The organism is Streptomyces sp. NPDC014764 (assembly GCF_043082785.1).
Taxonomy (GTDB): Bacteria; Actinomycetota; Actinomycetes; order Streptomycetales; family Streptomycetaceae; genus Streptomyces; species Streptomyces althioticus.
Window position 1 is genome coordinate 171,923 of the sequence record NZ_JBIBXY010000001.1, and the last position, 223,183, is coordinate 395,105.

202 protein-coding genes, 1 tRNA gene, 1 other RNA gene, 5 pseudogenes and 2 riboswitches (2 of these 211 cut by a window edge) are annotated in these 223,183 nt (G+C 72.8%); of the genes and pseudogenes, 98 read left to right on the forward strand and 111 right to left on the reverse strand.

Features of this window, described 5'->3' with window-relative positions:
- The 3 genes in view from ACF1AG_RS00770 to ACF1AG_RS00780 are tightly spaced (each overlapping or abutting the next) and all read left to right on the forward strand, a layout consistent with a single transcriptional unit that may run on beyond the window.
- Positions 1-742, forward strand: the 3' portion of a protein-coding gene (locus ACF1AG_RS00770; protein WP_359601652.1) for a MoxR family ATPase. The gene continues 326 nt to the left of window position 1, outside the view; only the last 742 of its 1,068 coding nucleotides appear in the window; the start codon falls outside the window, past its left edge; its stop codon occupies positions 740-742.
- The gene (locus tag ACF1AG_RS00775; RefSeq protein ID WP_391809154.1) at positions 742-2,106 is read left to right on the forward strand and encodes a DUF58 domain-containing protein; all 1,365 of its coding nucleotides are present in this window, start codon (positions 742-744) and stop codon (positions 2,104-2,106) included. Before ACF1AG_RS00770 ends, ACF1AG_RS00775 begins: the two co-directional genes overlap by 1 nt.
- Complete coding sequence (locus ACF1AG_RS00780; protein WP_391809155.1) at positions 2,103-4,490, forward strand: DUF3488 and DUF4129 domain-containing transglutaminase family protein; 2,388 nt, start codon at positions 2,103-2,105, stop codon at positions 4,488-4,490. Before ACF1AG_RS00775 ends, ACF1AG_RS00780 begins: the two co-directional genes overlap by 4 nt.
- 175 nt (positions 4,491-4,665) lie before the next feature.
- Here ACF1AG_RS00780 and ACF1AG_RS00785 read toward each other — a convergent pair whose 3' ends face one another.
- From ACF1AG_RS00785 to ACF1AG_RS00795, 3 genes are all read right to left on the reverse strand, one after another.
- Complete coding sequence (locus tag ACF1AG_RS00785) at positions 4,666-5,070, reverse strand: DUF3040 domain-containing protein (RefSeq protein ID WP_359607771.1); 405 nt, start codon at positions 5,068-5,070, stop codon at positions 4,666-4,668.
- A gap of 286 nt (positions 5,071-5,356) precedes the next feature.
- Positions 5,357-6,127, reverse strand: a complete 771-nt coding sequence (locus ACF1AG_RS00790) for a methyltransferase (RefSeq protein WP_359607773.1) — start codon at positions 6,125-6,127, stop codon at positions 5,357-5,359.
- Between the two features lie 113 nt (positions 6,128-6,240).
- The gene (locus tag ACF1AG_RS00795; protein WP_359607775.1) at positions 6,241-6,807 is read right to left on the reverse strand and encodes an SAV_6107 family HEPN domain-containing protein; all 567 of its coding nucleotides are present in this window, start codon (positions 6,805-6,807) and stop codon (positions 6,241-6,243) included.
- Between the two features lie 190 nt (positions 6,808-6,997).
- On the opposite strand from ACF1AG_RS00795, the gene ACF1AG_RS00800 reads away from it, so the two are divergent.
- The 4 genes from ACF1AG_RS00800 (at position 6,998) to ACF1AG_RS00815 (ending at position 12,600) form a co-directional block, all read left to right on the forward strand.
- Complete coding sequence (locus ACF1AG_RS00800) at positions 6,998-7,891, forward strand: ATP-binding cassette domain-containing protein (RefSeq protein ID WP_359607777.1); 894 nt, start codon at positions 6,998-7,000, stop codon at positions 7,889-7,891.
- Positions 7,863-9,947 carry a YhgE/Pip family protein gene (locus tag ACF1AG_RS00805; RefSeq protein WP_391809156.1) on the forward strand — a complete coding sequence of 695 codons (2,085 nt, stop codon included), beginning with the start codon at positions 7,863-7,865 and terminating at the stop codon, positions 9,945-9,947. The genes ACF1AG_RS00800 and ACF1AG_RS00805 overlap by 29 nt, the downstream gene beginning before the upstream one ends.
- Before the next feature lie 35 nt (positions 9,948-9,982).
- Positions 9,983-10,612 (forward strand): TetR/AcrR family transcriptional regulator, encoded by a 630-nt coding sequence (locus ACF1AG_RS00810; RefSeq protein WP_359747541.1) that lies wholly within the window; start codon positions 9,983-9,985, stop codon positions 10,610-10,612.
- Positions 10,613-11,115: 503 nt separating this feature from the next.
- Positions 11,116-12,600: a phytoene desaturase family protein gene (locus ACF1AG_RS00815; protein ID WP_391809157.1), complete on the forward strand. Its 1,485-nt coding sequence runs from the start codon at positions 11,116-11,118 to the stop codon at positions 12,598-12,600.
- Between the two features lie 60 nt (positions 12,601-12,660).
- Here the strand turns inward: ACF1AG_RS00815 and ACF1AG_RS00820 are convergent, their stop codons facing one another.
- The 5 genes from ACF1AG_RS00820 to ACF1AG_RS00840 all read right to left on the reverse strand — a co-directional run bounded on the left by ACF1AG_RS00820 (position 12,661) and on the right by ACF1AG_RS00840 (position 17,361).
- The gene (locus ACF1AG_RS00820) at positions 12,661-13,629 is read right to left on the reverse strand and encodes a hypothetical protein (RefSeq protein WP_359607869.1); all 969 of its coding nucleotides are present in this window, start codon (positions 13,627-13,629) and stop codon (positions 12,661-12,663) included.
- A gap of 56 nt (positions 13,630-13,685) precedes the next feature.
- The gene (gene metF / locus ACF1AG_RS00825; protein WP_359607871.1) at positions 13,686-14,609 is read right to left on the reverse strand and encodes a methylenetetrahydrofolate reductase [NAD(P)H]; all 924 of its coding nucleotides are present in this window, start codon (positions 14,607-14,609) and stop codon (positions 13,686-13,688) included.
- A 121-nt stretch (positions 14,610-14,730) separates the two neighbouring features.
- On the reverse strand, positions 14,731-15,399 hold the full coding sequence (gene thiE / locus ACF1AG_RS00830; RefSeq protein WP_391809158.1) for a thiamine phosphate synthase: 669 nt from the start codon (positions 15,397-15,399) through the stop codon (positions 14,731-14,733).
- 292 nt (positions 15,400-15,691) lie between these two features.
- Positions 15,692-16,057 (reverse strand): Rv2175c family DNA-binding protein, encoded by a 366-nt coding sequence (locus tag ACF1AG_RS00835; protein WP_033272981.1) that lies wholly within the window; start codon positions 16,055-16,057, stop codon positions 15,692-15,694.
- A gap of 68 nt (positions 16,058-16,125) precedes the next feature.
- Positions 16,126-17,361, reverse strand: a complete 1,236-nt coding sequence (locus ACF1AG_RS00840) for an NAD(P)/FAD-dependent oxidoreductase (RefSeq protein WP_391809159.1) — start codon at positions 17,359-17,361, stop codon at positions 16,126-16,128.
- 95 nt (positions 17,362-17,456) lie between these two features.
- Positions 17,457-17,568: riboswitch (TPP riboswitch) on the forward strand.
- Here ACF1AG_RS00840 and thiO point away from each other — a divergent pair.
- From thiO to ACF1AG_RS00865, 5 genes are all read left to right on the forward strand, one after another.
- Entirely contained in the window at positions 17,566-18,732 is a 1,167-nt protein-coding gene (gene thiO, locus ACF1AG_RS00845; protein WP_359747551.1) for a glycine oxidase ThiO, read from the forward strand. Its footprint overlaps the riboswitch before it by 3 nt.
- Complete coding sequence (gene thiS, locus ACF1AG_RS00850) at positions 18,729-18,950, forward strand: sulfur carrier protein ThiS (RefSeq protein ID WP_359603983.1); 222 nt, start codon at positions 18,729-18,731, stop codon at positions 18,948-18,950. The genes thiO and thiS overlap by 4 nt, the downstream gene beginning before the upstream one ends.
- Before the next feature lie 2 nt (positions 18,951-18,952).
- On the forward strand, positions 18,953-19,747 hold the full coding sequence (locus ACF1AG_RS00855) for a thiazole synthase (RefSeq protein WP_359603981.1): 795 nt from the start codon (positions 18,953-18,955) through the stop codon (positions 19,745-19,747).
- Positions 19,748-19,903: 156 nt separating this feature from the next.
- Positions 19,904-21,826, forward strand: a complete 1,923-nt coding sequence (gene pknB, locus ACF1AG_RS00860) for a Stk1 family PASTA domain-containing Ser/Thr kinase (protein ID WP_391809160.1) — start codon at positions 19,904-19,906, stop codon at positions 21,824-21,826.
- A 48-nt stretch (positions 21,827-21,874) separates the two neighbouring features.
- Positions 21,875-22,753 carry a deoxyribonuclease IV gene (locus ACF1AG_RS00865; RefSeq protein WP_387794702.1) on the forward strand — a complete coding sequence of 293 codons (879 nt, stop codon included), beginning with the start codon at positions 21,875-21,877 and terminating at the stop codon, positions 22,751-22,753.
- Positions 22,754-22,768: 15 nt separating this feature from the next.
- Here ACF1AG_RS00865 and ACF1AG_RS00870 read toward each other — a convergent pair whose 3' ends face one another.
- Entirely contained in the window at positions 22,769-23,416 is a 648-nt protein-coding gene (locus ACF1AG_RS00870; RefSeq protein ID WP_359603975.1) for a sulfite oxidase-like oxidoreductase, read from the reverse strand.
- A 185-nt stretch (positions 23,417-23,601) separates the two neighbouring features.
- Between ACF1AG_RS00870 and bfr the strand changes: the two genes are divergently transcribed.
- Positions 23,602-24,120, forward strand: coding sequence for a bacterioferritin (gene bfr / locus ACF1AG_RS00875; RefSeq protein WP_254588072.1), 519 nt, complete (start codon positions 23,602-23,604; stop codon positions 24,118-24,120).
- Between the two features lie 17 nt (positions 24,121-24,137).
- Here the strand turns inward: bfr and ACF1AG_RS00880 are convergent, their stop codons facing one another.
- Entirely contained in the window at positions 24,138-24,377 is a 240-nt protein-coding gene (locus ACF1AG_RS00880) for a (2Fe-2S)-binding protein (protein ID WP_359603973.1), read from the reverse strand.
- Positions 24,378-24,540: 163 nt separating this feature from the next.
- Complete coding sequence (locus ACF1AG_RS00885) at positions 24,541-25,893, reverse strand: class II 3-deoxy-7-phosphoheptulonate synthase (protein WP_391809161.1); 1,353 nt, start codon at positions 25,891-25,893, stop codon at positions 24,541-24,543.
- A 96-nt stretch (positions 25,894-25,989) separates the two neighbouring features.
- Here ACF1AG_RS00885 and ACF1AG_RS00890 point away from each other — a divergent pair, with 96 nt between their 5' ends.
- Both ACF1AG_RS00890 and ACF1AG_RS00895 read left to right on the forward strand, forming a co-directional pair.
- Entirely contained in the window at positions 25,990-26,046 is a 57-nt protein-coding gene (locus ACF1AG_RS00890; protein WP_078493144.1) for a trp operon leader peptide, read from the forward strand.
- Between the two features lie 106 nt (positions 26,047-26,152).
- Positions 26,153-28,033: an anthranilate synthase family protein gene (locus ACF1AG_RS00895; RefSeq protein WP_391809162.1), complete on the forward strand. Its 1,881-nt coding sequence runs from the start codon at positions 26,153-26,155 to the stop codon at positions 28,031-28,033.
- Here the strand turns inward: ACF1AG_RS00895 and ACF1AG_RS00900 are convergent.
- The 5 genes from ACF1AG_RS00900 to ACF1AG_RS00920 all read right to left on the reverse strand — a co-directional run bounded on the left by ACF1AG_RS00900 (position 27,985) and on the right by ACF1AG_RS00920 (position 33,173).
- The gene (locus ACF1AG_RS00900; RefSeq protein WP_387794700.1) at positions 27,985-28,980 is read right to left on the reverse strand and encodes a 2-hydroxyacid dehydrogenase; all 996 of its coding nucleotides are present in this window, start codon (positions 28,978-28,980) and stop codon (positions 27,985-27,987) included. The two genes, ACF1AG_RS00895 and ACF1AG_RS00900, sit on opposite strands and share 49 nt — an antisense overlap.
- A 252-nt stretch (positions 28,981-29,232) precedes the next feature.
- Entirely contained in the window at positions 29,233-30,261 is a 1,029-nt protein-coding gene (locus tag ACF1AG_RS00905) for a 6-phosphofructokinase (protein WP_359603966.1), read from the reverse strand.
- Positions 30,262-30,400: 139 nt separating this feature from the next.
- A complete protein-coding gene (locus tag ACF1AG_RS00910) occupies positions 30,401-31,078 on the reverse strand; it encodes a response regulator transcription factor (RefSeq protein WP_359603964.1) in 678 nt (225 codons plus the stop codon).
- Positions 31,075-32,313 (reverse strand): MacS family sensor histidine kinase, encoded by a 1,239-nt coding sequence (gene macS / locus ACF1AG_RS00915; RefSeq protein WP_359603963.1) that lies wholly within the window; start codon positions 32,311-32,313, stop codon positions 31,075-31,077. Before macS ends, ACF1AG_RS00910 begins: the two co-directional genes overlap by 4 nt.
- 35 nt (positions 32,314-32,348) lie before the next feature.
- On the reverse strand, positions 32,349-33,173 hold the full coding sequence (locus tag ACF1AG_RS00920; RefSeq protein WP_359603988.1) for a lysophospholipid acyltransferase family protein: 825 nt from the start codon (positions 33,171-33,173) through the stop codon (positions 32,349-32,351).
- A 208-nt stretch (positions 33,174-33,381) separates the two neighbouring features.
- Between ACF1AG_RS00920 and ACF1AG_RS00925 the strand changes: the two genes are divergently transcribed.
- Positions 33,382-34,179 (forward strand): alpha/beta fold hydrolase, encoded by a 798-nt coding sequence (locus ACF1AG_RS00925; RefSeq protein WP_359603961.1) that lies wholly within the window; start codon positions 33,382-33,384, stop codon positions 34,177-34,179.
- Positions 34,172-34,765, forward strand: coding sequence for a hypothetical protein (locus tag ACF1AG_RS00930; RefSeq protein ID WP_359603959.1), 594 nt, complete (start codon positions 34,172-34,174; stop codon positions 34,763-34,765). Before ACF1AG_RS00925 ends, ACF1AG_RS00930 begins: the two co-directional genes overlap by 8 nt.
- 6 nt (positions 34,766-34,771) lie before the next feature.
- Here the strand turns inward: ACF1AG_RS00930 and ACF1AG_RS00935 are convergent, their stop codons facing one another.
- The 6 genes from ACF1AG_RS00935 to ACF1AG_RS00960 all read right to left on the reverse strand — a co-directional run bounded on the left by ACF1AG_RS00935 (position 34,772) and on the right by ACF1AG_RS00960 (position 39,920).
- The gene (locus ACF1AG_RS00935; RefSeq protein ID WP_359603957.1) at positions 34,772-35,530 is read right to left on the reverse strand and encodes an endonuclease/exonuclease/phosphatase family protein; all 759 of its coding nucleotides are present in this window, start codon (positions 35,528-35,530) and stop codon (positions 34,772-34,774) included.
- 97 nt (positions 35,531-35,627) lie between these two features.
- Complete coding sequence (locus ACF1AG_RS00940; protein WP_359603956.1) at positions 35,628-36,581, reverse strand: ROK family glucokinase; 954 nt, start codon at positions 36,579-36,581, stop codon at positions 35,628-35,630.
- Between the two features lie 116 nt (positions 36,582-36,697).
- Positions 36,698-37,258, reverse strand: a complete 561-nt coding sequence (locus ACF1AG_RS00945) for a DUF5304 domain-containing protein (protein WP_359603954.1) — start codon at positions 37,256-37,258, stop codon at positions 36,698-36,700.
- Positions 37,259-37,316: 58 nt separating this feature from the next.
- Positions 37,317-38,468: an ArsA-related P-loop ATPase gene (locus tag ACF1AG_RS00950; RefSeq protein ID WP_359603952.1), complete on the reverse strand. Its 1,152-nt coding sequence runs from the start codon at positions 38,466-38,468 to the stop codon at positions 37,317-37,319.
- Between the two features lie 56 nt (positions 38,469-38,524).
- Positions 38,525-38,980, reverse strand: coding sequence for an SRPBCC family protein (locus ACF1AG_RS00955; RefSeq protein WP_359603950.1), 456 nt, complete (start codon positions 38,978-38,980; stop codon positions 38,525-38,527).
- 142 nt (positions 38,981-39,122) lie between these two features.
- Positions 39,123-39,920 (reverse strand): metallophosphoesterase, encoded by a 798-nt coding sequence (locus ACF1AG_RS00960; RefSeq protein ID WP_359603948.1) that lies wholly within the window; start codon positions 39,918-39,920, stop codon positions 39,123-39,125.
- A gap of 295 nt (positions 39,921-40,215) precedes the next feature.
- On the opposite strand from ACF1AG_RS00960, the gene ACF1AG_RS00965 reads away from it, so the two are divergent.
- Complete coding sequence (locus ACF1AG_RS00965; protein WP_359603946.1) at positions 40,216-42,012, forward strand: AMP-dependent synthetase/ligase; 1,797 nt, start codon at positions 40,216-40,218, stop codon at positions 42,010-42,012.
- A gap of 276 nt (positions 42,013-42,288) precedes the next feature.
- Here ACF1AG_RS00965 and ACF1AG_RS00970 read toward each other — a convergent pair whose 3' ends face one another.
- Positions 42,289-43,431, reverse strand: a complete 1,143-nt coding sequence (locus tag ACF1AG_RS00970) for a glycosyltransferase family 4 protein (protein ID WP_359603260.1) — start codon at positions 43,429-43,431, stop codon at positions 42,289-42,291.
- Between the two features lie 122 nt (positions 43,432-43,553).
- Between ACF1AG_RS00970 and ACF1AG_RS00975 the strand changes: the two genes are divergently transcribed.
- Complete coding sequence (locus tag ACF1AG_RS00975; protein ID WP_387794692.1) at positions 43,554-44,789, forward strand: glycosyltransferase 87 family protein; 1,236 nt, start codon at positions 43,554-43,556, stop codon at positions 44,787-44,789.
- A 48-nt stretch (positions 44,790-44,837) separates the two neighbouring features.
- Here ACF1AG_RS00975 and ACF1AG_RS00980 read toward each other — a convergent pair whose 3' ends face one another.
- The 5 genes from ACF1AG_RS00980 to ACF1AG_RS01000 form a co-directional block, all read right to left on the reverse strand.
- A complete protein-coding gene (locus ACF1AG_RS00980; RefSeq protein ID WP_359603256.1) occupies positions 44,838-46,034 on the reverse strand; it encodes a hypothetical protein in 1,197 nt (398 codons plus the stop codon).
- Between the two features lie 33 nt (positions 46,035-46,067).
- A complete protein-coding gene (locus ACF1AG_RS00985) occupies positions 46,068-47,081 on the reverse strand; it encodes an NlpC/P60 family protein (protein ID WP_359603254.1) in 1,014 nt (337 codons plus the stop codon).
- Positions 47,082-47,272: 191 nt separating this feature from the next.
- Complete coding sequence (locus ACF1AG_RS00990; protein ID WP_359603252.1) at positions 47,273-48,313, reverse strand: NlpC/P60 family protein; 1,041 nt, start codon at positions 48,311-48,313, stop codon at positions 47,273-47,275.
- 231 nt (positions 48,314-48,544) lie between these two features.
- Complete coding sequence (locus ACF1AG_RS00995; protein ID WP_359603251.1) at positions 48,545-49,888, reverse strand: NYN domain-containing protein; 1,344 nt, start codon at positions 49,886-49,888, stop codon at positions 48,545-48,547.
- Positions 49,889-49,955: 67 nt separating this feature from the next.
- Positions 49,956-50,195: a hypothetical protein gene (locus tag ACF1AG_RS01000; protein ID WP_033272952.1), complete on the reverse strand. Its 240-nt coding sequence runs from the start codon at positions 50,193-50,195 to the stop codon at positions 49,956-49,958.
- Positions 50,196-50,350: 155 nt separating this feature from the next.
- Here ACF1AG_RS01000 and ACF1AG_RS01005 point away from each other — a divergent pair, with 155 nt between their 5' ends.
- The 7 genes from ACF1AG_RS01005 to ACF1AG_RS01035 all read left to right on the forward strand — a co-directional run bounded on the left by ACF1AG_RS01005 (position 50,351) and on the right by ACF1AG_RS01035 (position 56,533).
- Positions 50,351-51,088 carry a rhomboid family intramembrane serine protease gene (locus tag ACF1AG_RS01005; RefSeq protein ID WP_359603249.1) on the forward strand — a complete coding sequence of 246 codons (738 nt, stop codon included), beginning with the start codon at positions 50,351-50,353 and terminating at the stop codon, positions 51,086-51,088.
- Entirely contained in the window at positions 51,085-51,366 is a 282-nt protein-coding gene (locus ACF1AG_RS01010; RefSeq protein WP_033272950.1) for an Lrp/AsnC family transcriptional regulator, read from the forward strand. The genes ACF1AG_RS01005 and ACF1AG_RS01010 overlap by 4 nt, the downstream gene beginning before the upstream one ends.
- A gap of 121 nt (positions 51,367-51,487) precedes the next feature.
- Positions 51,488-51,781 (forward strand): small secreted hydrophilic protein, encoded by a 294-nt coding sequence (locus ACF1AG_RS01015; protein WP_359603247.1) that lies wholly within the window; start codon positions 51,488-51,490, stop codon positions 51,779-51,781.
- Complete coding sequence (locus tag ACF1AG_RS01020) at positions 51,723-53,204, forward strand: ATP-binding protein (protein WP_359603245.1); 1,482 nt, start codon at positions 51,723-51,725, stop codon at positions 53,202-53,204. Before ACF1AG_RS01015 ends, ACF1AG_RS01020 begins: the two co-directional genes overlap by 59 nt.
- The gene (locus tag ACF1AG_RS01025) at positions 53,201-53,863 is read left to right on the forward strand and encodes a response regulator transcription factor (protein WP_189896740.1); all 663 of its coding nucleotides are present in this window, start codon (positions 53,201-53,203) and stop codon (positions 53,861-53,863) included. Before ACF1AG_RS01020 ends, ACF1AG_RS01025 begins: the two co-directional genes overlap by 4 nt.
- A 76-nt stretch (positions 53,864-53,939) precedes the next feature.
- Complete coding sequence (locus ACF1AG_RS01030; protein ID WP_359603243.1) at positions 53,940-55,355, forward strand: SLC13 family permease; 1,416 nt, start codon at positions 53,940-53,942, stop codon at positions 55,353-55,355.
- 14 nt (positions 55,356-55,369) lie between these two features.
- Positions 55,370-56,533: a glycerate kinase gene (locus ACF1AG_RS01035; RefSeq protein ID WP_359603241.1), complete on the forward strand. Its 1,164-nt coding sequence runs from the start codon at positions 55,370-55,372 to the stop codon at positions 56,531-56,533.
- A gap of 154 nt (positions 56,534-56,687) precedes the next feature.
- Here the strand turns inward: ACF1AG_RS01035 and ACF1AG_RS01040 are convergent, their stop codons facing one another.
- The 6 genes from ACF1AG_RS01040 to ACF1AG_RS01065 all read right to left on the reverse strand — a co-directional run bounded on the left by ACF1AG_RS01040 (position 56,688) and on the right by ACF1AG_RS01065 (position 64,025).
- The gene (locus ACF1AG_RS01040; RefSeq protein WP_391809163.1) at positions 56,688-58,067 is read right to left on the reverse strand and encodes an aminotransferase class V-fold PLP-dependent enzyme; all 1,380 of its coding nucleotides are present in this window, start codon (positions 58,065-58,067) and stop codon (positions 56,688-56,690) included.
- Between the two features lie 359 nt (positions 58,068-58,426).
- Positions 58,427-58,543, reverse strand: a riboswitch (SAM riboswitch).
- Positions 58,544-58,615: 72 nt separating this feature from the next.
- Positions 58,616-59,680: an anthranilate phosphoribosyltransferase gene (gene trpD / locus ACF1AG_RS01045; RefSeq protein WP_359603237.1), complete on the reverse strand. Its 1,065-nt coding sequence runs from the start codon at positions 59,678-59,680 to the stop codon at positions 58,616-58,618.
- Positions 59,681-59,831: 151 nt separating this feature from the next.
- The gene (locus tag ACF1AG_RS01050) at positions 59,832-61,469 is read right to left on the reverse strand and encodes a cytochrome bc complex cytochrome b subunit (protein WP_359603235.1); all 1,638 of its coding nucleotides are present in this window, start codon (positions 61,467-61,469) and stop codon (positions 59,832-59,834) included.
- Complete coding sequence (locus ACF1AG_RS01055) at positions 61,466-62,524, reverse strand: Rieske 2Fe-2S domain-containing protein (RefSeq protein WP_359603234.1); 1,059 nt, start codon at positions 62,522-62,524, stop codon at positions 61,466-61,468. Before ACF1AG_RS01055 ends, ACF1AG_RS01050 begins: the two co-directional genes overlap by 4 nt.
- Positions 62,521-63,333, reverse strand: a complete 813-nt coding sequence (locus ACF1AG_RS01060; protein ID WP_359603232.1) for a c-type cytochrome — start codon at positions 63,331-63,333, stop codon at positions 62,521-62,523. Before ACF1AG_RS01060 ends, ACF1AG_RS01055 begins: the two co-directional genes overlap by 4 nt.
- Positions 63,334-63,413: 80 nt before the next feature.
- Positions 63,414-64,025, reverse strand: a complete 612-nt coding sequence (locus ACF1AG_RS01065; protein WP_024882619.1) for a heme-copper oxidase subunit III — start codon at positions 64,023-64,025, stop codon at positions 63,414-63,416.
- Positions 64,026-64,239: 214 nt separating this feature from the next.
- Here ACF1AG_RS01065 and ACF1AG_RS01070 point away from each other — a divergent pair, with 214 nt between their 5' ends.
- Positions 64,240-64,641 (forward strand): hypothetical protein, encoded by a 402-nt coding sequence (locus tag ACF1AG_RS01070; RefSeq protein ID WP_359603231.1) that lies wholly within the window; start codon positions 64,240-64,242, stop codon positions 64,639-64,641.
- Between the two features lie 74 nt (positions 64,642-64,715).
- On the opposite strand, the gene ACF1AG_RS01075 is transcribed toward ACF1AG_RS01070, so the two are convergent.
- The 4 genes from ACF1AG_RS01075 to coxB form a co-directional block, all read right to left on the reverse strand.
- Complete coding sequence (locus ACF1AG_RS01075; protein ID WP_359603229.1) at positions 64,716-66,002, reverse strand: Ig-like domain-containing protein; 1,287 nt, start codon at positions 66,000-66,002, stop codon at positions 64,716-64,718.
- Positions 66,003-66,132: 130 nt separating this feature from the next.
- Entirely contained in the window at positions 66,133-66,531 is a 399-nt protein-coding gene (locus ACF1AG_RS01080) for a cytochrome c oxidase subunit 4 (RefSeq protein WP_163085277.1), read from the reverse strand.
- Entirely contained in the window at positions 66,528-68,264 is a 1,737-nt protein-coding gene (gene ctaD / locus ACF1AG_RS01085) for a cytochrome c oxidase subunit I (protein ID WP_359603227.1), read from the reverse strand. Before ctaD ends, ACF1AG_RS01080 begins: the two co-directional genes overlap by 4 nt.
- Positions 68,261-69,253 (reverse strand): cytochrome c oxidase subunit II, encoded by a 993-nt coding sequence (coxB, locus tag ACF1AG_RS01090; protein WP_387794690.1) that lies wholly within the window; start codon positions 69,251-69,253, stop codon positions 68,261-68,263. Before coxB ends, ctaD begins: the two co-directional genes overlap by 4 nt.
- Before the next feature lie 273 nt (positions 69,254-69,526).
- On the opposite strand from coxB, the gene ACF1AG_RS01095 reads away from it, so the two are divergent.
- A complete protein-coding gene (locus tag ACF1AG_RS01095) occupies positions 69,527-70,915 on the forward strand; it encodes an aminotransferase class V-fold PLP-dependent enzyme (protein ID WP_359603225.1) in 1,389 nt (462 codons plus the stop codon).
- A 17-nt stretch (positions 70,916-70,932) separates the two neighbouring features.
- Here the strand turns inward: ACF1AG_RS01095 and ACF1AG_RS01100 are convergent, their stop codons facing one another.
- Positions 70,933-71,907, reverse strand: a complete 975-nt coding sequence (locus tag ACF1AG_RS01100) for a carbohydrate kinase family protein (protein WP_359603223.1) — start codon at positions 71,905-71,907, stop codon at positions 70,933-70,935.
- A 129-nt stretch (positions 71,908-72,036) separates the two neighbouring features.
- On the opposite strand from ACF1AG_RS01100, the gene ACF1AG_RS01105 reads away from it, so the two are divergent.
- Positions 72,037-72,246 carry a hypothetical protein gene (locus ACF1AG_RS01105; RefSeq protein WP_359603221.1) on the forward strand — a complete coding sequence of 70 codons (210 nt, stop codon included), beginning with the start codon at positions 72,037-72,039 and terminating at the stop codon, positions 72,244-72,246.
- Positions 72,247-72,389: 143 nt separating this feature from the next.
- Positions 72,390-74,507, forward strand: a complete 2,118-nt coding sequence (locus ACF1AG_RS01110; protein WP_391809164.1) for a hypothetical protein — start codon at positions 72,390-72,392, stop codon at positions 74,505-74,507.
- Between the two features lie 90 nt (positions 74,508-74,597).
- On the opposite strand, the gene erpA is transcribed toward ACF1AG_RS01110, so the two are convergent.
- On the reverse strand, positions 74,598-74,954 hold the full coding sequence (erpA, locus tag ACF1AG_RS01115; protein WP_019522019.1) for an iron-sulfur cluster insertion protein ErpA: 357 nt from the start codon (positions 74,952-74,954) through the stop codon (positions 74,598-74,600).
- A gap of 285 nt (positions 74,955-75,239) precedes the next feature.
- Here erpA and nadA point away from each other — a divergent pair, with 285 nt between their 5' ends.
- Complete coding sequence (nadA, locus tag ACF1AG_RS01120; protein WP_359607922.1) at positions 75,240-76,424, forward strand: quinolinate synthase NadA; 1,185 nt, start codon at positions 75,240-75,242, stop codon at positions 76,422-76,424.
- Between the two features lie 18 nt (positions 76,425-76,442).
- Here nadA and ACF1AG_RS01125 read toward each other — a convergent pair whose 3' ends face one another.
- The 6 genes from ACF1AG_RS01125 to ACF1AG_RS01150 all read right to left on the reverse strand — a co-directional run bounded on the left by ACF1AG_RS01125 (position 76,443) and on the right by ACF1AG_RS01150 (position 85,239).
- A complete protein-coding gene (locus ACF1AG_RS01125; protein ID WP_359607920.1) occupies positions 76,443-78,680 on the reverse strand; it encodes a serine/threonine-protein kinase in 2,238 nt (745 codons plus the stop codon).
- Positions 78,681-78,797: 117 nt separating this feature from the next.
- Positions 78,798-81,941, reverse strand: a complete 3,144-nt coding sequence (locus ACF1AG_RS01130; protein WP_391809165.1) for an efflux RND transporter permease subunit — start codon at positions 81,939-81,941, stop codon at positions 78,798-78,800.
- 159 nt (positions 81,942-82,100) lie between these two features.
- Complete coding sequence (locus tag ACF1AG_RS01135; protein ID WP_359605292.1) at positions 82,101-82,790, reverse strand: response regulator transcription factor; 690 nt, start codon at positions 82,788-82,790, stop codon at positions 82,101-82,103.
- 22 nt (positions 82,791-82,812) lie between these two features.
- Positions 82,813-84,036, reverse strand: coding sequence for a histidine kinase (locus ACF1AG_RS01140; RefSeq protein WP_359605294.1), 1,224 nt, complete (start codon positions 84,034-84,036; stop codon positions 82,813-82,815).
- Positions 84,037-84,145: 109 nt separating this feature from the next.
- Positions 84,146-84,427: a hypothetical protein gene (locus tag ACF1AG_RS01145; protein ID WP_359605296.1), complete on the reverse strand. Its 282-nt coding sequence runs from the start codon at positions 84,425-84,427 to the stop codon at positions 84,146-84,148.
- Between the two features lie 20 nt (positions 84,428-84,447).
- A complete protein-coding gene (locus tag ACF1AG_RS01150) occupies positions 84,448-85,239 on the reverse strand; it encodes a PspA/IM30 family protein (RefSeq protein WP_359605298.1) in 792 nt (263 codons plus the stop codon).
- A 308-nt stretch (positions 85,240-85,547) separates the two neighbouring features.
- Here ACF1AG_RS01150 and ACF1AG_RS01155 point away from each other — a divergent pair, with 308 nt between their 5' ends.
- On the forward strand, positions 85,548-86,147 hold the full coding sequence (locus tag ACF1AG_RS01155; protein WP_359605300.1) for a DUF3043 domain-containing protein: 600 nt from the start codon (positions 85,548-85,550) through the stop codon (positions 86,145-86,147).
- 86 nt (positions 86,148-86,233) lie between these two features.
- The gene (locus tag ACF1AG_RS01160) at positions 86,234-86,911 is read left to right on the forward strand and encodes a methyltransferase domain-containing protein (RefSeq protein WP_359605302.1); all 678 of its coding nucleotides are present in this window, start codon (positions 86,234-86,236) and stop codon (positions 86,909-86,911) included.
- A gap of 70 nt (positions 86,912-86,981) precedes the next feature.
- Here the strand turns inward: ACF1AG_RS01160 and ACF1AG_RS01165 are convergent, their stop codons facing one another.
- Complete coding sequence (locus ACF1AG_RS01165; RefSeq protein ID WP_359605303.1) at positions 86,982-87,230, reverse strand: hypothetical protein; 249 nt, start codon at positions 87,228-87,230, stop codon at positions 86,982-86,984.
- Between the two features lie 116 nt (positions 87,231-87,346).
- On the opposite strand from ACF1AG_RS01165, the gene ACF1AG_RS01170 reads away from it, so the two are divergent.
- Entirely contained in the window at positions 87,347-88,546 is a 1,200-nt protein-coding gene (locus ACF1AG_RS01170; RefSeq protein ID WP_359605305.1) for a bifunctional adenosylcobinamide kinase/adenosylcobinamide-phosphate guanylyltransferase, read from the forward strand.
- A gap of 432 nt (positions 88,547-88,978) precedes the next feature.
- Here the strand turns inward: ACF1AG_RS01170 and ACF1AG_RS01175 are convergent, their stop codons facing one another.
- The gene (locus ACF1AG_RS01175; RefSeq protein WP_359605307.1) at positions 88,979-90,028 is read right to left on the reverse strand and encodes a class I SAM-dependent methyltransferase; all 1,050 of its coding nucleotides are present in this window, start codon (positions 90,026-90,028) and stop codon (positions 88,979-88,981) included.
- Positions 90,029-90,250: 222 nt separating this feature from the next.
- Here ACF1AG_RS01175 and cobT point away from each other — a divergent pair, with 222 nt between their 5' ends.
- Positions 90,251-91,315 carry a nicotinate-nucleotide--dimethylbenzimidazole phosphoribosyltransferase gene (cobT, locus tag ACF1AG_RS01180; RefSeq protein WP_359605309.1) on the forward strand — a complete coding sequence of 355 codons (1,065 nt, stop codon included), beginning with the start codon at positions 90,251-90,253 and terminating at the stop codon, positions 91,313-91,315.
- Positions 91,316-91,525: 210 nt separating this feature from the next.
- Here cobT and ACF1AG_RS01185 read toward each other — a convergent pair whose 3' ends face one another.
- Positions 91,526-92,266, reverse strand: a complete 741-nt coding sequence (locus ACF1AG_RS01185; protein WP_359605311.1) for a hypothetical protein — start codon at positions 92,264-92,266, stop codon at positions 91,526-91,528.
- Between the two features lie 60 nt (positions 92,267-92,326).
- Between ACF1AG_RS01185 and ACF1AG_RS01190 the strand changes: the two genes are divergently transcribed.
- Together ACF1AG_RS01190 and ACF1AG_RS01195 are read left to right on the forward strand one after the other, a co-directional pair.
- Entirely contained in the window at positions 92,327-93,136 is an 810-nt protein-coding gene (locus ACF1AG_RS01190; protein ID WP_359605313.1) for an adenosylcobinamide-GDP ribazoletransferase, read from the forward strand.
- A gap of 83 nt (positions 93,137-93,219) precedes the next feature.
- Entirely contained in the window at positions 93,220-93,825 is a 606-nt protein-coding gene (locus ACF1AG_RS01195) for an RDD family protein (protein WP_359605314.1), read from the forward strand.
- Here ACF1AG_RS01195 and ACF1AG_RS01200 read toward each other — a convergent pair.
- Positions 93,785-94,588 (reverse strand): endo alpha-1,4 polygalactosaminidase, encoded by an 804-nt coding sequence (locus tag ACF1AG_RS01200; RefSeq protein WP_359605316.1) that lies wholly within the window; start codon positions 94,586-94,588, stop codon positions 93,785-93,787. The two genes, ACF1AG_RS01195 and ACF1AG_RS01200, sit on opposite strands and share 41 nt — an antisense overlap.
- A 290-nt stretch (positions 94,589-94,878) precedes the next feature.
- Between ACF1AG_RS01200 and ACF1AG_RS01205 the strand changes: the two genes are divergently transcribed.
- The 7 genes from ACF1AG_RS01205 (at position 94,879) to ACF1AG_RS01235 (ending at position 105,543) form a co-directional block, all read left to right on the forward strand.
- Positions 94,879-96,417, forward strand: a complete 1,539-nt coding sequence (locus ACF1AG_RS01205; protein WP_359605318.1) for a leucyl aminopeptidase — start codon at positions 94,879-94,881, stop codon at positions 96,415-96,417.
- A gap of 227 nt (positions 96,418-96,644) precedes the next feature.
- Positions 96,645-98,033 (forward strand): dihydrolipoyl dehydrogenase, encoded by a 1,389-nt coding sequence (gene lpdA, locus ACF1AG_RS01210; protein WP_019522037.1) that lies wholly within the window; start codon positions 96,645-96,647, stop codon positions 98,031-98,033.
- A 60-nt stretch (positions 98,034-98,093) separates the two neighbouring features.
- Positions 98,094-99,878, forward strand: a complete 1,785-nt coding sequence (gene sucB / locus ACF1AG_RS01215) for a 2-oxoglutarate dehydrogenase, E2 component, dihydrolipoamide succinyltransferase (RefSeq protein ID WP_359747624.1) — start codon at positions 98,094-98,096, stop codon at positions 99,876-99,878.
- A gap of 217 nt (positions 99,879-100,095) precedes the next feature.
- Positions 100,096-100,719 (forward strand): GntR family transcriptional regulator, encoded by a 624-nt coding sequence (locus ACF1AG_RS01220; protein WP_048456744.1) that lies wholly within the window; start codon positions 100,096-100,098, stop codon positions 100,717-100,719.
- Positions 100,720-101,121: 402 nt separating this feature from the next.
- Positions 101,122-103,824, forward strand: coding sequence for a pyruvate dehydrogenase (acetyl-transferring), homodimeric type (aceE, locus tag ACF1AG_RS01225; protein ID WP_359607095.1), 2,703 nt, complete (start codon positions 101,122-101,124; stop codon positions 103,822-103,824).
- Positions 103,825-103,897: 73 nt separating this feature from the next.
- On the forward strand, positions 103,898-104,884 hold the full coding sequence (locus ACF1AG_RS01230) for a YafY family protein (RefSeq protein ID WP_359607094.1): 987 nt from the start codon (positions 103,898-103,900) through the stop codon (positions 104,882-104,884).
- Positions 104,885-105,021: 137 nt separating this feature from the next.
- Positions 105,022-105,543, forward strand: coding sequence for a DUF4240 domain-containing protein (locus tag ACF1AG_RS01235; protein WP_359607099.1), 522 nt, complete (start codon positions 105,022-105,024; stop codon positions 105,541-105,543).
- Positions 105,544-105,571: 28 nt separating this feature from the next.
- Here the strand turns inward: ACF1AG_RS01235 and ACF1AG_RS01240 are convergent, their stop codons facing one another.
- Both ACF1AG_RS01240 and ACF1AG_RS01245 read right to left on the reverse strand, forming a co-directional pair.
- Positions 105,572-105,748, reverse strand: coding sequence for a hypothetical protein (locus ACF1AG_RS01240; RefSeq protein WP_167338179.1), 177 nt, complete (start codon positions 105,746-105,748; stop codon positions 105,572-105,574).
- A complete protein-coding gene (locus ACF1AG_RS01245) occupies positions 105,745-106,566 on the reverse strand; it encodes a peptidoglycan recognition protein (RefSeq protein ID WP_359607097.1) in 822 nt (273 codons plus the stop codon). Before ACF1AG_RS01245 ends, ACF1AG_RS01240 begins: the two co-directional genes overlap by 4 nt.
- 310 nt (positions 106,567-106,876) lie before the next feature.
- Here ACF1AG_RS01245 and ACF1AG_RS01250 point away from each other — a divergent pair, with 310 nt between their 5' ends.
- Positions 106,877-108,061 (forward strand): MarP family serine protease, encoded by a 1,185-nt coding sequence (locus ACF1AG_RS01250; RefSeq protein ID WP_359607092.1) that lies wholly within the window; start codon positions 106,877-106,879, stop codon positions 108,059-108,061.
- Positions 108,062-108,074: 13 nt separating this feature from the next.
- On the opposite strand, the gene ACF1AG_RS01255 is transcribed toward ACF1AG_RS01250, so the two are convergent.
- Positions 108,075-108,566 (reverse strand): GNAT family N-acetyltransferase, encoded by a 492-nt coding sequence (locus ACF1AG_RS01255; RefSeq protein WP_359607090.1) that lies wholly within the window; start codon positions 108,564-108,566, stop codon positions 108,075-108,077.
- Positions 108,567-108,674: 108 nt separating this feature from the next.
- On the opposite strand from ACF1AG_RS01255, the gene ACF1AG_RS01260 reads away from it, so the two are divergent.
- Both ACF1AG_RS01260 and ACF1AG_RS01265 read left to right on the forward strand, forming a co-directional pair.
- Positions 108,675-109,613 (forward strand): TIGR01777 family oxidoreductase, encoded by a 939-nt coding sequence (locus ACF1AG_RS01260; RefSeq protein WP_359607088.1) that lies wholly within the window; start codon positions 108,675-108,677, stop codon positions 109,611-109,613.
- A 184-nt stretch (positions 109,614-109,797) separates the two neighbouring features.
- Positions 109,798-111,204: an NAD(P)/FAD-dependent oxidoreductase gene (locus ACF1AG_RS01265; protein ID WP_359607086.1), complete on the forward strand. Its 1,407-nt coding sequence runs from the start codon at positions 109,798-109,800 to the stop codon at positions 111,202-111,204.
- A gap of 312 nt (positions 111,205-111,516) precedes the next feature.
- Here the strand turns inward: ACF1AG_RS01265 and ACF1AG_RS01270 are convergent, their stop codons facing one another.
- Positions 111,517-112,980, reverse strand: coding sequence for a regulator (locus tag ACF1AG_RS01270; protein WP_359607117.1), 1,464 nt, complete (start codon positions 112,978-112,980; stop codon positions 111,517-111,519).
- 272 nt (positions 112,981-113,252) lie between these two features.
- Here ACF1AG_RS01270 and lipB point away from each other — a divergent pair, with 272 nt between their 5' ends.
- From lipB to ACF1AG_RS01290, 4 genes are all read left to right on the forward strand, one after another.
- The gene (gene lipB / locus ACF1AG_RS01275) at positions 113,253-114,071 is read left to right on the forward strand and encodes a lipoyl(octanoyl) transferase LipB (RefSeq protein ID WP_359607118.1); all 819 of its coding nucleotides are present in this window, start codon (positions 113,253-113,255) and stop codon (positions 114,069-114,071) included.
- A 71-nt stretch (positions 114,072-114,142) separates the two neighbouring features.
- Positions 114,143-115,132 carry a lipoyl synthase gene (lipA, locus tag ACF1AG_RS01280; protein ID WP_359607120.1) on the forward strand — a complete coding sequence of 330 codons (990 nt, stop codon included), beginning with the start codon at positions 114,143-114,145 and terminating at the stop codon, positions 115,130-115,132.
- Between the two features lie 299 nt (positions 115,133-115,431).
- Positions 115,432-115,632 carry a hypothetical protein gene (locus tag ACF1AG_RS01285; protein WP_190000288.1) on the forward strand — a complete coding sequence of 67 codons (201 nt, stop codon included), beginning with the start codon at positions 115,432-115,434 and terminating at the stop codon, positions 115,630-115,632.
- Positions 115,633-115,702: 70 nt separating this feature from the next.
- Positions 115,703-116,407, forward strand: a complete 705-nt coding sequence (locus ACF1AG_RS01290) for a DUF4191 domain-containing protein (protein WP_359607122.1) — start codon at positions 115,703-115,705, stop codon at positions 116,405-116,407.
- 115 nt (positions 116,408-116,522) lie between these two features.
- Here the strand turns inward: ACF1AG_RS01290 and ACF1AG_RS01295 are convergent, their stop codons facing one another.
- Positions 116,523-116,990, reverse strand: coding sequence for an RDD family protein (locus ACF1AG_RS01295; protein ID WP_359607124.1), 468 nt, complete (start codon positions 116,988-116,990; stop codon positions 116,523-116,525).
- A 210-nt stretch (positions 116,991-117,200) separates the two neighbouring features.
- Between ACF1AG_RS01295 and glnA (ACF1AG_RS01300) the strand changes: the two genes are divergently transcribed.
- Together glnA (ACF1AG_RS01300) and ACF1AG_RS01305 are read left to right on the forward strand one after the other, a co-directional pair.
- Positions 117,201-118,610, forward strand: a complete 1,410-nt coding sequence (gene glnA / locus ACF1AG_RS01300; RefSeq protein ID WP_093767914.1) for a type I glutamate--ammonia ligase — start codon at positions 117,201-117,203, stop codon at positions 118,608-118,610.
- Between the two features lie 493 nt (positions 118,611-119,103).
- The gene (locus tag ACF1AG_RS01305) at positions 119,104-119,364 is read left to right on the forward strand and encodes a hypothetical protein (RefSeq protein ID WP_359607126.1); all 261 of its coding nucleotides are present in this window, start codon (positions 119,104-119,106) and stop codon (positions 119,362-119,364) included.
- Between the two features lie 6 nt (positions 119,365-119,370).
- Here the strand turns inward: ACF1AG_RS01305 and ACF1AG_RS01310 are convergent, their stop codons facing one another.
- The 6 genes from ACF1AG_RS01310 to ACF1AG_RS01335 all read right to left on the reverse strand — a co-directional run bounded on the left by ACF1AG_RS01310 (position 119,371) and on the right by ACF1AG_RS01335 (position 125,766).
- The gene (locus tag ACF1AG_RS01310; RefSeq protein WP_391809166.1) at positions 119,371-121,923 is read right to left on the reverse strand and encodes an FtsX-like permease family protein; all 2,553 of its coding nucleotides are present in this window, start codon (positions 121,921-121,923) and stop codon (positions 119,371-119,373) included.
- Positions 121,920-122,663 (reverse strand): ABC transporter ATP-binding protein, encoded by a 744-nt coding sequence (locus tag ACF1AG_RS01315; protein WP_359602378.1) that lies wholly within the window; start codon positions 122,661-122,663, stop codon positions 121,920-121,922. The genes ACF1AG_RS01310 and ACF1AG_RS01315 overlap by 4 nt, the downstream gene beginning before the upstream one ends.
- Positions 122,664-122,685: 22 nt before the next feature.
- Entirely contained in the window at positions 122,686-123,129 is a 444-nt protein-coding gene (locus tag ACF1AG_RS01320; RefSeq protein ID WP_359602380.1) for a hypothetical protein, read from the reverse strand.
- A 186-nt stretch (positions 123,130-123,315) separates the two neighbouring features.
- The gene (locus ACF1AG_RS01325; RefSeq protein WP_359602382.1) at positions 123,316-123,990 is read right to left on the reverse strand and encodes a response regulator transcription factor; all 675 of its coding nucleotides are present in this window, start codon (positions 123,988-123,990) and stop codon (positions 123,316-123,318) included.
- On the reverse strand, positions 123,987-125,255 hold the full coding sequence (locus ACF1AG_RS01330; protein ID WP_359602384.1) for a sensor histidine kinase: 1,269 nt from the start codon (positions 125,253-125,255) through the stop codon (positions 123,987-123,989). Before ACF1AG_RS01330 ends, ACF1AG_RS01325 begins: the two co-directional genes overlap by 4 nt.
- A 196-nt stretch (positions 125,256-125,451) precedes the next feature.
- On the reverse strand, positions 125,452-125,766 hold the full coding sequence (locus ACF1AG_RS01335) for a hypothetical protein (RefSeq protein ID WP_359602386.1): 315 nt from the start codon (positions 125,764-125,766) through the stop codon (positions 125,452-125,454).
- Positions 125,767-125,999: 233 nt separating this feature from the next.
- Here ACF1AG_RS01335 and ACF1AG_RS01340 point away from each other — a divergent pair, with 233 nt between their 5' ends.
- The 6 genes from ACF1AG_RS01340 to ACF1AG_RS01365 all read left to right on the forward strand — a co-directional run bounded on the left by ACF1AG_RS01340 (position 126,000) and on the right by ACF1AG_RS01365 (position 132,073).
- Positions 126,000-126,359, forward strand: coding sequence for an ArsC/Spx/MgsR family protein (locus ACF1AG_RS01340; protein ID WP_359602388.1), 360 nt, complete (start codon positions 126,000-126,002; stop codon positions 126,357-126,359).
- A gap of 124 nt (positions 126,360-126,483) precedes the next feature.
- Positions 126,484-127,161 (forward strand): hypothetical protein, encoded by a 678-nt coding sequence (locus tag ACF1AG_RS01345; protein WP_359602389.1) that lies wholly within the window; start codon positions 126,484-126,486, stop codon positions 127,159-127,161.
- A 289-nt stretch (positions 127,162-127,450) separates the two neighbouring features.
- The gene (glnII, locus tag ACF1AG_RS01350) at positions 127,451-128,479 is read left to right on the forward strand and encodes a glutamine synthetase (protein WP_359602390.1); all 1,029 of its coding nucleotides are present in this window, start codon (positions 127,451-127,453) and stop codon (positions 128,477-128,479) included.
- Between the two features lie 281 nt (positions 128,480-128,760).
- Positions 128,761-129,312 carry a winged helix-turn-helix domain-containing protein gene (locus tag ACF1AG_RS01355; protein WP_359602392.1) on the forward strand — a complete coding sequence of 184 codons (552 nt, stop codon included), beginning with the start codon at positions 128,761-128,763 and terminating at the stop codon, positions 129,310-129,312.
- 70 nt (positions 129,313-129,382) lie between these two features.
- A complete protein-coding gene (locus tag ACF1AG_RS01360) occupies positions 129,383-130,393 on the forward strand; it encodes an SDR family oxidoreductase (RefSeq protein ID WP_359602394.1) in 1,011 nt (336 codons plus the stop codon).
- Positions 130,394-130,570: 177 nt separating this feature from the next.
- On the forward strand, positions 130,571-132,073 hold the full coding sequence (locus ACF1AG_RS01365) for a DUF1996 domain-containing protein (protein ID WP_359602396.1): 1,503 nt from the start codon (positions 130,571-130,573) through the stop codon (positions 132,071-132,073).
- A 124-nt stretch (positions 132,074-132,197) separates the two neighbouring features.
- Here ACF1AG_RS01365 and ACF1AG_RS01370 read toward each other — a convergent pair whose 3' ends face one another.
- The gene (locus ACF1AG_RS01370; RefSeq protein WP_359602398.1) at positions 132,198-132,629 is read right to left on the reverse strand and encodes a hypothetical protein; all 432 of its coding nucleotides are present in this window, start codon (positions 132,627-132,629) and stop codon (positions 132,198-132,200) included.
- A 191-nt stretch (positions 132,630-132,820) separates the two neighbouring features.
- Here ACF1AG_RS01370 and ACF1AG_RS01375 point away from each other — a divergent pair, with 191 nt between their 5' ends.
- The 3 genes from ACF1AG_RS01375 to ACF1AG_RS01385 all read left to right on the forward strand — a co-directional run bounded on the left by ACF1AG_RS01375 (position 132,821) and on the right by ACF1AG_RS01385 (position 135,947).
- On the forward strand, positions 132,821-134,743 hold the full coding sequence (locus ACF1AG_RS01375; RefSeq protein ID WP_359602400.1) for a hypothetical protein: 1,923 nt from the start codon (positions 132,821-132,823) through the stop codon (positions 134,741-134,743).
- Positions 134,744-134,808: 65 nt separating this feature from the next.
- The gene (locus tag ACF1AG_RS01380) at positions 134,809-135,504 is read left to right on the forward strand and encodes a TetR/AcrR family transcriptional regulator (protein WP_359602402.1); all 696 of its coding nucleotides are present in this window, start codon (positions 134,809-134,811) and stop codon (positions 135,502-135,504) included.
- Positions 135,501-135,947 (forward strand): hypothetical protein, encoded by a 447-nt coding sequence (locus ACF1AG_RS01385; RefSeq protein ID WP_359602404.1) that lies wholly within the window; start codon positions 135,501-135,503, stop codon positions 135,945-135,947. Before ACF1AG_RS01380 ends, ACF1AG_RS01385 begins: the two co-directional genes overlap by 4 nt.
- 4 nt (positions 135,948-135,951) lie before the next feature.
- Here the strand turns inward: ACF1AG_RS01385 and ACF1AG_RS01390 are convergent, their stop codons facing one another.
- From ACF1AG_RS01390 to ACF1AG_RS01420, 7 genes are all read right to left on the reverse strand, one after another.
- The gene (locus tag ACF1AG_RS01390) at positions 135,952-136,311 is read right to left on the reverse strand and encodes a 5-carboxymethyl-2-hydroxymuconate Delta-isomerase (RefSeq protein ID WP_359602406.1); all 360 of its coding nucleotides are present in this window, start codon (positions 136,309-136,311) and stop codon (positions 135,952-135,954) included.
- Between the two features lie 63 nt (positions 136,312-136,374).
- Complete coding sequence (pulA, locus tag ACF1AG_RS01395) at positions 136,375-141,783, reverse strand: pullulanase-type alpha-1,6-glucosidase (protein WP_359602408.1); 5,409 nt, start codon at positions 141,781-141,783, stop codon at positions 136,375-136,377.
- A 251-nt stretch (positions 141,784-142,034) separates the two neighbouring features.
- Positions 142,035-143,408, reverse strand: a complete 1,374-nt coding sequence (locus ACF1AG_RS01400; RefSeq protein ID WP_391809167.1) for an alpha-amylase family protein — start codon at positions 143,406-143,408, stop codon at positions 142,035-142,037.
- Between the two features lie 171 nt (positions 143,409-143,579).
- Positions 143,580-145,271, reverse strand: a complete 1,692-nt coding sequence (locus ACF1AG_RS01405; protein WP_359602411.1) for a glycoside hydrolase family 13 protein — start codon at positions 145,269-145,271, stop codon at positions 143,580-143,582.
- 199 nt (positions 145,272-145,470) lie between these two features.
- Positions 145,471-146,385, reverse strand: a complete 915-nt coding sequence (locus tag ACF1AG_RS01410) for a sugar ABC transporter permease (protein ID WP_359602413.1) — start codon at positions 146,383-146,385, stop codon at positions 145,471-145,473.
- 13 nt (positions 146,386-146,398) lie between these two features.
- Positions 146,399-147,403: a sugar ABC transporter permease gene (locus ACF1AG_RS01415; RefSeq protein WP_359602414.1), complete on the reverse strand. Its 1,005-nt coding sequence runs from the start codon at positions 147,401-147,403 to the stop codon at positions 146,399-146,401.
- Between the two features lie 96 nt (positions 147,404-147,499).
- Positions 147,500-148,771 (reverse strand): extracellular solute-binding protein, encoded by a 1,272-nt coding sequence (locus tag ACF1AG_RS01420; RefSeq protein ID WP_359602416.1) that lies wholly within the window; start codon positions 148,769-148,771, stop codon positions 147,500-147,502.
- A 419-nt stretch (positions 148,772-149,190) separates the two neighbouring features.
- On the opposite strand from ACF1AG_RS01420, the gene ACF1AG_RS01425 reads away from it, so the two are divergent.
- Both ACF1AG_RS01425 and ACF1AG_RS01430 read left to right on the forward strand, forming a co-directional pair.
- Positions 149,191-150,225, forward strand: coding sequence for a LacI family DNA-binding transcriptional regulator (locus ACF1AG_RS01425; RefSeq protein WP_359602418.1), 1,035 nt, complete (start codon positions 149,191-149,193; stop codon positions 150,223-150,225).
- 132 nt (positions 150,226-150,357) lie between these two features.
- Complete coding sequence (locus tag ACF1AG_RS01430) at positions 150,358-151,245, forward strand: phosphatase PAP2 family protein (RefSeq protein WP_359602420.1); 888 nt, start codon at positions 150,358-150,360, stop codon at positions 151,243-151,245.
- A 262-nt stretch (positions 151,246-151,507) separates the two neighbouring features.
- Here the strand turns inward: ACF1AG_RS01430 and ACF1AG_RS01435 are convergent, their stop codons facing one another.
- Positions 151,508-154,510 (reverse strand): bifunctional [glutamine synthetase] adenylyltransferase/[glutamine synthetase]-adenylyl-L-tyrosine phosphorylase, encoded by a 3,003-nt coding sequence (locus ACF1AG_RS01435; protein WP_391809168.1) that lies wholly within the window; start codon positions 154,508-154,510, stop codon positions 151,508-151,510.
- Between the two features lie 169 nt (positions 154,511-154,679).
- Here ACF1AG_RS01435 and ACF1AG_RS01440 point away from each other — a divergent pair, with 169 nt between their 5' ends.
- Positions 154,680-155,207, forward strand: a complete 528-nt coding sequence (locus tag ACF1AG_RS01440; protein ID WP_359602424.1) for a pyridoxamine 5'-phosphate oxidase family protein — start codon at positions 154,680-154,682, stop codon at positions 155,205-155,207.
- Positions 155,208-155,239: 32 nt separating this feature from the next.
- Positions 155,240-155,680, forward strand: a complete 441-nt coding sequence (locus ACF1AG_RS01445; RefSeq protein ID WP_359602425.1) for a VOC family protein — start codon at positions 155,240-155,242, stop codon at positions 155,678-155,680.
- Between the two features lie 15 nt (positions 155,681-155,695).
- Here ACF1AG_RS01445 and ACF1AG_RS01450 read toward each other — a convergent pair whose 3' ends face one another.
- From ACF1AG_RS01450 to ACF1AG_RS01460, 3 genes and pseudogenes are all read right to left on the reverse strand, one after another.
- Positions 155,696-156,133, reverse strand: coding sequence for a PIN domain-containing protein (locus ACF1AG_RS01450; protein ID WP_359602427.1), 438 nt, complete (start codon positions 156,131-156,133; stop codon positions 155,696-155,698).
- Positions 156,130-156,399: a CopG family transcriptional regulator gene (locus ACF1AG_RS01455; RefSeq protein ID WP_359602428.1), complete on the reverse strand. Its 270-nt coding sequence runs from the start codon at positions 156,397-156,399 to the stop codon at positions 156,130-156,132. The genes ACF1AG_RS01450 and ACF1AG_RS01455 overlap by 4 nt, the downstream gene beginning before the upstream one ends.
- A gap of 73 nt (positions 156,400-156,472) precedes the next feature.
- Positions 156,473-156,595: pseudogene (locus ACF1AG_RS01460) on the reverse strand (transcriptional regulator); the annotation flags it as partial.
- Between the two features lie 4 nt (positions 156,596-156,599).
- Here ACF1AG_RS01460 and ACF1AG_RS01465 point away from each other — a divergent pair.
- Both ACF1AG_RS01465 and ACF1AG_RS01470 read left to right on the forward strand, forming a co-directional pair.
- Positions 156,600-156,785, forward strand: a pseudogene (locus tag ACF1AG_RS01465) (transcriptional regulator); the annotation flags it as partial.
- A pseudogene (locus ACF1AG_RS01470) lies at positions 156,782-156,982 on the forward strand (DUF397 domain-containing protein); the annotation flags it as partial. The pseudogenes ACF1AG_RS01465 and ACF1AG_RS01470, both read left to right, overlap by 4 nt.
- A 59-nt stretch (positions 156,983-157,041) precedes the next feature.
- Here ACF1AG_RS01470 and ACF1AG_RS01475 read toward each other — a convergent pair.
- On the reverse strand, positions 157,042-158,589 hold the full coding sequence (locus ACF1AG_RS01475) for a pectate lyase (RefSeq protein ID WP_359602430.1): 1,548 nt from the start codon (positions 158,587-158,589) through the stop codon (positions 157,042-157,044).
- Positions 158,590-158,923: 334 nt separating this feature from the next.
- On the opposite strand from ACF1AG_RS01475, the gene ACF1AG_RS01480 reads away from it, so the two are divergent.
- A complete protein-coding gene (locus tag ACF1AG_RS01480; RefSeq protein WP_359602432.1) occupies positions 158,924-159,481 on the forward strand; it encodes a DinB family protein in 558 nt (185 codons plus the stop codon).
- Between the two features lie 207 nt (positions 159,482-159,688).
- Here the strand turns inward: ACF1AG_RS01480 and glnA (ACF1AG_RS01485) are convergent, their stop codons facing one another.
- Positions 159,689-161,050 (reverse strand): type I glutamate--ammonia ligase, encoded by a 1,362-nt coding sequence (gene glnA / locus ACF1AG_RS01485; protein ID WP_163086998.1) that lies wholly within the window; start codon positions 161,048-161,050, stop codon positions 159,689-159,691.
- Positions 161,051-161,396: 346 nt separating this feature from the next.
- Here glnA (ACF1AG_RS01485) and ACF1AG_RS01490 point away from each other — a divergent pair, with 346 nt between their 5' ends.
- Positions 161,397-162,578, forward strand: a complete 1,182-nt coding sequence (locus tag ACF1AG_RS01490) for a globin domain-containing protein (RefSeq protein WP_387794665.1) — start codon at positions 161,397-161,399, stop codon at positions 162,576-162,578.
- A gap of 12 nt (positions 162,579-162,590) precedes the next feature.
- Here ACF1AG_RS01490 and ACF1AG_RS01495 read toward each other — a convergent pair whose 3' ends face one another.
- Positions 162,591-163,034, reverse strand: coding sequence for an Rrf2 family transcriptional regulator (locus ACF1AG_RS01495; protein WP_033272872.1), 444 nt, complete (start codon positions 163,032-163,034; stop codon positions 162,591-162,593).
- A gap of 176 nt (positions 163,035-163,210) precedes the next feature.
- Here ACF1AG_RS01495 and ACF1AG_RS01500 point away from each other — a divergent pair, with 176 nt between their 5' ends.
- The 3 genes from ACF1AG_RS01500 (at position 163,211) to ACF1AG_RS01510 (ending at position 166,356) form a co-directional block, all read left to right on the forward strand.
- Positions 163,211-163,876, forward strand: coding sequence for a DUF3105 domain-containing protein (locus tag ACF1AG_RS01500; RefSeq protein WP_359604278.1), 666 nt, complete (start codon positions 163,211-163,213; stop codon positions 163,874-163,876).
- The gene (locus ACF1AG_RS01505; RefSeq protein WP_359604280.1) at positions 163,873-164,505 is read left to right on the forward strand and encodes a DUF305 domain-containing protein; all 633 of its coding nucleotides are present in this window, start codon (positions 163,873-163,875) and stop codon (positions 164,503-164,505) included. Before ACF1AG_RS01500 ends, ACF1AG_RS01505 begins: the two co-directional genes overlap by 4 nt.
- An 84-nt stretch (positions 164,506-164,589) precedes the next feature.
- Positions 164,590-166,356: an NAD+ synthase gene (locus tag ACF1AG_RS01510; protein ID WP_359604281.1), complete on the forward strand. Its 1,767-nt coding sequence runs from the start codon at positions 164,590-164,592 to the stop codon at positions 166,354-166,356.
- A gap of 79 nt (positions 166,357-166,435) precedes the next feature.
- Here the strand turns inward: ACF1AG_RS01510 and ACF1AG_RS01515 are convergent, their stop codons facing one another.
- The 3 genes from ACF1AG_RS01515 to ACF1AG_RS01525 all read right to left on the reverse strand — a co-directional run bounded on the left by ACF1AG_RS01515 (position 166,436) and on the right by ACF1AG_RS01525 (position 169,962).
- Positions 166,436-167,485 (reverse strand): endonuclease/exonuclease/phosphatase family protein, encoded by a 1,050-nt coding sequence (locus tag ACF1AG_RS01515; protein ID WP_359604283.1) that lies wholly within the window; start codon positions 167,483-167,485, stop codon positions 166,436-166,438.
- A gap of 190 nt (positions 167,486-167,675) precedes the next feature.
- Positions 167,676-168,290 (reverse strand): TetR/AcrR family transcriptional regulator, encoded by a 615-nt coding sequence (locus tag ACF1AG_RS01520; protein ID WP_359604285.1) that lies wholly within the window; start codon positions 168,288-168,290, stop codon positions 167,676-167,678.
- Between the two features lie 67 nt (positions 168,291-168,357).
- Positions 168,358-169,962: an MFS transporter gene (locus ACF1AG_RS01525; RefSeq protein ID WP_359604287.1), complete on the reverse strand. Its 1,605-nt coding sequence runs from the start codon at positions 169,960-169,962 to the stop codon at positions 168,358-168,360.
- 226 nt (positions 169,963-170,188) lie between these two features.
- On the opposite strand from ACF1AG_RS01525, the gene panB reads away from it, so the two are divergent.
- From panB to ACF1AG_RS01540, 3 genes are all read left to right on the forward strand, one after another.
- Positions 170,189-171,064, forward strand: a complete 876-nt coding sequence (panB, locus tag ACF1AG_RS01530; RefSeq protein WP_359604289.1) for a 3-methyl-2-oxobutanoate hydroxymethyltransferase — start codon at positions 170,189-170,191, stop codon at positions 171,062-171,064.
- A gap of 210 nt (positions 171,065-171,274) precedes the next feature.
- Positions 171,275-172,303 carry an ATP-binding cassette domain-containing protein gene (locus tag ACF1AG_RS01535; protein ID WP_359604291.1) on the forward strand — a complete coding sequence of 343 codons (1,029 nt, stop codon included), beginning with the start codon at positions 171,275-171,277 and terminating at the stop codon, positions 172,301-172,303.
- Positions 172,300-173,124: an ABC transporter permease gene (locus tag ACF1AG_RS01540; RefSeq protein WP_359604293.1), complete on the forward strand. Its 825-nt coding sequence runs from the start codon at positions 172,300-172,302 to the stop codon at positions 173,122-173,124. Before ACF1AG_RS01535 ends, ACF1AG_RS01540 begins: the two co-directional genes overlap by 4 nt.
- On the opposite strand, the gene ACF1AG_RS01545 is transcribed toward ACF1AG_RS01540, so the two are convergent.
- A complete protein-coding gene (locus ACF1AG_RS01545; RefSeq protein ID WP_359604294.1) occupies positions 173,125-176,394 on the reverse strand; it encodes a BTAD domain-containing putative transcriptional regulator in 3,270 nt (1,089 codons plus the stop codon). It lies immediately after the preceding gene.
- Positions 176,395-176,554: 160 nt separating this feature from the next.
- On the opposite strand from ACF1AG_RS01545, the gene ACF1AG_RS01550 reads away from it, so the two are divergent.
- Positions 176,555-177,349: a site-2 protease family protein gene (locus tag ACF1AG_RS01550; RefSeq protein WP_359604296.1), complete on the forward strand. Its 795-nt coding sequence runs from the start codon at positions 176,555-176,557 to the stop codon at positions 177,347-177,349.
- 195 nt (positions 177,350-177,544) lie between these two features.
- On the opposite strand, the gene ACF1AG_RS01555 is transcribed toward ACF1AG_RS01550, so the two are convergent.
- Positions 177,545-177,736: a hypothetical protein gene (locus ACF1AG_RS01555; RefSeq protein ID WP_359604298.1), complete on the reverse strand. Its 192-nt coding sequence runs from the start codon at positions 177,734-177,736 to the stop codon at positions 177,545-177,547.
- A 54-nt stretch (positions 177,737-177,790) separates the two neighbouring features.
- Complete coding sequence (npdG, locus tag ACF1AG_RS01560; protein WP_359604300.1) at positions 177,791-178,507, reverse strand: NADPH-dependent F420 reductase; 717 nt, start codon at positions 178,505-178,507, stop codon at positions 177,791-177,793.
- A 153-nt stretch (positions 178,508-178,660) separates the two neighbouring features.
- On the opposite strand from npdG, the gene ACF1AG_RS01565 reads away from it, so the two are divergent.
- Complete coding sequence (locus tag ACF1AG_RS01565) at positions 178,661-179,263, forward strand: hypothetical protein (protein WP_359604302.1); 603 nt, start codon at positions 178,661-178,663, stop codon at positions 179,261-179,263.
- A 9-nt stretch (positions 179,264-179,272) separates the two neighbouring features.
- Here the strand turns inward: ACF1AG_RS01565 and ACF1AG_RS01570 are convergent, their stop codons facing one another.
- Entirely contained in the window at positions 179,273-179,500 is a 228-nt protein-coding gene (locus tag ACF1AG_RS01570) for a hypothetical protein (protein WP_359604304.1), read from the reverse strand.
- A gap of 58 nt (positions 179,501-179,558) precedes the next feature.
- On the opposite strand from ACF1AG_RS01570, the gene map reads away from it, so the two are divergent.
- Together map and ACF1AG_RS01580 are read left to right on the forward strand one after the other, a co-directional pair.
- Positions 179,559-180,416 carry a type I methionyl aminopeptidase gene (gene map, locus ACF1AG_RS01575; protein ID WP_359604306.1) on the forward strand — a complete coding sequence of 286 codons (858 nt, stop codon included), beginning with the start codon at positions 179,559-179,561 and terminating at the stop codon, positions 180,414-180,416.
- 171 nt (positions 180,417-180,587) lie between these two features.
- Positions 180,588-181,235 (forward strand): biliverdin-producing heme oxygenase, encoded by a 648-nt coding sequence (locus ACF1AG_RS01580; protein ID WP_359604308.1) that lies wholly within the window; start codon positions 180,588-180,590, stop codon positions 181,233-181,235.
- Positions 181,236-181,293: 58 nt separating this feature from the next.
- Here the strand turns inward: ACF1AG_RS01580 and ACF1AG_RS01585 are convergent, their stop codons facing one another.
- The gene (locus ACF1AG_RS01585; RefSeq protein ID WP_391809169.1) at positions 181,294-181,938 is read right to left on the reverse strand and encodes a PhzF family phenazine biosynthesis protein; all 645 of its coding nucleotides are present in this window, start codon (positions 181,936-181,938) and stop codon (positions 181,294-181,296) included.
- 330 nt (positions 181,939-182,268) lie between these two features.
- Between ACF1AG_RS01585 and ACF1AG_RS01590 the strand changes: the two genes are divergently transcribed.
- The 3 genes from ACF1AG_RS01590 to ACF1AG_RS01600 all read left to right on the forward strand — a co-directional run bounded on the left by ACF1AG_RS01590 (position 182,269) and on the right by ACF1AG_RS01600 (position 185,513).
- Positions 182,269-183,984 (forward strand): sodium:solute symporter family protein, encoded by a 1,716-nt coding sequence (locus ACF1AG_RS01590; protein ID WP_359604312.1) that lies wholly within the window; start codon positions 182,269-182,271, stop codon positions 183,982-183,984.
- A 16-nt stretch (positions 183,985-184,000) separates the two neighbouring features.
- Positions 184,001-184,234 carry a putative transporter small subunit gene (locus ACF1AG_RS01595; RefSeq protein WP_391809170.1) on the forward strand — a complete coding sequence of 78 codons (234 nt, stop codon included), beginning with the start codon at positions 184,001-184,003 and terminating at the stop codon, positions 184,232-184,234.
- 118 nt (positions 184,235-184,352) lie between these two features.
- Positions 184,353-185,513 carry a serine hydrolase domain-containing protein gene (locus tag ACF1AG_RS01600; protein WP_391809171.1) on the forward strand — a complete coding sequence of 387 codons (1,161 nt, stop codon included), beginning with the start codon at positions 184,353-184,355 and terminating at the stop codon, positions 185,511-185,513.
- Positions 185,514-185,647: 134 nt separating this feature from the next.
- Here ACF1AG_RS01600 and ACF1AG_RS01605 read toward each other — a convergent pair whose 3' ends face one another.
- Positions 185,648-187,153 (reverse strand): HtaA domain-containing protein, encoded by a 1,506-nt coding sequence (locus tag ACF1AG_RS01605; RefSeq protein WP_391809172.1) that lies wholly within the window; start codon positions 187,151-187,153, stop codon positions 185,648-185,650.
- 31 nt (positions 187,154-187,184) lie between these two features.
- Positions 187,185-188,603 carry an HtaA domain-containing protein gene (locus ACF1AG_RS01610; protein ID WP_391809173.1) on the reverse strand — a complete coding sequence of 473 codons (1,419 nt, stop codon included), beginning with the start codon at positions 188,601-188,603 and terminating at the stop codon, positions 187,185-187,187.
- Between the two features lie 104 nt (positions 188,604-188,707).
- Between ACF1AG_RS01610 and ACF1AG_RS01615 the strand changes: the two genes are divergently transcribed.
- The 5 genes and pseudogenes from ACF1AG_RS01615 (at position 188,708) to ACF1AG_RS01635 (ending at position 192,880) form a co-directional block, all read left to right on the forward strand.
- On the forward strand, positions 188,708-189,724 hold the full coding sequence (locus tag ACF1AG_RS01615; RefSeq protein ID WP_391809174.1) for a hemin ABC transporter substrate-binding protein: 1,017 nt from the start codon (positions 188,708-188,710) through the stop codon (positions 189,722-189,724).
- 5 nt (positions 189,725-189,729) lie between these two features.
- A complete protein-coding gene (locus ACF1AG_RS01620; RefSeq protein ID WP_391809326.1) occupies positions 189,730-190,812 on the forward strand; it encodes a FecCD family ABC transporter permease in 1,083 nt (360 codons plus the stop codon).
- Between the two features lie 117 nt (positions 190,813-190,929).
- Complete coding sequence (locus ACF1AG_RS01625) at positions 190,930-191,751, forward strand: heme ABC transporter ATP-binding protein (RefSeq protein ID WP_391809175.1); 822 nt, start codon at positions 190,930-190,932, stop codon at positions 191,749-191,751.
- A gap of 21 nt (positions 191,752-191,772) precedes the next feature.
- Positions 191,773-191,898 (forward strand): annotated as a pseudogene (locus ACF1AG_RS01630) (iron transporter); the annotation flags it as partial.
- Positions 191,873-192,880 carry a hypothetical protein gene (locus tag ACF1AG_RS01635; protein WP_359601762.1) on the forward strand — a complete coding sequence of 336 codons (1,008 nt, stop codon included), beginning with the start codon at positions 191,873-191,875 and terminating at the stop codon, positions 192,878-192,880. The pseudogene ACF1AG_RS01630 and the gene ACF1AG_RS01635, both read left to right, overlap by 26 nt.
- Before the next feature lie 46 nt (positions 192,881-192,926).
- Here the strand turns inward: ACF1AG_RS01635 and ACF1AG_RS01640 are convergent, their stop codons facing one another.
- Positions 192,927-193,661 (reverse strand): bifunctional DNA primase/polymerase, encoded by a 735-nt coding sequence (locus ACF1AG_RS01640; protein ID WP_359601763.1) that lies wholly within the window; start codon positions 193,659-193,661, stop codon positions 192,927-192,929.
- Between the two features lie 214 nt (positions 193,662-193,875).
- Here ACF1AG_RS01640 and ACF1AG_RS01645 point away from each other — a divergent pair, with 214 nt between their 5' ends.
- Positions 193,876-194,757, forward strand: coding sequence for a glycerophosphodiester phosphodiesterase (locus ACF1AG_RS01645; protein ID WP_387794658.1), 882 nt, complete (start codon positions 193,876-193,878; stop codon positions 194,755-194,757).
- 9 nt (positions 194,758-194,766) lie between these two features.
- Here the strand turns inward: ACF1AG_RS01645 and ACF1AG_RS01650 are convergent, their stop codons facing one another.
- Complete coding sequence (locus tag ACF1AG_RS01650) at positions 194,767-195,423, reverse strand: TetR/AcrR family transcriptional regulator (RefSeq protein WP_391809176.1); 657 nt, start codon at positions 195,421-195,423, stop codon at positions 194,767-194,769.
- 111 nt (positions 195,424-195,534) lie between these two features.
- Here ACF1AG_RS01650 and ACF1AG_RS01655 point away from each other — a divergent pair, with 111 nt between their 5' ends.
- On the forward strand, positions 195,535-195,726 hold the full coding sequence (locus ACF1AG_RS01655; RefSeq protein ID WP_359601766.1) for a DUF6243 family protein: 192 nt from the start codon (positions 195,535-195,537) through the stop codon (positions 195,724-195,726).
- A 7-nt stretch (positions 195,727-195,733) separates the two neighbouring features.
- Here the strand turns inward: ACF1AG_RS01655 and ACF1AG_RS01660 are convergent, their stop codons facing one another.
- From ACF1AG_RS01660 to ACF1AG_RS01675, 4 genes are all read right to left on the reverse strand, one after another.
- On the reverse strand, positions 195,734-196,735 hold the full coding sequence (locus tag ACF1AG_RS01660; protein ID WP_359601767.1) for a small ribosomal subunit Rsm22 family protein: 1,002 nt from the start codon (positions 196,733-196,735) through the stop codon (positions 195,734-195,736).
- A gap of 223 nt (positions 196,736-196,958) precedes the next feature.
- Positions 196,959-197,366 (reverse strand): hypothetical protein, encoded by a 408-nt coding sequence (locus ACF1AG_RS01665; protein WP_391809177.1) that lies wholly within the window; start codon positions 197,364-197,366, stop codon positions 196,959-196,961.
- A 57-nt stretch (positions 197,367-197,423) separates the two neighbouring features.
- Complete coding sequence (locus tag ACF1AG_RS01670) at positions 197,424-198,593, reverse strand: serine hydrolase domain-containing protein (protein ID WP_391809178.1); 1,170 nt, start codon at positions 198,591-198,593, stop codon at positions 197,424-197,426.
- The gene (locus tag ACF1AG_RS01675; protein WP_387794656.1) at positions 198,554-199,897 is read right to left on the reverse strand and encodes a multidrug effflux MFS transporter; all 1,344 of its coding nucleotides are present in this window, start codon (positions 199,895-199,897) and stop codon (positions 198,554-198,556) included. Before ACF1AG_RS01675 ends, ACF1AG_RS01670 begins: the two co-directional genes overlap by 40 nt.
- Before the next feature lie 143 nt (positions 199,898-200,040).
- Here ACF1AG_RS01675 and ACF1AG_RS01680 point away from each other — a divergent pair, with 143 nt between their 5' ends.
- Positions 200,041-201,066, forward strand: a complete 1,026-nt coding sequence (locus ACF1AG_RS01680; protein ID WP_359601771.1) for a Gfo/Idh/MocA family oxidoreductase — start codon at positions 200,041-200,043, stop codon at positions 201,064-201,066.
- Here ACF1AG_RS01680 and ACF1AG_RS01685 read toward each other — a convergent pair.
- Positions 201,053-202,711, reverse strand: coding sequence for an alkaline phosphatase D family protein (locus ACF1AG_RS01685; protein WP_359601772.1), 1,659 nt, complete (start codon positions 202,709-202,711; stop codon positions 201,053-201,055). The two genes, ACF1AG_RS01680 and ACF1AG_RS01685, sit on opposite strands and share 14 nt — an antisense overlap.
- 137 nt (positions 202,712-202,848) lie before the next feature.
- Between ACF1AG_RS01685 and ACF1AG_RS01690 the strand changes: the two genes are divergently transcribed.
- The gene (locus tag ACF1AG_RS01690) at positions 202,849-203,625 is read left to right on the forward strand and encodes an SDR family oxidoreductase (RefSeq protein ID WP_359601773.1); all 777 of its coding nucleotides are present in this window, start codon (positions 202,849-202,851) and stop codon (positions 203,623-203,625) included.
- Positions 203,626-203,866: 241 nt separating this feature from the next.
- On the opposite strand, the gene ACF1AG_RS01695 is transcribed toward ACF1AG_RS01690, so the two are convergent.
- The 6 genes from ACF1AG_RS01695 to ACF1AG_RS01720 all read right to left on the reverse strand — a co-directional run bounded on the left by ACF1AG_RS01695 (position 203,867) and on the right by ACF1AG_RS01720 (position 207,209).
- Complete coding sequence (locus tag ACF1AG_RS01695) at positions 203,867-204,862, reverse strand: aldo/keto reductase (protein WP_359601774.1); 996 nt, start codon at positions 204,860-204,862, stop codon at positions 203,867-203,869.
- Positions 204,863-205,085: 223 nt separating this feature from the next.
- Positions 205,086-205,208 (reverse strand) — tRNA-OTHER (locus ACF1AG_RS01700).
- 139 nt (positions 205,209-205,347) lie between these two features.
- Positions 205,348-206,079 carry a hypothetical protein gene (locus ACF1AG_RS01705; protein WP_391809179.1) on the reverse strand — a complete coding sequence of 244 codons (732 nt, stop codon included), beginning with the start codon at positions 206,077-206,079 and terminating at the stop codon, positions 205,348-205,350.
- Between the two features lie 156 nt (positions 206,080-206,235).
- Positions 206,236-206,517: a type II toxin-antitoxin system RelE/ParE family toxin gene (locus ACF1AG_RS01710; RefSeq protein WP_391809180.1), complete on the reverse strand. Its 282-nt coding sequence runs from the start codon at positions 206,515-206,517 to the stop codon at positions 206,236-206,238.
- Between the two features lie 4 nt (positions 206,518-206,521).
- Positions 206,522-206,803 (reverse strand): type II toxin-antitoxin system Phd/YefM family antitoxin, encoded by a 282-nt coding sequence (locus ACF1AG_RS01715; protein WP_391809181.1) that lies wholly within the window; start codon positions 206,801-206,803, stop codon positions 206,522-206,524.
- Position 206,804: 1 nt separating this feature from the next.
- Positions 206,805-207,209, reverse strand: coding sequence for an ATP-binding protein (locus ACF1AG_RS01720; RefSeq protein ID WP_391809182.1), 405 nt, complete (start codon positions 207,207-207,209; stop codon positions 206,805-206,807).
- A 21-nt stretch (positions 207,210-207,230) separates the two neighbouring features.
- Here ACF1AG_RS01720 and ACF1AG_RS01725 point away from each other — a divergent pair, with 21 nt between their 5' ends.
- Entirely contained in the window at positions 207,231-207,446 is a 216-nt protein-coding gene (locus ACF1AG_RS01725) for a DUF397 domain-containing protein (protein ID WP_391809183.1), read from the forward strand.
- Positions 207,447-207,623: 177 nt separating this feature from the next.
- On the forward strand, positions 207,624-208,850 hold the full coding sequence (locus ACF1AG_RS01730; protein WP_391809184.1) for a cytochrome P450: 1,227 nt from the start codon (positions 207,624-207,626) through the stop codon (positions 208,848-208,850).
- 251 nt (positions 208,851-209,101) lie between these two features.
- Here the strand turns inward: ACF1AG_RS01730 and ACF1AG_RS01735 are convergent, their stop codons facing one another.
- The 9 genes and pseudogenes from ACF1AG_RS01735 to ACF1AG_RS01775 form a co-directional block, all read right to left on the reverse strand.
- Positions 209,102-210,382, reverse strand: coding sequence for a cytochrome P450 (locus ACF1AG_RS01735; protein WP_391809185.1), 1,281 nt, complete (start codon positions 210,380-210,382; stop codon positions 209,102-209,104).
- Positions 210,379-210,993 (reverse strand): ATP/GTP-binding protein, encoded by a 615-nt coding sequence (locus tag ACF1AG_RS01740; protein ID WP_163091004.1) that lies wholly within the window; start codon positions 210,991-210,993, stop codon positions 210,379-210,381. Before ACF1AG_RS01740 ends, ACF1AG_RS01735 begins: the two co-directional genes overlap by 4 nt.
- Positions 210,974-211,333, reverse strand: a complete 360-nt coding sequence (locus tag ACF1AG_RS01745) for a DUF742 domain-containing protein (RefSeq protein WP_359601781.1) — start codon at positions 211,331-211,333, stop codon at positions 210,974-210,976. The genes ACF1AG_RS01740 and ACF1AG_RS01745 overlap by 20 nt, the downstream gene beginning before the upstream one ends.
- Positions 211,330-211,755, reverse strand: coding sequence for a roadblock/LC7 domain-containing protein (locus tag ACF1AG_RS01750; RefSeq protein WP_033272828.1), 426 nt, complete (start codon positions 211,753-211,755; stop codon positions 211,330-211,332). The genes ACF1AG_RS01745 and ACF1AG_RS01750 overlap by 4 nt, the downstream gene beginning before the upstream one ends.
- A 142-nt stretch (positions 211,756-211,897) precedes the next feature.
- Positions 211,898-213,985 carry an ATP-binding protein gene (locus ACF1AG_RS01755; RefSeq protein ID WP_391809186.1) on the reverse strand — a complete coding sequence of 696 codons (2,088 nt, stop codon included), beginning with the start codon at positions 213,983-213,985 and terminating at the stop codon, positions 211,898-211,900.
- 548 nt (positions 213,986-214,533) lie between these two features.
- Positions 214,534-214,936, reverse strand: an RNA gene (rnpB, locus tag ACF1AG_RS01760) — RNase P RNA component class A.
- Positions 214,937-215,051: 115 nt separating this feature from the next.
- A pseudogene (locus tag ACF1AG_RS01765) lies at positions 215,052-215,831 on the reverse strand (DMT family transporter); the annotation flags it as partial.
- Positions 215,832-215,850: 19 nt separating this feature from the next.
- Positions 215,851-216,684, reverse strand: a complete 834-nt coding sequence (locus tag ACF1AG_RS01770; protein WP_359601783.1) for an AraC family transcriptional regulator — start codon at positions 216,682-216,684, stop codon at positions 215,851-215,853.
- 27 nt (positions 216,685-216,711) lie between these two features.
- A complete protein-coding gene (locus ACF1AG_RS01775) occupies positions 216,712-217,281 on the reverse strand; it encodes a Uma2 family endonuclease (RefSeq protein WP_391809327.1) in 570 nt (189 codons plus the stop codon).
- Between the two features lie 172 nt (positions 217,282-217,453).
- Here ACF1AG_RS01775 and ACF1AG_RS01780 point away from each other — a divergent pair, with 172 nt between their 5' ends.
- From ACF1AG_RS01780 to ACF1AG_RS01795, 4 genes are all read left to right on the forward strand, one after another.
- Complete coding sequence (locus ACF1AG_RS01780) at positions 217,454-218,209, forward strand: MerR family transcriptional regulator (RefSeq protein ID WP_391809187.1); 756 nt, start codon at positions 217,454-217,456, stop codon at positions 218,207-218,209.
- Positions 218,206-218,835: a hypothetical protein gene (locus ACF1AG_RS01785; protein WP_359601785.1), complete on the forward strand. Its 630-nt coding sequence runs from the start codon at positions 218,206-218,208 to the stop codon at positions 218,833-218,835. Before ACF1AG_RS01780 ends, ACF1AG_RS01785 begins: the two co-directional genes overlap by 4 nt.
- A gap of 27 nt (positions 218,836-218,862) precedes the next feature.
- Entirely contained in the window at positions 218,863-219,645 is a 783-nt protein-coding gene (yaaA, locus tag ACF1AG_RS01790) for a peroxide stress protein YaaA (RefSeq protein ID WP_359601786.1), read from the forward strand.
- 65 nt (positions 219,646-219,710) lie between these two features.
- On the forward strand, positions 219,711-220,361 hold the full coding sequence (locus tag ACF1AG_RS01795) for a bifunctional 4-hydroxy-2-oxoglutarate aldolase/2-dehydro-3-deoxy-phosphogluconate aldolase (protein WP_391809188.1): 651 nt from the start codon (positions 219,711-219,713) through the stop codon (positions 220,359-220,361).
- Between the two features lie 171 nt (positions 220,362-220,532).
- Here the strand turns inward: ACF1AG_RS01795 and ACF1AG_RS01800 are convergent, their stop codons facing one another.
- The 3 genes in view from ACF1AG_RS01800 to ACF1AG_RS01810 are tightly spaced (at most 26 nt apart) and all read right to left on the reverse strand, a layout consistent with a single transcriptional unit that may run on beyond the window.
- The gene (locus tag ACF1AG_RS01800; protein WP_391809189.1) at positions 220,533-221,861 is read right to left on the reverse strand and encodes a bifunctional RNase H/acid phosphatase; all 1,329 of its coding nucleotides are present in this window, start codon (positions 221,859-221,861) and stop codon (positions 220,533-220,535) included.
- Between the two features lie 26 nt (positions 221,862-221,887).
- Complete coding sequence (locus ACF1AG_RS01805; protein ID WP_359601797.1) at positions 221,888-222,631, reverse strand: C4-type zinc ribbon domain-containing protein; 744 nt, start codon at positions 222,629-222,631, stop codon at positions 221,888-221,890.
- Positions 222,628-223,183 carry the 3' portion of a Nif3-like dinuclear metal center hexameric protein gene (locus ACF1AG_RS01810; protein WP_359601789.1) on the reverse strand. 311 nt of this gene lie beyond the right edge of the window, so only the last 556 of its 867 coding nucleotides appear in the window; the start codon falls outside the window, past its right edge; it ends in the stop codon at positions 222,628-222,630. The genes ACF1AG_RS01805 and ACF1AG_RS01810 overlap by 4 nt, the downstream gene beginning before the upstream one ends.

Below are 223,183 nucleotides of genomic sequence, written 5' to 3' on the forward strand. Positions count from 1 at the left end.
CCGTGACTTCGAGTTCAAGCCGGGCGCGATCTTCGCGCAGATCGTCATCGGCGACGAGATCAACCGCGCCTCGCCGAAGACGCAGTCCGCGCTGCTGGAGTCGATGGAGGAGCGACAGGTCACCATCGACGGCAAGACCTACGAACTGCCCAGCCCCTTCATGGTGGTGGCGACGCAGAACCCGGTCGAGATGGAGGGCACCTACCCGCTGCCGGAGGCCCAGCGCGACCGCTTCATGGCCCGCGTGTCGGTCGGCTACCCGAGCGCGGAGGCCGAGCTGGAGATGCTCGACGTGCACGGCGGCGTCTCCCCGCTGGAGGACCTCCAGCCGGTGGCGCACGCGCACGACATCGTGAAGCTCATCGAGGCGGTGCGCGGCGTGTACGTGGCCGAGCCGATCCGGCGGTACGCGGTCGACCTGGTCGCCGCCACCCGCACGCACCCCGACCTGAGACTCGGCGCGTCGCCGCGCGCGACGCTGCACCTGCTGCGGGCGACGAAGGCGGCGGCCGCTCTGGCGGGCCGTGACTACGCGCTGCCGGACGACGTGCAGGAGCTCGCCGTGGCCGTGCTCGCCCACCGTCTGCTGCCCACCGCCCAGGCCCAGCTCAACCGCCGCACCGCCGAGCAGGTGGTCCAGGAGATCCTGCAGCGCACCACGGTGCCCGCGGCGGCCGGCCAGCCCGCCGGGTTCGGCCTGGGCCGCGGAGGCTACGGCCAGCAGCCGCCCCGGAGGCTGTGATGAGCACCGCCGGCGCGGTCCACGCCGACGACGACCGGGGCGACCGGAGCGGGCTGAGGACCGCCCTGGCGGGGCTCACCACCCGGGGGCGCTCCTTCCTGGCGGCCGGGATCGCCGCCGCCGTCTGCGCGTACGTGCTCGGGCAGAGCGACCTGCTGCGGGTCGGCCTGCTCCTCGCCGTGCTGCCGCTGGTGTGCGCGGCCGTGCTCCACCGCACCCGCTACCGGGTCGCGGGCAGCCGCCGTCTCTCCCCCGGCCGGGTGCCGGCGGGCACCGAGGCTCGGGTGCACCTGCGCATGGACAACGTCTCCCGGATGCCCACGGGCCTGCTGATGCTCCAGGACCGGGTGCCCTACGTGCTCGGCCCGCGCCCGCGGTTCGTGCTGGACCGGATGGAGGCGGGCGGGCGCCGCGAGGTGTCCTACCGGGTCCGTTCCGACCTGCGCGGCCGCTACCCGCTGGGCCCGCTCCAGCTGCGGCTGTCCGACCCGTTCGGGATGTGCGAGCTGAACCGCTCGTTCTCCTCGTACGACACGCTGACGGTGACGCCCCGGGTGGAGGCGCTGCCGCCGGTGCGGCTGTCCGGCGAGTCCAGGGGGTACGGCGACGGGCTGCAGCGCTCGCTGGCGCTGGCCGGCGAGGACGACGTGATCCCCCGCGGCTACCGCTACGGCGACGACCTGCGCCGCGTCCACTGGCGCTCCACCGCCCGCTACGGCGAGCTGATGGTGCGCCGCGAGGAGCAGCCGCGGCGGGCCCGCTGCACGGTGCTGCTGGACACCCGTGCCATCGCCTACGAGGGCGCCGGGCCCGACTCGGCGTTCGAGTGGGCGGTGTCCGGCGCGGCCTCGGTGCTGGTGCACATGCTGGAGCGGGGCTTCTCGGTGCGGCTGCTGACGGACACCGGCGACTCGGTGCCCGGGGAGGGCGCCGACGGCTTCTCGGGGGTGCACCAGGAGTCCGCGGAGGCGGCCGGACTGATGATGGACACGCTGGCCGTGGTGGACCACTCCGACGAGGAGGGCCTGTCCCGCGCCTACGACGTGCTGCGGTCCGGCAGCGAGGGACTCCTGGTGGCGTTCCTCGGCGACCTGGACGACGAGCAGGCCGCGGTGCTGGCCCGGATGCGGCAGCGCAGCGGCGGCGCCGTGGCGTTCCTGCTGGACAGCGACGACTGGCTGCGGGAGCCGTCTGACGTGCCCGGACCGGAGGGGCGGCCGGGCGAGGAGCATCTGCGGATGCTGCGTGAGTCGGGCTGGACGGCCGTGGCGGTACCGCGGGGCGCCTCGCTGGAGCAGTTGTGGCGGCAGGCGGACCGTGAGCGCTCGGGCCTGGTGGCGGCGGGCGCCGGGGAGGGACCGTGATCAGCTCACTGGCCAGGCTCACGGTGCGCGCGTGGGCGGCCACCCTGCTGGCGGCCTGCGCCCTGCTGCCGCTCGTGGAGTCGACCCTCTGGATCCTTCAGGCGGCGCTGCTGCTGGGCGTGCAGGCGGGCGTGGGCGCGGCGGCGCGGCGGGTGCCGCTGGCACGGTCGCTGACGGTGGCGGCGCAGGTCGTCGTCACGCTGCTGCTGCTCACGCTGCTGTTCGCCCGGGAGCAGGCCGTCGCCGGGCTGATACCCGGCCCCGACGCGCTGCGCTTCCTCGGGCAGTTGCTGGAGCAGGGCGGCCAGGACGTCAACCGGTACGCGATACCGGCGCCGCTGAGCGACGGCATCCGGCTGATGCTGGTCGGCGGGGTGCTGGTCATCGGCCTTCTGGTGGACGTGCTCGCGGTGACCTTCCGCAGCGCGGCCCCGGCCGGGCTGCCGCTGCTCGCCCTGTACTCGGTGGCCGCGGGCCTGACGGACAACGGCATCGAGTGGCTGTGGTTCCTGCTGGCGGCGGCCGGCTACCTGATGCTGCTGCTCGCCGAGGGCCGGGACCGGCTGTCGCAGTGGGGCCGGGTGTTCGCCGGGCCGCCCCGCGGCCGGAGCCGGGAGACGCCGGGCGCGCCGGCGCCGGCTCGGTTCGGGCACCGGATCGGGGCGGTGGCGCTGGGCATCGCCCTGGTGGCGCCGCTGGCGCTGCCCGCTATGGACGGCGGTCTGCTCGATCCGAACGGCCGGGGCGTGGGCGCGGGCGTCGGCGGGGGCGGCACGATCTCCGCGGTGAACCCTCTGGTGTCGCTGCGCGACTCGCTGAACAACAACGACGACCGCGCGGTGTTCTCGGTGCGCACCGAGATGGAGAACACCTCGGACCTGTACCTGCGCATCGTGTCCCTGGACGACTTCGACGGCACCACGTGGAAGCCGTCGAAGCGGGCGATCACCCAGGTGCCCGAAGGTTTCCCCGCCCCGCCGGGACTCGGCCCGGACGTGGAGTTCAGCGAGGTCGGCACGTCGGTCTCGGTCGCGGAGTGGTACGGCCAGACGTGGCTGCCGATGCCGTACCCGCCGAGCCGGGTGAGCGTGCAGGGCGACTGGCGGTACGAGCCGGTCGGCATGACGCTGGTCGGCGACCACGGGCAGAACACGCGCGGCCTGACCTACGAGGTGCGCAGCCTGGACGTGCGGCCGACGGCGGAGCAGCTGGCCAAGGCCCCGGAGCCGCCGGCCGACCTGCTGCGCGAGTACACCGACCTGCCCGACTCCCTGCCCCCCGTGGTGGCCGAGACCGCCCGTGACGTGACGGACGGCGCGAAGAGCGACTACGACCGCGCGGTGATGCTGCAGGACTGGTTCACGCTGAGCGGGGACTTCCAGTACGACACCGAGGTCGAGGTCGGCAGCGGCTCGCAGGCGATCGCCCGCTTCCTGCAGGACAGGCGTGGCTTCTGCGTGCACTATTCCTTCGCGATGGCGTCCATGGCGCGGTCGCTGGGCATCCCGGCGCGGATCGCGGTCGGCTTCGCGCCCGGCACCCCGCAGGCCGACGGCACGGTCTCGGTCGCTATGCGGGACGCGCACGCCTGGCCCGAGCTGTACTTCGAGGGCGTGGGCTGGACGCGGTTCGAGCCGACCCCCACCCGGGGCTCCACGCCGGACTACACCGTGCAGGACGTCGAGGACAACGGTCCCGCGGATCCGGCCCGGCCGTCGCAGGCCGCGCCGGCCGACCCGTCGGCGCAGCCGTCGCAGAGCACCGACTGCCGGGCGGACGGCAGCGACCCGGGCTCCTGCGAGAGCGAGTCGCCGCAGGCGGCCCTGCCGACGGACGGCGACGGACCGAAGTGGCACGTGGTGCTGCTGTGGGCACTGGCCGGGCTGCTGGTACTGGCACTGCCGCTGTCGCCGCTGCTGTGGCGGACGCGGATGCGGGCGATCCGGCTCGGCGGCCACGGCCGTACGGAGGAGGCCGTCGCTCCGCGGGTGCTGGCCGCCTGGGAGGAGCTGACGGACACGGCCTGGGACCACGGGATCGTGCCGGACGAGTCGCTGACCCCGCGCGGGGCGGCCGACCGCATCGTGCGGACGGGCGGGCTCGAGGGGGATGCGGCGGTGTCGGTGCGGAGGCTGGCGGAGGCGGTGGAGCAGGTGCTGTACGCGCCCCGTCCGCGGCCGGCTGTCGGGCTGGCGGAGGATGTGCGGCGCGCGTCGGGGGCGTTGCGGGACTCGGCGTCCCGGGCGGGCCGTCTGCGGGCGGTACTGGTGCCGCGATCGGCCGTACGGGTGGTGTGGGCGGTGTCCGACCGCTGGGTGTCCCTCCGGGACCGTGTGGTCGCCCTTCGCCCCGACTGGCATCTGCCCACGCGTCAGCGGGGCTGAGGTCTCATCGGCGGCTGCTGGCCGTCGTGAGCCGTTCGCGCAGTTCCCCGCGCCCCTGAAGGGGCGCGGGGAACTGCGCGAAGAGCCCGCCACGCACCCGCAGGAATACGCAGAGACAACTCAGGGGTGCCCACCCATGTCGGTGGACACCCCTGAACCAAAGATCACGTAGGCCTCAGTGGCCGCCGCCCTGCTCGTCGCGCCGGCGCTGCCACCGCTCCTCGATGCGGTCCATCATCGAGCGCCGCGTTCTGCCCTGGCGGCCCGCACGCGGGGCTGCTGCCGCCCCCGCGGCCTGCTCGCCCGGCTTTGGCGCCTTGCGCCATCCGGTCACCGCGAGCACGGCGCACCCCAGCATCACGAGGAAACCCACGACGCTGAGCCACACCTGCTGGGCGACCATACCGGCCATGAGGAGCGCAATACCTACGAGGAAGCCCGCGACCGCCTGGTAGACCCGTCGCCGGGTGTACGTACGCAGCCCGCTTCCCTCGAGCGCCGTCGCGAACTTGGGATCTTCGGCGTACAGCGCTCGCTCCATTTGCTCGAGCATGCGCTGCTCGTGCTCCGAGAGCGGCACGGAGTCCTCCTCATCGTGCAGTCGCCGGGGCGACCCGGGGGGTCCCTTAAGGATAGGCAGGGAATCGCCCCCGTGAAACCCGCCCCTCTGCGCCAATTGCCAACCGGTGTCCGCCATCACGCACCGGTCCGCTGAGGCTGTCATTCCCCGGCGGCCGACCCGTCATGCCGGGCGGTCTCCCTCGATCATACGGCTCCGAGCCGCCATTCGGGGGGCCTGTGGCAGAGTCCATGCGCCCCGGGGCCGCCGGACGCGCCGCTGATCAGCGCCGTGTCACGGGGGCCGCTCACGCCCCGGCGGCCTCTCCCGCCTCACCGAGCACATGAAGCTGCGTGGCCACGGAGTGGAACGCGGTGAGCTCGGCCGCGGCGGCCTCCAGCTTCAGCAGCGCCTCCTGCGCCCCGGGCTCGGTGTCCACCAGGACTCCGGGGACGAGGTCGGAGAAGACCCTGACGCCGTGCACCGCGCCGACCTCCAGGCCCGCACCGCGCACCAGCCCGGTGAGCTGCTCGGCGGTGAAGCGGCGGGGTACGGGGTCGCCCTCGCCCCATCGGCCGTTCGGGTCGTCGAGGGCCTGCCTGGCCTCCGTGAAGTGGCCGGCGAGGGCACGGGCGAGGACCGCGCCGCCCAGGCCGGCGGCGAGCAGGCTGAGGACGCCGCCGGGGCGCAGGGCGGCCACCGTGTTGCGCACGCCCTCCGCCGGGTCGTCGACGTACTCCAGGACGCCGTGGCACAGCACGACGTCGTAGCCGCCGCGCTCGGCGACGTCGAAGAGGCCGCGGGCGTCGCCCTGCACGCCGTGCACCCGGTCGGCGACGCCCTCCTCGGCGGCGCGGCGCTCGAGGGCGAAGAGGGCGTTCGGGCTGGGGTCGACGACGGTCACCCGGTGTCCGAGCCGGGCCAGGGGCACGGCGAAGTTGCCGCTGCCGCCGCCGGTGTCGAGGACGTCCAGGGCCTGCCGTCCGGTGGCCTTGACCCTGCGTTCCAGGGCGTCCTGGAGGACGTCCCAGACAACGGCGGTACGGAGAGCGGCGCGGGGGCGCATCGGGTCCGACACGGTGGTGACTCCTCGGCGGGGCACCGCCTGGGGTGGGGCGGGGCGATCGGGTTTCAGGCGCTGTCCACCCTATGGCCTGCGCGGTGGCCCGCCGTCACCCGGTGGGCCCCGGGTCAGCCCGCGTCGGGCAGGTCGCCGCGCGGAGCGCTGTCCGGGCCGCCGTCGTGGTCGGGGCGGGGCTGGGGCAGCACCGGCTGGAGCACCAGCATCCGCTCGACCAGGCGCAGGAACATCGCCACGTCCCGGATCAGGTCGTCGGCGTCCCGCACGGTCGCCGCGCCCTGGATGCCCGCCTCTGCGCGGGCCCGGCGCCGCGCCCCGGAGGCGAAGAGGGCGCTCCACTCGGCGAGTTCGGGCGCGATCTCCGGGAGCACCTCCCAGGCACTTCGTATCTTCGCCCGCGCCCGGGGCGAGGTCTCGGGCCTGCCCCGGGCGGCGAGCACGGCGGCGGCGGTGCGCAGGGCGGCCAGGTGGGCCGTCGCGTAACGCTCGTTGGGGGTGTCGAGGACGGCGGCCTCGTCGAGTCCGGCACGGGCCTGGGCGAGCAGGTCGAGGGCGGCGGGCGGGGCCGCGGCCCGGCGCAGCACGGGGTGGATGTCGCTCGCCGGGCCGTTGTTCAGTGAGGGGGCAGGGCCGGCTGCGCGGCGCCGACGGGCGGCGGCTGCGGACGAGTGGGCCATGACGAACCTCCTGTCGTCTTCGTGACGGCACGCCATGAGGCAAGTGCCGTATGTGCACATCGTGCGGTATGGCACTGACAATCCGTTCTGACCTGCGACGTTGCCTCGCTTGCCGGTTCGAGCTAACTTTTGCACTGACCAGTCAGTTCAAAAGCCGGTTCAAAAGAAGCGACACGTTCCAGGGGGATTCGTGGACGATCCGAGCGGACTCGCCGTCGTGGCCGACGGCCTCGGCCTGAAGGGACCACGGGGGTGGGCCTTCCGCGACGTGTCGGCCGACGCCCGGCCCGGCTCGCTGACAGCGGTGGCCGGGCCGTCCGGCACCGGCCGCACCTGTCTGCTGCTCGCGCTCACCGGACGCATGAGGCCCACGGCGGGGCGGGCCGCCGTCGGCGGTCTGGAACTGCCCCGGCACATGGCCGCCGTACGCCGCCGCAGCGCCCTGGCGCACGTGAGCGGGGTGACCGACCTCGATCCGTCGCTCACCGTCGCCGAGCACCTCCGCGAGCAGGAGCTGCTGCGGCGCCGCTTCGGGGACGCGCTCCCCCGGCCCCGGCAGCTGCTGCGCCCGCGCGCCGAGCGGCGGCGGGAGCGGCGCCGGCACATCGACGAGGCGCTGGCCACCGCCGGGCTCGATCCGGCCGCCCTGCCCAAGCGCGAGCGGACCGCGGTGCGGGACCTGGAGCGGGTGGAGGCGCTGCGGCTGTCGCTGGCGCTGGCGTTGCTGGGGCGTCCCCGGCTGCTCGGGGTCGACGACACCGACCTGAAGCTGTCGGCCGGCGAGCGGGAGGAGGTGTGGGAGCTGCTGCGGTCCGTCACCGGCATGGGGGTCACGGTGCTCGCCGTGTGCAGCGAGCCGCCGTCCGACGCGGTGGTCGTCCGCACGGGCGCGGACCGGTCCGGCGGCGCGGCGAACGACGGGCCCGCCGCCCTCACCGGCGACGAGCCCGACGAGTCCCCCGCCGTCACCGCGGACGCCGCCCACGAGAGGACCGAAGCGGCGCCGGAGACCGCACCCTCCGGCCCGGCCACCCCCCACGAGAAGGAGGCCGACGATGCGATCGCCGCGACTGGCCGCTCTTGAGCTGCGGCGCTTCGGCCGCGGCACCCTCCCGCGCGCGGCGCTCGTCGCCCTGCTGGTGCTGCCCCTGCTCTACGGCGCCCTGTACCTGTGGTCGTTCTGGGACCCGTACGGCCGTCTCGACCGGATCCCCGTGGCCCTCGTGAACGAGGACGAGGGAGCCACGGCGAACGGCGAGCGGATCACGGCCGGTGACGACATCACCGAGGGGCTGCACGACAGCTCCGCCTTCGACTGGCGGGAGGTGAGCGAGGAGGAGGCCCGGCGCGGGATCGAGGACGGCACGTACTACCTGTCGCTCACCGTCCCGGCCGACTTCAGCCGCCGTGTCGCCTCCAGTTCGGGCGACTCCCCCGAGACCGGCGCCCTCCAGGTGCGCACCAACGACGCGAACAACTACATCGTCGGGCAGATCTCCCGCACGGTCTTCGGCGAGGTGCGGCGGGCCGCGTCGACGAAGACCTCCCGGTCCTTCCTGGACCAGATCTTCGTCTCCTTCTCCGACCTGCACGGCGAGACGGTGAAGGCGGCGCAGGGCGCCGACAAGCTGAACGGGGGCATCGGCAAGGCGGAGAAGGGCTCCAAGGACCTCGTCGCCGGGCTGAAGGACGCCCGCGCGGGCAGCGGCAAGCTGTCCAAGGGCCTGAAGGACCTGCACAAGGGCGCGGGCACCCTGGAGGACGGCTCCGGGAAGGTGGCCGACGGCACACGCCGGCTCGCCGAGAAGGTGAACGCGCTGAACGCGGAGGCGGGCCCGTTCCTGAAGAGGAACGAGAAGGCCATCGGGGAGACGGCACGCTCCGTGGCCGACACGGCGGGTCAGCTGCGCGACGACCTGGACGCGCTGACGGAGAAGGCCCCTGCCGCCGCGAAGGACGCCCGTGAGGCGCTGGGCACCATGGAGGCGCTCCACCGCGAGCGCTGCGAGGACGCCGACGAGCCCGACCCGGCCTGCCCGGAGCTGAGGAAGGCCAAGGAGGCGGTGGCGACCGCCTCGTCCGTCGCGGACGACGTCGGCGACCTGGTCACCGGACACCGCGCGGACCTGAAGAAGCTCGACGGCCACCTCGCCACCCTGGAGAAGCAGGCGCGTGCGCTCGCCGGCCGCGCCCCGCACCTCTCCGAGGACCTCGACGACGCCGTCGGCCGCATCAACAAGCTCGACGCCGGCGCGGGCAAGGTCGCGGCGGGGGCGAAGAAGCTCAACAAGTCACTCGCCACCGCCGAGACCGGCGCCCTCGACCTGGACAAGGGCGTCAGGAAGCTCACGACGGGCGCGGACGACCTGAGCGGCGGACTCTTCAAGCTGGTCGACGGCTCCGAGGAACTGGCCGGCGGCCTGCACGAGGGCGCCGAGCAGATCCCCGACTACGACAAGGCCGAGCGCGACGAGCGCACCGAGGTGATGGCCGACCCGGTGCGGCTGGTCTCCCGCGACCTGCACAAGGCGCCCAACTACGGCACCGGCTTCGCCCCGTACTTCATCCCGCTGTCGCTGTGGGTGGGCGCGATGGTGGCGTACATGCTGATCGCGCCGATGAACCGGCGGGCGCTCGCGGCGGGCGCCTCCGCCTGGCGGATCGCGCTGGCGGGCTGGCTGCCGGTGGTGGCGATCGGGGTGTTGCAGACCGTGGCGCTGATGTCGGTGCTGCACTGGGGGCTCGGCCTCCGGATGGCCCGGGCGGCAGGGACGGTGGGCTTCCTGTTCCTGGTGACGGCGTGCTTCGCGGCGCTCGTGCAGTGGCTGAACGCCCGCTTCGGCGCGGCCGGCCGCATCCTGGTGCTGGCGCTGCTGATGCTCCAGCTCACCTCGGCGGGCGGCACGTACCCCGTACAGACCAGTCCGGACTTCTTCAACGCGCTGCACCCGTTCCTGCCGATGACCCACGTCGTGGAGGCGCTGCGGCGGCTGATCTCGGGCGGCGGTCTCGGGCCGGTGTGGACGGCCTGCGCGGTGCTGGCGGCCTTCACGGCCGGCGCGCTCGCGCTGACCGCGCTGTCGGCCCGCCGCCGCCAGGTGTGGACGCTCGACCGGCTGCACCCGGAGCTGAGCCTGTGAACCGGCCGGCCGGAGCTCCTGTGAGAATCAGGGCCATGGAACGCAGCAGCACCACGCCGGGCGGCAGCGCCCGCCGCGAGGCAACCCGGCAGAAGCTCTACGAGGCGGCCGTCACGCTCATCGCCGAACAGGGGTTCTCCGCCACCACCGTGGACGAGATCGCCGAGCGGGCGGGCGTCGCGAAGGGCACCGTCTACTACAACTTCGCGAGCAAGTCGGTCCTCTTCGAGGAGCTGCTGCGGCACGGGGTCGGCCTGCTGACCTCCTCGCTGCGGGAGGCGGCCGAGCGGACGGAACAGGAGGGCGGGAGCAGGGTCGACGCCCTCGACGCCATGATCCGGGCGGGGCTGGTCTTCATCGACCGCTACCCGGCCTTCACCCAGCTGTACGTGGCGGAGCTCTGGCGCACCAACCGGGCCTGGCAGTCCACGCTGATGGTGGTGCGGCAGCAGGCCGTGGCGGTGGTCGAGGGGGTGCTGCGCGAGGGCGTGGCGGCCGGGGAGTTCAGCGAGGAGATCGACGTGCCGCTGACGGCGGCGGCGCTGGTGGGCATGGTGCTGGTGGCGGCGCTGGACTGGAAGTCGTTCCAGCCGGAGCGGTCGCTGGACGACGTGCACGCGGCGCTGTCGCGGCTGCTGCAGGGCCGGGTCAGCGGCCGCGGCTAGGGTCTTTCGTTCGGATCACGCCGGGCTCGCGGGGTCCGGCCCGATCCGAACCGAAGACCCTGGTCCGCCCCGGCGCCGGACACGCGAAGGCGCCGGTCCGCCGGTGGCCGCGTCCCCCGCGGGCCACCGGCCGGGCCGGCGCCTCCCTGTTCCCCCGTGATCCCCCGTACGTCCCCCCGTGGAACCCCGTTGCGGTCGTCCCCCGGGTTCCCCCGTGCCTCGCTCCCGCCGACGGCGCCGGCGGAAGGAGCGGATCGCGGGCCGGTCCCCGTTCCGGCGCCCCGTGTCGCCGGTGCCGTGGGCCCGGTCCCTCTCTCCGTGGTCCCCACTCTCCCGTTCTGGCCGGTCCGGGCCCATCCGCCGCCGTACTCAAGTCGCCGGCTAGGTACATGTACTCACGCCTGCGCACCCGGCCCCACACGGTGCGCGCCCGCACGGTCACGCTGCGGGGGCGCGGATACTCGGGGCCGGGCCCCTGACCGGCGGCCGATAAAGTCCCTGGCATGGCACGGATTGCGGTGATCGGCGCCGGTGCGGGCGCGCTGGCGGCCGCCGCCCGGCTGGCCGTCGCGGGCCACCGGGTGGCGGTGTACGAGCGGACGGAGACGTACGGCGGCGCGCTGCGCCGCCGGGAGCGGGACGGGTTCGCCTTCGACACGGGCCCCGGGCTGCTGCCGCTGCCGGCCGCCTACCGGGACCTGTTCGTGAAGACGGGCCGGGAGCCGCTGGAGGAGTGCGTCGAGCTGGTGCAGGCCGACCCGTCGTCGCACCACGTCTTCGCGGACGGCACCCGGGTGTCCCTGCCGAACGCCTCCCGCGCGGGCGTGGTCTCCGCGGTGGAGGAGGCGCTGGGCGCGGACGCGGCGCGGCGCTGGGGCGACTTCCTGGTGCGGGCCCGCGAGGCCTGGGACCGGGCGCGCCGCCCGCTGCTGGAGGAGCCGCTGTGGCCCAACTGGCAGGTGCTGGCCGAGCGCGAGCCCTACCCGGCCGTCCCGCACCGGCGGCTGCTGCGCCTGCGCAAGGCGGCCACACTGGCCGAGGCCGGTGAGTGGGAGCTGCGCGACCCGCGGCTGCGGGCGCTGCTGGAAAGTCATGCCCTGGCGTTCGGCCTGGACCCGCGGACCACGCCGGCGAGCGCGGCGGTGCTGCCGTACATGGAGCACGCCTTCGGCACCTGGTACGTGCGGGGCGGGCTGCGGGAGCTGGCACGGGCGATGTACGAGCGGTGTCTGGCCCGCCGGGTGGAGTTCCGGTTCGGCGCGGAGGTCACCGCGGTGCGGGAGAAGGACGGCCGGGCGGCGGGCGTGGAACTCGCCGACGGCACGGCGGTGGAGGCGGACCTGGTGGTCGCGGGGGTCGGCCCCGGGCTGCTGGAGCGGATGTGCGGCACGCGGCTGCGCGGGGAGGGCGAGGTGCCCGCCCGGCGGGAGGGGGCGAGCCGCACGACGGTGCTGCTGGCGCTGCGCGGTGCCCGCCCGGAGAACACCCCGCACCGGACGGTGGTGCACACCCGGGACCGTACGGCGGAGCTGGACGCGCTGTCCGGCGGCGGGCTGCCCGCCGAGCCGACGGTGACCGTGCTGCGGCCCGACGACCCGGCGCTGGTCCCGGACGCCGGGCACGAGGCGGTGACCGTGACCGCGGTGACGCCCTCCGGGGCGGACGGTGCCGAGGAGTTCGCGGAGCGGATGGTCACGGCCGCCGCGCGGGCGGTGCCGGACCTGCGGGACCGGCTGCTGTGGCACGAGGTGCGCACGCCTCAGGACGTCGCGCGGGAGACGGGCGCGGAGGGCGGCGCGGTGCCGGCGCCGGCGCTCGCCGCGGCGGACGGCCGGTTCCTGCACGCGTCCAACACCACGCGGCTGCCGGGGCTGTTCACCGTCGGCGGGTGGTCGCACCCCGGCGGCGGGCTGCCGCACGCCGGGATGTCGGGGGCGCTGGTCGCCGGACTGATCGTGGAGGGGCCGGACTTCCGCGGCTCCCAGTGAACACGGGCCGCGGCACGAGCGGTTGAGGGCGTCCTCGGCCGCCCGTGACCGCCCGCCCGCTCAGTAGCGGTACTGCTCGTCGTACCCGTTGCCCTGGGGGCCCTGGGTGCCCTGCTGCTGACCGCCGTCCTGGTACGGGTACTGCTGCTCCGGCGGGAGCTCGCCGCCGTACGGGTCGTCGGCGCTGCGCTGCTGCGGCACCCACAGGCCGCCGGCCGGGGTCTCGCCTCCGTAGCCGCCCGTCCCGTACGGGTCCTGGGCCGCGTAGCCCTGCTGGGCGTACTGCTGGTCCGTGTAGCCCGTGTCGTACGTGCCGCCGCCGTAGGTGGCGTTGCCGATGTACGGGTCGGAGTACGCGGCGTACTGCTGGCCGGTGTCGTAGCCCTGCTGCTGCCCGTAACCGGAGTAGTCGTAGGCGTAGTTGGGGTCGGCGGTCTGCGCGGTCGCGGCGTACTGGTCCTGGCCCGGGTACTGGTCCTGCCCCTGGCCCGCGTACTGGTCCTGTCCCTGGCCCGCGTAGCCCTGGTCGCCGTAGACGCCGTAGGAGCCGGTGTCGTCGGGCATCGGCTGCGGCTCGTAGACGGCGGTGGACTCCGCGGCCGTCTGGCGGTCGGCGGCGGGCGTGAAGACGTCGTCGCGGTCGTAGTCGTCGTCGGCGCCGTGACCGGCCGTCACGGGGCCCGTGTCGAACGCGTCGGCGCGGTCGCCGGACGCCTCGAGGTCGGTGACCTCCAGCGCGGGTTCTTCGCGGCGCCCCTTCACGGCGGACAGCATCGGCGCGTTGACCGCCCAGCCGGCCTGGAAGCCGCGGCGGAACGACAGCGTGACGTAGGTCTGCCCCACGGCGAAGGCCGCGGCGCCCAGTCCGATCACCACCACGGACGGGATCAGGACGCCGAACACGACGCCCAGGAACCCGACGAAGGCGAGCAGTCGCCAGCGCAGGCGCGCCTTGTACTGCAGCAGCACCTCACCCAGCAACCACAGCGCGACGATGCCGAACGCGATGTAGAGGACCGTCCAGCCCATGTACGCCCCTCTCCCAGTGGTCGTTACGCAGTGTGTCGTATGCGCGTGCGACCGGTCTAGGCCTGCGGCGGGTGGTGCAGACCCAGGTTCTCGTAGATTTCCAGCGTCGCCGTGGAGTTGTTGAGCGTGATGAAGTGCAGACCGGGCACTCCTTCGGCCAGCAGCCGTGCGCAGAACTCCGTGGCGAAGTCGATACCGATGGAGCGTACCGCCGCCGGATCGTCCTTCGCTGTGAGGATCCGCTCTTTGAGGGCGTCGGGGAACACCGCATTACTGAGCTTTGGCAACCGTTCCAGCATCTTCACGCTGGTCACAGGCATGACCTCGGGAATCACGGGCGTCTCGCAGCCCGCCGCGTCGACTCGGTCACGCAGCCGCAGGTACGACTCGGGCTGGAAGAACATCTGCGTGATCGCGTAGTCGGCGCCGGCCCTGCACTTGTCCACGAAGTGGGCGACGTCGCTGTCCCGGTCCGCGGACCGCGGGTGCATCTCGGGGAAGGCGGCGACGCCCACGCAGAAGTCGCCCGACTCCTTGATGAGACGCACCAGTTCGGCCGCGTAGGTGAGGCCCTTGGGGTGCGGGACCCACTCGCCCATCGGGTCGCCGGGCGGGTCGCCGCGCACGGCCAGCATGTTGCGGATCCCGGCGTCGGCGTACTGGCCGATGATGTTGCGCAGTTCGGCGACGGAGTGCTCCACCGCCGTGAGGTGCGCGACCGGGGTGAGGGTGGTGTCGGCGGCGATCCGCTCGGTCGCCTTCACCGTGCCGGCCCGGGTGGAGCCGCCCGCGCCGTAGGTCACGGAGACGAAGCTGGGCGCGACGGCCTCGATCCTGCGGAGCGCGTTCCAGAGGTTCCGCTCGCCCTTCTCCGTCTTGGGGGCCCAGAACTCGAACGAGTACGTCGTCTTCCCACTGGCGAGCATGTCGCGCACGGTGCGTGCGCGGTCCGTCCTGGTGGATGCGGTTCCGAGGGCCATACGGGCAGGGTAGCCACGGGTGGGCGGCCCCCCAACCAGAAGCGGGATATTTGTCCGATTTGCCGACTTGGCGTCCACAGTGTGGACAAACTTGAGACGCCCGGGTCTCCCGCGGCGCCGGTCAGCCGTCGTCCGCGGCCTCCCGCACACGACGGGCCAGCTCGGCGGCCGCGGCGCCCGGGTCGTCCGCCTCGGTGAGGGCGCGGACCACGACCACCCTGCGGGCGCCGGCGTCCAGCACCTGGTCGAGGTTGGCGAGATCGATGCCGCCGATCGCGAACCACGGGCGGTCGGTGCCGAGCCCGGCGGTGTACCGGACGAGGTCCAGGCCGGGCGCGGGGCGGCCGGGCTTGGTGGGGGTTCGCCAGCAGGGGCCCGTGCAGAAGTAGTCCACGCCGGGCTGGACGGCGGCCGCTGCCGCCTCCTGCTCCGCATGGGTGGAACGGCCGATCAGTGTTCCCTCGCCGAGGATCGCTCGGGCGGCGGGGACGGGCAGGTCGCCCTGGCCGAGGTGGAGGACGTCGGCGCGGGCCGCGTGGGCGACGTCGGCGCGGTCGTTGACCGCGAGCAGCCTGCCGTGCCGGGCGCAGGCGTCGGCGAGCACCGCGAGGTGCTCGAGCTCTTCGGCGGCTTCCATGCCCTTGTCGCGGAGCTGCACGATGTCGACGCCGGCGGCGAGGACGGCGTCCAGGAACTCCGGGAGGTCGCCCTGTCGCTTGCGGGCGTCGGTGCAGAGGTAGACGCGGGCGTCGGCGAGGTGGGCACGTGGGGTGTCGGGCGTGGTGGTCATGGGGTCCCCCCGGGTCGTCGCGTCGGCACGGGCCGGGCGGGCCCGTCGGCGGAACCCTATGCGGTGCCTGTCGGTACGCGGACGCCGGGAGCGGCGGCCGGCGCCGCTCCCGGGCGGGGTCTGTTCTCCGCGGGGCCGTAGGGCCGGGCGCGCGGTTCCCCGCGCCCCCAGGGGGTCCCGGGGGCGTCGGCCGGACGTGCGGGCCCGAGCCTGGCGGTCCGGTCGCCTGCGGGTCCCTGGGGGCCGAGCGCGCGGTTCCCCGCGCCTCTGGGGTTTTTTGGGGGGACGTGGGTCAAACTGCGAGGGCCTGGGCCCTGCGCTTCACCTCCGTGCCGCGGTTCTCCGCGAGGGCCTGCGCGGGCGTGCCCGGCAGGCTGGGGTCGGGGGTGAAGAGCCACTCGAGCATCTCTTCGACCGTGAAGCCGTCGTCCCGCAGGAGCGTCAGGGTCCCGGTCAGGCCCTTGACGACCTTGTCTCCGTCGATGAAGGCGGCGGGGACGTGCAGCGCGCGGTTCTCACCGCGGCGCACGGCGATGAGCTGGCCCTCCTTGACCAGCTGCCGGACGCGCGTCACCTCGACGCCGAACTTCTCGGCGATGTCGGGGAGGGTGAGCCAGGCGGGGACGAGAGCATCGATCTTTGCGTCAATCTCGGTCACGGGACAAGCCTGCCACCTGCCGCCGACAGTCGGAAGTCAGCCCCGTCCCAGCGCGTGGGCGAGTCGGTTCAGACCGTCGCCGACTTCAGCGGCCGCGCCGGGTCCGCGACCCGGTCCGGGTCCAGCGCGGCGCCCGACTCGATCAGCCGCCGCCCCTGCGCCAGGTCCCGGGGCCGCCCCACCGCGAGCAGCGCGGCCAGCCGGTCCCCGCGCAGCCAGCACACGCTCCACGCCGGGCCGGCCGGGTCGCCGCGCCACACCGTGCGATCGGCGTCCGCGTGGTGCCCGGCGTACTGCACGAACCGCCCGAACTGCTCGGACCAGAAGTACGGCACCGGGTCGTACACCACACCGCCCCCGTCCCCGTCGACGATGTTCGCGGCGACCGTGCGCGGCCCCTGGAGGGCGTTGTCCCAGTGGTGGACGAGGAGCCGCTCGCCGTAGCGGGCGGACGGGAACGACGCGCAGTCGCCGACCGCGTACACGTCGGGCAGTGAGGTCGCCAGGTGGGCGTCGGCGACGACCTCGCCGTGCGTGCCGAGGACGATCCCGGATCCGGCCAGCCAGGCGGTGGAGGGGCGGGCGCCGATGCCGACGACAACCGCGCCCGCGGGCAGCCGGGTGCCGTCGTCGAGGAGCACGGCGCCGGGCTCGACGCGCGCCACGCGCGCGTGGGTGCGCAGCGCGACGCCGGCCTCCGGGTACCAGACGGTCATCGGCGCGGCCACCTCCGCGGGCAGCACGCCCGCCAGCGGCCGTTCCTCGGCCTCCACGACGGTGACCGCGCAGCCCGCCTCCCGGGCGGCCGTGGCGAACTCGGCTCCGATCCAGCCGGCGCCGACGACCACGATGTCGTGCCGGCCGGCGAGCACCGGCCGCAGCCGTTCGGCGTCGTCCAGGGTGCGCAGCAGGTGCACGCCCGGCACGCCCTCCGCGCCGGGCAGCCGCAGCGGTTCCGCGCCGGTGGCGATCACCAGCACGTCGTACGGGACGGGCCCGGCCTCGGTGTCCAGCTCGTGGTCGCCGGGGCGCAGTCCGGTCACCTCGCAGCCCAGCCGCAGCTCGATCCCGAGCTCCTCGAAGTCCACGTCGAAGGCGGAGCTCTCGGCGGTGCCCAGCAGCACCGCCTTGGACAACGGCGGCCGGTCGTACGGCTGATGGGGCTCCGCGCCGATCAGCGTCACCTCGCCGGTGAAGCCCCGCTCCCGCAGCGCCACCGCGGTCTGCACGCCCGCCATGCCCGCGCCCGCCACCACCACCCGGCGCGGCGCGGCCCCTCCCGGTTCCTGCGTCTGCTCGCTCACCCGCTCACCATAGACACCCGTGCCCGCCGCACCGGACCGCTGCCGCGCGGGGTCCCTTACGGGCACGGCGCGGCGCGGGCTAGGGTGGCTCGCGTACACGCACTCGCGGGAGCCCGGACGGACCGGGCTGAGAGGGAGGCTGGCGGCCTCCGACCGTACGAACCTGATCCGGGTCATGCCGGCGAAGGGAGGGGCTGGACGCCCATGTCGCCCACGCGTACCTCAGACGTCCTCGTCGTCGGGGGCGGGATCATCGGTCTGGTGACGGCCTGGCGGGCCGCGCAGGCCGGTCTCGCCACGACGGTCGTGGACCCCGATCCGGGCGGGGGCGCCGCCCGGGTGGCGGCCGGGATGCTGGCCGCCGTCACCGAACTGCACCACGGCGAGCAGACGCTGCTCGGCCTCAACCTGGCCTCGGCCCGCCGCTACCCCGACTTCGCGGCCGAGCTGTCCGACTGCACCGGCCAGGACCTCGGCTACCGCCGCTGCGGCACCCTCGCCGTGGCGCTGGACGCCGACGACCGCGCCCATCTGCGGGAGCTGCACGCCCTGCACGAGCGTTCCGGACTTGACTCGCAGTGGCTGACCGGGCGGGAGTGCCGGCGCCTGGAGCCGATGCTCGCGCCGGGTGTGCGCGGCGGGCTGCGGGTCGACGGCGACCACCAGATCGACCCGCGCCGGCTGGCGTCCGCGCTGCTCACCGCCTGCGAGCGGGCCGGTGTCACGCTCCACCGCGCCTGGGCGGAGCGGCTCGTCGTCACGGGCGACCGCGCGACCGGCGTGGTCACGGCGGACGGCGGCGAGCTGGGCGCGGGCCAGGTGGTGCTGGCCGGCGGCAGCTGGAGCGGGCGGCTGGCGGGCGTCCCCGCGGAGGTGCTGCCTCCGGTGCGTCCGGTGAAGGGGCAGGTGTTGCGCCTGACCATGCCGGACCGCCCCGAGCCGTTCCTGAGCCGCACGGTGCGGGCGGTGGTGCGCGGCAGCCACGTCTACCTGGTGCCGCGCGAGAGCGGCGAGCTGGTGATCGGCGCGACCAGCGAGGAGATGGGCTGGGACACCACCGTCACGGCGGGTGGCGTCTACGAGCTGCTGCGCGACGCCCATGAGCTGGTCCCCGGCATCACCGAGCTGCCGCTGACCGAGACGATCGCCGGTCTGCGCCCCGGCTCCCCCGACAACGCGCCGCTGCTCGGCCCGACCCGCCTCGACGGGCTGCTGCTGGCCACCGGGCACCACCGCAACGGCGTGCTGCTGACGCCCGTCACCGGCGACGCCATGGCGCGGCTGCTGACCGGCGGCGGGTTGCCCTCCGAGGTCCTCCCCTTCACCCCCCGGCGCTTCGGCGCCCCCGTCCTCGCGGAGCAGTCCGTATGAACGACCCGGTCACCACGGTCACCGTCACCGTCAACGGCGAGAGCCGTCAGGTCCCGCCCGGCACGGCCCTCGACCTCGTGGTGAGGTCGCTCACCGCGGCGCCCTCCGGGGTGGCCGCCGCCCTCAACGAAACCGTCGTCCCGCGCGCGCAGTGGCCCGCCACCCCCCTGTCCGAAGGGGACCGGGTGGAGGTCCTCACCGCCGTCCAAGGAGGCTGACCATGGCCGACGATCCCCTCGTCCTCGGCGGGCGGACCTTCACGTCCCGGCTCGTCATGGGCACCGGCGGGGCGCCGAGCCTCGACGTGCTGGAGCGGGCGCTGGTGGCGTCCGGCACCGAGCTGACGACCGTCGCGATGCGGCGGGTCGACCCCTCGGTGCAGGGGTCGGTGCTGTCGGTGCTCAGGAAGCTGGGCGTGGAGGTACTGCCGAACACGGCCGGCTGCTTCACCGCCGGTGAGGCCGTGCTCACCGCGCGCCTGGCCCGGGAGGCGCTGGGCACGGACCTGGTGAAGCTGGAGGTCGTGGCGGACGAGCGCACCCTGCTGCCGGACCCGGTGGAGCTGCTGGACGCGGCGGAGACGCTGGTCGACGACGGGTTCACGGTGCTGCCGTACACCAACGACGACCCGGTGCTGGCGCGGAAGCTGGAGGACGTGGGCTGCGCGGCGGTGATGCCGCTGGGCTCGCCGATCGGCTCCGGCCTCGGCATCCGCAACCCGCACAACTTCGAGCTGATCGTGGAGCGCGCGGGCGTGCCGGTGATCCTGGACGCCGGGGCCGGCACGGCGTCGGACGCGGCGCTGGCGATGGAGCTGGGGTGCGCGGGCGTGATGCTGGCGTCCGCCGTGACCCGCGCCCAGGAGCCGGTGCTGATGGCGTCCGCGATGCGCGCCGCGGTGGAGGCGGGCCGGCTCGCGCGGCGGGCGGGACGCATCCCCCGGCGCCACTTCGCGCAGGCGTCCTCGCCGGTCGAGGGCCGGGCGGAGCTGGACCCGGAACGGCCCGCGTTCTGACGGCGGACGGCGGCATCGCGGCCCGCACGAGGATGCCGTCACAGGGCCCGCGTCCCGGCTTCGACCGGGACGCGGTCGGGTAACACAGGTCACAGGTCCGCTCCAACGGCGGTTGAACGGGCCGGGGCTGTCCTCGCGGACTCGTAGACTCGCTGCGTGGACACGACCCTTCAGGACCCGCTGGTCGGGCAGGTGCTCGACGGCCGTTACCGCGTCGAGGCGCGGATCGCCGTCGGCGGGATGGCCACGGTCTACCGGGCCCTGGACACCCGCCTCGACCGCATCCTCGCGCTCAAGGTGATGCACCCCTCGCTGGCCTCCGACGCCGGCTTCGTGGAGCGCTTCATCCGCGAGGCCAAGTCCGTCGCCCGGCTGGCCCACCCCAACGTCGTCCAGGTCTTCGACCAGGGCACCGACGGGGGGTACGTCTACCTGGCCATGGAGTACATCCCGGGCTGCACCCTGCGGGACGTGCTGCGGGAGCGCGGGGCGCTGCAGGCGCGGGCCGCGCTGGACATCCTGGAGCCGGTGCTGGCCGCACTGGGCGCCGCCCACCGCGCGGGGTTCGTGCACCGCGACATGAAGCCGGAGAACGTGCTGATCGGGGACGACGGCCGGGTCAAGGTCGCCGACTTCGGCCTGGTCCGCTCGGTGGACACGGTCACCAACAGCACGGGCACGGTGCTGGGCACCGTGTCGTACCTGGCCCCGGAACAGATAGAGCACGGCACCGCCGACCCCCGCGTCGACGTGTACGCCTGCGGCATCCTGCTCTACGAGATGCTGACCGGTGAGAAGCCGCACGACGGCGACTCCCCCGCGATCGTCCTCTACAAGCATCTGCACGACGACGTGCCGCCGCCCTCCACGGTGGTGCCCGGTCTGGCGCCGGCGCTGGACTCGCTGGTCGGGGCGGCGACCGCGCGCGACGCCGGGGGCCGCCCGGCCGACGCGGTGGCGCTGTTCGCCCTGACCCGCGAGACGCGCGGCCGGCTCACCGACGAGCAGCTCGACGCGATGCCCCCACAGGCGCTGTCCGCGGAGCACGACAACGCCGACGACCGCACCAGCGTCATCCCGCGTTCCCTCACCGTGCCTCGCCCGCTCCCCGTGAACGAGGACGACGACGGTGCGGTGCACCGCACCAGCCGCTTCAGGTCCCCTCCCCCGCTGCCGCCCCGGCGTCGCACGGCGCTGCACCGCGGCCCGGCGGCGATCGTCGTGGCCGTGCTGCTGGTGCTCGGCCTGGGCGCCGGCATCTGGTACATCAACTCCGGGCAGTTCACCAAGGTCCCGCCGGTGCTGTCGAAGACCGAGCAGGAGGCCCGCGACCGGCTCGCCGGGGCCGGACTGGACGTCGGCGAGGTCAAGGAGGAGTTCAGCGACACCGTCGAGCGCGGCAAGGTGATCGGCACCGACCCGGCGGCGGGCGCCCGCGTCCGCGGCAGCGCCTCGGTGTCCCTGACCGTGTCCAAGGGTCCGCAGACCGTGCGGGTGCCCGACCTGGACGGCTACCGCCTGGACAAGGCCCGGTCGCTGCTGGAGGACGAGGGCCTGAAGCCGGGCATGGTGACCCGCGAGTTCAGCGACTCCGTGCCCAGGGACGCGGTGATCTCCACCGAGCCGGGCAAGGGCACCAAGGTCCGCGCGGACACCGCGGTGAAGCTGACGGTGAGCAAGGGCAGCCCCGTGGACGTGCCCGACGTCACGGGCGACGACCCGGAGGACGCCCGCGCCGAGCTGGAGGAGGCCGGGCTCAAGGTGGAGATCGCCGACGGGCGGGTCCACTCCGAGCACGATGCGGGCCGGGTCGCCCGGCAGGCGCCGGGCGCCGGCGGTGAGGCCGCCGAGGGCGACACGGTCACCCTCACCCTGTCCAAGGGCCCGGAGATGGTCGAGGTGCCGGACGTCGTCGGCGACAGCGTGGACGAGGCCAGGGAGAAGCTGGAGGGCGCCGGTTTCGGGGTGAAGGAGGACCGCGGTCTGCTGGGCCTGTTCGGCGACACCGTCAGGGACCAGTCGGTGGACGGCGGCGAGACCGCGCCCAAGGGTTCGACGATCACCCTCAAGATCAGGTGACGGAGGGGGCCGTCCGGGTGACGCGCGCGTCCGTGACACCCTTGACGGGTGAAGAGTCACCCGTCCGGCCCCGCCCGCAATCCGATCGGCAGTCACGTCCCCGTGGCCGGCGGTCTGCATTCCGTCGGTCTGTCCTACGCCCGTGACCTGGGGGCGGAGACCGTGCAGGTCTTCGTCGCCAACCCGCGCGGCTGGGCCACCCCCGTCGGCAACCCGCTCCAGGACGAGGCGTTCCGCGCGGCCTGCGCCGAGGCGTCGGTCCCGGCGTACGTGCACGCCCCGTACCTGATCAACTTCGGGTCCCACACCCCGGCGACCGTGGAGCGGTCGGTGGAGTCCCTGCGGCACTCGCTGCGCCGCGGCCGGGAGATCGGCGCGCTGGGGGTGGTGGTGCACACCGGCAGCGCGACGGGCGGACGCGAGCGCGCGGTGGCGCTGGGGCAGGTACGGGAGCACATGCTGCCGCTGCTGGACGAGCTGACCCGTGACGACGACCCGTGTCTGCTGCTGGAGCCGACCGCCGGGCAGGGCGCCTCGCTGTGCTCCCTGGTCGAGGACCTGGGCCCGTACTTCGAGCAGCTGGACGCCCACCCGAAGCTCGGCGTGTGCCTGGACACCTGCCATGTCTTCGCGGCCGGGCACGACCTGGCCGCGCCCGGCGGCGCGCACCGCGCCCTGGACGAGCTGGCCGCGACCGTCGGCACGGGACGGCTGAAGCTGATCCACGCCAACGACTCCAAGGACGTCGTCGGCGCGCACAAGGACCGGCACGCCAACATCGGCGCGGGACACATCGGCGAGGACCCGTTCCGGGACCTGATGACGCACCCGGAGACCGCGGGCGTACCGCTGGTGATCGAGACGCCCGGCGGCAAGGAGGGGCACGCGGCGGACGTGGAGCGGCTGAAGAAGCTCCGCGACGGCTGAGAGCCGGCGGGCGGGTCAGAGCTCGGGACCGTCCCCGGGCTCCTCCTGGTAGGAGTAGCGCTGCTCCCGCCAGGGGTCGCCGACGTTGTGGTAGCCGCGTTCCTCCCAGAAGCCCCGGCGGTCGGCGGTCATGTACTCCACCCCGCGGACCCACTTGGGTCCCTTCCACGCGTACAGGTGCGGCACGATCAGGCGCAGCGGGAAGCCGTGCTCGGCGGTGAGCAGCTCACCGTCCTTGTGGGTGGCGAAGAGGGTGCGGTCGGACGTGAAGTCCTCGAGCCGCAGGTTGGAGCTGAAACCGTACTCGGCCCACACCATCACATGGGTGACGTCCGGCGCGGGCGGGGCGGTCTCCACGACCGTGCGCGCCGGGATCCCGCCCCACTCGGCGCCGACCATGCTGAACTTGGTCACGCAGTGCAGGTCGGCCTCGACGGTGGTGTACGGCAGCGCCGTGAACTCCTCGTGGGTCCAGCAGTGCTTCTCGCCGTCGGCGGTGGCGCCGAAGACCCGGAACTCCCAGCGCTCCGGCCGGAACTTGGGGACGGGTCCGTAGTGGGTGACCGGCCAGCCCTTCTGGAGCCGCTGTCCCGGCGGGAGCTGGAGATCCGCCGCTCCTCGTGTCGCGCGCTCCCCCGATTCGCGTTCCGCCGGCTGACCCATGTCTCCATCCTGACAGACCGGTGGCCATGCTCCTGAACCGGGCCCCACACATTCACTCATTCATGGTCAGAACGGACCAACTATGGGATTACTTACTAAGTCAAGACTTACTGGACGATCTTTCATGCCGGTGCAATCATGCGCCCCGACCCGCACATTTCCCCCACGCGGAAGGAGCCCGTGCCATGCAGGGCGATCCCGAGGTCATCGAGTTCCTCAACGAGCAGCTGACCGCCGAGCTGACGGCGATCAACCAGTACTTCCTGCACTCCAAGCTCCAGGACCACAAGGGCTGGCACAAGCTCGCCAAGTACACCCGCGACGAGTCCTTCGACGAGATGCGGCACGCCGAGCTGCTCACCGACCGGATCCTGCTGCTGGACGGCCTGCCGAACTACCAGCGGCTGTTCCACGTCCGCGTCGGGCAGACCGTCACCGAGATGTTCCAGGCCGACCGCGAGATCGAGCTCGAGGCGATCGACCGGCTCCGCCGCGGCGTCGAGGTCATGCGCAACAAGAACGACATCACCTCGGCGAACATCTTCGAGGCCATCCTGGCCGACGAGGAGCACCACATCGACTACCTCGACACCCAGCTGGAGCTGATCGACAAACTGGGTGAGGCGCTGTACCTGTCGACGGTGATCGAGCAGACCCAGCCCGATCCCTCGGGCCCCGGGACGCACGGGTTCAAGACGCCCTGACGGCGTCGGGGAACCGCCTAGGCGGCTTCCGGGACCTCCGTCGCGACCTCTGCCACGAGCGGCTGCTCACCCTCGTCGATGAGCTGCCGCCGGGGGCAGGCGCCGCGGCCGAGCAGCGCCTGGATGCGCCGGACGCAGCCGCCGCAGTCGGTGCCGGCCTTGCAGGCGGAGGCGATCTGCCGGGGCGTGCAGGCACCGGCTTCCGCGTGGCTCTTCACCTGTTCCTCGGTCACGCCGAAACAGCTGCAGACGAACACGCGGGTCACCTCCCGACGAAGACTGGGGTCGTGCCGTACCGACCCTTCGCCGGTGAGGCAAACCTAACCTTACCTGCGCCCTTCGAGGGCGGAAAAGGGGGGTGGGGCGTGATCCCGTGTGAGACACGCCCCACCCCCGACTGCTGTCAGCCGGCCCGGCCGGTCACTGGTCCCGGTACATCTCCGCGACCAGGAACGCCAGGTCGAGCGACTGGCTGCGGTTCAGCCGCGGGTCGCACGCCGTCTCGTAGCGCTGGTGCAGATCGTCGACGAAGATCTCGTCGCCGCCGCCCACGCACTCGGTGACGTCGTCACCCGTGAGCTCCACATGGATGCCGCCCGGGTGGGTGCCCAGCTCCTTGTGGACCTCGAAGAAGCCCTTCACCTCGTCGAGCACGTCGTCGAAGCGGCGGGTCTTGTGCCCGGAGGCGGCCTCGAAGGTGTTGCCGTGCATCGGGTCCGTCACCCACGCCACGGTCGCGCCGGACGCGGTCACCTTCTCCACCAGCTCGGGGAGCTTGTCGCGGATCTTGTCCGCGCCCATCCGCACGACGAACGTCAGCCGGCCGGGCTCCCGCTCCGGGTCGAGGCGGTCGATGTACCGCAGCGCCTCCTCGGCCGTCGTCGTCGGGCCGAGCTTGATGCCGATCGGGTTGCGGATCCGCGAGGCGAACTCGATGTGCGCGTGGTCCATCTGCCGGGTGCGCTCGCCGATCCACACCATGTGCGCCGACACGTCGTACAGCTGACCGGTGCGGGAGTCCACACGGGTGAGCGCCGACTCGTAGTCGAGCAGCAGCGCCTCGTGCGACGAGAAGAACTCGACGGTCTTGAACTCCTCCGGCTCCGCACCGCAGGCCCGCATGAAGTTCAGCGCCTGGTCGATCTCCCGCGCCAGCTGCTCGTAGCGCTGGCCGGACGGCGACGACTTCACGAAGTCCTGATTCCAGGCGTGCACCTGGCGCAGGTCGGCGTAGCCGCCGGTGGTGAAGGCGCGCACCAGGTTCAGCGTGGACGCCGACGCGTGGTACATCCGCTTCAGCCGCTCGGGGTCCGGGACCCGGGCCTCCTCGGTGAACTCGAAGCCGTTGACCGAGTCGCCCCGGTACGTCGGCAGCGTCACGCCGTCACGGGTCTCGGTCGGCTTGGAGCGCGGCTTGGAGTACTGCCCGGCGATCCGCCCGACCTTCACCACGGGCACGGATGCCGCGTAGGTGAGGACGGCGCCCATCTGGAGCAGCGTCTTGAGCTTGTTGCGGATGTGGTCGGCGGACACGGCGTCGAACGCCTCGGCGCAGTCGCCACCCTGGAGGAGGAACGCCTCTCCCTTGGCGACGGACGCCATCCGGGCGCGCAGCTGGTCGCACTCGCCCGCGAAGACGAGCGGCGGATACGACTCGAGGTCCGCGATCACTGCGCGCAGAGCCTCGGGGTCGGGGTACTCGGGCTGCTGCGCCGCGGGCAGGTCTCGCCAGGTGTTGCCAGCGCTCGCGCTGGTCTTAGCGTTCACGGTCACGCATCCCACATTACGGGGTCGGAACGGTCGTCCATCCCGACGCCCACCAAATGAGACAAGGTCCGCACCGGTGCGCGATGCGCTATGGTCGGGGCCATGTTCGCGCACTCGACCCGCACCTGGTGGTGGACCGCTCATCCGGCGGCCCACTGACTGCGCGTACGCACCGACTTCGCGAAGGCCGCCCGAGGGGCGGCCTTCCGTGTTTCCCGGGGCCGTTCCTCACCGCTCACGACAGCGACGAAACGAGGAACGCCCCATGGACCTGGCACGGCTCCCCCACGACGACCGCCCCTTCGCCCTGCTGCGCCGCCGCACCCCCGGCCACGACCACGACACGGTGGAGCTGCTGATCGGCCCGGTCACCGCCCACGCCCGCCTGGCCGACCTGCCCGACGAGGGCCTGGCCCTGGTCCCCTTCCGGCAGATCCGCGAGCGCGGCTTCGACGTCCGCGACGACGGCACCCCGCTGCTGGTGCTGACCCCGGAGGAGCGTCACGAGATCCCTCTCGACGATGCTCTGGCGGCGCTTCCGGCGCACGACGTGCGGGTCGAGGGCGGCGGCTTCGACGTCGGCGACGAGGAGTACGCGCGGATCGTCGGCCGGGTCCTCGACGAGGAGATCGGCCGGGGCGAGGGCGCCAACTTCGTGATCCGCAGAACGTACGAGGGCGGGATTCCCGGGTTCGGGCGGGCCGACGCGCTCGCGCTGTTCCGGCGGCTGCTGGAGGGCGAGCGGGGCGCGTACTGGACCTTCGTCGTGCACACCGGCGACCGCACCCTGGTCGGGGCCAGCCCCGAGGTGCACGTGCGCGCGTCCGGGGGGACCGTCGTGATGAATCCCATCAGCGGGACGTACCGGTACCCCGCCGAGGGTCCCACCCCCGAGCACCTGCTCCGCTTCCTCGCCGACGGCAAGGAGATCGAGGAGCTGTCGATGGTCGTCGACGAGGAGCTCAAGATGATGTGCACGGTCGGCGACATGGGCGGCGTGGTGATCGGACCCCGGCTGAAGGAGATGGCGCACCTCGCGCACACCGAGTACGAGCTGCGCGGCCGGTCCTCGCTGGACGTGCGCGACGTCCTGCGGGAGACCATGTTCGCGGCGACGGTCACCGGCTCGCCCGTGCAGAACGCCTGCCGGGTCATCGAACGGCACGAGGCCGGCGGGCGCGGCTACTACGCGGGCGCGCTGGCCCTGATCGGCCGTGACGAGGGCGGCGCCCAGACGCTGGACTCCCCCATCCTGATCCGCACCGCCGACATCGACGCCACCGGTCGGCTGCGGGTGCCGGTCGGCGCCACGCTGGTGCGCGGCTCGGACCCGGCCGGTGAGGTCGCGGAGACCCACGCCAAGGCCGCGGGTGTTCTGGCCGCGCTGGGCGTGCGTCCGGGGCGGCCGCGCGCGGAGGCGGTCCGGCCGAAGCTGGCGGACGACCCGCGGGTGCGGGCCGCGCTGGACGGGCGCCGGTCCTCGCTCGCGCCGTTCTGGCTGCGGATGCAGGAGCGGTCCGACGCGCTGACCGGACACGCGCTGGTCGTGGACGCGGAGGACACCTTCACCGCGATGCTCGCCCATGTGCTGCGGGCGGCGGGGCTGGACGTCACCGTGCGTCGCTACGACGAGCCCGGACTGCGCGAGGCGGCACTGGCGCACGAGGGTCCGCTGGTGCTGGGCCCGGGCCCCGGCGACCCCTCGGACACGGACGACCCGAAGATGCGGTTCCTGCGCGGCCTGACCGCCGAGGTGATCGCCGGCAACCGGCACGGCGTGCTCGGCGTGTGCCTCGGCCACGAGCTGATCGCGGCGGAGCTGGGCCTGGACATCGTCCGCAAGGAGGTGCCCTACCAGGGGGCGCAGACGGAGATCGACCTGTTCGGGCGTCCGGAGACGGTCGGCTTCTACAACAGCTTCGTGGCGCACTGCGACGACGAGGCCGCGCGGGAGCTGGCCGCGCACGGCGTCGAGGTGAGCCGCGCGGCGAACGGCGAGGTGCACGCGGTGCGGGGCCCCGGTTTCGCGGGCGTCCAGTTCCACCCCGAGTCGGTGCTGAGCCTGGACGGGGCGGCCGTGGTGCGGGAGCTGATGGGTCAGCTGCGCGGCACCAGCACGTTCTCGGAGCGGCGGCCGGCGGTGTAGTCGAGGACGTTGTCGACCGTCGTCGCGACGATCTGGGTGACGGCGTCCACGGTGTAGTACGCCTGGTGGGACGTGACCAGGACGTTGGGGAAGGTGACGAGGCGGGCCAGGGTGTCGTCGTCGACGGCCTCCAGGGACCTGTCGAGGAAGAACAGGCCCGCCTCCGCCTCGTACACGTCCAGGCCGACGCCAGTGAAGCGGCCGGCGCGCAGCTCGTCGACGAGGGCGGCGGTGTCGACGAGGCCGCCCCGGCTGGAGTTCACCAGGATCGCGTCGTCCCGCATGGACTTCAGCGCGGTCGCGTCGATGAGGTGCCGGGTGCTGGGCAGCAGCGGGACGTGCAGGCTGACCAGGTCGGACTCGGCGAGCAGCTGCTCCTTCGGGACGTATGTCATGCCCAGCTCCCGGCAGGCCGGGTTCTCGGCGACGTCCCAGCCGAGCAGCCGCATGCCGAAGCCGTGGGCGATTCGCGCGAACGCCTCGCCGATCTTCCCCGTGCCGAGCACACCGGCGGTGCGGCCGTGCAGGTCGCGGCCCATCAGCCCGTCGAGGCGGAAGTCGAAGTCGCGGGTGCGGGTGGAGGCGCGGACGATGCGGCGGTTGACCGCCATGGCGAGGGTCCAGGCGAACTCGGCGACCGAGTACGGGGAGTAGGAGGAGACGCGGGCGACGGTGATGCCGAGGCGTTCGGCGACGTCCAGGTCGACGTTGTTGAAGCCGGTGGAGCGCTGGGCGACCATCCGGGTGCCGCCGGCGGCGAGCTTCGACAGGACGTCGGCGCCCAGGTCGCAGTTGACGCTGGTGGAGATGATCTCGTGGCCGGCGGCGATGGGGGCGGTGTCGTTGGTGAGGAACACGTCCAGGGAGTGGACGGGGTGGTGGTCGGCGAAGGCGCCCTCGATGAGGGGCTTCTCGTCTGCCTGGACGCCGAAGGCGAGGATCTCCACGGGGCCCCTCCTGGGGTTCGTCCTGTTTGCTTCCCTGCGGTGAGCTTACGAGGCCCTAGGTGACTTCGGCGTGGGCCGGATGGTCCCGGGTGCCGTGCGGGGCGGGGGTGTCGCGCAGCCCGGCGCATGCGGGATGCCGCCGCGCCCACCCTTCCGCCCTACGGCACGACTGCCCGCGGCTGGGGCGGCGGGGGCGCCCCTCAGGGGCGCGGGGAACTGCGCGACCGGCCACGGGCTGCCCGCGGTCGGGCGCTACCCGAAGAAGACGCCCACCTCCTCGTAGAGGGACGGCGGGACCGTCTTCAGCTGGGCTGTCGCGTGTGCTATCGGGACTCGGACTATGTCCGTGCCCTGGAGGGCGACCATCTTGCCGAAGTCTCCGTCGCGGACGCAGTCGATCGCGTGGAGGCCGAAGCGGGTGGCGAGCCAGCGGTCGTACGCGCTCGGGGTGCCGCCGCGCTGCACGTGGCCGAGGACCGTGGTCCTGGCCTCCTTCCCCGTGCGTTTCTCGATCTGTTTGGCGAGCCATTCGCCGACCCCGGACAGCCGGACGTGTCCGAACGCGTCCAGGGACCGGTCCTTGAGCACCATGTCGCCGTCGCGCGGCACCGCGCCCTCCGCGACGACCACGATCGGCGCGTACGAGGCGCGGAAGCGTGAGGTCACCCACGCGCACACCTGCTCGACGTCGAAGGGGTGCTCGGGGATGAGGATGACGTTGGCGCCGCCGGCCAGGCCCGAGTGGAGGGCTATCCAGCCGGAGTGGCGGCCCATCACCTCGACGACCAGCACCCGCATGTGGGACTCGGCGGTGGTGTGCAGCCGGTCGATGGCCTCGGTGGCGATGCCGACGGCGGTGTCGAAGCCGAAGGTGTAGTCGGTGGCGGACAGGTCGTTGTCGATGGTCTTCGGCACGCCCACGCAGGGGACGCCGGACTCGTCGGCGAGGCGGGTGGCGACGCCGAGGGTGTCCTCGCCGCCGATGGTGACGAGGGCGTCCACGCCGAGCGCGGCGAGGTTGTCCTTGATCCTGCGGATGCCGTCCCGCTCGTTGAGCGGGTTGGTCCGTGAGGAGCCGAGGACGGTGCCGCCGCGGGGCAGGATGCCGCGCACGGTGGGGATGTCGAGGGGGACGGTGACGTTGTCGAGGGGACCGCGCCAGCCGTCCCGGAACCCGGTGAACTCGTAGCCGTACTCCTGTACGCCCTTGCGGACCACGGCCCGGATGACGGCGTTGAGCCCGGGGCAGTCGCCGCCTCCGGTCAGTACTCCGACCCGCATGGAAGTGTCCCTTCGCCATGGTTGACGGAATGCCGTTCGTTCCCACCTGGCACGGTAAGGGTGACCGGGGTCACCTCGACATGGCCGGGACGGTAAATACCGGGAAGCGTCCGGGTGTTGGGACAGGACCGGGACGGGGCTACTCGTCGTCGAGGCCGCGTTCGATGGCGTACCGGACGAGTTCCACGCGGTTGTGGAGCTGGAGTTTGCCGAGGGTGTTCTGGACGTGGTTCTGCACGGTGCGGTGCGAGATGACGAGGCGTTCGGCGATCTGCTTGTAGCTCAGGCCCTTGGCGACCAGGCGCAGCACCTCGGTCTCGCGCTCGGTGAGCCGGGGCGCCTTCTGCTCCTCGCCGCCGGAGGCCGGCGCGGCCGGTTCGGAGGCGAGGCGGCGGTACTCGCCGAGAACCAGTCCGGCGAGTCCCGGGGTGAACACCGGGTCGCCGTCGGCGGTGCGGCGCACGGCGTCGCGCAGTTCCTCGGTGGAGGCGGACTTCAGCAGGTAGCCGGTGGCGCCGGACTTCACCGCCTCCAGGACGTCGGCGTGCTCGCCGCTCGCGGAGAGCACCAGCACCCGGACGGAGGGGTCGGCGGCGACGACCTCCTTGCACACCTGCACGCCGGGCTTGCCCGGCAGGTTGAGGTCGAGGACGAGGACGTCGGGCGCGACGGCCTTAGCTCGGCGCACCGCCTGGTCGCCGTCGCCGGCCGTGGCGACGACCTCGAAGCCGGACTCGGAGAGGTCGCGGGCGACGGCGTCGCGCCACATCGGGTGGTCGTCGACCACCATCACCCTGATCGGTGTCGTCCCGGTCATCGCTGTTCCGCCTTCCCCCGCGGGTCGTTCGTCTGCTGACGGTGCTTCGGCACCCGGAGTTCGACCTCCGTGCCCTGTCCCGGCACGGAGATCACGTCGGCGCTGCCGCCGAGGTCGCGCAGCCGGCCCCGGATGGACTGGGCCACGCCGAGCCGTCCCTCCCCCTCGGCCTGGGCGAGGCGTCCCTCCGGGATGCCGGGGCCGTCGTCGCGGACGGTGACGATCACCTCGTCCGGTTCGTCCTCGACCAGGATCCAGGCGCGGGCGTCCTCCCCGGCGTGCCGGCGGACGTTGTCCAGGGCGGCGCCGACGGCGGCGGCCACCTCGCGCGCGGCGTCCGGGGCGAGCGTCACGGGCGCTCCGGGTTCGGCGAGGCCGACCCGCGACCCGGCGTGCGGGGCGAGCAGGGACCGCAGGTCCACCGGCCCGTCGTCGTCCGGCTCGTCCTCCTCCACGCTGCGTACGACGGCGCCCTGGGCGGTGTCCTCGGAGGCGCGGGAGACGGGGACGAGACCGCCGGAGACCAGGGTGCGCAGCGCCACCTCCTGCTCGCCGGCCATGCGGCCCAGCTCGGCCGCCTCGCCGCCGAGGACGGCGCCGCGCCGCTGCACCATCGCCAGCACCTGGAGCACGCTGTCGTGGATGTCCCGGGCGAGACGCTCCCGTTCCCGGGTGGCGGCCTCGATCTCCAGGGCGCGGGCGAGGGTGCGCTCGGAGGCGCGGGCGACCTCGACGACGTAGCCGATGGCGATGGAGGCGACCCAGACGAGGACGACGTTGTGCACGGTGTCGCGGGCCGGGGTGCCGCGCTCGATCAGGTTGGCCACGGCGACCAGGGTGGAGGCGACGGCGGCCCAGCGCCAGCCGCCCTTGACCGCGAAGGCGAGCACGGAGCCGGCGGTCCAGATGGAGGGCAGGGTGGGTCCGCCGTCGTGGACGCGCTGGGCGGCGTCGGCGAGCGGGGTGATCAGGATGCCGGTGAGCGCGATGGTGAGGTCGACGGCGAGGAACCGCTTGGTGCAGGCGGCGGCGCTCGCGACCTTGGGCAGGGTGGCGAGGGTCCACCCGCCGAGGACGGCGAAGTAGGCGATCGCGAGCCAGGGGCGGGCGAACCCGCCGTGGGCGGCGGCGAACAGGCCGATCGCGTAGATCATGCTGAGCACGCGGTAGCCGGCGAGCGCGCGCCACAGCGGCTGCTCGACCGACATGCGCATGACTCTGTCGCGCTGGGCCATGTTCCCCCACTCCCCCCGGTGCGTGCCCGGCCCGGCTACGGCTCGGACGGTCCCCCGGTCTGTCCCCGGTCCGTCTGCTCCATCGCCGCCCTGACCTTCTCCGCCTGCTCCCTGTCGGCCCGGGCGACGGCGGCCCTGGCGGCCTTCTCCGCTTCCCTCTCGGCCTTCTCGGCTTCCCTCTCGGCCTTGGCCGCCTCGGCGAGCTGCCGCTTCATGGCGGTGGCGTACATGTCGACGTACTCCTGGCCGGACAGCTTCATGATCTCGTACATGACCTCGTCCGTCACCGCGCGGAGCACGAAGCGGTCGTGCTCCATGCCCTGGTAGCGGGTGAAGTCGAGGGGCTCGCCGATCCGGATGCCCGGGCGCATCAGCTTGGGCATGACCTGCCCGGGGGGCTGGATCTTCTCCGTGTCGATCATGGCGACCGGGACGACGGGCGCCCCAGTGGCCAGCGCCACGCGCGCCAGGCCGCCCGGCTTGCCGCGGTAGAGGCGGCCGTCGGGCGAGCGGGTGCCCTCGGGGTAGATCCCGAACAGCTCGCCGCGCTCCAGCACCTCTATGCCGCTCCTGATCGCCGCCTCGCCGGCGCCGCGCGCCCCGGAGCGGTCGACGGGGAGCTGGCCGACGCCCTTGAAGAAGGCCGCCGTCATCCTGCCTTTGACGCCCGGAGTGGTGAAGTACTCGGCCTTCGCGATGAAGGTGACCTTGCGGTCGAGCACCGCGGGGAGGAAGAAGGAGTCCGAGAACGACAGGTGGTTGCTGGCCAGAATGGCGGGCCCCTCGGCCGGGATGTTCTCCATGCCCTCCACCCAGGGCCTGAAGGCGAGCTTCAGCGGCCCTCCGATGGCGACCTTCATCGTGCCGTACAACAACCGAGTGCCTCCTGTGCGTGTTGGTCAGACCATATCCCGCAGCGGCGCCGAAGGCCCCGACGGCCCTGGTCGGTGTCAGTGCGGTCGCGTACGGTGAAGGTCCTGCAATTGCCGCGCCGGCCCCGCGCCGGCCGGGACGACGTGCCGGACCGTCCACGAGTCCGAGGGAAGTCCCAGGAACAGGAGGCCGAAGGTGCCGCTGCTGACCGGAGCCGAGCCGTTCCGCCACGAGGGCGGGGAGACCGCGGTCCTCCTCTGCCACGGCTTCACCGGTTCGCCGCAGTCCGTGCGGCCGTGGGCGGAGCATCTCGCCGAGCGCGGGCTGACCGTGTCGCTGCCGCTGCTGCCCGGGCACGGCACCCGCTGGGAGGACCTGCGGGTGACGGGCTGGCAGGACTGGTACGCGGAGGTGGACCGCGAGCTGCGGCTGCTGCGGGACCGTTCGGCGCGGGTGTTCGTGGCCGGGCTGTCGATGGGCGGCGCGCTGGCGCTGCGGCTGGCGGCGCTCCACGGTGACGCGGTGAGCGGGGTGATGGTGGTCAACCCGGCGAACAAGGTGCACGGAGTGGCGGCGCACGCCCTTCCGGTGCTGCGCCATCTCGTCCCGGCGACCAAGGGCATCGCCAGCGACATCGCCAAGCCGGTGACCCGGGAGCTGGGGTACGACCGGGTGCCGCTGCACGCGGCGCACTCCCTGCGGAACTTCTTCCGGATGGTCGACGGTGAGCTGCCGCAGGTCACGCAGCCGCTGCTGCTGATGCGCAGCCCGCAGGACCATGTGGTGCCCCCGGCGGACTCGGCGCGGATCCTGTCCCGGGTGTCGTCGACGGACGTGTCGGAGGTCCTGCTGGAACAGAGCTACCACGTGGCGACGTTGGACTACGACGCGGAGCTGATCTTCCGGGAGAGCACCGCGTTCATCGGCCGGCTCGCACCCGGCGCCGTCAGGGAGCCCGGTCTCGGCAAGGAAGGGACGACCGCAGGTGGCTGACCACGACTCGGACCGTGAGGGCCGCGAGCCGGAGGAGAAGGGCGTCCCCTTCGACGAGGCCGCCGCGTGGGAGGCGATCGTCGCCGGCTACGGCGAGGAGCCGCCGGACCCGCCGGGCGCCAAGCCCTTCAAGTCGGTGGAGGACCTGGCGCTGCTGGAGTCCGAGACCAACGACGAGGACGGCGCGGACGGCGTCGGGACCAAGGCGCCCCCGCGGGAGGCGGAGGAGGAGCCGCCGGCCAGGCCGCTGGGCGGCTCGGTGGCGTTCGCGCCGGGGGTCGGGCCGCGTGACTACAGCGTGCCGGAGCCGGCCGAGGAGGACCTCGACGAGAGCGACGAGGGGCACTTCGTGCCGCCGGAGCCGCCGCCGCTGCCGGAGGCCGACGCGACCTCCAGGTTCGCCTGGCTGGGGGTGCTGGGCGCGCCGGTGCTGCTCCTGCTGGCGATACTGCTGGGCTGGGAGATGACCTGGTGGCTGACCACCGCGTGCATCGGCGGCTTCCTGGGCGGCGCGCTCACGCTGGTGATGCGCATGCGCACGGACGACGAGGACGACGAGGACCCGGGCCGCGGCGCCGTGGTCTGACGGTGCTCAGACGGCTGCCGGGACCTTGAGGGCGGCCAGCAGGGGCAGGTGGTCGGTCGCCGCCCGCAGGTCCGCCTCCGTGACTCCGGGCTGGTCGTGGGGGACGCCGCAGCCCAGCACCTCGACGCCCTCGGTGACGAACAGGGCGTCGATGCGCTTGGGCGGGTCGGTGCGGGTCCAGGTGTGCTCGCCGCCCCAGGGCGCGGCGGTGCGGCAGTCCGTGAGGGTGCCGGCCAGCCGGCGGAAGGTGCGCCCGGACGGCTCGTCGTTGAGGTCCCCGCCCGCGACGGCGTGGTCCACGCCCATCCCGGCCACCCGGTCCAGCAGCATCCCGCCTTGCTCGTACCGCTCGGTCTTCTCCAGGGACAGATGGCAGCCGAGCACGCCGAGGCGGGCGCCGCCGAACCGTACGACGGCGGTGGCGAAGCCGCGCCGGTGCCGGCCGGGGGTCAGCGGCAGCAGCACGTCCTCGGTGCGTTCGACGGTGGCCCGCAGGGAGCACAGCAGGGCGGGTCCGGCCGCGGTCGCGCCGCCGGAGAGGATCACCAGTCCGGAGTCGGAGGCGAGCCGGGCGAGCTTCTTGCGCCAGCGGAAGAAGCGCGGCGCCTCCTGCAGCAGCACCAGGTCGGGCGCGCAGGCGCCGATCACCCGGGCGAGGGCGGCGGTGTCGTCCTTCATCGAGCGGATGTTGTAGCTGAGGACCCGGACGACGGCCGAGCCGTCGGCGTCGGTGCGGGACCCTGGCAGCAGCTCAGTCGTCGCCATGCGGATCAAGATACGCCGCGGGGGCCTGCCGGGAACGGCGACGCCCGCCGTTCCCTTCGGGGGGTCGGGCGGGCGCCGGCCGGGTGCCGATGGGCCGTCACATGACGGGGTCGGGCTCGCGGGCGAGGTCGGCCGCGCCGACCAGGCCGGCCTTGTTGCCGAGCTGGGCGCCGAGGACGTCCGCGACGGGACGCCAGTTCCCGCCGACCAGCCAGCGGCGGTACGACTTGCGGATCGGTCCGAGGACCAGCTCGCCCTCGTCGGAGAGGCCGCCGCCGACGATGAACGCGGACGGGTCGAACAGGGAGGCGAGGTCGGCCAGGCCCGCGCCGACCCAGCGGGCCAGCTCGCGGTAGGAGTCGACGGCCACCCGGTCGCCCTGGCGGGCCGCCATGGAGACGTGCTTGCCCTCGATGCCCTCGGGGGTGCCGTCGCCGAGGGCGAGCAGCGTCTGGGCCTGCTCGGGGGTGGCGTTGGCGCGCTGCTTGGCGTAGCGGACGAGGGCGCGGCCGGAGGCGTACTGCTCCCAGCAGCCCTGCGAGCCGCAGCCGCACAGCAGGCCGTCCGGCACCATGCGGATGTGGCCGAACTCGGCGGCCACGCCGAAGTGGCCGCGGCGCAGCTTGTTGCCGATGATCACGCCGCCGCCGAGGCCGGTGCCCAGGGTGATGCAGATGACGTTGCGGTGGCCTTTGCCCGCGCCGAACTTGTATTCGCCCCAGGCCGCCGCGTTGGCGTCGTTCTCCACGACGACCGGGAGGCCCACGCGGGCCTCGACCTTCTCCTTGAGCGGCTCGTTGCGCCAGTGGATGTTGGGGGCGAAGTAGACCTCGGAGCGCTGGCGGTTGACGTATCCGGCCGCGCCGATGCCCACGCCGACGATGTCGTGTCCTGCGCGTGCCCCCTCCACCGCGGAGGCGATGGCGTCCACGATCTCCTCGGGGGTGCCCGGGGTCGGCACCTTGTGTGTCGAGAGGATGGTGCCTTCCTCGTCGACCACGCCGGCCGCGATCTTCGTGCCGCCGATGTCGACGCCGATGGTGAGTCCCATGAATCCCTCAGTTTCGGTCGAGCCCCGCTACGCCAACGGTACCCGAGGTGACGGGCGCGCCGTCCCTGTGTCCGCAGGCCGGGCGGCCCGGAACCGCCGAGGGGTCCGGGCGGCACTCAGTCGAGGTCGATGCGCTCGCCGGGGCCGGTGCCGGGGTCGTCACCGGGGTCGCGGCGCTCCTCGGGAGCGCTCGGCGGGGTGTCGCGCGCCGTCCAGCGGCGCTCCTGGTCCTGCACGGCGGAGCGGTAGGCGGCGAGGAGTTCGCTGCCTGCGGCGGCGAGGTGGTCGAAGACGTCCGGGTTGCGTTCGATGACGGGTTCGACGGCGGCCTTCGCCTGCTGCACGACCTGGCGGACGACCTGCTGGGCGGCGGGTCCGGCGACCGCGCCGAGCAGCGGTGACTGGAGGTCGGAGAGTTTGCCGGCGACCGCGTCGACGAGCTTCCTGAACTCTTCGGCGGCGGAGCCGGGGGGCGTGCCGTGGCCGGCGCGGCGGCGGGCACGCTCGGCTTCCAGGTCCTCGGCGGCGGCGGTGGCCCAGGCGTCGTCGTGTACCTCGGAGGGGGCTTCGGCGGGCGCCTCGGCGCGGTCGCCCCGGGCGTCGTCGGCCCGCTTGCCGAAGGTTTCGTCCCCGGCCTCGTTCGCGGTGTCGTCGGGCGGGGGGAGCTGTTCGCTCATGACGGACTCCTTGACTGCGGGTGGCCCCCTCGACGGTACCCGAACGGCCGTCGAGGCTTCACCGGGTGCGCGGCCAGAGCTCCGGATCGGGCCGGAAACGGATGCGCAGCTCGCCCTCGCGGAGGGCGGCGCCGTCGACGGTGCAGCGGCGCAGGGCGGAGGGCAGCGGGACGACGCGGCGGAACGGCCCGGCGGTGACGGTCAGTTCGTCGTCGCGGCGGACGAGGTCGAGGGCGTCGCGACGGGCGCCGGGCAGGGGGAGGTGCCAGACCAGGACGCCGTCCTCGGCGATCCGGTCGGCGACCGGCCAGCGGACCGGGCCGGTGACCGCGGGGGCGGCGGGTGCCGCCAGGGCGGCCAGGTCGTCGGCGCCGCGCGGGTCGCGGCCGAGGTGGGCGACGGTGCGCACGGTGTGCTCCTCGCGCCATTCGTCGAGCGCCTTGCGCTGCTGGGCGACGGGCTCGGCGAGCCAGCCCGCCGCCTCGCTCTCCGGCAGGACGCGGTTGGCGACGACGGCGTCCAGGCGCAGGCCGCGCAGGGCGACGCCGAGGGCGGCGGTGCGCAGGGCGTCGGCGCCGGCGGGCCCCGGTTCGGCGACCAGGCGTACGGCGGTGCCGCGGTCGGTGAGGAGGGCCTCGACGACGGCGAGCTGAAGGTCGAGGCGGGCGGCCGTCTCGTAGATCCACTCCGCGGGCATCGGGACGCCCGCGAGCCGCCCGAGCACCGGGCGCAGCGCGCGGGCGGCCTGCCGTTCGGGCGGCAGCAGGCGGCGCAGGACGCGGCGGAGCTCCTCGGGCAGGGCGAGGAGGGGGAGCGCGCGGGGGGCGGCGGGCAGGTCGACGACGAGGAGGTCGTAGGCGTCCTCGGAGGCGGCGGCGTCCCTCAGGGCGCGCAGCACGGCGAGCTCCTCCGCGCCGGGGAGGGAGCCGGTCTCCTCGGGCACCAGGCGGGAGGCGCCGAGCAGGTCCAGCGCACCGCCCGCGCGCTCCTGCAACGCGGCGAGGTCGGCCCGGAACCCCGCGTCCGCGTCGACCCGCCGCACGGTGAGCCCGGGGAGGTCCGCGTCCCCGAGGACCTGCCCCAGGGTGTCCCCCGGATCGGTCCCCAGCAGCAGCGTGCGGGCGCCCTCACGGGCGGCGGCGAACGCGGTGGCGGCCGCGACAGTGGTGCGGCCGCTGCCGCCGGGGCCGGTGATCAGGAGGGTGCGCATGAGGGTGAACGCTACCGGGACCGGCCGTCACAGGGCTCCGCCCCGGCCCCCGCTCCTCAAGCGCCGGAGGGGCTGATCCCGGACTCCACGCGCTTCTTCAGGCCCGCCAGGGCGCGGTCGATGATGACCTTCTCCGCCTTGCGCTTGATCATGCCGAGCATCGGGATCTTGACGTCGACGGTCAGGCGGTAGGTGACCTCGGTGGTGTCCGCGCCGGCCGGGCTGAGGACGTAGGAGCCGTCGAGGGAGCGGAGCATCTGGGACTTCACCAGGGTCCAGGAGACCTCGTGCGGGCCGCTCCAGGTGTACGCCAGGGTCTGGTCGTCCTTGATCGCGCCGGCGTCCATGACCAGGCGCACCTGCTCGGCGCGGCCCTCGGCGTCGGTCTCGAGGACCTCGGCCTCCTTCACCTCTCCCGTCCACTCGGGATAGCGGGCGAAGTCGGCGATCACCCCCATCACGTCGGCCGGTGCCGCCTCGATGGTGATGCTCGAGCTGGTGTGTTCCGCCATCGCCGTGGCTCCTCCAGATGCGGGCCGGTAGGTCGTCCTCACCGTGCGTGGGCCGGACAGCGCACGCGCGTGCAGCGGAAGGCTACCGCGCACCGCCCGTACCGAGATCACCCGACCTGGGGCGTCGGCGTCCTGGGGCGTCTCAGAACTCCAGCGCCCAGGGCCGGCCGGTGCTCGCGAAGTGCCCCACGTTGACGCATTCGGTGGCGCCGATCCGCATCCGCCGCACCAGCGGCTGGTGGACGTGCCCGAACAGCGAGTAGCGGGGCCGGGTGCGGCGTATCGCCTCCAGCAGGGCCGTGCTGCCGCGCTCGAAGCGGCGGGCGACGGTGTCGTAGACCAGCTCCGGGACCTCCGGCGGGATGTGCGTGCACAGCACGTCGACCTCGCCTACGGCCTCGATCTTCGCCGCGTACTCCTCGTCGTCGATCTCGTACGGCGTGCGCATCGGGGTGCGCAGGCCGCCGCCGACGAAGCCGAAGGTCCAGCCGCCGATCTCCACCCGCTGCCCGTCGAGCACGGTGGTGCCGGGCCCGGCGTACTCACGCCACAGGGGCGGCACGTCGACGTTGCCGTAGGTGGCGTACGTAGGAGTGGGGAAGGCGGCGAACAGCTCCGCGTACTGTTTGCGCACCGCCGTCTCGATCGCCGTCGCGCGGTCGACGCCGATGCCGGCCCACAGCCCGCGCTGGAAGTCGCGCGCCTCCTCGAAGCGGCGGGCGGTGCGCAGCTGCACGATGCGGTCGGCGTTCTCCGTGCCGAACAGGTCGGGGAAGATGCCGCGCGAGTGGTCGGCGTAGTCGAGGAACAGCACCAGGTCACCGAGGCAGACCAGGGCGTCGGCGCCCTCCTTGGCGCGGGCCAGGTCTGCCGCGTTGCCGTGTACGTCGCTGACCACGTGGACGCGGGTGCCGCGGCCGCCGCCGGGAGAGGATGCCATGGCGATCAAGCGTAATCCTGTGGGGCATACGTGAACAATGGCGGTCCTACCTGCGGTTACTGGCTCGCCGGATCCGCGGTGCACTACTGTGCGCAATGAAACACCAAGCTGTGTGACGCAGCGAACATCTGGCAGGGCCCCCTGTCGTGACAGGCATACCGGCGGGTAACGTCCGGGCAGTCCAGTCGTGCTCGGGATTTCAACCAGTGAATTCGCGAGCACCCGCCCGAGCCTTGGACCGCACCGTCGCATCGCACAACGTCGTGGCGCCGGCGCCCTAAGAGGAGCAGCAGTCTTGCGCGAGTTCAGCCTTCCGGCCCTGTACGAGGTCCCCGCGGACGGCAACATGACCGACATCGTCCGCCGAAACGCCGCGCAGCATCCTGATGTCGCCGTCATGGCCCGCAAGGTCGCCGGCACGTGGCAGGACGTGACGGCCACCACCTTCCTCGCGGAGGTGCGGGCCGCCGCCAAGGGCTTGATCGCGGCGGGCGTGCAGCCCGGTGACCGGGTCGGCCTGATGTCCCGCACCCGTTACGAGTGGACGCTGCTCGACTTCGCGATCTGGAGCGCCGGCGCGATCACCGTGCCGGTGTACGAGACCAGTTCGGCGGAGCAGGTCGCGTGGATCCTCGGTGACTCCGGTGCCACCGCCTGCCTGGTGGAGCTCGACTCGCACACGGCGACCGTGGAGTCCGTGCGCGACCGGCTGCCCGGGCTGAAGAACGTGTGGCAGATCGAGGGCGGCGGCCTGGAGGAGCTGGGCCGTCTCGGCGCGGACGTCGGCGACGAGACGGTCGAGGAGCGTTGTTCGGTCGCCAAGGCCGACGACCCGGCGACCATCGTCTACACCTCAGGCACCACCGGCCGCCCCAAGGGCTGTGTGCTCACCCACCGCAACTTCTTCGCCGAGTGCGGCAACATCGTGGAGCGGCTGCGTCCGCTGTTCCGCACCGGCGAGTGCTCGGTGCTGCTGTTCCTGCCGCTCGCCCACGTCTTCGGGCGGATGGTGCAGATCGCGCCGATGGTGGCGCCGATCAAGCTGGGCTGCGTCCCGGACATCAAGAACCTCACCGACGAGCTGGCCTCGTTCCGTCCGACGCTGATCCTCGGCGTGCCGCGGGTCTTCGAGAAGGTCTACAACTCGGCTCGCGCCAAGGCCCAGGCGGACGGCAAGGGCAAGATCTTCGACAAGGCGGCCGACGCCGCGATCGCCTGGAGCCAGGCGCTGGACTCCCCGTCGGGCCCGTCGTTCGGACTGAAGGTCAAGCACAAGGTCTTCGACAAGCTGGTCTACAGCAAGCTCCGCGCGGTGCTGGGCGGACGCGGCGAGTACGCCATCTCCGGCGGCGCCCCGCTCGGCGAGCGGCTCGGCCACTTCTTCCGCGGGATCGGCTTCAGCGTGCTGGAGGGCTACGGCCTGACCGAGTCCTGCGCGGCCACCGCCTTCAACCCGTGGGACCGGCAGAAGATCGGCACGGTCGGCCAGCCGCTGCCCGGCTCGGTCGTGCGCATAGCGGACGACGGCGAGGTGCTGCTGCACGGCGAGCACCTGTTCAAGGAGTACTGGAACAACCCCGGCGCGACCGCCGAGGCGCTGGCCGACGGCTGGTTCCACTCCGGGGACATCGGCACCCTGGACGAGGACGGCTACCTGCGGATCACCGGCCGGAAGAAGGAGATCCTGGTGACGGCCGGCGGCAAGAACGTCGCCCCGGCGGTCATCGAGGACCGGATCCGGGCGCACGCGCTGGTCGCGGAGTGCATGGTGGTCGGCGACGGGCGGCCGTTCGTGGGCGCGCTCATCACGGTCGACGAGGAGTTCCTGGGCCGCTGGTGCGCCGAGCACGGCAAGCCGGAAGGGTCGACGGCGGCGTCGCTGGTCGAGGACCCGGATCTGCTGGCGGCGATCCAGGACGCGGTGGACGACGGGAACGCGGCGGTGTCGAAGGCGGAGTCGGTACGGAAGTTCCGGATTCTTCCGGCGCAGTTCACGGAGGAGTCGGGGCACTTGACGCCTTCGCTGAAGCTGAAGCGGAATGTTGTGGCCAAGGATTATGCGCACGAGATCGAGGCGATCTACGCGAAGTAGCGCCAACCGGGTCGGCTCTGTTCGCCGTTGGCGGGTGCCGGTTCGTGAGGGCTGGTCGCGCAGTTCCCCGCGCCCCTGAAGGGGCGTGCCGCCCCAGCTGCGGGCAGTTGTGCCGCTCGGGGCGATGGGGGTACCTCCCGCTCGAGCGAAGCCGAGAGTGGGGGAGGGTGGGCGCAGCGGCACCTCTGCAGCGCCGGGTGCGGGTATTCCGTGGCTGAGCGCGCAGTTCCCCGCGCCCCTGTGAAGCGAAAGCCGCCCTTTGGGGCGGCTTTCGCTTTACAGGAGAGCCTTCAGGTTGTCGGCGAGGAGATCCCAGCGCCACTTTTCCTCGACCCACTCCCGGCCTCGGCGGCCCATGCTGCGGCGCAGTTCCCCGTCGGCGAGGAGGGCGGTGACGCGTTCCGCGGTCTCGGCGGGCGAGTCGCCGCGGACCACCCAGCCCGTCTCGCCGTCGAGGACGGCGTCCGGGGCGCCGCCGGAGTCGCCGGCGACGACCGGGAGGCCGGTCGCGGACGCTTCCAGGTAGACGATGCCGAGGCCCTCCACGTCCAGGCCGCCGCGCCGGGTCCTGCAGGGCATCGCGAAGACGTCGCCGGCGCCGTAGTGGGCGGGCAGCTCGGACCAGGGGACGGAGCCGGTGAAGCGGACGGAGGCGGCGACGCCGGTGTCGGCGGCGAGGCGGCGCAGGTCCTTCTCGTAGGGGCCGCCGCCGACGACCAGCAGGACGGCGTCCGGCTCGGCGGCGAGGATCGCGGGCATCGCCCGGATCAGCGTGTCCTGTCCCTTGCGCGGCACGAGACGCGAGACGCACACGACCACCGGGCGGTCCGTCAGCCCGAGCCGGGCGCGCACCTCGTCCCCGCCCGAGCCGGGGTGGAAGGTCTTCTCGTCGACCCCGGGCGGCAGCTGCACCATGCGGGCGGCGGCCTGCGGGGTGAGGGCGCGGGCGATCCGGGAGCGGGTGTACTCGCCCAGGTAGGTGATCGTGTCCGTGGACTCCCCGATCCGGCGCAGCAACTGCCGTGCGGCCGGCAGCTGGGCCCAGCCGGCCTCGTGGCCGTGGGTGGTGGCGACGATCCGCCCGGCGCCCGCGCGGCGCAGCGCCGGCGCCATCAGGCCGAGCGGCGCCGCCGCCCCGAACCACACCGAGGTGCAGCCGTGCTCGCGCAGCAGCCCCACGGCCCGCCGGGTGGCGGCCGGGGTGGGCAGCAGCATCGTCGTACGGTCGCGGACGACGGTGAAGGGCTGCTCGGCGTCGAAGGCCGCGGTCGCCTCGACACCCTCCCGGGTGCGCTTCCACGTGGACGCGTAGACGACGACGCGCTCCGGATCCAGGCGCAGCGCCATGTTGTGCAAGAAGGCCTGGATGCCGCCGGGACGGGGCGGGAAGTCGTTGGTGACGATCAGGGTCTTGTGCATCGCCGCCGACCCTACCGAACGGTTGTCGTGCGTCCGCCGACGGCGCTGCTCGGTGGCATGTGCACCGGCTTCCGGGACATCATGGCCCCTCATCGACCGCACACCGGACGGGCAGGAATCACGTGGAACCGACGGCCGCACGGGGGTCCTTGGCTGGGCTGCTGGGGATCTGGGGCGTGACGCGCGCGGCGCTGCTGCTGTGCGTGCTGAAGGTGGTGGTCTTCCCGGGCCCGGACGTCACCAGCGACGTGTCGGTGATCTACCGGGGCTGGTACGACGTCCTGGTCACCGGAACGTTTCCGCAGGACGACGTGACCTGGCAGTACCCGCCCGCCGCGGCCCTGGCCGTCCTCTCCCCCGCCGTGCTGCCGTTCCTGGAGTACGCCACCGCCTTCTTCGTGCTGGCGCTGGTGGCCGACGCGGCGGCGCTGGCGCTGCTGCTGCGCGGGGCGCGCGGCACGGGCCGCTCCCGCCGCGGGGCGTGGCTGTGGGTGGCGGGCGTTCCGCTGCTCGGTCCGACGGTGTACGCCCGCTACGACGTGATGGTGACCGCGGTCGCGGTGGCCGCGCTGCTCGCGGCCGGCCGGCATCCCCGGCTGGCCGGCGCGCTGATGGCGTTCGGGGCGCTGTTGAAGGTGTGGCCGGCGCTGCTGCTGCTCGCGGTGCGCAGGCGCGTCGCGTGGGTGTCGGCGGCGGTGACGGGCGTGGTGGTGGCCGGGCTGTTCGCGGTGCTGATGCCGGGCGCGTTCGCGTTCCTGGGCTTCCAGCGGGACCGGGGCACGGAGGTGGAGTCGCTGGGGTCCCTGGTGTTCCACGTGGCCCGGCACCACGGCTGGGACGGCGAGGTGCTGCTGAACTACGGCTCCGTGGAGTTCCTCGGTCCGTATGTGAGCTGGGTGTCCACCGGGGCGCTGTTCCTGACCGGGGCCGCCCTGGCCTGGCTGGTGCTGTGGCGGCTGCTGGCGACCCGGTTCGCGCCGTACACCGCGGCAGACGCGGCGTTCACGGCGGTGCTGCTGTTCACGGTCACGAGCCGGGTGATCAGCCCTCAGTACATGGTGTGGCTGGTGGGGACCGCGGCGGTGTGCCTCTGCTTCCGGGAGAGCCGCATGGGCCGCCCGGCGGCCCTGGTGCTGGCCGCGTGCCCGGTCACGATGCTGGAGTTCCCCGTGTGGTTCGGCCACGTGGTCGCGAGCGACGCGTTGGGCGTCACGTTGCTGGCGGTCCGTAACGGGCTCCTGGTGACGGCGTCGCTGCTGGCGGCCTGCGCCTTGTGGCGGGCGACGGTGCCGGGCCGGAGGGAAGTTCCCTCCACGCCGGGCCCGTCCTGGGCGGAACGAACGAGGGTGCCTTCGTAACACCCCTCAGGGGCGCGGGGAACTGCGCGGCCCTTCCGAGGGCACCCCTCACTCCGCCAGAACCCCCCGCACATAGTCCCGCCACTGGAGCGTGAACTCCTCCGGCGTCACCCCCAGCACACGCCGCATCGCATCCTCGACGGCCCCCTCCCGCCCCTCGTGCGCGCCCACGGCGCGGTAGAACGCCCCCAGCCGCTCCTCCCCCCACCGCTCCGCGATCATCCGGCACGCCAGCCAACTGCCCTCGTACGCCCGCGCCAGCCCGTCCGCGTCGCCGGTGAAGCCGAAGTCCTCGTCCTCCGGGAGCGCGTCCGGCGCCTCGCCCCGCCCGACGGCGAGCGCGAGTTCCGGCGCGGCCTCGGCGGGGTCACGGGCGACGCCGCGGTAGCCGGCCCAGTCGGCGTACCCCTCGGACAGCCACAGCGGCGTCGCCGCGGAGGTGTGGGCGCGGGTGGCGACGTGCGCGGTCTCGTGGGTGAGGACGACCTGCCGTCCGGAGTCGCCGAGCAGCCCGAACGCGTCCGGGTTGACGATCACCCGGTCCGCGGGCGCCCGCGGTCCGCCTCCGGTCGCCCCGGTGGTGACGGCCGCGATGCCCCGGTAGGAGGACGGGGGCGAGCCCAGGAGGCCTGCCATGCCCTCCAGGGTCTCCGGGACGAGGACGACGACGCTGCGCGCCCATTCGGGGCCCCAGGCGTCGGAGACGGCGGGCACGGCACGGTCGGCGAGGCCGGCGTAGTCGCGCAGGGTCTCCTCGGACTGCCCGACGCCCAGCACCAGGCTGCGTTCGCCGCGTACGGCCTGCGCCCTGCCCTGGTCCCAGAGCTGCTCGCCGGACTTCTCGGCCGGACGGTCGGAGTCCACCGACCAGTGGCCGTCCTGGTCCCGGCTGAGGCTCAGGGAGCGGGCGGTGACGACCGGGGAACGGTCGTGGCCGTCGACGCGGTAGCTGAGGTCGGCGGCGGCGACGGCCCGGTCGCCGGTGCGGTCCAGGGCGGTGAGCCGGTAGGACCAGTCCGCGAGGGGCACCGCGCGCAGGTTGTCGAAGCCGTCGCGGGTGCCGGTGCGGGCGTAGGCGGCGGCGTCACGGTCGAGGACGGCCTCGGCACGCCGGTCGAGCAGCGACTGGACCTCCGCGCGGGCGGCGTCCACGGCGGGGCCGCCGCCGCATCCCACGAGGGCGGCGAGCAGCAGGCACAACCCCGCCACCGCCGCCTGGAGGGACACCCGCGCTCGACCGGCCACCTTTCCGAGGGTACGGGCGCGGGCCCGCGGGAGTCAGACCCTGGTGACCGACGAGACCGGCATCATGCCGACCGGGTCGTAGCGCACGGGTGCGCCGGGGTAGGGGGCGTGGATCACCTGGCCGTTGCCCATGTACATCGCCACGTGGGAGGCGTCGGAGCGGTAGAGGACCAGGTCGCCGGGGCGGGCCTCGGACAGCGGGACCTGCCGTCCGGCGTACCGCTGGGCCTGCGAGGTGCGCGGCAGTGCGACACCGGCCTGCGCGTACGCCCACTGGGTGAGCCCGGAGCAGTCGAAGCCGGAGGGGCCGTTGGCGCCCCACACGTAGGGGCTGCCGAGGGCGGAGCGGGCGGCGGCGACGGCGGCGGCCGCGCGTCCGGAGGCGGGGGCGCCGCCGGGGCCGAGAAGGTCGGTGCGGCCGGAGCGGGAGGCACGGTCCCAGGCGGCGCGTTCGCCGGCCGGGAGGGAGTTGAGCAGCCGGCGGGCCTCGGCGAGCTTGTGCTCCACGGTGCGTTTGTGGGTGGCGGCGGCCGTGCGGCTGCGTTCGAGGGCGCCGAGCCGTTTCCCGGCCTCGGCGCGGTCCTGGGACAGGGAGCGCAGGGTGCCGCGGAGCTTCCTGAGCTCGGCGGTCTGGTGGACGCCGAGCCGGTCGAGGACGGAGGCCTTCCGGAGGTAGTCCTCCGGGTCCTCGGAGAGCAGCAGGGAGAGGGCGGGATCGAGGCCGCCGGACCGGTACTGGGAGCCGGCGAGCGAACCCAGCGTCTCCCTCATGGTGTTGACCCGCTGCTGTTTGCGGGCGATGCCCTCCTGGGCGTCGGCGATCTCCCGGCGCAGGGCGTCGGCGCGCTCGTCGGCCGCGTTGTAGGCCTCGGTGGCCTTCTCGGCCTCGCGGTAGAGGCGGTCGACCTCGGCCCGGGTGTCCTCCTGGGGCGCGGCCGTGGCGGGTACCGCGCCGAGGGCGGTGGCGGCCGCGGAGAGCAGGCCCAGGGCGAGGGCGGTGCTCCGCTCGGGCCCTGAGGACGGTGCGTTACGGCGATGGGACCCCACGGGAAGTCGCGCTCCTTCCGCTGGCGGACAGGGAAACGCGGCAGACAGTAGCCGCCGGGGCCGCCCGCGGAGCCACGGCCAGGGCGGCACGCACGGTGACGCCCCGCCGTTGACCTGGGCCAAGGCGGGGCGTGAGGGTGGAGCGGGGCCGCCGGGAATCCCCCGAACGGGGGCACCTCGGGCGGTATCGGTCAGACGCGGACGCCGAACATGAAGGGACCGCCGATGGTGTTCATCGACTCGTAGCGCACGACGGTGCCGGTGCGGGGGGCGTGGATGATCTGGCCGTTGCCCGCGTAGAGGCCCACGTGGTGCAGGTCGTTGAAGAAGAACACGAGGTCGCCGACCTTGAGCTGGTCCACCGAGTAGATCTTGGTGCCGGCGCCGGTCTGGGCCTCGGAGGTGCGCGGGATGCCGACGCCGGCCTGCGCGTACGCCCAGGACGTCAGGCCCGAGCAGTCGAAGGAGGACGGGCCGGTGGCGCCGTAGACGTAGGGGGTGCCGAGCTTGCTCTGCGCGGCGGCGAAGGCGGCGGCGGCGCGGCCGGACCCGGCCGGGACGTTGACCGACAGGGCGTCGCGCTCGCTGGCGCGGGTGGCGCGGTTCTGCTCCTCGGCGAGCTGCGCCTTCTCCGCGGCGGTCAGGCTGTTGAGCAGCTTCTGCGCGGAGGAGAGCTTGCCCTGGACCTCCTTCTTCTTCTTGCCCAGTTCGGCCCGGGTGGAGGAGAGGTCCTTGAGCTTCTCGGCGGCCTCGGCGCGCTGCTGGGCCAGTTCGCGCTGCTTCTCCTGGATCTTCTTCAGCGAGTCGACCTGCTGGGCGCTCAGCTGGTCCAGGGTGGACGCCTTGTCGAGGTAGTCGTCCGGGTCGGCGGAGAGGAAGAGCTGGACGGAGGGGTCGATGCCGCCGCTGCGGTACTGGGCGCTGGCCATCGAACCGAGGCCGTCGCGCAGGTCGTTGAGCTCCTGCTGCCCCTTGGCGACGTTGTCCTGGATGGTGGAGATCTCCTTCTGGAGCTTCTCCTGCTTCTCCTTGGCCCCGTTGTACTTCTCGGTGGCCTGCTCCGCCTGCTGGTAGAGCTTGTCGACCTTGGCCTTGACCTCGTCCTTGCTCGGCTTCTCGCTGGGGGCCGCGTTGGCGGCCTGCGAGCTCATGACGACAGCAGCAGCGGCGGCGGTGGTGAGCACGGTCACGCGTGCGCGGCTCGGCTGCTTGGGACGACGGTGGGACGCCACGGAGACGAGCTCCTTCTCGAGAGTGATCGCGCGAGCGAGGGTTCGAAGGCAGACCCTAGTGATTCTCTTGTGATCAGTTCAAATCCCTGGGCACAAAATCTCCGCTACAGCGCGTTTATTCCGTGACAACTCACCTGCAGTGACACCCTCTTGACGCTACGTTGCGTGACGGTTCCGTCAATTCAGGCATTAGCCCTGTACGTTGCACGAGGGACTGACGTGCATCAGATATCAGGAAAGCCTCTTGAGGAGCACGACTGACGCCACGGGGCGTGCGCCGGCGCGTGCGACCCCGTCGGCGACCTCGCGGTCGGTGGAGACCACGATGACCGGCCGCCCCGGCGGCTCGGCGCGCACGAGCTGCCGGATGAGCTCGTCGGCCGTGACGCCCGGCTTGGAGAACAGCACCCGCACCCCGCGCGGCGGCGCCAGCAGCACCGGCGCGGCCAGTTCGGCGCCGTCGAAGACACAGGTGACCTCGGCGCCGGTCTGGGCGGCGAGCTGCGCGAGCTGGCCGAGCAGCCGCAGCCGCTGCTTCTCCAGCGGCATCTGCGGATAGCCGGTCTTGGTGACGTTGTAGCCGTCGACGACCAGATGCGCCTGCGGCAGGGCGAGGAGCTGGTCGAGGACGGCCGGGTCGTCCTCGGAGAGCGCGCGGGCGGCGATGTCCTTGGGGGTCATCCGGCCCGGCTCCACGGCGTCCACGGTCTCCGCGGGCCGCACGGACACGGGAGGCAGCGCCAGTTCGCGCCGCAGCCCCTGGGCGGCGTCCAGCACGGTGTCGAGCAGCAGCCGCACGCGCATGTCCTCGACGCTGCGGCCCTCGCGGGCGGCGCGGCGGGCGGCCTCCAGGGCGGCCTCGGTCTCCCCGAGCCGGGCCTTGAGGCGCCGGGTCTCGCTCTCGGCGGCGGACACCTGGGCCTGGCCCTCGGCGCGCACCGCCTCCATCTCGCCGCGCAGCTTGCGCAGGGCGGCCTCGCCGCGCTTGACGTCGGCGAGGGCGGACCGCAGCTTGCGGTGCAGGGAGTCGGTCTCCTTCTTCGCCGCGTCCAGCTCGGCGCGCAGCCGCTCGGCCTCGGAGCGGGTGTGCTCGCGGGCGCGGTCCAGTTCGCCGCGCAGCCGCTCCAGCTCGGCGCGGGTCTCCTCGTCGGCGCGCTCGGCGTCGGCCCGCTGGGCCTCCTCGCCGGCGGCGGTGACCAGCTTGACCCAGCCCGGCGGGCGGAGCACGTAGGCCGCGGCCGCCACGTCGAGCGGGTCCGCGGCCGGGGGCGGGGAGCCGGAGTCGAGGGCGCCGGTCAGTTCCGGCTCGGCCTCTCTGAGCTTCTCCCCGATCCGCTGCCGGAACAGCGGATCGGTCTCCAGCGCCGCCGCCATCGCGTTCCCGGCGAACTTGGCGCGGCGGTTCGGGGTGAACCGGGCGTACTGCCTCAGCTGTGCGGGCAGCTCGGCGACGGTGAGTCCGCCGAAGCCGTCCGCGACGATCTGGACGACCCTGCGGCGTACCCCGTCGGGCAGCGGACGGTCGAGCACCTCGGCGGCGCCGTCCTGCGGCCCCCCGCCCGTGGTCTCCACCATCCGTCACACCCCAATGCCTGTGTGCGGCCCCTTCCGCGGGACCGCCGTCAGCGGGGCCGGCTCCGTGTCAGGAGTCGGCGCCCGGCCTGTCCACGAGTTCCACCTGGTCCACGGCGTTGCACCAGCGGCACCGTACCGACTCGATCGTCTCGTCGAGCACCTCGCGCTCCTCCACCTTGGGCTCTCCGGCCAGGTCGAGGTGCACGTACTCGACGACCTTCGACGAGCGGGTGACGTCGAAGCGGGTGAGGTTGCCGCAGAGGGTGCAGCGCCACCGCGTCGAGTCGGTCGGCAGGGGAACCGTCATCGTGGCTGTTCGCCTTTCTCCAGTGTCCTTGACGCACCGGGCGGCCGGTGCGTGTGGCTCGTAACCCTACGGCCTGCGGGGCCCGCGCCGCCCGCCCGTCCACGGCGGCGAGGCGATCCGCATGGTTGCGTCCGGTTACGTCATGCTCTGTACCCATGATCCGCAACTGGACCGCGGCGGCCGCAGGGGCGCTGAGGACCACGCCCGCCCCGGTCACCCGCACCCTGATCGTGCTGTGCTGCCTGGTCTTCCTGATCGGGCCGGCCTCGGGGCTGCATCCGGCGTACGGCTCCGGGGAGGAGCTGCTAGCAGCGCAGCAGGACTACTTCCGCCGCTGGGGCGTGATCCCCGCAGACCTGTTCGACGAGTCCCCCGCGGCCGTCCTCACCCCCGCCACGGCGCTCTTCGTGCACGGCAGCTGGGTGCATCTGCTGGGCAACATGCTGTTCCTCCACGTGTTCGGGCCGCTGACCGAGGCACGGATGGGCCGGGTGCGGTTCGCCCTCTGCTACGCCGGCTGCGGCTACCTGGCCCTGCTGGGATACGCGGCCGCCAACGCCGGCTCCGAGCGGTCCCTGGTCGGGGCCTCGGGGGCGATCTCGGCGCTGCTCGGGGCGTTCCTCTTCCTGTTCCCTCGCGGGCGGGTCACCAGTCTCCTGCCGTTCGCCTTCTTCCTGCCGGTACGGCTGCCCGCGTGGGCGGTGCTGCCGTTCTGGGCGGCGCTGCAGTGGGCGGCGGCCGGGCGGACGCCGGAGGGCGGCCCCGGGGTGGCCCATCTGGCGCACCTGGTGGGCTTCGCGCTGGGCTTCGGCTGCGCGTGGGTGTGGCGCGGCGGGGCGACTACAGTGAAGTCCGCCCCTGCTCCGGCCCCCGAGGGAGAGAACCAGCCGTGATCACCGCGATCGTCCTCATCAAGACCAGCGTGGACCGGATCCCCGAGATCGCGGAACAGATCGCCGCGCTGGACAGCGTCAGCGAGGTCTTCTCCGTCACCGGCACGTACGACCTGATCGCCATGGTGCGGGTGCGGGAGCACGAGGATCTCGCCGAGGTGATCCCCGGCAGCATCAGCAAGATCCCGGGAGTGGAGGGTACGGACACGCACGTGGCGTTCCGGACGTACTCCCAGCACGACCTCGAGGCCGCCTTCGCCATCGGGCTGGACAGCTGACCTCCCGGGGCTCCGCCCCGGACCCCGCTCGTCGAACGCCGCAGGGGCCGGACGCGTTACATGAAGAAGCCTTCATCCGGGCTTCATCCAAGGCCCCGGAAACGGGGCCCAGGGTGGAGGCATGGCCTTCCCTCGCCGGATGGCGGCCCTCGCCGCCGTCGTACTGATCCCCCTCGGCGTCGCCGCGACCAGCTTCGCGCTCGCCGACAGTCCCGAACCGCCGAAGGTCCCCCCGCGGGTCGAGCTGGACAGCGGGTCGCCCGCGCCGACGCCGTCGGACGCCCGGCCCGGTGCCACGCCCAGCGACGAGGTCGTGTCCCGGCCTCCGGTGACCGACGGACCGACGGACGACGACGATGACGACGACCACGGCCAGGACTCCTCGGACGACGGCCCCGACCGGGACGACGGCTGACCGGGGCCGCAGACGGCTCTCCGCCCGGGTCCGCATCCTGCTGTGGCTGCTGTTCGTGATGGCGGTGGCGCTCGCCTCGGTCGCCGCCACCACCCGTTCCTTCCTGCTGCGGGACGTCGACCACCGCAGCAACGGGCTGCTCGCCCAGGAGACCGGCGAGTTCGCCGCGTTCGAGGACCGGGGCCTGGACCCGGAGACCGGCCGGCCGTTCACCGAGCCGGAGCGGCTGCTGAAGGTGTTCCTCGAGCGGCAGTACGCCGACCCCGACGAGGAGCTGATCGGCCTGGTCGCCCGGCCCGGCGGCGACCCCGCGCAGTTCATCCAGCCCCGCGACCTGCCCGTCGCGCTGCCGCTGCACCGGGACGCCGACGCCCGGCGCCGCATCTTCGACTCCCCGGACCAGTCCGGGGTGCTGCACCGGCCCGAGGGCGAGATCCGGTGGGCGAAGGTGCCCGTGGCCCGGCACGACGGCGACCCCCAGGCCGCTTTCGTCGTCGCCTTCCACCCCGAGCGTGAAGTGGCCCGCGTCGACGAGGTGTTCCGGGTGCTGCTCGCCATCTCCGGGGTGGCGCTGCTGCTGACCACCGGCATCGGGTGGGCGGTCGCCGGGCGGATCCTGCAGCCCGTGCGGCTGGTGCGCACCGCAGCCGCGCAGCTCACCGAGCAGGACCTCACCCGCCGCATCCCGGTGCGCGGCCACGACGACATCGCCGCCCTCGCCGAGACGTTCAACGCCATGCTGGACAGGCTGGAGCGGGCCTTCGCCGCCCAGCGCCAGTTCGTCGACGACGCCGGACACGAGCTGCGCACCCCGATCACCATCGTGCGCGGCCACCTGGAACTGATGGGCGACGACCCGGCCGAACGCGAGGAGACCGTCCGCCTGGTCACCGACGAACTGGACCGGATGAGCCGCATCGTGGAGGACCTGCTGCTGCTCGCCAAGGCCGAACGGCCCGACTTCGTCCGCCCCGAGCCGGTGCAGCTCGCCGAACTCACCGCCGACGTCTTCGTCAAGGCGCGCACCCTCGGCGACCGTGACTGGCGGCTCACCGACACGGCCGACCGGGAGACCGAGCTGGATCCGCAGCGCATCACGCAGGCGATGGTGCAGCTCGCGCAGAACGCGGTGCAGCACACCACGCACGGGCAGACCATCCGCATCGGCTCCCGCGGGGACGGCTCCCGCGTCGAGCTGTACGTCGCCGACTCCGGACCGGGCGTGCGCCCGCAGGACCGGGAGCTGATCTTCGAACGGTTCCGGCGCGGCACCTCACGGCGCGGGGCGCGCGGTTCCGGCGCCGGTCTCGGCCTGTCCATCGTCAAGGCCATCGCGGAGGGCCACGGCGGACAGGTACGGCTGCACGACACCGAGGGCGGCGGCGCCACCTTCGTACTCACCCTGGAAGAGGCCCTCGGATGAACCGGATCCTGATCGTCGAGGACGAGGAGCGCATCGCCTCCTTCGTGGAGAAGGGGCTGCGCGCCAACGGCTTCACCACCACCGTCGTCGGCGACGGCGAGGCCGGCTACGAGTACGCCCTCACCGGCGGGTTCGACCTGGTGGTGCTCGACATCGGGCTGCCGGGCCGGGACGGCTTCACCGTGCTCCGGGAGCTGCGCGAGGCACGGGTGACGACCCCGGTGATCGTGCTGACCGCGCGTGACTCGGTACGGGACACCGTGGCCGGTCTCGAAGGCGGCGCCGACGACTGGATGACCAAGCCGTTCCGCTTCGAGGAACTGCTCGCCCGGATCCGGCTGCGGCTGCGTACGGCGGCCAGGGCGCCGGAGGTGACCGTGCTGCGGTCCGGCTCGCTCAGCCTCGACCTGCGGACCCGGCGCGCCCGGGCGGACGGGCGGACCGTCGACCTGACGGCGCGTGAGTTCGTGCTGCTGGAGCTGTTCCTGAGGCATCCCGGCCAGGTGCTGTCCCGTGAGCAGATCCTCTCCCACGTGTGGGGCTACGACTTCGACCCGGGCTCCAACATCGTGGACGTGTACGTGCGGGCGCTGCGCAAGAAGCTGGGCGCGGACCAGGTGGAGACGGTCCGCGGGATGGGCTACCGCCTGCCGGCCTGACCCTGCCCGGCTGCGGTGAAGGTTCCTTCATGCGGGGCTCATCGGCGGCTCACCGCCCGCCGGGAGCGTCTACGGCGTGACCTTGACGATCCGATCGACCGTGGCGCTGTGCGCGGCCCTGTCGCTGTGCGCGGCGCTCGCCGTCCCCGGAGCCTTCCCCGGCCTCGGCGGGGACGCCCGCCTCACCCTCGCCGTGTTCGCCCTGGCCACCTGCGCCTGGATCGGCACCCCCGTCGACGACACCTACGTCGCGCTGGGGGCAGGGCTCGCGCTCACCGTGACCGGGGTGATCAGCAGCGACACCCTGTTCGGCACCCTCGGCGACTCGACGGTGTGGCTGCTGATCTGCGCGTTCGTGCTGGCCGCCGCGGTCACCCGGACCGGGCTCGCCGGCCGGGCGGCCGTCTTCCTGGTCGGCGGGGCGCGCACGGTACGGCAGCTGACGCATCTGACGACGGCGGCGCTGGTGGTGACCGCGTTCGCGGTGCCGGCCACCTCGGGACGGGCGGCGCTCGCACTGCCGGTGTTCCTCGCCCTCGCCAAGGCGCTGGCGGGGCGCGGACGGCTGGTCGTGATGCTGGCGCTGCTGTTCCCCACCGTGATCCTGCTGTCGGCGGTGGCGACCCTGATCGGGGCGGGCGCCCATCTGATCACCGTGTCGGTGCTGTGGGAGTCCACCGGGGAGCGGGTCGGCTTCACCGAGTGGCTGCTGCTGGGCCTGCCGCTGGCCGTGGTGTCCTCCCATGTCGCCGCCGAGACCGTGCTGCTGACCGCCACCCGGCGCGCCGACCGCACCGGTCCCGTGCGGATCACCGCGGAGGAGATCCAGCGGCACAGCGACCGCCCGGTCACCGGCCCCTGGACGCAGGCGGAGAAGCGGTGCGCCCTGCTGCTGGCCACGGTGGTCACCCTTTGGTGCAGCGAGCCCCTGCACGGGGTGTCGCCGGCCGTCGTCGCACTGATCGGCGCGGTCGTCGCCGCCTCCCCTGCACTGGGGACCGTGCGGCTGAAGGACGCGCTGCGGACCGTGCCGTGGTCGCTGCTGCTGTTCATGGCGGCGACCATGGCGATGGGCGTGGCGCTCGCCGAGTCCGGCGCGGCCGGCTGGCTGGTCGGCGGACTGCCCGCGGGGATCGGCCCGTTGACGTTCCTGGCGGTGGTCGTCGCCGTCAGCACGGCCGCCCATCTGATTCTGCAGTCCCGGTCCGCGCGGTCCTCCGTACTGGTGCCGCTGGTGGTCGCGGCGGCCCTGGCCGCCGGGGTGAACCCGGTGGCGGCGGCGCTCGCGTCCACCGCCGCCGCCGGCTTCTGCCACACCCTGCCCGCCTCCGCCAAGCCGGTCGCGCTGTTCGCGGAGGTCCCCGGCACCCCCACCTACACCCCGCGCGACCTGCTGCGGCTGTCCGCCGTGCTGGCCCCGCTCACCGCCGTCCTCGTCCTGCTGTTCGCCCTCACCGTGTGGCCCGCGCTGGGCGTGCCGGTGACCCCATGAGGAGTACCGCACCCATGCTGAAACGAGTCGTCGTCGCCCCCAGCGGCTTCAAGGAATCACTGTCCGCCCCGGCAGCGGCCGACGCCATCGCGGCGGGCGTCCGCCGGGTGCTGCCGGACGCCGAGATCGACCGCGTCCCGCTGGTGGACGGCGGGGAGGGAACGGCCGCCGCCCTGGCCCGGGCGACCGGCGGCCGACTGGTCGCCCTGGCCGCCACCGGCCCGGTCGGCGAACCCGTCGGCACCCACTTCGCGCTGCTCGGCGGGCAGGAGGACACGGCGGTGGTGGAGATGGCGGCGGTGGCCGGACTCTCCCTGGTCCCCCGCACCCGCCGCGATCCGGGCGCCACCACCACCTACGGCGTCGGAGAGCTGATCCGCGCCGCCCTCGACCAGGGTGTGCGGCGGATCCTGGTCGGCTGCGGCGACTCCGGCACCTCCGACGGGGGCGCGGGCGCGCTCCAGGCGCTGGGTGCGCGGCTGCTCGACGCGGAAAGGGTGGAACTGCCCGCAGGCGGAAGAGAGTTGACCCGGTTGGCGAGCGTCGACGTGACCGGGCTCGACCCGCGGCTCGGGGGCGTGGAACTGGTCGTCGCGTGCAACCCCTACAACGTGCTGTGCGGGGAGCGGGGCGTGGCGCGGGTGTTCGGGCCTCAGAAGGGGGCGACCCCGCGGCAGGTGGAGGAGCTGTCGGCCGGGCTGGAGAACTGGGCGCGGATCCTCACCCGCGACCTCGCCGTCACCGGCGTCGACCTGCGGCTGGGCCGCGGCACAGGTGCCTCCGGCGGGCTGGGGGCGGGACTGGCCTCGCTGGGCGCGGCGCTGGTCCCGCGCTTTCCGGTGCTGCTGGACCATCTCGGTCTGGACGAGCGGCTCGCCCGTGCCGATCTGGTGGTCACGGCGGAGGGGGCGCTGGACCGGCAGACGCCCCGGGGGAAGGTGCCGGGCGAGGTGGCCCGGCGGGCCAAGCTGGCGGGGAGGCCGGTGCTGGCGATCGCGGGGACGCTGGGGGAAGGCGCGGGGGACGTGCCGGGGGTGGACGCGTGTCAGGGGATCCTGCCGGGGCCCATGGAACTGGCGGAGGCGCTGGTCCGGGGGGCGGAGCTGTTGACCGACGCGACGGAGAGGGCGCTGAGGCTGATCGTCTTGGGCGCTCGGCTCCCGGCCGCCCAGGGGTGAGTTCGCCCCCGCCGCCCCTTCCCGTCCCGTCCCTGGGGCTGCGCCCCAGACCTCCCGTCGGCCCTCCGGGCCTCGTCCTCAGACGCCGGACGGGCTACAAGAAGCCCTTCCGGGGTTCGAGGAGCGGGGTCCGGGGCGGAGCCCGGGGTGCCTCTTACGACCGCCCCGACGTGTCCGGGACGCACCGCCCCTCCACCGTGCGGTACTTCCACCGCGCCCCGTCCCGCACGAGCTCCCGTACCGCCCGCACGAACCGTGCGACGTGCTCCTCCGGCGTGCCGGCCCCGAAGCTGACCCGGATCGCGTTCAGCGCCCCCGCGTCCGGCGCCCCGCACTCCCCCGTACCGCCCGTCTCGCCGCCCAGCAGCCTCCGCACCAACGGGTGCGCGCAGAACAGCCCGTCCCGTACCCCGATGCCGTACTCCGCGGACAGCGCCGCCGCGAAGTGGGAGCTGTTCCAGCCCTCGACCACGAAGGACAGCACCCCGACCCGGGGCGCGTCGTCACCGAACAGGGACAGGAAGCGCACCTCGGGCACGTCCGCCAGCCCCTCCCGCACCGCGCGCACCAGCGCGTCCTCCCGCGCGGCCAGCGCCTCGAACCCCGCCTCGGTGAGCGCCTTGCAGGCGGAGGCGATGGCGTAGGCGCCGATGACGTTGGGCGAGCCGGCCTCGTGGCGGGCGGCGGTCTCGTGCCACTGCACGTCCACTCCCCCGTCCGCGCGCCGGGCGACCGTGCGGCTGGCGCCGCCGCCGGCGAGGTACGGCTCCGCCTCGCGCAGCCAGTCGGCGCGGCCCGCCAACACCCCGCAGCCGAAGGGCGCGTACAGCTTGTGCCCGGAGAAGGCGACCCAGTCGACGTCCAGCTCGCGCACGGACACCGCGCGGTGCGGGGCGAGCTGGGCGGCGTCCAGCACGATCCGGGCGCCGTGCGCGTGCGCGGCGGCGGCGAGTTCGCGGACCGGCCACAGTTCGCCGGTGACGTTGGACGCGCCGGTGACGCAGACCAGGGCCGGACCGTGGGGGTCACGGCCGGCGAGGGCGCGCTCCAGGGTGGCGACGGCCTGCGAGGGGCTGTCGGGGGCATCGAGGCAGGTCACCCGGCCCGCCCGCTGCCAGGGCAGCAACGCCGCGTGGTGCTCGGTCTCCAAGACGAAGACCTCGCAGCCGGCGGGCAGGGCGGCGGCGAGCAGGTTGAGGGAGTCGGTGGTGGAGCGGGTGAACACCACCTCGTCCCCGTCCCGGCAGTCGAGGAACTCGGCGACGGTCCGGCGGGCGTTCTCGAACAGGTCGGTGGAGAGCTGGGAGAGGTAGCCGGCGCCGCGGTGGACGCTTCCGTAGTACGGGGCGTAGGCGGCCACGTCGTCCCAGACGCGCTGGAGGGCGGGAGCGCTGGCGGCGTAGTCGAGGGCGGCGTAGGTGACCTCGCCGCCGGTGACGAGGGGCACGGCGACGTCCCGGCCGAGGACGGGCAGCGGGGCGCAGACGGACGGCTCGGCGGCGACGGCGGGGGCGGTGGTGGCGGCAGCAGGCATGACGGAACTCCCGGAGGGCAGGGCGGATCCTCGCGCGAGCGGACGGCGCGACGCGTCGCTCCAGCGCGGAGAAGGAGGTGACAAGGGTGTGCGGAGGCGGGGCTCGACGCCCTCAGGGCCTTCCGTTCGGATCACCCCGGCGTCGCGGGCCCTGGCACGCACATCTGCGGCGTTGTCGTCGGTTGCCAACGCTCCGCGTTGACGCCCTCCTCCGCCTTGCAGCTGCACGCACCAGACCCCGCTCGGGTCGGCCGAAGACGCACCGCGCCTCACAACCGGCCTGATCCGAACGAAAGGCCCTAGCGCATTCGCTTGCTCACAGAAGACTCCTCGACGACCAGGACCCCTGGTGTGCGAGGGGTCCGCGCTTGCCGTGAGCCCTGCTGCTCACGGCCTGGTCTTCACCCGGGGCACCCCGCCACGGACGGAGGGTTGCCGGACAGCCGGCCGGGGCCTGATGGCTGTCACTCATGACCTGGAAGGGAACGTACGTGAGGTGACGGCCGTCCCGCAACCCGTATCCGGATGGCGGGACGGCCGTACGGGACCTACGCGTTGGTGACGGCGACCCAGCGTTCGAGGACGCGCCTGGCGGCGCCGGAGTCGACGGACTGGGCGGCCTTCTCCATCCCGGCGCGGATCTGCTCGGTGAGCGTGCCGCTGCCCGGCTCAAGGGCCACCAGGGCCGCCGCCGAGTTCAGCAGCACCGCGTCCCGCACGGGGCCGCGCTCGCCGTCCAGCAGCCGGCGGGCCACCTCGGCGTTGTAGGAGGCGTCGGCGCCGCGCAGTGCCTCCACCGGGACCAGCTCGATGCCGACGTCGCGCGGGTCGAAGGTCTCCTCGGTGACCTCGCCGTCGCGGACCACCCAGACCTTGGAGGTGCCGGTGGTGGTCAGCTCGTCGAGGCCGTCGTCGCCGCGGAACACCAGGGTGGAGTTGCCGCGCCCGGCGAACACCCCGGCCATGATGGGCGCCATCCGGGCGTCGGCGACGCCGACGGCCTGCGCCTTGACCTTCGCCGGGTTGGCGAGCGGGCCGAGGAAGTTGAACACGGTGCGGACGCCGAGCTGGCCGCGGGCGGCGGCCACATGACGCAGCGCCGGGTGGAACTTCACCGCGAAGCAGAAGGTGATGCCCGCCTCCTCGGCGACCTCGGCGACCCGGCGCGGGGTCAGCTCGAGATTGACGCCCAGCTTCTCCAGCACGTCGGAGGCGCCGGAGGCGGAGGACGCGGCGCGGTTGCCGTGCTTGACGACCTTCGCGCCGGTGCCGGCGACGACGATCGAGGACATGGTGGAGATGTTCACCGTTTTGGCGCCGTCGCCGCCGGTGCCGACGATGTCGACGGTGGCGCCGGGCACCTCGATGACGTTGGCGTGGTCGTAGAGCGCCCGCACACAGCCGGTGATTTCGTCGACGGTCTCGCCCTTGGCCCGCAGGGACACCGCGAACCCGGCGATCTGCGCGTCGGTCGCCTCGCCGCGCATGATCAGGTCCATCGCCCAGGCGGCCTCGTCGGCGGTCAGGTCCCGGCCGTCCAGAAGGGTGTTCAGCAGGGCGGGCCAGGAGCGGCCCGCCGCGGTGTCGCCTCCAGCGGGGGTCACAGCGCTCATGGTCGCTCCTGACGGTCGTTGCGGGTCCTCGGGGACCGGACGGGTCCCGCACCCACCCTATCCAGCCGGGGGCACGGCGAAGGGCCCCCGTCCGCAGAACGGACGGGGGCCCTTCGCTGTCGTGTGGCGACGTGTGGAGAAGCTCCGGTGATCAGTGGTGGCCGTGGCCGCTCGTGATCTCCTTGTACTCCTCGACGGTCGGCTTCGGAATCTGCGACTCCTCGCCGTAGAAGCCCTTGCTGAGCTTCGCACGCAGCTTCTCGCTGGCCTTCACCTTGCGCCGGACGCCATTCTCGTCGACCTCCGGGCCGAGCTCGAGCGGCTTGGGCTGCTCGTGCGCGGTGAGGGTGTAGAGCTGCTCCTGGCTGAGCGGCTCGTGGACCTCGATGAACTCACCGTGCGGCAGGCGCTTGATGATGCCCGACTCGCGGCCGTGCAGCACCTTCTCCTTGTCCCGGCGCTGGAGGCCGAGGCAGATCCGCTTGGTGATGATGAACGCCACGACCGGGCCGACGAAGAACGCGATCCGGACGAACCAGGTGATGGCGTTGATCGACAGGTGGAAGTGCGTGGCCCAGATGTCGTTGCCGCCGCCGATGAGGAGCACGAAGTACAGCGTCAGCCAGGCGACGCCGAACGCGGTGCGCGTCGGGGCGTTGCGCGGGCGGTCCAGGATGTGGTGCTCGCGCTTGTCGCCGGTGACCCAGGACTCGATGAACGGCCACACCGCGATGGCAGCCAGGACCAGCGGGAAGATCATCAGCGGGATGAACACGCCCAGGACGAGCGTGTGGCCCCAGAAGTTGATCTCCCAGCCCGGCATGACACGGATCAGACCCTCGGAGAAGCCCATGTACCAGTCGGGCTGGGCGCCGGTGGAGACCATGTCGGGCCGGTAGGGGCCGATGGACCAGATCGGGTTGATCGTGGCGATCGCGGCGACGGCCGCGAGCACACCGAAGACCAGGAAGAAGAAGCCTCCGGCCTTGGCCATGTACACCGGCAGCAGCGGCATACCGACCACGTTCTTGTTGGTCTTCCCGGGACCCGGGAACTGCGTGTGCTTGTGGTAGAAGACCAGGATCAGGTGCGCCACCACGAGACCGAGCATGATGCCCGGCAGCAGCAGGACGTGGATCGAGAAGAACCGGGCCACGAAGTCGTCGCCGGGGAACTCGCCGCCGAAGAGGAAGAACGAGATGTACGTGCCGACGATCGGCACGGACAGGATCGCGCCCTCCATGAAGCGGATACCGGTGCCGGAGAGCAGGTCGTCGGGGAGCGAGTAGCCGGTGAAACCGGTGAACATGCCCAGGACGAGCAGCAGGAAGCCGAACAGCCAGTTGATCTCACGCGGCTTGCGGAACGCGCCGGTGAAGAACACGCGCATCATGTGCACGAACATGCCGGCGACGAAGATCAGCGCGGCCCAGTGGTGGATCTGCCGGATGAGCAGACCGCCACGGACGTCGAAGCTGATGTCCAGCGTCGATTTGTACGCCTCACTCATCAGCTGGCCCTGCAGCGGGACGTAGCTGCCGTGGTACTCCACCTCGTTCATCGACGGGTGGAAGAACAGGGTCAGGTACACACCCGTGAGGATGATGATGATGAAGCTGTACAGGCAGATCTCACCCAGCATGAACGACCAGTGGTCGGGGAAGATCTTGCGCATGTTGGCCTTGGCCAGGGAGTAGATCCCCAGCCGGCCGTCGGCCCAGTCGGCGACGCGTTCGCCGGCCGGTGCCTTCCCGCGTGCGCGGGACTCGGGTGTCGTCGTAGTACTCATCCGCGCTCCCAGAAGGCAGGGCCGACGGGCTCGTCGAAGTCGCCGAGCGCTTCGAGGTAACCCTCGTCGTTCACGCCGATGCGCAGCTGCGGCAGCGCGTGACCGGCGGGACCGAAGATCACCTTGGCGCCGTCGGAGAGGTCGAAGGTGGACTGGTGGCAGGGGCAGAGCGCGTGGTGCGTCTGCTGCTCGTACAGGGAGATCGGGCAACCGACGTGGGTGCAGATCTTCGAGTACGCCAGGATGCCCTCGTGCGACCACTCGAGCGCGCGCTTGTCCTTGATGTCGTCCGGCTGGATGCGGACCAGCATCAGGGCGGCCTTGGCGATCTCGGTCTGGAAACCGTGGTCGTGCTCCTCCAGGCCCTCGGGCTTGGCGAAGGTCAGCGAACCCACGATCAGGTCCGACGGACGCAGCGGCTCGTTGGTGTTCATGTTGACGAGCAGCTTGCCCTTGGACCACAGGGTGTGGCGCAGCTTCGTGCCGGGCAGCGGGCCGAGGTCACGCAGCAGGACCACGCCGGAGAGCGGGAACAGGGCCAGCGCGCCGAACATGGTGTTGCGGATCAGCTTCCGGCGGCCGAGCGCCGACTCCTTGGCGCCCTGGCGGAAGTCGTCCATGACCTTCGCGCGGACGTCGGGAGCGGCCTCGATCGGGTGACGCTCGTCGGCCAGCTCGTGGTCAGACATCAGCGTGCGGGCCCAGTGGACCGCGCCGGCGCCGATGCAGAACAGGGCGAGGCCGAGCGTCATGCCCAGCGCGAAGTTCAGCGCGCTGATGTGCCCGATCGGCCAGATGTAGACCGACTTGTCGACCGGGATCGTCACGTACGAGGCGATGAAGCCGACGGTGGCCAGCATCGACACCGTGAACAGCAGGGCGACCGTGCGCTCGGACCGCTTGGCGGCCCGCTCGTCGATGTCCTGCACCCGCGGCTCGTGGGGCGGGAGGCCCGGGTCGGCGAACGGGTTCTGCTCGTCCGCGAGCTTCACCGCGCCGTGGCTGGTGTCCTGCGCTGCGGGCAGGTTCTCTTCGGGAATGTCTTGGCTACTCATGACTTCTTGGCCTTTGCGGTCCGAGCGGCGACCCAGACGGCGACCGCGATCAGCGCACCGAGTCCGAAGACCCAGGCGAACAGACCCTCGGAGACGGGGCCGAGCCCGCCCAGCGACAGGCCGCCGGGGCTCTCGGTCTCCTCGCCGTTGACCGCGTTCAGGTACGCGATGACGTCCTTCTTGTTCTGCTCCGACAGCGTGGTGTCGGGGAAGGAGGGCATGTTCTGCGGGCCGGTGAGCATGGCCTCGTAGATGTGCTTGGGCGTGACGCCCTCCAGGCTCGGGGCGTACTTGCCGTGCGTGAGTGCACCGCCCTTGCCGGTGAAGTTGTGGCACTGCGCGCAGTTGTTGCGGAACAGCTCGCCGCCCTTGGCCGCGTCGGCGCCCTCGGGGCCGTACTGCTCCTCGGTCGGGACGGCCGGGCCGGCGCCCAGGGAGGCGATGTACGCCGCCAGCTGGTCGATCTCGGCCTGGGAGTAGATGTTCTTCTTGCGCGGGACCTGCGCGCCCTGCGAGGTGGCGGCCGGCATACGGCCGGTGGCCACCTGGAAGTCGACCGCCGCGGCGCCCACGCCCACCAGGCTCGGGCCGTCGGACGTGCCCTGACCGCCGGTGCCGTGGCAGCTCGCGCAGCCGACGGTGTAAAGCTTCTTGCCCTCCTCGATGGTGAGGGACTGGGCGGTTTCGTCGGCCTGCGCCTTGTCCGCGGGTGCGAACACGGCGTACAGCCCCCCGGTGCATGCCAGCGCGAGGAGTAGGACGACGAGCGCCGCCAGCGGATGGCGTCGTCGTGCGGAGAGCTTTTTCACGGATTACCCCGGTGTCAGGATCTTCTGCGTCGATGCTTCTGTTGGGTGCGCTGTGTCCAGCGCGCGCGGATGAGGCCCGCCTACTTGATCATGTAGATCGTGGCGAAGAGGCCGATCCAGACGACATCGACGAAGTGCCAGTAGTAGGACACGACGATGGCCGCGGTGGCCTGTTCGTGGGTGAACCTCCGGGCCGCGTAGGTGCGGCCCAGGACCAGGAGGAAGGCGATCAGGCCGCCCGTCACATGCAGGCCGTGGAAACCGGTGGTCAGGTAGAAGGCCGAACCGTACGCGTCGGAGGAGAGGGACAGGCCCTCGTGCTTGACCAGCTCGGTGTACTCGAAGACCTGGCCGCCGATGAACACCGCGCCCATGATGAAGGTGACGATGAACCACATCCGGAGCTTCTTCACGTCACCGCGCTCGGCGGCGAAGACGCCGAGCTGGCAGGTGAGCGAGGAGAGCACCAGGATCGTGGTGTTCGTCGCCGAGAACGGGAAGTTCAGCAGGTCGGCCTTCTCCGACCAGAATTCCGGTCCCGTCACCGATCGCAGGGTGAAGTACATCGCGAAGAGGGCCGCGAAGAACATCAGCTCGGAACTCAGCCAGATGATGGTTCCGACGCTGGTGAGGTTCGGTCGGTTGACCGACGGGTGCGCGTGCCCGGTGTCTACTGTCGTTGCTGTCGCCACGCCGACATTATGTCGGTCGCTTATCCCGCCCTCACTCCCGGGGGTGCCGTTCGGTGTGTTCGCCCCTCCTGGACTGCCCGTATGGCCCATGGGAGCCCTTTCGAAGCCGTGTCCGAACCGGTGTTGACGGGCGGTCCGAGGGGGTAGCATCCGCGCCATCGGTACCCGAGGGTCCCGACCGAGCCGTGCCCTCTCTCTTACGCGTGGAGGAACAATGCAGGCGACCGCCACGGTGCTGGTCTACAGCGACGACGCCAACACCCGGGAGCAGGTGCGGCTCGCCACCGGGCGGCGGCCGGCACCGGACGTGCCCCTCGTGGAGTTCGTGGAGTGCGCGACGCCTGCGGCCGTGCTCACGGAGCTGGAGCGGGGCGGCATCGACGTGTGCGTCCTGGACGGCGAGGCCGTGCCGATGGGCGGCATGGGGCTGTGCCGGCAGATCAAGGACGAGATCTTCAACTGCCCGCCGGTGCTGCTGCTGATGGGCCGCCCGCAGGACGCCTGGCTGGCGACCTGGAGCCGCGCGGAGGCGGCGGTGACGCTCCCGGTGGAGCCCGTGGAGTTCGCGAACGCCCTGGCCTCACTGCTGCGCCGGAAGGCGCTGGCGGGCGCCTGAGGCGTCCGCGCCGGTCCTCGCGGCCGACGGGGCCGCCGGCCGCCCGTGGGCGTGCGCGGCGGCCCCGCGGTGCCTCACGCGGCCGCGGGCCGCAGCCGTGCCACCTGCTGGGCGGTCTCGGGGGTCTTCCCGCTGCCCGTGAGGGCGCTGCCCTCGCGCCACTTGTCCCAGTCGAGGTTCCAGTCGCCGAAGCCGTTGCCGAACGGCTCCATGACGTCGCCCTCCGAGTTCACGACCTCCACGAGGTCGCCCTGGCGGAAGGCGTCGAAGAACCACTCGGCGTCGGCGGTGCTCATCCCGACGCAGCCGTGGCTGACGTTGGCGTAGCCCTGTGAGCCGACCGACCACGGGGCGGCGTGCACGTACTCGCCGCTCCAGGTGACCCGCGTCGCGAAGTGCACGTCCAGGTCGTACGACTCGGCGGAGCCCTCGGCGATGCCGACGGTGGTGCTGCGCATGCGTACGAAGCGTTCCTTGGCGAGCACCACCTTGACTCCGTTGCGGGTCTCGAAGCCGGGCTTGCCGGTGGTGACGGGGATCTGCTTGATCTCCTCGCCGTTCTTGTAGACCGTCAGCCGGTGCGCGGCCGCGTCCGTGACGGCTATCACTCGGTCACCGGTGCGGATGGAGAGCGGCTCGGCCGCGTCGCCGCGCAGCCGGTCGCCGATCTTGATGCCCTCCAGGTTGCTGCGCACCTGGACGGTGGCGTTGGCCGGCCAGTAGTCCTTGGGCCTGAAGTGCAGCTTCTTGTCGTCGACCCAGTACCAGGCACCGGTGACGGAGGGCGTGGAGTCGACCTTCAGGCCGCGTTCCACCACGGCCCGCTGCGCGGGCTCCTTGACGGGCTCGCTGAGCTCCGCGACGAGCGGCTGTCCCACGCCGTACGTGCCCGCCTCGGGGCCGAAGGTGACGCCCAGGCGCTTGGCGGTGCCGGGCTTGCCGGTGGTGAAGGTGAGGACCTTGCGGCCGGGTCTGCCGTCCTCGTCCTCGGTGCTCACGCGGACCGTGTACTGCGCGGAGGAGGCCAGCGGGGTGGTGCTGTGCCAGCGGCTGCCGTCGGCGGCCAGTTCGCCCGCCAGGTGCCGTCCGGAGGCGTCCACGGCGACGACGTCGGTGATGCGCCCGTCGGAGTCCTCGGCGGTGATCTCGAGGGGCTTGTCGGGGTCGGCGGACTTTCCCTCGTCGAGGGAGTCGCTGAAGGAGATCTGGTCCGCCGCGTCGTACGGCTCGGCGGACAGCGGGCTGCCGTCTGAGGAGCAGCCGGTGACGCCCGCGCCGAGGGCCGCCACCAGCAGCGCGCAGCCGGCGAGGCGGGCCCGCGTGCCGCGGAGGCCGGTGCGGGGGGACTCTGTGTCTCTCATGGCCCCACGCTAGGGAGCCGGGCGGGTCCCGGCTCACCGGGCGGTCCGAACGGGTGAGGCGGACGCGGCAAAAGCGGGAGCCCGGACCCTCCTGACGGAGTGTCCGGGCTCCCGGGTGCCGTGTGGCGTGTTACTGGGTGCGGTTCTCACCGCGGTAGTACTCGAAGACCCAGCCCCACAGACCGATGAGCAGCAGCGGCGCGGAGAAGTACATCAGCCACCAGCCGATCGCCACGCCCGCGAAGGCGAAGGCGCCGCCCGCGGCCAGGACCAGGGGCTGCCAGCTGTGCGGGCTGAAGAACCCGACCTCGCCGGCGTCGTCGGCGACGTCCGCCTCCTTGTTGTCCTGGGCGCCCACGTCGACCCGCCGGGCGGTGAAGCCCAGGTAGAAGCCGATCATGATGCTCAGGCCGAAGGACAGGACGAGGGCAGTGGTGCCGACCGGCTCCTTCGACCACAGGCCGTAGACCACGGCCATGGCCAGGAAGAAGAGGCTCAGCCACATGAACATCTTGCCCTGGATCTTCACTTGCCGGCCTCCTTGCCGCCGGAGAGGGCCTTCTCGCCGTGACCGGCGTTCTCGAGCTCGTCGAGCGCGGCGATCTCCGGGTGGTGCAGGTCGAACGCCGGGGATTCACTGCGGATCCGCGGCAGGGTGAGGAAGTTGTGCCGGGGCGGCGGGCAGGAGGTCGCCCACTCGAGGGAGCGGCCGTAGCCCCACGGGTCGTCGACCTCGACCGGCTTGCCGTACTTGGCGGTCTTCCACACGTTGTAGAAGAACGGCAGCAGCGACATGCCGAGGAGGAACGACGCGATCGTCGAGACCGTGTTCAGGGCGGTGAAGCCGTCCGCGGCCAGGTAGTCCGCGTACCGGCGCGGCATGCCCTCGACGCCCAGCCAGTGCTGGACCAGGAAGGTGCCGTGGAAGCCGACGAACAGCGTCCAGAAGGTGATCTTGCCGAGCCGCTCGTCGAGCATCTTGCCGGTGAACTTCGGCCACCAGAAGTGGAAGCCGGCGAACATCGCGAACACCACGGTGCCGAACACCACGTAGTGGAAGTGCGCCACCACGAAGTAGGAGTCGGAGACGTGGAAGTCCAGCGGCGGCGAGGCCAGGATGACGCCGGTCAGACCGCCGAAGGTGAACGTGATGAGGAAGCCCAGCGTCCACAGCATCGGTGTCTCGAAGGACAGGCTGCCCTTCCACATGGTGCCGATCCAGTTGAAGAACTTCACACCGGTCGGGACCGCGATCAGGAAGGTCATGAAGGAGAAGAACGGCAACAGCACACCGCCCGTGACGTACATGTGGTGCGCCCACACCGTCACCGACAGACCCGCGATCGCGATGGTCGCGCCGATGAGACCCATGTAGCCGAACATCGGCTTGCGGGAGAACACCGGGATGATCTCGGAGACGATGCCGAAGAACGGCAGCGCGATGATGTACACCTCGGGGTGACCGAAGAACCAGAACAGGTGCTGCCAGAGCAGCGCTCCGCCGTTCGACGAGTCGAAGATGTGCGCCCCGAACTTGCGGTCCGCCTCCAGGGCGAACAGCGCGGCAGCGAGCACCGGGAAGGCCAGCAGCACCAGCACACCGGTGAGCAGCACGTTCCAGGTGAAGATCGGCATGCGGAACATCGTCATGCCGGGAGCGCGCATGCAGATGATGGTGGTGATGAAGTTGACCGCGCCGAGGATGGTGCCGAAGCCGGAGAGGGCGAGGCCCATGATCCACATGTCGGAGCCGATGCCCGGCGAGCGGACCGCGTCCGACAGCGGCGAATAGGCGAACCAGCCGAAGCTGGCGGCGCCGTCCGGCGTCAGGAAGCCGCCGACCGCGATGAGCGAGCCGAACGAGTAGAGCCAGTAGGCGAACATGTTCAGCCGCGGGAACGCCACGTCGGGCGCGCCGATCTGCAGCGGCATGATCCAGTTCGCGAAGCCGGCGAACAGCGGCGTCGCGAACATCAGCAGCATGATCGTGCCGTGCATCGTGAACGCCTGGTTGAACTGCTCGTTCGACACGATCTGCAGACCCGGGCGGGCCAGCTCGGCGCGCATCACCAGGGCCATCACGCCGCCGATGACGAAGAAGACGAACGACGTCACGAGGTACATCGTGCCGATCGTCTTGTGGTCGGTGGTCGTCAGCCACTTGACCACGACGCTGCCACGGTTCTGGCGCCTGACCGGCAGTTCGTCCTCGTAGTGGGACCCAGCTGCCGCGGCACCCTTGGGTTCGTTGAGGATGCTCACAGGATGTTCGACTCCCGGTTCTTCTCGGGGCCGGACTGCTCGATGCCCGCGGGCACGTAGCCCTGCTGCCCCTTCTTCGCGAGGTCCTTCAGGTGCTGTTCGTACCGCTCGGGGGAGACGACCTTCACGTTGAACAGCATCCGGGAGTGGTCGACGCCGCAGAGTTCGGCGCACTTGCCGAGGAAGGTGCCCTCACGGTTGGGGGTCACCTCGAAGGCGTTGGTGTGGCCCGGGATGACGTCCTGCTTCATCAGGAACGGCACCACCCAGAAGGAGTGGATGACATCACGCGAGGTCAGCACGAAGCGGACCCGCTTGCCCTCGGGCAGCCACAGGGTGGGGCCCGGGTTGTTGGTCTGCGGGTTCCGGGTTCCGGGGATGCCGCAGTCGTAGACACCGCCGGCGTCGGCCGGGAAGGCCTCCTTGTAGCGGTCCGGAATCGCGTCGAGTTCCTTGGACGTCTTGGCGTCGCCCGTGGAACCCTCGACGTTCTCGACGTAGTTGAAGCACCAGCTCCACTGGAAGCCGACCACGTTGACCGTGACGTCGGGCTTCTTCTCGAGCTTCAGCAGCTCGGATTCGTCGCGGGCCGTGAAGTAGAAGAACACCGAGACGATGATGAGGGGGACCACCGTGTACAACGCCTCGATGGGCATGTTGTACCGGGTCTGCGGAGGTACCTCGACCTTGGTGCGGCTGCGCCGGTGGAAGAAAGCACTCCACAGGATCAGGCCCCACACCAGCACGCCGACGGCGAGCGCGGCCGCCCAGGACCCCTGCCACAGGGAGAGGATCCGCGGAGCCTCTTCCGTCGTGGGGGTGGGCATGCCAAGGCGGGGGAAGTCCTCCCATGTGCAACCGGTGGCGGTCGCCAGGACCAGGCCCGCGGTCAGTGCCTGCAGCAGCTTCCGCCGCATCGGGCGCCGCGGCTTGGGGGTACCGCCCACGCCTTCCAGGCCGTGGGGGAGGTCGGAGCCGTTGGGACTCACGTAGCGCCTTCCCGAGAGTCTCGCCCGCGCTGTTCGGCTGCGGCCTGCCCTTCTCGCCGGTCGGTCGCCGCCCTGCGTCGGGCAGGGGTTTGGATGTTTATGCGGACCAAACCCTAGCCGACGCCCTCCGAGGGGTCGCGGGGAGGGGTGCCGTACGCGCCGCGGGTTACGTCGAGCGCCTCGTCATCCGGGGGTACGGGCGTCGTGGCGGCTGGGCGTCGTCGTGGTCGATCGCGCAGTTCCCCGCGTCCCTGAGGGGGTTAGCGTTGCCGTGTGTCCTACTTCGATGCTGCTTCCGGTGCTCCTCTCCACCCTGTTGCCCGTCAGGCTCTGCTGGCGTCGCTGGACGACGGGTGGGCGGATCCGGCGCGGCTGTACAAGGAAGGGCGGCGGGCTCGGCTGTTGCTCGACGCCGCCCGGGAGGCGGCCGCCGAGGCCGTGGGATGCCGGCCCGACGAGCTCGTGTTCACCCCGTCCGGGACCGCGGCGGTGCACACCGGGATGGCGGGGGCGCTGGCAGGCAGACGGCGCACCGGGCATCACCTGATCGTGTCAGCGGTCGAACACTCTTCTGTACTCCATGCGGCGGAAGTTCACCGGGACGGCGGCGGCACGGTCACCGAGGTCCCGGTGGACCGCACAGGTGCCGTACGCCCGTCCGAGTTCGCCGGGGCGCTGCGGCCGGACACCGCGCTGGCCTGTCTGCAGTCCGCCAACCACGAGGTGGGCACCCTCCAGCCGGTGGCCGAGGCGGCGGAGGCCTGCCGGGCCGCCGGGGTGCCGCTGCTGGTGGACGCGGCGCAGTCGCTGGGCTGGGGTCCGGTGGAAGGCGACTGGTCGCTGCTCGCGGCGAGCGCCCACAAGTGGGGCGGGCCCTCGGGGGTGGGTCTGCTTGCCGTGCGCAAGGGGGTTCGGTTCGCGCCCCAAGGGCCGCGGGACGAGCGGGAGTCGGGGCGGGTGCCCGGGTTCGGGAATCTCCCCGCGATCGTGGCCGCGGCGGCGTCGCTGCGGGCGGTGCGGGCGGAGGCCGCCCAGGAGGCGGCCCGGCTGCGTGAACTGACGGACCGCATCCGGGCGCGGGTGCCTGAGCTGGTGCCGGACGTGGAGGTGGTCGGGGACCCGGAGCGGCGGCTGCCGGGCGTGGTCACCTTCTCCTGTCTCTATGTCGACGGGGAGACCGTGCTGCACGAGCTGGACCGGGCCGGGTTCTCCGTGTCGTCCGGCTCGTCCTGCACCAGCAGCACGCTGACGCCCAGCCATGTGCTGAGGGCGATGGGCGTGCTCAGCGAGGGCAACGTCCGGGTCTCACTGCCGCCGGGCGCCGAGGAGGAGGACGTGGAGCGCTTCCTCGACGTGCTGCCGGGGGTGGTCGCCGGGGTGCGGGAGAAGCTGGGCGCGCCGGTGTCCCGTACGGAGACCGTCACACGGGAGCGGGACGAGGCGCTGGTGGTGGACGCACTGGGGCGGCGCTGCCCGATCCCGGTGATCGAGCTGGCCAAGGTGATCGGCGACGTGCCGGTGGGCGGTCTGGTGCGGGTCCTCGCCGACGACGAGGCGGCCCGGCTCGACATCCCCGCGTGGTGCGAGATGCGCGGCCAGGAGTACGTCGGCGAGCAGCCGGCGGACCGGGGCGCGGCCTACGTGGTCCGCCGGCTGTCGTGAGGTGACCGGGGCCGGCCTCAGCCGAGGTGCTCGCGCACCTCGGTGGCGGCGTCGTCGCCGTAGGCCTTGGTGAAGCGCTCCATGAAGTGACCGCGGCGCAGCTGGTACTCCTGGGTGCCGACGGTCTCGATGACGAGGGTCGCCAGCATGCAGCCGACCTGCGCGGCGCGCTCCAGCGAGACGCCCCACGCCAGGCCGGACAGGAAGCCGGCGCGGAAGGCGTCGCCGACGCCGGTGGGGTCGGCCTTGCGCTCCTCGTCGGGGCAGGCGACCTCGATGGTCTCCTCGCCGGCCCGCTCGATGCGCACGCCGCGCGCGCCGAGGGTGGTGACCCGGTGGCCGACCTTGGCGAGGATCTCCTCGTCGCTCCAGCCGGTCTTGGTCTCGATGAGCCCCTTCTCGTACTCGTTGGAGAAGAGGTAGGTCGCCCCTTCCAGCAGTATCCGGATCTCCTCGCCGTTCATACGGGCGATCTGCTGGGAGAAGTCGGCGGCGAACGGGATGCCCCGCGAGCGGCACTCCTCGGTGTGCCGGAGCATCGCCTCCGGGTCGTCGGCGCCGATGGACACCAGGTCGAGGCCGCCCACGCGGTCGGCGACGGTCTTCAGCTCGATCAGCCGCGCCTCGCTCATGGCGCCCGTGTAGAAGGAGCCGATCTGGTTGTGGTCGGCGTCCGTGGTGCACACGAAGCGGGCGGTGTGCAGCGTGTCGGAGATGCGGACGGAGTCGGTGTCGACGCCGTGCCGCTCCAGCCAGGCACGGTACTCGTCGAAGTCGAAGCCGGCGGCGCCGACCAGGATCGGGCGGGTGCCCAGCTGGCCCATGCCGAAGGCGATGTTCGCGCCCACCCCGCCGCGTCGCACGTCGAGGTTGTCGACCAGGAAGGACAGCGAGACCGTGTGCAGCTGGTCCGCGACGAGCTGGTCGGCGAACCGGCCGGGGAAGGTCATGAGGTGGTCGGTGGCGATGGAGCCGGTGACTGCGATGCGCACGGCGTGGATTCTCCTGAGGGAGGGGGTTTGACACTTCACGCTACCGGGTGGGGACGGCCCGTAGAAGCAGCCGAAACTACCCGATAGTAGCTCTTTCCTGGCGGCTGTCGGCGTGCATACGGTGCGAACATGACGAACATCAAGGTCCACGCCCCCGCTCCGGTCGACCTCGAGGGCGACTTGACCTCGCTGCGCGGTGACTGCGCCCGGATGGTCCCGCACTGGGCGGCGCCCGAGCGGACGGCGGCCCGGCCGGTGTCGCCCTCCCTGATCCACGGGGTGGACGTGCCGCCCTCCTCGGCGCGGATGCTCGACGCCATGTCCGACTACGGCGACTGAGCGAACGCGGGGAACCGCGCGCTCCCCCACTGCGTCCCATCGCTGTCCCCCGTAGAGGGGATGCGGGATACGAACCCTCGGCAGCCCGGGTGCGACCGGGCAGGGTCCGCATGGGACAGCTGTGCAGGCGAAGGAGCGATGCGGTGAACACCGAGCGACCCGACCACGACGACGAGCGGCGCTCCGTCTCGGGCGACGCGCCCGACACGGAGGGCGCACGGCCGCGCACCACCTCCTCGGAGGCGGCCGCCTCCGGCACGGACGCCGTGGAGACGCGTGGCGCGGCGGCCGAGGACACGGAGGGCTCCGGGACATCCGGCCCGGCCGAAGACGCGGGGCCCGAGGCCGGGGACGCCGGGGCCGGGGACGTCGGCGCGGCCGGGGAGCACGGCCCGGCCGAAGACGCCGGGGACGCTGGGCCCGAGGCCGGGGACCTCACGCGGGCAGGTGAAAGCGGCACGGCCGATCGGCCGCGGGAGAAGCAGGACGGCCCCGCCGAGGCCCGGGCGAGCGTGAACGCCGACGGACAGCTCCCGGCCGCGCCCGGCGACACCGCCGCCGGTGCGGAAGGGGCCGGACCGAGGGCGGCGGACGCCGACGCCTCCGTGCCTTCGGGGCTGACGAAGCCGGAAGCGACCGGCCCGCACGACACCGACGCGTCCCGGACCGGACAGGCCGGGGACGACGCGTCCACGCCGGCCGACGCGCCCGCGAGCACCGGCGCCACCGAACCCCCCACCCCGCCGGCCGGCGACGAACACGCGTACACCGCTCCCGAGCCCGTGGTCGGCGGGAGCCGGGACGCGGACCGTGGGTCCGAGGGGCCGGTCCGTCGGCGCACGCCCGCGTTGGTCGCTTCCGTCGCCGCCGCCGTGCTGCTGGTCGGTGGCGGCGGGGCGTATCTCGCGGCCGGGACGGCCGGGGATTCCGGGGGCGGCGCGACGCCGGGGGCGAACGGCGACACCACTCCCCCGCCGCTCGCCCTGGACGGCTACTCCGAGAGCGGCCCGAACGGCATCGCGCCGGGCGAGCCCAACCCGTACGGCGCGACCTACCGCGCCGAGGGCGCCCTCCCCGGCGGTCCGGACGCGGCGCCCGTGTTCCACGCGCGGGGCCGGGTCACCGAGGACCGGGTGGTCGCGCTGGCCGAGGCGCTCGGGGTCGAGGGCCGGCCGGTGGCCGAGGGCGGCTCCTGGCGTATCGGCGGCCAGGACGGCTCGGGTCCGACCCTGCGCGTCGACCAGCAGGCCCCCGGCACCTGGACGTTCAGCCGGAACATCCCCGGCAGCGACAACTGCAAGGGCGCCACCTGCAAGGCCCCGACCGGTGCCGGGACGACCGCGGTGAGCGAGGAAGCCGCGAAGAAGGCCGCCGCGCCCGTGCTGAAGTCGGTGGGCCAGGACGACGCCAAGCTGGACGCGGGCCAGGTGCTGGACGGCAGCCGCGTGGTGAACGCCGAGCCGGAGGTCGGCGGGCTGCCGACGTACGGCTGGACGACCGGCGTGGTCGTCGGGGCGAGCGGCGAGGTCGTCGGCGGCAGCGGGCGGCTCGCGGAACCGGTGAAGGGCGACGAGTACCCGGTGGTGAGCGCCCAGGAGGCGCTGGACGCGATGAACGGGGCGCCCGGCGCCGGCGACCGGGTGGAGATCGGCGGCTGTGCCACCCCCGTACCGCTGGACGAGGGGCAGCAGCAGGAGGAGCCCTGCGCCCCGGCGAAGCCGGCCGGTGACACCGTCGCGGTCGACGGGGCGGTGTTCGGGCTGGCCGCGCACTCGGTGGACGGGCGTCCCGCGCTGGTGCCGTCATGGCTGTTCGAGGTGCGCCCGGCGGGGTCCGACAACCCGTTCACGGTGACGCATCCGGCGGTTGAGCCGGAGTTCCTCGCCGCGCCGACGGGGTCCGGGGAGCGTCCGGGGGATGAGCCGTCGGGCCCCGGTGACGAGCCGACGTCCGCGCCGGCCACCCGTGACGTCGAGGTGGAGGGCTACACGGCCGAGGGCGACGAGCTGACCGTGACGTTCACGGGCGGCGTCTGCGCCGACTACAAGGCGACGGCGAGCGAGAGCGGCGGAAAGGTCACCGTGCGGGTGACCGAGACGCCCTGGCCGGACAAGGTGTGCATCCTGATCGCGAAGCAGTACGAGCAGACGCTGCGGCTGGACGCCCCGCTGGGCGACCGCCAGGTGGTGGCGGCGGACGGCGAGCCGGTGCCGCTGCACAAGGGCGGCGCCCGCCTGCCCGCACCACCCGCCGCCCGCTGAACAGCGCACGCGCGCATGACGAAGGCGGCGGACCCGTGGTCACGGGTCCGCCGCCTTCGTCATGCGGTCCGCCGGGCGGACCGGCGGTGCTCAGCTGAAGGAGTCGCCGCAGGCGCAGGAGCCCGTGGCGTTCGGGTTGTCGATCGTGAAGCCCTGCTTCTCGATGGTGTCGACGAAGTCGATGGTGGCGCCGCCCAGGTACGGGGCGCTCATGCGGTCGGTGACGACCTTCACACCGCCGAAGTCCTTCACCACGTCGCCGTCGAGCGAGCGCTCGTCGAAGAAGAGCTGGTAGCGCAGGCCGGAGCAGCCGCCGGGCTGGACGGCGACGCGCAGGGCGAGGTCGTCACGGCCTTCCTGGTCGAGCAGGGCCTTGACCTTGGACGCGGCGGCGTCGGTCAGGACGATGCCGTCGGTGACGGTGGTGGTCTCGTCCGATACGGACATCTACATCTCTCCCGGGTTGTACGGAGACTGCTTGCCGACGGTTGCAACCGGCGGGACCGCGGATTCATTCCGGGCCGGGCGCGTGATTTCCTCGCCTCGCTCTTCATGCTCGCACACGCGGTGCGGAGCGGAAACCGTCGCTTGCGGGGGCCCGTGGGGATGTACGAGCGGCCGCCGGGATTCACGTCACATGGACGCTATGGCCATCGTCAAAGTGACGTGAACCGGTTATGATAGATAGCGTCAAATCGACGAGAAGTCGCCAGAACAGAAAGGGTGCGTGTCGTGACCACCGCCCAGACCCCGGAGCTCGACGTCCAGCCGACGCCTCTCGCCCTGCTGCTCCTCGGCCGCGAGGCCGACCCGAGGAGCGAGCGCGGTGTGGAATGCCCCGGCGACCTCCCCTCCCCGTCCGACCCGGACCTGGTGGAGCGCGCCCGCGCGGCCAAGGAGAAGCTCGGGGACAAGGTCTTCGTCCTCGGCCACCACTACCAGCGTGACGAGGTCATCCAGTTCGCCGACGTCACGGGCGACTCCTTCAAGCTGGCGCGGGACGCCGCCGCGCGTCCCCAGGCCGAGTACATCGTGTTCTGCGGTGTGCACTTCATGGCCGAGTCCGCCGACATCCTCACCGGCGACGACCAGAAGGTGGTCCTCCCCGACCTCGCGGCCGGCTGCTCCATGGCGGACATGGCCACCGCCGAGCAGGTCGCCGAGTGCTGGGACGTGCTGACCGATGCCGGGATCGCCGAGCAGGTCGTCCCCGTCTCGTACATGAACTCCTCCGCCGACATCAAGGCCTTCACCGGCAAGCACGGCGGCACGATATGCACCTCGTCCAACGCGAAGCGCGCCCTGGACTGGGCGTTCGAGCAGGGCGAGAAGGTCCTCTTCCTCCCCGACCAGCACCTGGGCCGCAACACGGCGGTGCGGGACATGGGCATGTCGCTGGAGGACTGCGTCGTCTACAACCCGCACAAGCCGAACGGCGGCCTGACCGCCGAGGAGCTGCGCGCCGCGAAGATGATCCTGTGGCGCGGCCACTGCTCGGTGCACGGCCGCTTCAGCCTGGACTCGGTGAACGAGGTCCGTGAGCGCATCCCGGGCGTCAACGTCCTGGTGCACCCCGAGTGCCGCCACGAGGTCGTGGCCGCGGCCGACTACGTCGGCTCGACCGAGTACATCATCAAGACGCTGGAGGCCGCCCCGGCCGGCTCCAAGTGGGCCATCGGCACCGAGCTGAACCTCGTCCGGCGCCTGGCGAACCGTTTCGCGTCCGAGGACAAGGAGATCGTGTTCCTCGACCGCACGGTCTGCTTCTGCTCCACGATGAACCGCATCGACCTCCCCCACCTGGTGTGGGCCCTGGAGTCCCTCGCCGAGGGCAACCTGGTCAACCGCATCGAGGTGGACAAGGAGACGGAGGCGTTCGCCAAGCTCGCCCTGGAGCGCATGCTGGCCCTGCCGTAGCCGGCCGCCGCCCCGCCCTCACCCCGGCACGGGCTCCCGGTCGGGGTGGGCGGGGTCGAGCGTGAACAGACCGCCCTCGTACGTGGTGACGACCAGGGCGCCGTCGTTCAGCAGCACCTGTGACGACTCCCGGCCCACGTTCACCGCCCGCCGGGCACGCGGCAGGGTCTCCCACAGCAGGGTGCCCTTCGTGGCGTCGAGGGCGGCGACCCGGCCGCTGGCGGTGGAGAGGTGGACCGTCCGGGCACGCGGGTCGTGGGTGACGCCGGAGGGCTGCTCCAGGCTGGTCCGGGTGGTCCACAGCCGTGCGCCGGTCCGGGCCGACACGGCGGTGAGCCGGCCGGAGGACGAGGTGCACCACAGGACGCCGTTCGCGAGCGTCACGTCTCCTTCGAGCTCGTGCGCGAGCCGGGTCGTGGTGGAGCGGCCCGTGGTGATGTCGACCAGCCGGATGCGCGTGTACGCGTCCCTCTCGTCCTCGGACCGGTCGAGCAGGAGGACGCGCCCGCCGAGCGATCCGAGGAGCTCGGAGTCGTAGGGCACCTCGGCGGTGTGCGCCGTGCCGTCGGTTCCGTCCAGGGCCAGGAGCACCCGGCTCTTCGCGGGCGCCTGGCCCGGCCCGCACAGCAGGAGGGCGTCGGCGCGGGAGCCCGCCCATTCGCAGTACTGCCCTTCCGGCAGCGCGGCCGTCCAATGCTCGGCGCCGGTACGTGCCGAGCGGGCGACGAGCGACCGGCCGTTGTCGTCGTCCGGGGCGACCACGAGGTCGCCGTGGAGGTGAGCGCGGGCCTGACTGGCGTTCAGGCCGCGGTGCCACAGGCGCTTCCCGGTGCGCGCGTCGAGGGCGCTGACCGAGGTCCGGATCTCTCCGTCCTGGCTGGGGAGGTACTGCTGCTCGACCACCACCGTGCCGTCCGCGACCCCGAGTACGGAGAAGGCGAACTCGCCTTCGCCCAGGGCGGAGGGCACCCCGTCGGCGCGCCAGACGACCCGCCCGGTGAACGCGTCGATCCGCAGGGGCAGTGTCCCGTCCCCCGCGCAGAACACGGCGTTCCCGTCAGCCGCACACTGCGGGGCGGAGAAGCCGCCCAGCCCGGCCACGTCGGACGCCCGTCGTACCCCGCTCGCCGCTGTCGCCTCCACCGTCGTCTGCCACGGCCGCCAGCCGTCCGGCGGGGCGGCCCACCGCGAGGACGCGGCGACGTCCGTGCCCTTCCGGCGGCCGTCGTCCCCGGGGCCGGAGAGGACGTAGGCCGTCAGCCCGAGGGCGAGCGCGACGGCGGTCCCGGCCACGGCCCACAGTCTGCGGGCACGGCCCCTGCGGGCGGGCGGCTCCGAGGCGGACAGGGCGTCGGAGCCGGTGTCGGGGGCTCCGGCGGGCTGTGTCCGTACGGTGGCCAGCTCGCCGGTGCGCAGCCGGACCGTGGCGCTCTCCTCGTCGCCGCTCTCCGGCAGCGCGGCCATGAACCCGGTTGCCAGGGAGCCCGGTTCAGGCCGCTCACCGGGGTCCTTGGCCAGGCAGCGCTCCAGGACCGGGCGCAGCTGGTCCGGCACGTCGTCCAGGACCGGGTCGTCGTGGACCACCCGGTAGGCCGTCAGATAAGGGCTGTCCGCGTCGAAGGGGCCGCGGCCGGTGGCGGCGAAGACGATCAGGGCGCCCAGGGAGAACACGTCGGAGGCGGGGCCCACCGAGCGGGCGTCGGTCAGCTGCTCCGGGGACATGAACGGCGGGGTGCCGATCATCTGGCCGGTCTCGGTGAGGGTGTTGTGGTTCTCGGCCGCGCGCGAGATGCCGAAGTCGATGACGCGGGGGCCGTCGGGGGCCATCAGCACGTTGGCGGGCTTGAGATCGCGGTGGACGACCCCGGCGCGATGGATGTCCCGCAGCGCCTCCACCAGGCCGAGCGCCAGCCGTCGCAGCTCGGTGCGGTTCAGCGGGCCCTCGTCGCGGATCCGCGCGGCGAGCGAGGGACCGGGCACGTACTGGGTCGCCATCCAGGGGCGTTCGGCGTCCGGGTCGGCGTCCACGACAGGGGCGGTGAAGACGCCGCTCACCTTGCGGACAGCGGCGATCTCCCGGCGGAAACGGGTCCGGAAGACGGGGTCCTCGGCGTACTGGGCGTGCACCACCTTCACGGCGACCTCGCGGCCGGACCGCGATCTGCCCCGGTAGACGGCCCCCATGCCGCCGGCGCCGAGCCGGTCCAGCAGCCGGTATCCACCGACCGACTTCGGGTCGTCCTTGCGCAGCGGCACCCCGAGCCCCTCCCCCGTGAGCCAGTTCGAGGCCCCAGCATATGTAACGGCGGGACGGCGACGGCCGGGCCCGAACCGGTTGTTCCGGTTCGGGCCCGGCCGTCACGGGTCACGCGGTCAGACGGACGCGGGCCGCGTCTCGTCGGAGGAGGCGTCCGGCGCGGGCGCCGGCTGCTCGGGCAGGCCCGCCTTGCCGGCCCGCTTCTCCGCGCGCTTCTTCGCCCGGCGCTCCTTGCGGAGCTCCAGCATCGCGTAGAGCGTCGGGACCAGGAGCAGGGTGAGCAGGGTCGACGTGATCAGGCCGCCGATCACCACGACCGCGAGCGGCTGGGCGATGAAGCCGCCCTCGCCGGTGACGCCGAGCGCCATCGGGAGCAGGGCGAAGATCGTCGCCAGGGCCGTCATGAGGATCGGGCGCAGACGGTGGCGGCCGCCCTCGATCACGGCCTCGATGATGCCGTGCCCCTGCGCGCGGTACTGGTTGATCAGGTCGATGAGCACGATCGCGTTGGTGACCACGATGCCGATCAGCATCAGCATGCCGATCATCGCGGGGACGCCCATCGGGGTGCCGGTGATCAGCAGCAGGCCGAGCGCACCGGTCGCCGCGAACGGCACGGACACCAGCAGGATCAGCGGCTGGGCCAGCGAACGGAAGGCGCCGACCAGCAGCATGAACACGATGGCGATGGCGGCCAGCATGGCCAGGCCCAGGTTGACGAAGGCCTCGTCCTGGTCCGCGGTCACACCGCCGATCTCGGCCGTGGCGCCGGCGGGCAGCGTCAGCTCGTCGAGCTTCTTCTGCAGGGCCGTGCCCACGGCGCCCGTGTTCTCGTCGAGCGGGCGGGCGGTGACGGTGGCCGCGCGCTGGCCGTCGATCCGGGTCATGGAGACCGGGCCGTCGACCTGCCGGACGGTGGCGATGTCACCCAGCTTCACCGGGCCGAGGGGCAGAGTAAGCAGCTGCTCCACGGTGGTGGCGGGCCGCGCCGAGCGGATCACGATTTCCCGCTCGGTGTCGTCGAGGACCGCCTTGGCGGCCGGGGTGCCCTTCACCGACTGGGCGACGGCCATCCCGAGGGTCTGGGCGTCGAAACCGGCCGCGGCCGCCTTGTCGTTCGGCGTGACCGAGATGCGGGGCACGCTCTGCGCCAGGTCGCTGGTGACGTCGGTGACGTCGTCCAGCGAGGCCACCGCGTCGCGGACCTGCTCGGTCGCCTTGCGCAGCACCTGCGCGTCGGCCGCCTTGACGGTCACGCTGAGGTCCTGGCTGCCGAAACCGTCACCGGCCGCCACCTTGGCGGTGCCGATGCCGTCGAGCTCCGCCAGCCCCTTCTCGATGCCGTCCCGCACGTCGTCGGAGGACGCGGAGTCCTCCAGCATGACCTGGTAGCTCGCCTGGTTGGTGTCGGTGCCGCCGCCGAAGGCCGCCATGAAGCCTGACGAACCGATGGTCACCTGGTAGTCCTCGACGCCCTCGGTGCCGGCGAGCAGCTTCTCGACCTTCTTCACCTGGGCGTCGGTGGCGGCCAGGCTGGTGCCCGGCTTCAGCTTCTGCTGGACCGAGAGGACCTGCTGCTCCCCCGCGTCGAAGAAGTTGGTCTTCAGCAGCGGGGCCATCGCGAGGGTGGCGAGCAGCACGACGACGGCGATGGCGACGCTGGCCAGCCGACGCCGGGTGGCGAACCGCAGCACCGGCACGTACGCGCGCTGCAGGCGGCTCCTGGCCTCCTTCTCCTCCGCCAGCCGACGGGCCTCCTCGGCGTCCTCCGGGGTGCCCTTCGGCGGCCGCAGGAACCAGTACGACAGCACCGGGACGACCGTCAGCGACACCAGCAGGGACGCCAGCAGCGCGGCGGTGACGGTGAGGCTGAAGGAGCCGAACAGCTCGCCCACCATGCCGCCGACCAGGCCGATCGGCAGGAACACGGCGACGGTGGTGAGGGTGGCGGAGGTGACCGCGCCGGCCACCTCTCGCACCGCGTTCATGATCGCGGCCTGGCGTTCCTCGCCGTAGCCGAGGTGCCGTTTGATGTTCTCCAGGACGACGATGGAGTCGTCGACGACCCGGCCGATGGCGATGGTCAGGCCGCCCAGGGTCAGCATGTTGAGGGACAGGTCGCGGGTCCACAGCACGATCAGCGCGAGCACCACCGACAGCGGGATGGACACGGCGGTGACGAGGGTGGAACGGACCGACGCGAGGAAGACCAGGATCACCAGCACGGCGAAGAGCAGGCCGAGCGCGCCTTCGGTGGTGAGGCCGTCGATGGCCTTGGAGACCGCGGGGCCCTGGTCGGCGACGACGGTGAGGGTGGCGCCCTTGCCGAGGTCCTCGCGCAGTCCGGGCAGCTTCTTCTCGACGGCCTCGGAGATGGCGACCGCGCTGCCGTCGTGGTCCATGGTGGCCATGACGGCGAGGCTGGGCCTGCCGTTGGTCCGGGTGAGGGAGTCGGAGGCCGCCTCCTCCTGCCGGACGGTGGCGACGTCGCCCAGGCGGACCGGCTTGCCCTCGCCGGGGCCCGCCGTGACCATCAGGTCCTGGATCTGGCGCACGGAGGTGAAACCGCCGCCGACCTGGACGGTGCGGTTGGCGCCGTTCTCGTCGAAGGAGCCCGCCGGGACGGTGGCACCGCCCGCCTGCAGGGCCTGCGCGACGGAAGCGCCGGTCAGGCCCGCCCTGGCGAGCTTCGCCTCGTCGGGGACGACGGTGACCTGGACGTCGCGCACGCCGTCCACCAGGACCTGGCCGACGCCCTCGATGCCCTTCAGCGCGGGCACCACCGTGCGGTCCAGCTGGTCGGCGAGCGCCTGCTGGTCCTTGTCGGAGGTGACGGCGAGGACCACGGCCGGGAGGTCGTCCGTGGATCCGGCGACGACCTGCGGGTCCACCCCGGACGGCAGGCGGGCGCCGGCCCGGTTGACGGCCTGCTGCACGTCGGCGACGAGCTGCTGGGAGTTGTTGCCGTAGTCGAAGGACGCCATGATCACGGCGTTGCCCTCGCTCGCCTTCGAGGTGACGCCGGAGATGCCGTCGACGGCCTCCAGGCTGTCCTCGATGGGTTCGACGACCTGCTTCTCCACCACGTCCGGGGAGGCGCCCTGGTAGGGGGCGATCACGGAGACCATGGGCAGTTCGATGGTGGGCAGGAGCTGCTGCTTGAGCTGGGGTATCGCGATCGCCCCGAAGACGAGCGCGATGATCGACATCAGTCCGATCAGCGCCCGTTGCGCGAGGCTGAATCTGGACAGCCAGGACATGGGTCAGGGTCTCTTTTCCGTCGAGCGGCGAAGGTCCGGCAGACGGGCGCGCGCACAGTGGGCGGCCCGCTCTACACCCTGGGCCATGGCCCGGGGCCGATCCGTGGTCCCGAGGTCCGATTCTTCACACGGCGCCTACTCCCGCCGCAGTACTCCCCGCTACGCCTGGTCCGTCCTCGGACGGACCAGGCCGGACTCGTAGGCGATGACCACGAGCTGGGCCCGGTCGCGGGCGCCCAGCTTGGCCATGGCGCGGTTGACGTGGGTCTTCACGGTGAGCGGGCTGACCTCGAGGCGCTCGGCGATCTCGTCGTTGGAGTGGCCGCCCGCGACCTGGACCAGCACCTCCCGCTCCCGCACGGTGAGCGAGTCGAGCCGCTCGGCGCGCTCGGGGTCGCCGTCGGGGCCGGGCGGGCCGTCCTGGGCGAGGAACCGGGCGATCAGGCCCTTGGTGGCCTGCGGGGACAGCAGCGCCTCTCCCCCGGCGGCGATACGGACGGCGCCCAGCATCTCGTCGGGCTCGGAGCCCTTGCCCAGGAAGCCGGACGCGCCGGCCCGCAGCGACTGCACCACGTAGTCGTCGACCTCGAACGTCGTCAGTATGACCACCCGCACCCCGTCGAGCGCGGGGTCGGCGCTGATCTCACGGGTGGCGGCGAGCCCGTCGGTGCCGGGCATGCGGATGTCCATGAGGACCACGTCGGGGCGGTGTTCGCGCGCCAGCCGGACGGCCTCGGCGCCGTCGGACGCCTCGCCGACGACCTCCATGTCCGGCTCGGAGTCGACGAGGACGCGGAAGGCGCTGCGCAGCAGGGCCTGGTCGTCGGCGAGCAGGACGCGGATCGTCATGCGGGCTCCAGCGGGGCGTCGGTCACGGGCGGCCGCCGGGGGCGGCGGAGGTGCGGGGCTCGACGGGAAGGATCGCATGCACGCGGAAGCCGCCCCCGTAGCGGGGGCCGGTGGTCAGGGTGCCGCGCAGGGCGGTGACGCGTTCGCGCATGCCGAGCAGTCCGTGCCCGCCGCCGGGCGCGGGGTGATGTCCGTCGTCGTTGCCGTCGTCGAGCACGGTGACCTCGATGTGCGGTCCGACGCGTACGACGCTGACCTCGGCGCGCGCGCCGGTCCCGGCGTGCTTCTGCACGTTGGTCAGTGCCTCCTGGATGATCCGGTACGCGGCCAGGTCGACGGCCGCGGGCAGTTCGGTGCCCTGGTCGGCGCGGGCGACCTCGACCCGGAGTCCGGCGTTGCGGAACGTGGCGGCGAGTTCGTCGAGGCGGTCGAGTCCCGGTGCGGGCTCGGTGGGCGCCTCCGGGTCGCCGGACTGCCGCAGCAGGCCGACGGTGGCGCGCAGTTCGCCGAGCGCGTGGCGGCTGGCCTCACGGACGTGGGCGAGGGCCTCCTTGGCCTGGTCGGGGCGTTTGTCCATGACGTGGGCGGCGACCCCGGCCTGCACGTTGACCAGGGCGATGTGGTGGGCGACCACGTCGTGCAGGTCGCGGGCGATGCGCAGCCGCTCCTCGGCGACGCGGCGACGGGCCTCCTCCTCGCGGGTGCGTTCGGCGCGTTCGGCCCGCTCGCGGATGGCCTGGACGAAGGCGCGGCGGCTGCGGACGGCGTCTCCGGCGGTGGCGCCGATGCCGGTCCAGGCGAGGATCGCCAGGTTCTCCTGGGCGTACCAGGGCAGGGGCCCCGCGGCCATCGCGGCGCCGGTGAGGACGGTCATGGTGAGCAGGCCGAGCCGCCAGGTGGTGGGGCGGTCGGTGGAGGCGGCGACGGTGTAGAGGGCGATCACCGCGCACATGGCGACGGGGGTGCGCGGGTCGCCGGTGACGGACTCGACGACGGAGAGGCCGCCCGTGACGCCGAGCACCGTCCGCGGGGCGCGGCGGCGGAAGACGAGCGCGGCGGCGCCGAGCGTCATCAGGACCAGGCTGAGCGGGTCGGGGGTGCGCAGCCCCCAGCTGACCCCGTCGGGGTCGTGCGGTTCGACGAAGGACCCGGCGACCATGCACAGCAGGACGCCGACGGCCAGCACCGTGTCCACGGCGGCCGGGTGGGCCCGCGCCCGGCAGCGGGCGCGTGTCAGGGTGCTCACGGCTGGTTGCGGTGACCGGGGCGGACGCCCGTGCGGCGCGGCCCCGGCTCCCCCCTCTCTGCGGACTGCCTTGTCGCTGACGGCGGACCCGGTCGGTCCCGGGGACGTCTCAGGTCCCCGGGATGAGGCCGTCGTCGGTGAGGAGGCCGCGGACCTCCTCGAGGGTGGCGTCGGGGGACGGGAGGATGAGGTCGGACGGCTCCAGGGAGTCGTCCGGCAGCGGCTCGCCCAGCTCGTGCACCTTGTCGAGCAGTGCCTGGAGCGTGGTGCGGAAGCCGGGCCCGTCGCCGTTCTCCATCTCGGCGAGCAGTTCCTCGTCCAGCTTGTTCAGCTCGGGCAGCCTGCTCTCCTCCAGCGTCAGCTGCCCCTCCCCCATGATCCGTACGATCATGTCGCCCTCCTCGGCGTGGGCTACTGCTTGTCGAAGCGCGGGGTGTCCTGCGGCTGCTGCTGGGCCTGCGGCTGCGCCTGGCCCTGGCCGCCCTCGATGGCCTGCCGGTCGCCGGAGGAGCCTCCGGCCAGCTCGGCCTTCATGCGCTGCAGTTCGAGCTCCACGTCCGTGCCCCCGGAGAGGCGGTCCAGCTCGGCCTGGATGTCGTCCTTGTGCATGCCGGACTGGTCGTCGAGGGCCCCGGAGGCGAGCAGCTCGTCGATGGCGCCGGCCCGCGCCTGGAGCTGGGCGGTCTTGTCCTCGGCCCGCTGGATGGCCAGGCCGACGTCGCCCATCTCCTCGGAGATGCCGGAGAAGGCCTCGCCGATCCGGGTCTGCGCCTGGGCGGCGGTGTAGGTGGCCTTGATGGTCTCCTTCTTGGTGCGGAAGGCGTCCACCTTGGCCTGGAGGCGCTGCGCGGCCAGCGTCAGCTTCTCCTCCTCGCCCTGGAGCGTGGCGTGCTGCGTCTCCAGGTCGGTCACCTGCTGCTGCAGCGCGGAGCGGCGGGAGAGAGCCTCGCGCGCCAGGTCCTCACGGCCGAGCGCGAGCGCCTTTCGGCCCTGGTCCTCCAGCTTGCCCGACTGGGACTGGAGCTGGTTGAGCTGGAGCTCCAGGCGCTTGCGGCTGGTCGCCACGTCGGCGACGCCCCTGCGGACCTTCTGGAGCAGCTCCAGCTGCTTCTGGTACGAGTAATCGAGGGTCTCGCGCGGGTCCTCGGCCCGGTCAAGGGCCTTGTTCGCCTTCGCGCGGAAGATCATCCCCATACGCTTCATGACACCGCTCATGGGCTTCGCGCGCCCCCTTCTGACGGACTCCAGCTCCAGTGACTGCCTCAGAACCCACAGTACGGGCCCTGCATCCATTACCGCACTGTTCGGGGACGGATGCGCTCATCCCCAAGGACGACTGAGTACCCTCCTGATCCGGCGTAGGGAGTAGGTGGCTCCCGGGGTGGCGGCCGACGGCCGTCCCGGAGGCCCCCGCTACGTCCCCATCTGTCCTAGGAGAGACGTCCGGTGTTGCCGGATCGTTCCCCGCAGGGCTGTGGTCCAACCCCGGCCACCCCGTACCCTTGGGTTTTGTGTTCCGAAGCCGTGCCAAGGAAGAGAAGGCACCGGGCGCCGACAAGGCGACGGTGACCGACTCCAATCAGCCCCGTCACCCCGAGGCCCCCAAGGGCCGCCCCACGCCCAAGCGCAGCGCGGCCCAGTCGCAGCGCCGCAGCGTGGCCAACACGACGATGTCGCGCAAGGAGGCCTCCAAGCGTCAGCGCGAGGAGCGCCGTGCCGCACTGGAGCGTCAGCGCCAGGCGCTGGCCAGCGGCGACGAGCGGTACCTGCCCGCGCGCGACAAGGGTCCCGTGCGCCGGTTCGCACGTGACTTCGTGGACTCGCGTTTCCACATCGCCGAGTGGTTCCTGCCGATGGCCGTGGTCATCCTCGTGCTCAGCATGGTCCAGGTGGCGCAGCTGCAGAACATCGCGCTGCTGCTGTGGCTGGTCGTCATCGTGATGATCGTGCTCGACTCGGTCGTGACGGGCGTCCGCCTGAAGAAGACGCTCGCCGAGCGCTTCCCGGACGAGAACCGCCGCGGCGCGGTCGCCTACGCGCTGATGCGCACGCTCCAGATGCGCCGGCTGCGGCTGCCCAAGCCTCAGGTGAAGCGCGGGGAGCGGCCCTGAGCACCACCCCGTTCGCGCACGGCACGACGGCGCCGGGTCCGCTCGGCGGGCCCGGCGGGCTGCGTGACGTCGTCCGTGAGGAGCTGGTGGCCCGCCAGCTCGAGGAGCAGATAGTCGCGCGCTTCCCGGTGGGGAAGCGGCTGCGGGTGCTCGACGTGGGCATGGGCCGGGGCGTGCAGGCGCTGCGGCTGGCCCGGGCCGGCCATCAGGTGACGGGCGTCGAGCACGACGCCGCGTCGATCTCGGCGGCCCGGGAGGCGTTCGCCGGGGAGCCCGAGGGCATCCGGGAGCGGATGCGGATCATCGAGGGGCAGGCCGGGGACACCGGTGTGCACTTCCTGCCGGGCAGTTTCGACGTCGTGCTCTGTCATGGCGTGCTCATGGACGACGTGGAGGAGCCGGACGCGCTGCTCGCGGGGGTGGCGCGGATGCTGGCGCCCGGCGGGATGCTGTCGCTTCTCGTGCGCAACGGCGACGCGGCGGCGATGCGCGCGGGTCTGTCCGGCGACTGGGCGGGGGCGCTGGCGGCGTTCTGCCCGCCTACGACGTCGTACGGGCTGAAGCGGCTGACGTCGACGCTCGCGGGGATCGGGGCGCCGCTGCACACCTGGTACGGCGTGCGGGTCTTCACGGACACGGCGGCGGACGACGCGGTGCTGCCGGACGATCTGGACGCGGTGCTCGCCGTCGAGGACCGGGCCGGGCGGACGGACCCGTACCGGGGGGTCGCGGCGCTGCTGCACCTGTGCGGGGTCCGGGGCTGAGGGCTCAGCCCCGGAGAACGCCTGCCGTGGGGACCTCGGTCCCGGTGCCACCGGCCCCCGCGCCGTCCGCTCAGGCGCCTTCGCCGGCGCTTTCGCTCTCCGCCGCCGCGGCCTCGTCCGCGTGCAGGCTCATCGGGCCGTAGATCTCGGTGTCGTCCTCCAGCAGCCGCACCTGGTCGGCGCCGCCCTCCAGGAGTGCCTTCCAGTTCTCCCCGATCCAGGACTCGGCGTCCCCCTGCGTGGTGAACTCCTCAGGCGCCACCGCGGGCTCGACCTGCGTCCCGTCGGCCTTCTCGAACCGCCACGTCCATGCCGCCATGTACGCCTCCCAAGCGTGTGAGCTCACTGCACAGCAGAAGCCGGATCTTGGTCCGGCTCCTGACCAAGAGCGTAGTCGGACGGGCATCGGCTGTGGGGAAAGGTGAGAATCGGGGCGTGGAACTGACTCTGCTCGGCACCGGCGCCCCGGCGGGACTGCCCCGCCCCGACTGTCCCTGCGCGGCGTGCGCGTGCGCGCTCGGACCGGACGCGCGGGCGGCGACGTCGCTGCTGGTGGACGGCGCGCTGCTGCTCGACCTGACCCCCGGCGCGGCCTTCGCGGCGGCCCGTGCGGGACGTTCGCTGGGCGGGGTGCGCCAGGTGCTGCTGTCGCACCCGCACGACGGGCCCGCGGTGGAGGTGCCGGCCGGGCTGCCGCAGCCGGGGCGGGTGCCGGACGGGCGTGAGCTGGCGCTGCTGACGGGACATCGGGTCCGGGCGGTGGCGCTGGACGCGCCCGGCACCGGGTACGCGGTGACCGGCCCTGACGGGCAGCGGCTGCTGTACCTGCCCCCGGGCGGCGCCCCGGCCGGTCTGGAGGCGCCCGCCGAGCCGTACGCGATGGTGGTGCTGGACGTCGTGGGGCGCCCGGACGCGCTGGCCCGGCTGCGGGAGACGGGCGCGGTGGCGCCGACCACGGATGTGATCGCCGTGCACCTGGACCACGACGTGCCGCCGGGCGCCGAGGTACGGCGCCGGCTCGCGGCTGCGGGGGCGCGGGCCGTGCCGGACGGGACGACGCTGGAGGTCGGCGCGTACGAGGACGTGCCCGACGTGCCTCGCCGCACGCTGGTGCTGGGCGGGGCGCGGTCGGGGAAGTCGGTGGAGGCGGAACGGCGCCTGGAATCCTTCCCCGAGGTGCTGTACGTGGCGACCGGCGGCTCGCGCAACGGCGACACGGAGTGGGCGGCGCGGGTCACCACGCACCAGGAGCGGCGGCCGGGGTCCTGGCGCACCGTGGAGACCTGCGACCTGGTGCCCCTGCTGAAGGACGACGGCCCGCCGCTCCTCGTCGACTGCCTCTCGCTGTGGCTGACGGACGCGATGGACGCGGTGGGCGCCTGGGACGACGCGGAGTGGGCGGACGGCGGCGAGCGCGCCCTGCGCGACCGCGTGCGGGCCCTCACCGAAGCGGTCCGCGAGACCCGCCGCACGGTGGTCGCGGTCTCCAACGAGGTCGGCTCCGGGATCGTCCCCGCCACCGCGTCGGGCCGCCGCTACCGCGACGAACTGGGCCGTCTCAACGCGGCGTTCGCGGCGGAGTGCGACCAGGTGCTGCTGGTGGTGGCGGGTCAGGCGCTGGTGCTGCGGGGCTGAGACGGCGACGGGCGGCCGGCCCTGGCACCATCGGCTCGCCGGCACCCGGCGGCGCTCATCCGGAGCCCATGGCCCCAGGCTCGCGCCCCCGGTCATCGGCGCGGCCCGTCGGCGCGCTCGGACCGCGGAGCGACGGCCGGGGCGACCGGGCCGGCTCAGGCCGCCGGGGCGCCCGTGCGAGGGCTGTCGGGCTGCGGCGGGCCGCCCCCGGTGGCCTCGGTGCGCTCCCGCCGTGTCCGCGCCTCGCCGGCCGCGCGCCGTGGCCGTGCCGTCGCCCGCGAGCGGGGCGTCGGCACCGCCCACCACGGCCGCGGGCGGCGCACCCCGCCGAGGGCTCCTGCCCAGGACCGGCGCACGGGCGGAACGCGGCCTGGGCGGGGGTGAGGCGATAGGGGGCGTCGGGGCCGCGGGAGGCGGCGCGACGCCCCGGCGTCACCGCTTCGGTTTGCGGGCGATCAGGCGGTAGGTGTTGGCGAGCGGGGTGTGGCGGGCCAGGGGGGACAGTGCCAGGTCCACCGCCGCCGCCGCGACGACCAGGGGGGTGCCCGCGTGGAGGAGGGCCGTACGCACGCGTCGCTCGGCCGGGGAGGGCGGGATCGCCCGCCAGGGCGTGTCCGGGGCGGGCAGGGCGTGGGAGAGGGCGAGGGCGGCGAGGCCCGCGAGGTCGTGCGGGACGTGGGCGGCGCGGTGGCCGGCGGTGACGATCTCGCAGCCCCGCGCCTGCAGTTCCTCGCGGAGGTTGCGGCGGGGCAGCAGGTGCAGCCGGCGGGGCTGGTCGTAGGGCAGCCACCAGCGGCCGAACAGGGCGGCGTACGCGCAGCGGGGGTCGAGCGCCTCGATCAGCAGATGTCCGCCGGGGCGCAGGGCGTCGAGGGCGGCGTGGAGTTCGGCGCGCGGGTCGGTGGTGCGCTCGAGGTGGTGCAGCAGGCTGACCACGTCGTAGCGGCCGGCCAGCCGGGCCAGCACCCCGGGGTCGGTGAGCGGCCCCACGTACGCCTCCTCGATCCGGCCGAGCTCGCGGGCCTGCTCGACGCGCGGAGTGAGGTCGGTGCCGTCGAACGCGGTGTAGGGGAAGAACTCCCGCGCGGTGTCCGGGAACCGGGCGCGCCCGGTGCCGACGTCCAGCCAGCTCTCCGGTTCGCCGTACGGCAGCATCGCGCGGGCCGTGGCGCGGCGGCGGTGGCGTACGGCGTGCAGGGCGAGGACCCGTTCGGTGGCGGGGTCGCGGGGGGCGCCGCGCACCGCCCGCCGGTAGAAGGCCAGGCCTTCGGGGGTGAGCCGGGGGTTCTGGAAGGTGTGGCCGCAGTCCCGGCACTCGTCGACGGTGAACAGCCCGGGCCGGTGCCGGCGCAGGTCGCCCGTTCTCAGCCGGGTGCGCAGCCGCGCGGAGCCGCACCAGGGGCAGTCGGGGCGGCGCGGTTCGTGCACGCGGGCCGAGCCGTGCGGGGCGGGGAACGCGGTGTCGGGGGCGGTGGCGGACATGGGCGGCTCCCGGCGTGAGGTCGTACGGCACGCGGGTGGCGCGACGTGCGGGGACGGTCGGGGACGGACGGAGGGATCTCCGGCATTCCCGAGCAAAACGTTACGTACGGGAGGCCCTCACGGGGTGGATCACCGCCGGGGTGGCGTGGTGGGGGTGAGGGCGCGAACGCGGGGACGACCGGCACTCCGGCGTGTTCGACTGAGGCCGGTACTGTTCGGCGAATGAGCTCGCTTAATCTCGACGACTTCACCGATCTGATCGAGCGTCCGGACGGCGGGGTGCGCCGCGACGCGGAGGAGCACCGGGCCCGTCTGGTGGTGCCGCCCGGGTCGCTGGGCCGCCTGGACGACCTGGGTGAGTGGCTGGCCGCGGCGCAGTCCTCGGTACCGGTGCGGCCGGTGGAGCGGCCGCGGGTGGTGCTGTTCGCGGGCGACCACGGGATCGCCGGGCGGGAGGTCTCCGCGCGTCCGGCGGGCACCGCCGTGGAGCTGGTGCGGGACGTGCTGGAGGGAGGCCGGCCGGTCTCGGTGCTGGCGCGCCGGCTGGACGTGCCGGTGCGGGTGGTCGACATGGCGCTGGACTGCGACCCGGCGTCGCTGCCCGAGGACGTCGTACGCCACCGGGTGCGGCGCGGCAGCGGGAGCATCGACGTCGAGGACGCTCTGACCCCGGAGGAGGCCGAGGCGGCGTTCCGCGCGGGGATGGCCGTGGCGGACGAGGAGGCCGATTCCGGCACGGACCTGGTGGTGCTGGGCGACGTCAGCGTCGGCGGCACGACCGCGGCGGGCACGCTGGTCGCCGCGTTGTGCGGGACGGACGCGTCGGTGGTGACCGGGCGCGGCGGCCTGCCGATCGACGACCTGGCGTGGATGCGCAAGTGTGCGGCGATCCGGGACGCGTTGCGCCGGGCGCGGCCGGTGCTGGGGGATCAGCTGCGGCTGCTGGCGACGGTGGGCGGGGCGGACCTGACCGCGATGACCGGGTTCCTGCTGCAGAGCGCGGTGCGGAAGGTGCCGGTGCTGCTGGACGGGGTGGTGACGGCGGCGTGCGCGCTGGTGGCGCAGCGGGTGGCGTTCCGGGCGCCGGACTGGTGGCTGGCGTCGCACGCGAGTGGGGAGCCGGGGCAGGCGAAGGCGCTGGACCGGATGGCGCTCGAGCCGGTGCTGCCGCAGGGGGTTTCGGTGGGGGAAGGTGCGGGGGCGTTGCTGGCGTTGCCGTTGGTGCAGGCGGCGGGGGCGCTGGCGGCGGAGTTGCCGGTCCGGCGGGAGCTTGTCGAAGAGGCGTGAGGTCGGCGCCCTCGAGGGGCGCGGGGAACTGCGCGAACGGGAGTGGACTCACGGTGCCCTGAGGCCCCGGGGGGGCCGTCACACCCTCGGGGGCTTCGCCCCCGGACCCCCTTCGCGCAGTTCCCCGCGCCCCTGAGGGGTGATGGCCCTTCCCGCGTTTCCAGGGGGAGTTGGCTTCGCCACCGGTCGCGCAGTTCCCCGCGCCCCTGTTCAGGGGCGGTCCGGTTTGCCGCCCAGCCAGTCCTGGATCGCCCGTGCCGGGCGGGACCACCGGCGGTCGTGGCGGTAGGCCCGCAGCAGCGCTTTCGCCCGCGCCCGGTGCCGGTGGCGGTAGAAGCGTCTGGCCCACGGCGACCCCGGCCGGGCCAGCCGCAGGGAGCCGACGAGCGCCACCACCGGGACGATCACCCCGAAGGCCGCGAGCCGTACCTTCCCCTTGCTCAGCGCGATCAGCGCGAAGGCGAAGTTCACCCCGACGCCGGTCAGCGCGCCCGCGCGGTTCTGGAGTTCCTGCCGGGACAGGTCGTTGACGCCGAACGGCGCGAACCCGGCCAGCAGCAGGCCGACCAGCGCCGCCGTGAGCACCACCATCTCCACGCTCTTGCGTCCGGCCTCGGACCAGTACACGTCGTCCAGGTGGAGGATCAGCGCGAACTCGTCGAGGACGAGCCCCGCGCCGACGCCGAACAGCACCGCGCTGAAGTACGCGCCGAAGCCCCGCCCCCCGCTCGCCACCGCGCCGAATCCGCCGACGACGGTGAGGATGACGCCGGGCACCACGTGGTGGATGTGCACCGAGCCCGCGGTGACGTTGCCGAAGGGGCCTTTGCCGGCCCGGATCAGACGCGTGATGATCCGGGTGATCACGAAGGTGAGGACGAACGCGGCCAGGGCGAGGAGCAGCGGGAGCTTGCCCGGCTCGATGATGTTCCGCTCCAGCCACTGTCCCATATGCGTACTTTATTCACGGTCCCACCCGGCGCCCTGGTGACCGCCGGGTAATCTGCGCCGGTGCCCGAGCCCTCCCCCGCGTCCCCCGCGGCCTCCGCCTCCCCCGCCGACGGCCTCCGCTTCGCCTTCGGCACCCTCACCGTGCTCCCGGCCGGGCTGACCCGCTGGGACCGTCCGGCCGCAAGGGCGGGCATGCTCTGCGCGCCCGTCGTCGGTCTGGTGGTGGGCGTGCTCGCCGCCGCGACGGGACTGGCGCTGCTGGCCCTCGGGGCGGGGGCGCCTCTCGCCGCCGTGGCCTCCGTCGCCGTGCCGGCCGCGCTGACGCGAGGGCTGCACCTGGACGGGCTGGCCGACACCGCGGACGGTCTGGGCAGCGGCAAGCCCGCCGAGGACGCGCTGCGGATCATGAAGCAGTCGGACGTCGGACCGTTCGGGGTGCTCACGCTGGTGCTCGTGCTGCTGGCGCAGGTCGCCGCGCTGGCGCAGGCGTACGGCGGTTCCTGGGCGCGGGGCGCGCTGGCTGTTGTGGTGTCGGCGGTCGCGGGGCGGGTCGCCCTCACCCTGGCCGCGCGCACCGGTGTGCCGGCCGCCCGGCCGGAAGGGCTGGGCGCGGCGGTCGCGGGCGCGGTGCCGGCGCGGGGTGCCGCGGCGGTCGCGCTGCTGGCGGCAGGACTGCTCGCGGGCGCGGGTGCGGCGCTGGGGGCGTACGACGCGGTGCGCGCCGGGCTGGCGGTGGTGGTGGCGGCCGGGGCGGCCGAACTGCTGCTGCGGCGCTGCGTGCGGCGGTTCGGCGGGGTGACCGGCGACATCTTCGGCGGGGCCGCGGAGACGGCGGCGACGACCGCGCTCGTCGTCATGTCACTGGGCTGAGACGGTCTTCGCGACCCCTGTGGACCCCTTCCGCCCCGCCACTACCCTGTGGGGTCGGATCGGCAGACTGACGGGGGACGTTGATGTCGGCATTTCGTCGTGCCACGGCGTGGTTGATCGACTTCGCACTGGTGGTGACGCTGGCCTCGCTGCTGGCGGTGCTCACCTTCAACCGGATATCCGCACTGGTGACCGACGTGCCCGAACTGGCCGCGCGCGGCGGCTTCGACCTGCTCACCTCGCGCGGGGACGTGCTGGACGCGTCCGCCGGACTCGGCACGTCGCTGTGGGACAGGTCGGTCGGGTACGTGCAGCAGGCGTTCGGGCTGCTGGTGGTCGCCGCCTTCCTCTACCAGTGGGCGTGCCTCGCCCTCGCGGGGCGGACCGCCGGCAAGGCCCTGACCGGGCTGAAGGTCATGCCGCGCACGCCCCGCCGGGCGGCGCTGCGCGCGGCGGTGACCACGGCCACCGACATCGCCGTGTACGCGGTGGCGTGCGTGCTGCTGGTCGAGGGCGAGATCGTGCTGTCGGTGCTGGTGTGGCTGGTCGCTGTGGCGCTGTTCCTGCTGAACGCGCTGCCGGTGCTGGGCGGGCGGCGGCGGTCCCTCGCCGACCGGGTCGCCGGGACCTCGGTGGCGTCCGTGGAGCTCAGCAGGTTCGCCGCCACGCGTCGAGTGAGTACCTCTTGAGCAGCGAACTCAGCCCGAGCCGGCGGGAGTCGGCGCAGAAGCGGGCGGTGGGCAGCTCGTACTCGGCGTGGAAGACGGCCTTGCCCGCCTCCACGAACGGGGTGAGCCGCTCGCACTCGCCGTACTGGGCGCACTGCTCGTTGACCGCGAAGTCGAAGTCGCCGACCAGCTCCGGGATCTGGTCCAGGTCGTTCTTCAGGCCGACGGCCATGCCGCGTTCGTGCGCCAGCCGGGCGATCAGCCTGTTGTAACGGAGCTGGTCGGCGGCCGTGAGCGGGAAGCCGGTGCGGTTGCGGTAGCCGTCCATGTTGTCGGGCTCGACCGCGTCGAAGCCCTTGTCGCGGCACATGTCGAGACGTTCGGCCATCAGCGGCTCCAGGACGTCGGTGCGGCGGATGTCGAGCCAGCGCTCGCCCTCCCAGCCGTTGCCCCGGCCTATCACCGACCTCGGGAAGCCGTCCGCGTCCGGGCGGAAGTCCTCCCAGGCCCCGGTGGACAGGTAGCAGACGACCTTGCGGCCGTCACGGTGCAGCGCGTCGACGGTCTCCTTCGAGTGGTGGAAGCCGTCGATGTCGTACACGGGGACGTCGACGGAGGTGTCCAGGCGGCCGGTGAGCTGCCACTGCCAGCCCAGACCTGGGCGCGGCCGCCACCACTCCCCCGACCGCTCCGGCGTCGGCTCCGGCGCCGCGCCGCCGGAGCCTCCGGAACACCCCGTCAGCACCAGGGCCAGCAGGACGACGAGCACGCACGCTCTTCTCACCGGACGCTCCCCCACCTCATGGCCGCCGCACCCGTGCGGCACGACGTCACCCCCATGATCGCGCGGGCGTCGACGGGCCGTCCCGGGGCACCCGCCGCGCCGGGACGTGCGTGCACCGGCCATGAGTGCGGGCGCACACGCGCGTAGGCTCGGGGCCGAGTGTTCGCCGCACCGGGGGCGCCCCCGCCGGGATCGCACCCGGACGTCACGATTAGGGTCGGCTGCCGGGCCCGGTCGACCCACACCCTTCGGCCACTGCAACTTCACATCGGAAGCGAGAATTCACCACCGTGACTGCTCTGACTCTCAGCACCGCCGCGGTCGCCGGCCTGCGCGCCGACGCGATCGTGATCGGTGTCGCCAAGGGCTCCGCGTCCAAGCCCGGAGGACCCGTCGTCGCTCCGGGCGCCGAGGCCGTGGACCAGGCGTACGACGGCAACCTGGCCGGTGTCCTGGAGACCCTCGGCGCGTCCGGTGCCGAGGGCGAGGTGACCAAGCTCCCCGCGCCGGCCGGCTTCAAGGCCCCGCTCGTTCTCGCGGTGGGCCTCGGCGCCCAGCCCCAGGAGGACTCCGGCTACGCGGCCGAGGCGCTGCGCAAGGCGGCCGGCGCCGCCGCCCGCGCCCTCTCCGGCGCGAAGAAGGCCGCGTTCGCGCTGCCCCTGACGGACGCCGCCGACGCCGGCGCGGTCGCCGAGGGCGTGCTGCTCGGCGCGTACTCCTTCGACGCCTACAAGGACCAGGGCGACGCGAAGAACGGCAAGAACGGCAGGGCCCCGCTCGGCGAGGCCGCGCTGCTCGGCGGCAAGCCCCGCGACAAGGCGTACAAGGCGGCCGTCGAGCGCGCCGTCGCCGTGTCCGAGGAGCTCAACCGCGCCCGCGACCTGATCAACACCCCGCCGAACGACCTCAACCCCGAGGCGTTCGCCGCGGTCGCGCAGACGGCGGCGAAGGAGCACGGCATCAAGGTGCAGGTGCTCGACGAGAAGGCCCTCCTCAAGGGCGGCTACGGCGGCATCCTCGGGGTCGGCGCCGGCTCCGCGTCCGGCCCGCGCCTGGTGAAGCTGTCGTACACCTCGTCCAAGGCGAAGAAGCACATCGCGCTGGTCGGCAAGGGCATCACCTACGACTCGGGCGGCATCTCGCTGAAGCCGGCCGGCCACAACGAGACGATGAAGTGCGACATGAGCGGCGCCGCCGCCGTGTTCGCCGCGGTCGTCGCCGCCGCGCGCCTGGGGCTCGAGGTCAACGTCACCGGCTGGCTCGCGCTCGCCGAGAACATGCCGTCCGGCTCGGCGACCCGCCCGGGCGACGTGCTGCGCATGTACAGCGGCAAGACCGTCGAGGTGCTCAACACCGACGCCGAGGGCCGGCTGGTCCTGGCGGACGCGCTGTGGGCGGCCTCGCAGGAGAAGCCGGACGCCATCGTGGACGTGGCGACGCTGACCGGCGCCATGGTGCTGGCGCTGGGCAGCCGCACCTTCGGCATCATGGCCAACGACGAGGGCTTCCGCGCCGTGGTGCAGGAGGCCGCCGAGGAGGCGGGCGAGCCGGCCTGGCCGATGCCGCTGCCGGAGCACCTGCGCAAGGGCATGGAGTCGTCGACGGCGGACATCGCCAACATGGGCGAGCGGATGGGCGGCGGCCTGGTCGCCGGCCTGTTCCTGCGCGAGTTCGTCGGCGAGGGCATCACCTGGGCCCACCTCGACATCGCCGGCCCCGCCTTCAACGAGGGCGGCCCCTTCGGCTACACCCCGAAGGGCGGCACCGGTTCCGCGGTGCGGACCCTGGTGCGGCTCGCGGAGCGTGCCGCGGCGGGCGAGCTGAGCTGACGCGACCCCGGGTGACGGGCCTCGTACGCGGGTGCGACGGGGCCCCGTCACCGGGGAGTGGGACGTCTCACACCACGGCCCGGCGTCTCGTACGGCCCCGACAAGTGCGAGGATAGGGCTCGGCAGGACAGGGCCCCACACAAGGGCCGAGAACATAGAGCGGCCGGACACCAGCCGCCGACCGGTCACTGGAGACCGGCGTGGCGCACATGCATGGAGGACGTGACGTGGCGAACGACGCCAGCACCGTTTTCGACCTAGTGATCCTCGGCGGTGGCAGCGGTGGGTACGCCGCGGCCCTGCGCGGGGCGCAGCTGGGCCTGGACGTCGCCCTGATCGAGAAGGGCAAGGTCGGCGGTACCTGCCTGCACAACGGATGCATCCCCACCAAGGCCCTGCTGCACGCGGGTGAGATCGCCGACCAGGCCCGCGAGAGCGAGCAGTTCGGTGTGAAGGCCACCTTCGAGGGCATCGACATCGCGGCCGTCCACAAGTACAAGGACGACGTGATCGCCGGACTGTACAAGGGCCTTCAGGGGCTGATCGCCTCCCGCAAGATCACCTACATCGAGGGTGAGGGCCGGCTGTCCTCCCCCACCTCCGTCGACGTGAACGGCCAGCGCGTCCAGGGCCGCCACGTCCTGCTGGCGACCGGCTCCGTGCCGAAGTCGCTGCCGGGCCTGGAGATCGACGGCGACCGGATCATCTCCTCCGACCACGCCCTGGTCCTGGACCGCGTGCCCAAGTCCGCGATCGTCCTGGGCGGCGGCGTCATCGGGGTCGAGTTCGCGTCCGCGTGGAAGTCCTTCGGCACCGACGTCACCGTCATCGAGGGCATGAAGCACCTCGTCCCGGTCGAGGACGAGAACAGCTCGAAGCTGCTCGAGCGTGCCTTCCGCAAGCGCGGCATCAAGTTCAACCTGGGCACCTTCTTCGAGAAGGCCGAGTACACCCAGGACGGCGTCAAGGTCACCCTGGCGGACGGCAAGACGTTCGAGGCCGAGGTCCTGCTCGTCGCCGTCGGCCGCGGCCCGGTCTCGCAGGGCCTGGGCTACGAGGAGGCCGGGGTCGCCATGGACCGCGGCTACGTCCTGGTCGACGAGTACATGCGCACCAACGTCCCGACGATCTCCGCCGTCGGCGACCTGGTGCCGACCCTCCAGCTCGCACACGTCGGCTTCGCCGAGGGCATCCTGGTGGCCGAGCGTCTGGCCGGTCTGAAGACCGTCCCGATCGACTACGACGGCGTCCCGCGGGTGACGTACTGCCACCCCGAGGTCGCCTCCGTCGGCATCACCGAGGCCAAGGCCAAGGAGATCTACGGTGCGGACAAGGTCGTCGCCCTGAAGTACAACCTCGCGGGCAACGGCAAGAGCAAGATCCTGAAGACCGCGGGCGAGATCAAGCTCGTCCAGGTCAAGGACGGTGCGGTGGTCGGCGTCCACATGGTCGGCGACCGTATGGGCGAGCAGGTCGGCGAGGCCCAGCTGATCTACAACTGGGAGGCGCTGCCGGCCGAGGTGGCCCAGCTCGTGCACGCCCACCCGACGCAGAACGAGGCGCTCGGCGAGGCCCACCTGGCCCTGGCCGGCAAGCCCCTCCACTCCCACGACTGAGCCATCGGTCACCGGGCGCGACGACACAGACTTCCGCACTTCTAAGGAGCAACCGAAACCATGGCGGTTTCCGTAACCCTTCCGGCGCTCGGCGAGAGCGTCACCGAGGGCACTGTCACCCGCTGGCTGAAGGCCGAGGGCGAGCGCGTCGAGGCCGACGAGCCGCTGCTCGAGGTGTCGACCGACAAGGTCGACACCGAGATCCCGGCCCCTGCCTCCGGCGTGCTGTCCTCCATCAAGGTCGCCGAGGACGAGACGGTCGAGGTCGGCGCCGAGCTGGCCCTGATCGACGACGGCAGCGGCGCCCCCGCGGCCACCGAGGCCCCGGCCGCCGAGCAGGCCGCCCCGCCGGCCCCCGAGCCGGAGCCGCAGGCCCAGCCGTCCACCGAGCAGGCCGCCCCGGCCCCCGCCCCCACCGCCGAGGCCTCGGCCGGCGGCGGTTCCGCGCAGGGCACCGACGTGGTCCTGCCGGCGCTCGGCGAGTCCGTCACCGAGGGCACCGTCACCCGCTGGCTGAAGTCGGTGGGCGACACCGTCGAGGCCGACGAGCCGCTGCTCGAGGTGTCCACCGACAAGGTCGACACCGAGATCCCCGCCCCCGCGTCCGGCACCCTGCTGGAGATCGTGGTCGGCGAGGACGAGACCGCCGAGGTCGGCGCGAAGCTCGCCGTCATCGGCGAGGCCGGCGCCGCTCCGGCCGCCGCCCCCGCCCAGGAGGCCCCGGCCGCCCCGGCGCAGCCCGAGCCCGCCCCGGCCCCGGAGCCCACCCCGGCTCCCGCCCCGGCCGCTCCGGCTCCGGCTCCGCAGCAGGCCGCTCCGGCCCCGGCCGCCCCGGCGCCTGCTCCTGCTCCGGCGCCCGCGCCGGCCCCGCAGGCGCCCGCCGCTCCGGCCCCGGCCGCGGCCCAGGCCTCGGACGACGGCGCCTACGTGACCCCGCTGGTGCGCAAGCTCGCCGCCGAGAACGGCGTCGACCTGTCCACCGTCAAGGGCACCGGCGTCGGCGGCCGTATCCGCAAGCAGGACGTGCTCGCCGCCGCCGAGGCCGCGAAGGCCGCGGCTCCGGCCCCGGCCGCCGCTGCCGCAGCGCCCGCCGCGAAGAAGGCCCCCACGCTGGAGGCCTCCCCGCTGCGCGGCCAGACCGTGAAGATGCCGCGGATCCGCAAGGTCATCGGCGACAACATGGTCAAGGCCCTGCACGAGCAGGCCCAGCTGTCCTCGGTCGTCGAGGTCGACGTCACCCGCCTGATGAAGCTGCGCGCCCGGGCCAAGGACGCGTTCGCGGCGCGCGAGGGCGTCAAGCTCTCCCCGATGCCGTTCTTCGTCAAGGCCGCGGCCCAGGCGCTGAAGGCCCACGCGCCGATCAACGCCAAGATCAACGAGGCCGAGGGGACCATCACCTACTTCGACACCGAGAACATCGGTATCGCGGTGGACTCCGAGAAGGGCCTGATGACCCCGGTCATCAAGAACGCCGGCGACCTCAACCTCGCCGGTATCGCCAAGGCCACGGCGGAGCTGGCGGGCAAGGTCCGCGGCAGCAAGATCACCCCGGACGAGCTGTCCGGCGCGACCTTCACCATCTCCAACACCGGTTCGCGCGGCGCGCTCTTCGACACGATCATCGTGCCGCCGGGCCAGGTCGCGATCCTCGGCATCGGCGCCACGGTCAAGCGTCCGGCCGTCGTGGAGACCGAGGACGGTCCCGTCATCGGCATCCGCGACATGACGTACCTGACCCTCTCCTACGACCACCGCCTGGTGGACGGCGCCGACGCGGCCCGTTACCTGACGGCGGTCAAGGCGATCCTGGAGGCGGGCGAGTTCGAGGTCGAACTCGGTCTGTGAACCGGGCGGTGACCCCGGGCCGCTGATCCGGTCCCTCGGTGCCCCCGTCCGGAAGCCCTCACGGCTTCCGGACGGGGGCACCGTCACATGGGGCGTGTAAGTCTCGTCTCACCTGGGCGAAAGCGCCCCCGCGCGCCCCACCCGGGCGGGCTCCCGGCCGTATTGTCTATTCGTCAAAGCCCCCCGGGGGCCCGCGGGCCCCGCTAAGGAGCCCGTCATGACCGCGCCCGTCGTCCACTCGCTGCGCGAACAGATCCGCGAGCACATCCTGGAAGGGATCATCAGCGGGCGCTGGAAGCCGGGCGAGCGGATCGTGGAGCGGCGCATCGCGACCGAGCTGGAGGTCAGCCAGACGCCCGTGCGGGAGGCGCTGCGCGAGCTGGAGTCGCTGCGGCTGATCGAGTCGGCGCCGAACAAGGGCGTGCGGGTGCGGAACCTGACGGCGGCCGACCTGGAGGAGAGCTACCCGGTCCGGGCCGGTCTGGAGGCGATCGCGGCGGAGCTGGCGGCGGCGCGGCTGGCGGAGGACTGCTCGGCGCTGGAGCCGCACGTCTCCGCGCTGTACGAGGCGGACCGGCTGTCCGACGGGACCGCGCAGGTGCGGCACACGGTGGGGTTCCACCGGGAGCTGGTGCGGGCGGCGGGGAACTCGGTGCTGCTGCACACGTGGGAGGGGCTGGGGATCGAGGTGTTCACGGCGCTGTCGATACGGTGGCTCGGCACCGTGCAGCAGTCGTACGCGGAGGAGCACGAGGAGCTGGTCGCGGCCTTCCGCCGCCGCGACCCCCGTATCGCGGAGCTGGTCAAGTCCCACGTCCTCGGATGCGCCCCGCGCGCCTAGGGAGTTCGCCCCCGCCGCCCCTTCCCGTCCCTGGGGGCTCCGCCCCCCAGACCCCGTTCGCGCAGTTCCCCGCGCCCCTTCAGGGGCGCGGGGAACTGCGCGACCAGCCACGGACGACCCGCGGTCGCCATCCACCGCACCCCCGTGCTCTTCCGCGCGACGCGCCCCTCACCTGCGCAAACGCGGCAAAAACCCGTCACCGCGTGCCACCGTCGGAGGCACCCCGTGCCGACTTTCTCCGGATCAGGCGATTTTGCCCCTCAACCCTTTGATCGATCATCGATCACGGAGTTATTGTCGCCTGCGGACTTCCACCGAAGTCCGCAGCCCTGTCCTGCCAAAGACAAAGGGCACCCCCGAACCCTTCTGAGGGCACCCCCTTCGACTGAGGAAGGCGGCGACATGACCGACCCCAACGCCATCCAGCCGAGCGAGCTCGACCAGCTCCCGGACCGCGACCCCGAGGAGACCGCCGAGTGGCAGGCCTCCCTGGACGCCGTGACCACGGCGGCCGGGCCGCACCGTGCCGCGTACCTGATGCGGCGCACACTGGAGCGTGCCGAGGGCGCCGGCGTCGCGCTGCCCAAGCTGCTCGAGACCGACTACGTCAACACCATCCCCACCGCGGCCGAGCCCGCCGTGGACGGCGACGAGGCGATGGAGCAGCGCATCACCGCCTGGAACCGCTGGAACGCGGCGGCGATGGTGACCCGCGGCAGCAAGTACGGCGTCGGCGGCCACATCGCCACCTTCGCCTCGGCCGCGTGGCTCTACGAGACCGGCTTCAACCACTTCTTCCGCGGCAAGGAGGGGGACGGCTCCGGCGACCAGCTCTACATCCAGGGCCACGCCTCCCCCGGCATCTACGCCCGCGCGTTCCTCGACGGCCGGATCGGCGAGGAGCAGCTCGACAACTTCCGCCGTGAGGCGGGCGGCAACGGCCTGCCGTCCTACCCGCACCCGCGGCGCCTGCCCTGGCTGTGGGAGTTCCCCACCGTGTCGATGGGCCTCGGCCCGATCTCCGCGATCTACCAGGCGCGCTTCAACCGCTACCTGACCAACCGCGGCATCAAGGACGTCTCCGACTCCCACGTGTGGGCGTTCCTCGGCGACGGCGAGATGGACGAGCCCGAGTCGACGACCGCGCTCACCCTGGCCGCCCGTGAGCAGCTGGACAACCTGACCTTCGTCGTCAACTGCAACCTCCAGCGCCTCGACGGCCCGGTCCGCGCCAACTTCAAGATCGTGCAGGAGCTGGAGGCCCAGTTCCGCGGCGCCGGCTGGAACGTGATCAAGACCCTGTGGGGCACCGCCTGGGACGAGCTGTTCCGGCTCGACACCACCGGCGCCCTGGTCCGCCGCCTGCGTGAGGTGCCGGACGCGCAGGTGCAGACGTACCAGACGCGCGACGCCGCCTACATCCGCGAGGACTTCTTCGGCAAGGACCCGGCGCTCGTCGAGATGGCGAAGCTGCTGAGCGACGACAAGATCCTCGAGTGCTTCCACCTCTCCCGCGGCGGCCACGAGTCCCGCAAGGTGTACGCCGCGTACAAGGCCGCGCTGTCCCACAAGGGCGCGCCGACCGTGATCCTGGCGCAGACCGTCAAGGGCCACACCCTCGGTGAGGGCTTCGCGTCGAAGAACGCCAACCACCAGATGAAGAAGCTGACGGTGGACGAGTTCAAGGCGATGCGCGACCGTCTGGAGCTGCCGATCGCGGACTCGCAGTTCGCCGACGGCGTGGTGCCCTACGTGCACCCCGGCGCCGACTCCCCCGAGGTCCGCTACCTCCAGGAGCGCCGCGCCGCCCTCGGCGGCCCCGCCCCGGCCCGCCGCGTGCACCCGGTCGCGCCGCTGCCGCAGCCGGCCGACAAGGCGTTCTCCGCGTTCGACAAGGGCTCCGGCTCGCAGAACGTGGCCACCACCATGGCGTTCGTCCGCCTGGTCAAGGACCTGGTCCGCGACAAGGAGACCGGCAGGCGCTGGGTGCCCATCGTCCCCGACGAGGCACGCACCTTCGGCATGGAGAGCCTCTTCCCGTCCCTCGGCATCTACTCGCCGATGGGTCAGACGTACGAGCCGGTCGACCGCGACCAGCTGATGTACTACAAGGAAGCCAAGAACGGCCAGATCTTCAACGAGGGGATCACCGAGGCCGGCGCCATGGCCGAGTTCATCGCCGCGTCGACGTCGTACTCGACGCACGGCGAGACGATGATCCCGTTCTACATCTACTACTCGATGTTCGGCTGGCAGCGCACCGGCGACCAGATGTGGCAGCTCGGCGACCAGCTCGGCCGCGGCTTCCTTGTCGGCGCCACCGCGGGCCGCACCACGCTGACCGGCGAGGGTCTCCAGCACGCCGACGGCCACTCCCCCGTCATCGCGGCGACCAACCCGGCCGCCCTGACGTACGACCCGGCGTTCGCCTACGAGATCGCGGTCATCGTCAAGGAGGGTCTGCGCCGGATGTTCGGCGAGGCGAAGCCGGACGAGGACCAGAACGTCTTCTACTACCTGACGGTCTACAACGAGCCGCTGCCGCAGCCCGCGAAGCCGCAGACGGCGGGCCTGGACGAGGGCATCGTCAAGGGCCTGTACCGCTTCAACACGGCAGAGTCCGCGGGCCTGTCCCCCGCGGCGAACGCCCCGCGCATCCAGCTGCTGGGCTCCGGCACGGCGATCCACTGGGCGCTGAAGGCGCAGCGGATGCTCGCCGAGGAGTGGGGTGTGTCCGCCGACGTGTGGTCCGCCACCTCGTGGACCGAGCTGCGCCGCGACGCGATGGACGCCGACGAGGCCCTGCTGCGCGGCGAGGACCGCACGCCGTACGTCCGGCAGGCGCTCCAGGGCGCCGAGGGCCCGGTGCTGGCGGTGTCCGACTACATGCGCCAGGTCCCGGACCAGATCGCGCAGTGGGTCGAGCAGGACTACTCCTCGCTGGGCGCCGACGGTTTCGGCCTGTCGGACACCCGTGAGGCGGCCCGCCGTCACTTCGGCGTGGACGCCGAGTCCATCGTCGTCGCCGCCCTGGCCCAGCTCGCCCGCCGCGGCGAGGTGAAGGCCACCGCGGTCAAGGAGGCCCGGGAGAAGTACGGGCTGTAAGGCCCGAGTTGCGGGAGGCCCCCGTCGTCACGCGTGTGCGCGTGGCGGCGGGGGCCTCTTGCATGATGGGCGCATGCGTGCTGCCCGGTTGATCAAGATGGTGCTGCTGCTGCAGTCCCGGCCCTCCATGACCGCCGCCGAACTGGCCCAGGAGCTGGAGGTGTCGGAGCGCACGGTCACCCGTGACGCGCAGGCGCTGTCGGAGGCGGGCGTGCCGGTCTACGCGGACCGGGGGCGAATCGGCGGCTACCGGCTGGTCGGCGGATACCGGACCCGGCTGACGGGGCTGGCCCGCAGCGAGGCGGAGGCGCTGTTCCTCTCCGGAGTGCCGGGCGCGCTGCGCGAGATGGGCCTGGAGGACGCGGCCTCGGCGGCCCGGCTGAAGGTGTCGGCCGCGCTGCTGCCGTCGCTGCGGGACGCCTCACGGACGGCCGCGCAGCGGTTCCACCTGGACGCGCCGAACTGGTTCCGTGAGCCCAAGACGCCGGAGCTGCTGCCGGCCGTGGCGGACGCGGTGTGGGACGACCGGCGGATCGGCGCCCGCTACCGCCGCGGGTCCGGGGAGCGGCGGCACGAGGTGGAGCGGGAGCTGGAGCCGTACGGGCTCGTGCTGAAGGCCGGCGTCTGGTACCTGTGCGCGCGGGTCGCGGGGCGGGACTCCTTCCGGGTGTACCGGATCGACCGGTTCACGGCGGTGGAGCCGCGTGAGGAGCGGTTCGAGCGGGCGGAGGACTTCGACCTGCCGGCGTTCTGGGAGGAGCGGGCGGAGCAGTTCGCGCGGTCGATCCTGCGGGCGGAGGTGGTGGTGCGGCTGTCGGCGGAGGGGGTGCGGAGGCTCCCCTACGCGATGGATCCGGGGGTGGTGCGGGAGGTGCTGGAGGGGGTGGCCGCGCCCGGGGACGGGGAGTGGGTGACCGTCACCTTGCCGGTGGAGTCGGAGGAGGTCGCCCGGACGCAGTTGGCTTCGCTGGGGGCGGAGGTGGAGGTGTTGGCTCCGCCCTCTTTGCGGGAGTTCTTCGCCTCCGAGGCGGAGAGGGTGGTGCGGTTGTACCGGGGGTGAGGGGGTGTGGGGTGCGGGTAGGGTCTTTCGCCCCCTCCGCCCCTGCCCTTCCCGTCCCTGGGGGCTTCGCCCCCAGACCCCCTTTTGCGCAGTTCCCCGCGCCCCTCGGGGGTGAATGGGTCGATGCTTGTTCCGTGATGGACGAGACGGAGTTCTGGGCGTTGGTGGACGGGGCTCGGGAGGATGCCGAGCGGGATCCCGAGGAGCAGGCCGATCTGCTCGTGGAGCGGCTCGTGCTGCTGGACCCCGAGGCCGTGCTGGACTTCGCCCGTCACTTCGAGGCGCGCTACCAGCGCGCGTACCGCTGGGACCTGTGGGGCGCCGCGTGGGTGCTGCTGGACGGAGCCAGCGACGACGCCTTCGACTTCTTCCGATGCTGGCTCATCGGCCAGGGCCGTGAGGTGTTCGAGGGCGCGCTGCACGACCCGGACGCGCTCGCCGAGCTGCTCGGCGACTTCGACGAGGAGATCGACGGCGACGCCGAGGACCTGGGCTACGCGGCCGACGAGGCGTACGAGCAGCTCACCGGGGTGGTGATGCCCGACCTCGGCCTCCCTCCGGCCCCCGAGGAGCCGGAGGGCACACCGCTCGACTTCGAGAACGAGGCGCTGCTCGCCGCGCGCTACCCGCGCCTGTGGGAGAGGTTCCGCGGGGACTGAGCCGCGGGGCGCGGGCGCCGGGCGCCGGTCACAGGCGCCGGTGAGGGCTCTGCGCGTGGCGCAGGGGGGCCGCGTTGGCCTGCATGAGGGCGGAGGCCGTGGAGGCGGCGGGGCCGAGGACGACGGCCGCGGCCGCGCACAGGGCGGTCCAGGGGCGGCGCAGGGCGTCCGCCCAGGGGGTACTTCGGTCAGGGGTGTCGCTCATGGGCTCAGCTCTTCGTTCGGTGCGCCGTCTTCCAGATCGACGCGCTCTGTGTCGGTACCGGTGTCCCGGTCGGTGCCGGTGCCGGTGTCGCGGCCCTGGATGCGGGCCGCGAGGTCCCTGATCTCCGGGAGCCGCGCGTGCAGGGCGGCGCCCGGGCAGTCGGTCATGTACCCGTCGCTGTGCCCCGCGACGGCGGGCAGGACGGCGGTGGTGCCGGCCGCGTAACGGCTGCCGCCGTTGCTGGAGACCAGCCGCACCTCGGAGCGCGGGTCGGTTCCCGAGGGGCCGAGTTTCCAGGCGGTCACGGCGGCGATCGAGCGCAGCATCTCGTCCGGCACCTCGGCGCCCTCCGTGAAGGTGCCGAGGGCGGCGATGCCCGCGGTGCGGTGGTTGAAGCCCTGGGTGTGGGCGCCGGTGACGGGCCGGTCGGCGCCGCCGGCCCGGCCCTCGTAGACGGTGCCGCATCGGTCGACGACGAAGTTGTAGCCCAGGTCGTCCCAGTCGCGGCCCTCGGTCTGGCCCTCGTACAGCGCCCGGATGATGCCGGGGGCGTCGGCGCAGTCGTACCCGTTGGGCGAGTCGGTGTGGTGGATGAACACGGCGACGACCTGGTCGTCGTAGCGCGGCGGGGGCTGGTCGCGGGCCGCGTCGCCGAGCCATGCCGCGCGCGGCACCATGGCCGGCCGGGGGGCGTGGAAGGCGGGTACGGGGCGGAATGCGGCCTGGGCGTCGGAGGACTCGGCGGCCCGTTCGACGCCGTAGGCGCTCAGCACCAGCGCGACGGACGCGGCCGCGCCCGGCACGAAGCCGAGGGGCACGGTGACCGTTCTCGGCAGCCGCGTGGAGCCGGGTTCGCCGGGTATCCGGGCCGGGCGGTGCTTCCGCGCGCCGCGCGGTCGTCTCCTGGGGACACGCATGGTCCCACTGTGGGGCGGGCCACAGCGGCACGCGACGTCTGCTCCGCCAGTCGGTGGACGGCCGGTGGAACCATCGTCCCGGTGCGTGACGTTTTCCCCAGTGCACGCGCGCCTCGTGGGCGGCCCTCCCGCGTCCGGCGGGCGCGTGGCTGATCACGTGGCCCCCGGGCCCCGTACTGAGGGTCGTGGTCCCGAGAGAAAGGCGGCGTGCGTGGATCTGCTCGACATCCTGCTGATGCTGGTCGTCCTGGCCTATGCGGCGTCCGGTTACCGGCGCGGGCTGGTGGCCGGCTGTGTGTCCCTGGCCGGTTTCGTGGGCGGCGCGGCCGTCGGCGTGTGGATCCTGCCGTGGGTGATGGACCTGGTGACGCCGGGGACCACGCGGGCGACGGTGACCGCGGTGTTCACGGTGCTGCTGCCGGCCGTCGTGGGGCACGAACTGGCGGGGCGGCTGGGGCTGCGGCTGCGCCGGGAGCTGGACCGCGGCCCGCTGCGGGTGGCGGACGGGGTCGGCGGGGCCGCGGCGAACGCGGTGGCGGTGCTGATCGTGGCGTGGGTGGCGGCGAGCGTGCTGGGCGCGTCCTCGTCGCCGCTAGTGACGTCGGCGATCCGGGACTCGCGGCTGCTGGGCGCGGTGCAGGACGCGATGCCCGACACCACGCCGGCCTGGTTCTCGGGGGCGACGTCGGCGCTGACCGAGGCGGGTTTCCCGCAGGTGTTCAACCCGTTCGAGAACGAGTCGACCGCCGAAGTGGCCGCGCCGACCGGGGACAACGTGACGGCGGCCGCCACCCGCGCGGCGCAGCGCAGCACGGTGAAGGTGGAGGGCGTGGCCGGCACGCAGGGCCGCGAGGGCAGCGGGTTCGTGTACGCGCGGGAGCACGTGATGACCAACGCGCACGTGGTGGCGGGCATCGACGAGCCGACCGTGCGGGTGGGCGGCGTCGGGCGGACGTACGAGGCGCGGGTGGTGCTGTTCGACGCGCAGACCGACGTGGCCGTGCTGTACGTGCCGGACCTGACGGCGCCGGTGCTGGCGTTCGACGACGACGCGGAGCGGGGCGCGGCGGCGGTGGTGGCGGGTTATCCGCAGGACGGCGACCTGAACCTCCAGGCGGCGACGGTCGCGGCGCGGGTGCAGGCGCGCGGGCAGAACATCTACAACGACGCGCCGGTCACCCGGGAGATCTACTCGATCCGCTCCACAGTCCGCCCGGGCAACTCGGGCGGACCGCTGCTGACCACCGACGGACGGGTGTTCGGCGTGGTGTTCGCGCGCTCCACGTCGGACGCAGAGACGGGGTACGTGCTGACGGCGGACGAGGTGGCGGAGGAGGCCGCACGGGCGGCCACGGCGACCACGCCGGTGGACACGGGCCGCCCGGTGACGTCGTAGCGGGGGCCGCCGGTCAGAGGAGGCTCCGCCCCATGAGGACGTCGTCGACGTAGCGGCCGCCGACGTGGAACTCGCCGGGCAGCACGCCCTCCACGGCGAAGCCCTCGGACGCGTACAGGGTGCGGGCGACGGTGTTGGGGCCGAGGACCCGCAGGGTGATCCGGCGCGCCTCCCGGCGGCGTGCCTCGGCGACGGCGGCCCGCACCAGCGCCCGGCCGGTCCCCTTGCCGCGGGCCTCGGCCGCGACGGCCAGGCCGCAGATCTGCAGCACGTGCGCGTTGGATTCCAGGGGCGTGGGCCGCAGGAGCCGGACGTAGCCGACGACCCGTCCGTCGTGCTCGGCGACGAGATGGGCGTCCGGGCCGCACGTGGGGCGGAAGAAGGGCTCACCGGGTTCGGGCGGCGCAGGCCGGACCTCGTGCAGCGGCGACCAGGTCTCCCGGTCCAGGCGGGCCAGGGCGTCCTCGTCGTCGGAGCGGGCGGGACGTATGAGCGGTTCCGGCATGCGCGTCACTCTAGAACGCCACCTGCCGGGCTCACCGTGCACGTCTTTCGGAACGCCACCCGCCGGGCTCACCGTGCATGTCTTCGCGGGCGGGGCAGGATGGACGTCATGGAACTTGCGCGGATCGCGGTGGCCGGGGCGTCCGGACTGATCGGCTCAGCCCTGGTGCGGTCGCTGACGGCGGACGGTCACTCGGTGGTGAGGCTGGTGCGCCGGGCGCCCCGGTCGGCGGACGAGGTCCGGTGGGACCCGGAGCGGGGCTCCGTGGACGCGGCGGGGCTCGCCGGGTGCGACGCGGTGGTGAACCTGGCGGGCGCAGGGGTCGGCGACCGGCGCTGGACGGACGCGTACAAGGAGCTGATCCGCTCCAGCCGGGTGCGGGGCACGACCGCGCTCGCCGAGGCGGTCGCGGGGCTGCCCGAGGACGTCCGGCCGCGGGTGTTCCTCAACGGCAGCGCGATCGGCTACTACGGCGAGACCGGCGACCGCGCGGTGGACGAGGGCGCGCCTCCGGGCGAGGGCTTCCTGCCGGAGGTGTGCGTGGAGTGGGAGGCCGCCGCGGCGCCTGCCCAGGAGGCGGGCGTGCGGACGGTGTTCGCCCGCACGGGCCTCGTGGTGGCGCCCGGGGGCGGGGCGTGGGGGCGGATGTTCCCGCTGTTCCGGGCCGGTCTGGGCGGGCGGCTCGGGAACGGGCGGCAGTACTGGTCGTACATCGCGCTGCACGACGAGGTGGCGGCGCTGCGTCATCTCCTGGACACCGACGGGCTGTCCGGGCCGTTCAACCTGACGGCGCCCGACCCGCTGACGAACCGTGAGATCACCGCGGCGATGGGGCACGTGCTCCGGCGTCCCGCCGTGTTCGCGGTGCCGGCGCCGGTGCTGCGGGCGGTGCTCGGCGAGATGGCGGGGGACGTGCTGGGCAGCGCGCGGGTCGTTCCGGCGCGCCTGCTGGAGTCGGGTTTCCGGTTCGCCTTCCCGCGGATCGAGGGGGCGATCAGGGCGGCGCTGCAGGGGGCGGGGGCGGGGGCGGCGGGCGACCTCTCCTGATCCCTCTGCGACCGCGTCGTGTCCACCGGGGGCGCGTATGCGACCGTCGTGCGCCCGTGCACTGTGCGTGCGCGCCTGACCCGGCACCAGAGTACGGACCTAACCTCGAGCCGAACTCGGTTATCCCTGGGGCCTGTTGAGGGCATGACGTCTCCAGCGCCCGCGCAACCTCGAGGAGGGGCACGTGCTAGAGCCCACGTACCAGGCGGACGTCGTCGTCGTGGGAGCCGGGGTGGCCGGACTCTCCGCGGCACGTCGACTGACCAGCGCAGGAGTCTCCACCGTCGTCCTGGAGGCCGCCCATGAGACGGGGGGCCGCATGGCGACCGAGAAGGTCGACGGCTTCCGCCTCGACAGAGTCGGCCGGCTGCTGTCCACGGCCTGCGCCGAACTGCACGTCACCCCGGGGCTGGAGGACCTGGTGCTGCGGCCGTTCGCGCCCGGTGTCCTGCTGCACAGCGACGGGCGACATCATCGCGCCGGCGTGCAGCCGGGCAACCGGCGCGCACGTGGCGCCCGGAGCGCGAGGGGCGCACTTCACGCGGTGCGCGCCCTGGCAAGCGCCCCCCTGCCGGGACCGCGCAGGCCGGTCGCGGTGCCCGGACGGCAGGTGTCCGTGCCCCGCCACCGGGCCGGCGCCCCGCTCGGCACGGCGCTGGACCAGGCACGGCTGGGCGCCGCGCTGAACCGGCTGGCGGGCACGTCGGTGGAGCGGCTGCTGGCCCGTCCGGAGACGACCGCCGCCGAGGCGCTGCACGGCCGGGGGCTGCCCGCCCGCACCGTCGACAACTTCCTTCGCCCGCTGCTCGCCGCCCTGTTGTGCGACCCCGGGCTCACCACGTCCAGCAGGTCGGCGGACCTCGCGCTGCGGGACTTCGCGAGCGGGCGGCTGTGCCTGCCGGAAGGCGGGGCGGAGGCGCTGCCCCAGCTGCTGGCGCGGTCCCTGCCGCCGGGCACCGTGCGCACCGGCGTGCGGGTCACCTCGGTCTCGACGACCTCGGTGACCACCGCGGAGCACGGGGAGTTCCGGTGCACGGCCGTGCTGGTGGCGACCGGCGCGCGGGACGCGGCGGAGCTGCTGCCGGGGCTGCGGGTGCCGGACTTCCACCCGGTGACGGTGGTGCACCACACCACCGACGAACCGCCCGGCACGGACGCCTCGCTGCTGCTGGACGCGGACCGGGGCGGGCCGGTGGCGCACACCGCGGTCGTCAGCGCCGTCGACCCGTCCCGCGCCCCGGCCGGCCGCACGCTGGTGACCTCCACGGTCCTCGGCCCGGCCACGGCGGACACCGACACGGCCGTGCGGGCGCACCTGGCGCGGCTGTACGGGGTGGCGACGACGCGCTGGGAGACGCTGGCCGTGCGGCACACCGCGGACGCGGTCCCGGCGATGCGACCGCCGCACGACCTGCACCGTCCGGTACGGCTCCTGGCCGGCCTGTACGTCTGCGGCGACCACCGCGACAGCGGCGCGGTGCAGGGCGCCCTCCGCTCCGCCGACCGCGCGGCCACGGCCCTCCTGACCGACCTGGGCGTGGCCCGCCCCCTCCACACCGCCGACCCCGTCCCCACGGCCCGAGCAGCCTGACCCCCGAACCGGCGCCCGCCGACGGTGAGAACACCCTCGGCGGGTGCCTCCAACCACCCCGCGCAGGCGGCGCCTCCACAGCGCCGGGTGCGGGCGGTCCGTGGCCGGCCGCGCAGTTCCCCGCGCCCTCAGAGGCGCCGCAGGTGCGGGCAGTCGTGCCTCCCCCAGTGCCTTGAGGGCCTGGGAGGCACCCCCAGGGCGGTGGGAGTACCTCCCAGCTCGAGCGAAGCCGAGAGCGGGGGAGGGCGGGCGCAGCGGCACCTCGAAAGCGCCGAGGTGCGCAAGACCCCGCCCGCCCCGCACCCCGGCCTGTCAGGCGAACGTGGTCGCCACCCTGTCCCGGTACGTACGGACCGGCCCCGCGTCCCGGTACGGCTCCAGCCTCCGCTCGAAGTCCCGCACGTACTCCACCGCCCGCACCGACCGCATCTCCCCCGCCTGCGCGGCAGCCTCCGCCGCCAGCTGGCACGCCTGATCCAGCTCCCCGAGCCCGAGCCGCGCGGTGGCGAGGACGACCCGGCAGAACAGCCGGCTGCGGGCATACCCCGGCGCCCGCAGCTGAAGCGACCGCTCCGCGTGCTGAGCAGCCGCCCGGAACTGCTGGAGATCCCGGTGGCAGTGCCCGAACTCGTCCGCGAGCTGGGCCTCGTCGAAGAACCGCGACCAGTGCGGCACCTCGTCGCCGGGCCGCGCCGCGTCCAGCGCGCGTTCCGCGCGGACCAGCGCGGCCGTGCAGGCCCGCACCTCCCCGAGCACCCCGTGTCCGCGCGCCTCCGCGGCGTGCAGCAGGGCCTGGACTGCGGGCGGGGCGGAGCTGCCCATGCCCTGCTGGGCGACCCTGGCGAGCTGCACGGCCTCCCGCCCGTGGCCGAGGTAGACGGCCTGGCGGCTCATGGTGACCAGCACGTAGGCACCGAACGCCCGGTCGCCGGCCGCCTGCGCCAGCCGCAGCGCCTGGACGAAGTACCGCTGGGCGAGCCCGTGCGCGGCGATGTCGAACGAGGTCCAGCCGGCCAGCCGGGTCAGGTCGGCCGCGGCGGCGAAGAGCCGGCGGCCCATCTGCTCGCCGTAGGTGCCGCGCAGCATCGGCTCCAGTTCGTGCTCCAGGTAACGCACGAGGGCCTGGCGGGCGTGCCCGCCGCCGTACGCGTCGTCCAGGGTGCGGAACAGCTCGCCGACGGAGCGCAGCGCGGCGATGTCGCCGCCGGTGACCCGGTAGCCGGGCGCGCGGTCGGCCGCCCCGCGCCGGCGGGCGGCGATCTCGGCCGGCGTCACGGGCCGTACCGGCGCGCGGCCCTGGGCGGGCACCCGGACCGGCTCGGCGCGGCCGACCTTCTCGTCGGGCCGTCCGATCAGCCAGTCGCGGCTGGGCACCACGAGGCCCGCCGAGGTGAAGGCGATCTTCCGCAGCTCGGCGTGGCTGCCGGAGTCCTTGCGCCACAGCCCGCTGACGATGTCGACGGCCTCCTCGGGGGTGGCCGCGAACTCCAGGCCCGCGTAGACCGGTGCGCAGGCGTCAAGTCCGAGGTCCTGGGCGGTGAGCCGGCGGCCGAGGCGCCGGGTGAAGACCTCGGCGATGAGCGCCGGGGTCGTCCCGCGCGGCTGCTGTCCGCGCAGCCAGCGGGTGACGGAGGTCTTGTCGTATCTCAGGTCGAGCCCGTGTTCGAGACCGAGCTGGTCCACGCGACGGGCGAGTCCCGCGTTGGAGAACCCCGCTTCTGCGATGAGCGCGGCGAGCTGTCGGTTGGGGGTGCGCTGCGCGGGTCGTTCCGTCATCTGCGGTGCGGTCTCCTGCCTTCCGGCTGTTGGTCTGTCCGGATTGCCTGTGAGCAGCCCTTATGGCCCGTGGTCGGCGCGAATGTAGCGGAGAGTGAGCACCCGATCGCAGAGATCAACAGGCATTCATCCGATCGTGTGAGGATTGGTCCGAAGCTGACGACTGGGGGCGGCCAGCACTGGCGCCGGCCGACAGCCGGAGGTCCGTCGAACGGTCGTACAGTGGCGTGGGCGCGTTTCGCGCCTGACGACCCTCGAGGGAGGCGTTTGCCGTGGGTGAGTTGCGGTTCGTCCGGATGGGCTTCGGCGACGAGGCGGTCGACTACCAGGTGGCCTGGGACGAACAGCGCCGGGTGCACGCCGCGCGGTTCGCCGACGAGGTGCCCGACACCGTGATCCTGCTGGAACACCCGCCCGTCTACACCGCCGGGCGGCGCACCGAGGACAGCGAGCGGCCCCTCGACGGCACCCCCGTCATCGACGTGGACCGCGGCGGCAAGATCACCTGGCACGGTCCCGGCCAGCTGGTGGGCTACCCCATCCAGAAGCTGCCCCGCCCGGTGGACGTGGTGGCGCACGTCCGGCGCCTGGAGGAGGCCCTGATCCGCACCTGCACGGAGTTCGGCCTGGAGACCACGCGGGTCGAGGGCCGCAGCGGCGTGTGGGTGCTGGGCGACCCGGTCGAGCAGCGCCCCTCCCTCGGGGGGCTCTCCCTGGACTTCGACCCCCGGCTGCAGGACGAGGAGTTCGACCCCCGGCTGAACGGCCCGGAGTACGCGCCCTCCAACGCCGGACAGCGCCGCGAGGACCGCAAGATCGCCGCCATCGGCATCCGGGTCGCCAAGGGCGTCACCATGCACGGCTTCGCGCTGAACGTGAACCCCGACAACAAGTGGTTCGACAAGATCATCCCGTGCGGCATCCGGGACGCCGGCGTCGCCTCCCTGGCGAACGAGCTGGGGCGCGACGTCACGATCGAGGAGGTGCTGCCCGTCGTGGAGCGCCATCTGAAGGACGTCCTGGAGAACGCCGACCTGAGGCCGCGCGTGGTCGAGAAGGCCCCGGTGGCCGTCACCACGTCCGGCGTCTGAGGGCCGTCCGGGCTTTCACATCCACGGGCGTACGCTTGAGACGCCGAAGAATCAATCGCTAGGAGCCGGTCGTGTCCGCAGTCGCACCCGACGGACGCAAGATGCTGCGCCTGGAGGTCCGCAACAGCCAGACCCCCATCGAGCGCAAGCCCGAGTGGATCAAGACCCGGGCGAAAATGGGCCCCGAGTACTCCAAGATGCAGAACCTGGTCAAGAGCGAGGGTCTGCACACCGTCTGCCAGGAAGCCGGCTGCCCCAACATCTACGAGTGCTGGGAGGACCGCGAGGCGACCTTCCTCATCGGCGGCGACCAGTGCACCCGGCGCTGCGACTTCTGCCAGATCGACACCGGCAAGCCCGAGGCGCTGGACCGTGACGAGCCGCGCCGCGTCGGCGAGTCGGTCGTCACGATGGACCTGAACTACGCCACGATCACCGGCGTCGCCCGCGACGACCTGGAGGACGGCGGCGCCTGGCTGTACGCGGAGACCGTGCGCCAGATCCATGCGCAGACCGCGGACCGCGCCGAGGGCCGCACCAAGGTCGAGCTGCTGGCCCCCGACTTCAACGCCGTCCCCGAGCAGCTCGCGGAGGTCTTCTCCTCCCGCCCCGAGGTGTTCGCGCACAACGTGGAGACGGTCCCCCGGATCTTCAAGCGGATCCGCCCCGGCTTCCGCTACGAACGCTCCCTGAAGGTCATCACCGAGGCCCGCGACTTCGGCCTGGTCACCAAGTCCAACCTGATCCTCGGCATGGGCGAGACCCGCGAGGAGGTCAGCGAGGCGCTGAAGCAGCTGCACGACGCGGGCTGCGAGCTCGTCACCATCACCCAGTACCTGCGCCCCTCCGTGCGCCACCACCCCGTGGAGCGCTGGGTGAAGCCGCACGAGTTCGTGGAGCTCAAGGAGGAGGCCGAGCAGATCGGCTTCTCCGGTGTGATGTCCGGGCCGCTGGTCCGCTCCTCGTACCGCGCCGGCCGGCTGTACCGGATGGCGATCGAGCAGCGTCATTCGGCTGCTCCGCAGCGGGACGGCGCGTTCGTCGCCTCCCAGGCGGTCTGAGCGCGGCGGCGGCTGTGCCGCGGGACCTCATCCACGTCACCGCGGGCCTGCCCCGTCGTCCCGCCGCCATGCTGTGAATTCACGCACAAGGCCCTACCTGCGGGTAGTGGCCGAGAGAACGCGGTCCCGGCCGTCCTCCCAGTTGAGGGCACAGGCCGGGGCCGCGTCGGCGTTCCGGTCCCCGGTGCGAAGGCTTCATGCCTGTTTGACCGGTCGGTCACGCCCTGGTAACACCAGGCAGTGACCCTGGTATCACCGCACGCCACCATTGCCCGCCGGCATCGAGGGAGACCGTCACCATGCAGGCCGCGCCCGTCCGCGCCACCGCCATCCCGTCCCTCACCACCGCTCTGCGCGCCGTCGAGTCCCTGCTGATGAGCGGCGGCCAGCGCACCGCACGGCGCAACGCCTGGACGTCCGTGCTGGAGGACCGCCGACGCGCCAAGGACCGGGTCGAGGCACAGCGCGTCCTCGACCAGAGCCTGATCGCCCGCCCCTGAGCCCGGCCGCTCCGGGCCGACCCCGGCACTGCCGTCGAACGCGGTCCGGGGGACACGTAGACTTCATGCCATGGCGAGGAAGGAAACCGCAGCGGACGCTGCGAACCCCGGGCGACTGAAGCAGATCGCCCTGACCTACAAGATGACCCGCAGGGCCGACAAGAAGATCGGTCTTGTACTCGCGGCTGTCGGAATCGTCACCTTCGGTGTCTTCCTCGCGATCGGTTTCTTGATCGGGCACCCCATCTATCTCGGCCTCCTGGGCTTCCTGCTCGCCTTCCTCGCGACGGCGATCGTGTTCGGCCGCCGTGCCGAACGGGCGGCCTTCGGACAGATGGAGGGACAGCCCGGCGCCGCCGCGGCCGTGCTCGACAACATCGGCCGAGGCTGGACGACGACCCCGGCGGTCGCGATGAACCGCAACCAGGATGTGGTGCACCGCGCGGTCGGCAAGGCCGGCATCGTGCTGATCGCCGAGGGCAACCCGAACCGGGTGAAGAGCCTGCTGGCCGCCGAGAAGAAGAAGATGAACCGCATCGTCGCGGACGTCCCGGTGCACGACCTGATGGTGGGCACCGGCGAGGGCCAGGTGGAGCTGAAGAAGCTGCGCACCACGATGCTCAAGCTGCCCCGCGTCCTCACCGGCCCGCAGGTCACCGCGACCAACGACCGGCTGCGCGCCCTGGGCGACCTGATGAGCAACATGCCGCTGCCGAAGGGGCCGATGCCCAAGGGCATGAAGCTGCCGAAGGGCGGCGGGCAGCGCGGCCGCTGAGCCCCGTACCCGTACGTGAGCACGACGACGGGGGCGCCGGAATGGGATTCCGGCGCCCCCGTCGTCGTGTGTCGGAGCCGTCGTGTGTCGGACGTCGCGTGCCGGCCGAGCCGGATCAGATCCGCACCTCGACCGTGCGGGCCAGCCGGTCGTGCAGGCCGCGGCCGTCGCGGTCCCAGACGAGCGCGGGGATCGCGAGGCACAGCAGCAGCGAGCGGAGCAGGCCCCGCAGCGGCTGGACCCGGCCGGTGTCCAGAGCGACCACGCGCAGTCCGAAGAGCCGCTTGCCGGGGGTGAAGCCCACGGTGCCGACGGTCAGGGCGCTCAGCACGAGGAAGACCAGCAGCGCCCAGTTCCCGGTGCGGGCGTCGTAGCCGTCGGTGAACAGACCGTATGCGATCAGGAGGCACAGGCCCCAGTCCACGGCCAGGGCGCCGAGCCTGCGGCCGGGGCGTGCGATCGCGCCCGGTCCCTGCTCCGGAAGCCCCAGCTGCTCACCCCGGTAACCGAAGTCGGCACCGGCCTCCTCCATGGCCGCGCGGGGGCCGGACAGCCATGATCCGATTGCTTGCCTGTTGTCCACCCGTCCACGGTACTGCGACCGGATATGACCGGGAGACGGCGGGGTGCGCCGGGGCTACCGTGGAAGAGGCGCTGGTTAACTTGTGCGAAACAAACGGGTCACGCCCGAGAAATGACCCGTCCCTAGGGTCGAGTGCAGCGTGTGCCCCCCGCACTGGCCGCACGAACGATCTACCACCCCGGCGGGACGGTCGGGAGTAGGAGGAGCTGGATGTTCCAGAACGCCGACGAGGCCAAGAAGTTCATCGCGGACGAGGACGTCAAGTTCATCGACGTCCGCTTCTGCGACCTGCCGGGCGTGATGCAGCACTTCACGATCCCGGCGTCGGCCTTCGACCCGGCCGAGGAGCTCGCCTTCGACGGCTCCTCGATCCGCGGCTTCCAGGCCATCCACGAGTCCGACATGGCGCTGCTGCCGGACCTGTCCACCGCGCGGGTCGACCCCTTCCGCCGGGACAAGACGGTCAACATCAACTTCTTCATCCACGACCCGATCACGGGCGAGCAGTACTCCCGTGACCCGCGCAACGTGGCCAAGAAGGCCGAGGCGTACCTCGCCTCCACCGGCATCGCCGACACCGCGTTCTTCGGCCCCGAGGCCGAGTTCTACGTGTTCGACAGCGTGCGCTTCAAGACCTCGGAGAACGAGTCCTTCTACCACATCGACTCCGAGGCGGGCGCCTGGAACACCGGCGCGCTGGAGGACAACCGCGGTTACAAGGTCCGCTACAAGGGCGGCTACTTCCCGGTACCGCCGGTCGACCACTTCGCCGACCTGCGCGCCGAGATCTCCCTGGAGCTGGAGCGGTCCGGCCTTCAGGTCGAGCGCCAGCACCACGAGGTGGGCACCGCCGGCCAGGCCGAGATCAACTACAAGTTCAACACGCTGCTCGCGGCCGCCGACGACCTGCAGCTCTTCAAGTACATCGTGAAGAACGTCGCCTGGCGCAACGGCAAGACCGCGACCTTCATGCCGAAGCCGATCTTCGGTGACAACGGCTCGGGCATGCACGTCCACCAGTCGCTGTGGTCGGGCGGCGAGCCGCTCTTCTACGACGAGCAGGGCTACGCCGGCCTGTCGGACATGGCCCGGTACTACATCGGCGGCATCCTCAAGCACGCGCCGTCGCTGCTGGCCTTCACCAACCCGACGGTGAACTCCTACCACCGTCTGGTGCCGGGCTTCGAGGCGCCGATCAACCTGGTGTACTCGCAGCGCAACCGCTCCGCGGCCATGCGTATCCCGATCACCGGCTCGAACCCGAAGGCCAAGCGCGTCGAGTTCCGCGCCCCGGACTCCTCCGGCAACCCGTACCTGGCCTTCTCGGCGCTGCTGCTGGCCGGCCTGGACGGCATCAAGAACAAGATCGAGCCGGCCGAGCCGATCGACAAGGACCTCTACGAGCTGGCTCCCGAGGAGCACGCCAACGTGGCCCAGGTCCCGACCTCCCTCGGCGCGGTCCTGGACCGCCTCGAGGCCGACCACGAGTTCCTCCTCCAGGGCGACGTCTTCACGCCGGACCTGATCGAGACGTGGATCGACTACAAGCGTCAGAACGAGATCGCCCCGCTCCAGCTGCGTCCGCACCCGCACGAGTTCGAGCTCTACTTCGACGTGTGACAGCGCCCCAGGTCGGAGCGGGTGACCGCTCGCCCGGGCCGTCCGTGGGCCGTCGGCCGTGCTCTTCCCACCAGGGAGGGACACGGCCGACGGCCTTTCGGTCTGCCGGAGGCCGTCTGCCGGAGGCCGTTCTTGCCGCTGCCGTGCGCGGGTGGTGGCGTCGGCCCATGACGGACCGCCGACGCACGGCGTCCGCTGCCTGGTGGCTCGTGGCGGCGGCCTGAACGGCTGGTGTGTTCGGGCTCGGTGCGGTGGTGTGGCACTGGGTGAGGGGCATGTCGTGGGTGACCCGCTCGCGTTCGCGTCGAAGCTGACGGTGAGCGTCCTGGTGAGCCTGTGGCTCTCCGCCGCCGTCCGGCGGAGAGCCGGCCGGGTCGACGGTTGACGCCCGGCCGTCGCGGTGCTTCCCCGGGCGGTGTCCGGAATGCTTCCCTCCGGGCCGGTGGGGAGGGATCCTGAGGGTGACACGGTTGTTCGAGAGAAGGTCACGGGGATGTCCGAGCGGGACGACGAGGAGCGCGAGTTCGATCTGCGGTGGGCGGACGGCGCCGAGCACAAGGAGCCCTCGGCCCGCGCGCGGATGCTGGCCGCCCGCTGGAAGGAGAACCCTCCCGGACCGGTGCCGTTCCGCGCCGAGCCCGAGCACCGGGGGCGGCCGGCGGTACGCCGCCCGTGGGTGTCGACGGTGCTGGTGCTCGGGTGTGTCGTCGCGGTGATCCTGCTGCTCGGGTACGCGGGCGTCGGCCCCTACTGACACGGGTCAGTCGCCCTGGGCGACGGCGACCGTCGGCGGGGTGCGGGAGGCGCGCAGGGCGGGGACCGTGCCCGCCGCCGCGGTCACCAGCACGAGGGCGGCGAGGACCGTCGCGAGCTGCCCCGCCGGCACCGTGAACGGGGCGCTCACCTCGGCGGCCCGTACCACCAGCCACGAGTACGGCAGGCCCAGCGCCAGGCCGATGACACCGCCCAGGACGCCGTAGAGGGCGCACTCCAGGGTGACCATGCGGTGCACGGCCGCCCCGCCGAGGCCCAGGGCGCGCAGCAGACCGAACTCGCGCCGGCGCTCCACCACCGTGAGGCTCGCCGTGGTGGCGACGCCCGCGACCGCGACCAGGACGGTCAGGCAGAGGAGCAGGACCACCGTGGTGGCCGTCGTCCGCAGGTCGTCGTCCGAACCGGTCCGCGTGGCCGCGTCCTCGGCGAGGACCCGGCCGTCGCCGCGCTCCGGTCCGGTGAGCGTCTCGGTCACGGCCCGGTGGGCGCGGGTGCGGCCCTCGGCGCCGTCCCCGGCCGCGTTGGCGGTGATCAGGGTCGGTGCGGGTCCCGCCCCCAGTCGCGTGAGGTCGGCCGGAGTCACGAAGAAGTTCGCGCCGTAGGGCCCGGCGCCGGGCAGCGTCGCCGCCACGGTGAGCCGCACGGGGCGCCCCTCCGACGTCAGCGTCACCCGGTCGCCCGCCTCCACGCCGAGGCGGTGCGCGTGTTCGGCGTCCACGACGACCTGCGCGGGCCCGAGCCGGCCGAGGGCGCCGGTGCGGGCGGCCAGGCCGGTCCCGGATCGGACGGTGGTGAGGTCCAGGTCGGTCGCGGTCGCGCTGCGGCCGTCGTCGGCCACCTCCGCCGTACGGAACGCCGTCACGTCGGTCAGTTCGGGGCGGGCGGCCAGGTCGGCGACGAGCGTCCGGTCCAGCCTGCCGCCCTCCCCCGCGTACAGGCGGAGGTCCGCGGGGGCCTCCAGCGTCCGCTTGTACCGCTCGTAGGTGTCCAGGCTCGCGAGGCAGGTCAGGGTCGCGCCGACCAGGCAGACGCCGAGCGCCACCACGACCGAGACGGAGGCGGCCCGGCCGGGCGCTCCGCCGACGCCCGCGACGGCGAGCCGGCCCGCCGCCCCCGTACGGCGCAGCGGCACCGCGACGGCCGACAGCACCGGCCGGACCAGCAGCGGGCCGAGGGCGATCAGCGCGAGGAAGGCGAGTCCGCCGGAGATCACCACGAGGGTCAGCGCCCCGAACCGGTCGTACGCCGGGTCGCCCGGCTCGGGCAGACCCGCGTACTGCTGCCGGGCGAGGAGCACGGCGCCGGCCGCGCACAGGACGCCCAGCACGGTCCGTCCGGTGCCGCTCACCGTGCTCCCCTCCGACGTGGCGGTGCGCAGCGCCTGGAGCGGGGAGACGCGGGAGGCGGTGAGGGACGGGGCCAGGACGGCCAGTACGGCGAGGAGCGCGGTGCCGAGCACGGTGAGGGCGGCTTGCGGCAGCGGAAGCGCGGCGGGGGCGGACAGGTCGTTGCCGAACCGGCCGGCGACCGGGGGGACGAGCCGCGCGCAGCCCCAGGCGGCGAGCACACCGGCCGCCCCGGCCAGCAGACCGACGACCGCGCCCTCGGCGACGAGGGCCGCCGCGAGCCGTCGCGACGTGGCGCCGACGGCGCGCAGCAGCGCCAACTGCCGTACGCGGCGGGCGAAGACGATGCGGAAGGTGGAGGTGGCGACGAGCACGGCCGCGCCGACCGCGACGGCGAGGAAGACGCCGGCCAGCTCCAGGGTGTCGCTCGCGTCGGCGACCGCCGCACGGGCCTCCTCGTCGCGCACCTCGTCCCCGGACCGTACGACCGCGCCGGGCACCGCCTGCCGGATCCGCTCCGCCGCGTCCGTGGCCGCGCCGGGGGTCTCCGTGCGGACGTCGACGCGGGAGTAGCCCGGCATGCCGAGCAGCCGCAGCAGGTCGGGGCCGGGCGCGTACCCGGTGGGTTCCCCGGTGCCGGTGGCGGTGGCGCGGACGACGCCGCTGACCTCGACGGGGACGCGCCGGGCGCTCTCGCCGTCGGGTGTGGGGAGCAGCAGGGTGAGGGACGACCCGGGGGCGAGCCCGTACGCCTCGGCGGCCCTGGTGTCGACGGCGATCCTGCGCGGGCCGGCGGGGTAGGCGCCCTCGAGTGGCCGGACGCGGGCGAGGGGGCCGGCGCCGGGGTCCGCGGCGAGGGCGAGGTAGCGGTCGGCGGCGCTGCCGCCGACCGGGGCGCCGCCGTCGACCCGTCCGACGGCCTCGGTGACTCCGGGCGTCTCCCGGATCGCGTCGAGACCGGCCTCGCCGATGTCCGCCGCGTCCTTCCCCGTGACGACCAGCGACACCGCGTCGGGGGTGCCGCGGAACCGGTCGACGACGGTCGCGGTGACGATCTGCTGGGCCATGACGGCCCCGAAGACCACGAACGCGGCGATCAGCAGCGACAGCCCGGTGGCCGCGAACCGGCCCGGTGCGCGGAGGAGTTCGGCCACCTGGGAGCCCAGGACGGTCGCACGCCAGGGGCTTCTCACCGCAGCCTCCCGAGAGTGTCGTCGGGGGCGGTGTCCTCGTCCCCCGCCAGGCGTCCGTCGGTGAGGGTCAGCACGCGGTCCGCGTACCGGGTGGCGGCGGGGTCGTGGGTGACCATCACGACCGTCTGGCCGAGTTCGTCGACCGCCCGGCGCAGCATGGTGAGCACCTCGGCGCCGGCCCGGGAGTCGAGGTTGCCGGTGGGTTCGTCGGCGAAGACCACGGCGGGGCGGGCGACCAGCGCGCGGGCGACGGCGACCCGCTGCTGCTGCCCGCCGGACAGTTCGGCGGGGCGGTGGGACAGCCGGTGGGCGATGCCGAGCACCTCGCACAGGTGGTCCACCCGTTCGCGGTCGGGGCGCCGGCCGGACATGGTGACGGGCAGCACGATGTTCTCGTAGGCGGTCAGCTGCGGCAGCAGGTTGAACGACTGGAAGACGAACCCGATGCGCTTGCGGCGCACCCGGGTCAGCTGCCGGTCGCTCAGCCCGGTGAGCTCCGTGCCGTCGAGGACGACGCTGCCGGAGGTGACGGTGTCGAGTCCGGCGACGCAGTGCATGAGGGTCGACTTGCCGGATCCCGAGGGGCCGACGACGGCGGTGAACCGGGCGCGGCGGACGGTGACGGACACCCCGTCGAGGGCGCGGACCTCGTCGGCGCCCTGGCGGTAGGTCTTCACCAGCGCGGTGGTGGTGACGACGTCGTCGGGTGCGGGGCCGCTCGCGGCGGCGTGGGCGGTCATGGCGGTGCTCTCCCCCGGCCGGTCAGGAGCCGAGCGGCGGCAGGGTGAGGATGACGCCGGAGTCCACGCAGTGGCCCCGGGCGTCCTCCTGAAGGCTCTTCAGTTCCTCCGCGGACGGCGCGGCGGCGGGCTCCCCGGCGGTCTCCAGCGCCCAGCCCTCGTAGCGGGAGATCTTCGCACCCAGGTAGCCGTCCTCCATCGTGGCGCGGCGTTCGTCGCCGGTCGCCTTCCACCACTTCTCCGCCTCCGGCGCCGGCCCGGCGGCGACCTCCGCGCCCTCGGTGACGATGCGCTGCGCCAGCCGGCAGTCCTCGGCGGACGCCTGGCTCAGCTCGTTGCGGTCCTGCCACCAGTAGGCGCCCCCGGTGGCCAGGGCGGCGACGGCCGCACCGGCGACGGCGCCGAGGATCAGGCGGTTGCGCCTGCGGTTCTGCTGGTTCGTGGGTGTGCCGGTGATGGTGGCCATGGGGTCCCTCCCGTGTCTTCTCGGCCGCGTCCTGCGGCACCGAAGAGTCTGGGATCCGGGGGCCTGTGGCGGATCGGCCACGTATCCGAGATCGGAGGCGGCCCATCCGGTACGTCGGGCGGGGCGCGGCCTCCCCCTGAGGGGGCAGGGCGCGGGGGCGCCTCTGCCCCCTCAGGGGGAGGCGGCTCAGGAGGACGGACGCACCAGGCCGGACTCGTACGCGAAGACGACGGCCTGGGCGCGGTCCCGCAGGTGCAGCTTGGCCATGAGGTTGCCCAGGTGCGTCTTCACGGTGGCCTCGGCGACGTACAGTTCGGCGGCGATCTCCGCGTTGGACAGGCCCCGGGCGACCAGGCCGAGCACGTCGCGTTCGCGGCCGGTGAGCAGGTCGAGCCGCTCCGGCTGCCCGTTGGCCGGGGCGAGCCGGTCCGAGACGCGGTCGAGCAGCAGCCGGGTGATGCGCGGGGCGACCACGGACTCGCCGGCGGCCAGGACGCGGATGGCGTGGACGACCTGGTCGGCGGGGGCGTTCTTCAGCAGGAAGCCGCCGGCGCCGGCGCGCAGGGCGGCGAAGGCGTCCTCGTCGTCGTCGAAGGTGGTGAGGACGAGGACGCCGGGCGGGTCGTCGCGGCGCATCAGCCGCTCGGTGGCCTGGATGCCGTCCATGACCGGCATGCGGACGTCCATGATGACGACGTCCGCGTCGACCGTGTCGAGCAGGTCGAGGGCCTGCTGTCCGTTCTCCGCCTCGCCGACGACCTCGATGTCGTCCTGGCCGGCCAGCACCATGGAGAAACCGGCCCGGATGAGCGGCTGGTCGTCCACCACGGCCACCCGGATCGGCCTGTCGGTCCCCGTCATCGCTCCGTCCTCACACGATCCTCCGTGGCCACCGGCGTCTTCGTCCGCACCGGGATCGACGCCCGTACCTGCCATCCGCTGCCGAGCCGGGGGCCCGCCTCGAAGGCGCCCCCGGCCAGTTCCACCCGCTCACGCATCCCGACCAGTCCGTTGCCCCCGGACTTCCCGACGGGGGCCTTGCCCGCGAGGGCGCCGGCCCCGTCGTCGGTCACGTCGATCAGCAGGGTGCCGTCCTCCTCGCGGACGCGGATGCCGGCGCCCGCCCCTGACCCGGCGTGCCGGAGGGTGTTGGTGAGGCACTCCTGGACGATCCGGAACGCCGTCATCTCCTCCGCAGGCGACAGCCGTCCCTCACCCACGTCGACGGAGAGGTCCACGGTCAGTCCGGCGGCCCGCGCGCGGTCCGCGACGACCTCGATCTCGTCGAGGGTCACCAGCCGCCGGTCCTTCCCCGCGCCCTGGGACCCGGCCCCGCCCTCACGCAGCACCCGCACGATGCGGTGCATGTCGTCGATGGCGTCCCGGCCGGTCGCGGCGACGGTCTTCAGCGCGGACTCCGCCAGGTCCGGCGACCTGCGCAGCACGGCCCCCGCGCCGTCGGCCTGGAGGATCATCACGGCCAGGCTGTGCGCCACCACGTCGTGCAACTCGCGTGCGATCTCCGCGCGTTCGCGGGCCGCGGCGAGCCGGACGCGCTGCTCCTGCTCCCGCTCGGCGTGCCGGGCGCGGGCGGCCTGGCTCTCGGCGTAGAGGCGGCGGGTGTGCAGGGCGAAGGCGGTGAGCCAGACCGTCAGCGTCAGACCCCAGAAGATCAGCAGGGTCTGGCCGTCACCGGTCCCCTCGATGCCCAGGGACGGCACCCCCGACGTGGCCACGGCCGCCGCCAGCAGCACCGCGCCGCCCGCCGCGTACGGCATCCAGGGGGTCCGGGTGTGGTGGACGACCGACATCATGGCGAACAGCACGGCCATGTCGTACGCGGCGGGCGCGTACGCCTTCGGGATGGCGCCGGAGGGGTCGTGCAGGAGGAACTGCACGAGGGCCAGCCCCATGACGACCGCCATCACGGTGGCGGGACGCCTCCTGCGGAACAGCAGCGCCAGGGCCATCAGGGCGCCCAGGAGCAGGTCGTAGTCCCCGGCGTAGTCGTACGCCGCGATCAGGACCGCCAGGGCGAGCGCGACGTCGACCGCGCGGCCGAGGACGCGTGCGTACCGGCCGGACGGCGTGATCCACGGAACCGGGGCCGTGCTCTCCTCGGTCAACCGTCCTGCCTCTCTCCTCCACCGGGCACGGCCCGGCAAGTGCCGTGCCGCCGCCGTGACTTCGGGGTGGCCGGCACCCCGACGCCCATACTGCCTCAGCCCGCGCCCGGACCGGGCACGCCGGTGCCGGGCGACCCCACGGGGGAGACGCCCGGCACCGGACGCGGGCACAACGGCTACGGGCCGGCAGTTGCGCTCAGCGGCTGTAGCGCATGAGCGCCCGCACCATGTGGCACGTGGTGTCCGACGGCGGGTGGACGCCGATCAGCTCGGCGGCGCCGCGGATCGTGTCGTTGCGCGCCTGGCTCGGGTGGTACACGCCGGAGTCGAGCAGGGCGATGGCGAGGCGCATCGCCTTCAGGCGGCGGTTGTGGGTGACGTACCACTCGCGCGGGCGGCCCGGCGGCAGCGGGCTCTTCTCCACCGGTGCGCAGGGCAGTTCGAGCAGGACGGGTCGCTTCGCGGTGGACTGGACGGGCAGGGGCTTCGGCTTGAGTGCGGCAGCGGGCATACGGGTCCTCCTGTCGCGGTCGGGGCCGTCGTCCGGGGTCCACGGCGACCTCGGCGATTCCCTCGAACACTGCTTCCATTCTACGGGCCGCCACTGACAATCGGCAGGCCCGCTTCGGCCATCAAAGACGCAGGTCGACTTGGGTTTTGAGACCTCGGGACGGATGGTGCGGGAGGGACGCGCGGGCGGCCCAAGAATTCGAACAAACAGGGGTGCGGCGTACCGTGTGCGGCATGGAGATCTGGATCAACCCCGCCTGTTCCAAGTGCCGCAGCGCGATCAGCCTGCTCGACGCCGAGGGCGCGGACTACACGGTCCGCCGCTACCTGGAGGACGTGCCGAACGAGGACGAGATCCGGGAGGTGCTGGAGCGGCTCGGGCTCGAGCCGTGGGACATCACCCGGACCCAGGAGGCGGTGGCCAGGGATCTGGGGCTCAAGGAGTGGCCGCTGGACGCCGGGGCGCGGGACCGCTGGATCGCGGCGCTGGCCGCGCACCCGAAGCTGATCCAGCGGCCCCTCATCACCGCCGACGACGGCACTGCGGTGGTGGCCCGCACGGAGGACGCGGTACGGGACGCGCTGTCCCGCTGAGAGCCCTCCAGCTCAACACCCCTGTGACGCAGGCCACTTCGGCGACTTGGGCCGGCCGCTGAGCAACTCCGTTCGGTATCTCGTACATAGCGGCGTACGCTCCCCCGATCCATTGGAGGCGCGCATGTCGCGCAGGAGAAGTCTCGGCCCGAAGAAGAAGCTCGCGCTGCTGGTGAGCGCGGCCACGGTGGCGGGCGGCGGCGCCTTCGTCATGGCGACCACGTCCAACGCCAGCCCGCCGGCCGCCACCACCAAGTCGGCGGCGGACTCGACGGTCTGCCAGGGGCTGGCCACCGCACTCGGCAACAACGAACGGTTCATCGCGGGCCAGCGGACCGACCCGGACGCCCAGTCCGAGGCACGGATCGCCAACCGTGAGGCCGTCATCGCGCAGATCAAGGTGCAGCAGCAGGCGTCCGGGTGCACGGTGGGGGAGTCGGCTCAGGGCTCCCAGCCGGCGCAGCCGGGGCAGCCCGCACCGTCGCAGCCCGCCGCGGGCGGCCAGGAAGGACAGGCGGGGCAGGACGGGCAGGCGGGCGGCGGCGCCGCGGCCGGTGAGCAGGTGTGCAACGGCTCCACCGTCACCCTGTCCGGCGAGGCCGGCGCCCCGGCCGCGTCCAGCAACCAGTTCCCGGCCGGCACCAGACTGAAGGTCACCAACCTGGACAACAACAAGTCCACGACGGTGGAGGTCACCTCGGTGTCCGGCAGCTGCGTGCTGCTCAACGACGCCGCCTTCGAGCAGGTCCGCGAGCCGGGCAAGTTCCTCATCCGCCGGGCCGTGATCGAGAAGGTGGGGTGACGCCCACACAAGGGTGAGGTGCGGGGCCCGCCGCTCGGGGAAGGAGCGGCGGGCCCCTTCACGTCCGCACGCCTTCACGCCCCATCGCATACATCCGACCCCCCTCCCCCGCGCCCTCACGGAGTGGCGCCGGGCACACGGGCGTCCGGTAACACGGGGTTCACACATGGGCAACGGTCGGGAAATCGCCCGTTGACATGCTGCGGTGCATCGACGGCGGCGCCCCAGTGCCGCAGCGCCGCAGCATCCGCACCAAGCGCGCCCAGACCCACCCCGAAGGATGTGGACCGTGAGCTTCAAGGCCGAGTACATCTGGATCGACGGCACCGAGCCGACCGCCAAGCTGCGGTCCAAGACGAAGATCCTGGGCGACGACGCGAAGGGCGCCGACCTGCCGATCTGGGGCTTCGACGGGTCCTCCACCAACCAGGCCAAGGGCCACGCCTCCGACTGCGTGCTCAAGCCGGTCTTCGTCTGCCCGGACCCGATCCGCGGCGGCGACGACGTCCTGGTGCTGTGCGAGGTCCTCAACACGGACATGACGCCGCACGAGTCCAACACCCGTGCCGCGCTGGCCGAGGTCGCCGAGAAGTTCGCCGCCCAGGAGCCGATCTTCGGCATCGAGCAGGAGTACACCTTCTTCAAGGACGCCTACCCGCTGGGCTTCCCCAAGGGCGGCTTCCCGGCCCCGCAGGGCGGCTACTACTGCGGCGTCGGCTCCGACGAGATCTTCGGCCGTGACGTCGTCGAGGCCCACCTGGACAACTGCCTGAAGGCGGGCCTGGGCCTCTCCGGCATCAACGCCGAGGTCATGCCCGGCCAGTGGGAGTTCCAGGTCGGCCCGCTGGCCCCGCTGGACGTCGCCGACCAGCTCTGGGTGGCCCGCTGGCTGCTCTACCGCACCGCCGAGGACTTCGGCGTCGCCGCCACCCTCGACCCCAAGCCGGTCAAGGGCGACTGGAACGGCGCCGGCGCGCACACCAACTTCTCCACCAAGGCGATGCGCGAGTCCTACGACGCGATCATCACCGCGGCCGAGTCGCTGGGCGAGGGCTCCAAGCCGCTGGACCACGTCAAGAACTACGGCGCCGGCATCGACGACCGCCTCACCGGCCTGCACGAGACCGCCCCCTGGAACGAGTACAGCTACGGCGTCTCGGACCGCGGCGCCTCGGTCCGCATCCCGTGGCAGGTCGAGAAGGACGGCAAGGGCTACATCGAGGACCGCCGCCCCAACGCCAACGTCGACCCGTACGTGGTGACCCGTCTGCTGGTCGACACCTGCTGCACCGCGCTGGAGAAGGCCGGCCAGGTCTGATCCGCGCCGCACGGCCCCCGAGGGGCGTCCACCGGAAGGTGGGCGCCCCTCGCGCCGTCTGCTTCAATGGACCCATGGCCGGCTTCCGCACCCACCACGCGACGGGTCGACGCGACCTGGAGCCGTTCTGGCCTTCCCGTCAGCACCACGACTTCGACCGGGTGTGTTGTCGCACGACGAACGCGCCGGCCCTGTAACGCCCGGAGTTCCTGCCGGCCTTCGGCCGCCGCGCACCGCGTACGTCCCTCGACGAACCCTTCGCGCGAAAGAGCTGACGTCCCATGGCGACCACCCCTTCCCTCTCCTCCCCCGTTCCCGCCGCCGTCCCGCCCGCCCGTGCCCGGCTGCGTGCCGTCGACCGGGACGACGTGGCGGCCGTCGCGCGGCTGCTGCCGCCCGGCGCCACCTTGCTCCCCGCCCCGCCGGACGCCGTGCCCGTGCTGCCCGGCCGGCCGCGGATGGTCGGCTACCTGGTGCTGGTCCCCGCCGACCGGCAGCCGCCGTTCCCGCAGGCCGAGCCGGCCGACGCGACGGACGACGCCGACGCACTGGTCCGGGTCGACCCGGTGCGCCGCACCGCCGAGGTCGACGGACGGCAACTCGACCTGACCTACCTGGAGTTCGAGCTGCTCGCCCACCTCGTGGCGCATCCCGACCGGGTCCACACCCGGGACCGGCTGGTCTCCACGGTGTGGGGGTACGGCCATGTCGGCGACGGGCGGACCGTCGACGTCCACATCGCCCGCCTGCGCCGCAAGCTAGGCCCCGAGTTCCGCGACACCATCCGGACCGTGCGCCGCGTCGGCTACAAGTACGTGCCGGTGCGGCGCTGAACGCCCGGTCCGGTCTGCCGACAGCAGATCGCCCTTCCTCCGTGCCACCCGGCCGGGCAGAGTCGGCGGTATGAGACTTCTGTTGCTGGGTGGTACGGAGTTCGTGGGCCGGGCCGTCGCCGAGGCGGCCCTCGCGCGGGACTGGGAGGTGACCGTCTTCCACCGCGGGCGGCACGAAGCGCCCCCGGGCACCCGGGAGCTGCTGGGCGACCGCACCGAGGTGGACGGGCTGGCGGCGCTCGACGAGGACCCGGGCACGTGGGACGTCGTCGTCGACACCTGGTCGTCCGCCCCGCGCGCGGTACGGGACGCGGCGCGGCTGCTGCGGGACCGCGCCGGACGGTACGTGTACGTGTCGAGCTGCTCGGTGTACACCTGGGCGCCGCCCGCCGGGTACGGCGAGGACGCCCCCGTGGTGGAGGGCGCCTCCCCGGACGCCGACGTGACCGACTACGCGCGTGACAAGCGTGGCGGCGAGCTGGCCGCGGTGGACGCCTTCGGCGCGGACCGCTCGGTGCTGGTGCGGGCCGGGCTGCTGCTCGGGCCGTACGAGAACGTGGGCCGGCTGCCCTGGTGGCTGAACCGCGTGGCGCGCGGCGGTCCGGTGCTCGCCCCCGGCCCGCGGGACCTGCCGTTGCAGTACGTCGACGGGCGTGACCTCGCGGAGTGGATCCTCGGCGCGGCCGAACAGGGGCTGAGCGGGCCGTACAACCTGATGTCGCCGCAGGGGCACACCACCATGGGCGGGCTGCTGGAGGCCTGTGTGCGGGTGACCGGCGGGCCGGCCGAGCTGCGGTGGACGGCGCCCGAGGTGATCCTCGACGCCGGGGTGGAGCCGTGGACCCAGCTCCCGGTGTGGGTGCCTCCGCACAGCGACATGCACGACGCGCTGCACTCGGCCGACGTCTCCCGGGCGGTCGCGACCGGGCTGCGCTGCCGGCCCGTCGCGGAGACCGTCGCGGACACCTGGGCCTGGCTGCGGGACATCGGCGGCACGGCACCGCAGCGCCCCGACCGTACGGTCAAGGGGCTCGACCCGGAGGCGGAGGCGAAGGTGCTGGCCGCAGCCTCCGGGGTATAACGAACTCCCGGTGCTCACAGGCCTGTTGAAACCTACGGAACAGCACTGACTTCGCACCGATTCCTGTGACGGGTGAACACCCGTGGGGCGGGGCGCGTACTCATGGGCGCCGCTTCCCCTCACGGGCGCCTCGCTGCCCCGCAAAGGGATGCCCCGCAAGGAAGTCAGAGGAGTTCCATGGGACGCAACACAAGAAAACGCCGTACACCGCTGGCCACCAAGGTGATAGCCGGGGCGGCGGCCCTGGCGATCGGTGGGGGCGGTCTGGTCTGGGCCAACTTCTACGCCTCGGCGCACGAGGAGGACGGAAGGCACAACGCCACCAAGTCGGGGCAGGCCAGGGTCGCCACGATCAACTGTCCGGACGTCGGCCAGAAGCTCACCAAGGTGCCCCGCAAGGCACGCTGGGGCGTCGCGCGTGAACTGGCCCGGCTCGACCGCCAGATCACGGAGGCGTACTCGCGCCTCGCCGAGACGCGTCAGGCGCAGGCGGGCGACGCGAACTACGTCGACAACGCCATCCTCGGTCCGCTGAAGGACAAGCGCCGGGCCACCCTGGACCGCATCAACATCAACATCAAGCGGGCCGGCGGCCAGGAGCGCGACCTCGGCCGGTTCGCCCGCTGCCAGGGCGTCCCCGCGGAGCAGCCCGGCGGCGGTGACGGCGGCCAGAACGGCGGCGGTCAGGACGGCGGCGGTCAGGACGGCGGCCAGGACAACGGCGGTGGTCAGGACAACGGCGGTCAGGCCGGGAACGGCCCGGTGGCGGACGACTTCATCCGCATCGAGGACGTCCAGCCGGGCACCCGCAACCTGCCCAACGGCCTTCCGGCGGACGGTGACACCGGCTCGACCGGCAGCTTCACCACGGTGTGCGGCACCAACGAGAACGCGCTGCGCAACTCGGACAACGTGATCGTGGCGCCCGGCGTCAGCAACGGCGCCCAGCACCAGCACGACTACGTCGGCAACCAGGCCAACACCGCCTTCGCGAGCGACGAGGACCTGGCAGGCGGCGACACGAGCTGCCAGAACCAGGGCGACCGGTCGTCGTACTTCTGGCCGGTGCTGCGGATCCAGGACGGTACGCAGGACATCGACCAGGACCAGCCGGGCGGCGGCCAGGACGGCAACGTGGGCAAGATCGTCGCGCCCACCGAGGTGAACCTGAAGTTCGTCGGCAACCGCACCAGCGAGGTCGTCGCGATGCCGCGGGCGCTGCGCATCATCACCGGTGACGCCAAGGCCTTCACCAACGGCCTGGGCAACGCCAACACCGCGTGGAGCTGCACCGGCTTCGAGGACCGCCAGGTGACGGACAAGTACCCGATCTGCCCCGAGGGCAGCGGCGTGGTCCGGACGTCCAGCTTCCAGAGCTGCTGGGACGGCCAGAACACCGACAGCGCCAACCACCGCACGCACGTCGCCTTCGTCGGCGAGGACGGCAGCTGCCCGAACGGCTTCCAGGCCATCCCGCAGCTCCAGGTCCGCCTGGTGTACGACAACATCCCGGCGCCGCAGGCCGACAACGGGCAGCTGGTGAACCCGTACGCGGTGGACACCTTCCCGGAGCAGCTGCACAAGCCGATCACCGACCACAACGACTTCATCAACTTCTTCGACGAGAACCTGATGAACGAGATGGTCCAGTGCATCAACAGCGGCCAGGACTGCCAGTAGTCGGCAGGACCCGCTGAAGGGACCGGAAGAAACCGAGAGGGAGCGCGAGGGACCGGGGAAAGGGAGAAGGCCGGCGGTGGGAGGCCCACCGCCGGCCTTCTGCCGTGCCGGGCGCGTGAGCGGCTCAGCCGTGGTGGCCGCCCTTGTTGTGGCTGCCGCCGGGGTTCATGTGCTCGGAACCCTCCTCAAGGTCGCCGCCGAGCTTCGTCCGCAGCGCCTCGACCGTCCTCTCCTCGCCCACGGCGACCCACTTGCGGCCGACGAGGTAGTAGCCGCCGTAGTCCTTCGCCGTGTTGAGCCACTCGCGCTGACCGCGGTCGGTGGAGAAGGTGGCGAGGACGTACTTCTCGTCGCCCTTCTTGCACAGCGCCTGCCGGATGGTGTCGGCGTCGGTCTGCATGTCGGGGTCGCACTTCGCCTCTGCGGCCAGTTTCTCCAGGCTGCCGGTGGCGGTGGGCGGTACCGCGTGCTCCCCGTGGCCGCCGGACCCGCAGCCCGCCAGCGCCAGGGCCGCCACCGCGCAGGTCAGCGCGAGCTTCGGTCGGGTCACCCTCATGTGTTCCTCCGGTCTTGACGGCGACATCGTGGGCGGCGACATGCCGCTCGGAGCCCCGGCACGGGGCCCTCGGCATTCGATACGGCTGCGGCGCGCCCGGCGCTCAATCGCCGCGCCGGGTCCGCGCGGACGGTGGCCGGAAGGGCGCGGGTGCCAGGTGACCATCGACACGTTCGCTCGTTCAGCTGAACGTGCAGTCACAGGATGCCGCCGCCCAGTCCCCCGCGCTCTCCTCCCCGGCCGGTCCGGCCGTGGACGTCGAACAGGCCGAGGCCGCGCTCGTCGAGCACTATCCGCGGCTCGTGCGGCTCGCCTACCTGGTGCTGCCGTCCCGTATGGGCCGCACCCGGCGGGTGCTCACCGCGCACGCCCTGGTCCAGCGGGCGCTGCCCCGGGGCCGGGCCGACGCGCCGCTGATCCCCGCGCAGAGCAGTGGCCGGGACGGCGACCCGGGGTACGCGCTGGTGCGGCTCCAGGTGGTGCGGTCGGCGCTGGAGGCGGGCCTGCCGCTGGGCCGCCGGGGTCTGCCCAAGCGCTCCCAGCTGCCGCCGCTGCTGCCGCAGGTGTGGGGCCTGACGGTGTTCCCCCGGCCGGGGGGCGCGGACGAACTGGCACTGGACCAGCGGTTGTCGGCGCTGTCCGGGGAGGCCCGTGCCGCGCACGCCCTGCGCGGTCTGGAGCGGCTGCCGGACGCCGACGTGCGCCGGGTGCTGGACGACGCCGGCGTCGCGGACCCGGATGCCGCCCTCGTGGAGGCCGACGGCATCCCCGACCCGTACCGGCTGCTCGAGTCACCCGAGTTCGACCCGTGTTCGCTGCAGGCCCGCCCGACGGACCTGCTGCGCCGCCGCCGGCATCTGAAGGCCGGGCTGGTCGGGGCGGCGGCGCTCGCGGTGTGCGGGGCGCTGCTGTCGCTGCCCGGGGAGGGCTGGGGCGCCGACGGTCCGGCCGCTCCCCCGTACGCACGCAACCCCGCCGCGCAGGCCGCGCTGGACCCGGCGAAGCTGACCCGGGTGCCGGCCTCGGCGTGGAGGACGTCGGAGCGTACGGACTTCTCGGTGTGGCCGGCGCGCGGCGCGCTCACCGGCGACCGCGCGCTGCTGCGCCGTGCGCTCGCCGTGTGGGCCCGGCCCGGTGAGGGCGTCACCGCGTCGGCCACCCCGGGCACCCCCGCGGGCGGACCCGCCGGGCCGCCGCAGCTGCTGTACGCGGGCACGGTGGACGCCGCGCGCGTGGTGATCCTGTACGACGGCTGGCGTCTCGCCCGGTACGCCGAGCCGGAGGAGGGCGCCCGGGGCGCCGCCCTGGACCTGGCGCGGGTCGACGGGGCCGGGCGGGCCGGGGCGAGCGCGGTGGTGCTGAGCCGCTCGGACGGCAACGTCCGCTTCCTGCTGGCTCCCTGGGCGCGGGAGGCGGCCGAGCGGGACCTGCGCGAGCCGGACGAGGGCGCGCAGGACCTGCCTCTGGAGGACGGGGTGACCGGGCCGTTCGTCTCGGGGCAGGGGCGGGAGCCGTGCACGACGTGGAACGCGCTGGAGCTGACCGACGGCACCGGCACCCGGCTGCTCACCGACCTCGGCGAGCTGGTCCCGGCGCGGCTGACCACCGGCCGTCCGGGCGAGGTGGAGGACGTGTCCGGTGAGAAGGCTCGGCGCGCCTGGCAGCCGTACGCCTGCTCACTGGCGGCGATGCGGTCGGCGGGCGTGCGCGGCGTCAACGCCTGGGCGTACGCGGAGCAGTCGCTGCCCGGCGGTGACGGACGGGCGCAGTGGCTGTGCACGCGCGGGGAGACCTGGCGGGGCACGGGGGCGCGGGTGCTGGCGCAGTTCCACTCGCCGGGCGCGCGGTACGGGGCGGTGGCGGCCCGCGCGGAGGACGTGCCGGCCTGCGGGACGCGTCGACCGGACGTGCTGGCCGGGGTGTTGTGGAAGTCCGCCGGCGGCACCTGGTACCTGCTCGCGGCCGGCAGCGACGGGGTGGAGTCCGTGGAGGCGACCGGCGGCATCGAGGGCAGGGCCAAGGACAGACTGCTGTCGGTGCGCGCCGAGAAGGGTGCGCGGGCCGACCTCACGGGCACACTTGAGGACGGGGGGTCGGTCGGCGGGCTGCGGTGACGCGGGGGAACACCGGTGCGCGGTCCGGCCCGTGGGAGGCCGGAATCGATCGGTAAGGTGTTCGTATGAGTACCGGGGTGCGTCGGAGGATGGGAGTCGAGGAGCGCCGGCAGCAGTTGATCGGCGTGGCTCTCGAACTGTTCAGCAAGCGTTCCCCGGACGAGGTCTCGATCGACGAGATAGCGTCCCGGGCGGGCATTTCACGCCCGCTCGTCTACCACTACTTCCCCGGCAAACTGAGCCTCTACGAGGCCGCGTTGCGGCGTGCCGCGGAGGATCTGGCGTCCCGGTTCGCCGAGCCGCACGAAGGCCCGCTGGGCTCGCGGCTGCGGCGGGTGATGGCGCGTTTCTTCGACTTCGTGGAGGAGCACGGCCCCGGATTCTCCGCCCTGATGCGCGGCGGCCCCGCCGTGGGCTCCTCCACCACCAATGCGCTGGTGGACTCGGTGCGTCAGGCCGCCTACGAGCAGATGCTGGCGCACATGGGCGTGGTGGGTCCGGCGCCGGCGCGGCTGGAGGTGGTCGTGCGCTCCTGGATCTCGCTGGTGGAGTCGACGGCGCTGATCTGGCTGGACGGGCAGCGGGTGCCGCGCGAGGAGCTGGAGGCCAAGCTGGTGCAGGACTTCGCGGCCCTGGCCGCGGTCGCCGCGGCCCGCGACGAGGAACTCGCCACGCTGCTGCGGGGTCTGGTCAAGCAGGAGCCGGGCGACGGCCCGTTCACCGATCTCGCCGCGCGGATGATCTCCCTGGCGGAGGAGTGAGCGCGGCGACCACGTGGGGCCTGGTCGTCGAGACGACCGTGGGCGCCGGGGAGCGCAAGCACACGGAGGCCACCGTGGTGGCGCACGTCGCGGGGAGCCGCGAGGAGGCTCTCGCGGAGCTGGAGCGGCGGGCGCGGGCGTACGTGCCCACCCACCCCTTCAACCACGACCGGCGCCGCCTGCTCAGGGACGGCGACGGTTTCCTGCTCGTCGTCGACGGGGCGTGGCGCTCGTTCCTCACCCGGTTCACGGTGGCGGAACTGCTGGAGGACTCCGCCGCGCCGCGCCGGCCGGAGCCCGTCGCCGAGGAGCCGTCCGCCCCCGAGCCCGCCGGGGAGGCGCCGCCCCCGCCTCCTCGTCCGACCCCGGAGCAGCTGGCGGAGCGGGACGAGGACGGCGTGCCGGTGCTGCCGTCGTGGCTGGGCCGTCGCGACCTGCCCTGAGGGCCTACTCGCCCTCGAACTTCCGGTAGGACGGGTCGAGGTCGCGGATCTCCGCGGAGGCGTGGAGCGTGCGGCCGTCGGCCGCCTTCACGTGCTGCCGCAGTAGATCCAGGGTCGTCTCGGTGAGGCGGGCCTTGGTCTCGTCGGTGCGGCCGGCCAGGAGGGCGATGTGCACGTGCACCAGGGCGTGCCCCTCGGTGTCGGGGCCGACCACCGGGTCCTCCGTGCGCCGGAACCGCGTCTTGCAGGCGGGCGGTTTCGCCGCCGCGATGTCGACGACGGCGGAGTGCAGGTCCCGCGCGAAGGCGGGCCGGTCGAAACCGTCCGCCAGGTTGTCCGAGTAGTCGACGGTGATCTGCGGCATGGGCCCTCCTGTTGCAGGTCAGGAGGGCCCACCCTAGCCGCAGCCGGTCAGCCGGTCAGCCGGTCAGCCGGCGGTGAACACCGCCACCGTGCGGGCCGGCACGGTGAACGTGCCGGTCGCCTTCGCGTACGACGCCGTCTTCACGACCGCGTCCCCGCCCTTGGCCTGCACCGGGTGCAGACGGTGGTCCGTCCCGGTGAGCGCGGCGACGCGCTGCTCCTGCCGCTCGGGCGTGGCATTGAAGACGACGACCAGGTCACCCAGCTTCATGGTGATCACGCCGGGCGTCTCGTCCTCGCCGGACAGCGGGAACGACAGCCGGGCCTGCACCTGCTCCGCCGTGCCGAGGGAGAACGCCTTCTCCGTCGTGCGGATGCTCAGCAGGTCCCGGTAGGCGGCCGAGGCCCCCTCGATCTGCGGGCAGCCCACCGTCACCGGGCCGAGCAACGGCTTGGCGTACGGCCACTTGTCCTGGTTGTCGGCGGCCGGCGGCAGACCTCGGCCCATGCCGTTGCCGTCGGCGCAGTTCCAGTGGATCGCGTTGAACCAGTCGCCGCTGTCGTAGGAGTTGCGGTCCAGGGACTTGGAGCGCAGCAGGTCGGTGCCCGCCTGGGAGAGCGCCGGGCCCTGGGAGAGGGCGGCGGTCGCCATGGCGAGGACCTGCATGCGCGCCCGGTCCGCGGCCGGGGTGTCCTTCGGCAGCTTGAAGGCGAGCGCGTCGAACAGCGACTCGTTGTCGTGCGCGTCCGCGTAGGCGAGGGCGTCGCCGGGGGCGGCAGCGTAGCCGGCGGGGGCGCCGTTGTAGTCGACCTGGGAGCCCTTGACCTCCTTGCCGCTGGTGTCGGTGAACGTGTAGTCGGCGAGGTTGCCGCTCAGGCCCACCTTGATGAGGTCCTGGTAGTGCAGCAGCCGGGCCTTCTGCTCGGCCGGGGTGCCGTTGGCGGCCGAGGAGTTGGGGTCGGTGTAGAGCCCGGAGGCGAAGCCCTGCACGCCGGGGTCCTCGTCGAAGGGGCCGCCGCCGCGCACGGCGTCACGGGCCCGGTCGGAGAAGGTGGCGATGCCGGTGCCGGCCATGTTCTTCTGGGTGGCCTGCTCGAAGCGGGCGTCGTCGGCGATCTCGCCGAAGTTCCAGCCCTCGCCGTACAGGATGATCTTCTTGCCGTCGACGCCGTCCTTCTTCAGGGTGAGGGCGTCGAGGGCCTTGCGGACGGCGAGGATGTTCTCCTTCGGGTGGTGGCCCATGAGGTCGAAGCGGAAGCCGTCGACCTTGTACTCCTTGGCCCAGGTGACGACCGAGTCGACGACCAGCTTGCCCATCATGGCGTTCTCGGGCGCCGTGTTGGAGCAGCAGGTGCTGTTGGCGACGGAGCCGTCGGCGAGGAGCCGCTGGTAGTAGCCGGGGACGATCCGGTCGAGCACGGAGGTCTTCGCCTGGCCGTGGGCGGCGGTGTGGTTGTAGACCACGTCCATCACCACGCGCAGGCCGTCGTCGTTGAGTGCCTTGACCATCCTGCGGAACTCCACCGTGCGGGCGGTGCCGTCCGGGTCGGTGGCGTAGGAGCCCTCGGGGACCGTGTAGTGGTACGGGTCGTAGCCCCAGTTGTAGGCGTCCTTCGCCGCGGCCTTGGCGACGCACTCCTGCTGCTTGTCGGAGTCGGCCGGGTAGGAGGCGAGGTCGCAGTCGACGGTCGTCCGGTCGGACTTCCGCTCGGGGATGGTGGCGATGTCGAACGCGGGCAGCAGATGCACGTACGAGGTGCCGGCCTGCGCCAGCTTCCGCAGGTGCCTGCTGCCGTCGCTGTCCTTGTCGGTGAACGCGAGGTAGGTGCCCCGGTGCTTCGCCGTGCGGTCCTCGACGGAGAAGTCGCGGATGTGCAGCTCCTGGATCTGCGCGTCCCTGAGCGGTACGGCCTTCGGCTTGGTGTAGCCGTCCCAGCCGCGCGGCTGGAGGGACCGGTCGGCCAGGTCGACGACGAGGCTGCGCTCGGAGTCGGTGGTCAGAGCGGTCGCGTAGGGGTCGGTGACCTTGTTGGTGACGAGCTCGCCCGCGGCGGGCGCCCACACGGTCACCGCGTACCGGTACGCCTTGCCCTTCCAGGACGCCGGGCCGGTGACGGACCAGACTCCGGTGGCGTCGTCGCGGCGCATGGCGACGGTACGGCCGCCGATCTCCAGGGCGACCTTCCGCGCGGTCGGCGCCCACACGGACAGGGTGGGCCGGTTGTGGCGGAAGACCGGGCCGAGCCGCGCCTTGGTGGCGCCGGCGGCGTAGAGGTCGTCGAGGACGCCCGCGATCTGCACGCCGGTGGCCGAGAGGACCGCGCCGGTGGCCGCGCGCTGGGTGGCGACGACCTGGCCGCGCAGGGCCTCGCGGACCCGGTCGCGGTCACGCGGGTCGACGGTCCAGGCGGTGCCGTTGGCGAGGTGGGGGAACTTCGCCTTCTGCGCGTCGGTGAGGGCCGACTCCGCCAGGCGGATCCAGCGGGCGTCGCCGGTGTCCAGCTTGCCGTCCTTCACCGCCACCGAGCCGGTGCGGGAGGCGAGGAGCTGGGTGGAGGCGGCTGCGGCCGAACCGTCCCAGACGAGGGTGGAGCGGTCGATCCAGACCGCCTTGGAGGTGGTCAGGTCGAGCGCGGCCGCGGATCCGGCGGGCTGGGGCAGCAGGTACTTCTCCTGCCCGCTCACCAGCCACACCTCGTGGCCGTTCGCCTTGAGGTCGAGCGACTGGTCGGTGGGCAGGTCCTTCTCGTCGCCCTTGTGGAGGATGTAGCTGAGGCTGGTGGCACCCTCGGCGAGCGGCACCTCGAAGACAGCGCCATAGGCATCAGTCTTCACCGGTTCCAGGGGCTTCGACCAGTCGGTGGGGTTCGCGGCGCCCGTCCAGGTGTGCAGACCCCAGCCCTCGTAGTTCCCGTCGGCGCGGTGGTAGTGCAGCACGGCCTTGGTGGTGTCCTGCGCCGGGTACCCGGGCCGCTCGGTGGTGACGGTGTCGTCGCCCTGCCTGATCCACACCTCGCCGGTGCGGGTGACGTCGATGGTGCGGTCGGTGGCGACGTCCTTGTTGCCGTCCTTGTCGACCACCAGGAAGCCGACGTCGGAGGCGCCCGGCTTCAGCTTGACCCAGGCGAAGGCACCGTAGGCGTCGCGGCCGGTGAAGGCGTGGCCCGCCGGCCACTCCGTGGCCTCGCCGTCCGCGAGGTCGCCCCAGGCGTACAGGCTCCAGTCGTCGTAGTCGCCGTCGGGACGCTGGTAGTGAACGATCGCGTGGTCGCGGGAGGCGGCGGTGGGCTCCTCCTCGGCGGGCGGGGTACCGGCCGTGGACGCGGCGAGGGCGCTCGCGGTGCGGCCGGCCGAGTCGATCACGACGGCCTTGTAGCGCAGGGCGGTGCCGGCGGGGACGTCGGCGCCGACGGTGTGGGTGACCTTGTAGGGGGCGTGGTCGGCGGAGCCGAGCGTCTGCCACTTCCCGTCGCCGGTCCGGGCGGCGAAGACGACCCGGTTGAGCTGACCGCCTTCGACGTCGGCGCTCAGCTCGACGGTGCCGGTGGCGCCCGCCTCGGGAGCCTTCAGGGTGAGCGTGGGCTTCGCCCCGGGCTTGCCGAGCGGGGCGGCGGCCTTGAGGACGATCGCGGAGCGGGCCGGGACGGAGACGGTGATCTTCTTGTCCGCGTCGCTGCGCACGGTCGCGTCGGTGCCGTGGACGCCCTTGAAGGTCATCCGGGCGGAGCCGGTCGCGAAGGTGGCCTTCTTCGTCCCCGCTGCGTTGTTGAAGGCGACGACGTACTCGGTGGTGTCCTTGCCGGTGGCGGTGCGGGAGAAGGCGTAGACGCCGGGGCCGTCTTCGGCGTACCGCTCCTGCTGGATGCCGTCGGTCAGCGCCGGGTGCGCCTTGCGGAGCTCGGCGAGGGCGCTGATCTGCCGGTAGAGCGGGGAGCGGGTGTCGTAGGTGTCCTCTGCGTGGGTGCGGCCGGTGCCGATCAGGTCGTCGTCGAGGTAGTCGGCGGTGCGGGAGGCGAAGAGGGTCTGGCGGGCGTCCTTGTCGCCGCCGGCGCCGGTGAAGCCCTGCTCGTCGCCGTAGTAGATCACCGGGTTGCCGCGGCTGAGGAACATCAGCTCGTTGGCGAGCATGTCCCGCTTCAGCAGCTCCGCGTCGGACGCCTCCGGGTTGTCCTGCTTCAGGAACGTCCCGATGCGGCCCATGTCGTGGTTGCCGAGGAAGGTGACCTGCTCGTACGCGTTGGCCTTGTCGGTCGTGTACTTGAAGTCGTCACCGAAGACGGAGGCGAGCTTCTTGGCGCTGCCGCCCTGGGAGGCGTACGCGCGGGCCGCCTCCTGGAAGGGGAAGTCGAGGGTGGCGTCGAGCCGGCCCTGCGTGACGTAGGGGGCGGTGACGTTCGTGTCGGAGGAGTACACCTCGCCGAACATGAAGAAGTCGTCCCGGCCGTGCTTGGCCGCGTAGGCGTCGAGCGCGGTGGCCCACTGGGTCCAGAACTCCATGTTGACGTGCTTCACGGTGTCGATCCGGAAGCCGTCGATGCCGAAGTCCCTGACCCACCGCTGGTAGATCTTCTCCATGCCGTCGACGACCTCGGGACGCTCGGTCCACAGGTCGTCGAGGCCGGAGAAGTCGCCGTACTCGCTGGACTCGCCGGCGAAGGTGGAGTCGCCGCGGTTGTGGTACATCGACGTGTCGTTGAGCCAGGACGGCACCTTGAGGCGCTTCTTCGCCGCGGGCACCACGGGGGTGCGGGGGAAGGCGCCGGCGTCCACGCGCGGGAACTTCTTCGCACCGTCGGCGTAGTCGGAGTCGTCGAAGGGCACGCCGTCCTTCGTCAGGTACGGGAAGGCGCCCTTGGAGAGGTAGTCGTAGGACTTCTCCTCGTAGTCGATGACGTCGGCGGTGTGGTTGGTGATGACGTCGAAGAAGACCTTCATGCCCTTGGCGTGGGCCTTGTCGACGAGGGTCTCGAGGTCCTGGTTGGTGCCGAAGTGCGGGTCGACCTGGGTGAAGTCGGTGATCCAGTACCCGTGGTAGCCGGCCGAGGCGTCCTTGCCGGTGCCCTGCACGGGCTGGTTCTTGAAGAGGGGCGCCAGCCAGATGGCGGTGGTGCCGAGCCCCTTGACGTAGTCCAGCTTCTGCGTGAGGCCCTTGAGGTCGCCGCCCTGGTAGAAGCCCTTGTCGGTGGGGTCGTACCCGTGGGTGAGGCGCGAACCGGTCAGTCCGCCGCGGTCGTTCTTCGGGTCGCCGTTGGCGAAGCGGTCCGGCAGGACGAAGTAGAACTGTTCCCGCGTCAGGTCGTGGCGCGCCGGGGAGGAGGCGAGCTTCGCGTCCGAGGGGGGTGCGGGCGGGGTGGCGGCTCGGGCGGCGACCGGCTGCACGAGTGCCGCGGCGAGCGCGGCCACCGTGACGGCGGCGACGCGGCGGCCCCGCGCGGTGCGGCGCCCCGGGGGCGCGGGCCATCTGGGTATCAAGGCGTGAACTCCTTGCGCTTACGGCTCATTGGGTCCGACCCCACGCCCCGGCGGGGACTGTTTCGGCCACATCACCGGAGCGTCGGCGTGACCGTACCCTCGTTGAAAGCCTTACAGCAATAGTCGTGAAAGTGTCGGCAAGAACTTCCAGTGGGAGCTTTCCGGGCAGGGGCGGACGAGTCCGGCGGCCGACGGGAACGCGCCGACGTCCGGCGGCCTGGGAACCGGCCGCCGGACGTCGTTGTCGTGCTTCAGCAGCCGCTCTTGCCCGCGTACACCGCGAGGGCGGTGTCGCCGCCGAGGGTCGCGGTGAGCCGGCCCGAACCGTCCACCGTCACCGGCTTGTTGCCCTGCACGTCGCAGTACGTGCCCGCCGGGAGGGAGGTCTGGTAGGTGCGGGTCAGGGAGCCGGACTCGTGGTTGATCGCCACGAAGCCCTTGCTGCCCCGGCCGAAGGCGATGGCGTCGCCGCCGTTGTCCCACCAGTCGGTGACGGCCTGGCCGCGGGTGGCGTTGCGGAAGGCCACCATCGACCTGATCTCCGGCCAGTTGTGCTGGCACTTCCAGCCGCTCTGCCAGCAGGCGTCCACCCGGCCGCCGTTGGGGGGTCCGGCGTCGTGGTCCGTGAACTCGTAGCCGGAGTTGATGTCCGGGGCCCCGTAGGGCCAGGCCAGCATGAAGACGTTGGCCAGGGTGTAGTTCGCGTTGTCCTTGTAGCTGAGCGTGGAGCCGTTGCGCTCGGTGTCGTGGTTGTCGACGAAGACGCCGGCGGAGCCGCTCTTCAGGTAGCCCCAGCCCTCGCCGTAGTTCTTCAGGTAGGCGAGGTTCTCGTTGTTGAAGACACGCTTGAGGTCGTAGGCGTAGCGGAACTCCTGGACGTCGCCGGTGCCGGTGTACTCGGCGGGCTGGACCGCCTCGCCGGCGCCGTGGATGACCTCCTGCTTCCAGTAGGCGGAGGGGTTGGTCAGCCGCGACTTGATGTTGGCCAGGTCGGCGGCCGGCATGTGCTTGGCCGCGTCGATGCGGAAGCCGTCCACGCCGAGGGAGAGCAGGTCGTTCATGTACCCGGCGATGGTCCTGCGGACGTACTCCTCGCCGGTGTCGAGGTCGGCGAGGCCCACCAGTTCGCAGTTCTGGACGTTCCAGCGGTCGCCGTAGTTGTTGATCTCCGACGTGCAGTTGTCGAAGTCGTAGGAGGAGTACAGGCCCGGGTAGTCGTACTTCGTGTACGACGAGCCGCCGGTGCCCGTGCCGCTGCCGGCGGACATGTGGTTGATGACGGTGTCGGCGACGACCTTCACGCCGGCCGCGTGACACGTGTCGACCATGTTCTTGAAGGCGGTGCGGTCGCCGAGACGTCCGGCGATCCTGTAGCTCACCGGCTGGTACGACGTCCACCACTGGGAGCCCTGTATGTGTTCGGCGGGCGGGGAGACCTGCACGTAGCCGTAGCCCGCGGGGCCGAGGGTGGTGGTGCACTCGCGGGCGACCGAGGCGAAGTTCCACTCGAAGAGGACGGCCGTGACGTCCTTGGAACCGGGCGGGGAGGCCTCTGCAACTGTCGGGGTCATGACAGCCGAGGCGGCCGCGAGGGCGGCTATCCCGGCGAGGGTTCTGCGTGCCATGTGGGGATCCTTCTTCATCGAAGGGTGTGGGGAGTACCGCCACAGGGTGGTTGAAGCTTCTTGCAGAAAAGTTCAGCAACCTTGCGGCAACGCAGATGTTAGAGGCCCGCAACCCGAAAGGGCAGCGGGCCGTACCAACTTGAAGGAAAAAAGTTGTGAGGCGTACGACCGTCAGGCCGTCGTCCACCACACGGTCGTGTCGGCCGCGACCACGGCCTCACCGCCCGTCTCCTCCACCTCGCCGCTGGTGAGCAGCACCCGTCCGTGGGCGGGCACGGTCACCGGGACGCCGGTGGTGTTGGCCACGCACACGAAGTCCCTGCGCCGGAAGGCCAGCACGCCCTCGGGCGCCGGCAGCCACTCCACCCCGTCGCCCGCGCCCAGGTCCGCCTGCTCGCGGCGCACTGCGAGCGCCGAACGGTACAGCTCCAGCGTGGAGCCGGGCACCCCGGTCTGCGCCTCGACGCTCAGCTCGCCCCAGCCCTTCGGCTGCGGCAGCCAGCTGCCGCCGTCGCCGAAGCCGTACGAGGAGCCCTCGCGGGTCCACGGGATCGGCACCCGGCACCCGTCGCGGTAGCCGTCCTGGCCCGCGCCGCGGAAGTACGCCGGGTCCTGGCGCACCTCGTCCGGCAGGTCGACGACGTCCGGCAGGCCGAGCTCCTCGCCCTGGTAGACGTAGGCCGAGCCGGGCAGCGCCAGCATCAGCAGGGTCGCCGCGCGGGCCCGGCGCAGGCCCAGCTCACGGTCGCCGGCCTCGCGGATCTGGGTGCCGAGACCGGCCGGGTTGGCGAAGCGGGTGGCGTGCCGGGTGACGTCGTGGTTGGACAGCACCCAGGTGGCCGGGGCCCCGACCGGGCGCATCGAGTCCAGGGTCCGGTCGACGACCTCGCGCAGTTCGGCCGCGTCCCAGTGCGTCGCCAGGTACTGGAAGTTGAACGCCTGGTGCAGCTCGTCCGGGCGGACGTAGTTGGCGGTGCGCTCGACGGTCGGGGTCCACGCCTCGGCGACGAAGATCCTCTCACCGGAGTACTCGTCGAGGATGAGGCGCCACTGCCGGTAGATGTCGTGCACGCCGTCCTGGTCGAAGAACGGGGTGACATCGTTGCCCAGCATCCGCAGCTCGTCGTGCGAGCCCAGGTCCGGCAGACCCTCGGCCTTCACCATGCCGTGGGCCACGTCGATGCGGAAGCCGTCCACGCCCATGTCCAGCCAGAAGCGCAGGATGGAGCGGAACTCGTCGCCGACCGCCGGGTGCTCCCAGTTGAAGTCGGGCTGCTCGGGAGCGAAGAGGTGCAGGTACCACTCGCCGGGGGTGCCGTCGGGCTCGGTGACCCGGGTCCAGGCCGGACCGCCGAAGATCGACTCCCAGTCGTTGGGCGGCAGTTCGCCGTTCTCGCCCTTGCCGGGACGGAAGTGGTAGCGCTCGCGCAGCGGCGAACCGGGGCCCTCCGCGAGGGCGCGCTTGAACCACTCGTGCTGGTCGGAGGAGTGGTTGGGCACCAGGTCCACGATGATCCGCAGGCCCAGCGCGTGCGCGTCACGGATCAGCGCGTCCGCGTCCAGCAGGGTGCCGAACATCGGGTCGACGGCGCGGTAGTCGGCGACGTCGTAGCCGGCGTCGGCCTGCGGGGAGGCGTAGAAGGGGCTCAGCCACACGGCGTCCACGCCGAGGTCGCGCAGGTACGGCAGACGGGAGCGGATGCCTTCCAGGTCGCCCATGCCGTCGCCGTTGCTGTCGGCGAAGCTGCGCGGGTACACCTGGTAGATCACCGCGTCCCGCCACCAGTCACGGCGCCGCGCGACGGTGGCGACGGCCGAGTCGGTCGTGGGGGTCGGGGCCGGGGCGGCGGAGTGCTGGCTCATGTCGTCCTTGATACGAGGTCGGGCAGGTAAGCGAGTGGGTGCGGGCGGCGAAACGAGGCGGTTGCGGTGACAGCGGGGTCGGATGGCCACCGCAACCGCCCCGGGCCCAGGGAGGGGCAGCGCCCCCGAAGGGGCGCGGGGAACTGCGCGACCAGCCACGACGAAGCGACACCAGGCCGACGGCAGAAGTCCCCCGTACTTACCCCTTGGTGCCACCAGCCGTCAGGCCGGCGACGAGGTTCTTCTGCACGAGATAGAAGAACGCGGACACGGGTATCGCGATCAGGACCGCGGTCGCGGCCATCAGATTCCGCTGAGCGTCGTGCTCACTCACGAAACTCTGCAGACCCACCGCCAGCGTGTACTTCTTGTCGTCGAGCATGAACGTCGTGGCGAAGGCGACCTCGCCGAACGCGGTGATGAAGCTGTAGAACGCGGCGACCGCGAGTCCCGGCTTGGCGAGCGGCAGGATCAGCCGCGTGAACGTGCCGAACGGGGTCAGTCCGTCGACGCGTCCCGCCTCGTCGATCTCGAACGGGATGGTGTCGAAATAGCCCTTCATCAGCCAGGCGCAGTACGGCACCGCCGTGGAGCAGTACACGAGGATCAGGCCGAGATAGCTGTCGATGAGCTGCAGGTCCGACAGGATCTGGTACATCGGGACCATCAGCACGGCCACCGGGAACATCTGGGTGACCAGCAGTATCCACATGAACTTCTTGTAGCCCGGGAAGCGCATGCGGGAGACCGCGTAGCCGGTGGTGGCCGCCACCAGGACGCCGATGACCGTGGTCCCGAGGGACACGATCAGCGAGCTCTTCAGCCAGTCGAAGAAGTTCGTGTTCTGCAGCACGAACGAGTAGTTGTCCAGTGTCATTTTGCCCCAGATCCCGCCGGGACGCAGATAGTCGTCCTTGTCGGGGCCGAGGGACAGGAACACCAGCCAGGCGACCGGGAACAGCGCGATCAGGCTGGCCACGATCAGGATGCCGTGGGAGGTGAGGCGGCCCAGAGGGCTGACCTCACCGCGCCGGCTGCCCTTGCGGGGCGCGGCGGTCCGCTCGCCGGCGGGCGGGCCGGCCTCGGCGGCGGTGGGGAGGGTCGAGGTGCTCATGGGGACTCCCGCCTCAGATCGCGAGCTGCTGGTCGTTGCGGTTCAGCCAGCGGCGGTAGAAGGACGTGAAGACGATCAGGATGGCCAGCAGCAGCATGCCGTAGGCCGCGGACTCGGCGAACTCGCGCGGCTGCTGCCCGAAGCCGAGCTGGTAGGCCCAGGTCACGAGGATCTGCGCGTCCGGCGCGGTGTTGCCGAACAGCAGGAAGATGATCGCGAACTGGTTGAACGTCCAGATGACGCCGAGCAGCACCACGGTGGAGCTGACCGAGCGCAGGCCGGGCAGGGTGACGTGGCGGAACCGCTGCCAGGCGCTCGCGCCGTCCATCTCGGCCGCCTCGTAGAGGGTGCTGTCGATGGACTGCAGTCCGCCGAGCAGGGAGACCATCATGAACGGCACACCGCACCAGGTGTTGACCATGATCGCGGCGAACCGCTGCCAGAAGGTGTCCTCCAGCCACGCCGGGGTGGGCAGGCCGAGGAAGTCGAGGCCGGAGTTGATGATGCCGGCGTCGGCGAGCATGAAGCGCCAGCCGAAGACGGTGACGAAGGTCGGCACGGCCCAGGGCAGGATGAGGATCAGCCGGTAGAAGGTGCGGCCGCGCAGCTTCTGGTTGAGCAGCAGCGCGAGGCCCAGGCCGATGCCGTAGTGCAGGGCGACACAGGCGGCCGTCCACACGATCGTCCAGATGAAGTGCGACCAGAACCGGTCGTAGGCGGTCTCGCCCCACAGGATCTCGGCGTAGTTGTCGAGTCCGATGAACTTGTAGGTGGCCTCGATCTCGTTGACGCCGATGGTGCGCGCCGAGTTGAGGCTGTCCGCGTCGGTGAGCGTGAGGTAGAAGCCGTAACCGAGGGGGTACAGGACGATGACGCCGAGCACGAGGGCCACCGGCGCGACCATGGCGTAGGCGTACCAGTGCTTCTGGTAGGAGTGCTTCAGGCGCTGGCCCGGCCCGGGGCGGGGCGCGCGGTCACCGCGGCGCTTGCCGGTCGCGCGGTCGATGGCGACTGTCATGGTTCGGCACCTTCTGGATGATCAAGGAGTACGGCACACAGACCGGCGGCCGCCGGACCCTCCCCTCCTGAAGCGGGTCCGGCGGCCACGCGGGCATTACTTGGAGAAGTCCGGCACCAGCTTGGTGAACGCGGCCTCCGCGTCGTTCAGACCCTTGTCCAGGGACTCCTTGCCGCTGGCGATCTGCGGCAGCTCGTCGTCCATCGGGCCCCACAGGGAGCTGTACTCGGGCAGCGCCGGGCGCGGCTGGGCGGCCGAGAGGACCGTCTGGTAGCCGGCGATGCCGGGGTCGGCCTTGACCTGCTCGGTGTAGGCGTCGTCACGCGTCGGCAGCGTGGAGTTCTTCAGCGCGATGGTCTCCTGCGCCTTGGCCGAGGTCATGAACTTCACGAACTTCAGCGCGGCCTCCTGCTTCTCCTTGCTGGAGCCGGCGTAGACCGAGAGGTTGTGGCCGCCGGTGGGGGCGCCCGCCTTGCCGGCGGAGCCGGCCGGGACGGTGGCGATGCCGAGGTTGTTCTTGTCCTTGAAGGCGGAGCCCTTGTAGAAGTTGGTGATCTCCCACGGCCCCTGGATGATCGAGGCGACCTTGCCGTTGACGAAGGCGTCCTGGATGTGGGTGTAGGCGTCGGCGGTCACGTCCGCCTTGTGCAGGCCCTTGCCCTCGAAGAGGCTCAGCCAGGTGCCGTAGCCCTTCTTGGCCTCGGCGGACTTGACGGTGATCTTCTTGGCGTCGGCGTCGACCATGTCGGTGCCCTCGCCGTACAGGAACGGCTGGGCGTAGTAGCCGGCCGTGGAGCCCCAGTAGCCGTCGACGCCGGTCTTGTCCTTGACGGTGGCGGCGGCCTTCTTCAGGTCGTCCCAGGTCTTGGGCGCCTCGACGCCGGCCTTGGCGAACAGCGCCTTGTTGTACACGAAAGCGAGGGTGTCCGTGGTGAACGGGACGCCGTAGGTCTTGCCCTCGTACTTGGCCTGCTCGAGCAGGTTGGGCTTGAACTTGTCCTGCTCGGCGAGCGCCTCGGTGCCGTCCAGCGGCAGGAAGAAGCCCTTCTTGGCGAACGCGGGGGTCCAGCCGACCTCGGAGCGCAGCACGTCGGGGGCGCCCTTGGAACCGGCGGCGGTGTCGAACTTGTTCTGCGCCTGGTCGAACGGGACGTTGACGAAGTTGACCTTGATGTCCTTGTTGGCGGCCTCGAACTCCTTGACCAGGGCCTTGTACGTCGGCGCCTCGTTGGTCGCGTTGGAGGTGTCCCACCAGGTGATGGTGACCGGGCCGCCGGCCTTGTCGCCGCTGTCGCTGTCGCCGCCGCAGGCCGTCGCCGCGAGGGCGAGGGACGCCACCAGCGCGGTGGCCGCTATGCCACGCCGCATGAGGTTCTCCTTGAGGGTTAAGCCCGTGAGGCGGGAACGGCCCCGTCTGCCGTCCCGCGAGGTGCCGACTGCGCCGTTGCGGCGGCCGGGCGACGTGAACGTAACAGCGATGGAACTTTTCCGAAAGACCTTGCAGAAAAGTTTTGCAAGGGCCCGCGACAGTTATGCCGCCGTGACCCGTTCTCGACCGTGGCGCAACCGCGGTTTCCGCCCGTACGCCTGGGGTTCGGACTGTTGTGCAAGACTCTGCAAGCACTTGCCATCCGCTGCCGCCGGGGGAATCATCCGTTGCGGAGCGGACGCCGACCACGACTTGAGGGATCGCGATGAGCCAGCAGCCCACCACGGGCCGTCCCACGGCGCGCACCAGGCGTCCGATCGGTGTGCAAGGCGACAACCGGCAGATACAGTCCGGTCCTGTGACCACACGGCTTGCTGATATCGCTGCTCAGGCGGGGGTGAGCGAGGCGACCGTCAGCCGGGTCCTGAACGGGAAGCCGGGCGTCGCCGCCACCACCCGCCAGTCCGTGCTCGCCGCCCTGGACGTACTGGGCTACGAGCGCCCGGTGCGGCTGAGGCAGCGCAGCGAGGGTCTCGTCGGGCTCATCACGCCCGAGCTGGAGAACCCGATCTTCCCGGCGCTGGCCCAGGTGATCGGCCAGGCGCTGACCCGGCAGGGCTACACCCCCGTGCTCGCCACCCAGACCCCCGGCGGCTCGACCGAGGACGAGCTGACCGAGATGCTGGTGGACCGCGGGGTCGCCGGCATCATCTACGTCTCCGGACTGCACGCCGACACCACCGCCGACATGCAGCGCTACGAGCGGCTGCGGGCGCAGGGCGTGCCGTTCGTGCTCGTGGACGGTTTCTCGCCGAAGGTGCAGGCCCCGTTCATCTCCCCCGACGACCGGGCCGCGATGGCGCTGGCCGTCACCCACCTCGCGTCCCTCGGGCACACCCGGATCGGGCTGGCGCTCGGGCCGAAGCGGTTCGTGCCGGTGCAGCGCAAGATAGAGGGCTTCGTCCGGGCCGTGCAGGAGCAGTTGGGGCTGAGCGCGCAGACCGTCGAGACGGAGCTGATCCAGCACTCGCTGTACACGCTCGAGGGCGGCCAGGCCGCGGCCAGCGCGCTGATGGACCGGGACTGCACGGCCGTGGTGTGCGCGAGCGACATGATGGCGCTGGGCGCGATCCGGGCGGCCCGGCAGCGCGGGCTCGAGGTGCCGGACGACATCTCGGTGGTCGGTTTCGACGACTCGCCGCTGATCGCCTTCACCGACCCGCCGCTGACCACCGTCCGCAAGCCGGTCCCGGCGATGGGGCAGGCGGCGGTGCGCACGCTGCTGGAGGAGATCGGCGGAACCCCCGCGCCGCACAGCGAGTTCGTGTTCATGCCCGAGCTGGTGGTGCGGGGTTCGACGGCGTCGGCGCCCGGGGAGCGCAATCGTCCTTGAGGCGGAGAGCGGGCGTCGGTGCGCCCTGCCCGAGGAGGAGACGGAAGGCCTGTTCCCGGGGCAGAACATGCGGGCCGGACCCGCCCGGGGGATGATCTGACCGAGAGGTCTTTTCTGGCAGACTCTGTGCCCATGGGTGACTCGACTGTGACGACGCTGGAGGGCCGTGAACCGGCCACAGCGATCCCCGTCGAGGAGACGACGGGGACAGGTCGCCTGCGCCGCCTCCGCGCTCCCCGCCGCCCCCGGTTGTGGTTCGAGATCCTGCTCATCGCGGTGAGTTACGCCACGTACTCGCTCGTACGCAACGCGGTGCCCGAGCAGCGGGCGGAGGCGCTGCGCAACGCCGATCTGATCTGGCGCCTCGAGGGCCGGCTCGGCACGGCGTTCGAGGAGTCCGTGAACCACGCGGTGAACTCGGTGACTTGGCTCATCGTCGGGATGAACTACTACTACGCGACCCTGCACTTCGTGGTGACGCTGGGTGTGCTGGTGTGGCTGTTCCGCAGACACCCCGGCCGGTACGCGGCGACCCGGCTGGTCCTGTTCGTCACCACGGGTTTCGCCCTGGTCGGCTTCTACCTCTTCCCGCTGGCCCCGCCGCGGCTGATGAACGGCCAGAACTTCATCGACACCGTGCTGGTCCACCAGACGTGGGGTTCGATGGCCTCGGGTGACATGAAGAACGTCTCCAACCAGTACGCGGCGATGCCTTCCATGCACATCGGCTGGTCGTTGTGGTGCGGGCTCACGCTCTTCGCGCTGGCCTCGGTGCCGTGGGTGCGGGTCCTGGGCCTGGTCTACCCGGTGCTCACCCTGGTGGTCATCGTCGCCACCGCCAACCACTTCTGGCTGGACGCCGTCGGCGGCGTCCTGTGCCTCGCCGTCGGCTACGGCGTCGCCCACGCCTGGTACGGCCGCCGCCCCTCGGCCCTCCCCCGCCACCTCCCGGACGACGCGGCCACGAGACGCCGTGAGCCGGCCGCCCCGGAACGCGTGCCGGTGCAGAAGCGGGACTGACTCCGGGCCCCGGCCCCGGACCCCGGCGCTCCCGCGCGGAGGGCTCCGGGCCGCGCCGCCCGCGGAACCAGGGCCTCGAGCGGGCACCGGTGAGGCCCGTCGACGGACGACGGTGCGCGCCTCACGAGGGAGCGACGGCCGCCTGCGGGAGCTTGTCCGGGCCGAAGAGGAGTACGGCGTTCCCCGCGGGCGCCGCGCCCGCGAAGGCCCGTCGCACTCCACGGATTGCGAGTCGTCCCCGCGGGCGCGGCACGCGCGACGGCTACAGCCCGCCGTAGAACAGCTCCTCCACCACGCCCCGCGCGCGGCGGGCCGTGCGGCGGTAGGCGTCGAGCATGTCGCCGGCGTGGCCGGATCCGTAGCCCAGGTAGCGGCCGACGGCGGCCAGTTCCCGGGGCACGGTGGGGAAGGTGTCCCCCGCCCGGCCGCGGACCAGCATCACCGCGTTGCGGACGCGGGTGGCCAGCACCCAGGCCTCGTCGAGGGTGCCGGCGTCCTCCTCGGACATCAGCCCGGCCTCCCGGGCGGCGGCCAGCGCCTCGCGGGTGCGGGTCGTCCGCAGCCCCGGCACCTCGGCGCCGTGCCGCAGCTGGAGCAGCTGCACCGTCCACTCCACGTCGGACAGCCCGCCCGGCCCCAGCTTGGCGTGCAGCTTGGGGTCCGCGCCGCGCGGCAGCCGCTCGGACTCCATACGGGCCTTCAGCCGCCTGATCTCCCGGGCCGCGTCCTCGTCCAGCCCGCCGGACGGGTACCGCAACGGGTCGATCAGCTCCATGAAGCGGCGGCCCAGCTCGTCGTCCCCGGCGACGGGCTCGGCGCGCAGCAGCGCGTGCCGCTCCCAGACCAGCGCCCAGCGCCGGTAGTACGCCTCGTAGGAGCCGAGGGTGCGCACCAGCGGGCCCGACTTGCCCTCCGGGCGCAGGTCGGCGTCGATCAGCAGCGGCGGGTCCGCGCTCGGCACCTGGAGCAGCCTGCGCATCTCGGCGACCACCTTGTTCGCCGCCTCGGACGCCTCCCGCTCGCTCACGCCCTCACGCGGCTCGTGCACGAACAGGACGTCCGCGTCGGAGCCGTAGCCCAGCTCGTGCCCGCCGAAGCGGCCCATGCCGATGACCGTGAACCAGGTGGGGAGGGTGTCGCCCCAGCCCTCGCGGACCACCGCGCGGAGCGTGCCCGCGAGGGTGGCGGCGGTCAGGTCGGACACGGCGCCGCCCACCAGGTCCACCAGGGCGCCCTGGTCGGCCTCGGCGGGCTGCGACTCGGTGCCGTAGGAGCCGACGATGTCGGCGGCGGCGGTGCGGAACAGCTCGCGGCGGCGCACCCCGCGGGCGGCCGTGACGCCCTGGACGGCGTTGTCCGCGCGGCGGACCGCGGCGAGGACCTCCTGCTCCAGGGAGGCGCGGGAGCGCGGCGTGAGTCCGCCGCCGTCCCCGTCGCCGAGCAAAGCGACCGCCTCGGGGGCGCGCATCAGCAGGTCGGGGGCGAGCCGCCCGGCGGACAGCACCCGGGCGAGGTTCTCCGCGGCGGCGCCCTCGTCGCGCAGCAGCCTCAGGTACCAGGGGGTCTTGCCGAGTGCGTCGGAGACCTTGCGGAAGTTCAGCAGGCCGGCGTCCGGGTCGGCTGAGTCCGCGAACCAGCCGAGCAGCACCGGCAGCAGGGTGCGCTGGATGGCGGCCTTGCGGGTGACGCCGGAGGCGAGGGCCTCCAGGTGGCGCAGCGCCGAGGCGGGGTCGGCGTAACCGAGGGCGACCAAGCGCTCGCGGGCCGCCTCCGCGCTGAGCCGGGCCTCACCGGGGGCGAGCGCGGCGACGGCGTCCAGCAGCGGCCGGTAGAAAAGTTTCTCGTGCAGCCGCCGCACCACGGAGGTGTGCCGGCGCCACTCGCGGGTCAGGGCGGCCACCGGCTCGGTGCGCAGCCCCAGGGAGCGGCCGAGGCGCCGCAGGTCGGCCTCGTCCTCGGGGACGAGGTGGGTGCGGCGCAGCCGGTGGAGCTGGATGCGGTGCTCCAGGGAGCGCAGGAAGCGGTAGGCGTCGTCGAGCTGGGCGGCGTCGGCGCGGCCGACGTAGCCGCCGGCGGCGAGCGCCTTCAGCGCGTCGAGGGTGGTGCCGCTGCGCAGGGAGGCGTCGGCGCGGCCGTGCACCAGCTGGAGCAGCTGCACGGCGAACTCGACGTCCCTGAGGCCGCCGGGCCCGAGCTTGAGCTGGCGGTCGACCTCGGCGGCGGGGATGTTCGCGACGACCCGGCGGCGCATCTCCTGCACGTCGGCGACGAAGTTGTCCCGCTCGGCGGCCTGCCACACCAGCGGCCTCAGCGCGGCCCTGTACTCCTCGCCGAGCGCGAGGTCGCCGGCGACCGGACGGGCCTTGAGCAGCGCCTGGAACTCCCAGGTCTTGGCCCAGCGCTGGTAGTAGGCGAGGTGGGAGGCGAGGGTGCGCACCAGCGGTCCGTTGCGGCCCTCGGGGCGCAGATTGGCGTCGACGGGCCAGATGGAGCCCTCGACGGTGGTCTCCGAGCAGATCCGCATCATGTGCGAGGCCAGCCGGGTCGCGGCACGCAGCGCCTTGTCCTCGTCGGCGTCGCCGGCCGCCTCGCCGACGAAGATGACGTCGACGTCGGAGACGTAGTTCAGCTCGTGGCCGCCGCACTTGCCCATAGCGATCACCGCGAGCCGGCACATCGCGGCGTCCTCGGGCGCGTCGGCCTCGGCCAGGGCGAGGGCCGCGCGCAGGGTGGCGGTGGCGAGGTCGGCGAGCTCGGCGGCGGTCTGGGAGACGTCGACGGTGCCGCAGACGTCGCGGGCGGCGATGGAGAGCAGGCAGCGGCGGTAGGACACGCGCAGGGCGACCGGGTCGGCGGCGTCGGCGAGGCCGCGTTCGAACTCCTCCACGCCGGGGTGCAGGTCGCGCGGCTCGTAGGTGACGAGGGCCTGCCAGTCGCGGGGATGCCGGGCCAGGTGCTCCGCGAGCGCCTCGGAGGCGCCGAGCACCCCGAGGAGGCGGTCGCGCAGCGGCTTGGCCGCTATCACCGTGTCCAGCAGCTCCTGGCGGTCGGTGGCGCCGTCCTGCGCCTCCAGCAGCCGCACGAGGCCGTGCAGGGCGAGGTCGGGGTCGGCGGTGCCGCCGAGGGCGTCCAGCAGCACCGGGTCGTTGCGGACGGTCGCCAGCCCGGGGCTGTCGAGGAGGCGTTCGGCGGCCGACGGATCGATGAAGCCGTGCCGCAGCAGCCGCGTGAAGATACTGCTCCTGCGCCCCGGCGCCGACGTCATCCCCGGCCTCCCTCGTGCCTCGGTGGTTCAGGGTCGTACGGCCCTGAGCCTAACCGGAGGACACGATCACGGCCCTGGGGCGGCCCACGGTGAATTCCGGGGCCGGACGGGGTCTGATGGGGAGACCGCGGCTTCGCGGTCGCGTCCTTCCGACCGTCGAGGAGTTCCCATGACCGACGTTCCCGACACCCCCGCCGCGCCGGAAGGCCGCGTCGACCCCCGCTACAGCGACCCGACGGCCGGGGCGCCGCCCTGGACGGAGGTGGAGCGGCTGATCGCGGAGGCGGAGCTGTTCTGGATCTCCACGGTGCGTCCCGACGGCCGGCCACACGTCACCCCGCTCCCGGCGGTCTGGTCGGCCGGCGCCCTGCACTTCTGCACCGGGCCCGGGGAGCGCAAGGCCCGCAACCTGGCGGAGAACCCGCACGTCGCGCTCACCACCGGCGTCAACACCTGGGCGCGGGGCTACGACGTGGTCGTGGAGGGCCGCGCGGAACGCGTCACGGACGACGCGCGTCTGCGCGGTCTGGCCGCGCGGTGGGAGGAGAAGTACGGCGACTTCTGGCACTTCGGCGTCCGGGACGGCCATTTCCACCACGGGCCGGGCCGGGCTGTGGTGTTCTCGGTGGCGCCGCACACCGTTTTCGGCTTCGGTAAGGGGGAGCCGTTCAGCCAGACCCGGTGGCGGTTCGCCTGACGCGGTACCCGACGAAGGAGCCGGAGGCTCTCATGGACGTGACCCTCGAAGTGATCCCGCTGCCGGTGAGCGACATCGACCGGGCCCGGGACTTCTACCGCGACAAGGTCGGCTTCCACGTCGACATCGACCAGGAGGTCATGCCGGGCATGCGCATCGTCCAGCTGACCCCGCCCGGCTCCGGCTGCTCGATCGCCCTCGGCGAGACGCTCTGGGAGATGACCCCGGGCCCCACCCCGGCCCCCGGCACCTACCAGGGTCTCCAGCTCTGCGTCGCCGACATCGAGAAGGCCCACGCGGAGTTCGTCGCGCGCGGCCTGGAGATCTCCGAGCCGGTCCGCTACGCCGACTCCGACGGCGCCACGTTCATGCACTTCACCGACCCCGACGGAAACGGCTGGGCGGTCCAGGAGTACCGCCGCCGCGCGACGGAGCCGCTGCACAAGCTGCTGTCGGAGCAGGCGGGGGCCTGACTCGTCGACGAGCGGTCAGAGATCGTCGGGGAGGATCCGGAAGCAGGAGTATCGGCCCCCCGTCGGACGCAACGCCCGAAAGTCCCTGAGATCTCTGGTGATGATGGCGTCCGTACCGTACTCGGCGGCGAGAGCAACGTTGACCGCGTCCACCAGGTCCAGATCCATTGACGCGTACCGGGCCCGGACGGCCAGCGCGGCTTCCATGACCTCCGGAGTCGGCGGAGCCAGGACCAGCCGCATTTGCCGGACGCGTTCGGTGAGGGAACGAACGATCGCGTCGGCAGCCCCTCGCCCGGCGCGGCTGGTGGCCACCTGGTGTACCTCGGTGAGCGCGAGCGGGGTGGCGACAAGGAAGCCGCACTGGTCAGCGGCCTTCCTGACAGCGTGGTGAGCCGGGTCGGACCGGTTGAACAGGGTGAGAATGCCGGACGTGTCGGCGATGGCGATCACGCAGCGTTGCCCTGGTTCCGGCGCTCGCGCTGCTCGTACCCTCGCGTCACTGCCGAACGGATTTCGTCCTTGTCCACGGAACCGCCGAGGTCGAAGGTCTCCTCGTCGGAGACGAACGGCTCGTCCCACACACGGTGGGCCAAAGCGATGCGGTGGATGCCCTCGCGGATTATCTCCGCTTCCGACACTCCCAGGCGGGCCGCCGCCTCCTTGATCAGGAGCAGGTCACTGTCATCCGCGTAGACATTGGTGCGCTTCAGAGCCATGCCGTCATGGTACAGGACCTGTACCATGACGGCTTTCGTCAAGGGCCTCCTCACCCAATCGCGTGGTAAAGGATTCCGCCTTCTCCAGGTACTCGGGCCGGGGAATCCGTTTCCCGCTCTCGACCTTGTGGACGAGGTCCTCCCCGTACTTCACCGCCGCGAAGTCGAGGGCGCGCATCCCCGCGGCCTCCCGGCGCCGGATCCAAGTACTCAAGTTCCAGGACGGCACAGCGGCGGGCCGGGCGGACGACGAGTTCGGGAGCCGCCCTGTCACGGATCCTCGTCACCTGCGCACCCTTGAATTGCGCCATGGCATCATCCGGGCCGAAGCGCTGAGCGCGCGGGAGTCACTGGCCTTCATCGAACAAGTTCTGGGGGATACATGAACCGCACGGGCTCAGGCGGAGTCGACGTCGATCTGACGTGGTTCAAGAGCAGCTACAGCGACAGCAGCAACCCCAACGACTGCGTGGAGGTCGCGATAGCCCTCGGATCCGTCCACGTCCGTGACTCCAAGGCACCCGACGGCCCCCGCCTCACCCTCACGTCCGCCGCGTGGAGCCGCTTCGTGTCACACGGCTCGCACGGCACGCACAGCGCCGCTGAGGCCGGGGGCCGCCGCGAGGACGGCCCCCGCACCGTTCAGCTCGCGTACGTCTCGAACTCCGCGATGCGCGGGGTGCCCGAGGCGTTGGTGATCTCCAGGGTGATCTTGCGCAGGGAGACCGGGGTGAAGCTGACCGCCCCCGCCCCGCTGCCGGCGGCCAGGACCGCGCCCGTGTCGTGGTTGAGCAGGCGGTAGGCGCCGATGGTGCCGGAGCCGGAGGCCAGGCGGATGTTCACCTTGGACACGGTGGTGGCGGATCCCCACTTCACCGAGACCGAGCCGGTCGAGCCGGACGGTGACCAGTACGTGCCCGTGTTGCCGTCGACCACGTTGCCGTAGCTGGTGCCGGAGGCCTTGGAGGAACCGTCCGCGCCGGCGCCGAGGCTCAGGTTGGTGCCGGCGGGCGGGTCGGTGGGACCGGGGTCGGTCGGCTCACCCGGGTCCGTCGGACCGGGGTCGGTCGGGTCCGGGCTCTGCGGGGTGCAGCTGCCGTCCGACACCTTCAGGCCCTTGTTCGCGCCCGCCGTCTGCGCGACCACGCTCGGCACGCAGTTCGCCCCGTCCAGGGTGAAGCCGTACGGGATGCTCACGGACGTGTTCGACGTCGGGTTCGGGCCCGCCGGGTTGTGGTCGCCGCTGCGCGAGCCCCAGGTGACGTTGTCGAAGACGTTGCCGCCGACCTGCCAGTAGCCGGCCTCGTCGGTGTAGAAGGTGCCGAGGACGTCCTTGGAGTCCTCGAAGTAGTTGTTGTCCACCTTGGCGCGGGCGCCGGCGCGGGAGTTGATGCCGGAGTCGTTCAGCCGCTTGTAGTGGTTGTTGTACATGTGCGCGATGCCGCCGCGCAGCAGGGGTGCGCGGGAGTCGATGTTCTCGTACAGGTTGTGATGGAAGGTCACGTACCCGTTGGAGCGGTCGCTCTCGCTGGAGCCGATGAGGCCGCCGCGCCCGGAGTTGCGCAGGACGCTGTACGACAGCGTGACGTACTGGGTGTTGTCCTTCATGTCGAACAGGCCGTCGTAGCCTTCGGACTCACCGCCGGACGCCTCCAGCGTCACGTGGTCCACCCAGACGTTCCTGACATCGCTTTCCATGCCGATGGCGTCGCCGCCGTTCGACGTGGGCGAGCCGGACTTCTTGACGTTCTTGACCGTCACGTTCTGGATGACGATGTTGCCGGCCTCGCGGATGTGGATGCCCAGCTGGTCGAAGACCGCGCCGTTGCCGACGCCGACGATGGTGACGTTGCTGATCTGCTTCAGCTCGATCTTGTCGGCGGCGGTGTTGCAGCTGGAACCCGACACCTTGGTCGTGTTGCCGTGGTTGATTGTGCCCTCGACCTGGATGGTGATCGGGGTCGAGCTGCTGGCCCGGCCGCAGAGGGCCTGGTGGATGGCGGTGCCGGTGGTGGCGCGGACCGTCTGCCCGCCCGCCCCGCCGGTCGTCCCGCCGTTCTGGGTCGCGTAACCGGTGACCCCTCCGGCGGCGGCGGACGCGGTGGTGCTGGACAGCGCCACGCCGGTGGCGGCCGTCAGGGCCCCGGCGGCCAGTAACGCCGAGAGCCGTACGGCGACTGCTCGTCTCATGGTCGTTTCGCCTTTCGTCGTTCACTGTCATGGAAACTGTCAGGGGCATGTCAGTGGCACCGATGCGGGCCGGCGGGGTGAGCCTGACCCATCGATGGAGAAAGCGCTTTCTGTCTGTGTGTCGTGACCGTAAGGGAGCGGCCGCGGACTGGCAAGGTCCCGCGCGAGAACGGAGTGAAGGCCTCCGAACGACGTCCCGGCGGACGACGTAAGGAGGACCGGGCAAGTAGGACCGGATCGGACCTACAAGGCTCCTAACGTGTCTCTCGTCGCGCCGGACGCGTACGGCACGCAGCGCACGAGATCACCGAACTGACCGATGAAGGCGGAGACCATGACCGTGAACCAGCTGACCACCGACCAGTCCCCCGAGACCCCCGCCGTCACGGACGAGCGTGCCGACCTGCTCGTGGTTCTCGCCCGGCACCGGGAGTTCCTGCGGCTCACCACCCGCGACCTGACCGCCGAGCAGGCGGGGCTGCGGACGACGGTGAGCGAGCTGTGCCTGGGCGGCCTGATCAAGCACGTCGCCGCGGCCGAGCGGAGCTGGGTGGACTTCATCCTGGAGGGAGCGTCGTCGTGGCCCGACTTCAACGACATGACGCCGGAGGACTGGGCGCGCCGGGCCGACGAGTTCAAGATGCTGCCCGGTGAGACGCTGGCCGGCGTCCTGGACGCGTACGCGGAGGTGGCCCGCCGCACCGAGGAGGTCGTCGCCGGCCTCCCCGACCTGAACGTGTCGTGGCCGCTGCCGAAGGCGCCGTGGTTCGAGGGCCAGCCCGAGTGGAGCGCGCGCAGGGTGCTGCTGCACATCCTCGCCGAGACGGCCCAGCACGCGGGCCACGCGGACATCGTCCGGGAGGCGCTGGACGGGGCGAAGACGATGGGGTGACGGCCGGGCCGCAGGACGGGCGACCGGACCCGCGTCATGTCGTTAAGGCTCCTGGTCCGTCGCGGACCGCGACCCGCAGGGCGACGCCGGGCCGCGCGTGAGCACGGCACGCACGCACGACCGGCCCCGTGGACGCACGGTGGGGCGGACGGTCGGTGACCGTCCGCCCCACCCGCCGTCCCGGCGTGAACCGGCGCCCGCCCGCGCCTACAGCACCGGCAGCAGGTTCTTCAGCTCGAACGCCGTGACCTCCGAGCGGTACGCCTCCCACTCCTGCTTCTTGTTGCGCAGGAAGAAGTCGAAGACGTGCTCGCCGAGGGTCTCCGCGGCCAGGTCGCTGCGTTCCATGAGGCTGAGCGCCTCGCCCAGGTTCTGCGGCAGCGGCTCGATGCCGAGGGCGCGGCGTTCCGCGTCGGAGAGGGCCCAGACGTCGTCCTCGGCGCCCGGCGGGAGCTCGTAGCCCTCCTCGATGCCCTTGAGGCCGGCCGCGAGGAGCAGGGCGTAGGCCAGGTACGGGTTGGCGCCCGAGTCGAGGGAGCGGACCTCCACCCGCGCCGAGCCGGTCTTGCCGGGCTTGTACATGGGCACGCGGACCAGGGCCGAGCGGTTGTTGTGGCCCCAGCAGATGTACGAGGGGGCCTCGCCGCCCGCGCCGGCCGTGCGCTCGGTGCCGCCCCAGATGCGCTTGTAGGAGTTGACCCACTGGTTGGTGACGGCGGAGATCTCCGCCGCGTGCCGCAGCAGGCCCGCGATGAAGGAGCGGCCCACCTTGGAGAGCTGGTACTCCGCGCCGGACTCGTAGAAGGCGTTGCGGTCGCCCTCGAAGAGGGAGAGGTGGGTGTGCATGCCCGAGCCGGGGTGCTCGGAGAACGGCTTTGGCATGAACGTCGCCTGCACGCCCTGCTCCAGCGCCACCTGCTTCATGACCAGGCGGAACGTCATGATGTTGTCCGCCGTGGACAGCGCGTCCGCGTAGCGCAGGTCGATCTCCTGCTGGCCGGGGGCGCCCTCGTGGTGGGAGAACTCCACCGAGATGCCCATCGACTCCAGCATGGTGATCGCCTGGCGGCGGAAGTCCATGCCGACGTTCTGCGGGGTGTGGTCGAAGTAGCCGGAGTTGTCCGCCGGGGTCGGGCGGCTGCCGTCGACCGGCTTGTTCTTCAGCAGGAAGAACTCGATCTCCGGGTGGGTGTAGAAGGTGAAGCCCAGGTCGGAGGTGCGGGCGAGGGCGCGCTTGAGGACGTAGCGCGGGTCCGCGAAGGACGGGGAGCCGTCCGGCATGAGGATGTCGCAGAACATCCGGGCCGTGCCGGGCGCCTCGGCGCGCCAGGGCAGGATCTGGAACGTCGACGGGTCCGGCTTGGCGATCATGTCGGACTCGTGCACGCGGGCGAAGCCCTCGATGGCGGAGCCGTCGAAGCCGATGCCCTCGTCGAAGGCCTGCTCCAGCTCGGCCGGGGCGACGGCCACGGACTTGAGGAAGCCCAGGACGTCGGTGAACCACAGGCGTACGAACCGGATGTCGCGCTCCTCCAACGTCCGGAGCACGAACTCCTGCTGCTTGTCCATCTTCCGCTTCCCCATTCCTGCTGGTCAGGCCGCCCGTTCCTCCCGGCCCCCGGGAGACGGTCCGGCACTCGTGCATCCCACCACACCAGCGTTTCATACGCGTTGCCGGGCCCGGTCGGGCGACCGGCCGCGGCCTGAACCGCCGGGGGCCGTCGGAGGCACGGCTCCTGCGCTCATCCTGCCCCTTCGGAGCGGCCGCCACGACAGCGGGCGGGGCGGGGCCCTCACCGCGGCGCCCTCCCCCGGCCCGGCCGGTCCCCGCCCCCCGAAACACCCCCCGCTTAAATTGGAGTTCTGGATGCAAGTTTTAATGAGGGCGCAGGCATCCGAGCCACGAGGAGACCCGATGCTGTCCGAGCAGTCCGCCGTCACCGTCCGCGCCACCCTTCCCGCCGTGGGCGCCTCCCTCGGCGAGATCACCGAGCGCTTCTACGCCGGGATGTTCGCCGCCCGCCCCGAGCTGCTGCGCGACCTGTTCAACCGCGGCAACCAGGCCGCCGGCACCCAGCGCCAGGCGCTCGCGGGTTCCGTCGCGGCGTTCGCCACGCACCTGCTGGACCACCCCGGCGAGCGCCCCGACGCAATGCTGTCGCGCATCGCCCACAAGCACGCCTCCCTCGGCGTCACCCCGGACCAGTACGCGATCGTCCACGAGCACCTGTTCGCCGCCATCGCCGACGTGCTGGGCGACGCGGTCACGCCCGAGGTCGCCGCCGCCTGGGACGAGGTCTACTGGCTGATGGCGAACGCCCTGATCGCCGTCGAGAAGCGGCTGTACGAGGAGCGCGGCGGGGCGGCCTGGCGGCCCTGGGAGGTCGTCGAGCGGGTCACCGAGACCGCCGACGTGGTGACCTTCCGGCTGCGTCCGGCCGACGGCGGCCCGGTGCGCGGCTTCCGCCCGGGTCAGTACGTCTCCGTGCGGGTCCCGCTCGCGGACGGCGCCCGCCAGATACGCCAGTACAGCCTCTCCGGCGCGCCCGGCGACGGCCTGCGGCAGTTCAGCGTCAAGCGGGTGCACGAGGACGGGGCGCCCGACGGCGAGGTGTCCGACCACCTGCACGCGCACGTCCGTGCGGGCGACGTCCTCGAGCTGTCCGAGGCGTACGGCGACCTGGTGCTGGACGCCGGCGACGACACCCCGCTGCTGCTGGCCTCCGCCGGGATCGGCGTGACCCCGATGGTCGCGATGCTCGGGCACCTCGCCGACTCCGGGCACCGCGCCCCGGTCACCGTCGTGCACGGCGACCGCTCGCCCGCCGACCACGCCCTGCGCACGGACCACGAGGGCTACGCGGCGAAGCTGCCTGACGCCACCGTGCGGTTCTGGTACGAGCAGGACGCCCCGGCGGGCGCCGGCACCGGGTACGTGGACCTCGCGGACGTGCCGGTCGCGCCCGGCACGCGCGCGTACCTGTGTGGTCCGCTGCCGTTCATGCGCATGGTCCGCGAGCAGCTGATCGCCAAGGGTGTGGCCCCGGCGGACGTGCACTACGAGGTGTTCGGGCCGGATCTGTGGCTCGCCCGGTGAGCCGGCGGGACGTCAGCGGACGCGCGGAACGCCCAGCAGCAGGGGGCCCGTCGGGTCCGCGGTGAGGTCCGCGACCGTCAGCGGGTCCAGCGAGGCGTAGAACGCCTCCTGGGCCCGCCGCAGCGCGCCGCGCAGCCGGCAGTCGGAGCGCAGGGGGCAGGGCGCCGTGCCGACGGCGCCGTCGCAGTCGACGACGTCCCCCTCGCCCTCGAAGGCGCGGACCAGGCCGCCCACGGAGGCGTCGCGGCCCTTCTCGGTGAGGGACAGGCCACCGCCCCGGCCTCGCCGGGCGGTGAGCAGCCCCATGTGCCGCAGCTCGGCGACGACCTTCGCGGCGTGGGTGTACGGCACGTCCATGGCCGCCGCGACGTCCCGGGTCGTCGGGTTGGTGTCGCCGGCCACGGCGAGGCGCATGAGGACCCGCAGGGCGAGGTCGGTGGAGCGCAGCAGCCGCATACCGGCAGCGTAGGTAATCGGAATCCTGGCTCAAAATTTTCGGCCGGCCCTTCACCGGATCCGCCGGGGCCCGTCCGGTCGCCGCCGCCCTCTACGACTCGCCCGGCTCCCCCATTACGATCAGCTGACCCGATCACCACTCCGGCCCCACCTCCTCCGACCCGAAGGACACCTCCATGGGCTCCGCCAAGAAGAGCAGCGCGGCACGCACGGCACGGATAGAGGAGATGCGGCGCGCCGAGCAGGCCCGCGAGCGCCGCAACCGGATCCTCGTCGTCGCCGCCTCCGTGGTGGTCGTCGCGGGCCTGGTCGCCGGCGGCGTGGTGCTGGTCCGTTCGCAGTCGGACGGCGGCGGCAGCAGCGCGGCGGACGACGCGAAGAGCGCGGGCAAGTTCGTCACGGACGCGGACGGGGTGCGGGCCTGGAAGGGCGAGCTGGGCCGCGAGCACGTCACCAAGTCCGTCGACTACCCGGTGACGCCTCCCGTGGGCGGCGACCACAACCCCGTGTGGATGAACTGCAACGGGGACGTCTACGAGGACGAGATCAACACGACCAACGCGGTCCACTCGCTGGAGCACGGCGCGGTGTGGGTGACGTACAACGGCGACGCCCCGAAGACCGAGGTGGAGGCGCTGGCGGCGAAGGTGAAGAAGACGCCGTACACGCTGATGAGCCCGGTCGACGGGCAGAAGGACCCGCTCGTGCTGACCGCGTGGGGGCACCAGCGCACGGTGACCGGCGCCGCCGACCCGGCCGTGGACGCGTTCCTGGAGAAGTTCGTGCAGGGGCAGCAGACGCCCGAGCCGGGTGCGGCCTGCACGGGTGGGCTGTCGAAGTGAGGCGGCCCGCCCTGGCCGCCGGGGCGGTGGCGGCGGTGCTCGTCGTCGGCGCGGCGGCCGGGTGGGCGGTGGCCTCCGCCTCCGGCGACGGGGGTCGTACGACGCCCGTTCCGGCGGCGGACTCGGCCGACGCCGGGTTCGCCCGGGACATGGCGGTCCACCATCAGCAGGCCGTGGAGATGTCGTACGTCGTGCGCGACCGCACCGACGACGAGGAGGTGCGGCGGCTCGCCTACGACATCGCCCAGACGCAGGCCAACCAGCGGGGCATGCTGCTGGGCTGGCTCGACCTGTGGGAGCTGCCGAAGGTGTCCGCCGACCCGCCCATGACCTGGATGGGGATGGGCGACTCGGCGGCCGGCGAGGACGGGGCGCTGATGCCGGGCATGGCGACGGACGCGGAGATGGAGCGGCTCGGCCGGCTGAACGGCAGACAGGCGGAGGTCTTCTACCTCCAGTTGATGACGAAGCATCACCGGGGCGGTGTGCACATGGCGGAGGGCTGTGTGCGCGCCTGCGAGGTGGACACCGGCAAGCGGCTCGCGAGCGGGATGGTCGAGGGCCAGGAGTCGGAGATCCGGCTGATGGCGGGGATGCTGAGGGCGCGGGGAGCGGCCGCGCGGCCGTGACGGCCGGGCACCGCCCCCTGGCCGCCCGAGGATCCGCGGTCCCGCCGCCCCCCATCGCGTCGCTCTGACGATTACACTGGCCGCGTGCCTCAACTACGACTCGCCCTGAATCAGATCGACTCGACCGTCGGCGATCTCGCCGGCAACGCGGAAACGATTGTCCGCCGGACCAGGGAGTCCGCCGGGCAGGGGGCGCATCTCGTGGCGTTCCCGGAGATGGCTCTGACCGGGTATCCCGTCGAGGACCTCGCCCTGCGCTCGTCCTTCGTGGAGGCCTCCCGGGCGTCCCTGCGCGCCCTCGCCGCGCGCCTCGCCGACGAGGGCCTCGGCGACGTGCCGGTGGTCGTCGGCTACCTGGACCGCAGCGCCGCCGCCCAGCCGAAGTACGGCCAGCCCGCGGGCGCCCCGCGCAACGCGGCGGCCGTGCTGCACGGGGGCGAGGTGGTGCTGACCTTCGCCAAGCACCACCTGCCGAACTACGGCGTCTTCGACGAGTTCCGCTACTTCGTGCCCGGCGACACCCTGCCGGTGGTGCGGGTGCACGGCGTGGACGTCGCCCTGGCCATCTGCGAGGACCTGTGGCAGGACGGCGGCCGGGTGCCGGCGGCGCGTTCGGCGCGGGCCGGGCTGCTGTTGTCGGTGAACGCCTCGCCGTACGAGCGGGACAAGGACGACACGCGTCTCGAGCTGGTGCGCAAGCGGGCGCAGGAGGCCGGCTGCACCACCGCGTACCTGGCCATGATGGGCGGGCAGGACGACCTGGTCTTCGACGGCGACTCGATCGTCGTCGGCGCGGACGGCGAGGTCGTCGCCCGCGCCCCGCAGTTCTCCGAGACGTGCCTGCTGGTCGACCTCGACCTGCCGGCCGCGGCGGCCGACGCGCCGGAGGGCGTGGTGGACGACGGGCTGCGCATCGAGCGGGTCGTGCTGTCCGAGGACCCGGTCCCCGCGTACGAGCCGGAGCACACCGGCGGTTACGCGGAACGCCTCGACGACGACGCGGAGGTGTACTCCGCGCTGGTCGTGGGCCTGCGGGCGTACGTGCAGAAGAACGGGTTCCGTTCGGTGCTGATCGGGCTGTCCGGCGGCATCGACTCGGCGCTGGTCGCCGCGATCGCCTGCGACGCGGTCGGCCCGGAGAACGTGTACGGCGTCTCCATGCCGTCGAAGTACTCCTCCGACCACTCGAGGAGCGACGCGGCGGAGCTGGCGCGGCGCACCGGGCTGAACTACCGCACCGTCGCGATCGAGCCGATGTTCGACGCGTACATGGGGTCGTTGGAGCTGACCGGCCTGGCGGAGGAGAACCTCCAGTCGCGGCTGCGCGGCACGATGCTGATGGCCATCTCCAACCAGGAGGGGCACATCGTCCTGGCCCCGGGCAACAAGTCCGAGCTGGCGGTGGGTTACTCGACGCTGTACGGCGACTCGGTCGGCGCGTACGGGCCCATCAAGGACGTGTACAAGACGCTGGTGTTCCGGCTGGCCCGGTGGCGCAACCGCGCGGCCGAGGAGCGGGGCGCGACGCCGCCGATCCCGGAGAACTCGATCTCCAAGCCGCCGAGCGCGGAGCTGCGTCCGGGCCAGGTGGACACGGACTCGCTGCCGGACTACCCGGTGCTGGACGCGATCCTCGCGCTGTACGTGGACCAGGACAAGGGCGCCGACCAGATCGTCGAGGCCGGGTACGACCGCGAACTGGTCGAGAAGACGCTGCGGATGGTGGACCGGGCGGAGTACAAGCGGCGCCAGTACCCGCCGGGCACCAAGATCTCCCCGAAGGGCTTCGGCAAGGACCGCCGGCTGCCCATCACCAACGGCTGGCGCGAGGGTCTGCCGCCCGAGGTGTGAGGTCCGGTACGCCGACGGCGGGCGGGGTGCGGTGTTCCGCGCCCCGCCCGCCGTCGCGTGTCCGGGCCTGCCCCCGGGCTCACTTCGCGGTGTCGGTGACCTTCAGCCGTGCCGCTATCGGCAGATGGTCGCTCGCCGTCGGCGGGAGCGTCCAGGAGCTCTCCGGCTCGGCGCCCCTCACCAGGATCTGGTCGATCCGCGCCATCGGGAACGACGCCGGCCAGCTGAAGCCGAAGCCGCTGCCCACCGCGCCCTGCGTGGAGCGCAGCTGGGAGGTGACCGCCTTCAGGGAGCGGTCGTTCATCGTGCCGTTCAGGTCGCCGAGCAGCACCACGTTGTCCAGCGGCTCGTCCGCGATGGCCTCGCCCAGCGCGTCGGCGCTCTTGTCGCGCTGACGGGCCGTGAACCCGGCCTCCAGCTTCACCCGCACCGACGGCAGGTGCGCGACGTACACCGCGACCCGGCCGGCCGGCGCGTCCACCGTGGCGCGCATCGCCCGCTGCCAGCCCAGCCGGATGTCCACCGACCTCACGTCGCTGAGCGGGTACTTGGACCACAGTCCGACCGTGCCGACCACCGCGTGGTAGTCGTACGTCTCCGACAGCGCCGCCCGGTAGGCGGGCACCTCGGAGGCCTTCAGCTCCTCCAGCGCCAGCACGTCCGCGCCCGCGGCGGCCACCTCACGCGCGGTGCCGGACGGGTCCGGGTTCTCGGCGTTGACGTTGTGCGTGGCCACCGTCAGGTCGCCGCCGGGGGTGTTCTTGTCGCTGAGCAGACCGCCGAACAGGTTGAGCCACACGACCACCGGGAGGACGGTCGCGATCAGCGCCGTCGCCGAGCGGCGGACGAGCGCGAGGACCAGCAGCACCGGCACGAACAGGCCCAGCCACGGCAGGAACGTCTCCAGCAGGCTGCCCAGGTTGCCGACGGCGTTCGGGACGTGCGCGTGGGCCAGCATCAGCAACGCCAGCAGCAGCGCGCAGACGGCCACCACCCAGCCCCGGCGCCAGATGCCGCGGTCCCCGCGCAGGGCGCCGAAACGGTGGACCAGGCGCCGCAACCGGGAGGCCGGGGTCCGGGGGCCCTGGCGCCCGTCGTCCGTCTCCGTCATGTACGCCTGCTGCGCCATACCGTTGCCTCACAAACTGCCGTGCACACCGTCGCCCCCGTTGTCCGTAAGACACTAGGGGATGTTCGGTTCCTTTCCCGCCGCCGCCCGGGCGGCCGTACGGGAGCGAGGACGTGCGGGGCCGCGCGAGCAGTTCCTGACGCGCGTGACCTGGGTGGCGTCTGTGACGAAACCCGCACATCCCGGCCCGTCATGACGGGCGCAGTCCCTGGAGCAGGGTGTCGACGACGCGCTCGGCGAGGTCGGCGGGCAGCTCCGCGTCGGGCCGCAGCACGGTACGCACCAGGACGGGGCCGACCACCATGTCGTTGAGGAGTTCCAGGTCGACGTCGGCGCGCAGTTCGCCGTTGTCGCGCCCCCTGCGCAGCACCTCCAGGCCGACCCGGCGGCGCGGCTGGATGACGGTGTCGTGGTAGGCGGCCCACAGGAGAGGGCTGGACTTCATCTGGGCGCGGACGTTGTGCAGGATCGCGGAGGTGCGGCCGGCCAGGCCGCGCAGCCGCAGCGACTCCAGCAGGACCACGAGGTCGTCGCGCATGGAGGTGCCGGGCAGCTCCGGGTCGGGGGGCTCGGCGGCGCGCATGACGTCGACGAAGAGCTGCTCCTTGCCGGACCAGCGCCGGTAGATGGCGGCCTTGCCGACGCCCGCGGTGCGGGCGATGCGCTCGATGGACAGTTCCGCGAGCGGGACGCCGTCCTCCAGGAGCTTCATCACCCCCTCGACGATGGCGCGTTCGACCGCCTCGCTGCGGGGGCGTCCCCGGGCGGGGCGGTCCCGTCGGGGGCCGGTGCCGGCCAGGCTCACGTCGTCGGTCCTTTCGATGGGCGGGGACGACGATTCTCCCCGGTGGGCGCGGGGGCGCCGCCCGGGTTCAGCCGTCGGCGGACTCCGCGGCGGACACCAGCTTCTCCTCCTCCGCCTCCGCGCCGCCGGGGCCCGGCGTGCGCCCGGGCAGGAACACGGCGACGACGACCGCGCCGAGCACGGCCACCCCGGCGCCCCACAGCGCCGTGACGTGCATGGCGTGCAGGAAGGCGTCGTGGGCCGCGGCGGCCAGGGCGTCGGCGCGCGGGCCGATCCGCTCGGCGACGGCCAGGGTGGCCTCGATGGACTCGCCGGCCGCGTGCCGGGCGCCGGGCGGCAGCACGCCCAGCTCGTCGCGGACCGAGCCGCGGTAGGCGGTGGACAGCACCGAGCCGAGGACGGCGATGCCGAGGGCGCCGCCGACCTGCCGGAAGGTGTTGCTGAGCGCGGAGGCGGAGCCGGCCTTCTCGCGCGGCAGCGCCTGCATGATGACCACGCTGACCGGGGTCATCACGTGCGCCATGCCCGTGCCCATCAGGAAGAAGATCACTTCGAGCAGCCAGATGGGGGTGTGCGCGTCGAGGCCGGCGAACGCGGCCAGCATCCCGGCGAGGAGCAGCAGTCCCGCGGTGGTGGTGGCCCTGTTGCCGAAGCGGTCCACCAGCAGCCGGGCGCGCGGCGCGAACACCATCTGGGCGGCGGCCAGCGGCAGCATCAGCAGACCGGTCTCCAGCGGCGTGTAGCCGCGCACGCTCTGGGTGTAGAAGACGGCGAAGAAGGTCACGCCCATCAGGGCGAAGAAGACCAGGGCGATGGCGGCGATCGCGGCGGAGAACACCTTGTTGCGGAAGAGGTCCATGTCGATGGACGGGTGGTCGCTGCGCTTCTCGGCGATCACGAAGGCGGTGAGGACGGCGAGGCCCGCGACGACGGGACCCAGCACCACGGGGTCACCGAAGTCGGCGAGCTGGCCGCCCTTGATGATGCCGTAGACCAGCAGGACCAGGCCCGTCACGGACAGCACCACGCCCAGCGGGTCGATCCGGCCGGGGGCCGGGTCGCGGGAGTCGGGCACCAGCCACAGCATCAGGCCGATGCCGAGGACCACGATGGGCACGTTGACCAGGAAGACCGAGCCCCACCAGAAGTGCTCCAGCAGCAGTCCGCCGGTGATCGGGCCGATGGCGATGGCGAGGCCCACGCCGCCCGCCCAGATGCCGATGGCCTTGGGCTGCTCGTCCCGCTCGAAGACGTTCATCAGCACCGCCAGGGTGGCCGGCATGACGAACGCGGCGCCCAGGCCCATCACCGCGCGGAAGCCGATCAGCTCGGCCGGGGTGCCGGAGAACGCGGCGAGCGCCGACCCGATGCCGAACAGCGCCAGCCCGCCGACCAGCACCTTCTTGCGGCCCAGCCGGTCGCCGAGGAGCCCTGCGCTGAACAGCAGGCCCGCGAAGACGAGGGTGTAGGAGTTGATCGCCCATTCCAGCTCGCCCTGCGTGGCGCCGAGACCGGTGGGGGCGGGCGTGGAGATCGTCTTGATGGCGACGTTCAGGATCGAGTTGTCCAGGACGACGATCAGCAGGCTCAGCATCAGCACGCCGAGGATCGCCCAGCGGCGGCGGTGGACGGCCTCCGGGACCCGGCGGCCGGGGGCGGCGGGAGAAGTCATGCGGACCAGCCTAGGGATTTCCGATACGGAACCGTCTCGTATCGGAAAGGCTTTGCCGTAAACATGCCCCGGCATTGCACCGCGTTGCGCCGTCCGGAGCAGCGCGCCACGGCGGGGCGGAGGTCACAGGGGGGCCTCTGGCCCTCGCCCGGCGGAGGTGCCACCATGGACGTGGTCCGGGGACGCCGTCAGGGCGCCTCGAGATGACGTGTTGGGAGACGGATCCATGACGCAGCTTTCGGCTGCCCAGACCGGGACGCCCGGTTCCTCCTCCGGCGGCAAGACGCTGTACGGGGGCAAGGGCACGCGCCGCATCACTGTCCGGGACATCGCCCTCGCCAAGGAACGCGGCGAGAAGTGGCCCATGCTCACCGCGTACGACGCGATGACCGCATCCGTGTTCGACGAGGCCGGCATCCCGGTGATGCTGGTCGGCGACTCCGCCGGCAACTGCCACCTGGGGTACGACACCACCGTGCCCGTCACCCTCGACGAGATGACCATGCTGGCCGCCTCCGTCGTCCGGGGCACCTCGCGCGCCCTGATCGTCGGCGACCTGCCGTTCGGCTCCTACCAGGAGGGCCCGGTGCAGGCGCTGCGCTCGGCGACCCGGCTGGTGAAGGAGGCCGGCGTCGGCGCCGTGAAGCTGGAGGGCGGGGAGCGCTCGCACCGGCAGATCGAGCTCCTGGTGGAGTCCGGCATCCCCGTGATGGCCCACATCGGGCTGACCCCGCAGTCGGTGAACGCCATGGGCTACCGGGTGCAGGGCCGCGGCGAGGAGGCCGCCCAGCAGCTGCTGCGGGACGCGAAGGCCGTGCAGGACGCGGGCGCGTTCGCGGTCGTGCTGGAGCTGGTGCCGGCCGAGCTGGCCGCCGAGGTCACCCGGACGCTGCACATCCCGACCGTCGGGATCGGCGCGGGCCCGGAGACCGACGCCCAGGTGCTTGTGTGGACCGACATGCTCGGTCTGACGGGCGGGCGGGTGCCGAAGTTCGTCAAGCAGTACGCGAACCTGCGGGACGTGATGACCGGGGCGGCGAAGGCGTTCGCCGAGGACGTCGTCGCCGGGTCCTTCCCGCAGGAGGAGCACTCCGTGCACTGACCCGCACCCGGGCGGGGTGAGCCACCGCGTCCACCCCTGTGAGCCACTGTCGCACCACCCGCGACGGCCCGCCGATCTTCCCCCGTCGGCGGGCCGTCGCCTTTCCCGGACACCCCGCCGGCACCCCGCCGACGCGTTCGCGGACGCCTGCCGGCGGGGTGTCGGCGGTCTGTCGGGGCTTTGTCGGCGGGCGCTGAGACCGTCGGGGACATGACGCGATACGACGAACGAACGGGGGGCGCGGGGAGCGCCGTGACCGTCCGGGGGCTGGTCAAGCACTACGGGGAGACCAAGGCTCTCGACGGGGTCGATCTGGACGTGGCCGAGGGGACCGTGATGGGGGTGCTCGGCCCGAACGGGGCCGGCAAGACCACGCTGGTGCGCATCCTGTCCACGCTGCTCGCCCCGACCGCCGGGCACGCCACCGTCGCCGGGTACGACGTGGTCCGCCAGCCCCGGCAGCTGCGCCGGGTGATCGGGCTGACCGGGCAGTACGCCTCCGTGGACGAGAAGCTGTCCGGCTGGGAGAACCTGTACCTGATCGGGCGGCTGCTGGACCTGCCGCGCAAGGAGGCGCGGCGCCGCGCCGACGAGCTGCTGGAGCGGTTCTCGCTCACCGAGGCCGCCCGGCGCCCGGCGGGCACCTACTCCGGCGGTATGCGCCGCCGGCTCGACCTGGCCGCCTCGATGATCGGCCGCCCGGCCGTGCTGTACCTGGACGAGCCGACCACCGGCCTGGACCCGCGCACCCGCAACGAGGTGTGGGCCGAGGTCAAGCGGCTGGTCGGCGACGGGGTGACGGTGCTGCTGACCACCCAGTACATGGAGGAGGCCGAGCAGCTCGCCTCCGAGCTGACCGTGGTGGACCGCGGCAAGGTCATCGCGAGCGGAGGCATCGAGGAGCTGAAGGCACGGGTGGGCGGCCGTACGCTGCGGATCCGCCCGGCCGACCCGCTCCAGCTGCGCCCGCTCGCCGCCGCCCTCGACGGGCTGGGGATCACCGGGCTGGCCGGCACCACCGTGGACGCCGAGCGGGGCGCGGTGCTGGTCCCCGTGCTGAGCGACGAGCAGCTGACCGCAGTGGTCGGCGCGGTCACCGCGCGCGGCGTCACGCTGAACTCCGTCACCACCGAACTGCCCAGCCTGGACGAGGTGTTCCTGTCGCTCACCGGCCACCGCGCCGGTGTCCCGCAGGACTCCCTGCCCGCCGACACGCCCGAGGAGGTCGTCGCCGTATGAGCGCCGTCACCGCTGCTCCCGCCGCCGGCGTCCGCCCGGACGCGCGGATCTCACCGCGGGCCCATCTGCGCCACACGGGTGCGCTGGTCCGCCGCAACCTGCTGTGGATCCGGCAGGACCCGGAGTCGATGTTCGACGCCGTGCTCTTCCCGGTCGTCTTCACCCTGCTGTTCGTGTACGTCTTCGGCGGCTCGATCGGGCAGTCGCTGGGCGGCGGGCAGGAGGCGTACGTGCAGTACATCGTGCCCGGTCTGATGGCCATGATGGGCATGAACATGGCCCAGGGGGTGGGCACCGGGTTCAACCAGGACTTCAACACCGGGGTCATGGACCGCTTCCGGTCGCTGCCCATCGGGCGCGGCTCGGTGCTGTTCGCGAAGATCTCCGTCGAGCTGGTGCGGATGCTGATCGCCACCTCGATCCTGATGGTCGTCGGGGTGCTCGTCGGGTTCGACATCACCAACTGGCCCGGTCTGTTCGCCGCCGTGGGCCTGTCCACCGTGTTCGGCTCGGCGCTGATGTGGATCTTCCTCACGCTGGGTGTGGTGATGAAGAACGCCCAGTCGGTGCAGGCCATGGGCTTCCTGGTGCTGATGCCGCTGCAGTTCGGCTCGTCGATCTTCGCGCCTACGCAGTCGATGCCGGGCTGGCTGCAGAACTTCACCGAGTACAACCCGCTGTCCGCGCTGGCCGACTCCGCGCGCGGACTGATGGTGGGCGGGCCGGTCGCCCACGACCTGTGGATGACGCTGGCCTGGTCGGTGGGGATCACGGCGGTGATGGCGCCGGTCGCCATCCACAAGTTCCGTACGAAGACCTGATCACTCCAGGTCGAGCAGGGCGACGGCCTCCCCCGGGGAGAGGCCGTCGCCCTCGGCGTACGCGGCCCCGTAGGCGGCCTCGTCCAGCGCCTGGCGGATCCGGTCCTCGGCGAGGGCGCGGGCCGTGCGCTCCAGCAGGTCCGCGCGGTGTCCCCGGGGCAGCCAGGAGTCGGCGGCGCCCAGGCAGCGGGCCGCGTCCCGGGCGTGCCGTCCGCCGTCCAGCCCGGCGATTGCCGCGGCGGCCAGCACGACGTGCGAGGCGCGCAGGTGCGGGGCCATGGCGGCGACCAGCGGGTCGTTCGCCTGCCGCATCGCCTCCCGGACGATGCCGAGCGCCCGCTCGTCGTTCCCCTCGGCCACCTCGATGTAGGCCTCTGCGCCGAGGATGAACGCGTCGAAGACCACGTAGTGGGCCAGGCGGAACTCCTCGCGCAGCGCCCGCAGCTGCTCACGCGCCCCCGCCGTGCGTCCGCTCACGCACAGCCAGCCGATGAGGAACAGCCGGGCGGCGGGCAGCGCCTCGATGTGCCGGCCGCGGGTGCTGTCGATGACCTCGCGCAGCAGCCGCTCGCCCCGCTCGGTGTCGCCCGCCTCGATCAGCGCGTTGCCGAGCCGCGCGGTGAGCACGGCCGTGTGGGAGCGGGCGCCGAGGCGTTCGGCGTGCTCGACGGCCGCCTCGTAGTCGGCAGCGGCCTCGCGGTGGGCGCCCGCGCGCTCGCGGGCCTCGCCGCGCGCGGACAGCGCCTCGGCGATGCCCCAGGTGTCGCCGAGCCGCCGGTGGATCTCCAGGGCCTCGTCGGCGTCGCGGCGGGCGTCGCCGGCCCAGTCGCTGCGGTTGGCGAGGAAGTTGGCGCGCAGCTGGAGGTTGCAGGCCAGCTCCCACTCGAAGCCGGGGTTCTCCCGGCAGGTGCGGATCGCCGCGTCCACCACCTCGCGCAGCCGCTCCATGTCGCCGGTGAGCATCACGGCGAACATCCACAGCAGGCCCGGCGTGCGGCAGACCTGCGGCAGCCCCGGCTCGTACGTGGCGGAGATGATCCGCAGCCGGTGCTGGGCCTGCGGGGTCTGCCAGTCGTCCAGCTCGGTGTCCATCTGGGCGAGGTGGGCGATGTGCGCCCCGCGGCGGGCCTCGGCGAGGACCTCGCCCGTCATCGGCGGCGGCCGGTCGATGGGGTTCTGCCACAGCGGTGCGGCCGGCCGCACCGGTTCGGTGAACGGGTCGGGGGCGAGCGCCATGACCTCCCGGCACCAGTTGCGGGCCTCGAGACGCAGGTCGCGCATCTGCCAGTACCAGACCAGGGACAGGACGATGCAGAGCGCCTCCTGCTCGTCGCGCAGGGCGACTGCGTGCCGCAGCGCGGTGCGCACGTTCTCGTACTCGCGCTCCAGCCGGGCGACGGCCTCGACCTGTCGCGAGCCGCGCAGCAACGGCTCGGTGGTGCGGGCGAGTTCGCGGTAGTACGTCAGGTGGGCGCGTTCGGCGCCGGCGCGGTCGCCGGCCTCGTCGAGGCGCTCGCCGGCGTACTCGGCGACGGTCTCCAGCAGGCGGTAGCGCATGGCGCCGTCGTCCGACGGGGCGGCCACCACCAGCGACTTGTCGACGAGGGAGCCCAGCGCGTCCAGGGCGGCGGGGCCGCACACGACCTCGGCGGCGGTGAGGTCGCAGCCGCCGGCGAAGACGGACAGGCGGCACAGGACGTCGCGTTCGCCGGCGTCGAGCAGCTCCCAGGACCAGTCGACCACGGCCCGCAGGGTCTGCTGGCGGGGCAGGACGGTGCGGCTGCCGGAGGTGAGGAGGCGGAAGCGGTCGTCGAGCCGGTCGGCGATCTGGCGCGGGGTGAGCATCCGCAGCCGGGCGGCGGCGAGTTCGATGGCGAGGGGCAGACCGTCGAGGCGGCGGCAGATCTCGGCGCACGCCTCCGGGTCGTCGTCGGTGCGGAAGCCGGGGCGGGCGGCGGCCCCGCGCTCGGCGAGCAGGCGCAGCGCGACCGGTTCCGGGAGCGGTTCCACGGGGCGCAGCGACTCGCCGCGCACACCGAGGGGCTCGCGGCTGGTGGCGAGGACGGTCAGGCGGGGGCAGCGTTCGAGGAGGGTCTCCACCAGGCGGGCGGCGGCCTCGACGACGTGCTCGCAGTTGTCGAGGATCAGCAGCATGCGGCGCGGCCCGCAGTGCTCGGTGAGCCGGTCCACGGGGTCGCTGTGCCGGTCGGTGACGGCCCGCATGCCCTCCGCGCCCGCGCCGTACAGCACGGTCTGGCGGGCGCCGACGGCGGTGAGGACCGCCTCCGGCACGGCGTCGGGGGCGTCCACGGGGGCGAGTTCGGCGAGCCACACGCCGTCCGGATGGGCGGCCCGTACGGTCTCGGCGGCCTCCTGCGACAGACGGGTCTTGCCCGCCCCGCCCGGGCCGAGCAGCGTCACCAGGCGGGCCGCCGACAGGTCGGCGCGGATCGCCTCGATGTCCGCCTCGCGGCCGACGAACGAGGTCAGCCGGGCGCGCAGGTTGCCGGGCGTGCCGCCGCCCGGGCGCGCGGGCGGTTCCGGCGTCTCGGGCCTGAGCAGCTCGGCGTGCAGTGCGCGCAGTTCCGCGCCGGGATCGGAGCCGAGGCGGTCGGCGAGCAGCCGACGCACCTCCTCGTAGGCGGCGAGCGCCTCGGCGGTACGGCCGGTGTCGCGCAGGGCGCGCAGCCGCAGCGCCTGGAGCGGCTCGTCCAGGGGGTGGCTGTCGCACAGGGCGGTCAGCTCGGGGAGCGACCGCTCGGCCTCGCCGAGGGCCAGGGCCGCGGTGTGGCGGGCGCGCTGCACGTCCAGGTGGCGGGTCTCCACACGGGCGGCCTCGGCGGTGCGGTCGGGCAGACCGGGCAGCGCCGGGCCGCCGCGCCACAGGGCGAGGGCGTCGTCGAGCACGGTGGCCGCCTTGGCGGGGTCGCCGTCGGCCAGGGCGCGCAGGCCCTCACCGGCCAGCCGCTCGAAGCGGTGCAGGTCGACGTCGTCGGGCGCGGCGGCGAGGCGGTAGCCGCCGTCGTCGGAGGCGACCGCGTCGGCGCCCAGCGCCCGGCGCAGCCGGCCCACCAGCGCCTGCACCGCGCCGGTGGCGTCGGCGGGCGGGTCACCGTCCCAGACCTCCTCGACCAGCAGGCCGACCGGCATCGTGCGGCCGGCCCGCAGGGCCAGCACGGTCAGCAGGGCGCGCAGCCGTGCGCCGCCCACGGGGACGAGGGTGCCGTCGGGGCGGACTGCCTGGGTGGTGCCGAGGATGCGGTAGCGCACGGGTCCATTCTCTCCGGTGCCGGACCGCGGGACGCGCGGCCGGGGTCAGGGCCACCTCACCTTGCACGGAACCGGGCGGCCGCGCGAAGCGTTTTCCGGGCGTGCCGGGTGCGGGTACGGTCGGGCAGGCCCGCGCGCGTTCCTCAGTACTGGGAGTCACATGACCACCGCCGCCACCCGTCCCGGCGACCGACGGGTCAGTCCCGTCTTCCTGGGCATCCTGGCCGTGTCGGCGGTCACCGGCTGGGCCACCTGGACGGGGTTCGCGGCCGTGCCGGGGCTCGCGGTGTTCCTCTTCGTGACGTCCGCGTGGATCGTCTCCCTGTGCCTGCACGAGTACGCGCACGCGCGCACCGCCCTGCACGGCGGGGACATCTCGGTCGGCGCGAAGGGCTATCTCACGCTGAACCCGATGAAGTACACGCACGCGCTGCTCAGCATCGTGCTGCCCGTGCTGTTCGTGATCATGGGCGGGATCGGTCTGCCGGGCGGTGCGGTGTTCATCGACCGGGGCCGGATCCGGGGGCGGTGGCGGCACAGCCTGATCTCGGCGGCGGGGCCGCTGACGAACGTGCTGTTCGCGGTGGTGTGCACGGCGCCGTTCTGGCTGGGCGCGCTGGACGGCGTGCCGCCCGCCTTCCGGTTCGCGCTGGCGTTCCTCGCGCTGCTGCAGGTCACTGCGGCGATCCTGAACTTCCTGCCGGTGCCGGGGCTGGACGGCTACGGCGTGATCGAGCCGTGGCTCTCCCACGGCGTCCGCCGCCAGGTCGAACCGTTCGCCCCGTTCGGGCTGCTGTTCGTGTTCGCGTTGCTGTGGGTGCCGTCCGTGAACGGCGTCTTCTTCGACATGGTCGACGGGGTGCTGGGTGCGCTGGGCATCGAGGAGATCGACACGTACTGCGGCTTCGACCTGTTCCGCTTCTGGCAGGACGCGGCCGGATTCTGCTCGGTCTGAGGTCCCGGCACCCCTGAACACCCCTGTGCGGCGACACCCCGCCGCCGCGGGCAGTCGCGCCGGACGCAGCCCCACCACCCCCGCCGCCCCCGCTGCGGGCCGCCGGCCGCAGCCTGTTGCGGGGCGCGGGCCCCGCCGGCCAGGCGCCGGGCGTCCCACCGGGCCCTGGAGGGGCCCGGCCCGGCCCCTACGGAGTCAGTTCGTGACCGGGGATTCGGCGCGCGAGGCCCGGGCTCGGCGGATGTAGTACCAGGTCATGTTCGACGACAGGCCCGCCAGGAGGATCCAGACGACGCCGATCAGCACGCTTCCCTCCACGAAGGAGACGACGGCCGCGGCGACGGCGAGGAGGCACACGACGAGGGCGTAGACGGCGAGGCGGGGCATAACGGGGGGCTCCTGTCGGGGGACACTGCTTCCGCTCCAGTGTCCCCCATCGCCTCATACGTCCGTGACGCGGAGCCCAGCGTGTGCCTTGTAGCGGCGATTGACCGAGATCAGGTTGGCGACCAGCGACTCCACCTGGTGGGCGTTGCGCAGCCGCCCGGCGAAGATGCCCCGCATGCCGGGGATGCGACCGGCCAGCGCCTGGACGATCTCCACGTCGGCGCGGACCTCGCCGAGGACCATCACGTCGGTGTCGATCTCCTCGATCTCCGGGTCCTGGAGCAGCACCGCCGACAGGTGGTGGAACGCGGCGGTGACCCGCGAGTCCGGCAGCAGCGCGGCGGCCTGCTGGGCGGCGCTGCCCTCCTCCGGCTTCAGCGCGTACGCGCCCTGCTTGTCGAAGCCGAGCGGGTTGACGCAGTCCACGACGAGCTTGCCGGCCAGTTCCTCACGCAGCGACTCGAGGGTCTTGCCGTGGCCGTCCCACGGCACGGCGACGATGACGACGTCGCTGCGCCGCGCGGTCTCGGCGTTGTCGGCGCCCTCGATGCCGTGCCCGAGCTCCTCGGCCGCGGCCTGCGCCCGCTCGGCCGCGCGGGAGCCGATGATCACCTTCTGGCCGGCCTTGGCGAGCCGGTAGGCGAGGCCCTTGCCCTGCGGTCCGGTGCCGCCGAGCACGCCGACGACGAGGCCGGAGACGTCGGGCAGGTCCCAGGGGTCCTTGGCGGGGGCCTTCTTCGGGGGCTGCTGTGCGCTGTCGCTGGAGGTCATGGCCCGACTCTACGGCGGCGGGCGCCCCGCGCCGGCCGGGCGTGAGGCCCGTCACGCCGGACCCGGGGGCGTCCGCACCGGTGTCCCCGGGTCGGGCGAACCCTCCCCGAACACGGGGACGCGGGCGGGCCGTCGGGGGCAGGATGCGGCGCCATGGATGCCGTACGGGTCGCGCTGCTGAGGGAAGTGCTCGCGGGGACGGAGTGGCTGGGGGCGACCCGGCACTTCGCGGGGACGCTGCGCGGGTCGGTGGTGTCGCACGGCGGCGGGCTGCTGCTGGTGGGCACGCCGGAGTACGAGCCGTGGCACCTGGCGGCGCACCTGGTGGACGAGGCGGCCTGGTCGGGCACCCCGGAGCTGGCCCCGACGCTGGTGCGGCACGACGCGCGTCCCACGGACCCGGCGCACCTGGCGGTGGGCCTGGGCCGGCTGGAGGCGGCGCGGCGGGGCGAGACGCTGCTGGTGGTGGCGCCCGGCGAGCCGCCCGCGGTGCTGCTGGAGCGGGTGTCGGACGCCCGCCGCGCCGGGGCGACGCTGCTGTCGCTGGGCCCGGAGGCGGGCGAGCTGCCGGCGCTGGCGCACGAGGTGCTCCCCGTCCCGGACGGCTCCGAGCTGGACCTGGACACCGTGCAGCACCTGGTGAGCGCGGCGGCCGGGGAGAACGCGCTGCCCGCCCGCCGGGGCCGCCGCCGTTTCCGCGACCGGCTGTCCCGGCTGGCGGACCTGCTCACCGCCCCGCCGCCGACCCGCTGGTGACGCGGTGCCTCAGTCCGCGTCGCGGCCCTTCGGCGCGTCGTGCCACGCGGGGTCGTTCTCCCACTGGAGGTTGCGCTCGCGGGCGGTCTCCATCGCGTGCTCGGCCTCCGCGCGGCTCGCGTACGGGCCGAAGCGGTCCTTGGCGGGGCACTCGGGCCCTTCCTCGACCTTCTTGTGCTCCAGGCAGTAGTACCACTCGCCGGGTTTGCCGGCCGTGCGCTTCTTGAACAGGGGCATGACGGCTCCTCTCGCCACGGAAGATGGTCCCCCATCACCGCTGAATTAGACTCGCGGCATGTCTGGCCAGTCACTCCTCGTACCGGGGAAGCTCTCCCCCACCCGCTCCGTGCCCGGGAACATCCGCCGTCCCGAGTACGTCGGCAAGCCCGCGCCGACCCCGTACACCGGGCCGGAGGTGCAGACGCCCGAGACGATCGAGGCGATGCGGCTCGCGGGCCGGATCGCGGCCCGCGCGATGGAGGAGGCCGCGAAGCTCATCGCGCCGGGCGTGACGACGGACGAGCTGGACAGGGTGGCGCACGAGTACATGTGCGACCACGGCGCCTACCCGTCGACGCTCGGCTACCGCGGCTTCCCCAAGTCGCTGTGCACCAGCGTCAACGAGGTCATCTGCCACGGCATCCCGGACTCGACGGTGCTGCGCGACGGCGACATCGTCAACCTGGACGTGACCGCGTACATCGGCGGGGTGCACGGCGACAACAACGCCACGTACCTGGTCGGCGACGTGGACGAGGAGAGCCGTCTGCTGGTGGAGCGGACCCGTGAGGCGCTGAACCGCGCGATCAAGGCGGTGAAGCCGGGCCGCCAGATCAACATCATCGGCCGGGTGATCGAGTCGTACGCGAAGCGGTTCGGCTACGGGGTGGTGCGAGACTTCACCGGTCACGGCATCAACTCGTCGTTCCACTCGGGCCTGATCGTCCCGCACTACGACAGCCCGCACGCGACGACGGTCATGCAGCCGGGGATGACCTTCACCATCGAGCCGATGCTGACGCTGGGCACCCACGAGTACGACATGTGGGACGACGGCTGGACGGTCGTGACGAAGGACCGCAGGCGCACGGCGCAGTTCGAGCACACGCTGGTGGTCACGGACACCGGGGCGGACATCCTGACGCTGCCGTGACGTCCGGCGCGTCCGCGCCACGCCTTCGAGGGCCCGCCTCCTCCGGGAGCGCGGGCCCTTCCGCTTTCCTCGTTCCGCACGCCGTTTGCCCGGCGCACGTGCGGGGGAAGTTACCGACAATCCGTCGGCAAGGCATTGACTTAGGTAAGCCTAACCATAGAAGATCGGCGCATGGAATCCTTCTCGACCCAGATCCGTACGGCCTCCCACGAGCAGCACGTGGAGGCGGAGACCTCGACCTTCATGGCGGATCTGATGGGCGGACGGCTGGGCGTGGACGCCTACGCGCGCTACACCGAGCAGCTGTGGTTCGTGTACGAGGCGCTGGAGTCCGGCGCGCGGGACCTGGCGGCGGACCGGGTGGCGGGCCCGTTCATCCGCCCGGAGCTGTTCCGGCTCGCCGCCCTGGAGCGGGATCTGGAGCATCTGCGCGGCCCGGAGTGGCGCTCGACCCTGACCGCCCTGCCCGCGACGCGGGTCTACGCGGACCGGGTGGCGACCGTGGCCCGGGAGTGGCCGGCGGGGTACGTCGCGCACCACTACACCCGCTACCTGGGCGACCTCTCGGGCGGTCAGATCATCCGCGACAAGGCGGAGCGGACCTGGGGATTCGCGAAGAAGGGCGACGGAGTCCGCTTCTACGTCTTCGAGGGGATCTCCAACCCGGCCGCGTTCAAGCGGGAGTACCGCGCGCTGCTGGACGGGCTGACGGTGGACGACCTGGAGAAGCAGCGTGTCGTGGCCGAATGCAAGCGGGCGTTCTCGCTGAACTCGGACGTTTTCCGCGCACTGGGCGAGGAGTTCCCGCTGTCGGCGTGAGCCGGCCTGCGACACGCCGGGCGGCACTTCGGACGGTGCCGCCCGTACGCCGTGCCGGTCAGCGCTCCAGGTGGACCCGGCCGCCGACCTCCGTCCAGCCCTCCGGCTGCGGCGCCGTGAGGATCTGCGAGCCGGCGCCCTGGGTGATGTTCAGGGCGCGGCCCAGCCGGTCGGTGAGCAGCAGCGCCGCGGCGCCGGTCGCCTCGTCCTCGTCGATGCCGTCGCCGCGGCCGGGGAAGGCGCGGGCACGGATCCGCCCGGCCGGCTCGTCCAGCCAGGCCCAGGCGTAGATCCACTCACCCTTCGGGGGCACGGGCAGCTCGTCCACCTCCGCGGCGGTGGCGTACTGCCGCAGGGTGCGCGGGGGCACCCACTCCGCGCGTGCCTCGATCCAGCAGAACTCCCCGTCCTGCCGGGCGCCCACGGCCCCGGCCGGCGTGACGAGTTCGGGCACGTCGAGCAGCCAGGCGGCGCCGACGCAGGGGTGGCCCGCGAAGGGCAGGCGGGTGGTGGGGGTGTAGATGTCGATCACCCCGCGCTCGGGGTCGTCGACGAACACGGTCTCACTGAAGCCGAGTCGGGCGGCGAACTCCTGGCGCTCGTCCGGTCCGGGCAGCACCGATCCGTCCCGGACGACGCCCAGTTCGTTACCGTATCCGCCGCGTGGGCCGCAGAAGACACGCAGCACGTCGTAAGCAGTCACGGGGGCATTGAAGCACCCGGGGCGGGGCCTCAGGACCGTCGGCCGTGCGTCTCGTTGCCGTAACGAACTGATCAACTTTGCTAGAGCAATATGCAAATGAATCACTGAGAAGAGTCGGGACGAAAGCCAGCGCTTGCGACAAAGCCTCCTTCGGACATGTCCAGGACTTGTACGAATTGGGAAAAGTTCCAGGTCACGAACTCTGTTCCGGGCCGGCCGCCATTCCTCCCTCCCTGCGCAAACCGACTGTTACCGTGCGGCAAGTTTGCGAGCTCAAAGAGCACGCATTCCTGTGAACACACCCGGTTCAGCCATGAGGAGGTGGCGCGTGTGGAGGGACTGGAGACAGCCCGCTTCAGCGCACTCGTGGTCGTGGGTCTGCTGGTCCTGTTCTACGGAGGGACCTTCCTGATCTCGGCCCGCATCGGCAAGAAGGAAGAGAACGCCGACGGTTACATGACCGCCGGCAACAACATCGGCTTCGGCATCTCCGCCGCCAGCATGACGGCGACCTGGATCTGGGCGTCCTCGATGTACGCCTCCGCGACCTCCGGGTACACCTACGGCATCTCCGGCCCGATCCACTACGGGCTGTGGGGCGCGCTGATGATTCTCTTCATCTACCCCTTCGGCAAGCGGATCCGTCAGGTGGCCCCGAAGGCGCACACCCTCGCCGAGGTCATGTACGCCCGGCACGGCCGCTCCAGCCAGCTGATGCTCGCCGGTTCGAACATCGTGGGCAGCCTCATCAGCCTGATGTCGAACTTCATCGCCGGCGGTGTGCTGATCTCGATGCTGTCGCCGTTCACCTTCACCCAGGGCGTCTTCGCCGTCGCGGCGGGCGTGCTGCTCTACACCCTGTGGTCCGGCTTCCGCGCCTCCGTGCTCACCGACTTCGTGCAGGTCGTCGCGATGCTCGGCGCGGTCGCCGTCATCGTGCCGGTCATCTTCTTCGCGGCCGACTTCCCGGCCGCCTTCGAGACCGGCGCCGGGCGGCTCACCCCCGAGCAGGGCGACTTCTTCTCCAGCACCGCCTTCATGGAGCAGGGCGCCCCGTACATCGCGGCCGTGCTCGCCTACGCGATCGGCAACCAGACCATCGCCCAGCGGCTGTTCGCCGTGCGGCAGGACCTGATCAAGCCGACCTTCGTCACCGCGACCGTCGGCTACGGCGCAATGGTCATCGGCGTCGGCATGCTGGGCGTGCTCGCCCTGTACCTCGGCTACGAGCCCACCGGCGGCGACGTCAACAACATCATCCCGGGCATGGCCGCCGAGTACCTGCCGCCCGCGCTGCTGGCGCTGTTCTTCATCATGATCGTCGGCGCGCTCTCCTCAACCGCCGACTCCGACCTCGCCGCCCTCTCCTCGATCATGATGGCCGACGTCTACGGCCAGAACGTGGCCGGCAAGGAGAAGGCGAACCCGCGCACGATGCTGCTGGTCGGCCGGATCACCATGGTGCTGGCGACCGCGACGGCCGTGGCGTTCGCCAGTCTGCAGCTGAACATCCTCGACCTGCTGGTGTTCGTCGGCGCGCTGTGGGGCGCCCTGGTCTTCCCGGTGCTCGCCAGCTTCTACTGGGACAAGGTCAGCGGGAAGGCGTTCACCACCTCGGTGCTCGCGGCGCTCGCGGTGTTCCTGCCGGTGCGCTTCTCCTGGATCCCCGTGGACGGGGCCTTCGGCATCGTCGTGGACGTGCTGGCGGTGCTCGGCGTCGGCGTCGTGCTCGGCCTGATGGTGTTCGGCTTCTTCGGCGCCCGCGCGGCGAAGGTGGTGGGCGTGGCGGCGGTCGTGGTGTCGGCGCCGTTCGCCCTGGGCTCGCTGCACGAGTACGCCACCCTGTCCGGCTCGCTGGTGGCCTACTCGGTGTCCACGGTCGTCTGCTGGGCGATGAGCGTGCGCCGCCGTGAGGGCTTCGACTTCTCCCTCATCGCCCGCCGCACCGGCGACTTCGACCAGGGCCCGCAGGCCGCGGAGGCCCCGGACGCGCCGGACGCCCCGGAACCCGCCGGCACCACCACGCCAGGCACCACCACCCCGTGACCCCGAGGAGGCACCCGTGTCCACCGCAGCGCTCACCGCGTACGTCCTGATGTGGCCCGTGCTCGTGGCCGTCGTGCTGCTCGTCATCGGGCGCGGCTTCTTCCGCGAGTGGGCCGAGGCCCGCCGCAAGGGCGAGGACCTGATCTTACGCACCGCTCCGACGGGCCGTGGGGAGAAGAGACGTCTCTTCTCCCCACGGCCCGTCTCGGGGTCGAGGGCCGGGAAGTCCCTTACCGGACCGGCAGGTTGATGAGGGGCGCGTCAGGGACGGGCCTCGTCACCGCGTACGATCCCGGCGCCTCCCGTGATCACCAGGATGGTCCCGTCCGCAGCACGTACGCACATACCGCCGCGATCGGAGATCCTCCATGACCGCACGCACCGCCGCCCGTGCCCGCGCCACGGCCGTGTCCGCCCTGCTGGCCTCGTCCCTGCTGCTCGTCCCCCTCGCAGGGACCGCCGCCGCCCACCCCGCGCGGGTCTCCCCCGCCGTCTCCGCGCCGGGCGCCGCCGGGTTCGACGCGACCGCGCTGGAACGGGCGCTCGCCGAGGTCCCCGACGATGACGTCTCCGCGGCGCTGATCCGGGTCGGCGGCAAGGGCAGTTGGTCGGGCGCCGCGGGCGTCCGGGACCTGCGCACGGGGGCGCCCGCGCTGCCGCACGCCCGCTTCCGGGCCGGCTCCACGACCAAGGTGGTGACCGCGGCGGTCGTGCTCCAGCTCGTCGCGGAGAAGCGCGTCGACCTCGACGCGCCCGTCAGCCGCTATCTTCCGGACCTGCTCCCGCCCTCCTTCACCGAGCCCCCGACCGTGCGTCACCTGCTCACCTACACCAGCGGGCTGCGCCCCGGCGCGAGCCTCGGCTCGACGACCGAGGAGATGTACGCGCACCGGTTCGAGACGCTCACCCCGGAGGAGGTGGTGGCCGCGTCCGTCGCCCAGGGCCCGGCGCACGACCCGGGTGAGCGGCAGGTGTACGGGAACATCCACTACACGGTGCTCGCCATGCTGATCGAGGCCGTGACCGGCGACACCTACGAACACCAGGCCGCCGTACGGGTGTTCCGCCCCCTCGGCATGCGGCACACCGGCTTCCCCGGCGGCCCCGCCCCCCGCATCCACGGCCCGCACCACCGCGCCTACGCCGACATCGGCGGCCGGACCACCGACGTCACCGAGTGGAACATGTCCGACCGGTGGGCCGCCGGGGACATGATCTCCACCACCGCCGACCTGGAGCGTCTGGTGCTCGGCGTGTTCGGCGGCAAGGTCGTCCCGCCGACCCTGCTGGACCAGATGTTCACCGTGCCCGACATCGACGGCGCCACCTATGGGATGGCCCTCGAACGGTTCGTGATCGACGGCCGGGAGATCTGGGGCAAGACCGGCTCCCGCCCCGGCTACCACACGGTGCTGGGCGCCACCCGGGACCTGTCCCGCACGGTCGTCTACTCGGTCAACGCCAAGAGCGCCCGCGAGGACGGCTTCCCGCTCGTACAGCGCTTCGCCCTGCCCGCCTTCGCGAGTTAGGCGGAGGGGCGGGGTGTCGGTGTCCGGTCGGCGCCCTGCCGTGCGCGCGGCTCCCGCGCCCTCGAAGGGACGCGGGGACCACGCGAACCCGGGAATCGGACGCGGCGCTTCCAAGGGATGCCGGAGCGCCGGGCTCACTCGGCCGCCGGGCGCCTCCGGCGGAGGGCGAGGACGACGCCCGCCCCGGCGGCCAGGGCCGCGCCGGCCGCCGCGCCGAGGGCGCCGACCGGGACGTCGGACCCGGTGCTGGCGAGGCTGCCGCCCAGGTCGCCGCCGACGGTCGAGCCGGCACCGCCGATGGTGGAGCCGGAGGCGTCCGGGCCGCCGTCCGTACCGGTGCCGCTGCCGCCGGCGCCGTCGCCGCCCGTGCCGGCGGGCAGGTCCGCACCCTCGGTGAGGGCCACCGCCAGGCTCACCGGGTCGAGTGCGGCGCCGGCGGCGTAGAACCCGCCGAAGGCCTTGGCTCCGGCCTCCGTGAGGGTGGCGGTCACCTTGTCCAGGGTGATGACGTCGTCCTTCGCGGTGAGCGTGGGTGACGGGGCGGACAGGTCGGCGAGGACGACGTCCTGGGAGATCTCGCCGAGGTCGTCGACGTCGGCGGACAGCGTGCCCTTGCCCTCGGTGAGGTTCACCCGCAGGTCGCTGAGGGTCAGGTCGAGGCTGTGGGCGCCGTCGTGCTCGTGGCCCTCGAAGGTGACCGCGCCCTTGAAGGCGGCTTTCAGCGTGCCGGCCTCGGTGTCGTAGGCGCCGGTGGCGTCGGAGAAGGTGAACGCGCCGTTGCCAAAGGCCTGGGTGGCGCCGTCCGAGGCGGTGATCGTGCCCTTGGCGACCGGGCCGGTGACGTAGGCGCGGAAGGACTGCTTCACGCCCCAGTCGAGGGTGCCGTCGGTTATCTCGCCCTGGGTGGCGGGCTCGGTGGACTGCGTGGCGGTGGTGCTCGGGGTGGGCGTCGGCGCCTGGGTGGTGGGCGAGGCGGAGGCGGTGGCCGTCGGGGTGGCCGAGCCGGTGGGCTCGGGCTCCGTGGACGGGGACGCCGGCGGGGTGGTGGCGGGCTCGGTGGTGGACGGCTCGGGCTCCGGCTCCGGGCCGGCCTTCTTCACGATGCTCAGCGGGTCGCCCTCCGCGCCCGCGTAGCCGGCACTGCCGAGGACTTCGCCGGCTTCCTTCGTGAGGGTGGTGGCCATCTCCGTCATCGCGCGGGTGACCGTGACCGTGGCGAGCGGGACGTCGTCCTCGGTGGTGCCGTTGCGCTCGACGTCGGCGGTGATCTCACCCTTGCCGCTGTCGAACCTCACGTCGGACAGGCCGATCTCGAAGCCGTGCTTCTCCGACTTGATGTGCAGCTCGCCCTGGAAGCCGAGCGACATCACGTGAGTCGTGGAGTCGTAGGTGCCCGTGCCGCCGGTGAAGGTGAACGCGCCGTTGCTCTCGGCCTGGCTCGCGCCCCCGGCCGGCGTGAAGGTGCCCTGCGCGAGGTTCGCGACGTAGTTGCGGTAGCTCGCCTTGATGCCCCAGGTCAGTTCGTAGCCGTTGAGAGGCACTTCGGCGGCGGATGCGGAGGGGGCGGCGGTGGCGCCGAGGGCGGCCGCGGTGGCCACCGCGGCGGCGAGGGCGAGGGAGCGGCGTCGTCTTGCGGACATGACGGGGTTGTCTCCTTGGAGGTGAAGGGGATCAGTGGTTCTGCGGGGTGTCCGCGGCGGTCTTGCCTGCGCGGCGCCTGCGGACGAGGAGCGCGGCGGCGCCGGCGAGCACCAGCAGGGATCCGGCCGCGAGGGTGAGGGGAAGAACGGGGGACGTGCCGTCGCCGTCCGGCCCGGTGGTCTGCGCGACCGGCTCGGGTGAGGCGGCCGCGGACGGGGACGCCGTCGGGGTGGCGGTCGGCTCGCTGCCCAGGTCGGGCAGGGCGGGGAGTCCGGCGGTGTCGGTGAGGGCGACGGCCAGGGTGACCGGGTCCATCGCGGTGCCCGCCGGGTACATCCCGGCGAAGGCGTCGGCGCCCTGGGCGGTGAGCTTCGCGGGGGCCTCGGTGACGATGGCGAGGCCGTTCCTCGCCTTGAGGTTCTCGGCGGTGAAGGTGACCAACGGGACCGCGCGGCCGGTGTGGTCCGGTGACGTGACGTCGGCGTGAAGGGTGCCCTTGCCGTCCTTCACGGTGACGCGGACCCCGCTGAGGCGCAGGTCGAGGCCGTGGTCGCCGGTGAAGCGGACGGCGCCGCGGAAGGCGGCGGTGAGGTCGCCGTCTTCGAACGTGCCCCGGCCGCCGGGGAAGCGGAAGAGGGCGCCGCCGTCGAGGGCGCCGGAGGTGAGGGTCCAGCGGCCGCGGGCGACGGGGCCGGTGACGTACTCGCGGAAGGTGCGGCGCACCCCCCAGTCGACGGCTCCGTCGACGAGCGCCGTGCTCGTCGCGGCCTTCTCGGTCCTCTTCGGCTCCGGGCTCCTGGTGGCGGGGCTCTTGGTCGCCTCGCTCCGCGGCTGCTGGACGTCGGCGGAGAGGCTGACCGGGTCGAGGGCGGTGCCGGCCGTGTAGTAGCCGGCGAAGGAGCCGGCGCCCTGGGCGGTGAGGGTGGCGGGCAGGTTGTTCAGGACGACGGAGGTGCCGCCGCCGCGCATGTCGATGCCGCCGAGGGAGAGGGAGGCGAAGGGCACCTGACGGGACGTCGTGACCGCCCCGGTGTCCTTCGCCTTGCTGGTGACGTCCACGTAGAGGGTGCCGGTGCCGCCGGATATGGACACGGTGGGGCTGCTGAGGGTCAGGTCGAGCTGGTACGCGCCGCCGGCGGTGCGGTGCCCCGTGAAGTGCACCCCGCCGAGGAAGGCGGCGCGGAAGGAGCCCGTGTCGCCGTCGTACGTCCCGCTCGCCGAGTGGAAGCGGAAGCCGCTGCCGCCGACCGTGGCCGCGCCGCCGGTGAGGGTGTAACCGCCCTTGGCCACGGGGCCGGTGAGGTAGCGCTGGAACGACGTCTTGATGCCCCAGTCGAGCCTGCCGCCCTGGACGGTACGGGCCTCGGCGTGCGCCGTGCCGGCCGGGACGAGCGCGCCCAGGACGGCCCCGCAGAGCACGGCGACCAGGACGCGAAGACGCGTGGGCATGGCAAGTCCTCCGGAGGCGGGGGCCGGTAGCGAACAAAGGTAAGGCTAACCTAAGCTGCACCTCGGTCAACCTCCACCCACAGCCGGAAGGAACGGACGGAACCGTGCGACGCTTGCGCACAGAACTGGCGGGAGCACTGCTGTCCGTGCTCGCCCTCTCCCTCACCTCGACCGCGTGCGGAGGCTCCACCGACGCGGCCTCACCCGCCCCCGCCGCCGCCTCCACCAGGACGGCGGACCGCGTGGAACCCCTGGACTCCGCCCCGCGGCCACGGCTTCCCGTGACCGTCCGTTCCGCCGACGGACGGGAGGTGACGGTCGAGCAGGCGGAGCGCATCGTCCCGCTGTCCGGCAGCCTCAGCGAGATCGTTTTCACCCTCGGCCTCGGCGACCGGGTCGTCGCCCGTGACGTCACCGCCACCTTCGAGCAGGCGGCGGCCCTGCCGGTCGTCACCCGGGGCCACGACGTCTCCGCCGAGAGCGTGCTGTCCCTGCGCCCCGACCTCGTCCTCGCCGAGTCCACCACGGGACCCGACGAGGCCATGGACCAGATCCGCGCGGCCGGCGTGCCCGTCCTCGTCGTCGAAGGAGCGACCGGACTCGACGACGTGGGCCCGCGTATCGAGGCCATCGCCGAGGCGCTCGGTGTGCCGTCCGCCGGCGAGGAGCTGATCCGCCGTACGGAGGAGCGCGTCGCCACCGTCACGGAGTCCGTGCCGGCGGACAAGGACAAGCCACGCGTCGCCTTCCTGTACCTGCGCGGCTCCGCCTCCGTGTACCTCATCGGCGGCAAGGGCTCCGGCGCCACCTCGCTGATCGAGGCGGCCGGTGCGGTGGACGCGGGCGCCGAGTCGGGACTGGAGAAGGACTTCACCGCCATCACCAGCGAGGCCCTGGTCGAGGCGGCTCCCGACGCGCTGCTCGTGATGTCGAAAGGGCTGGAGTCCGTCGGGGGCGTCGACGGGCTGGTGAAGATCCCCGGCATCGCGCAGACCCCGGCCGGGATGGACCGGCGCATCGTCTCCGTCGACGACGGCGTGCTGCTCAACTACGGCCCGCGCACCGACCAGGTGCTCGCCTCCGTCGTGGAGCAGCTCCACGGCGAGGGCGGTGCCCGGTGAGCGTCCTGACCAGGACACGGTCCGGCACGGAACCGCGGGAGGCCGCCCCGCCTGCCCGGCGGCGCGGCGTCCCGTGGCTGCTGACGGCGGGCCTGGTCGCCGCGCTCGTAGTGCTGGTGCCCCTGGCGGCCCACACCGGCGCCTTTCCCGTGCCCGTCGGGGACGTGGTCGCCTCCGTGCAGCACCGGGCGGGCCTCGGTGGCACGGAACTCGACCGGGTCGCCGAGTCCGTGTTGTGGAACGTGCGCTTCCCGCGCATCGTGCTCGCCCTGCTGGTCGGGGCGTCCCTGGGGTGCGCGGGCGCGCTGATGCAGGGCGTGTTCGGCAACCCGCTCGCCGAACCCGGCGTCATCGGTGTCTCCTCCGGCGCGGCGGTCGGCGCCGTGGCGGCGATCGCGCTGGGGCTGAACTTCGCCGGCAACTGGACCGTCTCGATCCTCGCGTTCGTCGCCGGTCTCGTCACCGTGCTGCTCGTGTACGCGATGTCCCGGTCGGGCGGGCGCACCGAGGTGGTGACGCTGATCCTCACCGGTATCGCGGTGAACGCCTTCGCGGGCGCGCTGATCGGGCTGTTCCTGTTCTTCGCGGACACCGCCGCCGTCAACCAGATCACCTTCTGGCAGCTCGGCTCGCTGTCCCAGGCGACCTGGCCGAAGGTGCTGGCGGTGCTGCCGTGCGCGGTACTCGGGCTGGGCGTCGCGCCCCTGTACGCCCGCCGCCTGGACCTGCTGGCGCTGGGTGAGCGGCCCGCCCGCCACCTGGGTGTGGACGTGGAGCGGCTGCGGATCGTGCTGGTACTGGTGATCGCGCTGCTGACCGCGGCAGCGGTGAGCGTGTCCGGCATCATCGGCTTCGTCGGGCTGGTCGTACCGCACCTGTTGCGGATGGTCGCCGGTCCCGGACACCGGTTCCTGCTGCCGGGCAGCGCGCTGCTGGGCGCGCTGGTGCTGCTGGCGGCGGACCTGACGGCCCGTACGGTCGCCTCGCCGGCGGAGCTGCCCCTGGGGGTGCTGACGGCGCTGCTGGGCAGCCCGTTCTTCTTCTGGCTGCTGAGGAGGACCCGGCGGCGGCACGGGGGGTGGGCATGAGGTTGTGTCCCGTCCGCGGCGAGGGTGGGGCCGGTCGCGCGGTTTCCCCGCGCCATTGAGTGTGCCGGCCTCACCGTTCGTCCGTCGGTCCCCTTGTCCGATCCGGAAGGTCCTTCCATGCGTCTGCTTCGCTCCCGTCCCACTCCCCCACCCGTCACCTCTCCTGGCGACGTACTCGCCGAGGCCGAAGCCCTCCACGTGCGCCTCGGCGCCCGGGACGTCCTCCACGGCGTGGACGTCGCCGTCCGCGCGGGCGAGGTGCTCGCGCTGGTCGGGCCCAACGGGGCCGGCAAGTCCACCCTGCTCGGCGCCCTCGCCGCCGACATCGCGCCCGCGGCCGGGGTCGTACGGGTCCACGGGCGCCCGGTGTCGGACTGGTCCGTCCTCGAACTCGCCCTTCGTCGCGCGGTGTTGCCGCAGTCGTCCGCGCTGAGCTTCCCCTTCTCGGTGGAGGAGGTCGTACGGATGGGACGGGCGCCCTGGGACGCGCTCGGCCCGGAGGACGACGAGGCGGCCGTCGCCGGGGCGATGGCGGCGACCGAGGTGACCGCGTTCGCTGCGCGGCCGTTCTCCGCGCTGAGCGGCGGCGAACGCGCGCGGGTGGCGCTCGCCCGGGTGCTCGCGCAGCGCGCGCCACTGCTGATGCTCGACGAGCCGACGGCCGCGCTGGACCTGCGCCACCAGGAGCTGGTGCTGCGGCTGTGCCGGGAGCGGGCGCGGGCCGGGGACGCGGTGGTGGTGGTCCTCCACGACCTCGGCCTCGCCGCAGCCCACGCCCACCGCGTGGCGGTCCTGCGCGCGGGCCGCGTCGCGGCGGACGGCCCTCCGGGGGAGATCTTCACGGACTCCCTGCTGTCGGAGGTCTACGACCAGCCGGTCGAGGTCCTCCCGCATCCGCGGACGGGGGCGGTGCTGGTGCTGCCCGTGCGGGAGCAGTGAGGACCGGTACTCCGTCAGGCGGTCCAGGTCACGGTGTGGCCGCTGTGACCGGTCCCCGCGTCCGGCGGTGCGGGCGTCCCGGTAGGGTTCGCCTCCGGGAAGGGGAAGGTGAAGCAACCGGATGAGCAGGGATCTCGGTCTTCGTAGGCTCCACGGACTCCACGGACTCCGCGGGCCCCGCCGTACCGCGCTGGTCGCGGCCTCCTTGACCGCGCTGTCGCTGACGGCGAGCGGCTGTGTGGTGGTGCACGGCGAGCGCGAGGTGCTCCCGGCGACCACGCGGGCCGAAGCCGCCGAGGCGCTCGAGGAGTTCACCGCCGCGTACAACGCCGCCGACAAGGCGTACGACTCCTCCCTGGACGCCGACCGCACCACCGGCGCGCTCGCCGACATCGACGGGGCCCGGCTCAAGGCGGGCAAGGTCAACAACCCGGACGGCAACCCGAACCACGCGCCGCTGGAGCTGACCGACGCGAAGTTCACCATCCCCGCCAAGGCGGGCTGGCCGCGCTGGTTCCTCGCCGACACGGCCGCCAACAAGGGCGGTGACGTCCGCTGGCTGCTGGTGTTCACCCGCGACGCGCTGGACGACCCGTGGGAGGCGGCGTATCTGACGCTGGTCTCCCCGGACGACGTACCGGAGTTCAAGACGGACGAGGACGGCTGGGCCGAGACCGTCCCGGCCAACTCCACCGATGTCGCGGTCGCGCCGGGTGAGTTGAGCCGGCAGTACGCCACCTACCTGAAGGACGGCGGGGACGGTTTCGCGGAGGGCCCACACACCACCGGGTGGCGGGACGCCCGGAAGAAGAAGTCGGTGCGGCCGGGTCTGGCCACGCAGTACATCGACGAGCCGCTGGTGAACGGCGACTACGCGCCGCTGGCCCTGCGCACGGCGGACGGCGGGGCGCTGGTGTTCTTCACGACGCGGCACTTCGAGAAGCAGACGGCGGCGGCCGGGGCGACGGTGCCGACGCCGAACGAGGACGTGCTGGCGCTGACCACCGGGGAGATACGTCAGTCGCTGACGATGGAGTTCGTCTCGAACGAGGTGGCGCTGGACCCGGCGGACGGGCCGGTGGAGGTGCTGGGGCGGATCCAGGGGCTGACGTCCGCGAAGGGCGAGTAGCGGCGGACGGACGGCGCCGGGTGACCGGCGTGACGGCCGGAGGCGTTCAGTGGCGCAGGGGCCAGGCGGCTTCCGCGGGGCCCGGCTGGTCGCCGGCGTACCGGGCGCAGGCGTCCGTGAGGTACTCCAGCAGGCTGAGCGGGTCGGGCAGCGCATGCTCGGGGCCGCGTACCCAGCGGACCGACGGGTCGTCGTCGCCGGGGAGAAGGGCGGGCGGGACGAGGACGTAGGAGCCCCGGCAGTGCCAGCGCAGTCCGGGATGCTCGTCCATGGTCTCCGGATGGCAGTCCAGCTCGCAGGGCCACCACTCGTCCTCGTCCTCGGGGGTGCCCCGGGTGAGGGTGAAGAACAGCAGGCGGCCGTCGTCGCTCTCGGCTACCGGGCCGACCTCGACCCCGGCCTCCAGCAGGCGGTCCAGGGCCTCGCGGCCCGCGTCGAGGGGGACGTCGAGGACGTCGTGCACCATGCCCGTGGCGGTGATGAAGTTGGCCTGCGGCTGGTGGCGGGCCCAGCGCTCGATCTGGGCGTGGTCGGTGGTCGACTGGGTCTGCCAGGCGAAGGACACCGGGTGGCGGGCGGGAGTGGGACAGCCCACACGGTCGCAGGAACAGCGGTAGCCGGCCGGGTGCGCCGCGGGCGCGAGGGGAAGTCCCGCATCGGCGGCGGCGAGCAGCAGGGCTTCACGGCCGCCGTCACCGGCGGCCTGCTTCGGGCGGCGTCCTCGCAGCCACTGGGAGAGTTTGCCCTGTCGGCCGCTCCGGCCGCCGAACTCCGCGCTCATCTATCCCCTCGCCTCGCCGTCGTGCGCTCCAGCATGCCCTATGGTCCCACGATCGTGCGCATCGGGGCCCGGAGCGCTTAATCACCGCAGGTGGGACGAGGGTGACGGCACCGGGCGCAAGCTGACCGGTGGGGCGAACAGGACATCCGCCGGGAGGCCGCGGACCGGGTGTCGGTGCACGGTCCGCCCCGAGGAGCCTGCCTACCGTGGCGCCATGATCACGTGGATCGCGACGTCGGCGCCGGCCGCCCTGGTGTCCGCGGTGTCCCTCGCCGCGCTGACGCTCACGGGGCACGGCGGCTCGCCCCCGCTGGAGTGGGGCGACGGCCCGCTGACGGCGGACTCGCTGCCCCGGGTGACGTACGTGGCGCATCGCGGCGGGGCGCGCGAGGTGCCGGAGAACAGCATGTCGGGGCTGATGGCGGCGTACCGGCGCGGTACGGCGCAGGTGCTGGACTTCGACACCCGGGTGCTGCGGGACGGCACGCCGGTGGTCTTCCACGACGCGACCCTGGACCGTACGACCTTCCTGGGCGGGGAGGTGCGGAAGCTGGACGCGGAGGAGTGGAAGGGGGTGCGGCTGCGCCCGCGCGACCGGTTGCCGGGGAGCTGGCGGTCGGAGCGGCCGCCGACGGTCGAGGAGGTGCTGGACCGGCTGGGCGGGAGGATCCTGCTGATGCTGGAGCTGAAGGACCCGGCCGGTCTTGAGCGGGTGGCCGGGATGATCCGGGAGCGGGGGCTGACCCGGTCTGTGTTCGTCAACACCAACCACCCCCTGGTCGCGGAGCGGGTGCACCGGCTGGGGCTGCTGACCCAGCTGTGGCGCTCGGCCGAGCAGATGCGCACCGACCGGCCGGAGCGGTGGCGCTCCTTCGTCGACCTGCTGGACGTCGACATCCGGGCGCGGGACGGGGATGTGAAGCGGGCGGTCCGCTCGGGGATCCCCCGGGTGTGGGCGCACACCGTCGTCACCCCGGCCCAGCGCGACCGCGCCCTCGCGCTCGGCTGCGACGGCGTCCTCACGGACGCGCCGGGACGGCTGGCGCGGTACCGGACGCGGGTGCCGGGGCCGGTCAGCTCGGTGACGGGGCGGTGAGGGCCGGCGTCAGCGGGGGGCGAGGCCGTGCAGGGCGTAGTCGACCAGGGTGTCGGTGTACTCGTGGGTGATCGGGCCGGTGTACTGGAGCCAGCGCTGGGCCAGCGGTGAGACGAAGAGTTCCAGGGCGATGCGCGGATCGACGTCGGGGCGGACCTCCCCGCTCTCCTGCGCGGCGCGCAGCCGGTCGACGTACAGCTGGAGCTGGGGTTCCAGGAGCTGGGCGACGAAGCGGCGGCCGAGCTCCTCGTTGACGACGCCCTCGGCGGCCAGGGCGCGGGAGGGCGCCTCGAAGGCGGGATTGCCCAGCTCGTCGACCGTCGCGCGCAGCACGTTCTTGAGGTCGGCGGCGAGGTCCCCGGTGTCGGGGAAGGAGTACGGCTTCCGTCCCGCTGCCTCGGCGGCCCGGTCTGCTGCCCGGTCTGCGGCCTGGTCTGCGGCCTGGTCGCTGAGGTCGAGGAACGCCTCGAGCAGCACGTCCGCCTTCGACGGCCACCAGCGGTAGATCGTCTGCTTGCCGACCCCGGCGCGGGAGGCGATCCCCTCGATGGTGGTCTTCGGGTACCCCACCTCGGCGACGAGGGCGAGGGCGGCGTCGTAGATGGCGCGACGGGACCGCTCGCTGCGGCGCGAGGTGTCGGGGGCGGACGACTGGTTCTGGGCCATGGTCCGAATTTACCAGGTTGACAAGACGCTGCGTCTCGCCGGACGCTGGTGCGGTATTCACGAGACGAACCGTCTCGTTCCTTTCTGTCGACTGTGTGGAGGGAGCCCCTCATGGCTCGAGGCGGAAACATGCTGGGCGTCGGCGGCGCCCGGCAGCACCTGGGCCGCAAGGCGCTGCGCGGCGGGGGCCCGGCCGGCCGCATCGGCGGCGGCACGGACCCCCGGGCCCAGAAGCGCGCGCTGCTGCGCAAGCTCCAGGAACAGCGCGACGCGGAGAAGGAGCGGAAGAGCGAGCAGGGGTGACGGTGGGTCAGTCCTGCGCGGACGGCGGCGGCCAGGGGTCGCCCCAGTCCGTGTCCCGGGCGGCGCGGTAGAGGGCGCCGTGGCGCTTGGTGACCGTGGTGCGGTTCAGGGCCGGGTCCGTCTCGCAGAGGTCGAGGAGGACCTGGCCCTTGCGGATCTGGGGCTTGCGGACGACACGGGCGGGGGCCGGGGTGACCGGCAGCCGGGTCGCGGCGACGTAGCTGAACTTCTCGTCCTCGTAGGCGAGGGTGCCGCCCTTGATCTGGCGGTGCAGCGAGGAGCGGCTGACCCGTGCGGAGAAATGGCACCAGTCGGCGCCGGGCACGATCGGGCAGGACGCGCTGTGCGGGCAGGGCGCGGCCACCTGGAAGCCGGCGGCGACCAGACGGTCGCGGGCCTCGATCATGCGGGCGTAGCCGTCGGGGGTGCCGGGCTCCACGATCACCACGGCCCGCGCGGCGCCGGCGGCCGCGTCGACGAGTGCGGCGCGGTCGGCGGCGGTGAGTTCGTTGAGCACGTAGGACACGGTGACGAGGTCGGCCGGCTCCAGGGTGAGCGCGGATCCGATCCGGGCGCGCTCCCAGCGGGCGCCGCGCAGGGCGGGGTGACCGGCGGCCAGTTCACGGCCGAGGTCGAGCGCGGGCGCGGCCCAGTCCAGCACGGTCACCGGGCGCTCCCCGTCCCAGGTCGCGCTCACCGCCCACGCCGCCGCGCCGGTCCCGCCGCCCACGTCGACATGACTCCCGGGCGCCCACCCGGGCACGGCGTCGGCGAAGGCCCGCAGCGCCGAGTGCACCGCCTCGAAGGTGGCGGGCATCCGGTACGCGGCGTACGCGGCCACGTCGGCGCGGTCACGCAGGATGGGGGCGTCGGTGGGGGTGGCGCCCCGGTAGTGCCCGATCAGCCGCTCGACGGCCTGACCGGCCTGCCGCGCGGGAATCCCGTCCAGCAGCCCACCGAGGGCGGCACGCAGGGAGTCGGCGGTGGCGAGGGGGGCGGGGGCGTTCACCCGGAGATTCTACGACCCCCTCCGTGGGCGATCGTGCCGCGCGCGGCCCCACGGGCCGGGGAGGCCCCACGGGCCGGGGAGGCCCCACGAGCCGGGGAGGCCCCACGAGCCGGGGAGGCCCCGGGCCTTTCGTCCGTGCGGACGCGGCGGAAAGCCCGTCAGCGCCCTGCCGGCGGCGCCCCGGCCCACGAGTGCACCCGGCGCACATCGGTGCCCGGCGTCCTCATCCCGTCGCGGTCCGCTCCAGGGCGAGGAGCAGGTGCCCCAGGTCGTGCGGCATCACGGCGATCTCGACGGCGCCCACGGAGGAGTCGCACGCGACGATCGTGCAGCGGGGGTTCACCCTCAGTTCTTCGCGCCACGAAGGCGCACGCGTGCCGACCAGCCGCAACGCGCTCGGTACAGGCGCCTCCGCCCCGGCCCTCGTACGCGGCTCCCAGGCGACCGTGGACGGTCCCACCGCCATCCGTCCCCGCAGCCACCGGCCCCTGCGGGCGGGGTGCCGCAGCATGCACGGCACCTCGATCACCTCACCCCGTGCGGCCCGCTCGTCGCGGCGCCGTGCTCTCCGGCTCACCACCAGCCACGTCGTCAGCCCGCCGGCCGCCATGGCGCACACGCTTGTGATCACCGTGGCATTGAAGCATTCGGCGGCGTTGCCGGGACGGCCGCCCGCGGAGGCGGCCCCTCATCTCCCCCGCACCGCCCGAGCCACCCGTGTCGCCGCCTCCGCCCGCGGGGTGCTGTCGGGTGGGGTGGGGCGGCGGGGGTGGACCGTGTTGGCGAGGAGGACGACGAAGGTGTCCGTGGCCCGGTCGAGGACCAGGGACGTGCCGGTGAAGCCGGAGTGGCCCGCCGCGCCGTGGCCCGCCAGGGCGCCCATGAAGTACGGCTGGTCGACGGCGAAGCCGAGGCCCGGGGGGCGGAGCATCAGGTCCACGTGGTCCGGGCCGAGGACGCGGGCCGGACCGTAGGAGCCGCCCGCCAGCAGGGTGCGGCAGAAGACCGCCAGGTCTCCCGCCGTGGAGAAGAGGCCGGCGTGGCCGGCGACGCCGCCCAGCGCCCAGGCGTTCTCGTCGTGCACCTCGCCCCGCAGCATCCCCCGGTCCGCCTTGGCCCAGGGCCGCCGCTGGTCCTCGGTCGCGGCCGCCGACGGGCACGGCCCGAAGCCGGTCGCGTCCATGCCGAGCGGCCGGGTGATGCCGTCGCGCACCAGGACGTCGAGGGTGCGGCCGGTGAGCCGCTCCAGGACGTGCTGGAGCAGCAGCATGTTGAGGTCGGAGTAGCCGTACGTGCCGGGCGCGGCGACCGGCCGTTCCGCGCGCAGCAGCGCCAGGCGTTCCGCGTCGTCGGCGCAGTCGTGCAACGGCAGTTCGGGGCGGAGCCCGGAGGTGTGGGTGAGCAGGTGGCGCACGGTGATGCCGTGCCGTACGGCGGCCGTGAAGTCCGGCAGGTACGTGCCGACGCGCGCGTCGAGCCCCAGGGTGCCCCGCTCGATCTGCTGCACCGCGGCCACCGACGTGAACAGCTTGGTGACGGAGGCGAGGTCGAACGGGGTGTGCACGGTCGTCGGCACCCGCTGCTCCGGCGGGAGTTCGACCGGCGCGTCCGCCTGCTCGTCGTGGCCGGCGTAGCGCACCGCCCAGCCCGCCGCCTCCTCCACCGCGATCACCGGACCGCGTCCGACGACGACCACCGCGCCCGCGGCCCAGGGGCGGCTCCCCTCGGTGCGGGCGCGGACCTCCTGGACCAGCCGTCGCAGTTCCGCGGCGTCCAGCCCGGCGCGTTCCGGGGCGCCCCGGCGCAGTCGCGGGGTGCTCAGACGCCCCCGCCCTTCGTGCTCGTCCCGGTCTTCCACGGGCGGCACATTCCCAGGAAGCAGCCCGTCGCCACCAGGGCGGAGGCCAGTTGGACGACGGCCATCGGGACGGCGGTGTCCTCGCCGGCGATGCCGACGAGCGGGGAGGCGATCGCGCCGATGAGGAAGGACGTCGTGCCGAGCAGGGCGGACGCGGAGCCGGCCGCGTACCGGGCGCGCATCAGCGGCAGCGTCTGGGTGTTGGGCATGACGACGCCCATGGACGACATCAGCACGAACAGCGCCACGGCGACCGGCACCAGGCCCGTCTCACCGAACACACCCAGCGACATCAGCAGCAGCGCCGTGGCGGCGGCGACGACGACGGCGAGCCCCGCACCGAGCGCCTTGTCCAGCCGGACCCGCCCGACCAGGATCTTCCCGTTGACCTGACCCATGATCATCAGGCCGATCGAGTTGAGCCCGAACAGCAGGCTGAAGGTCTGCGGGGAGGCGCCGTAGATCTCCTGCATGACGAACGGGGAGGCGGCGACGTACGAGAAGAGGGAGGCGAAGGCGAAGCCGCCGGCGAGCATGTAGCCGGTGAAGACCCGGTCGGCGAGCAGCCGGCGCATCGGCGCGAGGGTCTCGCGGACGTTGCCGCCGTGCCGGTCGGCGGGGTCCAGGGTCTCGGGCAGCTTCGTCCACACGAGCGCCGTCAGCAGCACGCCGAGGATCGTGAGGACGACGAAGACGCCCCGCCAGTCGGTGAACCGCAGCACCTGACCGCCGATCAGCGGCGCCAGGATCGGCGCCATGCCGGAGATCAGCATGAGGGTCGAGAAGAAGCGGGCCAGGGCGACGCCGTCGTACAGGTCACGGGCGACCGCCCGCGCGATGACGATGCCCGCCGCGCCCGCGAGGCCCTGCGCGAGCCGGCAGGCGACGAGGAGTTCCACGGTCGGCGCGAAGGCGCAGAGAGCGGTGGCCACGACGTAGATGACGAGACCGACGAGCAGCGGCCGGCGCCGGCCATAGCGGTCGCTCATCGGACCGACCACGAGCTGCCCGAGCGCCATGCCGGCCAGACAGGCGGTGAGGGTGAGCTGGACGGTCGCGGCGGGCGCGCTCAGCGACCGGGTGACCTCCGGCAGGGCCGGGAGGTACATGTCCATCGCCAGCGGCGTCACGGCGGTCAGGCCGCCGAGGATGAAGGTGACCAGCAGACCGGCCCGCGACGCCCCGCCGCCGGTGTGCCGTCCCGGCGGAGCCGCCGCCGCGCCCGGAGGGGCCACAGCCCTCGCCCCCGCGCCCGGCGTCCCGTTATGAGTCGATTTCGATATGGACGCCCCACCCTCGGGCATGTGCCCCTCCCTTTTCACGCCGTTGGCTCCCTATGCTCTCAGCTCGTACGGAGTGCTCGGCGTCGACGACGATGTCATGGGAGCGCTTCCATTGCAGCTCCGTGAGCGAAGCGTTGACGGAAGACACGAACAGGGTGGGACGAATGACCGAACAGAGGACGCGCTGGGGCATTCTGGCGACCGGCGGCATGGCCGCGACGTTCACGGCGGACCTGGTGGACATGCCCGACGCCGAGGTCGTGGCGGTGGCGTCCCGCTCGGTGGAGTCCGCGAAGACCTTCGCCGACCGCTTCGGCATACCGCGCGCCTACGGCGACTGGGAGGCGCTCGCGGCGGACGACGGCCTCGACGTCGTCTACGTCGCCACCCCGCACTCGGCGCACCGCGCGGCCGCCGGGATGATGCTGGAGGCCGGGCAGCACGTGCTGTGCGAGAAGCCGTTCACGCTGAACTCGCGCGAGGCCGCCGAGCTGGTCGCGCTGGCGCGGGACGGCGGACGCTTCCTGATGGAGGCCATGTGGATGTACTGCCACCCCATGGTGCGCCGCCTCAAGGCGCTGGTCGCCGACGGCGCGATCGGCGAAGTGCGGCACGTGCAGGCGGACTTCGGTCTCGCGGGCCCGTTCCCGGCCACGCACCGGCTGCGTGACCCCGCGCTCGGCGGCGGCGCGCTGCTGGACCTCGGGGTGTACCCGGTGTCGTTCGCCCACCTGCTGCTCGGCGAGCCGTCGGACATCGTCGCGCGGGCGACGCTCTCCGAGGAGGGCGTCGACCTCCAGACGGGGGCGCTGCTCTCCTGGGAGAACGGCGCCCTCGCCTCGGTCCACTGCTCCATCGTGGGCGGTACGGCCACCTCCGCCTCGGTCACCGGGTCCGAGGGACGCATCGACATCCCGAACGGCTTCTTCTTCCCGGAGCGGTTCGTGCTGCACCGGGACGGCCGGGACGCCGAGGAGTTCGCGGCCGACCCGGCCGACGGCCCCCGGGAGAGCCTCAAGCACGAGGCGGCGGAGGTGATGCGCGCGCTGCGGGCCGGTGAGACGGAGTCGCCGGTGGTGCCGCTGGACGGCACCCTCGCCGTGATGCGGACGCTCGACGCGATCCGGGACCGCGTCGGCGTCCGCTACCCGGGCGAGGACGCGGACGGCGCGGCGGTCACGCCGGCCTGAGCCCCGGATCTCCCGCCTCCGTGACGAAGGAGGCGGCGGTGGTGAGCGGCGCGCCCTGCGTGGTGACGTGGGAGACCGTCTTGAAGTCGGCGCGCGCCCGCTCCCGGCCGAGGGTGACGGTCGTGTAGCCGCGCAGGCCGTTGTAGAACCGCATGTGCGGATTGGCCGCGGTCAGGTTGTCGTGGTTGGCGGGCTTCTCCGACCCGTTGCCTCCGCTGGTGACGGAGGTGGTGACGATCTCGGTGCCCACGGTCCTCGAGCCGGGGTCGGCGAAGTCCCGCTTGATGTCGAAGCCGTAGTGGACGTGCACGTCGCCGGTGAGGACCATCAGGTTCTCGACGCCGGCGGCCTGCGCGCCGGCCAGGACGCGCTCGCGGGAGGCCGGGTAGCCGTCCCAGGAGTCCATGGAGACCTTGGCGGGCGGGGTGGGCGTGTCGAGCCGCTGGGCGAACGTGACCTGCTGGGGCACGACGTTCCACACCGCGTCGGAGCGCCGCCAGCCGTCGAGCAGCCAGCGCTCCTGGGCGGCGCCGGTGAGGGTGCGCGAGGGGTCCTCGGACTCGGGACCCGGGTACTGCCAGCCGTCGCCGTAGGCCTGGTCGGAGCGGTACTGCCGGGTGTCGAGCACGTCGAACTGGGCGAGCCGGCCCCAGTGCAGCCTGCGGTACAGCTTCAGGTCGGGGCCCTCGGGGAGCTGCGGCCGGCGCAGCGGCATGTTCTCCCAGTAGGCGCGGTAGGCGGCGGCCCGGCGCAGCAGGAACTCCTCCGGCGGGACGCTGTTCTCCGGGGTGTCGTCGGCGTAGTTGTTCTCCGTCTCGTGGTCGTCCCAGGTGACGACGAAGGGGTGCGCGGCGTGCGCGGCCCTGAGGTCGGGGTCGGACTTGTAGAGGGCGTACCGCAGCCGGTAGTCCTCCAGCGTGACGGTCTCCCGGTTGAACAGGCCGGAGGGCAGCGTGCCGGCCGGGTAGGCGCGGGCGCCGCCGGCGTCGTTCACGGCGTACTCGTAGAGGTAGTCGCCGAGGTGGAGGACGACGTCGAGGTCCTCCTGGGCGAGGTGCCGGTAGGCGGTGTAGTAGCCCTGGTCGTAGCGCTGGCAGGAGACGACGCCGAAGGTGAGCCCGGCGGCGCGGCTGCGCGGGGCGGGGGCGGTGCGGGTGCGGCCGACAGGGCTGACGAAGCGGCCGGCCCGGAAGCGGTAGTGGTAGACGCGGCCGGGGGCGAGCCCTCCCACCTCGACGTGCACGGTGTGGTGGAACTCCGGGTGGGCGTCGGCCCTGCCGCGTCTGACGACGCTGCGGAAGCGGGCGTCGAGGGCGATCTCCCACTCGACGGCGACGCGGCGGGCGGGCAGTCCGCCGTCGGCCTGGTACGGGACGGGCGCGAGGCGGGTCCACAGCAGCACCGAGTCGGGGTGCGGGTCGCCGGAGGCGACGCCGAGGGTGAAGGGGTCGTCGGTGAGCCGCGCGGTGTCCAGTTCGGCGGCGGCCGCGGTGCCCGCGCCGGGCACGCCGACGGCGAAGGCGAGCGCGGCCGCGGCGCCGGTGGCCGTCAGGAAGCGGCGGCGGCCGACGTGGCGGGCGACGGCGCGGAGTTCGGGGGCGTGGGACGGGCGGGCGGCGTGGGGCGTCGTGAGGTCCTGCGTCATGGGTCCTCCCCTGGCGGACGGGTGGGTGCGGGAGGAATTGCAGTGGCCGGGGACGACGCGCCGTTGACGCGTACACAGCATCCGGATGACGGTCGTATGAGGTCCGCATGGCGAACCCTCGCCTACGCTGCGGTGCCATGAACGCCAAGGAAACGGACGGACGGGACGGGCGGGCCGGGGTCGCGGTGGTCACCGGGGCGGGCTCCGGCATCGGACGCGCGGTGACCCGCGAACTGCTGCGCGGGGGCTGGTCGGTGGTACTGGCGGGACGCAGGGCGGAGACGCTGGAGGAGACGGCGGGGGCCGCCGGCGGGGAGACCTTGCTGGTGCCGACGGACGTGTCACGACCGGGGGACGTGGAGGCGCTGTTCGCGGCGGCGGTCGACCGCTTCGGGCGGCTGGACCTGCTGTTCAACAACGCCGGTACGTCGGGGCCCGGCGGGGTGCCGGTGGAGGAACTGCCGTACGAGGCGTGGCGGCACGTGGTGGACACCAACCTCAACGGGGCGTTCCTGTGCGCGCAGGCCGCGTACCGGCAGATGAAGGGGCAGACCCCGCAGGGCGGCCGGATCATCAACAACGGCTCGGTGTCGGCGCACGTCCCGCGCCCCCGGTCGGTCGCCTACACGGCGACGAAGCACGCGCTGACGGGCCTGACCAAGTCGCTCGCGCTGGACGGGCGTCCGTACCGGATCGCGGTGGGCCAGATCGACATCGGCAACGCGGCGACGGAGATGACGGAGCGCATGCGGGCGGGGGTGCCGCAGGCGAACGGGGAGATCGCGCCGGAGCCGGTGATGGACGTCGCGGACGTGGCGCGCACGGTGCGGCACATGGCGGAGCTGCCGCTGGAGGCGAACGTGCAGTTCGCGACGGTGCTGGCGACGGGGATGCCGTACGTGGGGCGGGGCTGAGGCGTCCCGCACCGCCGTCGCGCCCGCGATCCCCACAATCGGAATTAACACATCCGCCCCATTGCGGCCGGTGGAGAACCTATGCTCAACTTCTCTGCACCAAAGCTTCACAGTTGAGGCAGCGGTCTTCCGTCAGGCCACATCCAGGGGGGAGGCGGCAGCCGTTCCACACCGCCGGCTGGGGGTGGGCCCGCGCGGGACCGCGGGTGCACACCGGCGGGTGGAACGGCTGCCGCACGTCTTACGCGGCCCGCCTCCCCAGGACCTCCTCCACCTCTGCCATCTGCTGCTCGGTCAACGGCCCCTTGGCGAGCGCGCCGGCGTTCTCCTCGGCCTGGGCGACGGAGCGGAAGCCGGGGATGGGCACGGTGCGCGGGCTGCGCGCCCACAGCCAGGCCAGGGCGCCCTGGGCGAGGGTGCGGCCGCCGCTGGTGAGGATGTCCCGCAACGCGTCGACCCGGGCCAGCCACTCGGGTTCGGCGCCGCTGCCGTCACCGAACCCCCGCAGCCAGGCCGGCGGACGGCTGCGGATGTCCCCGGCCTCGAGCGGCCGGCCGCCGCGGTGCTTGCCGGTCAGCAGCCCCATGGCGAGGGGACTGCGGTTGACGGACGCGAGGCCGGCCTTCTCGCAGAGCAGGAGCATCTCGGGGGCGTCGTCGAGGACGTTGAGTGCGTGCTGTACGGCGGCGCAGTGCGGCCCCTCGGCGAAGACGGCGGCGCGGGCGGGGTCGTCGGTGCTCCAGGCGTACGCCCGGATCAGCCCTTCCGCGACCAACTCCTCGCACGCGTCCCGCAGCACGGCCGCCCGGCCGGGGTCGGCGTCGGCGAGATGCAGCTGGTAGAGGTCGACGTGGTCGGTACCGAGCCGGCGCAGGGAGGCGGTCAGGGCACGGCGGAGGTGCTCCGGGGAGTCGTCGGCGCCGGAGGCGGTGCGGGTGCCGGGGTCGAAGAGGTTTCCCCACTTGGTGGCGACGACGACGTCGTCCCGCCGCGAGCCGAGCGCCCTGCCGAGGATCAACTCGCTGTGCCCGGTGCCGTAGACGTCGGCGGTGTCGAAGAAGGTGACGCCCAGGTCGAGGGCACGGTGGATCGCCCGCACCGACTCCTCGTCGTCGACCTTCCCCCACCCGAGGGGCTGCCCGGCACCGTCCTGCCACTCCCCGCCGATCGCCCAGCACCCGAACCCGAGCGCGCTGACCTGGATACCACTGCGTCCCAGTGTGCGTGTGAACTCCATGCCGGGGACGGTAGGGGTTGGAGTGCACGCCAGGGCAAGGGGGTTGTCGGGGGTGAGGGGCCCCTGCCTTCTCGCGGGGCGCGGACGTGGCGGGGCCCGGGAGTCGTATCCAGCTCCCGGGCCCCTGGGGATGCCACCCAATTCGCACGCCGGCCGCGTTCAAAAGGACGGATCAGTCATCATGCCGTCGTGTTCTTCCTTTGAACTACCGCGCCGTGAAGAGAGGCGCAGGCGAGAGTCGAACTCGCATCCGACGGCGTTCGTCCGTCCCCGTTCGGTCCGGCGATCGGCGGCGATGCTGAGACTGGAGCGAGAGTCTGAGATTGACCGCGGCCGCCTCTGCGACGACCGCTCTTCAGGCTGAACTTCAGTTTCAGCTTGCGCTCCTGACGCGAACCGGTCCTCACCCGGCCCGCGCCCCGTAGCGCACCCCCGCGCTCGCACGCGGGGGCGATCGTGGATGCCACCTGTGGCCGCGCCGCGCGTCAGCCGAACAGGTAGCCGAACACCGCGTCGCCGACCCGCTGGTCGGTGACCTCGGCGCCGTTGGCCTCCTCACGGGCGAACTTCACGCCCTGCTGGAGCTTCTCGACCCGCTCCAGCAGCTCGTTCACCCGCCGCGCCGGGAGGGCGCCGGAGAACTTCACGGTGGTCCAGTAACCGATCGGCACGTCCTCGTAGTACACCTCGACCTGCGCCGGGTGCTTCTCCGTGGCCTCCGCCTTGACGTGGTTGCGCGGCACCTTCTTGGTGCGGATCGTCCGCACCGGGTCCGTCTTCCACCAGTCCGTGGACGGGTCGAGGGACCAGGACTCCGCGGCGTCGAGCGTCGGCAGCTTCTTGACGAAGCCGTGCAGTTCGGCGAGCTGCTTCTCGAGGAAGAGCAGATAGCTGACGGGGACGTCGGCGACCAGCGTCCGCCCGTCGACCGTGACGTCCGCGCGGGCCAGGCAGTTGGCCCAGTCCTTCGTCGCGGTGACGTCGAACAGCCGCGTCAGCGAGGCGGACACCTCGCGCAGCACGTCCTCGGCCTGCACCTGCACCCGCGTGGACTCGGGCGGCAACTGCTCGCCCTCCTCGTCCTTCGGCTGGTAGGTGCGCGAGATACCGGCCAGCAGCGCCGGCTTCTGCACCCTGCCGTGCGCGGCGTTGATGTCCTGGAGCGACTTGCTCTTGACACCCTTCTCGACCGCGATGATCTGGTTCAGCTTGGTCACGGGCTCCCCCTTCGAACAGGGGGAACGTACCGCGGGAAGTGGGGGCCCGTCGCCGCATTTTCCTCATACGACTCTCAGGCGGGTGACGCCGGACCTCAGGCCCGCAGCCCTCGCTCTTCGGGAGTACCCGGGTCTCCGAGTTCGCAGGACGGCACGTCAGGGAACCTGACGGTAGACGTCGCGCCGATTACCGAGAGCCAGGACCCACACGATCAGCCGACCGTCCTCCACGGTGTACACGACGCGGTAGTCACCGACCCTGAGCCGCCACCGGGCGCTGTGGCCCTGCAGGGCCTTGATGTCGAACGGCGCCGTGTCGCCGGCGTCCATCGCCTTCTGCAACTCGGTGAGCCGATACAAGATCCGCAGGGCGTCGGGGCGCGGGATCTTGAGCATGTCCCGCTGCGCGTGCGGCGTGAAGCGCGTGACGTATCCCATGCGGTCAGTCCCGTTCGGTGCGGAGCATGGCGGCCATCTCCTCCAGCGAGACCGACCCCTCCAGGCCCTCGGACTCGGCTTCGTCGGCCAGCCGGTTGAGCCAGGCTTCTTCGGCGTCCTCGGCGATCCGGCGCAGCCGCTGGTACTCCTCGATGTCGATCACGACGGCCTCCTGCTTTCCGCGCCGGGTGATGATCGTCGGGGTCTCCTCGCGCCGGGCACGGTCGATGACGTCGGCGAGGTGGCCTCGGACCTCGGCCATGGATTCGATCACCGGTTCACTCATGTCACAAATGTAGCAGATGTACATCGGGTACGGTCGCGATCTCGTACTCCGCCCAGACCGTGCTGCCCGGGCCGTCCGGCCGTGGGCGCCAGTCCCAGCGGGCGGCGAGCGCGGCGGCCAGGAGGAGGCCCCGGCCGGTTCCGTCGACGGCGGGGATCTCGGGCCGGGGCCCGCCCGGCCGGGGCGGGACCCGCTCGCCCCGGGTGTCGGTGACCTCGACGCGGACGGCGGCGGATCGGGGCCCGGTGGGGAGGAGCGCGAGACGGAGGTGGAAGTCCCGGCCCGGGACGTTGCCGTGCAGCACGGCGTTCGCCGTCAGCTCGGCGGCGATCAGCACGATCGCGTCGTGGTCGTCGGTGCCGTACGGGACACCCCAGGCGTGGCGGAGTGAGTCACTGGAGATCATCGAAGGGGTGCCGGGATCGCTATGAGCAACTCTGAATCCTCAACTGCCGCCTCCCGTCTCACCTGGTACAAGAGCAGCTACAGCGGGACCGAGGGCGGCGATTGTGTAGAGGTCGCGGCCGCGACAGCGGGTGTGCACATCCGCGACTCAAAGACCGCCGCCGGCCCCGTCCTCACGGTCTCGCGTAACGCGTGGGCGGGATTCGTCGGGCTGGCCTCCTCGGAGCGGAGCGTCTGACACTCGTACGGTCACGAGAGCCCTGCCGGTCCCTTCGGACGGCAGGGCTCTCGTGCGGGAGAGGCGATTTTCGGCCTGTTCAGCGTTCAAGCGGATCCGGTCAACGGGCGGTCTGTCGCTGCTGACAGATGATCAATAACCTTGTGCAGTACACGAAATACGATCACAGGGAGCCCCATGTCCACCGCCCAGCAGGTGCCCGACATCCTCTCGCCCGAGTTCGCCGCCGACCCCTATCCGGCCTACCGCGTGATGCGGGAGACCGCGCCCCTCCTCTGGCACGAGGCGACCAAGAGCTACGTCGTCTCGCGCTACGAGGACGTCGAGCGCGTCTTCAAGGACAAGGCCGGTGAGTTCACCACCGACAACTACGCCTGGCAGCTCGAGCCGGTGCACGGCAAGACCATCCTGCAGATGAGCGGCCGTGAGCACGCCGTGCGCCGCGCCCTGGTCGCGCCCGCCTTCCGCGGCAGCGACCTGGAGCAGAAGTTCCTGCCGGTCATCGAGCGCAACTCCCGTGAACTGATCGACGCCTTCCGCCACAAGGGCTCGGCCGACCTGGTCGACGACTTCGCGACACGCTTCCCGGTCAACGTCATCGCCGACATGCTGGGCCTCGACAAGGCCGACCACCCCCGCTTCCACCGCTGGTACACCGCCGTCATCGCCTTCCTCGGCAACCTGGCGGGCGACCCCGAGGTGACGGCGGCCGGCGAGCGGACCCGCGTGGAGTTCGCCGAGTACATGCTGCCGATCATCCGCGAGCGCCGCGAGAACCCGGGCGACGACCTGCTGTCCGTGCTGTGCAGCGCCGAGGTCGACGGCGTGCGGATGAGCGACGAGGACATCAAGGCGTTCTGCAGCCTGCTGCTGGCCGCCGGCGGCGAGACCACCGACAAGGCCATCGCCGGCATCTTCGCGAACCTGCTCGCCCACCCCGACCAGCTCGCCGCCGTCCGCGCCGACCGCTCGCTGATACCCCGGGCCTTCGCCGAGACCCTGCGCCACACCCCGCCGGTCCACATGATCATGCGGCAGTCCGCGACGGAGGTCACCCTCAGCGGCGGCACCGTGCCCGCCGGCGCCACGGTCACCTGCCTGATAGGCGCCGCCAACCGGGACGAGCGCCGTTACGCCGACCCGGACCGGTTCGACATCTTCCGCGAGGACCTGACCACCACCACGGCCTTCTCCGCCGCCGCCGACCACCTGGCCTTCGCGCTCGGCCGGCACTTCTGCGTCGGCGCGCTGCTCGCCAAGGCGGAGGTGGAGATCGGTGTCAACCAGCTCCTCGACGCCATGCCGGACGTCCGCCTCGCCGACGACTTCCGCACGGTCGAGCAGGGTGTGTTCACCCGCGGCGTGCAGAGCCTCCCGGTCCGGTTCACCCCGGTGACCGGCTGACCGCCACGGGCCCCCGCACTCCCGTAGCCACCGCCCGTCCCGGCCGGACCCCGTCCCGGCCGGGTCTGCCCGGTCGGGTCCGCCCCGGCCGGGTCCGCCGCGGCCGGATTCCGTTCCGAGCGGGTCCCGCCGTGAACCGAGGTCACTCCGGCACCGAGGTCACTCCCGTCAGGTTCCGCCGCGGCCGGTCCCGCCGCGCCCGGCCGTCCCCCGTGAGCCGGCGCCCCACCCGTGCCCCGGCCGGCGAGGCCCTACTGCACCACCGGTGTGAACTGCACCGGCAGTTCCATCAGGCCCCGCATCCAGATCGACGGACGCCACACCAGTTCCTCCGGCTCCACGGACAGCACCAGGTCCGGCAGCCGCTCCAGCAGCGTCTCGACCGCCGTGCGCGCCATCACGTCCGCCAGCAGCGGGGCCGGGTACGGGCAGCGGTGCTCGCCGTTGCTGAAGGACAGGTGCGCGGCGTTCTCCGCGCCCACGTGCCCCTCGGGCCAGATCTGCGGGTCGGTGTTGGCCGCGGCCAGACCCAGGACCAGGCAGTCGCCCTCCCTTATCTGGCGGCCGCCGAGCTGCACGTCCCGTACCGCCCAGCGCCCGATGAAGTTCTGCGTCGGCGTGTCCAGCCACAGCACCTCGTTGAGCGCCTCGCCGACACTGAGCCGGCCGCCCGAGACGTTCACGGCGAAACGTTCGTCGGTCAGCAGCAGACGCAGCGTGTTGCACACCCAGTTGGAGGTGGGCTGCTCGCCCGCGGAGATCACGGAGATGAGGTCCTGGACGATCTCCTCGTCCGAGAGCCCCGCCGGGTGCATCACCATGCGCGAGGTGACGTCCGGGCCGGGCGCCATCCGCTTCTCCTTGACCAGCTGCCGCAGCCGCTCACCCACCCGGTTGTACCCGGCGACCGGGTCCTCGCCCTCCGCCGCGTCCAGGGAGATGCGCAGGTCGTCGACGAGCCGGCGGGTGTCCTCACCCGTCGCCGGCATCCCGCACATCTGCACGACGGCACGCATCAGCAGAGGGTGCACGTAGTCGGACATCAGCTCGACCTGGCCGCTGCCGGCGAACCCGCGGATGAGGTCGTCGGCGATGAACAGGCACTCGTTGGCCAGCTCGAACTGGTCGACGCCCTCCAGCGCGCCGGTGATCACACCGGCCCGCCGCCGGTGTTCGTCGCCCTCGGCGAACAGCACCGACGGCTGGTAGCCGACGTACGGCAGCAGCGGCCAGTCCGAGGGGATGTTCTCCCACTGGTTCCAGCGCCGGGAGTCCCGCGCGAACAGCTCGTCGTGGCTGGTCACGTAGGAGAGCTCGGTGTAACCCAGCACCAGCCAGGCCGGGATGCCGCCGTCCAGCAGCACCGGCGCGACGGGGCCGTGCTCGCGGCGCATCGTGCGGTACAGCTCCGACGGCGTCTGCTGGAAGTCCAGCCCGGTCAGGCTCACCGCGCCGGCGTGCGCGGGACACCCCGGGGGCGGCCCGTCCACGGTGCGGGTCTGCTGCGCGAAGGGATCGACCGGATCGGTCACAGTGTCGCCTCCTTGGCGGTGGCCAGGTCGTGGAGGTGGTTCACGAGGGTGATCAGCACGTCCTTGCCGGAGGCCCGGACCCGGGCGTCGCAGTCGACCATCGGCACGTGCGCGGGGAGGGCGAGCGCCTGGCGTATCTCGTCCAGGGAGTACCGGGCGTCGTCGTCGAACCGGTTGACGGCCACCACGAACGGCGTGCCGTGGTGCTCCAGCCGGTCGATGGCGTACCAGGAGTCGTCCATCCGGCGCGTGTCGACGAGGACGACGGCGCCCAGGGTGCCGGAGAACAGCCGGTCCCACAGGAACCAGAAGCGTTCCTGTCCGGGCGCGCCGAACAGGTACAGCACCATGCGGTCGTTGAGGCTGATCCGCCCGAAGTCGAAGGCGACCGTGGTGGTGGTCTTCGCCGCCACCCCCTCGGTCTCGTCGACGCCCACGCCGGCCTGCGTCATCACCTCCTCGGTGTTCAGCGGCCGGATCTCGCTCACGGAGCGGACCAGGGTCGTCTTGCCCACGCCGAACCCGCCCACGACGACGATCTTCAGCCCCGTCTCCGCGGTGTCGCGGAGCGGTGTGCGGTGGGCGGGCAGCTCAGAGGTTGCGGAGTCCATGGAGAACCTCTTGGAGTAGGGCGGAATCGGGCAGGGAGGCGACGGACGCCGCCGCGCGCGGGTGGCGCGCGGTGATGCGCCCGGTGTCCAGCAGGTCACCGAGCAGGATGCGTACGACCGTGACCGGCAGTCCGAGTTCCGCGGAGATCTCGACCACGGCGACGGGATGTTCGCACAGCTCGAGGATCCGGGCGTGCTCCGACTGCATCCCCGGCGTCGGGGCGCTCTCGCTGACGATCAGGGTGACCAGGTCGAAGGACTCGTCGGCGCGGCTGCGCCCGCCGGTGACGGTGTAGAGCCGGTCCGGGTCACCCGTGTCGACGGGTTTGCGCGGGGTCACGAGGTGCCGCTCCCCGCGGCCTCGGTTCGGGGTTCGGCCCGCAGGTGGTCGCCGATCTGCTCGACCAGCTCCATCATCTGGTGTCCGACCACGCCCGGGTCGGCGTCCTCACCGGCGACGACGGCGAGGTGCGCGCCCGCGCCGGCCTCCACGATGAAGAGCAGACCGCCGTGGAACTCGGTCATCGACTGCCGTACGCCGCCGGTGCCGTCTCCGAACTCCATGGAGGCGCCCTGGGCGAGGGCCTGGATGCCGGAGCAGATGGCCGAGAGCTGGTCGGCGAGGTCGAGGGTCAGGTGCTCGCTCCAGCAGAGCTTGAGGCCGTCCCTGGAGAGGACCAGGGCGTGCCGTGCGCCGGGGGTCCGCTCCAGGAGACCCTGCAGGAGCCAGTTGAGGCTGTTGTCGGTGGTCGTGGTCTGCATGGTGGGTGTTGGGACGGTGGTGTCCGGACTGGCCGGTCACCGGCCCGTTCCTCCTATCTCACGTGCTCGAGCGGGAAGGGGCGCCGTCGCCCCGGACGCCGTGACGGGGCCGGGCCGCGGCGCCGTACGGGACGGGTGGGGTCTAGGGAGCCGCGGGGGGCAGGGAGCCGGCGCCGGAGGTGCCGTCGCCCGGCGTGCTGGTGCCGGAGGTGCCGTCGCCCGGCGTGCCGGTGCCGGGCGTGCCGGTGCCGGGCGTGCCGGTGCCGGGCGTGCCGGTGCCGGGCGTGCCGGTGACACCGTTGCCGGACTGGCGTGCGCCGCGGTGGAAGGCGCCGAACCGTGAGCCGGCGTCGCGTGCCCCGCGCCGGCCCGAGGTGTCGCCGGAGCGGGCGGCGGCCGACTGGCGCTGTTCCCGCTCGCGTTCGGCCTCGGCCATGGTGCGGCCGGGGGCGCGGACCGGGAGGCCGTTCGGGGTGGTGCTGTCCGGGTGCCGGTGCCGTCCCTGGCCGGGGACCGTGGGCAGTTCGGACAACCGCTCGGTGATGGTGGCCTGGCGCTCCGTGCGAGGGTCCGGGGCGTCCGGGGCGGCGGGCAGTTTCGCCGCCGCCGGGCGGGCCCCGGCAGCGTTGTCACGGTCGTCGCGGGAGCCGTTCGAGCCGCGGACGGGCAGGGCGTCGGCGTGGCGGGAGGTGCGGCTGGGCGGCGCGTCCACGTCGCTGCGGGAGCCGACGGAGGATCCCGCGGAGGGCAGGGCGTCCACGTCCCGGGCGGGGAGCGCGGAGGCGCGGGACGCCGACGGGGACTGCACGGGCACGCCCCGGGCGGCGCCGCCGCGCCCGGCCAGGGACTCGCCCCGCCCGGCAGTCTCGTGCGGGGCGGGCTCGCGGTGCTGGGCGAGCAGGTGCAGCGGGAGCAGGACGACGACGCCGGTGCCGCCGCGGGAGGACGGGCGGTAGTTGACGCTGACGCCGTACTTCGAGGCGAGCCGGCCGACGACGGCGAGGCCGAGCCGGGTGCCCTGGAGGGAGGCGAGGTCGGTGACGCGGCCGGTGACGGCCTCCTCGGCGCGCCGCATGGCCGCGTCGGCCATCTTCAGGCCGCTGTCCTCGATGGTGACGACGATGCCGGCGCTGCGGTCCTCGACGTAGACGTGCACCTCGTCGATGGGCGGGGAGAAGTTCGCCGCGTTGTCCATCAGTTCGGCGAGCAGGTGCATGACGCCTTCGGCGGCGAACCCGGCGACCGCGGTGCGGGTGGAGCAGTGCAGGCGCACCCGCTGGTAGGCGGCGATACGGCCGGCGGCGCCGCGCAGGATGCTCTCCATCTTGATCGGCTTGTTCCAGGCGCGGCTGGAGCGGCCGCCCATGAGCAGCGCGAGCCGGTCGGTCATCAGGCCGAGCTGGGAGGTGCTGTGGTCGAGCTTGAGCAGGTCGCCGAAGACCTCTTCGCCGTGCCGCTCCTGCATGTCGCGCAGGTCGGCGAGCATCTGGACGGCCTTGGCCTGGACGCGGCTGAGCGCCTTGGCGGAGGCGGCCTGGGCGGCGGCGGCGCGCCGCTCGCTGTGGGCGAGTTCACGGATGAACGATTCCGCCGGGACGCGCAGCGCGGGGTGGTGCGGCAGCTCGGTCTCGGCGAGCACGGTCTCGGCGGAGCGGCCCTCGCGGAGCCGGCTGATCGCGGCCGGCATCGTCTCCCGTACGAAGCGGTCGTGTTCGGTCGCGGTCTGGTCGAGTTCGTCCCGGATGGCGCGGTACTCGTCCTCGATGGTCATCACGCGCCGCACGTCCTCCTCGACGGTGGCGGCGAAGGTGTGGGTGATGCGGGAGAGCTGCGGGTCGGACGGCGGGGGTACGGCGGCCAGCACGTCGGCGGCGCTGGTGCCCTCGCGGAGCCGTTCGGCCACGGCGGGCAGGGTGGCTCCGGCCAGGTGGGAGATCTCGGCGGAGCGGCGGGCGGCCTCGGCGCGGAGGCGGCCGATCTCCGACTCCCGCTCGACGGCGGAGGCGCGGGCCTTCTGCACCAGGCGGTGGTCGACGAGGACGGTGACGGCCACGCACGCCCATCCGGCCAGCACCACGGCCAGTGTCCACGGGGTGGCGCCGGACGGCGCCAGGGCGAGCGCCGCACCACCGGCGGCGGCGGTCACCACCAGCACGGCCGCCCGTGCGGCGAACGAGGTGCGCGGCGCCCCCGCCGGTGGGTGCTGGCTGGGAGAAGCAGGCACTGGCATGGAGCGGTCCCTCGGTCGGTGAGAGCAGGGGAAGGGGGCGGCCTTACGACGGCCGCGGGCCGGGGAAGGGATCTGCCCACTGAAGGCGATCTTCCGACCACGTACGGCTCATGCTAATCACCCCGATGCGCGCGGAAGCCCCGCTTGCTGAACAGCCCGTCAGCAAAATCAGTTCGTCGTGAACCCATCGCTCGTACGTTCCGCTGTGCTAGTCGCGACGAGGTCGGACGAGCCGGGCCGGAGTGCGACAACGCACCCGTGGTTACTTCTGACGGGTCGTCACATCTGCTTCACAGGACGCCTGTCGGCGCTCCCCTCACTCACGTGAGGCATCGATTTTCGGCCAACTGCGGTTATGCCAGAGGCTCTTCACACCTGACCTCGGTAACGAGGAGGCCATGAAGGTGAAGGATTCCCGCCGCTCGTGAAGTTTCGGTGACGACGGCTCGCGCCGGTTTGCGTGAGCGGGGCCACACGAGGGCTCGCGCGACGGGAAAGGAGTCTCTCCTGAAGGAGCCGGGAGCTCTCCCGGAGAGGGAGGAGAGCGGCAGACGAGCCGGGCTGTACGCCGGGTTCTGTTCCCCGGCCCCCTCGCGGGTGCCGGGGCGACGGCCATCCATCTAGGACCGGTGTTGCCACCGGCCTCGTGCGGTCTACCCGCGGACTCGGGCGGGCAGCCCTCGGTCGTCCGCGCAGAAGCACCGGGGTGCTTCCTTTTGACCTTGCTCCGGGTGGGGTTTACCTAGCCGCCTGAGTCACCTCAGGCGCTGGTGGTCTCTTACACCACCGTTTCACCCTTACCCGGCGCCTGAGCGCCGGGCGGTCTGTTTTCTGTGGCACTGTCCCGCGGGTCACCCCGGGTGGCCGTTAGCCACCACCCTGCCCTGTGGAGCCCGGACGTTCCTCGGGAAGCCCCCTAGGGGGACTCCACGCGGCCGTCCGCCCGGCTCGTCTGCCGTGCCGACCATGGTACCCGCCGGCCGGCCGGCTTCCGTTCCCGCGCGTTGGCCAGCACCGAGCCGGTGAGGATGAGGACGAAGGCGGCCGCCACCGTCGCGGTCAGGGCCTCGTCGAGGAAGAAGGCGCCCGCCGCCACCGCGATCGCCGGATTGACGTACGTGATCACCGAGGCGCGGATCGGGCCGGCCTCCCTGATCAGTTCCATGAAGGCGACGAACGCCACCGCCGTGCAGACGACGCCGAGGGCGGCCAGCGCGGCCAGGGTCTCCGGGGTGGGGAGCGCCGCGGGACGCGAGGCGATCGCCGCGGGGGCGTAGACCAGGGCGGCCAGGGCCAGGCAGGGCGTGATCAGGTGCAGCGTGGGGACGTCCTTGAGGTGGCGGTCGGCGATCAGCGGGGCCGTCGCGTAGCCGACGACCGTGACCAGCACCTCCGCGAGGGAGAAGGCGTCGCCGCCGGTCAGATGGGGGACGGTGAGGAAGCCCACGCCGCCGAGACCGAGCGCCAGGCCCGCGATCCTGCGAGGGCCGAGGGACTCCGCCCGGCCGAAGGCGCGGGACAGCACCACGCCGACGATCGGGACGCCCGCGATCAGCAGTCCGGCCGTGGAGCTGGAGAGGTGGCGCTCGGCGTCGGTCAGCGTGTACCAGGGGCCGACGATCTCGATCACCGCGAACGCCAGCATCGGCTTCCAGTGCGTCCGCAGGTTCCGGGCGAGGCCCGCCTGGCGCAGGGCGAAGGGGAGCAGGAGGAGCGCGCCGACGGCGCAGCGGGCGAAGACCACGCCCGACGGGGACACCTCGTCCACCGCCACTTTGATCATCAGGTAGGGGATGCCCCAGACCACTCCCATCAGGGAGAACAGGAACCAGCCGCGTGCAGTCATGCGAGGAGTGTCCGCCCGCTCAGCGCCCCGCGTCTTGAACGCTGTTGCGGTACGCCGCCGGGGTCACGCCGAGCACGCGGCGGAACCACCGGGTGAGGTGCGCCTGGTCGGCGAAGCCGACGAGGGCGGCCGCCTCGGCCGGCCGCACCCCGGCGTCCAGCAGGGCGCGGGCGCGGGCCACCCGGTGCTGGGCGAGCCACGCGTACGGCGGCACGCCCATGGTCGTACGGAACGCGCGGAGCAGCTGGTAGCGGGAGAGGCCGAGGTCGGCGGCGAGGTCGGCCAGGGAGGGCGGGGCGAGGAGCTCGTCGGCGAGGCGGTCGCGGACGGTGAGCGCGACGGACCGGGCGCCGGGGAGGGCGCCGTCGTCGGCGCGGGACGTGGAGTGGCGGCGGGCCAGCGCGGCGAGCAGCCAGGGCAGCCGCGACTCGGCCTCCAGCGGGTCGGGGTGGGCGCTGAGGTCGCTGTGCGTACGGCGCAGGGCGGCGGCCAGCTCCGGGTCGTGCAGGACGGGGTCGGGGAAGTACGGGAGGGCGGTGCCGAGGGTGCCGTCGCCGAGCAGGGCGGGGGCGGCGTACAGCGCCTGGTACGCGTAGCCCTCGGGGGCGGCGGGGCCTCCGGTGTGCATCTCGCCGGGTTCGATCACGACGATCGAGCCGGGCCCGGACACGATGCGTCCGCCGCGGTACGCGATCACCTCGAGGCCGCCGACGGTGACCCCGACCGTGTACTCGTCGTGCGCGTGCGGCGCGTACTCGTGCCGGGCGAACCGGGCGGTGAGCAGATCCAGCGCGGGTCCGCACCGCCCCAGCCGCGCCCTGGTCCAGCTGGCCTGTTCCCGCCCGTCCCCCACGCCGTCACACCCCCGGCTCCCAGGGGATCAGAGGAAGTCGGCGGTGTCCAGGTCGAAGGCGAAGCGTTCGGGGAGAGTGAGGGGTTTGCCCAGGGGGCGGGTGCGGTGTTCCCGGTACTCGTCGGTCTCCGGGTCGCCGAACAGCGTGATCGAGGAGTTCTCGCGGTCGACGAGGAGGTACAGGGGGATGCCGCCGCGCGCGTAACACCGGCGCTTGGCCTCGCGGTCCGCCTGCGGCTTGGTGGAGGTCACCTCCACCACCATCGCCACGCCGTCGCACGGCATCCACGGATCGGCGCCGCGGTAGAGGCGCAGTTCGGTGGGCGCGAAGGTGCCGTCGGGAATGACGTGGTTCTTCGGGCAGGCGCCGCGGCTCTTCAGCTTCAGTCCCTTGTTGCCGGAGAAGTCCATGTCGGTACGGGAGCGTCTGATCACCTGCTTCACGATCAGATTGATGTAGTCCTCGTGGTCCCCGTCCGGCGGCGGCGTCACGACGATCTCCCCCTCGATCAACTCCGCCCGGAAGCCCTCCGGGGTGTCCAGGGCGAGGAACCCCTCCAGCAGGACGTCCGCCTGCGAGATCGACTCGTCGGCCATTGCCGTCACGTCGCGCCCCTCCTTCGGTCGCTCGCCAGAATGGACCATCGGATGATCACCTGACCGTGGAATCGGGAACCGTTCCCTCGATCGTGGCACACGATCACGGCCCTCGTCGGGCGCCACAGCGTTCCCTTGACCCTGCCGCGACGTCCACGTTTCTACTGGGGGCATGCGGATCGGAGAGCTTGCCGCCGCCGTCGGGGTGACCACCCGGGCCGTGCGGCACTATCACCATCTCGGGCTGTTGCCGGAGCCGGAGCGGCTCGGGAACGGGTACCGGGACTACACCCTGCGGCACGCCGTCGTGCTGGCGCGGATCCGGCGGCTGACCGAGCTGGGGCTCGGGCTCGCCGAGGTGCGGGACGTACTGGCGGACGACGCGGGCAAGAATCTCGCCGAGGTGCTGGCGGAGCTGGACGAGGACCTGGCCCGGCAGGAGGAGGCGATCCGGGAGCGGCGGGCGCGGCTGCGGACGCTGCTGGAGTCGGAGGGCGGGACGCTCGCGGAGGGTCCCGTCTCGCCGGAGCTGGCGGCGCTGTTCCGGGGCACCGCCCACCTGACCGACTCCCCCATGGCCGCGAAGGACCGCGAGATCCTCGCGTTGATCGAGACCTCCGCGCCGCCGGAGGAGCGGAAGCGGCTGATGGGGTTGATGAGCGGGGTCGTCGACGCGCCGGGCGGGGCGGGGCGGGCCATGGCCGTGTACCGGCTGCTCGACGAGCTCGAAGGTGCCGGGCCCGACGATCCGCGGATCGACGAGGCCGCCCGCGCCATCGCGGAGTGCGTGCCCGCCGAACTGCTGCCCGAGGATGCCGTCCTCGACGAGAGCAACAGTTTCCTGACCGCCCTGTACGCGGACTTCGCCCCCGCCCAGGCGGAGGCCTTCCGCCGGGCGCTGCGGATCGTCGCCGGGGGAGGGACATGAAACTGCGAGCGTCGCGGAAGGGAGCGGCGGTGCACGTGGGGTGGGCGCTGGTGCGGCACGAGGCGCGGCTGATGGCGAGCATCGTGCTGTGGCTGGCGCGGCGTACGCACGGGACGGGGGGAGGCACGGCGTTCGGGTACGCGCGCGGCGAGGCGGCCATGATGTTCGGGTTCGCGTTCGTGTGCGTCGTGGAGACCGTCGCGATGTCGGCCCTGCTGAGCGACTGGCCGACACTGCACGCGGTGGTGCTGTTCCTGGACGTGTACACGGTCGTCTTCGTCGTCGCCCTGTACGCCGCCTCCGCCGTACGCCCGCACGTCGTCACCCCCGACGGGCTGCGGGTACGCCGTGCCGTCCACGTGGATCTGCGGATACCGCGGGAGCGGATCGCGTCCGTCCGGCGTGAGCTGCGGATGACGCACGCCAAGTCGGAGGGCGAGCTGAACCTCGCCGTCGGCTCGCAGACGAGCGTGACGGTGGAGCTCGCGGAACCGGTCGCGCACCGGACGTTCCTCGGGCGCGTCCGGGACGTGCGCGTGATCCGTTTCCACGCCGACGACGCCGACGGCCTGGTACGGGCGCTCACCGCCGCCCCGCAGGGGCCGGCGGGTCACGCCGTACCCTGACAGGCGAGCTCGACCGAAGGAGTACCTGTGCTTGTCCTGCTGCCGCCGTCCGAAGGCAAGGCCGCTTCCGGCCGCGGTGCCCCGCTGCGGACGGAGTCCCTGTCGCTGCCGGGACTGAACGCCGCGCGGGAGGAGGTCCTCACCGAACTGGTCGACCTCTGCTCCGGTGACGAGGACAAGGCCCGGGACGTGCTCGGGCTGAGCGAGGGCCTGCGGGGCGAGATCGCGAAGAACCGCGAGCTGCGGACCGCCGGGGCCCGCCCGGCCGGCGAGATCTACACCGGCGTGCTGTACGACGCCCTCGGCCTCGCCTCGCTCGACGCGGCGGCGAAGCGGCGGGCGGCTCGGTCGCTGCTGGTGTTCTCCGGACTGTGGGGCGCGGTCCGGGTCACCGACCGCATCCCCTCCTACCGCTGCTCGATGGGGGTCAAGCTGCCGGGGCTGGGCGCGCTGGGCGCGCACTGGCGGACGCCGATGGCCGAGGTGCTGCCGGAGGCGGCCGGGTCGGGGCTGGTCCTCGACCTGCGCTCGGCGGCGTACGCGGCGGCGTGGAAGCCGAAGGGTGAGGTGGCCGGGCGGACGGCGACGGTCCGGGTGCTGCACGCGCCGACCCGGAAGGTGGTCAGCCACTTCAACAAGGCGACCAAGGGCCGGATCGTACGGAGTCTGCTGACGGCGGGGGCCGTGCCCGATGACCCGGCGGAGCTGGTGGCGGCCCTGCGGGATCTCGGCTACGTGGTGGAGGCCGCGGCGCCGGCCCGTGCGGGGGCGGCGTGGGCGCTGGACGTGCTGGTGGACGAGGTGCACTGATCCTCGCGTTGCGCTCTGCGCAACGACCTTTGCGCAGAATGCGCGCCGACGGCAGGATGAGCGCCATGAACGCTCCCCTGTCGTCGTCCGGCGCGCCTGATGTCCCCTTCTCGGTGCTCGGGCTCGCTCCCGTGGTGCCCGTGGTCGTGGTCGAGGACGCCGCCGACGCCGTGCCGCTGGCGCGGGCGCTGGTGGCGGGCGGGCTGCCCGCGATCGAGGTGACCCTGCGGACCCCGGCCGCGCCCGACGCGATCCGGGCGATCGCCGCCGAGGTGCCGGACGCCGTGGTCGGCGCCGGAACGGTGCTCACGCCGGAGCAGGTGACGGACGCGGTGACGGCCGGGGCGCGGTTCCTGGTCAGCCCGGGATGCACGGACACGCTGCTGACGGCGATGCGGGCGGCCGGGGTGCCGTTCCTGCCGGGGGTGTCCACGGCGTCGGAGGTGATGGCGCTGCTGGAGCGCGGGGTGCGGGAGATGAAGTTCTTCCCGGCGCGCGCGGCCGGCGGCACGGCGTATCTGAAGTCCCTCGCGGGCCCGTTGCCCGAGGCCCGCTTCTGCCCCACCGGGGGGATCGGCCCCGACACCGCCCCGGACTATCTGACGCTGCCCAACGTGGGCTGTGTCGGCGGGAGTTGGATGCTGCCGGAGGACGCGGTGGCCGCCCGCGACTGGGCCCGCGTGGAGCGGCTGGCGCGGGAGGCGGCGGCGTTGTAGCCCTTTACGGGGCCTGTCATCCGGGGCATCCCGGCGGCGAGGGACCCGGCACGGCGCCCCACCGGGGTTGCCGACGCATCCGCGCGCGGCTCCGCTCGAGCCGGGACCTCGTCCGGGCCGGCCGAAGGGGCGGCACCCCGTCTCACGGCCGGATGATCCGGACGACAGTCCCTACCGCAGGTGGGACGTGTCGTTGAACAGCCGGACGCTGGCGTTGCCGTCGGCGTAGTACGCCACGGCGGACAGCGAGGCGGCGGACAGTTCCATGCGGAACAGCGCCTCGGGCGGGGCGCCCAGGGCGAGCCGGATCATCATCTTGACCGGTGTCACGTGGGTGACCAGCAGGACCGTGCGGCCCCGGTACTGCGCGAGCAGCTTGTCACGGGCCTCCGCGACCCGGGCGGCGGTCGCCGCGAAACTCTCGCCGCCGCCGGTGGGTTCGGCGTCCGGGGACGCCAGCCAGGCGTCCAGGTCCTCGGGGTACCGCTCGCGCACCTCGCCGAAGGTGAGGCCCTCCCAGGCGCCGAAGTCGGTCTCCCGCAGCCCGTCCTCGACGGCCACGTCGAGCCCGAGCCGGGCGGCGACGATGCGCGCGGTCTCGCGGGTACGGGCCAGCGGCGAGGCGACGATCGCCTGCACCGTGCCGCGCCTGGCGAGCGCGGCGGCGACCTTCTCGGCCTGCTCGCGTCCGACGCCGGAGAGGGAGGGGTCGCTGCCCCCGCTGCCGGAGAACCGCTTCTGCGGGGTGAGCGGCGTCTCGCCGTGCCGCAGCAGCACGAAGGTGGCCGGCGCCCCCATGTCGGCGGGCGCCCACCCGGAGGAGGGGATGGCGACGGCCTGCGCGGCCCGCCGGTCGGCGTCGGCGTCGGCGTCGGCGTCGGCGTGGCCTTCCTCTCCGGCTCCTGTGCCGGCGTTCCGCGTCGGAGCATCCCTGGTCGCGGCTTCCTCCTCCGCCACAGCACCACCGGCGGACGCCAGAGCCTCCCGCACCCGTGCCGCCCCGGCCGCCGCGTCGCCCGGCGGGCCCTCAGGGGCCGGTACGGCCGGGGTGTCCAGGTCGGCGCGGCTCGCCTCCGGAGACCACTGCTCGCCCCGCTTGCCCGCGTCCATCGCCTCGTTGGCCAACCGGTCCGCGTGGGTGTTGCGTTCGCGGGGGATCCACTCGTAGGTGACGCGGTCCGCCGGGAAGACCGCCGCGGCCTGCGCCGCGAGCGGCTTCATCGCCGGGTGCTTGATCTTCCAGCGGCCGGACATCTGCTCGACGACGAGCTTGGAGTCCATCCGCACGCGGATCCGGGCATCCGGGTCCAGCTCCCGGGCGGCGCGCAGGCCGGCCAGCAGGCCCCGGTACTCGGCGACGTTGTTGGTGGCGACGCCGATGTACTCGGCGGCCTCCGCCAGGGTCTCCCCCGTCGCCGCGTCGCTCACCACGGCCCCGTAGCCGGCCGGTCCCGGGTTGCCCCGTGACCCGCCGTCCGCCTCGACGACGAACTCCCGCATCGGACTCGATCCCCTGCCGACAGGTCCTACAGTCCCGACTCCGCCGTGCGGACCAGGATGCGGCGGCAGTTCTCGCAGCGCACCACGGTGTCCGGGGCGGCGGAGCGGATCTCGTTCAGCTCGGTGATGGCGAGCTCCTGACGGCACCCCTGGCAGGTGCGCGCGTACAGCTTGGCCGCGCCGATGCCGCCCTGCTGCTCGCGCAGCTTGTCGTAGAGGCTGAGCAGCGCGGCCGGCACGGAGGCGGCGACGACCTCGCGCTCCTTGGTCACGGACGCGGTCTCGCCGTCGATCTGCTCCAGCGCCGCGTCCCGGCGGGCGGTCGCGTCGTCGATCCTGCCCTGGACGGAGCCGACGCGCTCGGTCAGTTCGGCGACCCGCTCCTGGGCGGACTCGCGGCGCTCCATGACCTCGAGGACGACGTCCTCCAGGTCGCCCTGGCGCTTGGCGAGGGAGGCGATCTCGCGCTGGAGGTTCTCCAGGTCCTTGGGCGAGGAGACGGCGCCGGAGTCGAGGCGCTTCTGGTCGCGGGCGGCACGCTGGCGCACCTGGTCGACGTCCTGCTCGGCCTTGGTCTGCTCGCGCGTGCAGTCGCTCTCCTCGGTCTGCGCGGCGACCAGCAGGTCACGCAGTTGCACGAGGTCCCGGTTCAGGGAGTCGATCTCGGCGTGCTCCGGGAGCGACTTCCGCTTGTGCGCGAGCTGCTGGAGGCGGACGTCGAGGTCCTGGACGTCGAGAAGTCGGATCTGGTCGGCGGGCTCGGCGTTCAGTTGGGGGCTCCAGATGTGTCGGTGGCTCGGGACGACGCCGCGTGGGCGGTCCAGGGGTCGGTGACCGTGCGCGAGACGTGGACCCGGAGGTCCCATCCGTGACGGTCGGAGATCTCGTCGAGCTGGGCGGCGGCCAGCTCGCACCAGGGCCACTCGGTGGCCCAGTGCGCCGCGTCGAGCAGCGCGAGAGGACTGTGGGCGGAAACCGCCGTGAACTCGGACGCCGGGTGGTGGCGCAGGTCCGCGGTGAGGAAGGCGTCCACGCCGGACGCCCGGACGTGGTCGAAGAGGCTGTCGCCGGAGCCGCCGCTGACGGCGACCGTCCGCACCGGTGCGTCGGGGTCGCCGGCGACGCGGATGCCCTGCGCGGTGGCGGGCAGCCGCTCGGCGGCGCGGGCGGCGAACTCACGCACGGTGAGCGGGGCGTCGAGCTCGCACACGCGCCCCAGTCCCCGCCGTCCCTCGGGGTCGGACGGGTCCGGCACCAGCGGCCGTACGACCCTGAGGCCGAGCGCGCCGGCCAGGGCGTCGGAGACTCCCGGGTCGGCGGTG

What these genes read in the sequence shown, in the direction of transcription:
- ACF1AG_RS01535 (WP_359604291.1), top strand. Translation starts at nt 171,275, where the DNA reads ATGACGCGATACGACGAACGAACGGGGGGCGCGGGGAGCGCCGTGACC.
- ACF1AG_RS00955 (WP_359603950.1), bottom strand. Translation starts at nt 38,980, where the DNA reads ATGGCGGAACACACCAGCTCGAGCATCACCATCGAGGCGGCACCGGCC.
- ACF1AG_RS01105 (WP_359603221.1), top strand. Translation starts at nt 72,037, where the DNA reads ATGACGAACATCAAGGTCCACGCCCCCGCTCCGGTCGACCTCGAGGGC.
- ACF1AG_RS01525 (WP_359604287.1), bottom strand. Translation starts at nt 169,962, where the DNA reads ATGACTTCTCCCGCCGCCCCCGGCCGCCGGGTCCCGGAGGCCGTCCAC.
- ACF1AG_RS01070 (WP_359603231.1), top strand. Translation starts at nt 64,240, where the DNA reads ATGCAGGCGACCGCCACGGTGCTGGTCTACAGCGACGACGCCAACACC.
- npdG (WP_359604300.1), bottom strand. Translation starts at nt 178,507, where the DNA reads ATGACCTCCAGCGACAGCGCACAGCAGCCCCCGAAGAAGGCCCCCGCC.
- ACF1AG_RS01565 (WP_359604302.1), top strand. Translation starts at nt 178,661, where the DNA reads ATGGATGCCGTACGGGTCGCGCTGCTGAGGGAAGTGCTCGCGGGGACG.
- ACF1AG_RS01480 (WP_359602432.1), top strand. Translation starts at nt 158,924, where the DNA reads ATGACCGTGAACCAGCTGACCACCGACCAGTCCCCCGAGACCCCCGCC.
- ACF1AG_RS01635 (WP_359601762.1), top strand. Translation starts at nt 191,873, where the DNA reads ATGAGCAGGGATCTCGGTCTTCGTAGGCTCCACGGACTCCACGGACTC.
- macS (WP_359603963.1), bottom strand. Translation starts at nt 32,313, where the DNA reads ATGGCCCAGCGCGACAGAGTCATGCGCATGTCGGTCGAGCAGCCGCTG.
- ACF1AG_RS00960 (WP_359603948.1), bottom strand. Translation starts at nt 39,920, where the DNA reads ATGGCATCCTCTCCCGGCGGCGGCCGCGGCACCCGCGTCCACGTGGTC.
- thiO (WP_359747551.1), top strand. Translation starts at nt 17,566, where the DNA reads ATGTCGCCCACGCGTACCTCAGACGTCCTCGTCGTCGGGGGCGGGATC.
- ACF1AG_RS01380 (WP_359602402.1), top strand. Translation starts at nt 134,809, where the DNA reads ATGAGTACCGGGGTGCGTCGGAGGATGGGAGTCGAGGAGCGCCGGCAG.
- ACF1AG_RS01255 (WP_359607090.1), bottom strand. Translation starts at nt 108,566, where the DNA reads ATGCCGGAACCGCTCATACGTCCCGCCCGCTCCGACGACGAGGACGCC.
- ACF1AG_RS01675 (WP_387794656.1), bottom strand. Translation starts at nt 199,897, where the DNA reads ATGCCCGAGGGTGGGGCGTCCATATCGAAATCGACTCATAACGGGACG.
- ACF1AG_RS01130 (WP_391809165.1), bottom strand. Translation starts at nt 81,941, where the DNA reads ATGTCCTGGCTGTCCAGATTCAGCCTCGCGCAACGGGCGCTGATCGGA.
- ACF1AG_RS01500 (WP_359604278.1), top strand. Translation starts at nt 163,211, where the DNA reads ATGGGCTCCGCCAAGAAGAGCAGCGCGGCACGCACGGCACGGATAGAG.
- ACF1AG_RS01550 (WP_359604296.1), top strand. Translation starts at nt 176,555, where the DNA reads ATGACCACCGCCGCCACCCGTCCCGGCGACCGACGGGTCAGTCCCGTC.
- ACF1AG_RS01490 (WP_387794665.1), top strand. Translation starts at nt 161,397, where the DNA reads ATGCTGTCCGAGCAGTCCGCCGTCACCGTCCGCGCCACCCTTCCCGCC.
- ACF1AG_RS01570 (WP_359604304.1), bottom strand. Translation starts at nt 179,500, where the DNA reads ATGCCCCTGTTCAAGAAGCGCACGGCCGGCAAACCCGGCGAGTGGTAC.
- panB (WP_359604289.1), top strand. Translation starts at nt 170,189, where the DNA reads ATGACGCAGCTTTCGGCTGCCCAGACCGGGACGCCCGGTTCCTCCTCC.
- ACF1AG_RS01195 (WP_359605314.1), top strand. Translation starts at nt 93,220, where the DNA reads ATGTCGGCATTTCGTCGTGCCACGGCGTGGTTGATCGACTTCGCACTG.
- ACF1AG_RS01455 (WP_359602428.1), bottom strand. Translation starts at nt 156,399, where the DNA reads ATGGCTCTGAAGCGCACCAATGTCTACGCGGATGACAGTGACCTGCTC.
- ACF1AG_RS00870 (WP_359603975.1), bottom strand. Translation starts at nt 23,416, where the DNA reads ATGGGTCAGCCGGCGGAACGCGAATCGGGGGAGCGCGCGACACGAGGA.
- ACF1AG_RS01625 (WP_391809175.1), top strand. Translation starts at nt 190,930, where the DNA reads ATGCGTCTGCTTCGCTCCCGTCCCACTCCCCCACCCGTCACCTCTCCT.
- ACF1AG_RS00905 (WP_359603966.1), bottom strand. Translation starts at nt 30,261, where the DNA reads ATGCGGGTCGGAGTACTGACCGGAGGCGGCGACTGCCCCGGGCTCAAC.
- ACF1AG_RS01405 (WP_359602411.1), bottom strand. Translation starts at nt 145,271, where the DNA reads ATGAGCCAGCACTCCGCCGCCCCGGCCCCGACCCCCACGACCGACTCG.
- ACF1AG_RS01720 (WP_391809182.1), bottom strand. Translation starts at nt 207,209, where the DNA reads ATGATCTCCAGTGACTCACTCCGCCACGCCTGGGGTGTCCCGTACGGC.
- ACF1AG_RS01240 (WP_167338179.1), bottom strand. Translation starts at nt 105,748, where the DNA reads ATGAGCGACACCCCTGACCGAAGTACCCCCTGGGCGGACGCCCTGCGC.
- ACF1AG_RS01785 (WP_359601785.1), top strand. Translation starts at nt 218,206, where the DNA reads ATGAAACTGCGAGCGTCGCGGAAGGGAGCGGCGGTGCACGTGGGGTGG.
- ACF1AG_RS01430 (WP_359602420.1), top strand. Translation starts at nt 150,358, where the DNA reads ATGGGTGACTCGACTGTGACGACGCTGGAGGGCCGTGAACCGGCCACA.
- ACF1AG_RS01075 (WP_359603229.1), bottom strand. Translation starts at nt 66,002, where the DNA reads ATGAGAGACACAGAGTCCCCCCGCACCGGCCTCCGCGGCACGCGGGCC.
- ACF1AG_RS01335 (WP_359602386.1), bottom strand. Translation starts at nt 125,766, where the DNA reads ATGCCCGCTGCCGCACTCAAGCCGAAGCCCCTGCCCGTCCAGTCCACC.
- ACF1AG_RS01685 (WP_359601772.1), bottom strand. Translation starts at nt 202,711, where the DNA reads ATGACGCAGGACCTCACGACGCCCCACGCCGCCCGCCCGTCCCACGCC.
- ACF1AG_RS01795 (WP_391809188.1), top strand. Translation starts at nt 219,711, where the DNA reads ATGAACGCTCCCCTGTCGTCGTCCGGCGCGCCTGATGTCCCCTTCTCG.
- ACF1AG_RS01135 (WP_359605292.1), bottom strand. Translation starts at nt 82,790, where the DNA reads ATGACGATCCGCGTCCTGCTCGCCGACGACCAGGCCCTGCTGCGCAGC.
- ACF1AG_RS00895 (WP_391809162.1), top strand. Translation starts at nt 26,153, where the DNA reads ATGGACCTGGCACGGCTCCCCCACGACGACCGCCCCTTCGCCCTGCTG.
- ACF1AG_RS01025 (WP_189896740.1), top strand. Translation starts at nt 53,201, where the DNA reads ATGAACCGGATCCTGATCGTCGAGGACGAGGAGCGCATCGCCTCCTTC.
- ACF1AG_RS00920 (WP_359603988.1), bottom strand. Translation starts at nt 33,173, where the DNA reads ATGAAGGTCGCCATCGGAGGGCCGCTGAAGCTCGCCTTCAGGCCCTGG.
- ACF1AG_RS00810 (WP_359747541.1), top strand. Translation starts at nt 9,983, where the DNA reads ATGGAACGCAGCAGCACCACGCCGGGCGGCAGCGCCCGCCGCGAGGCA.
- ACF1AG_RS01005 (WP_359603249.1), top strand. Translation starts at nt 50,351, where the DNA reads ATGATCCGCAACTGGACCGCGGCGGCCGCAGGGGCGCTGAGGACCACG.
- ACF1AG_RS01610 (WP_391809173.1), bottom strand. Translation starts at nt 188,603, where the DNA reads ATGCCCACGCGTCTTCGCGTCCTGGTCGCCGTGCTCTGCGGGGCCGTC.
- ACF1AG_RS01780 (WP_391809187.1), top strand. Translation starts at nt 217,454, where the DNA reads ATGCGGATCGGAGAGCTTGCCGCCGCCGTCGGGGTGACCACCCGGGCC.
- ACF1AG_RS01715 (WP_391809181.1), bottom strand. Translation starts at nt 206,803, where the DNA reads ATGAGTGAACCGGTGATCGAATCCATGGCCGAGGTCCGAGGCCACCTC.
- ACF1AG_RS01165 (WP_359605303.1), bottom strand. Translation starts at nt 87,230, where the DNA reads ATGGCGGCATGGACGTGGCGGTTCGAGAAGGCCGACGGGACGCAGGTC.
- ACF1AG_RS01000 (WP_033272952.1), bottom strand. Translation starts at nt 50,195, where the DNA reads ATGACGGTTCCCCTGCCGACCGACTCGACGCGGTGGCGCTGCACCCTC.
- ACF1AG_RS00945 (WP_359603954.1), bottom strand. Translation starts at nt 37,258, where the DNA reads ATGAGCGAACAGCTCCCCCCGCCCGACGACACCGCGAACGAGGCCGGG.
- erpA (WP_019522019.1), bottom strand. Translation starts at nt 74,954, where the DNA reads ATGTCCGTATCGGACGAGACCACCACCGTCACCGACGGCATCGTCCTG.
- map (WP_359604306.1), top strand. Translation starts at nt 179,559, where the DNA reads ATGTCTGGCCAGTCACTCCTCGTACCGGGGAAGCTCTCCCCCACCCGC.
- ACF1AG_RS01495 (WP_033272872.1), bottom strand. Translation starts at nt 163,034, where the DNA reads ATGCGGCTGCTGCGCTCCACCGACCTCGCCCTGCGGGTCCTCATGCGC.
- ACF1AG_RS01445 (WP_359602425.1), top strand. Translation starts at nt 155,240, where the DNA reads ATGGACGTGACCCTCGAAGTGATCCCGCTGCCGGTGAGCGACATCGAC.
- ACF1AG_RS01725 (WP_391809183.1), top strand. Translation starts at nt 207,231, where the DNA reads ATGAGCAACTCTGAATCCTCAACTGCCGCCTCCCGTCTCACCTGGTAC.
- ACF1AG_RS01390 (WP_359602406.1), bottom strand. Translation starts at nt 136,311, where the DNA reads ATGCCGCAGATCACCGTCGACTACTCGGACAACCTGGCGGACGGTTTC.
- ACF1AG_RS01015 (WP_359603247.1), top strand. Translation starts at nt 51,488, where the DNA reads ATGGCCTTCCCTCGCCGGATGGCGGCCCTCGCCGCCGTCGTACTGATC.
- ACF1AG_RS00820 (WP_359607869.1), bottom strand. Translation starts at nt 13,629, where the DNA reads ATGGGCTGGACGGTCCTCTACATCGCGTTCGGCATCGTCGCGCTGTGG.
- ACF1AG_RS00775 (WP_391809154.1), top strand. Translation starts at nt 742, where the DNA reads ATGAGCACCGCCGGCGCGGTCCACGCCGACGACGACCGGGGCGACCGG.
- ACF1AG_RS01580 (WP_359604308.1), top strand. Translation starts at nt 180,588, where the DNA reads ATGGAATCCTTCTCGACCCAGATCCGTACGGCCTCCCACGAGCAGCAC.
- ACF1AG_RS01285 (WP_190000288.1), top strand. Translation starts at nt 115,432, where the DNA reads ATGCAGGCCGCGCCCGTCCGCGCCACCGCCATCCCGTCCCTCACCACC.
- ACF1AG_RS01145 (WP_359605296.1), bottom strand. Translation starts at nt 84,427, where the DNA reads ATGATCGTACGGATCATGGGGGAGGGGCAGCTGACGCTGGAGGAGAGC.
- ACF1AG_RS01640 (WP_359601763.1), bottom strand. Translation starts at nt 193,661, where the DNA reads ATGAGCGCGGAGTTCGGCGGCCGGAGCGGCCGACAGGGCAAACTCTCC.
- ACF1AG_RS01360 (WP_359602394.1), top strand. Translation starts at nt 129,383, where the DNA reads ATGAGACTTCTGTTGCTGGGTGGTACGGAGTTCGTGGGCCGGGCCGTC.
- ACF1AG_RS01315 (WP_359602378.1), bottom strand. Translation starts at nt 122,663, where the DNA reads ATGACCGCCCACGCCGCCGCGAGCGGCCCCGCACCCGACGACGTCGTC.
- bfr (WP_254588072.1), top strand. Translation starts at nt 23,602, where the DNA reads ATGCAGGGCGATCCCGAGGTCATCGAGTTCCTCAACGAGCAGCTGACC.
- cobT (WP_359605309.1), top strand. Translation starts at nt 90,251, where the DNA reads ATGAGCTCGCTTAATCTCGACGACTTCACCGATCTGATCGAGCGTCCG.
- ACF1AG_RS01415 (WP_359602414.1), bottom strand. Translation starts at nt 147,403, where the DNA reads ATGACAGTCGCCATCGACCGCGCGACCGGCAAGCGCCGCGGTGACCGC.
- ACF1AG_RS01650 (WP_391809176.1), bottom strand. Translation starts at nt 195,423, where the DNA reads ATGGCCCAGAACCAGTCGTCCGCCCCCGACACCTCGCGCCGCAGCGAG.
- ACF1AG_RS01605 (WP_391809172.1), bottom strand. Translation starts at nt 187,153, where the DNA reads ATGTCCGCAAGACGACGCCGCTCCCTCGCCCTCGCCGCCGCGGTGGCC.
- metF (WP_359607871.1), bottom strand. Translation starts at nt 14,609, where the DNA reads ATGGCCCTCGGAACCGCATCCACCAGGACGGACCGCGCACGCACCGTG.
- ACF1AG_RS00995 (WP_359603251.1), bottom strand. Translation starts at nt 49,888, where the DNA reads ATGGTGGAGACCACGGGCGGGGGGCCGCAGGACGGCGCCGCCGAGGTG.
- ACF1AG_RS00910 (WP_359603964.1), bottom strand. Translation starts at nt 31,078, where the DNA reads ATGACCGGGACGACACCGATCAGGGTGATGGTGGTCGACGACCACCCG.
- ACF1AG_RS01730 (WP_391809184.1), top strand. Translation starts at nt 207,624, where the DNA reads ATGTCCACCGCCCAGCAGGTGCCCGACATCCTCTCGCCCGAGTTCGCC.
- ACF1AG_RS01600 (WP_391809171.1), top strand. Translation starts at nt 184,353, where the DNA reads ATGACCGCACGCACCGCCGCCCGTGCCCGCGCCACGGCCGTGTCCGCC.
- ACF1AG_RS01370 (WP_359602398.1), bottom strand. Translation starts at nt 132,629, where the DNA reads ATGAGGGTGACCCGACCGAAGCTCGCGCTGACCTGCGCGGTGGCGGCC.
- ACF1AG_RS01680 (WP_359601771.1), top strand. Translation starts at nt 200,041, where the DNA reads ATGACCGAACAGAGGACGCGCTGGGGCATTCTGGCGACCGGCGGCATG.
- ACF1AG_RS01750 (WP_033272828.1), bottom strand. Translation starts at nt 211,755, where the DNA reads ATGCAGACCACGACCACCGACAACAGCCTCAACTGGCTCCTGCAGGGT.
- ACF1AG_RS01555 (WP_359604298.1), bottom strand. Translation starts at nt 177,736, where the DNA reads ATGCCCCGCCTCGCCGTCTACGCCCTCGTCGTGTGCCTCCTCGCCGTC.
- ACF1AG_RS01690 (WP_359601773.1), top strand. Translation starts at nt 202,849, where the DNA reads ATGAACGCCAAGGAAACGGACGGACGGGACGGGCGGGCCGGGGTCGCG.
- trpD (WP_359603237.1), bottom strand. Translation starts at nt 59,680, where the DNA reads ATGAGCGCTGTGACCCCCGCTGGAGGCGACACCGCGGCGGGCCGCTCC.
- ACF1AG_RS01655 (WP_359601766.1), top strand. Translation starts at nt 195,535, where the DNA reads ATGGCTCGAGGCGGAAACATGCTGGGCGTCGGCGGCGCCCGGCAGCAC.
- ACF1AG_RS01040 (WP_391809163.1), bottom strand. Translation starts at nt 58,067, where the DNA reads ATGCCTGCTGCCGCCACCACCGCCCCCGCCGTCGCCGCCGAGCCGTCC.
- ACF1AG_RS00950 (WP_359603952.1), bottom strand. Translation starts at nt 38,468, where the DNA reads ATGCGCACCCTCCTGATCACCGGCCCCGGCGGCAGCGGCCGCACCACT.
- thiS (WP_359603983.1), top strand. Translation starts at nt 18,729, where the DNA reads ATGAACGACCCGGTCACCACGGTCACCGTCACCGTCAACGGCGAGAGC.
- ACF1AG_RS00805 (WP_391809156.1), top strand. Translation starts at nt 7,863, where the DNA reads ATGCGATCGCCGCGACTGGCCGCTCTTGAGCTGCGGCGCTTCGGCCGC.
- ACF1AG_RS01740 (WP_163091004.1), bottom strand. Translation starts at nt 210,993, where the DNA reads ATGGACTCCGCAACCTCTGAGCTGCCCGCCCACCGCACACCGCTCCGC.
- ACF1AG_RS01775 (WP_391809327.1), bottom strand. Translation starts at nt 217,281, where the DNA reads ATGGCCGACGAGTCGATCTCGCAGGCGGACGTCCTGCTGGAGGGGTTC.
- ACF1AG_RS01230 (WP_359607094.1), top strand. Translation starts at nt 103,898, where the DNA reads ATGCGTGCTGCCCGGTTGATCAAGATGGTGCTGCTGCTGCAGTCCCGG.
- sucB (WP_359747624.1), top strand. Translation starts at nt 98,094, where the DNA reads ATGGCGGTTTCCGTAACCCTTCCGGCGCTCGGCGAGAGCGTCACCGAG.
- ACF1AG_RS01305 (WP_359607126.1), top strand. Translation starts at nt 119,104, where the DNA reads ATGTCCGAGCGGGACGACGAGGAGCGCGAGTTCGATCTGCGGTGGGCG.
- ACF1AG_RS01435 (WP_391809168.1), bottom strand. Translation starts at nt 154,510, where the DNA reads ATGACGTCGGCGCCGGGGCGCAGGAGCAGTATCTTCACGCGGCTGCTG.
- ACF1AG_RS01710 (WP_391809180.1), bottom strand. Translation starts at nt 206,517, where the DNA reads ATGGGATACGTCACGCGCTTCACGCCGCACGCGCAGCGGGACATGCTC.
- ACF1AG_RS00855 (WP_359603981.1), top strand. Translation starts at nt 18,953, where the DNA reads ATGGCCGACGATCCCCTCGTCCTCGGCGGGCGGACCTTCACGTCCCGG.
- ACF1AG_RS01150 (WP_359605298.1), bottom strand. Translation starts at nt 85,239, where the DNA reads ATGAAGCGTATGGGGATGATCTTCCGCGCGAAGGCGAACAAGGCCCTT.
- ACF1AG_RS00940 (WP_359603956.1), bottom strand. Translation starts at nt 36,581, where the DNA reads ATGGGACTCACCATCGGCGTCGACATCGGCGGCACGAAGATCGCGGCC.
- ACF1AG_RS01175 (WP_359605307.1), bottom strand. Translation starts at nt 90,028, where the DNA reads ATGTCCGCCACCGCCCCCGACACCGCGTTCCCCGCCCCGCACGGCTCG.
- glnA (WP_093767914.1), top strand. Translation starts at nt 117,201, where the DNA reads ATGTTCCAGAACGCCGACGAGGCCAAGAAGTTCATCGCGGACGAGGAC.
- ACF1AG_RS01220 (WP_048456744.1), top strand. Translation starts at nt 100,096, where the DNA reads ATGACCGCGCCCGTCGTCCACTCGCTGCGCGAACAGATCCGCGAGCAC.
- ACF1AG_RS01055 (WP_359603234.1), bottom strand. Translation starts at nt 62,524, where the DNA reads ATGAGTAGCCAAGACATTCCCGAAGAGAACCTGCCCGCAGCGCAGGAC.
- ACF1AG_RS01325 (WP_359602382.1), bottom strand. Translation starts at nt 123,990, where the DNA reads ATGACGGGGACCGACAGGCCGATCCGGGTGGCCGTGGTGGACGACCAG.
- ACF1AG_RS01340 (WP_359602388.1), top strand. Translation starts at nt 126,000, where the DNA reads ATGGAGATCTGGATCAACCCCGCCTGTTCCAAGTGCCGCAGCGCGATC.
- ACF1AG_RS01235 (WP_359607099.1), top strand. Translation starts at nt 105,022, where the DNA reads ATGGACGAGACGGAGTTCTGGGCGTTGGTGGACGGGGCTCGGGAGGAT.
- ACF1AG_RS01800 (WP_391809189.1), bottom strand. Translation starts at nt 221,861, where the DNA reads ATGCGGGAGTTCGTCGTCGAGGCGGACGGCGGGTCACGGGGCAACCCG.
- ACF1AG_RS01695 (WP_359601774.1), bottom strand. Translation starts at nt 204,862, where the DNA reads ATGGAGTTCACACGCACACTGGGACGCAGTGGTATCCAGGTCAGCGCG.
- ACF1AG_RS01050 (WP_359603235.1), bottom strand. Translation starts at nt 61,469, where the DNA reads ATGAGTACTACGACGACACCCGAGTCCCGCGCACGCGGGAAGGCACCG.
- ACF1AG_RS01755 (WP_391809186.1), bottom strand. Translation starts at nt 213,985, where the DNA reads ATGCCAGTGCCTGCTTCTCCCAGCCAGCACCCACCGGCGGGGGCGCCG.
- ACF1AG_RS01345 (WP_359602389.1), top strand. Translation starts at nt 126,484, where the DNA reads ATGTCGCGCAGGAGAAGTCTCGGCCCGAAGAAGAAGCTCGCGCTGCTG.
- ACF1AG_RS01440 (WP_359602424.1), top strand. Translation starts at nt 154,680, where the DNA reads ATGACCGACGTTCCCGACACCCCCGCCGCGCCGGAAGGCCGCGTCGAC.
- ACF1AG_RS01270 (WP_359607117.1), bottom strand. Translation starts at nt 112,980, where the DNA reads ATGACGGAACGACCCGCGCAGCGCACCCCCAACCGACAGCTCGCCGCG.
- ACF1AG_RS01475 (WP_359602430.1), bottom strand. Translation starts at nt 158,589, where the DNA reads ATGAGACGAGCAGTCGCCGTACGGCTCTCGGCGTTACTGGCCGCCGGG.
- ACF1AG_RS00935 (WP_359603957.1), bottom strand. Translation starts at nt 35,530, where the DNA reads ATGGCGACGACTGAGCTGCTGCCAGGGTCCCGCACCGACGCCGACGGC.
- ACF1AG_RS01020 (WP_359603245.1), top strand. Translation starts at nt 51,723, where the DNA reads ATGACGACGACCACGGCCAGGACTCCTCGGACGACGGCCCCGACCGGG.
- ACF1AG_RS00815 (WP_391809157.1), top strand. Translation starts at nt 11,116, where the DNA reads ATGGCACGGATTGCGGTGATCGGCGCCGGTGCGGGCGCGCTGGCGGCC.
- ACF1AG_RS01185 (WP_359605311.1), bottom strand. Translation starts at nt 92,266, where the DNA reads ATGGGACAGTGGCTGGAGCGGAACATCATCGAGCCGGGCAAGCTCCCG.
- thiE (WP_391809158.1), bottom strand. Translation starts at nt 15,399, where the DNA reads ATGACCACCACGCCCGACACCCCACGTGCCCACCTCGCCGACGCCCGC.
- ACF1AG_RS00795 (WP_359607775.1), bottom strand. Translation starts at nt 6,807, where the DNA reads ATGGCCCACTCGTCCGCAGCCGCCGCCCGTCGGCGCCGCGCAGCCGGC.
- ACF1AG_RS01320 (WP_359602380.1), bottom strand. Translation starts at nt 123,129, where the DNA reads ATGGCCACCATCACCGGCACACCCACGAACCAGCAGAACCGCAGGCGC.
- ACF1AG_RS01355 (WP_359602392.1), top strand. Translation starts at nt 128,761, where the DNA reads ATGGCGACCACCCCTTCCCTCTCCTCCCCCGTTCCCGCCGCCGTCCCG.
- glnA (WP_163086998.1), bottom strand. Translation starts at nt 161,050, where the DNA reads ATGGACAAGCAGCAGGAGTTCGTGCTCCGGACGTTGGAGGAGCGCGAC.
- ACF1AG_RS01410 (WP_359602413.1), bottom strand. Translation starts at nt 146,385, where the DNA reads ATGAGCACCTCGACCCTCCCCACCGCCGCCGAGGCCGGCCCGCCCGCC.
- ACF1AG_RS01260 (WP_359607088.1), top strand. Translation starts at nt 108,675, where the DNA reads ATGGAACTTGCGCGGATCGCGGTGGCCGGGGCGTCCGGACTGATCGGC.
- ACF1AG_RS01515 (WP_359604283.1), bottom strand. Translation starts at nt 167,485, where the DNA reads ATGGCGCAGCAGGCGTACATGACGGAGACGGACGACGGGCGCCAGGGC.
- ACF1AG_RS01540 (WP_359604293.1), top strand. Translation starts at nt 172,300, where the DNA reads ATGAGCGCCGTCACCGCTGCTCCCGCCGCCGGCGTCCGCCCGGACGCG.
- aceE (WP_359607095.1), top strand. Translation starts at nt 101,122, where the DNA reads ATGACCGACCCCAACGCCATCCAGCCGAGCGAGCTCGACCAGCTCCCG.
- ACF1AG_RS00970 (WP_359603260.1), bottom strand. Translation starts at nt 43,431, where the DNA reads ATGCACAAGACCCTGATCGTCACCAACGACTTCCCGCCCCGTCCCGGC.
- ACF1AG_RS01290 (WP_359607122.1), top strand. Translation starts at nt 115,703, where the DNA reads ATGGCGAGGAAGGAAACCGCAGCGGACGCTGCGAACCCCGGGCGACTG.
- ACF1AG_RS01365 (WP_359602396.1), top strand. Translation starts at nt 130,571, where the DNA reads ATGGGACGCAACACAAGAAAACGCCGTACACCGCTGGCCACCAAGGTG.
- ACF1AG_RS01645 (WP_387794658.1), top strand. Translation starts at nt 193,876, where the DNA reads ATGATCACGTGGATCGCGACGTCGGCGCCGGCCGCCCTGGTGTCCGCG.
- ACF1AG_RS01400 (WP_391809167.1), bottom strand. Translation starts at nt 143,408, where the DNA reads ATGGCACGCAGAACCCTCGCCGGGATAGCCGCCCTCGCGGCCGCCTCG.
- ACF1AG_RS01035 (WP_359603241.1), top strand. Translation starts at nt 55,370, where the DNA reads ATGCTGAAACGAGTCGTCGTCGCCCCCAGCGGCTTCAAGGAATCACTG.
- ACF1AG_RS01420 (WP_359602416.1), bottom strand. Translation starts at nt 148,771, where the DNA reads ATGCGGCGTGGCATAGCGGCCACCGCGCTGGTGGCGTCCCTCGCCCTC.